Origin of the sequence: Rathayibacter sp. VKM Ac-2759, from assembly GCF_009834225.1 — a bacterium.
In the GTDB taxonomy this organism is placed as follows: domain Bacteria; phylum Actinomycetota; class Actinomycetes; order Actinomycetales; family Microbacteriaceae; genus Rathayibacter.
On the sequence record NZ_CP047176.1, the window covers coordinates 3682429 to 3908516 of the forward strand.

Here is a 226088-nt window from a genome sequence, read left to right on the forward strand (position 1 = left end):
TTGACGAAGGCGACACCGCGCGCGTGGGCGTCCTCGAGGAGCGGGACCGCGGTCTGCTCGACGAGGGTGTACCGGTTGTGGCTGATGACGGCGTCGAAGGCGTCGGTGGCCAGGTACTGCAGCTCGAGGTCGATCGGTCCGCCGGCGACACCGAGGTAGCGGATGACGCCTTCGTCGCGCAGGCGGATCAGCGCCTCGAGCGGTCCGCCGGGAGCGGTGCCCTCCTTGAAGCTGATCTTCTCGGGGTCGTGCAGGTAGACGAGCGGGAGGGTGTCGAGGCCGAGGCGCTCGAGGCTCTCCTCGACCGAGCGGCGCACACGGTCTCCCGAGAAGTCGGTCGAGCCGGGCAGCGGGTCGACCTTCGTCGCGATCACGACGCCGTCGGGGACGCCGCCGCTCTCGCGGATCGCGGCTCCGATGCGGCGCTCGCTGTCGCCTCCGCCGTACTCGTTGGAGGTGTCGATGAAGGTGAAGGGGCCCTCGAAGACCCGGCGGACGGTCGCGACGGCGACCTCCTCGCTCACCTCGTAGCCGTACTGGGCCGGGAAGCTGCCGAGGGCGCTCGTGCCGACGCAGATGCTCGAGACCGTGAGGCCGGTCCGGCCGAAGGGGCGCAGGCTCGCTGCAGTGCTGTCGATGGTCATGGTCGTCTCTCTCTTCGTCGAGTGCCGTGAGGCTGATGGAGGGGTGGCGCTGAGCCGGGTCACGAGGGTGGCGCCGACTGGCGGGATCACGACGTGGTCCGCGTCGTCGGAGCCCATGAGGGCGAGGATCCGGTCGACGGCCAGCCGGCCGACTGCCTCGAAGTCGAAGCGGACCGTCGTCAGGCCGGGACGGAAGTAGCGCGCCTCGGGGATGTCGTCGAAGCCCACGACGCTGACGTCGCCCGGCACGCGCAGGCCGGCGTCCTCGAAGGCGGCGAGCAGGCCCAGCGCCATCTGGTCGTTGGCCGCGAAGACCGCGGTCAGCTCGGGGTCGACAGCCAGCTCGCGTCCGGCGCGGTAGCCCGAGCAGGTGGACCAGTCGCCGACGAGGGTGGGGCGATGGGGCCGACCGGCCGCGCTCAGCGCCGTCGTCCAGCCCCGGACCCGGGCATCGGTCGCCAGCCAGCCGCTCGGCCCCGCGAGGTGGTGCACGGTGCGGTGCCCGAGTCCGAGGAGGTGCTCGGTCGCCAGCCGCGCGCCCGCCACCTCGTCGGTGACGACCGTCGCTCCGGAGGGGGTTCCTCCGGGTTCGAAGGCGACCAGCGGCACCGCCGCCTCGAACCCCTCGATCGCGTGGACCGCCGAGGTCAGAGGCGCCAGGACCACGATCCCGTCGACCAGGTCGGCGACGAGGTGGTCGAGGGCCGCCCTCATGCTCGAGCGGTCGACGGCCCCAAGGGTGACGAGGTTGGTCGCGTAGCCCGAGCGCCGGGCCTCGTCGGCGATGCCGGTGAGGGCGACGGACGGCCCGAACTGGGCGAGCCCGAAGCTGACGATCCCGATGTTCATCGATCGGCGGCTGGCGAGCGCCCTTGCCGCGGGGTTGCGGCGGTAGCGCAGCTGGGCGATGGCCCGCTCCACGCGCTCCCGGATCTCGGGAGCGACGTTGTCGGAGCCGTTGACGACGCGGGAGACCGTCTGCTGCGACACACCGGCCAGGCGTGCGACGTCGACCATCCGGGCCCCGCGGCCGCTCCCGGGTACCTCCGCGGGCCTGGGCATCGGGTCAGCTCGCTCGGGCGGCGCGGCGTCGGGGACCGTGCTTGCCGAAGAAGGCGCCGATGCGCGCGACTCCCCCGGCGCTGGAGAGGAACACCGCGATGATGATCACACCGCCCTTGATCACCAGCTGAGGCTCCGACGAGATGCCGACGAGGTTCATGATGTTGATGATCGTCGCGAGGACGAAGACCCCGATCACGGCGCTGATCGGGTCGCCCTTGCCTCCCATCAGCGAGGCTCCGCCGACGACGACGGCGGCGATCGCGTCGAGCTCGTAGCCGACTCCGATCAGCGACGACCCCTGCCGCAGCTGCGCGGCGGCGATCAGACCGGCGAGACCCGCGAGCAGACCCGACATCGTGTAGGTGATGATCAGGTTCCGCGCGACGGGCAGGCCCGAGAGGCGGGCCGCCTCCGGATTGCCGCCGATCGCGTAGAGGGAGCGGCCGAACGTCGTGAACCGGGCGATCAGGCCGGCGAGCACCGCGACGACGACGAAGATCAGGACGGGGCTGCGCACCCCGAGCACCTCGGCGCGCGAGAACTCGTCGATGAACCGCTCGTCGAGGATCTGGATGAGGCTCGTCGACTGGATGATGTAGCTGAAGCCCTTGATCGCGCTCATCATGGCGAGCGTCGCGATGAACGGCGGGATGCGCAGCCACACGATCAGCAGGCCGTTGATGAGCCCGGCCGCCGCGCAGCAGAGCAGGGTGACCGCCGCCGACAGCTCGGCCGACAGCCCCGACTGCAGGGTGAGCGCGACGACCACCGTCGAGAGGGCGAGCGTCGATCCGACCGAGAGGTCGATGCCGCCGGTGAGGACCACGAAGAACTGGCCCACCGCGAGCACCGCGACGATCGAGGCGGCCGCGACGACGTTCTCGGCGTTGCGCAGAGTGAGGAAGTCGGCCGACACGTAGTAGCCCACGATGATGATCGCGACCAGCACGAGCACGAGGTAGCTCTTGGGGAGGATGCGGCGGGCGAGCGACCCGGCCGCGGAGGTCGGTCGTCCGGTCACCGCCGCGAAGGAGGAGGTGTCCGGGCGCCGCGAAGCGGGCGGCCGTTCGAGAGTGTTCTTGGGCATGGTGGTCTCGTCCTTGAGTCGTGAGGAGCCCGGCAGCGCCGGAGGTGGGGTCGCCGGTCAGGCGAGGCGTTCGAGGAGCGCGGTGCCGCGCGGGTCGATGTCGTCGTGCTCGAACTCGGCGACGACGCGGCCGCCGGCCATGACGAGGACGCGGTCGCACATCATCGCCTCCGAGATCTCGGAGCTCGCGATGATCACGGTCCCGCCCGAGGCGGCGAAGGCGCGGAGGAGCTCGTACATGTCCTCCTTCGCGCCGACGTCGACACCTCGGGTGGGCTCGTCGCAGACGAGCAGAGAGGAGGAGCGCACGAGCCAGCGGGCGAGGATGCCCTTCTGCTGCGTGCCTCCGCTCAGCGTCTTCATCGACTGGTTGACGCCCGAGACCTTCATCCCGAGCCGGTCGATCATGTCGAGGGCGACCCGGCGCTCGCGCCGGGTGTCGATCACCGAGAAGCGGCTGAACATCGGCATGCTGGCCAGCGTGATGTTGGCGGCGACGCCGAGGTCGGGCACGAAGCCCTGCGCCTTGCGGTCCTGGGGCAGCAATCCGATGCCGTGGCGGATGGCGTCGCGCGGCGAGGAGAAGGAGACCTTCTCTCCTGCGACCCTCATCCGCCCCGAGGTCTTCCTGCGGGCGCCCGCGAGCAGGCCCGCCAGCTCGGACTGCCCGCTGCCGATGAGGCCCGCGATGCCGAGGACCTCGCCTCGGCGGAGCTCGAACGAGACGTCCTCGACCCGGCCCTCCTCGCTGAGGCCGGAGACCGCGAGGAGGACCTCGTCGCCTCCGCCCGTCCCCAGCCGAGGGCTGCGCTCGCCACGGAGGGCGGCGTCGGCGATCGAGCCCTCGAGACTCTTGCCGATCATCGCCGTCACGACGTCGGAGGGCGAGCTGTCGGCCGTCGTCATGCTCGCGGCGGCGACCCCGTCCCGCAGCACGGTGACCGAGTCGCAGAGCGAGTAGACCTCGTCCATCCGGTGCGAGATGAAGATCAGCGTCACGCCCTCGGCGGCGAGCTTGCGCAGCACCGTGAAGAGCTTCAGCACGTCGGGTCGGGGGAGGGTCGAGGTCGGCTCGTCGAGCAGCAGCACCCGCGCGTTCTTGCGCAGCGCCTTCGCGAGCTCGACGGCCTGCTGCTCGGCCACCGAGAAGCTCGAGACCGGCAGGCGGACGTCGAGGTCGAAGCCGACGCGCGCCAGAGCGGTGCGCGCCTCCGCGTTCATCCGGGCCCAGTCGACGCGTCCCGCGGTGAGCGGGAGCTGTCCGAGGAAGATGTTCTCGGCGACCGTCAGCGATGGCACGAGGCTGAGCTCCTGATAGATGGTGTGGATGCCCGCGGCCTGCGCGTCGGCAGGATCGCGGAACCGCTGAGCGGCTCCGTCGAGCGTGATGGCTCCCGCGTCGGGGGTCTCGGCGCCGGAGATCATCTTGACGAGCGTCGACTTGCCCGCGCCGTTCTGCCCCGCGAGAGCGTGGATGCTCCCGCGCCGCACGGCGAAGCTGACGCCCTTGAGAGCCTGGACTCCGGGGTAGCTCTTGGTGATCCCCTCGAGGACGAGCTCGACCGGGCGCTCGTCGAGGGCGCGGGCGTCGGCGCCGTCCGCGGTCGGCGCGGTGCTCATTCGTCGTCCTTGGCGCGCACGTAGGTGTCCTCGGCGATGTAGTAGTCGGAGGCGTTCGCCGGCGTCACGACGGTCGTGTCGATGTAGAGCGTCTTGTCGGGGCAGGCTTCGCTGTCGCCGTTGTAGGCGGCGACCGCCATGCGCACGGCCTCGGCTCCCTGGTCCCACGGCTGGTTGGAGGCGGTCGCGATCAGCGGACCGGTCGGGTCGTCGACCATCTGCTTGACCGAGACCATGCCTCCGTCGTAGCTCGCCAGGAGTACGTCGGGGCCCCAGAGGCCGGCCTGCTGCAGGCCCTGGATCACGCCGCCGTTCATGACATCGCTCATGCTGTAGACGATGTTGAGGTCGGGGTTCGCGGTCGCCGCGTCCCGGATCGGGTCGAGCGCCTTGTCGGGCTTCCACTCGCCGTACTTCGTGTCGAGGTAGGTCACCTCGACGTCGGGGTGCTCGGCCATGACGGCGTCGAAGCCCTCCTTGAAGCCGTTGAAGCGCAGGTCGCTGAGCACGTCGCCCGGGAATCCGCCGATGCCGACGATCTTGACCGGCGTGTCACCGAAGCGCTCGAGCGCCTGGTTCGCCGCTTCTGTGCCGGCGAGCGAACCGGTGTACTCCTGGTCCTCGGCGACGTAGCAGAACATGTCGGGCACGAGGGAGGCGTCGAGGCTCGAGTTGACGGTGACGAGCGGGATCCCGGCGTCGGCCAGGGAGGCGACCGACGGGCCCACGCCGATCGGATCGTTGGGGTTCATGATGACGACGTCGACGTTCTTGGTCTCGAGGGTCTGCACGTCGGAGTTCTGACGGACCGTGTCGCCGTTCGCGTCGAGGAGCTGGATGGTGGCGCCGAGCTTGTCGGCCTCGGCCTGGCCGCCCTCGACGAGGGTCTTCCACCAGTCGCTGCCGCTGATGCCGCGCTGACTCCACCCGATGACGAGGCCCTGGCCGCTCGCCTTGTCCTCGGAGGAGGCGGCGGTACCGGCGCGGCAGCCGGTGAGTGCGAAGGCGGCGGTGACGAGGAGGGTGGTGCCGACGAGCAGCCGGCGGGAACGGGTGTTTCTGGGCATGATCGTGCCTTCCACTTCGTTGTGAGGGTGATCGGGAGTGCTGGGGGTGGTACCCGGGCCGCCGGAGAGAGCGGCGGCCCGGGCGTCGGTGCGCGGCTGTACGCCGCGGTCGGGAGAGCTAGACGTTCGAGTCCTGCAGCTGCAGCGTCTCCTCGTCGGCCTGCAGCTCGCTCGCGGCGGGGACGTCGATCGCCGTGAACACACCGCGCTCGATGAGCAGGTCGATGTTCCGCTGGCGCGTGGCGCGCTCGCGGTCGAGCCAGCCGGTCTCGGGCGGAGCGTCGAGGTACTGGTTCTTCGGGTAGATGGGCTTCGCGTAGATCGCCGCGTACTGCTCGGTGCGGAGGTCCTTGAACCCGTTGAAGACACCGTTCGACTGGCGGGCGCGGCGCAGGGCGTCGATGTCGATCACGGTGCTGACGAAGCTGTCGCCCGGCGTCAGTCCCTCCTGCTTGACGATGACCTTGCCCTTGTGGTCGACGATCATCGACTGGCCGCCGAAGAGATCGTTGAGCACGCCATCGGGGCCGAGCTCGGGGCCGAGGTTCGGCGCGACCACGATGGCGTTGTTGAACATCGCGTGGGCGCGGTTCTGCACCTCCCACATCCCGTTCATCGTCTGCGGCTCGATGAGCGTCGCGCGGATGATGACCTCGGCGCCGTTCATGGCCAGGCCTCGGGCGATCTCGGGGTAGGCGCCCTCGTGGCAGATCACGTAGCCGATGTTGCCGATGTCGGGGGTCTTGGCGACGGGGTAGATCGCCTCGAGCGCGTCTCCGCCGCCCTTCTTCTCGACCCACTCGTCCCAGAGGTCGTGCGGGTTGGTGGTTCCGAGGGTGCCGCCCTCGAAGCCGTCGCTCGTCGCCTTCGCACGGCGGTACACGACCTCGCCCGAGGGGTCGATCATGAACGCGACGTTGAAGTAGCGCCCGGGGAAGTCGTCGTCGGCGACGAGGTAGAGCTCGCCGGCGATGTAGGTGTTCAGCTCTCGGGCCGCCTTCGCGAGCTCGTCGGTCTCGGGGCCGGGGATGGTGCGCGCGAACTTCTTCTCGGCGTCGCGGTCGCCCGCCTTGAACGCCATGTGCATGCCCTGGATCGCCATCTCGGGGATCACTACGAGCTTCACGGGGTAGCCCTCGGTCGAGGCCATGCCGACAGCGGTGCGCATGAAGCCGATGATGCGCTTCGTGTTGCGGACCGCGTCCTCCGGCTCGACGATCGGGATCTGCAGAGGCGAGAGGGCAACGACGGTGTACGGCTCAGTCACGTCAACTCCTTTGTTGTGGGGTGGATGTGGCGATGTTAGCGCACTATCACCTGGCGCACCAGGGGCGTCGAGTGGCGTTCGGGAGGGCCGGACAGCAGAACCAAAAGGGCACGCGATCTCGCCCTGGAACGGCTTGACCAGGACTTTTCTTGCGCGAGGGAGTGCAGACCCACCGCGATCTTCGAACGTGAGCTGCTGGGTTAGCGCACTATCACAGGAAGGGTCGCGGCGCCGAGCCCTCGAACACGCCTACTCCCGCGGAGCCGGCCGCCGCGGGATCCAGCAGCGCACGCGGTCGCGGTAGCGGCGGAAGGAATCGCCGAAGCGCGCCTCGAGGTCGGCCTCCTCGAGCGGGCGGACGGCGTAGTTCCAGAGCAGCGAACCGAGCAGTGCGTAGACCACGACCAGCCACGACGACAGCATCAGGCCGACCGCGATCCCCTGGCTGATGCCGGCGACGGCCATCGGGTTGCGGACCCAGCGGTAGGGGCCCGCGATGACGAGCCGGTTGGGCATGGCGGTCGGGAGCGGCGTGCCGTCGCCGAGCAGCGACATCGACAGCGCCGACCAGAGGCCGAGGGCACTCGCGAGCACCAGCAGTGCCAGGCCGGCCGGCCACGCGACCGCCGGGAACGGGACCCCGACGGCCCAGCGCGCCTCCAGGACCGCGATCACGACGGGGAGGACGGCGAGCGCGCCGCCCCAGAACACGACGATCTGCGCGAGGGTCGCGGCGAGGTGGGCGAGCGGCCGGCGGCCGGAGGACGCGAGCCGGAACGCGAAGGGACCGGAGGCGATCCAGCGGGTCGGGATGCGGCCGAGCAGGAGGAGGCAGAGGGCGGCGACCGAGCCGCCGGACGCCGCGAGCATCGCGAGCACGCCCCAGCCCGCCTCCGAGGTGGCGGTCGCGTAGCCGGCGAGCGCGAGGGCGACGAGGAGGGTCCAGCCGGTCGCGAGCCGGGCCGCCCAGCGCAGGCCGGCGGCGGCCAGGGCGGAGGCGCCGACGAACAGCGGGAGATCGAGCGCGGCGATCGGGAGCGGGTCGAGCGAGCCGAGCGTCGCGGTGCGGACGAGCGGCGAGAGCGCCACGGCGATCCACCAGGCGGCGCCACCGAGGGCCTGCGCGGCGAAGTACGCGCGCCCCCACTGCATGGGTGCGACGGTACACGTCGCCTCGAGAACGCAGGAGTTGTCGCACTCGACCCTCGAGTACGACAACTCCTGGAGGCTCGCGGCGGGGCGCGGCGTTGACTGCGCTGTCAATCCGTGTTCTACTCCTTGCACGGTGCATTGACTGCGCTGTCAAGAGCGCGGACCGCGCACGGAGCGAAGGAGCTGGATCGCATGGACGCCTCCCGTGACGAGACCCCCGCCTCCCCCGTCCCGGCCGCTCGGCGCGTCTCGATGGCCGACGTCGCGCGTGTCGCCGGCGTCAGCCAGAAGACCGTGTCGCGCGTCGTCAACGCCGAAGCGCACGTCTCCCCGGCCATCGCCGACCGCGTCACCGCGGCGATCCGGTCGCTCGGCTTCCGCCCCAACGCCGCGGCCCGCACGCTCGCCTCGCAGCGCAGCCGGAGGATCGGCATGGTCACCATGGGCACGTCGCTCTACGGGCCGTCGGCGATCCTCGACGGCGTCGAGCACGCCTCCCGCGCCGCCGGCTACTTCCTCAGCGTCGTCCGCACGCTCGAGAACAGCGGCAGCGAGCTGCAGACGGCCGTCGACACGCTGCTCGACCAGGGCGTGGACGGCATCATCCTCTCGGAGCCCGTCGACTTCGGTCATCCGCAGCTGCGGATCCCCGCCGGCGTCACCGTGCTCAGCTTCGACCACCCGGGCGAGAACCACCGCCCGGAGGAGCTCGTCGTCGGCACCGACGAGGCCGGGGCCGCACGCAGTGCGACCGAGCACCTCCTCGCCCTCGGCCACGAGACCGTCTGGCACATCGCCGGCGCCAGCACCTGGTCGGCCACCCGCCGCAGGATCGACGGCTGGCGCGCCGCGCTCGCCGACGCCGACGTCGCGGAACCACCCGTGCTGAGCGGCGACTGGACCCCGCGCTCGGGTGCCGAGGCGATGACCTCGATCCTGCACCGCCCCGACGTCACCGCCGTCTTCGCCGCCAACGACCAGATGGCGGTGGGTGCGATCCACGCCGCCGAGGCCGCCGGACTGCGGGTCCCCGACGACATCAGCGTCGTGGGGTTCGACGACGACCCCCTCTCGGAGTTCCTGCACACGCCCCTGACCACCGTGAAGCAGGACTTCGCCGAGGTCACCCGCATCGCCATGCACCGCATGATCCGCACGCTCGAGGGCCACGCGCCCGCCGACCGGCACCGCTCCGTCCCCGCGCAGCTGATCGTCCGCGCCTCCTCGGGCCCGGCGAACAGCGCGCGGGCCTCGGTACGACCCCTCCCTCCGACCATGGTCCCCTGAGCCACTCCCACGGAGGCGTCCCGCCTCCCGCACCCGGCCACCGCGCCACCGCGGTCCCTCCGGCGCGCCCTCCCGCGACCCCGCCCCCTCTTCGAGGAGTACCCATGCACCCCCTCTCCCCCGCGCTCTCGCGCCGCGGACTGCTCCGCCTCGGCGCCGCGGCCGGCGGATCGGCGGCACTCGCCTCCCTCCTCGCCGCGTGCTCGACCACCGGCCCGCAGACTGCGCTGACGAGCGGAGCCGTCGACCTCTCGTTCTGGACCCACGACGACGGCTACGTGCAGTTCTTCACCGAGGCCCTCGCGCTCGCCGACGAGCGCACCGCGTTCGCCTACTCCCTCGACGTCACCAAGATCGGCGCGACCGACATCGTGACGAAGATGATCGCGCAGGCCGTCGCCGGCTCCGGCACCCCCGACGTCGTCGGCATCGAGGTCGCGAACTTCGCGCGCACGCTCCGCGGAACCATCGCCTCCGAGCTGCTCGTCGACCTCACGGACGCCACCACGCCGTACCGCGACGACCTCATCGCCGCGCGGGTCGACGCGTTCAGCAAGGACGGCAGCCTCTACGCGCTCGACTCCGACACTCCGCTCGCCGTCTACTACTACCGCGCCGACGAGTTCGAGCGCCTCGGGGTGCCCACCGACCTCGAGACGTGGGAGGAGTTCGCCCGCGTGGGCGGCGAGATCAGCCGGCGGGAGGGCGTCTCGTTCGGCGCACTCTCGGTCGGCAGCGATCTGCCGCAGGTCGTGCAGGGCTACCAGCTGCTGCTGATGCAGCGCGGCGGTCAGCTCTTCGATCGCGAGGGGCGGCTCGACATCGAGACCCCGGAGGCGGAGGAGACGCTGAAGTTCGCGGCCGACGGTCTCGCCTCGGGCTTCTTCACCACCGTCGCCGACTACTACGGCCCGAGCATGCAGAGCGGGCTCAAGGACGCGACGATCCTCGGGGTCGACATGCCCACCTGGTACTCGAGCTACGGCATCAAGCCGAACGTGCCCGAGCAGGCCGGCCTCTGGCGGGTCGCGGCGCTCCCGAGGTTCGAGGGCGGAGGCGGTCGCACGGCGGTGGGCGGCGGCACCGGCTTCGCGGCGATCAAGGACAAGGCCAACAGCGACGCCGCGGTCGAGCTGATCCTCGCCGCCTACCTCGACCCCGCGCAGCAGGTGAAGCGGTACCGCGACCTCGGCTACCTCCCGACCCTGCGCTCGGTGTTCGACGACCCCGAGCTCGCGACCATCACCGACGAGTACTTCGGCGGCCAGGCCCTCTTCGACGTCTACGGCGAGATCATCGACGAGGTCCCGTCGCTGTACCAGAGCCAGGACCAGCAGATCCTCACGACAGTGCTGTCGGGCTACCTCCTCCAGGCCTACAAGGGCACCCTCTCCCCGGCGCAGGCGCTCCGCGCGGCGGCCGAGGACTTCCGCGGCCAGGCCCGCAGCTAAGGATCGATGATGTCGGCTCTCACCACCGCGGGCCCGCCCGCCTCGGCCCAGGACGGACGCGGCGGCTCCCCGCTCGACGCCGCCCGCGCCACGAAGCGCAAGCGCCTGAACACCTCGGGCGGCAGCGCTCCCTACCTCTTCATCGCGCCGTTCTACGTGCTCTACGCCCTCTTCATGATCGTGCCGGTCGGGGCCGCGGTCTTCCTCAGCCTCACCGAGTGGGTCGGCCTCGGCTCGCCCGAGTTCGTGGGCCTGGCCAACTACGGGAACCTGATCAGCGACACGAGCTTCGGCGTCGCCCTGGTCAACACGCTGATCTACACGCTCATCGCGGTCTTCGTGATCGTGCCGTGCTCGCTCCTGATCGCGCAGGGGCTCAACGCCCGCGGGCTCAAGGCGCGCGACCTCTTCCGACTCACCTTCTTCATCCCGATGGTGCTCTCGCCGATCGTCATCGCGCTGATCTACAGCCTGATCTTCGACCGCAGCTACGGGCTGCTGAACTCGCTGATCCGCGCGGTCGTCGGCGTCGGCGACATCGACTGGCTCGGCGACCCGACCCTCGCGAAGGTCGCGATCGGCTTCGTGCTGCTCTGGCGCACGGTGGGCTACCTCACCATCTTCTTCCTCGCCGCGCTGCAGGCCGTGCCGCCGGAGCTGTACGAGGCCGCCGAGCTCGACGGGGCGGGAGTGCTGGGCAAGTTCCGCAACGTCACCCTGCCCGCGATCCGGCCGGTGACCGCGTTCGTGGTGGTCACCTCCTTCATCAGCGCCGCGCAGCTCTTCGACGAGCCCTACCTGCTCACCCGGGGCGGGCCCGGAGAGGCGACGCTCTCGGTCTCGATGTTCATCTACCGCGCCGCGTTCGAACGCCAGCAGTTCGGGTACGCCGCCGCGGCCGGAGTCGTGCTCTTCGTGGTCGTCTTCGCCGTCAGCCAGATCCTCAACCGCGCCCTCGCCATCGGGAGAACCTCATGACCGCCACCACGGGAATCGTCACGGCCGACGCATCTGAGCGCCGGCACCCCGCGAAGCAGCGCAAGGCCTCCGGAGGCGAGCGCGCCCGCCGCGGGCTGCTCTACGTCACCCTCTCCGCCCTGCTGCTGGTCTTCGTCTTCCCGCTGCTGTGGGCGCTGAGCGGCTCGTTCAAGGACCGCGGCGACATCTTCTCGACCCCGCCGTCGCTCCTCCCGAACCCCGCGACGACCGACAACTACGTCAACCTGCTGACCACCCAGCCGTTCTGGGCCTGGTTCGGCATGAGCGTGGGCACCGCGCTGCTCGCCACGCTGGTCTCGGTGTTCGTCTGCGCCATGGCGGGCTACGGATTCGCGAAGTTCGCGTTCCGAGGCAAGCGCGTGCTCTTCACGATCATGTTCTCGTCGCTCTCGGTGCCGTTCGTCGTGATCCTGGTGCCGCTGTTCATCCTGATCGTGAAGGCGGGACTCGCGAACCCGTGGTTCGCGCTGATCGTGCCGTGGGTGGCTCCGGCGTTCGGGATCTTCATGATGCAGCAATTCATCGTGCAGTCGATCCCGGACGAGATCATCGAGGCCGCCCGGATCGACGGCAACTCCGAGTTCGGCACCTTCTGGCGCGTCGTACTGCCCCTGCTCCGCCCGTCGCTCGGAGCGCTCGGCGTGTGGAGCTTCCTCCAGAGCTACAACAGCTTCCTCTGGCCGCTCGTTCTGCTCTCGGACTCGTCGCAGTACACGCTGCCGCTCGGGCTGAACATCCTCTTCGCCTCCGAGAACCGCTCCTACGACCTGGTCCTGGCCGGCGCGGTGCTGGCCTCGGTGCCGACCATCCTGGTCTTCTTCCTGCTGCGCAAGCAGCTGCTCGACGGGCTCACCGCGGGCGCCGTCAAGGGCTGACGCCCTCCTCCTCACCTCCTCTGTCACTCGGAAAGCCTGAAAGGCGACCATGCAGCACCTCACCGACCGCATCCTCTTCGGCGCGGCGTACTACCACGAGTACCAGCCGACCTCCCGGCTGGGCAGCCGCGACCTCGCCGAGGACCTGCGGCTGATGAAGGCGGCGGGCTTCACGGTCATCCGCGTCGGCGAGTCGGTGTGGTCGACCTGGGAGCCCGAGAACGGGGTGTTCGAGCTGGACTGGCTGCAGCCGGTGCTCGACGCGGCGCACGAGCAGGGGATCGCCGTGGTGCTCGGCACGCCCACCTACGCGGCCCCGATGTGGCTGGCGCGGCTCTCCCCCGAGATCAACGTGCAGCGCTCGACCGGGCAGCCGATGGGCTGGGGCGCGCGGCAGGAGATCGACTACTCGCACCCGGCCTTCCTCTTCCACGCCGAGCGCGTCGTCCGGAGGATCGTGGAGCGCTACGCCGCGCACCCGGCGGTCATCGGGTTCCAGGTCGACAACGAGCCGGGCAACGAGATCTTCGCCAACCGGCAGGTCTTCGAGCGCTTCGTCGATCACCTGCGGACGCGGTACGGCTCCGTCGAGGCCCTCAACGACGAGTGGGGCCTCACCTACTGGTCGCACCGGCTGTCGACCTGGGCGGACCTCTGGACGCCCGACGCGAACCTGCAGCCGCAGTACGACCTGGCGTGGCGCCGGTTCCAGGCGTCGATCACCACGGACTTCATCGGCTGGCAGGCCGCGATCGTGCGCGAGATCACGGCGAGGGTCGGGCGCGACGACCAGTTCGTGACCACCTGCATCTCGTACGAGCGCAGGACCGCGCAGGACGAGGTGCTCGCGGCCGACCTCGACGTGACCGCGGGCAACCCCTACTACCGGATGCAGGACGGACTCGCGCTGCCCGACGCCCGGCCGTTCGACCAGCACTGGACCACCTCGGGCACCTGGGCGCTCTACGCCACCGCCGACCGCATGTACGGGTCGAAGCAGGCGCCGTTCCTGGTGACCGAGACCGACGCGCAGGCGATCGGCATGCCGTGGCAGAACGAGCCCGGCTTCGACGGCCAGTGGCGCCAGGCCGCCTGGGCGCTGGTCTCGAGGGGCGCCACGATGATCGAGTACTGGCACTGGCACACGCTGCACCACGGCGCCGAGACGTACTGGGGAGGCATCCTGCCGCACTCACAGGAGCCCGGCCGCGTCTACGAGCAGATCGCGGCGCTCGGGGCCGACTTCGCGGCGGCCGGCGACCGGGTGACCGAGCTGGTGCCCGACTCCGACGTGGCGCTGCTGTTCTCGAACGAGAGCAAGTGGGCGCTGGAGGAGTACCCGGCGTTCAGCGACTCGGCGCACGGCACCGCCGACTCCCGCGGGGTCCCGGTGGCGTCGGCGCGCTCGTTCCAGACCGCGTTCGACGCGTTCGCGCGCGGCGCGTTCGACGCGGGGCTCTCCGCGCGGACCGTGCACCCGTCGCAGCTGACCACTCCGGAGGAGTTCGCCGCTGCGCATCCGGTGCTCGTCGCGGCGGCGTTCACGATCGCGACCGACGCCGAGCTGCAGTGGCTCGAGGCGTACGCGGCGGCGGGCGGGCACCTGATCGTGGGGGTGCGCACCGGTTACGAGGACGAGGAGGCGCGGGCGCGCCTGCAGCGCAAGCCCGCGTTCCTCGACGTCGCCGCGGGCATCCACTACGACGAGTTCGCGAACCTGGCGGTGCCGCTTCCGGTCGTCGCGGAGGCGGGGTTCCCGCTGCCGCAGGGCGCTCGCGCGACGCTGTGGGCCGACGGGGTGCAGGTCGACGACGCGACGGTGCTGGTGCGCTACGAGCACCCGCACTACGGCCGCTTCCCCGCCGTGACGACGCGGGAGCACGGGGCGGGGCGGGTCACCTACGTGGGGACGGTCCCGGATCTCGCGCTCGCGCGGGCGCTGATGGAGTGGGCGGTGCAGGAGCCGTCGCTCTGGCGCCGCGACTCGGCGTCGCAGACGGTGACGAGCGCGACGAACCGCCACGGCGAGCGCATCCGCTTCGTGCACAACTGGTCGTGGGAGCCGTCGACGTTCACGCTGCCGGGCGGCGCGTCGGACGTGCTCTCGGGAGAGGCCCTGCCGGCCGGAGCGGTGCTCGAGCTCGGGCCGTGGGACGTGCGCGTGCTCGCGACGCCCGCCTGAGCACCGGCCTCCCGTCGACTCCGCGCGCCGGTCGAGAACGCAGGAGTTGTCGCGCTCGACCCTCGAGTGCGACAACTCCTGGAGGTTCGACGCTCGTGGAGGCTCGACGCGGGCGCCCGAGGGGCAGGATGGGCGGCATGCAGACGAGCCGACCCGCCGCCGTGACCGCGTGAGCAGCGCGCACCCCCTCCGCGTCCGGATGCGGCCGCGCGCGATCGACGAGCCGCACCGGGTGTCGTCCCCCCTCGAGCTGCTCGTCGACCTCACGTTCGTCGTCGCGATCGCGCAGATCGTCACGCAGCTCGCGCACGCCACCGAGGAGGGCCACCTGGGCGAGACCATCGGCCCGTTCGCGATGGTCTTCTTCGCGATCTGGTGGGCGTGGATGAACTTCACCTGGTTCGCCTCCGGCTACGACACCGACGACGTTCCCTACCGCCTGCTGACGATGGCCCAGATGGGCGGTGTGCTCGTGCTCGCCGCGGGAGTCCCGGCCGCGTTCGAGGAGGGCGACCTCACCGCCATCACGATCGGCTACGCGATCATGCGGTTCGCGCTGGTGACCCAGTGGATCCGCGTCGCGGTGTCGACTCCGGAGCACCGCGTCGCGGCCCTGCGCAGCGCGGTCGGCTTCTCGGTCGTGCAGGTCGGCTGGCTGCTGCGGCTCCTGCTGCCGCCCGACCTCGCGACGGTGAGCTTCGTCGTGCTCGCCGCGCTCGAGCTGAGCGTGCCGCTCTGGTCGGTGCGCGCGGGCGATCCGAGCTGGCACCCGCACCACATCGCCGAGCGGTACGGGCTGTTCACGATCATCCTGCTCGGCGAGGGCGTGCTCGCGGCGGTGACCGGCGTGCAGCGCGCCCTGTCGGAGGCGGGCGTCAGCGCCTCGCTCGTCCTCGTGTCGGCCTGCGCACTGGTCATCGTCTTCGCGCTCTGGTGGCTCTCCTACCTGCACCCCTCGGGCGAGCTCCTCGAGCGCCGGAGGGGCCTCTCGTACCTGTGGGGCTACGCGCACTTCGCGGTCTTCGCGGCACTGGCCGCGCTCGGCTCCGGGCTCGAGGCGTCCGTCGCGGCGACAGCCGGGCACCTCGAGGCGGCCGACGCGATGGTGGGGGCGGCCGTGGCGGTCCCGGTCGCGGCCTACCTGCTGCTGCTCTGGGCGGTGCACGTGCCGCTCGGCGAGCAGCAGCCGCTCCGGGCGCCGCTCGTGCTGCCCGCCGTCGGCGCCGTGCTCGCGACGCCGCTGCTCGCGGAACCGTTCGGGGTCGGAGCGGCGGTGGTCGCGGTCGCACTCGTGTGCGCCGGCGTGGTCACGGCTGCCGTCTGGCGGCAGCGCGCCAGGGGGTGAGCCCGCCGGGGGGGGGGTTCTGGGCCGGATCACAGGGACGCCCCAGGAGGCGGAGGGGATCCGACGCCTAGTCTCGAGGGACACGCGCACCGTCATCTCGGGAGCGCGGCCCCCTCACCACGACGCCAAGGACGACGCCGATGAACCGGACCACGACGATCACCGCTCTCGCCTGCGGACTGCTGCTCACCTCGGGCGTGGCCGCTCCGGCCCACGCCTCCCCCGCCGACCGGGTCGAGAGCAGCACCATCGACACCGAGCCCGACACGCTCCTGATCAACGGCAACGCCTTCACGCTCGACTGACCGGGGCTGCGCGGGCCGCTCGATCAACGAGGCGGCGCGCACGGGATCAGTCGCGCGCCGCCGCGACCAGTCCGGCGAGCGCCTCCTCGTCCAGCGGGCTGCCGGGGAACGCGGCGATGCGGCGGAGCGGCATCGATCCGAGCATCCGCAGCATCTCGGGGTCCGAGAACATCGCCGAGAAGGCACCGTCTCCCGAGGCGAACGCGCCGCGCAGCAGCGACCCGGCGCGCGGGTGCTCGAGCCACTCCGCCACGGTCGACTCCTCGGTCAGCGCGAGCGCGAGCTCGTCGCCGGCGACCGCCACCGTCGTCGACACCCGGAGGTCGCGGCTGGAGGCGCCGACCTCGATCCGGTAGTCGCCGCCCTCGACGGTCCACGCTCCCGCTGCGGGGTGGAAGTAGGCCAGGTCGTCGCGGGGGACGTCGATCGCGACCGTCGCCGTCTCTCCGGCTGCGATCTCGACCACCGCGAACGCGGTCAGCGCCCTGATCGCGCGGGGCACCGCCGAGCCGGGGAGCCCGGTGTAGACCTGGACGACCTCGCGGCCGTCGCGCTCCCCCGTGTTCTCGACATCGACCCGGAGCCGCAGGCCGCCGTCGACGACCTCCACCGAGAGGCCGCGGTACGAGAAGTCGGTGTACGAGAGCCCGTGCCCGAAGGGGAAGGCGACCTCGAGGGCGCGCGCGTCGAAGCCGCGGTACCCGACGAAGACGTCCTCGCCGTAGCGCACGTGCCCGAAGGCGCCGGGGAAGCCGGGGTGCGACGGGCTGTCCTCGAGGCGCAGCGGGATCGTCTCGGTGAGGCGGCCCGAGGGGTTCACCGCACCGGTCAGCACGTCGGCGAGGGCGCCGCCTCCGGCCTGGCCGAGGAGCCAGCCCTCGACGATCGCGGGGACGCGGTCCTGCCAGCCCGAGGTGCGCACGACTCCGCCGTTCGAGAGCACGACGACCACATCCGGGTTCGCCGAGATCACGGCGTCGAGCAAGAGGGTCTGCTCGACCGGCAGCTCCAGGTGCTCGCGGTCGAAGCCCTCCGACTCCTCCGCGGCGGGCAGGCCGAGGAAGAGCACGACGACGTCGGCGCCCCGGGCGGCGGCGACGGCCTCGTCGCGGAGGGCCGCGGCGTCACCGGAGCCGTCCAGCGTGAATCCGGGGGCGAAGGCGGCGTCGACCGTGCGGCGCAGCTCGTCGAGCGCGGTGTCGAGGCGGGTCGGGTTGATGAGCGAGCTGCCGGCGCCCTGGTAGCGCGGAGTCCGGGCGAACTCGCCGATCACGGCGATGCTCCGGGCCGGGTCCAGCGGCAGCAGGCCGCCCCCGTTCTGCAGCAGCACGATGCTGCGCGAGGCCGCCTCGCGGGCGAGGGCGTGGTGCGCGTCGGCGTCGTAGGAGGCGTCGGGATCGGCCTGCTCCGCGATCCTGTCGAGGAGCGCGAGCGAGCGGCGCGCGGCGGTGCTCACGTGCTCCTCGTCGAGCTCGCCCGCGGCGACGGCGGCGACGAGCTGAGCGTCGGTCCGCCCGCCGCTCGAGGGCATCTCGAGGTCGAGTCCCGCCGCGACGCCGGCGACACGGTCGTTCACCGCGCCCCAGTCCGACATCACGAGCCCCTCGAAGCCCCACTCGTCGCGGAGGACGCTCGTCAGCAGCCACGGGTCCTCGGAGGCGTAGACGCCGTTGATGCGGTTGTACGAGCACATGACCGTCCACGGCTGCTGCTCGGTGACGACCCGCTGGAACGCGCGCAGGTAGATCTCGCGCAGCGGGCGCTCGTCGACGTCGGCGCTGACGCGCAGCCGATCCGTCTCCTGGTTGTTGGCGGCGAAGTGCTTCAGCGACGCTCCGACTCCCTGGCTCTGCAGACCGCCGACCAGGGCCGAGCCCATCACACCGCTCACCAGCGGGTCCTCCGAGAAGTACTCGAAGTTGCGGCCGCAGAGTGGGGAGCGCTTGATGTTGATGCCGGGGCCGAGGAGGACGCCGACTCCCTCCGCCTTCGCCTCCTCGCCGAGCGCGACGCCGACGCGGCGGACGAGGTCGACGTCCCAGCTCGATCCGAGCGCGACCGCCGGAGGGAAGCACGTCGCGGGCACGCTGTCGGCGAGCCCGAGGTGGTCGCCGCCCTGCCGCTGCAGCCGCACGCCGTGGGGGCCGTCGGTCAGCACGACCGAGGGGATCCCGAGTCGGTCGACGGGCTTCGTCGCCCAGAAGCTGCCGCCGCTCGTGAGCGAGGCCTTCTCCTCGAGCGTGAGAGCGTCGAGCTGGTCTGCGTGGGTCATCGTTCCCCTCCGGATCCGTCGGGCGTCCCTGCCTCGACGGAGAAAACCTTACATCGCTAGGGTTTTTGCGCGACACGTCTTGCCGCTCCCGGGAGTCGGGGGCATACTCGATCCCGAACGGTGGTCGGTTTTAGACTCCGGCCCGACGCTCAATGACGAGAGGACCACGGACATGACGACAGCGAGCGGATCCGCCGCAGGGATGCCCTCGGGGATGACCACCTCGACCGCGACCGTGCGGGGCCGGGGCTTCCTCGAGCCGACACAGCCGGCCAAGGGGTCCTACGTCTTCTGGCTGCTCGCGGCGCAGCTCGTCTTCTTCATCGCCCTGCTCGGCCCCGCGGTCGTCGGCATCGGCATCAAGATCCAGTCGCTGGTCGACGCGGGCGAGATCGCGCAGAACGGCGCGACCGGAGCAGCCGCCGTGCTCGGCGGATTCGGCGCCCTCTTCGCCACGATCGCCAACGTGGTCTTCGGCCGCCTCTCCGACCGCACGACCAGCCGCCTCGGCCGTCGACGCGTCTGGATCGTGACGGGCACCGTCATCATGACCGTCGCCTTCGCGATCATGGCCCTCGCCCCGACCCTGCTCGTCGCGACCATCGGCTGGTCGCTGGCGCAGCTCGGTGCGAACATGACGCTCGCCCCCTTCATCGCGACGATCGCCGACCAGGTGCCCCGGTTCCAGCGCGGCAAGATCACCGCCGCGATCGGCATCGCCCAGAACGTCGGCATCCTCGGCGGCACCTACGTCGCCCAGGCGTTCGCCGACCAGCTGTTCCTGATGTTCGTCGGCCCCTCCGTCCTCGCGATCATCGTGATGGTCGTCTTCGCCGTGGTCCTCCCCGACCGCCGCCTGCCCTCCCGCCCGCCGCGCGCGACGCTCCGCGAGTGGGCGGAGACCTTCTGGGTCAGCCCCGTGAAGCACCCCGACTACGCGCTCGCGTGGTGGTCGCGCTTCCTGATCACCTTCGCCAGCTTCGGCTTCACCACGTTCCGCTTCTTCTACCTGCTCAACCACATCGAGCTCCCCGAGGCCGACATCCCCGGGGTGATCGTGACGAGCGTGTTCATCTACACGATCGGACTGGTCGGAGCGAGCTACTTCGCGGGCTGGCTGTCCGACAGGATCGGCCGGCGCAAGGTGTTCGTCTGGAGCTCGACCGCGCTCTTCGCCGTCGGCACGTTCGCCCTGATCTTCGTCCAGGACGTCGGCGCCTTCTACGTCCTCGAGGCGATCCTCGGCATCGCGTACGGCATCTACGTGGGCGTCGACCTCGCGCTGGTCGTCGACGTGCTGCCGAACCCCGAGGACTCGGGCAAGGACCTCGGCGTCTTCAACATCGCCAACGCCCTCCCCCAGACCATCGCTCCGCTGATCGGCGGCATCCTGGTCTACGTCAGCGATCCGACCGGCAACAACTACGCCCTCTGGTTCTCGGTCTGCGCGGTCGCGGCCATCGTGGGTGCGGTCGTCATCTTCCCGATCAAGAAAGTCCGGTAGACCAGACGGGTCGGACTCCGGCCTCCTGCTCCCTCTCCCACCCTCCTCCGATCGAAAGCGACATCGACCATGACCCTTCCCGCCGCCTCCGTCCAGCTGTACACGCTGGCCAAGGAATTCACCGAGGACCCGAACGGGTCGCTCGACAAGCTCGCGGCCATCGGGCTGAAGAACGTCGAGGCGTTCGACTTCGTGCGCCGCCCGGCCGAGATCCGCGCCGCCCTCGACGCGAGCGGCCTGGCCTCGCCGACCGGTCACGCTCCGCTGCTCTCCGACGAGCTGTGGACCCCCGACGGCTCCATCCCCACGCCCGCTCCGGAGGTCGTCTTCGAGGCGGCCGCCCAGATCGGCATCACCACCGTCATCGACCCCTTCGTCCCGGCCGAGCGCTGGCTGACCGAGGACGGCGTCGCCGACATCGCCGACCGCCTCAACAAGGCCGCCGAGATCGCCGCGACCTTCGGCCTCACGGTCGGCTACCACAACCACGCGCAGGAGTTCCTCGCCTCCTTCGACGGGCAGACCGCCTACGAGCGCTTCGTCGCGACCACCGACGAGCGCGTCGAGATCGAGCTCGACCTGTTCTGGGCGCTCACGGGCGGCCAGGACGGCGCCGCACTGGTCTCGCGGCTCGGCAAGCGCCTGGTCGCCGTGCACGTCAAGGACGGCGTCGCTCCGGCCGAGAACCCCTTCGCCCCCGGCGCCGCCGCGTTCGGATCGGACACCCTCGACCAGCGCCGCCCCGGCGAGGGCGACGTGCCGCTGGTCGCGGCGCTCGCGGCCGGCGAGGGCGCGATCAAGTACGCCGTCATCGAGTACGACAACGCCCCCGGCGACGTCTTCGCCGACATCCAGGCGAGCTACGACTTCCTCGTGAAGGGCGGGTACGCGGCATGAGCGGCCCCGTCGGAATCGGCGTCATCGGCGTCGGCGTCATCAGCGACACCTACCTCGAGAACCTCAAGTCGTTCCCGGACGTGGAGGTCGTCATCGTCGGCGACCTGCTGACGGACCGGGCGAAGAGCCAGGCCGAGAAGCACGGCGTCCCCGCCTGGGGCTCCGCCGAGGACGTCCTCGCCCACCCCGGCGTGCAGGTCGTCGTCAACCTGACGATCCCCGCCGCGCACATCGAGGTCTCCGCCGCCGCGATCGCCGCGGGCAAGCACGTCTGGAGCGAGAAGCCGCTCGGCCTCGACCGCGTCGGAGCGGCGCAGCTGCTCGAGGACGCCGCCGCGAAGGGGCTGCGCGTGGGCTCGGCGCCCGACACCGTGCTGGGCCCGGGGTTCCAGTCGGCCAAGCGCGCGATCGCCGAGGGGATCATCGGCGAGCCGATGTTCGCGTCCACCGTCTTCCAGACGGTCGGGCCCGACCTCTGGCACCCGAGCCCGGCGTTCCTCTTCGCGGAGGGTGCCGGCCCGCTGCTCGACATGGGTCCGTACTACTTCACCGGGCTCGTCAGCCTGTTCGGCCCGGTCGAGAAGGTCGCGGCCCTGGGCCGCAAGAAGCTCGAGGAGCGGGTCATCCGCTCCGGCCCGGACGCCGGGTCGACGTTCCCCGTCGAGGTGCCCACCTCGCTGCAGGTGCTGACCTCGTTCGCGGCCGGCCAGCAGGCGTCGAGCCTGCTCAGCTTCGACTCCGCGCTCGAGCGCCACGGCGTCTTCGAGATCCACGGCACGGAGGGGTCGATCGTCATCCCCGACCCGAACCAGTTCGAGGGCCGCACCGCCTACGTGAAGGCCCGCACCTCGATCGCCGACGGCGACTGGGGCGAGCAGGAGTGGACCGAGATCGAGCAGGAGGGCACGGTCGTCGGCCGCGGCCTCGGCCTGCTCGACATGGTCCGCGCCATCGCGGAGGACCGCCCGCACGTGGCCACCGGCGAGCTCGCGTACCACGTGCTCGACGTCATGCTCTCGGCGCAGGAGTCGGCCGAGACCGGCGAGTTCGTCGCCCTCGGCAGCACCGTGCCGACCGTGCCGGCCGTTCCGGTCGACTTCGACCCGTTCGCGCAGACGCTCTGACGCGCGGCAGTGTCTGAGGAGCGCCCGTCGTCACGATCGTGACGGCGGGCGCTCCTGTGCGTGCTGGGAGGATGACCCGGTGGAGATCCTGCGCGAGTACCGGCCGTCCGATGCCGCCGCGACGCTCGAGGTGTTCCTCGCCGCGGTGACCGGGACCGCCGCGGCCGACTACTCCCCCGAGCAGATCAGCGCGTGGGCGCGCGCCGACGACCGCCCGCTCCCCGCCTGGCACGCCGCGATGGCGGCCCGTCGCGCCTTCCTGATCGAGAGCGGAGGCGCCGTGGCCGGCTTCTCGGATGTCGCTCCGTCCGGCTTCATCGACATGATGTTCGTCTCGCCGCGGTTCCTCCGCCGCGGAGTGGCCACCCGCCTCCTCGCGCACGCGGAGGACCTCGCGCGGCGATCGGGTGCCGCCGAGCTGTCGGCCGACGTGAGCATCACCGCGCGGCCGTTCTTCGAGAGCCGCGGATTCACGGTCGTCGCCGAGCAGCACCCCGTGCGCGCGGGCGTCGCGCTGACGAACTTCCGGATGCGGAAGCCGCTGGAGTAGCCCCTCGACGCCGCGGGCGGGCGCGCCCCTCCTCCGCTCCGACGACCGCGGTCACAGCGACGGGGTGCTGCCGCCGGCGGTCCGGCAGCAGCACCCCGTCGTCCCGCCTACTTGACGGTGCGGCTGAGCGAGTTGTTCGCCGGCGTCGGATCGGCGAGCGAGGTCGACACCGTCGCGTCGATCGTCGTCACCTTGGGCCGCGTGGCGAGCTTCACCGTGTAGGTGATGCTCTGGCCGGCCGCCACGGTGGGGACCGTCCACGTGAGCACCGTGGTGCCCTTGACCTTGCCCGGGGTCCGCACGGCGCCGGGAGCATCGGCGACCGGAGCCGACACCGTCACCCGGGTGGTGGTGGCCCCCGCGTCACGGGTGCCGACGTTCTTGATCGTCACCGTTCCGGAGACCGGCGCGGTCGAGCCGAGACCCGGGGTGGGGGTCATCGCGATCGTCAGGTCGGCCTTCGTGGCCGCGTCGACCTTGAGGGTCCGGGTGACCGCTGGAGCGGCGAGCCAGGTCGCGTCGCCGGCCTGCGTCGCTGTGACGGTGCAGGTCGCCGCACCGGTCAGCGTGACCGTGGCGGTCCCGCGTCCCGTGGCGGTGAGGGTGCAGCTGCCCTTCGCGGCGAAGGTCACCGGGTTGCCCGAGGTGGCGGTGGCGGCCACCGGGTAGGCGACTCCGCGCTCGGGCGCCTTCGGCATCGTCGTCGTGAAGGCGATGGTCTGCGCCTTCTTGACGGCCGGGACGGCCGCCTTCACGGTGATGGACTGCGTCGCCCGCGGCGCCGCCTCGTGCGTCGCGTCACCGGCCTGATCGGCGGTGAGCACGCAGGTGCCGGCCGCGGTGAAGCTCACCGAGCCGTCCGCCACGGAGCAGACCGAGGGCGTCGTCGTGCCGAGGACCACGGGAGCGCTGGACGCGCCTCCGCGGATCGCCGGCCTGTAGGCCGCGCCGCCCACGACCGCGGCGGGCGCGGTCGACGTGAAGGCCAGCGTCTGGCCGCCCCGGGTGATCTCGAACGTGCGCACGGCCTGCGGAGCCGCGCCGTAGCGCGCGTCGCCCGCCTGGTCGAGCGTCAGCGTGCAGGTGCCCGCCGAGTCGTAGGAGACGACTCCGGAGGCGACCGAGCAGGCTCCCGAGGCGGCCAGGACCGGGTCGGCGCTGGAGGGACCGCGGACGATCACCGGGGTGGAGGACCCCCCGACCGCCGCGCCCGTCGGAGCGTCGCCGCCGAACGACACGGTGCCCGCCGCGAGACCGACCGCGATCGACTGCGAGGCCTGCGGGGCCGCCGCGTGGCGGTCGTCGCCCGCCTGATCCGCGGTGATCGTGCAGGTGCCCGACCCGGTGAAGGTCACGACTCCGCTCGCGATCGAGCACGACCCGGTCGCGTCGATCACCACGGGCTTCCCCGAGGGGCCGCCCGTCGCCGTCGGCGTGTAGGTGCCGCCGGCGACCGCCGTGGCCGGAGCCGTCGACGTGAACGCCACCGTCTGCGCGATCCGGGCGATCTCGAAGGTCCGGACGGCCTGGGGAGCGGCGCCGTAGCGCGGATCCCCCGCCTGGTTCAGCGTCAGCGTGCAGGTGCCCGCCGAGTCGTACGACACGACTCCGGAGGCGACCGAGCAGGCGCCCGAGGCGGCGAGCACCGGGTCGGCGCTGGAGGGGCCCTCGACGATCACCGGTGTGGACGAGCCGCCCACCCGCGCATCGGTCGGTGCGTCGCCGCCGAAGGCGACGGAGCCCGCGAGGAGCCCGACCGCGACGGTCTGCGAGACCTGCGCAGCCGCCTGGAAGCGGTCGTCGCCCGCCTGGTCGGCGGTGATCGTGCAGGTGCCGGTCGCCGTGAAGGTGACGACGGCGTCAGCGATGGTGCACGCTCCGGTGGCGCCGAGGACGACGGGCTGCCCGGAGGCGCCGCCCGCCGCGGTCACGGTGTAGGTGTCACCGGGTGCCGCGGTCGCGGGAGCGGTCGACGTGAACGCGAGCGTCTGAGCCGGCAGGCCGACCTGAATGGTCCGGAACTGACCCGGTGCCGCGTCGTACTCGGCGTTGCCGTTCTGGCCGAGGTTGAGCGTGCAGGTGCCGACGCTCGTGAAGGTCACGACGGTCCGTCCCTGCGCGTCCGGGGCGCTGGAGCAGGCGCCGTACACGCCGGCGCTGACGGGCAGCCCCGAGCTCGCCTCCGCCGTCACGACGAGCGTGCCGCCGACCGCGCCCGTCTCGGGGATCGTCGAGGTGATCGTCATCGTCTGCGACCGCTTGAGAACCGTGAAGGCGCGCGAGCGCTGCTGTGCGGGCGCGTACCCGGCTGTGCCGGGCTGGTCCGCCGTGACGGTGCAGACTCCGCCGATCTCGGTGAAGGTCACGACGCCGTCGGCGATCGTGCAGGCGCCTGTCGCGCCGAACGTCACCGGCAGGCCCGAATCGGCCGTCGCGACCGGGGTGTAGCTCGCACCGCTGTGGCGGTCGATGTCCTGGGGATAGTCGTAGGTGATGGTCTGGGTGTCGCGGACGATCTCGAACGATCGCGTGAAGCGCTCCGCCGGCAGATACAGATCGTCGCCGGGCTGGTCGACGCTCACCGTGCAGGTGCCGGCGGCGAGAGGGCGGACGAAGGCGTCGGAGAGGATCGCGCAGACGTCGGGGGTCGAGGTCGTCACCGTCACCGGGAGCCCGTAGTTCGAGCCGGCGTACAGGAGGACGTCGTCGTCGCCCGGACGCACGACGCCGGGAGTGCGGAAGGAGACCTCCTGCGGGAGCTTCGGCAGGTCGAAGCTCGTCCGGATCTGCTCGGCGGGCTCGACGCTCTCGTCGCCGGGCTGGTCCGCCGCGACCGTGCAGGTCCCGGCCTTCAGCGTGCGGGCGTAGCCGGTGGACTGCGTGTTGTAGGTGTCCGCGGGCGTGTCGACCGCGCAGACCTCGGGAGTCAGCGAACTGAAGACGACGAGGCGGTTCGCGGACGACGATGCGCCCAGCTGAACGGTGCCCACGACGGCCGCCTGGCCCGTGTACGGCAGGAACCTGATCGTCTGCGGCAGTCGGGTGATGGTGGCGGAGCGCTCGATCGACGGGGCGGGGAGGAAGTACTCGTTCCCGGGCTGGATCATGGCAACGGTGCAGACCCCTCCGGAGCGGGCACGGATCGCAGTCCCCTCCACCGAGCAGACCTCCGGCGTGCTGCTGAGGTAGGTGACGGGCAGGCCGGAGGACGCCGTCGCGCCGAGGGCGACGTCGGGGCCGTCGAGGCGAAGATCCGTCAGCTCGGGGGCCGTGATCGTCTGCGCGACCGGGACGATGACCACCGGGGGGCGGACGATCGTCTGGGTGCGGTCGTCCGACTGGCTTCTGAGGACCGTGAACGTGCCATCGGCCTGATCCTGGCTGTATCCGACGTACGACGCCCAGTAGAGGGTGGGATCGGTGTAGTCGATCAGGCCTCGCGAGTTCGTCTCGTCCATCGTGATGGTCGCCGTGCCGCGTCCGGGAGTGCCGGGCTGGATGACGAGGGGCACGCGGAAGTACAGGGAGCTGCCGTGCGTGCCGAAGTCGACGTTGTACTGGAGGGTGACGTCGCCGCCGCCGAGCGGGATCCGGGACGGGTCGGCCGTGGTGGTCGTGATGCTGAAGGTGATGTCGTCGCCCACGTTCGACGGGTTCGGCGACGAGGTCACCGTGGTGGTCGTGGTGAAGTCGTCGGGGATCGAGCGGATCACGACGTGAGCGGCTTCGAAGCTGGGCGTGCCGAACACGACGTCCGAAGTCCCCGCGCCCGCGTGGCCGCTGCCGCCGCCGCCGGTGCCCGCGTAGAAGACGAGGAAGGCGAAGCCGTAGTAGCGGCCGCTGCCGCCGCCACCGCCGTACCAGCCGCCACCGCCGCCACCACCGCCGATGGCCGCACCGCCGATCGTGGGCTTGCCGTCACCACCACCGCCGCCGCCGCCGAACGAACCGCCGCTCGCGTTGCCGCCGCCGTAGCCGCCGGCCAGCTGGCTGCCTCCGCCGCCCTTGCCCGCGTAGATGCTGTTGGTGCCCTCCTGCGAGCCGTCCCGGCCGTTCAGCCCTCCGCCCATGCCGTAGTCACCGGCCCAGTTGCCGCCCGCGCCCCCCGCGACGAGCACGCGATCGGTGAGGCCGTACGCGCCGGTGCGCACGTCGGTCGCACCGCTGCCGCCGTCACCGCAGCGGTTGATGGTGCAGCCGAAGCCATCGGTGCCTCCCGTGCCACCGCCGTTCCAGCCACCGAGGGCGCGACGGCCCAGCGAGGTCCCGTTGAACGATCCGTACTCGCCGCGCCCGCCCACGTTGACCTGCAGGACCTGACCGGGCTGCACGGCGAGCTTCGCGGTCGTGAGCCCGCCGTTGCGGCCTCCGTGGACCGTGACGTCGAGCGAGTGCGTGTGGGAGGGCACCGTGAACGTGTCGGGCGCGCCGCCGATCCCGTCGGCGCTGCGATTCGCGTAGCGGCACTCGACCTGGTCGGGGACGGCGATGATCGCCTGGTTGACGACTCCGGCCTCCCCGCAGGCGGCGGAGTCGGCGACCCCGGGCGGCGGTGCGGCCGAGGCGGCCGTCGGCATCGCGACGAGGCCGGCCGCGACGATGAGCGCCGCGACGGCGGTCGCGAGTGTCGAGCGGAAGGACGAGCGGGCGGGTGGTGCGGATCCGGGCACGAGGATCTCCTTGACGGAGCGCGGACCGACTGCTTCTGCGCCGCGGATCCGCTGATGAACGAGTAGCCCCCACTATCCGGCTGTTCGTGGCGGATTCTCAGGCTCGTGGACCCCCCGATGAGGGCTTGATCTGGTGACGGCCGAGAGCTTCGCCCTAGTCGGCCGTCGGGCGCCTCCGCTGCTGCTTCGTCGCCGAGCGCTGCTGCTTCGCCGCGAGATGGCGGCGGCCCGAGCCGCGGGTGGGCCGGGTCGGGCGGCGCGTCGCCGCGGGCGGCGCCAGCGCGGCGGCCACGAGGTCGCGGAGCCGGTCGAGGGCGATCTCGCGGTTGCGCAGCTGCGACCGCTCGCGCTGCACCGTCACCGTGACCGCGCCCGCCACGAGGCGCTGCGCGAGGTGCGCGAGGACGCGCATCCGCTGCTCGTCGTTGAGCGCCGTCGACTCCGCCACGTTCCACGTGAGCTGCACCCGACTGTCGGAGGTGTTGACGTGCTGACCGCCCGGGCCGGAGGACCGCGAGAACCGCCACTGCAGCTCCGGCGCGGGGATGATCAGGCCCGGCCGCACCTCGAGATCCATGCGGCTAGCGTGACACGCCCCGCGCCGGGGCGGGCGGGTGCGGGCCGCTTCCCCGTCGGGAGCGTCACGAGCCCCCGCCCGCACTCTTGGGACACGGTGTCGCTACCCATTGTGGGGGTGTGAGCGCGTCACTAGCTTTCGAGCACTGTCCCCTCCCCCGTCGGATCCCGGCACGCCGGTCGTCTCGTCGCGCCTCGCGAGAGCGACGGGTCCCGCCGACGAGGAGGTCGACGGCCCGATCCGCCCTCTCGAGAAAGGCGACACCATGTCGTCATCGCTCCACCTCTCCTGCCCGCTCCCCACTCCGACGGTGACACTGTGAAGGCCCCGCGCCGCTCACGGCTCGCCCTGCTCGCCGCCGCGCTGATCGCCGGCACCGCGGGCCTCACCCCCGTGCTCAGCGCCGCCGCGGCTGAGGACTTCGCCTCGACCGAGGTCACCTGCGTCGGCGGCAGCCCGACCAGCGCGGTCGTCTCCGGGACCGTCGAGGGCGGCAACGACCTCGAGGACCCGGTGATCCTCGGTCTCCTGCTCAACGACGAGCCCGTCGAGCAGGCGAACCCCGTCGACTCCGCCGGCACCTTCGCCTTCGACCCGGTGTCCGTCGAGGCGGGAGACACCCTCGAGATCTTCGTCGGGGACGCGACGAACGTGCAGTACACGTACGACGTGACCGAGGCGTCGTGTGAGGCCACGCCCACGCCGACTCCGACGGAGACCGGCACGCCGACGCCGGAGCCCACCGCGACGTCCACCCCGACCGGGACGCCGACTCCGACCTCGACCCCCGAGCCCACCGGAACCCCGACGCCGACCACGACCCCCGAGCCCACCGCGACTCCGACGGCCACGCCAACGCCCACCGCGACGCCCACGCCGACCGCGACGCCCACCGCGACTCCGACCCCGACCGCCACCGCGGCGCCGGTGACCGTCTCGCGCATCGCCGGCGTCGACCGTCAGGACACCGCCGCGAAGCTCTCGGCGGCGACGTTCGGCACGAACGTGCCCGTCGTCTTCGTCGCCACCGGCGGCAACTTCCCCGACGCACTGAGCGCGGGGCCCGCCGCCGCGAAGCAGGGCGGACCGCTGCTGCTGGTCGACCGCGACTCCATGTCGCAGCCGGTCCGCGACGAGCTGATCCGGCTCAAGCCGACCAGGATCGTCGTCGTCGGCTCGGAGCTGAGCATCAGCGAGAGCCTCAAGAACGACCTCGCCCAGTACACGAAGAACGGCGACATCCGGCGCATCGGAGGGGTAGACCGCTACGACACGGCCGCGAAGATCGTCGAGGCCGCCTTCCCCAAGGGCTCCTCGCAGGCCTGGCTCGCCACCGGTGAGAAGTTCCCCGACGCCCTCGCCGCCGCCGCAGCGGCCGGCTCGGCCGGAGCGCCCGTCCTCCTGGTGAACGGCGGCCTCGGCACTGCCGACGCCACCACGAACAGCCTCATCACGGAGCTCGGCGTGAAGAAGCTGACGATCGCCGGCAGCGCCCTCTCGGTCAGCGACGGCATCGCCGCGTCGCTCCCCGTCACTCCGACCCGGATCGGAGGCGTCGACCGCTACGACACGTCGGTGCAGCTCAACCGCGCCGCCTTCCCCTCGGCATCGACGGTCTACCTCGCCACCGGCGAGAAGTTCCCGGATGCCCTCGCCGGAGCGACCAGCGCCGGCTTCACCAAGAGCCCGCTCTACACGGTGCAGCCCGACTGCGTGCCGCAGCCCGTGCTCGACGACATCGAGCGCCTCGGCGCCTCGAAGGTCGTCCTGCTCGGCGGCCCGACCACCCTCTCCGAGAAGGTGGCCGCGCTGACGGCCTGCAGCTGATCCGCTAGGCCGAGTCGCCCGAGGGCACCCCGTCACAGGGGCGCTCTCGGGCGATTCTGCGCCATCCTCCGGCACCCCCCTTTTGGGATACAGCGTCGCATCCCATTGCCGACGCGCGGAGCGTGACGCTAGCTTTCGAGCACCGTTCCGCCCCTTGCCGGTTCCGGGCATCCCGGTCGCATCGTCGCGCCTCGCGTGAGCGACCGGTCCCTCCGACAAGGACGTCGACGGCCCGATCCGCCCTCTCGAGAAAGGCGACACGATGTCGTCACCGCTCCACCTCTCCTGCCTGCTCCCCGCTCCGGTGGTGGCACTGTGAAGGCCCCGCGCCGCTCACGGCTCGCCCTGCTCGCTGTCGCACTGATCGCCGGCACCGCGGGTCTCACCCCTGCGCTCAGCGCCGCCGCTGCCGCCTCCACCGCCTCGACCGCCGTCACCTGCGAGGCCGGCGTCCCGGTCAGCGCGGTCGTCTCCGGCACCACGGACCCCACGGCCGAGCCCGTCGTCATCGGCCTCGCTCGCAACGCCAGCACCGTCGAGCAGAAGACCGTCCCCGCTTCCGGCGGCGCGTTCACCTTCGCCCCGGTGGGCGTCTCGACCGGCGACACGCTCCAGGTCTGGGCCGCCAGCTCCGCGAACGTGCAGTACACCTACCGGGTCACCGCGCAGTCGTGCGGGGGCACGCCGACGCCGACCCCGACTCCGACGGGGACCGCCACGCCGACGCCGGAGCCCACCGCGACGGCCACTCCGACCGCCACGCCCACCGCGACGGCCACCCCGACCGCGACGCCCACGGCGACCGCCACGCCGACCGCGACCCCCACCCCGACGGGCACCCCGGGAGCCCCGGCCGTCACCCGCATCGCCGGAGTCGACCGCCAGGACACCGCCGCCAAGATCTCGGCCGCGACCTTCTCGGCGAACGTGCCCGTCGTCTTCGTCGCCACCGGCGGCAACTTCCCCGACGCCCTCGCCGCCGGTCCCGCCGCCGCGAAGCAGGGCGGACCGCTCCTGCTGGTCGACCGCGATTCCATGTCGCAGTCGGTCCGCGACGAGCTGCGCCGCCTCAAGCCGACCAAGATCGTCGTCGTCGGCTCCGACCTGAGCATCAGCGAGCGCCTCGCGACCGAGCTCTCCGCCTACGCGAAGACCGGCGAGGTCGAGCGCATCGGAGGCGTCGACCGCTACGACACCGCCGCGAAGCTCGTCCAGGGCGCGTTCCCGCGAGGTTCGTCGCAGGCGTGGCTCGCCACCGGCGAGAAGTTCCCCGACGCCCTCGCCGCCGCTGCCGCAGCCGGCTCCTACCGCGCGCCCGTCATCCTGGTGAACGGTGGCCTCAGCCGCGCTGACGCGACCACGACCTCTCTCGTCGACGGTCTCGGCATCAAGAAGCTGACGATCGCCGGCGACCCCCTCTCGGTCAGCACCGGCATCGAGGCGTCGTTCCGCACCCCGACCGTCCGCATCGGAGGCGTCGACCGCTACGACACGTCGGTGCAGCTCAACCGCGCCGCCTTCACGGCCGCGTCGACGGTCTACCTCGCCACCGGCGAGAACTTCCCCGACGCCCTCGCCGGAGCGACCGCCGCCGGCTTCACGAAGAACCCGCTCTACACCGTGAAGCCCGACTGCGTGCCGCAGGGCGTGCTCGACGACATCACGACCCTCGGCGCCACGAAGGTCGTCCTGCTCGGTGGCACGAACACCCTCTCGGAGGGAGTCGCGACGCTGACGGCGTGCCGCTGATCCACTGAGCCGAGTCGCCCGGGAACGCCCTGTCAGAGGGGCGCTCCCGGGCGATTCGTCTGTCGGGCGCTCTCGCCTGCCGGTCGCTCCGCGGGCGTCAGACCGACGGCGACACCCCGTGCAGCGCCGCGGCCGCCGTCGGCAGCGACAGCGACGTGAACCGCCGCACCTGCGCCGTGAGCGCGCGCTCGGTGGGGAGCCGCTCCATCGACGACGCCCCGTAGAAGCCGTCGATGCCGACCGCGTTGCTGAGCACGTACTGCGCGTCCTCGGGCTCGGCCACCGGGCCGCCGTGCACGAGCACGATCACGTCGTCGCGCACGCTGCGCGCCGCCGCCGCCCACGCCGAGGCCAGGGCGACGCCGTCGTCGAGGGTGCGCGCGGTCTCGGCGCCGATCGAGCCGCCGGTGGTGAGGCCGAGGTGCACGACGACCACGTCGGCGCCCGCCTCGGTCATCGCGACCGCGTCCTCCTCCGAGAACACGTACGGCGTGGTCAGCAGGTCCTCGGCGCGGGCCGCGCGGATCAGCTCGACCTCCTTGTCGTAGCCCATCCCGGTCTCCTCGAGATTGGCGCGGAAGTTGCCGTCGATGAGGCCGACGGTCGGGAAGTTCTGCACGCCAGAGAAGCCCTGGTCCTTCAGCTGCCGGAGGAAGCGCGGCGCATCGAGGAACGGATCCGTGCCGTTCACCCCCGCGAGCACCGGAGTGCGCTGCGGCACGGTGAGGATCTCGCGGCCCATGTCGACGACGATGTCGTTCGCGTTGCCGTAGGCGAGCAGGCCGCTGAGCGAGCCGCGGCCCGCCATCCGGAAGCGGCCGGAGTTGTAGATGATGATCAGGTCGGCGCCTCCGTCCTCCTCGCACTTCGCCGAGAGACCGGTGCCGGCGCCGGCCCCGACGATCGGTTCGCGCAGGGCGACCTTGGTGCGCAGGCGGTCGAGGATGTCGGTGCGGCTGACGAAGGTCATGAGTGCGCTCCCTGGAGGGTCGGTGTGCGGGGTGCGATGATCGCGGCGTGCAGCCGGTCGACGGCCGCGTCGGCGAAGCCCGGATCGTTGATGTCGGTGTCGATCTCGACGAGGTCGACCGCGGAGCCGGCGAGCCCGGTGCGGACGGCGGCGAAGAGTGCGTCGTCGGCCTCGGCGTCGGCGAAGGGCCCGCCGGGCACGGCGATGGCCGAGACTCCGCCGAGCGGCAGCAGCACGGTGGTCGGTCCGGAGGCGGCAGCGGCCCGGGCGGCCAGCCGGGCTCCCAGCTCGGCGCACTCGGCCGCGGTGGTGCGCATGAGCGTGACGCTCGAGTTGTGCACGTGCAGCCGGCGCTCGTGGAACCGCTCGGGGACGGTGTCGACCGCGCCGAAGTTCACCATGTCGAGCGCGCCGACCGAGACCACCTGCGGCACGCCGGCGAGGCCCGCGGCGGTCAGCCGATCCGGGCCCGCCGAGAACACCCCGCCGACCAGCTCGTCGGCCAGCTCGGTCGTGGTCAGGTCGAGCACCCCGGCGAAGAAGCCCTGGGCGATGAGCGACTCCATCGCGCGCCCTCCGGTGCCGGTCATGTGGAAGACGAGCACCTCGTAGCCGAGCTCCTCGAGCCGCTCCCGCGCCCGCGTGACGCACGGAGTGGTCACGCCGAACATGCTGGCGGCGACCATCGGGCGCGCCTCGCGGTCGGGCACCGCGTCGGCGGCGACCATCCCGGCCACGGCCGCCGCGGCGTTGGCGAGGATGCGCAGCGAGATCCGGTTGAGTCCGGCGATGTCGACGACCGACGGCGCGAGGATGAGGTCGGTGCTGCCCACGTACTGCTCGGTCGCTCCGGAGGCCGCGGTCGAGACGATGAGCTTCGGGAACCCCAGCGGCAGCCCGGCGAAGGCGGTCGCGGCGAGCGAGGTCCCTCCGGTGCCGCCGAGGGCGAGCGCGCCCTGCACGGTCCCCTCGGCGACGAGGTCGCGGACGATCACCGTCGCTCCGGCCGCCATGACGGACATCGCGGCGCCCCGATCACCGCCGACGAGGAGGGCGGCCAGGGTCGAGCCTCCGGCACGGGCGACCTCGTCGCGGCCGATGTCGGGCGCGAAGCTCGGCGCGCCCAGGACGCCCACGTCGACCACGATCGAGTCGACACCGGCCGAGCGGAGCCGCTCCCGGAGGAACGCGTACTCCTCGCCCTTGGTGTCGAGGGTTCCGAGCAGCACGACAGTGTGCGCCATCGCAGGGTCCTTCCGTCCGATCCCGCAGAGACCGGATGTTTGACCCGGCCGCGGATTGCTCCCATGATGTGCCGATGACCTACGAGGCAGCGAGTGCCAATGCGTTCCGATTGGTCGCGGTGGGCGCGAGCCGCCTCCTCCGGCTCCTGGGCGAGTGGCAGCAGGGCGAGAGCGCACTGCACGAGGAGCTCGCCGCGGGGCTGCGGACGCTCATCCGCAGCGGGACTCTGCCGTCGGGCTCGCGCCTGCCCTCCGAGCGGGTGCTCGGCGCGGCGCTGGGCGTCAGCCGCAACACGGTGACCAAGGCGCTCGACGACCTCCGCGCCGAGGGCCTGCTCTCGAGCCGGAGGGGCGACGGCACCTACGTGAGCGCCTCGCGCCGCCCGCAGACGAGTCACGGTGGAGACCGCCTGCGCTCGTTCGTCGGCGAGGCGGCGGCCGGCGACCGCATCGATCTGCGCAGCGCCGCGCTGCCCGGCCTGCCGATGGTGGCCGACGAGTTCAACGCGATCGACGGCTCCCGCACCCGCGAGCTCGTGGCCGGCCACGGCTACCTCCCCGCCGGGCTCGCCGAGCTGCGGCTCGCCGTCGCCGGGTACTACACCGACCTCGGCCTGCCGACCACGCCGGAGCACATCCTGATCACGTCCGGGGCGCAGCAGGCGCTCCGCCTCGCCGCCGCGATGTTCATCGGCCCCGGCTCCACGGTGCTGGTCGAGGAGCCGACGTTCCGCGGCGCCATCGAGTCGCTGAAGGCGCTCGGCGCCCGCCTCGTCGGCGTCGCCTCGGGGCCCGACGGCATCGACGTCGACGAGCTCGCCCGCCAGACCGCCGCGCTGAAGCCCGCGCTGATCGTGGTGCAGTCGACCGCGCAGAACCCGACCGGATCGGTGCTCGACCACTTCCACCGCAGCCGCCTCGCCACGATCTCGACGCGGTACGCCGTCCCCGTGATCGACGACGCGACGCTGGCCGACACCGTCATCGACGGCGAGCGCCGGCCCATCCCGCTCGCCGCGGGCGGCGACTCGATCATGACCGTCGGATCGGTGAGCAAGTCGTTCTGGGGCGGGCTGCGGGTCGGCTGGCTGCGCGCCCGCCCGGATCTCGTGGCCGAGCTCGCGGCCGTGAAGGGCGGGGAGGATCTCGGCACCTCGGTGCTCGCCCAGATCGTGGCCGCCCGGCTGCTGGGGCGGATCGAGCGGGCACGCGACGAGCGCCTCCTGATGCTCTCGGAGCACCGGCGGCTCGTGCTCGACGCGGTCGCCGAGCACCTGCCGACCTGGACGCCGCAGATCCCCCAGGGCGGTGGCTCGCTCTGGATCCGGCTCCCCGAAGCGCGCGCCACCGCGCTCGCCCAGCGCGCCGAGCGGGCGGGAGTGCGGATCCTGCCCGGACCGACGTTCAGCGTCGACGACCGTCTCGACGACTTCGTGCGCATCTCGTACGCCAACGACCCCGCGCTGACCCGCGCCGGCGTCGAGATCCTGGCCGCGACCTGGAACACGCTTACCGATTGACCGCCTCCGTGGGCCATCGTGCCCGCATTGGCTCTCTCTTCGTTCACACCGGCCCTCCAAGCTGAACTCGCAGCGGCGATCGTGCCGCTCGACGCCGAGGTCGCATCCCCTGACTTCGTCGTCCGACGAGGAGGTCCGGATGAACGCCAACGCCCCGCAGAGCACGAGCGCAGAGCGCACCACACCCCATCGCATCGCGGTCGTGGGCGCCGGAGGCGTCAGCGAGATGCACTTCGACGGCTTCCGCCTGCGGCCCGAGCGGATCGACGTGGTCGCCGTGATCGACCCGTCGGCCGAGCGCCGAGAGTGGGCCACCACGACCTACGGAGTCCCGAACGCCTTCGCGAGCATCGCCGAGGCCCTCGCCGCGGTCGAGTTCGATGTCGCCGTGGTCTGCACACCCAGCCACGTGAGGCTCGAGACGGTGCGCGAGCTGGCCGCCGCGGGCAAGCACATCCTGGTCGAGAAGCCCTTCGCCGACGGCATCGACGAGGCGCGCGAGCTCGTGCGCATCACCGACGAGGCCGGCGTGCAGCTGGCCGTCGACCAGAACTTCCGCGAGCACTACGGCTTCGAGCTCGCCCGCGAGCTGATCCGGGCCGGTCGCATCGGCCGGGTCCGCGTGATCAACCACCGCGAGCTGATGCACCGCGTCGACGGCGGCTGGCGCAACGAGCAGCCGCACCACGCGCTGATGGTGATGGGCGTGCACTGGCTCGACGGCTTCCGCCGCCTGATCGACCAGGACGCCACCTGGCTGGTCGCCCGCACCTTCTCGTCGCCGTCGATCCCGGCCGTCGGCGAGACCGACGCCAACCTGCAGATCCACTTCGGCGACGTCACCGTGACCTACACCGACAGCTTCTCGAGCTGGATCACCCAGTGGGACACCATCGTCCTCGGAGACGAGGGCACGCTGCACATCACCGGCGGAGGCATCACCCTCGCCGGTCCCGAGGGCACCGAGCGGATCGAGAACCCGCTCTCGACGGGCGAGGCGAAGCCGCTCACCGCCTACGGCGCGCTGGCCGGCCTGCTCGACGCGGTCGAGACCGGGGTCGAGGCCCCCAACTCCGGCCGCGACAACCTCAAGACCGTGTCGCTGATCGACGGCGCGTACCGCTCGGCCGAGACGGGTGCGCCGATCGAACTGGTCGACGGACTGCTGCCGTCCGAGCTGGTCGGCGGGCTGCGGCCGTGACCACCGTGCTGCAGCCGTCCGAGCGGGCGGTCGTCCGGCCGCCCGCGGTGACGCCTCCGCCCCGCACGCCCGTCGCGGCGTTCCGAGAGCTGCTCCAGGTCCGCGCCTTCGCGATCCCGCTGCTCATCGTCTTCGCGGTGCTGTTCGCGTATCCGCTCGCGCAGTCGCTCTACTGGAGCTTCACCGACTTCGGCGGCTACAGCACCGAGGTCTCGTTCGTCGGCCTCGACAACTACGCGGCGATCTTCACCGACCCGTCGATGATCGCGGGCCTCGGCTTCACGATCCTCTTCACGCTCGGCACGACTGTGTTGATCACCGTGATCGCGATCCCGACCGCGGTCGTCCTCAACCGGGCCTTCCTCGGCCGCAACTTCGTCCGCTCGGTCTTCTTCTTCCCGTCGATCCCGAGCGTGGCGATCCTCGGTCTGGTCTGGGGGTTCATCCTCTCGCCGCTCGGCTCGGGCGCCCTCAACTCGCTCCTGCAGAGCACCTTCGGCGTCGGACCGGTCCCATGGCTCTCCGACTCCGCGCTCGCCCAGCTCTCAGTGATCGTCGTGGGTGTGTGGTCGAACGCCGGCTGGCACGCGATCCTCTACCTCGCGTACCTCCAGTCGATCCCGGCCGATCTCTACGAGGTCGCGACGGTCGACGGAGCCTCGGCCCTGCAGAAGTTCCGGCACATCACCGTGCCGCTGCTCACCCCGGCGCTGACGATCAGCTGCCTCCTGCTGATGACCAGCGGGCTCAAGGTCTACGAGCTGCCGTTCACCCTGACCAGCGGCGGCCCCGGATTCTCGACCAACACGATCACGCAGACCATCATCCAGAACGGCATCTCGCAGGCCCAGTTCGGCCGCGCCTCCGCCCTGGCCGTGGTGTTCATGCTGCTGGTGGGCGCCATCGTCGCCGTGCAGCTGATCCTCTCGAACCGCCTCGAACGGAGGACGTCATGAGCCGCACCGCCGCCGCTCCCGCCGCCGCTCCCGCTCGCCGCCTCGAGATCCTGCGGCCCGGCGCCCTGCTCACCACCGCGATCATGATCCCGCTGGCCCTGATCGTCGGCCTGCCGTTCTACTACATCGTCGTCAACACGTTCAAGACGCAGGCCGAGACCGCCGCGGCTCCCCTCGCACTGCCCACCGTCTGGCGGCTCGACACCTACGCCCGCGTCCTCGAGGACGTGCCGATCGCGCAGGCCTTCGGCAACACGCTGCTGGTCACCGCGGTGTCGATCGTGCTGATGCTCCTGATCGGGTCGCTCGCGGCCTTCTCGGTGATCCTCCGCCGCTCGCGCTTCGTGACGATCGTGTTCGTGATCGCCTTCCTCGTCCCGGGGCAGGTGACGCTGATCCCGCTCTACCGGCTCTTCGCGCAGCTCGGCCTCGTCGACTCGCTGTGGGGGCTGATCCTGATGTACACGGCCGGATCAGTGTTCTGCTACTTCCTCATCGTCGGCTACATGCGCACCATCCCCGGCGAGATGATCGAGGCCGCCAAGCTCGACGGCGCCTCGCCGTTCCAGATCTACTGGCGCATCGCGCTGCCGCTGATCCGCCCGATCCTCATCACGGTCGGCGTGTTCCAGACGATGTGGGTGTGGAACGACTTCCTCACCCCGGTCGTCTTCCTCAGCTCCGAGCAGAACCAGACGCTCGTGCTGCAGGTCTACAAGGCCGTCGGCGAGTTCTCCGTCGACTGGCCGGCGTTCCTCGCCCTCTCCGTCCTCGCGCTGATCCCGATGGTGATCTTCTTCGTCGCCATGCAGCGCCACATCGTCAACGGCCTCCTGGCCGGCAGCGTCAAGGGCTGACCCGTCATGCCCCCTACCCAGAAAGCGAGTCCTGCAATGTCGCACCGCTCCCGCCTCCGCACCGCCCTCCTCGGGGGTGTCGCTCTCGCCCTCGTGCTGAGCGGCTGCTCCGCCTCGGGCGGTGGTGACGGACGCACGACGCTCACGTTCATGACGTGGGACAACCCCGAGACCATGGAGCCCGTGGTCGCCGCCTTCGAGGAGGCGAACCCCGACATCCGCGTCGAGGTCTCGCACGCCCCGCCCGTGGCCGAGTACATCTCGACCCTGCAGAACCGCCTGCTCGCCGGCACGGCCGCCGACGTCTTCGTGATGGGCTCCGAGAACAAGACCAACCTGATCGACGGCGAGCTGGTGATGGACATCACCGACGAGCCCTACATGGACGTCGTCGCGCCGCTGAACAAGGAGATCCGCGGGCGGGACGGCCGCACCTACGGTCTCTCGATCTCGTCGTGGTCGACCGGCCTCGCCTACGACGCCGACCTGATCGCCTCGCTCGGCTACGACGAGTTCCCGACCGAGTGGGACGACTTCGTGCAGCTGCTGCGCGACCTCAAGACCACCGGAGTCACCCCGTACCTCGAGCCGTGGGGCGCGCTGCCGGACAGCATCGCCTCGAGCGTCGGCGCCGCGAACGCGCGCAACGGCGTGAGCGACCTCGACGCCTTCGACGGCGGAGGCTCGTTCGAGGAGAACTGGGCGGAGCCGCTGAGCCAGTGGGCCGCGCTGTTCGACGAGGGCCTGATCTCGAAGGACGTGGTCGGAGTGAACGCCGACCAGGTGCTCGAGGAGTTCGTCACCGGCCGTGCCGCCATGATCCCGATGGGCCCGTGGAACGTCACGAAGGTCCCCGAGCTGAACCCTGATCTCAACTGGAAGATCGCCGGCTTCCCGCAGCCCGACGGCGAGCCGTGGTTCTCGGGCAACGCCTCCCCCGGCTGGGTGATCAACGCGAAGGCCAAGGAGCCGGAGGCCGCGCAGGCGTTCCTCGGCTTCCTCGCCAGCCCCGAGGGCGTCGAGGCCTTCCAGCAGGCGACGAACTCGATGACCACGACCACCAACTACGAGCCCGTCATCGACGAGCACCTCGCGCCCAACCTCCTCGCCCTGCAGGAGGGCCGCGTCTACCTGCCGCAGGCCGCCTGGCCGCGCTACCAGGACGCGCTGAACGTCGAGATGGTGGCGCAGCTGCAGCTGATGGCGCAGGGGCAGCTGACCCCGGCCGAGGTCGGGGCGGCGCTGGACGCGAAGGTCGCGCAGCTCGGGGGCTAGCCCCGCTCGGCGCCCGGCCCGCGTGGGCCGGGCGCCCCTATTGCTACTGAGGGCCACGCGCCCTGATGAGAAGGAGACGACATGATCGAGAACCAGACCCGCCGCGGAGGCTTCGTGCCCCAGGGCGCCGCCACCGTGGCCCCGCAGGAGTGGGGCCGGCTGGAGTGGATGATCGCCGGTTCGGAGGGGAACTCCGACGTCCTCACCGTCGGCAGGTGCTTCATCCAGCCCGGCCGCAACAATCCCGTGCACCACCACCCCAACTGCGACGAGGTGCTCACCGTCATCCGCGGCCGCATCCGCAACCGCGTCAACGACGACTACATCGAGATGGGCCCCGGCGACACCATCTCCATCCCCCTCGGCGCCACCCACAACGCCGTCAACATCGGCGACGAGGAGTGCGAGCTGCTCATCATCTTCGACACCGCCGAGCGCGAGGTGATCGGAGAATGAGCGTGCAGCGACTGGCGTTTTCGAAGTATCTCGAGGCTTCGGAGGTGCCTGTCCTTCTGGGTCGTTTCCGGGAGGAGGGGTACGAGGGGCTGCAGTTGAAGGGGGCGCAGTACTCCTCTTATATCGACGACCCGTCTCGTGCCCTCGCCGAGCTGGGCGACGACCCGGGGATCTACTCGGCGCTCATCACCGGCGACTCGCTCGATGAGGCGGGGCAGGAGCGGATCGGGCGGACCATCGCGTTCGCCGCCGCTGTCGGGGCCGAGCGGATCGTGTTCTGCCACGGGCACCCGCACGAGGGGGTGGATGCTTCGATGCGGCGGTCGTTCGCCCGCACGCTGCTCGACATCGCTGCGCGGTCGCGAGAGGCGGGGGTGGCGTTCTCGCTGCACCACCACACCGATCAGCCGGTGATGGAGCTGCCGGACTTCCGCGAGTTCTTCGACGGGGTGGAGCCGGGGGTGCTCGGTCTGACCGTCGATACGGCGCACCTGGCGCGGTCGGGCGTCGAGGATCTACCGGGATTCATCGACGAGTTCGGGGCGTACGTCGACAATCTGCATCTGAAGGACTACTCGGTGCCGGTCGGGCGCGATGGGGAGTGGCGGGTTGCGGGGGACGGGGTGCTGGATTTGGCCGGGGTGCTCGATGCGCTCGATCGTGCGGACTACGCGGGGTGGATCTGTGTGGATGAGGAGAGCACGGCGTCGCTGGAAGACGGGCTGCGGGAGTCGCGCGGGTGGCTGGCGCGTCGGGAGGCGGCGAGGGTCTAGGCCTGGCTCATCTGCCCGACATTCGCCCTCGTGCGGGGAATGTCGGCCCCGTCCGGCAGACTCGCCGAGACGACGAAGGGGACGAAGTGCGGTTCACGATCAGGGGCACCACGTACGAACTCACACGGGAACAGGTCGAGGTCATCCTCGCCACGACCCTGCCGGATGAGGTGAGCACCTACTTCGTGGAGGTCGAAGGCCGCCGCTATCCCGTGAAGCAGGTGCTCGCCGAGGCGACCGACCTGAACAAGCGGGACTTCGACTCCGGCCTCGCGCAGCGGGTTCTGAAGGGCCTCGGATTCGAAGTCCTCAGCACCGCTCCCGGTGCGCGGGGCCGCGTCCCCGGCTCCACTCGTTCGTTCGGCGGCGTCGAATGGGGTCTCGCCGAGTCCGAGAACGGCTACGAGGAGGCACCGTCGGGCAAGCTGCACCTGCCCGGCTGCGCCCACGGCGTGGCCACTCCGGTCCGTATCTGGTCGCAGGCCGAGACGGCGGAGGCGTGGAGCAGCGCTCCGGACGTCGACCTGAGGGTGCTGGAACACCCGGGCTGGTGCTCCGACTGCGCCGCGATCAGGGGCAGGGTCGACCCCGGCGCCTCGGCCGACCGCGACCAGGTGACCGCCAAGACTGGCCGCGCCGAGCGGTCCGCCATCGCCCAGGCCGCTCGCGTCGTCCTCGACACCGGGTTCAGGCGAGAGGCGTCGGTCTTCGACGGCGCGACGGTCACCTGGACCGCAGAGACAGCGGAAGCCCTCCGTCAGGCGATCGACGTGCCGGGTTCAGGGGGCGGCTTCCGTGAGCGGCTCGTCCAGCAGCTCTTGGGTCAGCCGCGAGCTGTGGTCCTCCTCGCTGCAGAGCTCTGCTATCTGCAGCGACTCCCCCTCACCAACATCCGGCCGCAGACGAAGCTCCAGCTCCTTCAGGAGATCCTCGGTGTCCTGCCCGACCGTCCGCAGGTGCCCGAGGCGATCGTCGACGCCTTGGACACGCGGGGGGTCTTCAACGGCGGCCAGGGTTTCAATCAGCAGATCGCCCAGCACCTGCAGTGGCTCTGCGACTTCGTCCAGCACTGGGACGGACTCGATCCGGAGGCACGCGAGGCGGCGATCGACGATCCCTGGCTGTTCCGGGATCGCACGCTCGACGTGCAACCGGACGTCGCGCCGATCCGCAGTTCGCTCCTCGCCCTGACCTGGCCGACCTCCTTCGAGCGCATCGTCTCGGTCGCGCAGAAGCGCACCATCCGAGACACCTTCGCGGCGGCGCTCCCGGCTGTGACCGACGACGTCGATCGCGATCTCCTCGCCCTGCGGGATCGCCTCGACCCGAGCGGAGACCTCGACATCGACTGGTACTCGCCGCCGTGGGACGCCGAGTGGTGGCTGCCGCAGCGGTCCCTCCAGCAGCGCGGCTGGGCTGTTCCGTCGGCCGTTCCGGGATCGCCGATGGTGCTTCCGTTGCACTTCACTGCGCCGACGGACGCCGGCCGTCAGGGCATCCGCGAGGCAGCGCTCCGCTCCTGGAGCCAGTGGTCCGTCGACGAGAACGGAGAGCGACCTCCCCTCACTGACCTTCTCGCCGAGATCGAGGCAGCAGCAGTGCTGCTCATCACCATGCGACCGGGCGATCAGGTCTTCTGCACTTCCTCGGACGGGATCCACTGGGGAGTGGTCGGTGACGTCGGCGCCCACCTGGAGCGGAACGTCGACTGGCGGTCACCGGTCTCGGCTTCTGAGGTCCCGCGTGCGGTCCTGGATGCCGTGACCGGCGATGGGCTGATCAGCGAGGTCAACTTCCTGGTCCCGGAGCCGACGCCTTCGCCGGAGCCGGTCGTCCCGAGACCACTTCGCCTCCCCCGCAGCACACCCGAGTTCGCGGATCGACTGCACTACGACTCCAGTTGGCTCGACGAGGTGCTCGGCCTTCTCGAGGAGCGTCGGCAGGCTATCTTCTTCGGCCCTCCCGGGACGGGAAAGACCTATCTCGCTCGCGCTCTCGCCGACTTCATCGCTCCGAAGGGAGCGGTGCGCATCGTGCAATTCCACCCCTCCTATTCCTACGAGGACTTCTTCGAGGGCTTCCGCCCGACGGTGGATGAGAACGGCGCGGCGAGCTTCCGCCTCGCGCCGGGACCGGTCCGACTTCTCGCCGCGGCCGCGGCAGCGAACCCGACCGTCCCGCACGTCCTGATCATCGATGAGATCAACCGCGCGAACATCGCCAAGGTCTTCGGCGAGCTCTACCTGCTCCTCGAGTACCGCGACGCGGGGGTCTCGCTGCAGTACTCGCCCGAAGAGGAGTTCCGCCTCCCCGAGAACCTCCTCGTCATCGGGACGATGAACACGGCCGACCGCTCGATCTCGCTGGTGGACGCGGCGATCAGGCGCCGGTTCTCCTTCGTCGAGCTGCACCCGGCGGAGGAACCGGTGCTGGGTCTGATCGAGCGCTGGTCGAAGGCTCAGCGCCACGAGGTCAGCCGTAGCAGTCTTCTGCGCCAGCTCAACGAGCGGATCGGCGACCTCGACCGCGACTTCCAGATCGGCCCCTCCTATCTCATGGGCGCCTCCGCGCGCACCGACGCAGGACTCGCTCGGATCTGGGAGTACGACATCCTCCCGCTGCTCGATGAGCACTACTACGGCCGGCTCTCCCGGGCGGAGATCCGCGCGACCTTCGGGCTCGCCGCCCTCGAACCGGGCGCTCTGGAGGAGCCGGACGACTCGGTCGACGACGCCCCGCTCGAATGACGCGCGTCGAGTTCGACGAGAACGGCGGATGGAAGGCCGCACCGTTCACCCCCGACGTCATCGACCGCACCTGCAGCAGCGGACTCCTCGAATCACGGATCACCGCATCAGGTGCAGAGCTGAAGCCGCTACTGAACCGGGTCGGATCAGTAGCGATCGGTGACGACGAATTCGTCGTGCACCCGAAGGCGTCGTTCTCGTCCGTCCTGTTCATGCTCGGTTACGCAGCCGATCCCGGCTTCCGTCCCGAAGAGGTCTCCGGTGCCGGATCTGACATCTTCCCGGCGATCGCCGAGACGTACGCCCGTGTCGCCGAGCGGGCACTCGGTCGCGGCGTTCTGCAGGGCTACCGTCGCCTCGACGAGAGCGCGGTCACCGTACGCGGGCGCATTCGCTTCTCCGATCAGATGTCCCGTCGCGGTGGCAGGCTCCTCCCCGTCGAGCTGACCGTGGACGACTACTCGGCCGACATCGCTGAGAACCAGATTCTTCGCGCCGCCGCGCGACTGCTGCTCACCATTCCTCGAGTGACGTCGGACGCTCGGAGGCGACTCCTGCACCTCGAATCGCGGCTGGCTGAGGCTGCTCCGCTACGCCCGGGTGCCGGCACTCCGCCATGGCAGCCCTCGCGGCTGAACCAGCGATATCAGCCCGCCCTCCGATTCGCCGAGCTGGTCCTTGCGCGCCTCACCCCCTCCACGACCGGAGGAGGCGAGTCGGTCGCGTCCTTCGTCGTCGACATGGCGGAGGCGTTCGAGGGCTTCGTCACCGCCTCGCTGAGCAAGACCTTCGCGGACGTCTCCCGCGGCGTCAGCGTCGGCCAGTTCCCCACGCATCTCGACGTCGAGCGCCGACAGCCGATCCGACCGGACTTCGTCCACCTAGTCAACGGTCAACCGATGGTCGTCATCGACGCGAAGTACAAGCTCGGGGCGCCGCGAGTCGAAGACCTCTATCAGATGCACGCGTACTGCACCGTGCTCGGACTCGACGGGGGCACGCTCGTCTACGTCTCGGACGGCGAGGCTATGAGGGAACGTGAGGCGACGGTGAGGGGGTCGGACATCGTGGTGAGAATTGTGCGGGTGGATGTCTCTGCGCCGCCCGCCGACATGCTCGGGCAACTGGCCACGATCGGTCGAGCAGCAGGGCGTCGGACTCACGGCCCTGCGTAATCGAAGACTCATCTCGACCGCGCCCCCATTCGACACGGGCAGTCAACTGCCAGCGCCTGGTGGCTCGGCCGGAGAGGTCGGCTGCCTACACTCTGAGCGCCTCCTGCAGCTGAGCGAGCAGCGCTGGTCGGCCGGTGTCGTCGCGACGAGCCCGCTGTCGGGTAATGCGAGCTGAGTTTCAACAACCCTGTCCGCCTTCACCTGGTCGAGGATTACCTGTTTGTCGTCGAGGCTCGCGAAGCGGTAGGGCTGGATTCTCACGCCGCCGAGCTGGCGAGTAACGTATTCGGCGGCGCCAGGTGCGACCGTCGCGGTTAACGAGTAGTCGGCGCAGTTCAGCTCAACCGCGATGTCAGTAAGGGCTGGGCGCAAACGCGGCAACATTGCGCCTTCTCCCCCAACGGAGAAAGAAGGTACGACTGAGCCCAGCCGCTACTTGCGAAGCCGTCAAGCGTCTGCCTGGTCGCTCCAGCTCGTAGGCGGATCGCCGAAGGCATAACGACTCGCGCGAATGGTCGTCTCAGCAAGGACCAAATTTGCGCCGCCACCGATCGCGGCGCCGAGACCGAACGGCACCACCTTGCCAAGCACGATAATCCCCTGCTTCGTCCCATACTTCGTCACGAAGTGTCTCCCCAGGATCTTGTTGATCTGGTTGAGCTTCGAGACGGGGACTTTCGCGATGATATTCTTCGCCCAGTGCGGCCCTGTCCTGCCCGCGACTTTAGATATGGCCTCGGCCCCGCCGCCACCGACCACAATCCCCATCACGAGTGCGCGCCGTCGTTCGAGCTCGTCGACGCGGACGCCATGGATGCTCGCCAAGGAGAGCGCGAAAAGCGTCGTCAGCTCTAACGAGGACAGCATTTCTCCGCCCGAAAGGGCGAGAGCTGCGCCGGTTCCGATGCCGGGAACCGCCGCAGCCGCGCCGACTGCCGCCCCTGATCCTGACAATGCAGCGCGATACATCTTCTCCAGCGTGCGCACAACCTCTGCAGGGCTCGCATCTGGGTGCCTTTGGCGCGCGCGAGCAATGTTCTTCTCAATTGCCGAGGTCTGAACAAGAAGAGCCCTGTCGAATGCGTCGCGGAGGAGGTTGCGCTTCTCCTCGACTGCGTAGCCGCCGGGATTTTGAGTGTCTGGCACGGGACTAGCCTAGCGGCGAATCGATTGTCTCGAGGCTGACGCACGCTGAGCGGCGACGGCTGCTAACACCCGCCGCCTCGACAGAGACAAAGGGCGTGGTCGCAAGCCGGAGCGCTTCAAGGGTCCGCCGCGCGCATTTTGCTCGTGGCCACAGCAGAGCTGGGTACGCGACCCGACTGGTGGCCTTCGGTGAGGCAAGGTACGCGCGCTAGAGCTCCGAAGGCGTCGGCCACGCAGAGCGGAATGCCGACTATGCGCTACCTGCCCACATTCCCCCAGCCGACGCGGCCCGCTCCACTTCGCTTCGGGTCCTTTCGTAGAGACCCATCGCTACCAGGACGTTCACGATCGAGGTGAAGTCGCTCTTCTTGAGTAGCGCGGTCATGGCGTTGCTGTGACCGGCGGCGGAGGCGTAGATGAAGTCTTCGAGTTCAGCGGCGATGGTGGGGGAGGTCTCGAAGTCGATGGGCGTGTTGGCCATCGCTTCGGCTTGAATCTTCGGGTTGTCGACCACGTGACGAAGGATCGTTTCAGCGGCACTCACGCCGTTGATCTCGTCGACGTCGGTGCCGGCGAACAGACCGTTGATCTTGTCGATCACGTCCTGCAGCAGCCCATACTTCGCTTCTCGCGGCTGAGCCGATCCCGCCGCTGTAATGCCTGCCAGCTGCCCCGGATCCCCTGTCGTGAGTCCGAGGTTCTGGGCGTCGAGCTTGCGGAGCCTGTAGTGGGTGAGGACGATGTCGTCCGTGTTGATGGCCGACGGTTCTGCATCTTGGCGCTCGATGACTCGGCGGTAGACGCGGAGGAAGATCGCCCACTTCTCGATGTCGGTGTCGCCGTAGTCCATGATCTGCGACAGGAAGTCATAGGCCCGCACGAACGCGAGGACCGTCCCGCGGAACTCCTCGAGGCGGCCCTTCTCCAGGTCGTCGGAGGCGGCGACAGCATCGTTCCAGCGGGTCCAGAACACGTCGCGGGATGCCTTGATGTGCGAGTACAGCGTGTTGTGGCTCGACTTGGTGAGCCACGCGTCGACGACGCCATCGACGTCGTAGGTGTCGATGATGTTCATGCTGCGGAGCTTGCCGAGCATGTCGTGGATGATATTCGGGTCTGACGGCTGGGTCAGTTCAGCGTCTTCATAGTAGGTCTGGAACGCTTCGAGGATCTGGTCCGGGTCGTTGACGAAGTCGATGACGTACGTGTTCTCCTTCCCCGGGATCACCCGGTTCAGGCGCGACAGCGTCTGCACGGCCGTGATGCCGGAAAGCTTCTTGTCGACGTACATGCCCACCAGGAGGGGCTGGTCGAAGCCGGTCTGAAACTTGTTCGCGACGATCATCACCTGGAACTCATCCCCCGCGAACGCCGCCTCGAACGATCGGCCCTTCAGGCCCTCGTTCATCGATGTCTCCGTGAACTCCTTCGACCCCGACTCCGCGTCCAGCACCGACCCGGAGAACGCGACGAGTGAACCGAGCTGACCGTCGAGCTTGTGCTCCTTCAAATACGCGTCGATGGCGAGCTTGTAGCGCACGGCCTCCTTCCGAGACCCCGTGACCACCATCGCTTTCGCGCGCCCACCGAGCTCGCTGCGCACATTCGTTCGGAAGTGCTCGACGATCACGGCGACCTTCTGCGCGATGTTCGTGGGGTGCAACCGCACCCATCTCATCACCTCACTGCTGGCCTTCACCGTGTCGATCTCCACATCCACCCCAGTCGCACGGTCGGTGTGGGCGAGGGTGAACGCGAGGTCGTAGGGGAGGTAGTTCTTCAGCACGTCGAGAATGAAGCCCTCCTCGATCGCCTGCTTCATCGAATACAGATCAAACGCCCGCTTGACGCCCGACACGTCCTCGCGGCCGAACAACTCGACAGTCTTCCCCTTCGGCGTCGCCGTGAACGCCAGGAACGAGATCGTCCCCACTCCGACCTTCCGCGCCATCACATCCGCGAGCACATCCTCCACATCCACAGACCCCTCCCCCACCTCATCACCCTCTGCCGCGCCGGCGGTGAGGACCTGCTTGATGGACGCCGCGGCCTCGCCGCTCTGCGAGGAGTGCGCCTCGTCAGCGATAACCGCGTAACGGTGACCGGCGAGGCCCGCATGCTTCTCGATCGTGGTCAACGCATGCGGGAACGTCTGCAACGTCACCCCGATGATCTGCTTCCCCGCCAGCAACGCCTCAGCGAGCTGCGCAGACTTCGACGCATCCCTACCGCGCGTGATCGGCTGGAACACACCCGATGTGGTCTCCAACTGCTCGACGGCACGCTGCAGCTGCCCGTCGAGGACCTGCCGGTCCGAGACCACAATGACCCCGTCGAACACCTTCTGCCCATCCGCGGCGTGTAGCTGCGCCATGCGGTGCGCAGCCCACGCAATGGAGTCGGTCTTCCCGGAACCGGCGGAGTGCTGGATCAGGTAGTTGTGACCAGGACCCTCCTCCAGCACGGACCGCTCGAGCTTCTTGACGGCTCGCCACTGGTGATACCGCGGAAAACGCAACGACTTCGCGTACGACTTTTTCCCATCGATCGGGTCGATCTTCTCCTCGAACCGGTAATGCAAGAACCGCCCGAGAAGGTCCAGCCACGTGCCCCGCTCGAGGATCTCCTCCCAGAAGTACGCCGTCGGGCTCGTCCCCGGAATCGCCGCGTTGCCCGCGCCGTTCGCTTTGCCGCGGTTGAAGGGGAGGAAGCGCGTGTTCGGCCCGTCGAGCTTCGTGGTCATGTGCACCTCCTCGTTCGTTACGACGAAGTGCACAAGAGCGCCACGGCCGAAGGTCAGCAGAGGCTCGCCCTCCGGCTTCCGGTCCTGGGCGTACTGCTTCAACCCGGCAGCGAGGCTCTGCGTCAGATCGGTCTGTGCGGGGATCGGCTCGCAGGGTCAGCGGTAGACGCTCCACACGGCCTTCTCGACGCGCTTCTCCTCGCCGAGCACCTCGACGATCCACTCGCCGTCGGTCTTCGCGAGCACACGCCCGCGGAGGTACTCGGGCTCCCAGCCGTCGGCCCGGGGCACCCACTTCACGAAGCGGGCGAACCGACCCGGCGTCACGTCTTCTCTCGACATCTCGACTCCTCGATCCACCGGCGATGCGCCCCCTCTGCGGGGTGTCTTTCCGGATACCTGGACTGTAAATCGACACCAGTCGGTTGGAGGAGGGCGTTGACTATCGCGCCCGCGTCTGTCACACCTCTCAGCGCACTCCCACGGAGGCGCGCGGAACGACGCGCTCGGCGGCCAGGGCGGGTCTCGGGGCACCCCCCTGCTGATCGAGTAGCCCGCGGAGAGGGCGTATCGAGATCCACCACCATCAGCACGCGAGGCTGGCAGCACGTCCTCCTCGAAGAGGCGGGGTCTCGATACGCCCCTGCGGGGCTACTCGACCAGCAGGGACGGGCGGCAGGGGGCACGGGCAGGGCCAGGGGTCAGGGACGGGCGGGCAGGGACGGGGGCGCGGAGAGGAGCGGGCCGAGGATGTCCGCCGGCCGCCCCGCCCCGTCGACCCCGTTGCCGAGCGAGTACCAGCCGCCCTCGAGGAAGAAGGCGAGCGTCTCCGGAGTCAGCAGCCGCCAGAACGCGCGCTCGCCCTGCACGACGAGCGGCTCGGCGAACGCCGTCCCCCGCAGCGCGCTGCTGCCCGTGCCAGTCGCCCCGAGCTCGCAGGAATCGGCGCGTCCGCGAGCCGGGGAGCGTTCGGACGGACCTCCGGCTCGTCAGAACGCTTCCGGCGCGCAAGAACCGACGTATTCAGCGAGCCCGACCGGTTTTCACGAGCCGAACGTCCGCCCCGAGGCACCCCCGGCTCGCGAAGCCGCGGCCGGCTCGCAGAAGCGCGCGGATCCAGCGAGCCGAATCGGATTCCACGAGCCGAACCGGATTCAGCGAGCCGAACCGGATTCCACGAGCCGAACATGCCCGATCAGGCCGGCAGCACCTCGAAGTCGTTCTCCTGGAACTCCGCGACCTCCGGGACCCAGTGCGCGCGCACGAACTCCACGTGGTCCGGGTGCGCGTCGTACGCCGCGAACGCCGCGCGGTCGGCGAACACCATCGAGAACTGCCAGTCCAGAGCGCTCTTCGCGCTCACCTGCCGGTTGACAGTGAAATCCGTCACTCCGGGGATCGCCGACAGCACCCGCCGCGCGTGGGACAGGAACTCCGCCTCCGCCCCGGACCCCGCCTCGTGCACGAGCGAGAACGCGACGGTGTGCTGCACCGCGACCGTCGACCCGGCGATCTGCCGCCGCGCCTCGTCGATCGTCGCCATCACCGACACCACCTCGTGGTGCGGGTGCACGGGCGACTCGAGCAGCCCCTGCGCCACGTAGGACGCGAACGCCGTCGCCTGGAACGCGAGGTTGCCGTACGGCCACGGGCCGTCGTCGACCCAGGTGTCCGACTCCTGCGACGAGCTGACGCTGCCGAGCGTGAGCGTCAGCCCGCTCGGACCGAAGAAGGGGCTGTGCACCTCGAGCCGCCCCTCGGAGCCGAGGATCATCGCCTCGACGGGGAGCGAGGTCTCGAGGGACGTCGACAGCAGCGCCTGCGGTCCGCCGTCGGTGCTGAGGAGCAGATCGGCGCGCGAGTCGACCCCGGTCTCGGGGTGGGTGGCGCCCGAGGCGTGCACCCGGGTCGGGGCGCCCATCACGGAGGAGGCGAACGAGATCGGGTAGACGCCCGCGTCGAGCAGGGCGCCGCCGCCGACGGAGGCCTTCCAGAGCCGGTGCTCGGGGTCGAAGGGGATCGAGAAGCCGAAGTCGGCGCGCACGAGGTGCAGCTCGCCGAGCACGCCGCTCTCGACGACCTGGCGGATGACGTCGGCCTGCGGCAGGTAGCGCGACCACATCGCCTCCATCACGAGGACCCCGGCGGCGCGACCGGCCTCGGTGATCTCGCGCGCCTCCTCCGCCGACATCGCGATGGGCTTCTCGATCAGCACGTGCTTGCCGGCCGCGATCGCGGCGAGCGCCTGACGGCGGTGCAGGGTGTGCGGGGTCGAGACGTAGACGACGTCGACGCCGGGGTCGTTGACCAGCGCCTCGACCGACTCATGGACCGTCGGGATGCCGTGGCGCTCGGCGAACTCGCGCGTCTTCTCGGCGTCGCGCGCGGTCACGGCGACGACGCGCTGCGTCGAGCGGACGCGCAGGGCCGCCACGAACTGCTCGGCGATGCCGGTGCCGATCACGCCCCAGCGCAGCACGGGCACGGAGGCGGGGTCGATCGTTCGCGGTTCGGGGAGCGTCACGGGCATGGGTCTCGCCTTCGGGTAGCGCGTCACCTGGACAGGAGCGCGTCGGGCGCGACCCTAGCAGCCGACCGGCCGGGAGTGGCGGCCTGTCCGTCCCCCGCTGCGCGGCACGGACACCGGGCGGTCAGCGCTCCCCGAACACCGAGCCCCGCGGCTCCGGGGCCTCGATCGACAGCTCCTTCGACTCGGCGCGCCGGCCGCAGCCCGGCCCGTTCGGCTCGTCGAGGATCCGCCAGTCGATCAGCTGCTCGCGGGTGAACAGCACCTCGCCCTGCCGGTCGATCAGGGTGACCGCGATCGGGTCGGGCGAGGACATCCCCAGGTCGAACACCCAGCGGCCGTCGTCGCTGGTCAGCACGGGGAACGATCGCGATCCGTCGGCGGCGAGGTCGGCCGGCCGCGAGCACACTCCGCCCGCGCAGATGCGCACGTCGGCGACGGAGGCGCGCCCCGGCCCGTCGACCACGATCGTCAGCGAGGTGCTCCAGCCGATCGCGGTGCACGGCGCCGGCTCGGAGCAGCCGGCCAGGAGGAGGAGCAGACAGGCCGCGCCCACCGTCGCCGCCGCCCTCCTCATCCGCCCATCCTGCCCTCGCCCGGGTCCGTCGGGGGAACCACTTCTCGCCGAGACACGTGTGGCGTCTCGACGAGAACGGGTTCCCCGGCGGCCGGCCACCCTGGGCAGCGACCCGGAGCGGCCTGCGGATAGCCGCGCTATGTACGCCCCTCGTTCACACGATCGACGCCCGCGGATGGTCGGCTGAGCCCCTGTCGCGGCGGTCCGCCGCACTCCGGCACCCCACTGATCTGGAGCACCATGCCTCTCACACCCCGCCGCGGCGCCGCGCTCGCCGCAGCCTGCCTCGTCGGCGTCTCCGTCCTCGCCGCCCCCTCCGCGTTCGCCGCGGACGGCCTCGGCGCGAACGGCGGCGCGACCCGCAACTCCGACGACAAGATCCAGATGATCAAGGACTCGGTCGTCGACGGACCCGCGAAGAACGTCATCCTCCTCATCGGAGACGGCATGGGCGACTCCGAGATCACGATCGCCCGCAACTACGAGTACGGCGCCGAGGGCCAGCTGCCCGGCATCGACGCCCTCCCGCTCACCGGCTCCTACACGACCTACTCGCTCTACCGCGACGAGGAGCGCTACGGCCTCCCCGACTACGTGCCCGACTCCGCCGCCACCGGCTCGGCCTGGGCCACCGGCACCAAGACCTACGACAACGCCATCTCGGTCGACATCGACGGGACCCCGCAGGACACCCTGATCGAGATCGCCAAGGCGAACGGCAAGAAGACCGGCAACGTCTCGACCGCCGAGATCCAGGACGCGACCCCCGCCGTCCAGGCCGCGCACGTGGACGCGCGCAGCTTCTACGGCCCCGAGTCCGAGAACGGCGGCGACGACTACCTCGAGCTCGGCGGCCTCGGCTCGATCAGCGAGCAGATCATCGGCACCCGCGCCGACCTCACCCTCGGCGGAGGCTCGAAGAGCTTCCTCCAGTCGGCCAAGGCGGGCGACTGGGCCGGCGAGACCCTCTTCGACCAGGCGGCCGACCGCGGCTACCAGGTCGTCGACTCCGCCGACGAGCTCGACGCGGTGACGGAGGCGGACCAGACCTCACCGGTGCTCGGCACCTTCACCGAGGGCAACTTCCCGACCCGCTTCGCCGCCACCCAGGCGACCGTCGGCGGCGGCGACCTCGAGCCGGTCAGCTGCGAGACCAACCCCGAGCGCCTCACCAGCGACCTCTCGCTCGCGTCGCTCACCTCGACGTCGATCGGTCTGCTGAACACGGGAGACGAGGGCTTCTTCCTCCAGGTCGAGGGCGCCTCGATCGACAAGCAGGACCACGCCGCCAACGCGTGCGGTCAGATCGGCGAGACCATCGACCTCGACGAGGCCGTGCAGGTCGCGCTCGACTTCGCGAAGAAGGACGGCAACACGATGGTCATCGTGACCGCCGACCACGGCCACACCTCGCAGATCGTCGACAGCACCCCGCCGGCGACCCTGTCGACCGCGCTGAGGACGACCGAGGGCTCGGTCATGAAGGTCGCCTACGGCACCGCCGCCGCCGAGGGCTCGCAGCAGCACACCGGCACCCAGGTCCGCATCGCGGGCTACGGACCCGGCGCCGCCGCGGTCGTCGGCCTCACCGACCAGACCGACAACTTCTTCACCATCGCGAACGCGCTGACGCTCGACCGCGACCTCGACGCCTTCTCGGCCGACGCCGTCCTCTCGGCGCCGACCACGCCCGTCGCGCCCGGCGGATCCGTCGCGATCAGCGCCTCCGGTCTCGAGGGAGACCGCCAGGTGACCGGCACCGCCGGTGACACCGCGATCGGCACCACCGACGTGATCGACGGAGGCGTCTCGCTGGCCCTCACCGCTCCCTCCGAGCCCGGCGAGTACAGCGTCGCGCTGACCGGGGCACAGTCGGGCACCGCCCTGACCGCCTCCTTCACCGTCGCCGCCGGCGCCCCCGCCACCGCGACTCCGACCCCCGAGCCCACCCCGTCGTCGACCGCCCCCGCGGCCGCCGCGCCGTGGAGCGGCACCTCGGGTGGCGGCTCCGGCCTCGCCTTCACGGGCGCCGACGTCGCCCCCTTCGCGTTCCTCGCCGCGTTCCTGCTCCTCGCGGGCGCCGGCCTGACCCTGGTGCGCCGCAAGCGCCACCACGCGTAGCGCTCCGACACGGAAGGCCGGTCCCCTCGGGGGCCGGCCTTCCGCCTTTCCCGGGGCTCCGGCGACTGTCAGCAAGTGAGATCTGATGCCCGAGCTGCTGACGGGGTGGGGTCTCGATACGCCCCTGCGGGGCTACTCGACCAGCAGGCCGGCGGGCCGACAACCTCCGTCAGGCCGCGCCGCTCCCTGCTGATCGAGTAGCCCGCGCGGCGGGCGTATCGAGATCCACCGGAGTCAGCAGGCGAGGCCCGCAGAGCCGCCGCCTCACGCCCGCGACCAGTCGATCGCGTCGAACAGCGCGCGCAGCCGAGCGCCCCGCGCCGGGTTCACGGCCGCCACCCACGCGATCCGCCCGAGCAGGTGCGCGCCGAAGTCGGGGACGCCGGCGCGGTTCTGCCCCGCGGGGCCGTGCGCGACGCAGTTGTGCAGGATCGCGTGCAGCCGGTCGACGTCGGCGCGCCGCACGTTCGGGTGCGCGTTGACCACGACTCCGGTCACGCTCTGCCGCACCGACGAGGGCCGGAGGCGCGTCTTGCGCGGGTTCACGAGGTACCCCGAGTCCGCGACGATCCGCTCGGCGCCGCGGGCGAACGCCTCCGCCCGCCGCGCGAAGCGCTCGCCGCCGCTGAACGCGAGGTCGTCGGCGTAGCGCGTGTAGCGGGCGCCCGCCGCCTCGGCGTAGCCGGTGAGCCTCGCGTCGAGCCGCCGGAGCGCGAGGTTCGCCAGCGCCGGCGAGGTCGGCGCGCCCTGCGGCAGGTGCGGCAGGGTCAGCGACCGGCGCAGCGCCGCGCGCTCGTCGACGTCGCCGCCCGCGGGCATCCTCCGCAGCACCGCGATCGGCACCGCGTGCGTGCACAGCCCCGTGATCGCGTACGCGACCGCCTCCGTCATCCCCTCGCCGCGGAGCAGCCCGAACACCCGCGGGGCGCTCACCTGGGCGAAGAACCGCTGCAGATCGAGCGTCACGACCATCGCCGCGCCCGCGTGCACCCGCGCGCCGGTGACAGCGCTGCGTCCGGGGACGAAGCCGTGCGCCGCCCCGTGCACGGGCGCGAGCCCCACGACCTCGTCGAGCACGCTCCGCTGCACCGCCGTGAGGCGCGAGCGCGGCACCTCGAGCAGGCGCGGCGCGCGACCCGGCCGAGCGCGCCAGACGTGGTCGTAGTGCTGCACGGCACCCTCCGCGCTGCGCCGGTTCCAGCCGCCGAGGTCGGCGAAGCCGTCGAGCTGCGCCGGCGTGATCGCCAGGAGGCGCGCGAGATCGTCGCGTCCGTCGATCAGCGGCACCGGGGAGGCACTGGGGACCGCCCGCGCCGCGACCGGCGCGAGGTGCGCGACCACCGGCTGCGCCCGCTCCGGCAGCAGGCCCGCGATGCAGCGGGCGAGCTCGCGGGGCGCATCGAGCGGCGGATGCGGGAACGCGACGAGCACCCCGGTCACGAGCGGCCCGAGCCAGCGGCGGCGAGCGCCGAGGGAGTCGGCGGCCGCTGCGCGCAGGGAGTCGCGCGTCCACTCCGCCCCGAGGAACGCGTGCGCGAGCGCCTCGACGAGCACGTCCCGACCCTGCACGGCAGCACCTCCCCCCGGAGCTGCCGTCCAGCCTAGGCTGAGGCGACCGCCCCCTCCGGGCGAGGCGGACGGGGCGCGTGCCGCACCGTCCTCTCCGGGGTCACCCCGGGGCACGCAGACCGACCAGGCATCACGCCGCAGGCAACCGCCCGCGCTCCGCGCGGCTCACAGCCCGCACTTCTCGACAGGTCGCCCGGAGGGGGCGATCGCCGCGCGCGCAAGGGTCCCGGAGAATCCCCTTTTCGGCGGGCACGAGTCGTAGCCTGGGGTCAGTCACTCCCCCTGACCGCCCTTGACCCCGGTGCCGGCGCCCTCGCGGGCGAGCCACTCGAGAAGAGGACCAGCGATGGACCAGTGGCGCGACGAGCTCCCCGTCGAGGAGTGGGCCCCGGTGTTCTCGGGATCGGTGGACGCGGTGCCCCGCGAGACGCTCGAGGCCGCCGTCCGGATCCTCCGCCTCCTTCCCGGGATCGAGCGCCTGACCCTCTCGAGTCCGCACGGACCGATCGGCGTCGAGCGCCGCTCCTCCGCGACCGCGTGGCAGGCCGCCGACCGCGTCACGATGGCGCTGCTGGCCTCGTCGCCCGAGGTGACGGGGATCGTCGCGCACCCCTACGATCCGCGCGACGGGCTGCGGATGGCGACGCCGTCCGACCCGTTCCTCACCCGCGACGGAGGCGTTCCCGCCGCGATCAGCGCGTCCGAGTACCTCGGCGAGATCACGCCGGACGAGGCGGCGCGGCGGCGGCGCCTGCACCTGGACGGCGTCGATGCGGAGGATCCGCTGCAGACCCTCTGGGACGCGGAGGAGCCGCACCCCCCGGACCCGGTCGCCTGACGGCGCCTCCACTCTCCAGAAGTTGTCGCACTCGACGCCCAGTGCGACAACTCCTGCGTTCTCGACGCGCGGGGTGAGCGAGCGCGACGTGTGCAAGACTGTTCATATGAACAAGCGTTCAGAGGAGTGGTAGCCATGGGTGCAGGGCACTCGCACGGAGTCGGCGGCCACGCCGGATCCGCGGCCTCGCGCCACCGGCGCCCCCTCGTCATCGCGTTCGCCCTGACCGCGGCGTACATGATCGTCGAGTTCGTGGTCGGCTTCAGCACCGGCTCGCTCGCCCTCATCTCGGACGCCGCCCACATGGGCACTGACGTCATCGCCCTCGGCATGTCGATCGCCGCGATCTCGCTCGCCGCCCGCCCCGCCGCGAAGAGCCGCACCTACGGCTCCTACCGCCTCGAAGTGCTCGCCGCGCTCGCGAACGGCCTGCTGCTCTTCGGCGTCGCCGGCTTCGTGATCGTGGAGGCGGTGCGCCGCTTCGCCGAGCCGCCCGCGGTTCCCGGCGCACCCCTCCTGATCACCGCGATCGCGGGCCTGGCGGTCAATCTGGTGAGCCTCCGCCTGCTGTCGGTCGGCGCGAGGGAGAGCATCACGCTCCGCGGCGCCTCGCTCGAAGTGCTCGGCGACGCGCTGGGCTCGGTCGGCGTCATCGTCGCGGCGATCGTGCTGATGACCACCGGCTGGGCGTGGGCCGACCCGATCGTCGGCGTGCTGATCGGGCTGCTGATCCTGCCGCGCACCTGGTCGCTGACCCGCCAGGCCCTCGGCATCCTGATGGAGTCGGCGCCCGCCCACGTCGACCTCGCCGCCGTGGAGCGCGACGTGTGCGCGGTGCCGGGCGTGCTGGCGATGCACGACCTGCACGTCTGGACCATCACCTCCGGCATGGAGAGCGCGAGCGGTCACATCGTGGTCGCCCCGGACGCCGACTACCGCACGGCGCTCAGCGCGGTGCTCGCGGTTCTGCGGGAGGATCATGGCATCGACCACGCGACGATCCAGTGCGAGCCGGAGGAGTTCCCGGAGAAGACGCACCGGGCCTGAGCGCCGCCCCTCGTCCCGCCCGATCCTCGCCTCCGGAGCCCCCATGCCAGCCGACACCCCCCGCCCGCACGGCGACGAGGCGCGCACCGGGCTCCCCTCCGACGCCGCGATCGCCGACCTGGCCGACGTCTTCGGGCTGCTCGGCGACCCGGGGCGGATGCGGATCCTGCTCGCCCTGCTCGGCGGCCCCCTCCGGGTGAACGAGCTCTCGGACCGCAGCGGACTCAGCCCCTCCGCGACCTCGCACGCCCTGCGGCTGCTGCGCTCGCACCGCGTCGTGGAGGCGCACCGCGAGGGCCGCACCGCCGAGTACGCGCTCGCCGACGAGCACGTGCGCGACTTCCTCGAGCTCGGCCTCGCCCACGTCGGCCACACCGTCCTGGTGCACACGGTCGCCGCCCCCTCCCCCGACGCACCCGCGGAGGCGTGCGACCCGCCCGCGCACCCCTGACCGCGCCCACTCCGCAAGAGTTGTCGCACTCGACCACCCAATGCGACAACTCCTGCGCACTCGCTCGGGCCACCGCCCTGCACACGCCCACTCCGCAGGAGTTGTCGCACTCGACCACCCAGTACGACAACTCCTGCGTTCTCGCTCGGGCCACCGCCCTGCACGCACCCACTCCGCAAGAGTTGTCGCACTCGACCACCCAGTACGACAACTTCTGCGTTCTCGCTCGAGCCACCCGCCCTCGCGCGCACCCACTCCGCAGGTGTTGTCGCACTCGACCACCCAATACGACAACTCCTGCGCACTCGCGCACCGAGCCATCCGGAGGCGCACCCGCGCCCCCCGGCCGCACCGCGCACGCACCTTCCGCTTGTTGACGTGAACATGTAGGGTCGGCCCCTGAGCGTGTTCACGTGAACACACTCGACTTTCACAGGCGAAAGAGAGACCGCATCAATGTCGATGTCCGCGAGAAGACTCGCCGCGCTCGCCACGAGCGCCGCCCTGGCTGCCGGAGCGCTGCTCGCAGTGCCCGCCGCCGCAGCACCCGCCCAGGCGGCCGACGCGTTCCGGATCACCCCCAACCCCGCCACCGCGGGTGAGGCCTACGAGGGCTGGGGCACCAGCCTCGTCTGGTTCGCCAACGCGACCGGGAACTACCCCGAGGCCCTCCGCGAGGAGCTCTACCAGAAGGTGTTCGGCGAGGACGGCCTCGATCTGAACATCGCGCGCTACAACATCGGCGGCGGCAACGCCTCCGACGTGAAGGACTACCTGCGCCCCGGCGGCGCGGTCGAGGGCTGGTGGAAGCCCGACACGACCGGCGCGCAGTACAGCGGGACCACGACGAACCTCGCCGACCGCGACGCCCTGCTCGCGAAGTGGAACGCCGACGACCCCGCCTCCTACGACTGGACCGCCGACGAGACGCAGCGCTGGTGGGTCGAGAAGCTCGCCGAGGAGCAGCAGATCTCGCACTGGGAGGCGTTCGCCAACTCCGCCCCGTACTTCATGACCGAGAGCGGCTACGTCTCCGGAGGCTTCAACGCCTCGAGCGAGCAGCTCAAGCCCGCCGCCGAGCAGCAGTTCGCGAAGTACCTCGTGAACGTCACCGAGCACCTCGAGGACGAGTACGGCATCGAGTTCGACACGCTCGACCCCTTCAACGAGCCGAACACCAACTACTGGGGCACGCAGCTCACCAACGGCGTCCCGACCGGCGGACGGCAGGAGGGCATGCACATGGGCCCGACCCGCCAGGCCGACCTGATCCCCGACGTGGCCGCCGCGCTCGACGCCTCGACCACCGACGCCGGCCTCGCCGCGATGGACGAGACCAACCCCAGCATCTTCAAGACCAACTGGGCCGCCTACTCCGCTGCGGTCCGCGCCGAGGTCGACCGGATGAACGTGCACACCTACGGCACCTCGGACCGCCTCGCCGTGCGCGACCTCTCGAAGCAGGCCGACACCGACCTGTGGATGAGCGAGATCGAGGGCAACTGGGTCTCGGGCTACGACCCGGTCAACATCGAGAACGGCCTCGGCATCGCGAGCCGCATCACCGACGACCTCCGCGAGCTCGAGCCGAAGGCCTGGGTGCTCTGGCAGCCGGTCGAGGACCTCTACAACATGAGCCCGAAGGGCGAGAACCTCAACTGGGGCTCGATCTTCATCGACCTCGACTGCAAGCCGTACCAGGAGGGCGGCCAGGAGGTCTGGAAGTCGGCCCGTCGCGTCGCCGACGCCGGGGGCGACTCCACCAAGGCCCCGGTCTGCGGAGTCGAGACCAACTCGAAGTTCAACACCATCCGCAACTTCACCAAGTTCATCCACGAGGGCGACCGCCTGATGTCGGTGAACGGCACCGCCAGCACCGCCGCCGTCCGCGCCGACGGCTCGGGCGCGACCATCGTGCACAGCAACAGCGCCACGACCTCGCAGACGATCACGCTCGACCTCTCGCGCTTCGGCACGATCGCCGAGGGCGCGAAGGTCACCCCGTACGTCACGACGCAGGCCTCCTCGGCCGCCGCGCCCACGAGCAACGCGCTCGTGCAGAAGACCGCGGTCGTCATCGACCGGGAGTCGCGCACCGCGACGGTCACCGTGCCCGCCAAGTCGGTCACCACCTTCGCGATCGACGGAGTGTCGGGAGTCGCCGACTCCGCCCCCGCCCTGCGCGACGGCCACCACTACCAGCTGGTCGGCACGCAGAGCGGCAAGGCCCTGACCGCGACGACCACCGGAGCCGCGACCACGATCACGACGCTCGCCACCGACTCCACCGCCGCCGCGAAGCAGAACTGGACGGTGCACGAGGTGCCCGCCGGCGAGCGCGAGGCCACCCGCCGCGTCGTCCTGCAGACCAGCGACGGTCGGGTCCTCGGCGCGACGACCTCCGGGACCGACCTGCGCTCGGTCTCGGTCGACTCGGCGAAGGGCGCGGCCGCGACCCGCTGGATCGTCAACTCGACCGACGGCGTGAACTTCACGCTCGTCAACGAGGCGCTCGCCCAGTCGCTCGACGTCAACCAGGCCTCGAGCGCCGAGAACACCACGGTCGGCGTCTACGGGTCCAACGGCGGAGCGAACCAGTCGTGGACCCTCCGCGATCTGGCCCCGGCCGCGACGCAGACGGTCGCCGTCCGCACCACCGTGGGCGTCGCTCCGACCCTGCCCGCGAGCATCACCCCGCAGTACTCGTGGGGAGCGGGCTCGCCGGTCGCCGTCACCTGGCAGCGCCCGGCCGACTCGGCCTACGGCACCGCCGGACGCGTCGAGGTGAAGGGCACGGCGACCGACCTGTTCGGCCAGTCGATCCCCGTCACCGCGCTCGTCGACGTCGGCGGGCTGACCGCGACCGACCCGGTCTCGGTGACCGTCGCCTCCGGAGCGAGCGTCGCGGGAGTGAAGGCCGCCGCCCCCACCACCGTGCCCGCCCGCGTCGGCGCCTCGACCAGCACCTTCGCGGTGCCGGTCACCTGGGACTGGACGCCGCTCACCTCGGCCTCCCTCGCCCAGCCCGGCTCGGTGACGGTCCCGGGCACCGCGACCGCCGACGGCGCCACGCTGCCGGCGACCCTCACGGTGCTGGTCACCGCGGGCACGCTCCGCAACTTCAACCCCGATGCGGGCATCGTCGCCACGGCGACGTCGTCCGAGTCGGGCTACGGACCGGAGCGCACCCGCAACGGCGTCGACGGAGACAAGGGCTGGTCGAACTGGGTCAGCGGCACCAAGGCCGCGCAGAGCACCCTGACCTACACCTTCCCCGCGACCCGTCAGGTGCAGCAGGCGACGGTGCAGTTCCTGCGCGACGGAGGCACCAGCTGGGCGCAGACCTACCAGCTGCAGTACCAGGGCGCCGAGGGCGGCACGTGGACCTCGGTCCCCGGCTACGAGTCCGCGGTGGCGCTGGCGTCGCCCGCCGACGGCACGGCGCCGATGATCTCGGCCACGTTCGCCCCGGTCACGGCCAAGGCCTTCCGCGTCGTGATGAACGCGTATGCCAACACGCACCTCATCGTGTCCGAGGTGAAGCTGTTCGAGTCGGTCGCCTCGCCCGCCGCGGTCAGCACCCTCGGGGCGCTGCGCGTGAACGGAGTCGGCGTCGCCGGCTTCGACCCCGCCCGCACCTCGTACGCGGTGACCGTCGAGGGCACGACGATGCCGGTGATCACCGCGGTGGCCACCGACTCGGCGGCGAAGGTGCGCGTCACCCAGCCGACCAGCGCGAACGGCGGAGTCGCCTCCATCGCCGTGACCGCGGCCGACGGCTCGGCGACCACCACGACGACGGTGACGGTGACGCTGAAGCAGCCCGCCGCCCTCGCCGTCGCGGTGACCGCGACGACCCGCTGCATCGCCGGCAAGGTGACGCTGACGGTGACGGCGCAGAACAACGCGGCCGTGCCGGTGTCGATGACGATCGCCTCGGCCCACGGGTCGAAGGAGTTCACCGGAGTCGCCCCCGGCAAGAACGCCAGCGCCGCCTTCTCGACGCGCGCCGCCTCGGTGCCCGCCGGCGAGGCGACGGTCACGGCGACCGGCACCGTCGACGGCAAGACCGTCACCACGGTGGTCCCGGCCGCGTACGCCGCGCGCAGCTGCAGCTGACGCACGGCCCCTCGTGACCGCCTCCGCCCTCCGGGGTGGGGGCGGTCACGTCGTTGTCGGGGCGCCCGCCCTGTGGGGCGCGCCCCTCGCCCGCTGGTCGAGTAGCCGCCGGAGGCGGCGTATCGAGACCCACCACGGCCAGAAGAAGCGTCGTCAGACCTCACCATCCGCACTCGGTGGATCTCGATACGCCCGCTCCGCGGGCTACTCGATCAGCAGGCGGGGGGACGGCGTCAGTGCGCCTCGACCGGCTTCCCGCGCTTGAGCAGCCGCGAGACGCCCGTGATCACGGCGACGACGATCAGCCCGAGCACGAGGCCGAACACCATCGAGACGGCGGTGTCCGCGAGCCAGACCACGATCGGGCCGGCGCCCTCGACGGCGTGCGTGACGACGTGCACGAGGTCCTCGGGAGCGTGCCAGAACGTCTCGGCCAGGTTCGAGATCACGAGGTGCCCGCCGACCCACAGCATGGCGAGCGTGCCGATGATGCTGATGCCGCGGAAGACGGCCGGCATCGACGCGACGATGCGCGCGCCGGTGCGGCGGACTCCGCGCGCCGCGTTCTTCATCAGGCGCAGGCCCATGTCGTCGATCTTCACGAGCAGCGCGACCGCGCCGTAGACGAGCAGCGTCATCCCGAGGCCGACCACGGCGAGCGCGCCGAGCGTGCCTCCGAAGCCGAGGTCGGTGTCGAGGCCGTCGAGCGCGATCAGCATGATCTCGGTGCTCAGGATGAGGTCGGTGCGGATCGCGCCGAAGACGAGCTTCTTCTCGTCCCGCGCCTCCGTCTCGCCGGCCTGGTGGTGCACGCCGAACCACTCCAGCACCTTCTCGGCGCCCTCGAAGCAGAGGAACGTGCCGCCGATGATCAGCAGGTAGGGCAGCACCCACGGCGCGAACGACGAGAGCAGCAGCGCCAGCGGGATGATGATGACGAACTTGTTGAAGAGGCTGCCGAGCGCGATCCTCCACACCACGGGCAGCTCGCGCGCGGGCGTGAGCCCCTGCACGTACTGCGGGGTGACGGCCGCGTCGTCGATGACGACACCCGCCGTCTTCGCGCTCGCCTTCAGGGCGGCGGTGAGGATGTCATCGACAACCGCGAGCAGGCCGACCGACATGTGCGACTCCTTGGATTAGGTCCGGGTGAGAGGGCTCACAGTATCGCGGGCGCACGGCCTCGCCGGTGCGGGACCCCGCCTCCAGACGTGCAGGGATCTCGATACGCCCGCTGCGCGAGCTGCGGGCTCGATCAGGAGGGGAGTCGACGCCCGTCATGACTCTCGTGCCGCCCTGCCCTGTCCGAGCCTGCTGGTCGAGCGGCCCGCGGGTTGTTCCTCCACAGCCCCTCCGAGGCGCGAGTCGTCCCGTTCCGGCGCACTCGCCGCTCCGGTGTCGGTGCTCCCCGCTTCACTGTTCGTATGCCAGTTGCAGCAGATGAACGACCCGCGGAGGCGTCACTCGACGCGATCCGCGAGGGCGCCGACGACATCGGCCGGCTCGCCCGTGCCGCGTCGCGGGATCTGCTCGCTGCCGCCGAGCGGCTCTACGCGGTGTATCGGGCAGCGCTCGCGATCCCGCTCGCCTTCGCCCGCGGCGGCCTATCGAGCAGAGAGTCGAGCGACCTCGTCGAGCGATCGATCCGCGCCGAGCTCGCGGTCGGGTCGGGGGTATCGGAGCGCGAACTGTCCCGCGAGCTCGAACGCGCTCATCTGCTGGTCGAAGACCTGCCGTCGACCCGTGCGGCTCTCGCGGCCGCGCGGATCCGGTGGCGGGCGGCCGAGGTGATCTGCGCGGTCGCCGCACTGCTGCCGAAAGAGTCGCTCGCCGAGTTCGACGAGCGCGCCTCCGAGCTCGCGCTCTCGAAGACCCCGACCCAGCTGCGACGCGCAGTGGACCGCCTCCGCGACGAACTCCACGACCAACCCCTCGAGAAGCGGCACGCTCGCGCGAGAGAGGACCGCGGCGTCCGGCTCACCCCCGAGATCGACGGGATGGCGACCCTGTCCGCGTACCTCCCCGCGCCGGTCGCAGTCGGCGTGTACAACCGCCTCGACCGCATCGCCCGCACCCTCCGCGACGGCGACGGTACTGACGGAGACGAGCGGACCCTCGCGCAGCTGCGCGCCGATGCGCTCACCGATCTGCTCTGCGACGGTGACATCTCCGGCACCACCCCGGTCAGCGACGGCACAGAGGCTCCGCCGACCTTCGTCCTCGGCGTGCGCGCCGACGTGCGCCTCACACTCGCCGCCAGCACCGCCGCCGGACTCGACGACGCCCAGGCCGACCTCGACGGCTACGGCCCCATCCCCGCCGGCACCGCCCGTCACCTCATCGGGATCGCAGCCACCTTCACCCGCGTCCTCACCGATCCGGAGACCGGCACCGTCACCTCCGTCGGACGCACCCACCGCGTCCCACCCCCGCAGATGCGCCTCCACCTGCACTTGCGCGATCAGACCTGCCGCTTCCCCGGCTGCACCCGGCCCGCCTCCACCGCCGAGGCCGACCACACCCTCGAGTGGCGCAACGGAGGCGACACCTCCCTCCAGAATCTCGCCTCCCTCTGCACCGCCCACCACCACGTCCGCCACGGCGACCGCTGGACCTATCGCCTCCATCCCGACGGGACAGCCGACTGGACCACCCCCACCGGACGCCACGTCACCACCCGTTCACCCGCCCTCCCTGGGCGGCCCTCCGCCCCACCTCCTCGCTTCGACGACGCCGCACCGCCGTTCTGAGCGCCGAGAGAAGATCCCCGGTCAGGCTCCTCCTCCGCTGGAGCGCGCATGCCCACCGGGAAGAGATCCCCGCGAGCCTGCTGGTCGAGTAGCCGCCGCCGGCGGCGTATCGAGACCCCGCCACCATCAGCAGATCCGACCGTCGATGCGGCCTTCCGACGGGGTCGCTCTCGTGCTGCCCTTCTCCGTCACCACCGAGACGCGAAGCGGCTCGTCACTCCGTCGCCGCGTCGTACACCGCCAGCAGCCGGTCGAGGAACGCGAGCACGGTCGCGCGCTCTCCCTCGTCGAGGCTCGCGACCAGATCCTCGACGCCCTCGATCAGCGGAGCCACCCGCTCCTGCGCCAGCGCGGCCGAGCTCTCGGACGCGGTGACGACGAGCTTGCGCCCGTCGGACGGGTGGCGGTCGCGCCGCACGTGGCCCGCCGCCTCCAGCCGGTTGAGCACCAGGGTCGTGGCGGCCGTGGAGATGTCGAGCCGGCGCGCGAGCTCGGTGGGGGTCAGCGGCCCCGCTCCGAGCAGGTGCGTCATCGCGCCGAGGCCCACCGGATCGACCGCGAGGGTGCGCGAGAGCGAGCGCTCGAAGTCGCGCTGCCGCTCCGTCACCTGGCGCACCCGCGTGCGGATGCCGTGGTCGGCGGAGTCGGCGGTGTCGGCGGTGTCGGTCACACCCCCAGAGTACCCGTGTATATTGCCAATCTCATTGATTATCAACGGAGGCAACAATGCCGCGCATCCTCATCTCCGGCGCCAGCATCGCCGGGCCCGCTCTCGCGTTCTGGCTGGATCGCTACGGCTACGAGACGACGATCGTCGAGCGCGCCCCCGAGTTGCGCCTTGGCGGGCAGAACGTCGACGTCCGGGGCGCCGGCCGCGAGGTCGCCCGCCGCATGGGCCTCGAGGACGACATCCGCGCCGCGACCACCGGAGAGGTCGGCACCCGCTTCGTCGGCCGCGACGGACGGACGCTGGCCGAGTTCCCGGCCGGCACCTCCGACTCGGGAGGCGCCACCGCCGAGCTCGAGATCCTGCGCGGCGATCTCGCCCAGCTCCTCGTCGACCGCACCGCCGAGAGCACCGAGTACCGCTTCGGCGACCGCATCGTCGCGACCGAGGACGACGGCGACGGCGTGACCGCCTCCTTCGACACCGCCCCCGACGAGCGCTTCGACCTCGTGATCGCCGCCGACGGCATCGGATCGAGCACCCGCCGCCTCGTCTTCGGCGACGAGCCCGGGATCCGCTCGCTCGGGCTCGAGACCTCGTACGCGACCATCCCCCGCACCGCCGCCGACGACGACTGGTGGCGCTGGTACAGCGCGGCGCGCGGGCGCAGCATCACCCTCCGCCCCGACCCGTACGGCACCCTGCGCGTCGCGCTCTCGTACCTGACCGAGCGCAGCGCCGAGCGCCGCTCCGTCGACGAGCAGCGGGCGCGACTGCGCGAGGTCTTCGCCGACGCGGGCTGGGAGGCGGAGCGCGTGCTCGCGGGCGTCGACGCCTCCGACGACCTGTACTTCGAGTCGATCGGGCAGGTGCGCGCACCGCGCTGGTCGAGCGGACGCGTGGCGCTCGTCGGCGACGCGGCGTACTGCGCGTCGCCGGTCAGCGGGATGGGCACGAGCCTGTCGATCGCGGGCGCGTACGTGCTCGCCGGCGAGCTCGCGGCGCACGTCGACCACCGCGACGGCCTCGCGGGCTACGAGCGCCGGATGCGTCCCTACGTCGATCAGGCGCAGACGCTGCCGCCGGGCACCCCGCGTCTGGCCCACCCGGTGTCACGGGCCGGAGTCGCCGCCTTCGGTCTCGCGGTGAGGCTCGCCGCCTCGCCGGTCGGTTCCCGCCTGGCGGCGCGGTTCGCGACTCCGCCGGCCGAGGCGATCGACCTGCCCGACTACGCGCACCTGGAGCGCTGAGGCGCGTCAGGCGCGCGCCGGCCCCGTGCTCTCGCGCACCACGAGCCCGGTCGGGATGAGCGTCACGCCGCTGCGCTCGCCCGACTCGAGCTCGCGCAGCAGGATGTCGACCGAGCGGCGCCCGGTGTCGCCGAAGAACTGGCGCACGGTGGTCAGCGGCGGCCAGAAGCACGCCGACTCCTCCATGTCGTCGAAGCCGACGACGCTCACGTCTCCCGGCACCGCGCGCCCCGCCTCGTGCAGCGCCCGCAGCACGCCGAGCGCCATCTGGTCGTTCGCGGCGAAGATCGCGGTCACCGAGGGGTCGGCGGCGAGCTCCCGGCCGATGCGGTACCCGGAGGCGCTCGACCAGTCGCCGACGAGGACCTCCGGGACGGGGGCCCCGGCCGCCCGCAGCGTCGACTCCCACGTCTCGCGGCGGCGCTCGGCCGAGTAGGAGCGCTCGGGGCCGGCGATGTGCCAGACCGTCCGGTGCCCCAGCTCGAGCAGGTACTCGACGGCCCGTCGGGCGCCCGAGACCTGGTCGGTGTCGACGACCGGGTACTTGTCGCCTCCGGCCGAGTCGACGACGACGACGGGCAGCTCGGGCGGCAGGACGATGTCGGTCTCGTCGAGCAGGTGGGCCTCGACGATGATGATGACGCCGTCGACCGCCTCCTCGCTCAGCCGGTGGAACGCCACCGAGACCTCGCCCTGGGTGGGGTGCGAGACGGGGATGAGGGTGATGGAGTAGCCCGCGTCCGCCGCGGCGATCGCGATCGCGTCGAGGGTGCGCATGTTGCCGAACGACGACAGCGTGAACATGATCACGCCGATGCTGTGGAAGCGGCCGGTGCGCAGGGCCCGGGCCGCGCTGTTGGGCCGGTAGCCCAGGGCGCGCATCGCCTCGAGCACGCGCTCGCGGGTCTCGGTGTCGACGTTCTGCTTGCCGTTGGACACGCGGGAGACCGTCTGGCCCGAGACGTTGGCGCGGCGGGCGACGTCGGCCATCGACACCCCGCGGCGGCGCGGGGCGGATCCGACTGCGGCGTTCGTCTCGATGGCCATGGCCCCCCAAAATAGCGCTTTGCACAACATACGCGTCGGGCGCGTCGTCCCGCAGTTCCCGCCCGTCGGCTGTCGCGCGTGTTGACGTCATCATGCTACGGTGTGGCTCTGCCATGTTGACGTGAACATGCGCCCCCACCCCGAACGGAATCCCCAGATGACGACGACGTCTCCCCCTGTGCCGCTGCGCGAGGTCACCCCTCCGGCGAGCCCCCTCGCCGTCCCGCGCTCGCGGGCGAAGAGCGAGTGGAAGGGCCTCGCCTTCGTGGCGCCCTTCCTGGTCGTGTTCGTGCTCGTCTTCATCGCGCCGGTCGTGTACTCGATCTACCTCAGCCTGTTCCGCGAGCAGCTCGTCGGCGGCAACGCCTTCGTGGGCCTGCAGAACTACATCACGCTGTTCGGCGACTCCAACTTCTGGGAGGGCTTCGGACGCGTCCTGCTCTTCCTGGTCGTCCAGGTGCCGATCATGCTCGTCCTCGCGCTGATCGCGGCCCTCGCCATCGACAGCGGGCGCCTGCACGGCACCGGGTTCTTCCGCATCGTCGTCTTCCTCCCCTACGCCGTCCCGGCCGTCGTGGCCGTGCTGATGTGGGGGTTCATCTACGGCGACAACTTCGGCCTCGCCGCCAACGTCAACGACCTGCTCGGCTCCGACGTCGTCCAGCCGTTCTCGCGCGATTGGATCCTCGCCTCCATCGGCAACATCGTCACCTGGGAGTTCGTGGGCTACAACATGCTCATCTTCTACTCCGCGCTCAAGACGATCCCCGGCGAGCTGTACGAGGCCGCCGAGATCGACGGCGCGGGAGCGATGCGCGTCATCACCTCGATCAAGCTCCCGGCGCTGCGCGGGGCGATCGTCATCGCCACGATCTTCTCGATCATCGGCAGCTTCCAGCTGTTCAACGAGCCCAACATCCTCCGGACGCTGGCTCCGAACATCATCACCACCTACTTCACGCCGAACATGTACGCCTACAACCTGTCCTTCGCCGGTCAGCAGTACAACGCGTCGGCCACGGTCGCGATCGTCATGGGAGTGATCACCGCCGTGATCGCCTACGTCGTCCAGCTCCGCGGCGCGCGGAAGGAGAACTGATGGCCCTCGCGACCGCTCCCCGATCCACCGCCCCGAGGCGCTCCTCCGCAGCCAGGAGCGCGGCCCGCCGCGGCTCCTCGGTCCAGCCCAGGAAGTCGATCGCCTTCACCCTCCTGATGTCGGCGTTCATCCTCTACAGCCTCGTGCCGCTGGCCTGGCTGGTCATCAACTCCACCAAGACGCAGGCGGGCCTGCTCTCGAGCTTCGGCCTCTGGTTCGACGGCGACTTCGTCTTCTTCCAGAACATCGCCGAGACGCTGACCTACCGCGACGGCATCTTCCTCCGCTGGCTCGGCAACACCCTCCTCTACGTCGTGGTCGGTGCCGGAGGCGCGACGCTGCTCGCCACGCTCGCCGGCTACGGACTCGCCAAGTTCCGCTTCACCGGCCGCAAGGCGGTCTTCGCGGTCGTCCTCGGCGCGATCGCCGTGCCCGGCACCGCGCTCGCCGTCCCGACGTTCCTCATGTTCAGCCAGCTCGGCCTCACCAACACCCCGTGGGCGATCATCATCCCCTCGCTGATCAGCCCCTTCGGGCTGTACCTGGTCTGGGTGTACGCGGTCGAGTCGGTGCCCACCGAGTTGCTCGAAGCGGCGCGGATGGACGGGGCGGGCGAGTTCCGCACCTTCTTCACCATCTCCATCCGCCTGCTCGCCCCCGGCATCGTGACGGTGCTGCTGTTCTCGGTCGTCGCGACCTGGAACAACTACTTCCTGCCGCTGATCATGCTGAGCGACCCCTCCTGGTACCCGCTGACCGTGGGCCTGAACCAGTGGAACGCGCAGGCCACCGGCGTCAGCGCGCAGCCGATCTACAACCTGGTGATCACCGGCTCCCTGCTCACGATCATCCCCATCGTCGTCGCCTTCCTCGGACTCCAGCGCTTCTGGCAGTCGGGGCTCAGCGCCGGAAGCGTCAAGGGCTGAGGCCCTCCCCCTACCCCATCCCCGGTCGGAGCGTCCTGCCCCGCACCACCCACAGCACGAAGAAGTGAAGGGAACCACCATGAAGATCGCCCGCTCCGCCCTCCGGCGGACCCTGACGGTCGTGGCCGCCGCGGCACTCGCCGCCGGCTCGCTCGCCGCCTGCTCCTCCGGCTCCGGAGGCGGCACCTCCTCCGGCGGCACCGGCACTGCGGCCGACCTCGACGCCGCGCTCGAGGCCGGCGGCAAGATCACCTACTGGAGCTGGACCCCCAGCGCCGAGGCCCAGGTCGCCGCGTTCGAGAAGGCGTACCCGAAGGTCGACGTCGAGCTGGTCAACGCCGGCACGAACAAGGACGAGTACACCAAGCTCGAGAACGCGATCAAGGCCGGCTCGGGCGCCCCCGACGTCGTGCAGATCGAGTACTACGCCATGCCGCAGTTCGCGCTGTCGGACTCGCTGCTCGACCTGTCGCAGTACGGCATGGGCGACCTCGAGGACAAGTACAGCGCCTCCACCTGGGGCAGCGTCAACATCGACGGCAAGCTCGTCGGCCTCCCCCAGGACTCGGGCCCCATGGCGCTGTTCTACAACAAGACCGTCTTCGACCAGTACGGCATCGCGGTCCCGGCCACGTGGGACGAGTACGTCGCCGCGGCCGAGAAGCTGCACACCGCCGACCCGTCGAAGTACATCACCGCCGACACCGGCGACGCCGGCTTCGCGACCAGCATGATCTGGCAGGCGGGCGGCGAGCCGTTCACCACCGACGGCACCGACGTCACCGTGGACCTCGCCGACGAGGGCACCCAGAAGTGGACCGGAGTCTGGAACCAGCTCATCGAGAAGAAGCTCCTCTCGGACACCCCCGCGTGGGGCGACGAGTGGTACAAGGGCCTCGCCGACGGCTCGATCGCCTCGCTCGTGACCGGTGCGTGGATGCCCGGCGTCCTCGAGTCCAGCGTCCCCGACGCCAGCGGCGACTGGGCCGTCGCGCCCATCCCGACCTACGACGGCACCGCCGTCAGCGCCGAGAACGGCGGAGGCGGCCAGTCGGTCACCTCGCAGAGCGAGAACCCGGCGCTGGCCGCCGCGTTCCTGCGCTGGCTGAACAGCGACGAGGAGTCGGTCGACGTGTTCCTGCAGTCCGGCGGCTTCCCGTCGACGACCGCGGACCTCGAGAGCTCGGACTTCACCGGTCAGGAGTCGGAGTACTTCGGCGGCCAGAAGATCAACGAGGTGCTGACCCAGGCCTCGAAGGACGTCCGCTCCGGCTGGTCGTACCTGCCCTACCAGGTCTACGCGAACAGCGTCTTCGGTGACACCGTCGGCCAGGCGTACGCCAACGGCACCAGCCTCGACGACGGCCTCGCCGAGTGGCAGAGCAAGCTCGTGCAGTACGGCAACGAGCAGGGCTTCACCGTCTCGGAGTAGCACTCACCACGGCGAGGCCGGTCGGATCAGCGCATCCGGCCGGCCTCGCCGCGTCTCACCGCTCGGCGACTCGAGCGCACCGATCCTGAGGGGGATCCCGCATGACCACCGCTCGCTTCGCCATCGGCGCCACTGATTTCGAGCTCGACGGCCGCCCGCACCGCATCCTGTCGGGGGCGCTGCACTACTTCCGCATCCACCCGGACCTCTGGGCCGACCGCATCCACAAGGCGCGGCTGATGGGGCTCAACACCATCGAGACCTACGTCGCCTGGAACGCGCACGAGCCCCAGCGCGGCTCCTGGCGCGCCGACGACGGGCTCGACCTCGGCCGGTTCCTCGACCTCGTCGCCGCCGAGGGCATGCACGCGGTGGTGCGCCCAGGCCCCTACATCTGCGCGGAGTGGGACAACGGCGGGCTCCCCGCCTGGCTGTTCCGCGACCCCGAGGTGGGCGTGCGCCGCTCGGAGCCCCACTACCTCGAGGCCGTGAGCGACTACCTCCGCCGGGTCTACGAGATCGTCGCGCCGCGGCAGATCGATGTCGGCGGGCCGGTCGTGCTGGTGCAGATCGAGAACGAGTACGGCGCGTACGGCTCCGACAAGGAGTACCTCGCCGAGCTGGTCCGCGTGACCCGCGACGCCGGCATCACGGTGCCCCTCACGACGATCGACCAGCCGACTCCGCAGATGCTCGCCGACGGCAGCCTCCCCGGTCTGCACCTGACCGGCTCGTTCGGCTCGCGCACGCCCGAGCGCCTCGCGACCCTCCGCGAGTTCCAGCCCACCGGACCGCTGATGTGCATGGAGTTCTGGTGCGGCTGGTTCGACGACTGGGGCACCCAGCACCACACCACCGACGCCGACGCCTCCGCCCGCGAGCTCGACGCCCTGCTCGCCGTGGGCGGCTCGGTCAACATCTACATGTTCCACGGAGGCACCAACTTCGGTCTCACGAGCGGCGCCAACGACAAGGGCCGCTACGCCGCGATCACGACGAGCTACGACTACGACGCGCCGCTCGACGAGGGCGGCGACCCGACGGCCAAGTTCTGGGCGTTCCGCGAGGTCATCGCCCGCTACGCGCCGGTCCCCGCCGAGGTGCCGTCGGTGAAGGCACCGGCGCCCGCGCTGACCGCGCCGCTCGTCCCCGGGCCCGCGCTGCTCGGGCTCGACGCGGCCTTCGGGCCCGCCACGCGGCTCGAGGCGATGGCGAGCTTCGACGAGCTCGAGCACGACGACGGATTCGTGCTGTTCCAGACGACGCTCGCCGCCGGTGAGGCTCCCGCACGCCTCGTCGTCGGCGAGGAGGTGCGCGACCGCGCCTGGGTGCTGCTCGACGGTGCGCCGATCGGCGTGCTCGCGCGCGACAACCACGAGCGCGCGCTGACGCTGCCGCGCGGGCACGGCGAGCTCGCGATCCTGGTCGAGAACCAGGGCCGGGTGAACTACGGCACGCGGATCGGCGAGCACAAGGGCCTGATCGGCGGCGTGCGGCTCGACGGGGTCGAGCTCACCGGATGGACCGCGCGACCGCTCGCGCTGCCGTGCGTGCCCGAGATCGCGGTCGCCGCCTCCGCCTTCGCCGCGGGGCCGGGCCTCGCCTCCGGAGCCTTCGAGCTCGACGAGCCGGCCGACCTGCACCTCGACACCCTGCACTGGGGCAAGGGCCTCGTCTGGGTGAACGGCTTCCTGCTCGGCCGGTACTGGCGCCGCGGGCCGCAGCGCACGCTGATCGTGCCGGCGCCGGTGACGCGCGCGGGCCGCAACGAGGTCGTCGTGCTCGAGCTCGAGGCGATCGCGGAGCCGGAGATCCGGCTGCTCGCGGCGGCGGAGCTGGGTCACACCGAGGTGTGACCAGGGCCGGACCGGGTGGGGTCCGGCCCGTCCCGCCCTGGTAGCCTCGACCGGCTCGCGGCGATGCGCCGCGGAGCGGAGGGGGGACGACATGACGAGGACGACGACACGGGCCGGGCTGGCGCTCGCGGGGGCGGCGCTGCTGGCCCTCGCGGGCTGCACGGCCGCCGATCCGGAGCCGACCTCGGAGGCGCTGCCGCAGCACACCGCCGCCGAGCTCACGACGGTCTTCGACGGGATCCAGTTCGTGCCCGACCAGTACGCGAGCACCTCCGCGATGCTCGAGTCGATCTACCCGGGTCTGACCGCCACCGACGTCTCGTGCCTCGCCCCGTTCGGTGCCGGCTGGGACACGGACGACACGCTCGGCGACTCCGCCGTCACCTTCGGCACCAGCACCGACCGCTCGATGACCGCGGTCGTGGCGAGCACCGGCGACGCCGACACCGCCTCCGCGCTGGTGGGCGACGCCGAGGACGCCCTCGAGCGCTGCGCCGACGGCTCGGAGCTGTTCGCGATGCAGGGGGTGCCGGTCGAGACGACCGTCGAGCAGACGCAGCCCACGCTGACGGGCACCGACGACGCGCTCGGCTGGACGGTCACGGGAGACGTCGGCGGCGCGCCGTTCACGCTCGTCGGCATCACGGCGCGGGTCGGCGGCGACGTGATCGCCCTGGTCGGCTGGGACCCGACGACGAACGCGTCGTACGTGCCGCAGGCGACGCAGCTCTTCGTCGACGCGCTGTAGGGGCGCGCACTCGCCCCGCTCCGCCCGCCGCGACTCCTCAAGAGTTGTCGTACTCGGCGGTCGAGTACGACAACTCTCGGACTCTCGCGCGAGGCAGTGCCTCCGGGCAGAGGTCCACCCGCGAGACCGCAGAAGTTGTCGCACTCGGCGTCGAACGCGACAACTCTTGGACACTGGGCGCGCCACTCCGGATCCGGCTGCCGCGACTCCTCAGGAGTTGTCGCACTCGACGCCCAGTGCGACAACTCTTGGACACTCGACGAGGCATCCAGCGGGAGGCGCGTCAAGTCAGCCACGAGAGCGCGCCACCGTGCGGGGCGGCGCACGCGAGCGGCACCCCGTCGGCCGCGAGCACGAACGGAGTCGGCACCGGCGCGGACAGGTCGGCCCGCGCGGCCGCGATCCGCGGGAGCAGCGCCTCCGCCTCGAGCGTGACCAGGCTCGCCCCGCCTGCCTCGACCGCCGCCAGCACCCGCTCGCGAGACGCCCGCGGCAGGTACACGAGCGTGCCGAGCGACACGACGACCGCCCGCAGCCCGGGCGGCACCGCGTCGAGCAGAAGCGGCAGCGCCTCCGCCGCGTCCCCCGCGACGATCTTCGGAGGGTCCTCCCGCAGCACCTCGACAGCGGCCCGCAGCCGCGCGGTCCGCTCCGGCCGGTCCGGCGGCAGCAGCGCCTCCAGCCACGCGCGATCCTCGGCCGAGCGCACGTCGAGCGGCCGCAGGTCGACCCCGCGGCGCCAGACGACGTTCGGGAGGCGCGTGGGGGCGCCTCCACCCGTCACCTCGCAGCGCAGCAGCGGCCCGCCCCGGCCCAGCCTCGTCTCGACCCCCTCGGCCGAGAACGCGTACGCGTAGCGCTCGGGCGCGAGGCAGAGCCCGGCGGAGGCGCCCACCTCGATCAGCGCGATCGGCTCGTCGGGCGCGGTGATCCGCTCGAGCGCGGCGACCAGGGGGGCAGAGCGCAGCGCCTCGTTCGTCTGCGTCAGCCGCTCGGCCGCGACCGGCGCCACCCGCGGCCACTCGTCGCGCAGCCAGCCGACCAGATCCGCCGGCGCCCCGAGGAGCCTCGCCACCGAGAAGATCAGCGACGGCTGCCGGTGCGCCCGCGGCAGCTCGTCGATGAGCGCGATCAGCGCGTCGTCGTCGGCGACGGCGAGCGCCCACTCGACCTGCAGCTCCGAGGTCTGCGCGAGCTCGACGGCGGCGCGGCGGTACCAGTCGGCGGTCTCTCCCATCCGACCATCCTGCCCGTCGCCCCGCTCGCCGCGGTGAGCGCACCCTCCTCGCCGACCCGGGTCCTCTCACCTCCGGGCGGGTCGCGTTCAGCCTCCGCCCGGCCGTCTTCGCAAAGCGGATAGCACTCACCGACCCCCGAGCAGGGGGCCTACCGTGTCATCAGGGCCGGGAGACCGGCCGACCGCCCTGCTCCCCGACCGCCCGGCACGCGGCACCGGGAGCATCGTCGCCCGCGTCTCGGGCGCCTCTCGAGGTCGGCTCATCCGACCCGCTCAGCCTCACGACCGGCATCCGCCGGCACCCTCCCCGTCGCGGCGGACCACCCCCGCGACACCCCTCACAGATCGGCGGCTCCGCACATGGGCGCACTCCTCTACGGCACTCCTGCCACCTCGCACGAGATCGACGACCGCGCTCTCGCGCACCTGCAGATCGTGATGGTCAACAAGTTCCGTCGCAGCGAGGCCTTCGCCTTCCAGCTCGACGCCTCCAGCGCGCACGGCACGGGCCGGCAGACCCTCTGGCTGCACCCCGCCATCCCGCTGCAGTTCTCGTTCAACGGGAGCCGCATGCCGGCGATCAACCCCGAGTGGGTCCGCGCGCTGATGGACGAGGCCAACAGCGGCCGCGGCCTGCGCATCCTCCCCGAGCCCGCTCAGCAGCCCGCGTCGAGCGGGCTCACGACAGCGGCCTGACGACGAGCATCCCGATGCGAGCCGTCGGGAGCACAGCGAGTCGGAGGGGGACACGATGACGCACACGACGGAACGACCCGGGGACGACGGCCAGTGGGCACCCGACTTCCTGCAGCTCGGCGGCCACGACCAGGCCGAGGCGGGCTTCGAGTGCTCGACGACCAGCGGAGGAGTCTCCGGCGCACTGAGCGTGGTCGACGGCCGACTGGTGCTCAGCCAGGTCGGCTCGACGATGAGCTTCCGCGCGCGGGATGTGCTCGGCTGGTGGGACACCTCCTCCGGCAGCACCTTCTCGCTCGCGATCGAGACCGGCGCGCGGCACACGCTCGTGCTGCTGTCGGAGTTCCGCGGCGCGACCGTGCACGCCATGACCCGGGCGTTCGGCCCCCGCCGACCGCTGGATGGTTTATCCGCTTAACGAACTGCGGGCTCCCGCTCTCGACCTCGCGGCGTGCCGCATGGGATTCTGATCCGCGATGGACGAACCGAGCGGCGAAGTCATCCGCTCCGAGATCGGCGGGCGGGACATCGATGACGCGCGCGCGCTCTTCGAGGACGTCTACAACGGCCACCGCTTCCTCGTCGAGCCGAGCGAGGACTTCTCCTACCGCTACACGGCGGTCGGCGACGGCGACGTCACCCTCCGGGGGAGCCACTTCGCCGGCTCGGTGAAGGGCCGCGTCCAGACCGAGGGCGAATACGTCGTCGCCTGGCTCACCGCCGGCGAGGGCGTCAGCGACCTCGACGGCGATCCGATGCAGATGCGCTACGGGCAGCCCACCGTCTGGGCCAACGACCGGCCGGCCGCCTTCGAGGTGCGCGACTACCGCCAGAACCTCATCCACTTCGACGGCTCCTACCTCGAGGGCGTCGCCGACGAGGTCGAGGGCACCGGAGGCGGCCCCCTGCTCTTCGACACCACCGCGCGCCCCGAGGGCGAGGCCCTGCGCCGCTGGTCGGCCACCGTCGCGACGGTCGCCCGCGTCATCTACGACGCCGACAGCTCCGCGGTCCTGAGGCAGGAGGCGAACCGCGCCATCGCGGTCGCCCTCCTCGACACGTTCCCGCACGAGGCGCTCAGCGCGCCCGGCGACCTGCGCGTGCCTCGCAGCGGACGCCTGCGCCAGGCGGTCGAGTTCCTGTACGCGAACGCGCACCTGCCACTGCGCACCGAGGCGGTCGCGGAGGCGGCGGGCGTGAGCCTGCGCACCCTGCAGTCCGAGTTCCGCCGCGAGTTCGGCTTCACGGCGGTCGACTACCTGCGCCGCATCCGCCTCGACGCCGTGCGCAAGGAGCTGCGCGCCGGGGCTCCCGGAGTGGTCAGCGTCTCGGAGGTCGCGCGCCGCTGGGGGTTCGCGCACCTGGGCCGCTTCTCGGCGACGTACGCGCACCGCTTCGGCGAGCGCCCGAGCACGACCCTCGAGTCGTAGGCGCTCGCGTTGCGCGAATGAGGCCGGACGTCCGATCGCGGCGTCTCGGCCTCACTTGAGCAGGCGTTCCCGCCGTGCCGCGACCGGTTCGAGCTCCTCGACGGCCGTCCCCTGCTCGAGCACGATGTCGATGCGGACGGGCAGCTCAGCGTCGATGCCGCTCGGCACGTCGAACACGAAGCTCCAGAGCGCGGCGTCCTCCTGGCAGCCGCGGGGCCCCGTCGGCAGCACCTCGGTCCGAATGCGCAGCGCGTCGGCGGCGAGCACGTCCAGCGCCGCCGGCACAGTGGGGCAGTTGCCGCTGCCGGTGATGGTCACCTCGAATCCCGTTCCGTCGTCGAGCCAGCGCGCACGGCTCTCCCTGTACGCCTCGACTCCGCCCCGGTAGAAGGCACGGTAGACGGCGCCCTCGGAGGCGGGCGCCGTGGCCCCGAAGGGCGTCGGCGGCGACAGCCGCTCCGGCGCCTCGGCTCGAGCGCAGCCGAGCATCATCAGTCCGACTCCGCACACTCCGGCCAGGATCACCGCACGCCCCCGCATGCGGGCCAGCCTAGGCCGCATGCTCCCTCCCCACCCGGACAGAGCGGACCGCCTCCGCACTCGCCTCCGGTGGTGGGGTCTCGATACGCCGCCTGCGGCGACTACTCGACCAGCAGGCTGAGCGCACAGCCCCTGCTGATCGAGCCCTCGCGGCGGGCTGGGCGCACAACGCGCTCCCCTGCTGACGCTCGCGGGTCTCGCTGCGCCGCCGGCCCCTCACTCCTCCGCGCCGCCGACCGGCGTGCGGTTGAGGGTGCAGGCCTGGTCGCTGCCCACGACGTCGCCGACCATCACCGTGATCGGTGCCGTGCAGGGATCCCGGCGGCCTGCTCCGATGGTGAGCACGCGTCGCGGGTCCTGCTAGAAAAGTCGGGTGATCGACGTGCGCAGACGGATGACGGGTGTGCTGGGTCTCGCGGTGCTCGCGACCTCCGCGGTGACGGCCTGCACGGCGAGCTCGGTGGACTCGGGCGGCGAGGCGTCGGCCGTCTCCTCCGCGACGTCGGCTGCCGCCCCCGACCCGTCGACATCGGCTGCCGCGCTCGCCGCCTCGGAAGCGCCGGAGCCCGAGCCCGAGCAGAGCGCCGAGGACGGCTTCCGCGACTGGCTCGCCGCCTCCCGCGCTCCGGACGCCGCCTCGGCCTGCGCCGGGCTCTCGCCGCAGCTCGCGGCGCGGATGGTGGCCGAGATGAACGACACCGGGCCCCTCCACGTCGAGAGCTGCGACGCGATGATCACCGCCACGGCGGAGCTCTACCGCGCGACCGGCCAGAGCGCCGAGGTCGACATCACGGTGCAGCAGGAGACCGCGACCGACGCCACCCTCTTCGTCACGTACCTCTCCTCCGGAGACTGCGGCACCGTCGTGATGACGCGCCCCTCGACCTCGTGGATCATCACCGAGCAGTCCGAGGAGTGCGCCGCCTGACGCCGATCGTCGATCGGTCACGAACGGTCGCCTCGGCGGCCTCGGGGCAGCCGTCCGCGACGGATCGCATAGCCTACGAGCGGAGCGCCGTCGCTCCGGCATCGGGGGATGACAGATGACGACCGAGTACCTGCGGGACGGGCTCTTCGTGACGGCCTGGTTCGGGCTGATGACGTGCGTGTGGCTCGGGTGGGCGCAGGAGGCTCCGCCGAGGCGCGCGCCGGCGCTGCTCGGCATCGGCAGCGCGATCGGCATCGTCGCGGCGGTCGGCGGCGGGCTCCTGGTCTGGCGGGCGTGGGACACGCCCTCGGCGCTCGACGGGCGGTACGCCTGGTTCGGGGTGCTCGTGGCGGCCGAGGTCGCTCTGGCCGGGGCGGCCTGCGCGATCCTCGCCGCGCGCGGGCTGAAGCGCTGGTTCGCCGCCGGTGTCGGCGCGGTCGTCGCGGCGCACTTCGTGCCGCTCGGCGTGATGCTGCAGGATCCGGGGCTCGCCGTGTTCGGGATCGTCCAGCTCGCCCTCGTGGCGGCGGCGGTGGTCGTGGCGCGGCGCCGCGGATCGACGCCGAGCTTCGTGGTGGGCGCGACCATGGGCGCGAGCCTTCTGCTCGCCGCCGTCGTCTCGGCGGCGCGGTGGGTCCCCGCCGGACTCGAGGCGGCCCTCTAGCTAGACCGAGCGGGCCACCGACTCCAGGCGCGCGACGTACGACGGCCACCACTCGGCCGGGACGGGCGGCAGATTGTCGCCGGGAGTGCGCAGGCCCACGGCGCCGTCGATCAGCTCGCGCACGATGTCGGCGTGGCCCGCGTGCCGGTGCGTCTCGACGGTGATGTGCACCAGGATCCGGTGCAGCGTCACGTCGCGGTTCGTCCACCAGGGCACGAAGCCGGGGGCGTCGAGCGGCAGGGCGGCGACGGTCGCGTCGGAGTGCGCCCAGACCCGGCGGTACTGCGCGATGACGTCCTCGCGCGACTCCTCGGCGGTCGCCCACATGTCGGCGTTGGGCTCCGACTCCTCCTCCATCCACGGCATCGGCTCGGGGAACGGGCGGCCGAACGTGGCGCCGAGGTAGCCGGCCTCGGTGCCCGCGACGTGCTTGATCAGCCCGAGCAGGTTGGTGCCCGTCGGGACCAGGGGCCGCCGCACGTCGTACTCCGACAGGCCGTCGAGCTTGCCGAGCAGCGCCTCGCGCCCCTCCTGCAGGTAGCGGAGGAGGGTCTGCTTCGGATCGTTCAGGTCGGAGGCGTCCATCGCCCCAGCCTGGACCCTGCGCGCGGCACGGCGCCAGGGCCGAGCAGGAACGGAGAAGCGGGCTCGGGCGCCGAGCCCCTACCGTGGGGGCACGACGAGGGGACAGCACATGAGCACCGACGAGAAGGGCGGTTTCTCCGCCGAGGAGAAGGCCGCGATGAAGGCCCGCGCGGCCGAGCTGAAGGCGGAGGCGCGGCGCGGCAAGGCGGCCGACAAGGCGGCGGCCGACCGCGCGACGATGTTCGACAAGATCGCCGAGATGCCGGAGCCCGACCGCGCGCTGGCCGAGCGCCTCCACGAGCTCGTGACGGAGGCGGCGCCCGCGCTGCTCCCGAAGCTCTACTACGGGCAGCCCGGCTGGGCGAAGGACGGGCGGATCGTCGTGTTCTTCCGCAGCGGCCTGGTCGACAAGGCGCGCTACTCCACGGTCGGCTTCAGCGTCGACGCGCAGCTCGACGAGCCCGGCGGCCTCTGGCCCACGTCGTACGCGCTCGACCACCTCGACGACGCGGGGGCGGCGCAGCTCGCCGAGCTGGTGGCGCGCGCCGCGCGCTGACCGCGAGGGAACCCCGGACCGTCGAGGCCGCCAGGAACGGCGGGCTCCCTCGACGGTCCGGGGTTCCCTCAGCGCGGGTCAGCCGGCGACCGGCACGCGCGCCTCCTCGCGCAGCACCTCGACGCCGACGAGCCGGCGCGTCTCCGCACCCACCGGGGCCGCGTCGCCCACGAGGGTCACCTCGGCGGTCGTCTCCTTCGCGGCGCAGTCCGGCCCGACCCACAGCTCGACAGCACCGGGCTCGACCACGCGCACTCCGCGACGGTCCGTGAAGGCGAGGCGGGCCGACGGCACGTCGAAGCGGACCTCGATCTCCTCCCCCGCCGCGAGCGCGACCCGCGCGTAGCCGAGCAGCTGCGCGACCGGCCGGGTCACCGACGCGTAGATGTCGCGCGCGTACAGCTGCACCACGTCGACGCCGTCGCGCTCGCCCGTGTTGCGCACGCGGACCGTGGCCGTGAACGCACCCGAGGTCGGCGCCTCGTCGGACTCGAGCGCCAGGCCCTCGTGCGCGAACGCCGTGTACGACAGCCCGTGCCCGAACGGCAGCACCGGAGTGCTGTCGGCGCTGGTCACCTCCGAGGGCCCGCCGAGGATCGGGTGCAGGTACGAGAACGGCTGCGCGCCCGCCGAGCGCGGCAGCGAGACGGGCAGGCGACCGGAGGGAGCGACCCGCCCCGAGACGACACCCGCGATCGCGCCGGCGCCCTCCTCCCCCGGGAAGAACGCCTGCAGCACGGCGGCCGGTCCCTCGAGCGCCCAGCCCACCGCGTAGGGGCGGCCGGTCAGCAGCACGAGCACGACCGGGGTCCCGGTCGCGACGACCGCCTCGACGAGCTCGCGCTGGCGCCCCGGCAGCTCGAGGCTCTCGACGTCGTTGCCCTCGCCGACGGTCCCGCGACCGAAGAGCCCGGCGCGGTCGCCGACCACGACGACGGCGACCTCGGCCTCGCGGGCGGCCGACACCGCGGCGGGGATCCCCGACACGTCGTCGCCCTCGACCGCGCAGCCCTCGGCCACCACGAACTCGCCGCCCGGGAACTCGGCGGCGAGCGCCTCCCGCACGGTCGGGATCTCGAAGCCCAGCGGCACGCCCTCGTGGTGGGCGAGCACGTGGTTCGCGAAGGAGTAGCAGCCCATCAGGGCGGGCGCGCTGTCGGCGTTCGGGCCGATCAGCGCGATCCTGCGCGGCGCCGCGAGCGGCAGCACGCCGTCGTTCGCGAGCAGCACGATCGACTCCTCGGCCAGGCGCCGCGCGAGATCGCGGTGCGCCGGCGAGTCGAGATCGATCGACTCCGGGGCGTCGTCGAAGCGCGCGTCGAGCAGACCGAGCCGCTCCTTCTGCGCGAGCACCCGCAGCAGAGCGCGGTCGACGATCGCCTCGTCGGCGCGGCCCGAGCGGATGCGCTCGGCCAGCGGCGCGAGGAACGCGTCGCCGGTCGGCAGCTCCACGTCGATCCCGGCCTCGAGGGCCAGCTGCGCCGCCTCGCCGAGGTCGGCCGCGACCGCGTGCATCAGGTGCAGGAACGCGACCGAGAAGTAGTCGGCGACCACGACTCCGTCGAAGCCCCAGCGCTCGCGCAGCACCCCGGTCAGGTACGCCGGAGTGGCGCCGACCGGGTCGCCGTCGATCTCGGCGTACGAGTTCATCACCGAGCGGGCGCCTCCGTCGCGGATCGCCATCTCGAACGGGGGCAGCAGCACATCCGCGATCTCGCGAGGGCCGGCGTGCACCGGCGCGTGGTTGCGGCCGGCGCGCGAGGCCGAGTAGCCGATGAAGTGCTTGAGCGTCGCGTCGACTCCCGCCGACTGCAGCCCCTTCACGTAGGCGGTGCCGATCGTGCCGACGACGTACGGGTCCTCGGCGATGCACTCGTCGACGCGCCCCCAGCGCGGGTCGCGGATCACGTCGAGCACGGGAGCGAGGCCCTGGTGGATCCCGAGCTCGCGCATCGAGCCGCCGATCGCCGCGGCCATCTCCTCGACGAGAGCGGGGTCGAAGGAGGCGCCCCACGCGAGCGGAGTCGGGAAGGTCGCGGCCTTCCACGCCGCCAGCCCCGTCAGGCACTCCTCGTGCACGATCGCCGGGATCCCGAGGCGGGTCTCCTCGACGAGGCGGCGCTGCTCGGCCCAGAGCCATCCGGCGCGCTCGATCGGATCGACGGGGCGGGTGCCGTAGACGCGCGTGAGCTGGCCGATCCCCTCGCGGGTCGCGTCCTCGTAGCGGGTCGAGGTGGCCATCTCGCCGGCGAGCGGGGCGACGACCTCGCCGCCCTGGTCGACCCAGTACCCGACGAGCTGGGTCAGCTTCTCCTCGAGCGTCATGCGGCCGATCAGGTCGGTGACGCGGGCGGAGGGTGCCGGCGATGCGGTCACGGTGCGGTCCTCTCGGTCTTCGGGGGAGCGGTGGTCGTCGGTGGGGCGGGAGCGGGCGGCGTGGAGGGTCATCCCTTCACCGCCCCGGTCAGCCCGCCGACGATGCGGCGCTCGAAGACGCTGAAGAAGATCAGCGCCGGGATCATCGACAGCGACACGAAGGCGAGCACTTTCGCCGTGTCGACGGAGTACTGCGACGAGAACGCCTGCACGCCCAGCGGCAGGGTGAACGAGTTCTCGTCGTTGAGGATGAACAGCGGCAGCAGGTAGCTGTTCCAGCTCGCGATGAACGCGAGGATCCCCGTCGTGATGACGCCCGGCATCGCCAGGCGCACGACCATGCGCCAGAAGAAGCCGATGCGGCTGCAGCCGTCGATGAACGCCGCCTCCTGGATCTCGTCGGGGATCGCGCGGAGGAACGGCACCAGGATGATGATCGTCGTCGGCAGGCCGAACGCGATCTGCGGCAGCACGACTCCGGCGAGCGAGTTCATCAGGCCGAGGTTCTTGATCACGAGGTAGAGCGGAGTGATCGCCACGGTCATCGGGAACATCAGGCCGGCCGCGAAGAGCGCGTAGAACACGCCGCGGCCGCTGAAGGAGTAGCGGGCGAGCACGTAGCTGGCCATCAGCCCCAGCACGACCACGCCGAGCGTCGTCGCGAGCGCGGCGATGGCGGAGTTGCCCACCTCGCGCCAGAAGATGCCCCCGGTGATGACGTCGAGGTAGTTCTGCACGTTCCACGGCGAGGGGAAGCCCGCCGGGTCGGTGGTGATCTGCGCGTTCGTGCGGAACCCGCCGATGATGATGTAGGCCACCGGAGCGAGCATCAGCGCGATCACGACGATCGCCACGACGTACGCGATGATCGTGCCGCGCCCGAGGGGGCGCTTGCGCGGCTTCTGCCGGTTCACGGCGATCGGCGACTCGGTGCCGGGCGGGACGGCGGTCAGTGTGGTCATCGCTTGTCTCCCGTGAGTGCGCCCTCGGTGTCCCGCCGCAGCACGAAGCGCTGGTAGAGCAGGGCGACGACGAGGGAGATGAGGAACAGGACGACGGCGACGGCGTTGCCGTAGCCGTAGTTGCCGGCGTTGCGCCCGTTGGTGACGAGGTAGGTCGCCATGGTCGAGGTGCCGGCGGTCGAGGACACGTACTGGCCCCAGATGATGTAGACGAGGTCGAACAGCTGCAGGGCGCCGATGATCGACAGGAACGCCCAGATGCGCAGCGTCGGTGCGAGCAGCGGGAGGGTGATCCTCCGCTGGACCTGCCAGTACGACGCGCCGTCGATGGCCGCCGCCTCCGACAGCTCCTCGGGGATGCCCTGCAGGCCTGCGAGGAAGAGGATCACGGCGAAGCCGATGTACTTCCACGTGATGATCAGCATCAGGGTCCAGATGGCGATCGCCGGGTCCGAGAGCCAGTCCTGCTTCAGTGCGCCCAGGCCGACGTTCTCGAGGAACCCGTTGACGGCTCCGCTGGTCTGGAGCATCAGGCTCCAGCCGGTGCCGACGACGACCTCCGAGATCACGTACGGCACGAAGATCAGCACGCGGATGATCGACTGGCCGCGCAGCTTGCGGTTGAGCAGCAGCGCGATGAGGATCGCCGCCGGGCCCTGGAGCACCAGCGAGAGGATCACGATCGTGCCGTTGTGGGTGAGCGCCTCGTGGAAGGTGGGGTCCTGGAGGATCGTCAGGTAGTTCTTGAAGCCGACGAAATCGGTGGGGACCCCGTAGCCCTGCCAGCTGAAGAAGCCGTAGTAGGCCGCCATCACGACCGGGAAGATCACGAAGGCGAGGAAGACGATCAGGGCCGGGCCGACGAGGATCGCGACCTCGAGGCGTCCCGACCAGCCCAGGCCCCGGCGACGCCGGCGGACCGGGGGCGCCGCGACGGCACCCCCGGTCGTCGGGCGCTCGCGGGGCGGTTCCGCTCCGAGGAGCGGGCTCTCGCGGAGCGCCATGCGCTAGGCCTTGGCCGCTGCGGCGTTGACGGCCTCGACGAGCTGCTCCGGGTCGCTCTTGCCCGCGAGCAGGTCGACGACTCCGACGTTCAGCGCGTTGCCGACGTTGAGGCCGTAGACGGTGTCGAGCCACTGCGAGACGTAGGGCGCCGAGTTGTACGCGGCGAGGATGTCCTGCAGGTACGGCTCGGTGACGGCCTCCTGGGCCACGGTGTTCACCGGCGGCGCGTTGAAGGCCGCGTAGTACTCCTTCTGCACGTCGGAGGTCGCGAGGTAGTTGAGGAAGTCGACGCACGCGTCGGGAGCGTCGACCGAGCAGGAGTAGCCGTCGACACCGCCCATGATCGAGCCGGGCTCGCCCTCTCCGCCGTCGATCTCGGGGAACGGGAACCAGCCCAGGTCGGGCAGCGGCTGCTCGTCGGGGGTGAGGGAGGCGATGACGCCCGGGTTCCAGGCGCCCATGAGCTCCATCGAGGCCTGGTGGTTGGCGAGCAGACCCGCCGAGCTGCCGGCGCCCTGCTGGGCGGCGGTGGTCAGGAAGCCCTCGTTGAACGGCTCGGTGTCGGCGAAGGACTGCAGGTCCTCGCCGGCCTTCAGCCAGCACTCGTCCGAGAAGTCCTTGGAGTCGGCCGCCTCGGCCATGGTGTCGGCGCTGCACTCGCGCAGCGCGAAGAAGTAGAACCAGTGCGCCGCGGGCCAGGCGTCCTTGCCGCCGAGCGCGACGGCCTGCGTGCCGCTGGCCTTCAGTGCGGTCACCGCCGCGTCGAGCTCGTCGATCGTCTTCGGGGTCTCGGTGATGCCGGCCGCCGAGAAGAGGTCCTGGCTGTAGAAGACACCGCCGGGGAGCACGGCGACGGGCATCGCCCACACCTTGTCGTCGAGCGTGTTGGCCGAGAACGAGCCCTCGGGGATCTCGCTGCGGGCCTCGTCGGAGATGCCCGAGGTGATGTCCTTGACCTGTCCGCCGGCGACCATGGCGGCGAGCTTGCCGCCTCCGCGCTGCAGGAAGATGTCGGGGGCGTCGCCCGAGTTGAGCGCCGTCTGGAGCTTGCCGTCGAGGTCCTCGTTCTGGATGGCCTGCGACTCGATGGTCACGCCGGGATTGGCCGCCTCGAAATCGGTGATGGTCTTCTCCCAGAACTCCTGGCCGGGGCCGGTGGTCGAGTTCTGCCAGAGGGTCATCGAGACGGAGCCGTCGGAGGACCCCGAGTCCTGGGCCGAGCAGCCGCTGAGGGCCGCAGCCGCGCCGAGCAGGGCGACCGTGGCCACTGCGATCTTTCTGAACTTCATCGTTCGAACCGTTCTCTTCGCTGAGAGGCGCCGCCAGGGAGTACGACGCCGAAGGTGCACCCGCCGGGGGCGGGCAGGCTCAGTCTCAGATGGGGGACACGGATCAACAAACGTTTTCGAAATCAGTTTCGACGAGGCGGGCTAGAGTCGGTCGCATGTCCCTCCGGCCCTCGATCCACGACGTCGCCGCGGCCGCCGGAGTCTCGGTCGCCACGGTGTCGAAGGCGGTCAACGGACGCTACGGCGTCGCGCCCGCCACGGCCTCGCGCGTGCTCGAGATCGTGCGCGAGCTGGGCTACGAGTCGAGCCTCGTCGCGAGCAGCATGCGCTCGCGGCGGACCGGGGTGATCGGGGTGCTGATCGCCGGGTTCGAGCCGTTCAGCGCCGAGATCCTCAAGGGGGTCGGATCGGTGCTCAAGGAGTCGCGGTTCGACCTGCTCGCCTACAGCGGCTCGCACGACGGCGAGCACGAGGGCTGGGAGCGGCGCTCGCTCAGCCGCCTGAGCGGCACGCTCATCGACGGAGCGATCATGGTCACCCCCACGGTCGTGAGCGCGTCGTCCGACATCCCGCTCGTCGCCGTCGACCCGCACACCGGCCGTGCCGACCTGCCCACCGTCGAGTCGGACAGCTTCGGCGGCGCGCTGCAGGCGACGCGCCACCTGATCGGGCTCGGGCACCGCCGCATCGGCTTCGTCGCCGGCCGCGTCGACCTGCGCTCGGCCCGCCTGCGCGAGGCCGGCTACCGCGCAGCGCTGTCGGAGGCGGGGATCGCGTTCGACGAGCGCCTCCTGCGCGTCGGCAGCTACCACCACGACACCGCCCGGCTGCCGGCGTCGACGATGCTGTCGCTGCCCGACCGGCCGACGGCGATCTTCGCCGCGAACGACGTATCGGCCCTGGCGATCATCGAGACCGCCGCGCACCTCGGTCTCGAGGTGCCGCGGGATCTCTCGGTCGTCGGCTTCGACGACGTCCCGGAGGCGGCGCGCTTCGACCCGCCGCTCACGACCGTCCGTCAGCCGATGCAGACCCTCGGCGCCACCGCGGCCGAGATGCTGATCGCGCTGATGGCGGGCGAGACCCCGCGCTCGCTGCACGTGCAGCTCCCCACGCAGCTCGTGCGCCGCGCGACGACCGCGCCGCCGCTGTGAGCGACTCCGCCGAGCGGAGCGACGAGCTCCGGGCCGTGCACGACGAGCTCTTCGACGCGATGGTGCTGACCGACCTGCCGGTGCTCGAGGCGCTCCTCGACGAGCGCTTCGTGATCGAGCACCCGACCGGACTCGTGCAGTCGAAGGCGGAGTGGCTCGCCGACCTCGACGACGAGCGCAAGGCGTACCACGCGATCGATCACGTCGAGAGCGCGGTCTCGGGAGGCGCGGCCCACCCGGTCCTGACCTCGCGCACCCTCACCGAGGCGACGATCGGCGGCCTCCACGCCACCTGGCGCCTGCAGCTCACCAGCCGCCTCGTCGCGCGGGACGGCGAGTGGGCGATCACCCGCACGGTCGTGACGACCTGGTGACGGCGCGGCTCGCGGATCACGCCTGGAGGATCACCGCTCCGTAGTGGGTGCCGGCGCCCGTGCCGACGAGCAGCACGGACTCGCCCGGCTCGATGCGGGCGCGGTGCAGCGCCAGCGGGATCGCCGAGCCGATCGTGTTGCCCACCTCGGGCAGCGTGACGACCGTCTTCGACCGCCCCCAGAGGCGCGCCATGCCCTCGAGCCCGGCCTTGCTGGTCTGGTGCGGGACGATGCGGTCGATGCCGGGGGTTCCGGTCGACAGCCCCGGCCGCACGGTCTCGAGGAATGCCGGGAAGTGCCGGAGCGCGTCGACGAGCAGCGCGCCTCCGTGCATGTCGAACCGGAAGTCGGAGAGCCGGCCCGCCGCCTCCTCGATGCGGATCCGCGAGCCGAACCCGCGGATCTCGGCGTGCCGCACTCCGCTGGGCCGCGTCAGGAAGCGGGACGCCACGATCCCCTGCCCCGGTGCGGAGGCCCGCCCCACGACGACCGCGGCCGCCGCGTCGCCGAACAGCAGCGCGCTCTCGGGCTGGCCGAGGTCGATGCCGCGGCTGCCTCCCTCCGTCGACACGATGAGCACCCGCTCGGCGCGACCCGTCGCGACGAGGAACCCCGCCTCCTGCAGCGCGAACAGGAACGACAGGCACGTCGCATTCAGGCTGTACGCCGAGACGTCCTCGAGGCCCAGCCCGGCGGCGAGGAGCGCTCCGCCGTCCGGGATCGCCTGCAGCTGGGTGCCGGACGCGTTGAGCACGACGTCCACGTCGCGCGCGTCGATCCCCGCCGCGTCCAGCGCGCGCCGGGCCGCGGTGAGCCCGAGCTCGAGCGGGTCCTCGTCGTCCGCGAGCCAGTGCCGGGTGAGGACTCCGCTCCGGCGGGCCGCCTCCTCGGGATCGAGACCGCAGAGGGCGGCGACCTCGGCGGTGGTGACGAGGCGGCCGGGCAGCGCCTCCCCGGTGCCGAGGAGGCGGATCGGGAGAACATCGGACACGATCGCGTCCCTCCTGCCGCCGACCGACCGTCGGTCCGGGCGCTCCCTGTATAGCGCCGATGAGCGACGGATGTCGGACGGGCCGCCCTGCCCCGGATTGACGGTGTCACGACTCCGCCGACACTATGGACGTGCCTTCCCGCGCTCCAGCGGCAGCGCGACGCGCGATCGGCGGAGGGGGATCGGATGCCTGACCAGCCCTTCTGGGTCGTGATCCCCCTGTTCGACGAGGAGAAGCTGCTCGACGGAGCCCTCGAGGCCCTCGCCGCCCAGACCGATCGCGACTTCCGCCTCCTCCTCGTCGACAACGGCAGCACGGATCGCTCGCGGCAGATCATCGACGCCTTCACCGCCCGGCACCCGGAGCTCGACGTGACGACGATCGACGAGCCGCAGAAGGGCACGGGCGCCGCCTCGGACACCGGCTTCCGCTACGCCATCGAGCACGGAGCCGCGGTCGTCGCGCGGACCGACGCCGACTGCCTGCCGAGCCGCGACTGGGTCGCGCAGCTCAGGGCCGACTTCGCGAGCGGCGCCCGGCTCGTCGGCGGCCGCCTCCGCCCGCGCCGCGACGAGCCGGTCTACCGCTGGTACGACGGAGTCATCGGGACCGCGATGATCCGGCTGATGGAGCGGGCACCCGCCGTCTTCTACCGCCGGCCGGGGCAGCGCTATCCGCTGTTCATGGCGGCGGGCGCCAACATGGCGATCGACTCCGCGCTGTACCTCGAGGTCGGCGGCTTCCCGCGCTCGAGCATCGACGACACCGACGAGGATCTGGAGCTGCACCTGAAGGTCTGCCAGGTGATCCCCGGCGACCAGGCGCGGCTGAACCGCCGCGCCGTCGTCAGCATGTCGATCCGCAAGGGCAAGGCGCTCGGCTACCTGGGGATCCTGCTCTGGTACTGGGACCGCAAGAGGACCACGGCGGTCGTCGATGTCCGCTGAGCGCCGGCGCGTGCTGGTCACCGGGGCGACGGGGTTCCTCGGCGGGTACGCGGTCCGCGAGTTCCTCGCCGCGGGCGACGAGGTGATCGCGAGCGGGCGGAATCCGGCGGCTCTGGAGCGGCTCCGCTCCGAGGGCGCCGAGACGATCGAGGCCGATCTGGCGCAGCTCGCCGCGATGCCGGTGCAGGCCGACGTGCTGATCCACTCCGCCGCCCTGTCGAGCCCGTGGGGGCGCTGGAGCGAGTTCCACGAGGCCAATGTGGCGGGCACGGAGGCGATGATCGACCTCGCGCAGCGCTCGCGGATCCGGCGCTTCGTGTTCGTCTCGTCGCCCAGCATCTACTCCGCGCGGCGGCACCGGATCGGCGTGCGCGAGGAGGACGTCGACCCCGAGAGCCGGATGAGCCTCTACATCCGCAGCAAGATCGAGGCCGAGCGGCTATTGCAGGCGGCGCTCGCGGCGGGCCGGATCGAGGAGCTGGTGATCCTCCGCCCGCGCGGACTGATCGGGGTGGGCGATCCGAGCCTCATCCCGCGCTTCATCGCGGCGTCGCGCCGCCGCGGGATCCCGCTGTTCGACGGCGGGCGCAACGTCGTCGACGTCACCTGCGTCGAGAACGCGGCGCGCGCGCTGGTGCTCGCGGCCTCGGCCCCGGTCGCCCCCGGCAGCGTCTACAACATCACCAACGGCGAGCCGCAGCCGTTCGGCGACCTCCTCGACCGCTTCTTCGACGCGATGGGCGAGACCCCGCGGTACCTCACCGTCGACCTGCGGGTCCTGAGCGCCCTGGCCGTGCTGCTCGAGAAGGTCTACGCGCTGCTGCCCCGCGGCACCGAGCCTCCGTTCACGCGCTACACCGTCGCGACGCTCGCCTACGCGCAGACCCTCGACATCTCGCGGGCGCGCTCCGAGCTCGGCTACGAGCCGACGGTGCCGCTGGCGGAGGGGATCCGCCGGGTCGGCGAGCACTACCGGAGCAGCCGTGGCTGAGCCGGCGCTCCGCGTCTTCGCCTGCGGCGACACGACCTTCCCGCTCTCGCGCGTCTTCCGAGGCCGAGGGCTGCCGCGCCGCACCTTCCCCTCGAACGTCTTCCTCTACACGCATCCGAGCGGCCGCCGGGTGCTCTTCGACACCGGCTATCCGCCGACACTGCGCGGCACGGGGCCGATCGGCGCGCTCTACCGGCGGATCCTGCCGGCGCGCATCACGGCGGCCGAGACGATCGAGGCGCAGCTGCGGCGCGAGGGGCTCGCGCCCGGCGACATCGACCTCGTCGTGCTCTCGCACCTGCACCCCGACCACATCGGGGGGCTGCGCTGGTTCCCCGACGCGACCCTCGTGCTCTCGGCGGGGCAGCGGGAGAGGATGCGGCGGAACGGCGTCACCGACGGGATCTTCGGTGCGCTGATCCCCCCGTGGGTCGCCCGGGCGCCGACGCTCGTGGTCGACGAGCAGCCCGCCGTGACGGTCGCCGGGATGAGCGGCTTCGACGTCTTCGGCGACGGCCGCTTCGTGGTGACGCCGCTGCCCGGCCACGCGCTCGGCCACCTCGGCGCCCTGGTCGAGGGCCGCGTGCTCCTCGCGGGCGACGCCGCCTGGGGACGCGACGTGCTGACCTGGTCCGACCGCCTCCGCCCGCTGCCCCGCCTGATCAGCGACGATCCGGAGGCGCACCACGCCACCTCCCAGCGGCTCGAGCGCCTCGAGGCGGCAGGGATCACCCTCTGCTTCAGCCACGACGCGTACCCGTCGCGCGTGCTGCTGCCCTGAGGGCCCTGACTCCCGCCGTCAGACCGCGAAGTCCTCCGGCCAGCCGTGCGCCGAGAGGGAGCGGCGCACCCGCTCGATGTCCTCGTCGGAGGGGAGCTCCGACGTCACCTTCGCGATCGCGGCGCCCACGTCGATGCGGCTCGCATCCGCGGCGAGCTGCGAGCCCACCTCCGTCACCTCCGCGTCGGTCAGGCGCCGGCGCAGCAGGGCGATGAGCGGCACGAAGTCCTGCTCGGGGAGTCCTGCGGGGTAGCCCGCGCGCAGCCACCGGACGACGCGGGTCACGAGGCCCTCGCGCTCCTGGCTGCTCGGCTCGACGAACGCCTTCGGGTCTCCGAGCGGCCAGCCGGCGCTCGCCAGACGCGCCGACACCCGGACGAGATCCTCGGGCATCGCGGGCCCGAGCAGCATCTGCTCGACGCGCTCGCGCAGCCGGGCCGAGTCGAGCTCCTCGCCTGCCGCGTCCGCTCGCGCGGCGTCCGCGAGCAGCTGCCCGACGACCTGCTCGAGCTCGTCCGAGGTGAGGCTGCGGCGGAGGATCCCGAGCAGCGGCACGTAGTCCTGCTCCGGCACTCCGGCCGGGTATCCGGCACGGAGCCAGCCGACGACGCGCGCCACGGGTCCGTCGGTCGTTCCGGGCTCGAGGGCGGCCATGCTCAGCCCTTGGGCGTGAAGGTCGGGAAGACGTGCTCGAAGCTGACGCTCTGCCCGAGCCCGGTCGCGATGATGATGCTCAGGCCGGTGGCGACCGCCGCGATCACGAGGACGAAGCAGACGACTCCGATCGTGCGCAGCAGCGGCGCCGGGAGCGGGCGATCCGCGGGAGCGGAGTCGCCGGCCATCGCGAACGTGCGGACGCCGACGGCGAAGAGCGCGGGCAGGCCGGCTCCGAGGAGCACGGCGACGAGCGCCACCTGACCGGCGGCAGCGAGGAAGAGTGAGAACACGGCGTCGATCCTGTCTAGGAGGTGCGGGAGTCGGCGGTCGGGCGGGCGGGCGCCTTCGCGTCCTCCCACTCGTCATTGACGTTGTGGGCGCCGATGCTGTCGCGGCGCGAGCGGAGGTAGATGTACGCGGCGACGGCGACGAGGACCGCGGCCATCAGCAGGCCGCCTCCCGCGCCTCCGACGAGGTGGCCGAGCCACCACATCACGGCGCCGACGAGCGCGGCGGCCGGGAGCGTGATCACCCAGGCGATCACCATGCGCAGGGCGACCCGCCAGCGGACCTGGGCGCCGGGGCGCCCGACACCGGAGCCGAGGATCGAGCCGGTCGCGACGTGCGTGGTCGAGAGGGCGAAGCCGAGGTGGCTGGAGGCGAGGATCACGGCGGCGGAGGAGCTCTCGGCCGCCATGCCCTGCGGAGTGTTGATCTCGACGAGGCCCTTGCCGACGGTGCGGATGATCCGCCAGCCGCCGATGTAGGTGCCGAGCGAGATGGCGAGCGCGCAGGCGAGCTTGACCCAGAACGGCACCGACTCGGTGTCGTCCCAGCCGCCCGCGGCGATCAGCGCGAGCGTGATGACGCCCATGGTCTTCTGCGCGTCGTTGGTGCCGTGGGCGAGCGAGACGAGGGAGGCGCTGCCGATCTGGCCGATGCGGAACCCGTGGTGCAGCTTCTTCTCGGCGACGTTGCCGATCACGCGGAAGACGAGCCAGGTGCCGATCGCGGCGACCGCTCCGGCGAGCACCGGCGACATCAGCGCGGGCAGGATCACCTTGCCGACGACGCCGTCGAGCTTGGATCCGTCGCCCGCCCAGTTGACGCCGTTGACGCCGAGTCCGGCGAGCGCCGAGCCGATCAGTCCGCCGAACAGCGCGTGCGACGAGCTCGAGGGCAGGCCGAGCAGCCAGGTGAGGAGGTTCCAGATGATGCCGCCGATGAGGCCGGCCAGCACGATGAGCAGCAGAGCGGATCCGCCGCCCTCGAGCAGCGCCGGGTCGGGCGCGCCGGACGAGTCCTGGATCTTCACGACCGCGTTGGTCACCGTCAGGGCGACCTCGATACTGAGGAAGGCGCCGACGAGGTTGAGGACCGCCGAGAGCGTGACGGCGACCTTCGGCTTCAGCGCGCCAGTCGCGATGGACGTCGCCATCGCGTTGGCCGTGTCATGGAAGCCGTTGGTGAAGTCGAACGCGAGTGCGGTGACGACGACGAGGACGAGAAGGATGATGGGATCCACGGAGGAGATCCTCCGCCCTCGGGCCGCCCGGTGGTGCGCTCGCCGGATGCATTCACCGGCTGTTCATCTCGTCCGGCGAGTCGCTCGACTACCCTGTGTGTTCTCTCAGGCGGGGTCCACCTCGTCGCATCGCCCCGAGGCGGGCCCTCCCGGGTGCGGCGTCAGCGCTCCGCGTGCGGCAGCGGAGGCGTCAGATCGGGCACGTGAGCCGGGTCGGCGTCGACGGCGGGCTCGGGTGCGGTCTCGACGCCGGGCAGCGGCGGCGTGAGGTCGGGTGTCACGTGGCGGCCGACGCTCGCGGTCGCCTCGGCGACACCGAGGCGACGGGCGGCCTTGGCCTGCTTGGCCTTCAGCTTCTCGGTCTGCTCGGCGAGCTTCCTCGCCTTCTTGCGGAGCTTCTTGCTCGAGTCGCGCACGGCCTCGTGCGCCGCCCGGACCGACTTCTCGGCCTTCGACAGCGCCTTCTTCGCGCGCTTCTGCGCGGCCTTCTGATCGTTCTTCGATGCCATGGGGGCTCCTCCGCTCGTCGGCCTGCGCAGGCCGGACTCCACCGTATCGACCAGCACCGACAGGGGCCTGGGTGGTGGCGACGGCCCGCGGGGCGTACAACTGCCGCATGACCGATTCGATCTCTCCCCGAGCCTTCCGCGCGATCGCCGGCACCGAGGACTGGCGGGTCGTCGGCGACGGCGCCCGCGCCTGGTTCGCGACCGGGTCGTACGAGGTCGGTGCCGCGCTCGTGGCGGCCGTCGCCGCCGTCGCCGACAAGGCGGGCCACCACCCCGACGTCGACCTCCGCTACGGAGGCGTCGGCGTCCGCCTGATCAGCCACGACATCGGCGACATCAGCGAGCGCGACGTCGCCCTCGCCCTGCGCATCTCGGCCGCCGCCCGCGCTCTGGGCATCAGCGCCGACCCGTCGCGCGTGCAGAGCCTGCAGATCGCGATCGACGCGGTCGACGTCGCCGCCGTCCGCCGCTTCTGGCAGGCGGCACTCGACTACTCCCCCGTCGAGGACGCCGATCTCACCGACCCCCGCGGCCTCGGCCCGAACATCTGGATCCAGCGGATCGACGACGCGAGGGCCGAGCGCAACACGATCCACCTCGACCTCTACCTCCCGCGCGACCAGGTCGAGGCGCGCATCGACGCCGCCCTGGCCGCCGGCGGACGGCTCGTGAGCGACGAGAACGCACCGGAGTGGTGGACCCTCGCCGACCCCGAGGGCAACGAGCTCGACCTCGCCCCGTGGCGCGACGACAGCGAGTGGAAGGCCTGAGCCCGGCCGCGGCTCCGTGGCGGATCCGGGGCACCGGTCTGGGAATCGCGGGCGAGTCCGCGCACGCACCGGCGATCCTCGGCACGCTGGAGGCATGGCTCTGACACCTCCGACCAACGGATTCCTCGGCAAGGCGGCGGCCCAGCGACAGCCGATGCGCGGCCCCAGGCGCGACCGCTGGATGTGGTGGCGCCTCGGCTCCGGCGTCGCGGCGACGGTCGCCGGCCTCGTCGCGCTGCTGATCTTCACGAGCAGCCGCTGACAGCGCGCCCGGGGCTCCGTACGCTTCGGGCATGGAGAAGGTCACGGGCATCGGCGGGTTCTTCTTCGCCGCGCAGGATCCGCAGGCGCTCGCGCGCTGGTACTCGCAGCACCTCGGCATCGACGAGGTGCCGCTGGAGTACGGCGCCCCGTCGTGGCGGCAGGAGGCGGGGACGACGGTGCTCGCGCCGATGGAGGCGGGGTCGCCGCACCTGGGCTCGACCGGCTGGGCGGTGAACTTCCGCGTGCGCTCGCTCGACGCGATGGTCGCGCAGCTGCAGGAGGCGGGCGTCGCGGTCGAGGTCGACCCCGAGCAGTACCCGAACGGCCGGTTCGCCGACCTGCGCGACCCCGAGGGCAATCGCGTGCAGCTCTGGGAGCCGGCGGGCGACGACGCCTGACGCGCACGGGTGGGTTGTCGCGCCGGGGGCGTCGGAAGTGGCGGCGTCCCTCCACAGGCGCGATTCGGGGGTGGGTTGTCCCGTTCGAGCACTCGAGCCGGTTCGGTGTCGGCGGTCCCTGATTCAATATCCGTATGGAGAGAACGGGTGCGGAAGCAGTGGCGGTGGTGACGCCTGACACGGTCAGGACCCTCGCCGACATCGCCCTGCGCGCCGACGTGACCTCCTCCCTGGCGCAGCTGGCGAAGGCCACCGCGCTCTACGCCTCGTACCGCGCGGCGCGGTTGATCCCGGAGGCGTTCGTGCGCGGCGGCAGCCTCGGCCGCAGCGAGTCCCGGGATCTGTTCGAGCGGTCGATCCGGGCCGACCTCGCGGTCTCGATGCGGACCACGGAACGGAGGCTGTCGCGCATCCTCGAGCACGGGCAGCTGCTGAACGAGGACCTCCCACACACCCGCACTGCCCTCGCGGACGGCGTCATCCTGTGGGAGGCGAGCCAGGTGATCTGCGACACCGCGAGCACCCTGCCCCGGTCATCGCGGGCCGTCTTCGACGAGCGCGCCGCCGAGGTCGCGCTCACCGCGAACCCGACGCAACTGCAGCGGGCCGTCGCCCGGATGCGGGACCAGCTGCACGACGAACCCCTCGCCGTCAGGCAGGTCCGGGCGCGCGCCGACCGGGGCGTGTGGGTGAGTGCGGAGATCGACGGGATGGCCACCTTCGGCGCGCTCCTGCCGGCCGAGGTCGCGATGGGCGCCTTCCACCGGATCGACCGCATCGCCCGGACCCTCCGCGACGGGACGCCCGACGGCACATCCGGCGACACCACCGCCGACAGCGCAGGCGACGAGCGGACCCTGGCTCAGCTGCGCGCCGACGCCCTCGCGGACCTGCTCTGCGACGGCGACATCGCCGGCACCACACCGGACGGCGACGGCCCGACAGTCCCGCCCACGTTCGTCCCCGGAGTGCGCGCCGAGGTGCGCCTGACGCTCGCCGCGAGAACCGCCTCCGGAGCCGACGATGCCCCTGCGCACCTCGACGGATACGGCCCCATCCCCGCCGACGTCGCCCGCGATCTCGTTGGAGTCGGAGCGTCGTTCACCCGGATCCTGACCGACCCGGACACCGGGATCGTCACCTCCGTCGGCCGCACCCACCGCGTCCCACCGCACCGGATGCGCGTCCACCTCCAGCTGCGCGACCAGACGTGCCGCTTCCCCGGCTGCACCCGGCCCGCCTCCACCGCCGAGGCCGACCACACCCTCGAATGGCGCAACGGCGGCCACACATCACTCGACAACCTCGCGTCGCTCTGCACGAGCCACCACCACGTCCGACACGGCGACCGCTGGACCTACCGCCTCCACCCCGATGGGACCGCGGAGTGGACCACCCCGACCGGCCGCCGCGTCATCACCCGATCCCCAGCACTTCCCGGGCGGCCACCCGACCCGCCACCACTACCCCGGCTCGACGACGGACCACCACCCTTCTGACGCGCCGGGCCGATCCCGGTCGCGAATCGCGGAGAGCGAGCTCTCGAGCGGGAGATCCGTGCGCTCCAGTGAGGCGGGAGGGGATCGCCCGCTCGGCTCCCTCCTCCGCTCGGCTCCCTCCTTCACTCGGATGCCTCCTCCACTCGGATGCCCGATGCGCCCGATCACCCGACCCGCTCGGAGGCCTCCCGCACGCGAAGGCCGACCGCGCGAGCAGCCCCGTGAGAGGCGATCCGGGCGTCCGTGAGCAGCAACCCCTTGACCACGGAGGACCTTCTCAGGTGCACTCCGGGGGATCGCGGGTAGTTTGGAGGGTCGAGTCCGCCTCGATCCCGCCCCACTGCCCCATCCCGCCACCCGCCCCGACGGGCGGCGGGCGATCCGGAAAACCCCTCATCTCCATGCACCATGCTGTTCGCGCGTCGACTCCCGCCCCCGAGGGAGTCGAGCAGACCACTCTTCCGACCCGCCGCTCCCTCCGCGCCCAGCGCACCGCTGAGCGCACCGCGGCCCGTCGACCGTCGAGGCCCCGCGCCTCCGCCCTGGCCGCGATGACCTTCGTGGTCGGGATCGCCGTGACGTCGACGATGCCGGCCTTCGCGGTCGGCGGCACCGCCGACTCCGCCGTGGCGCGCGACACGGCGACGGCCGTCGCCGCCGCCCGCCCGCAGAGCTTCGTCGCCGCGGGAGTCGTCCAGCAGAGCGTCACCCGCGACTCCTTCGCGGCGGAGGCGAAGCCCGAGGTCCTCGTCCCCACCGCCTCGCTCGACGCGATCACGGCCACCTCCGGCGAGTCCACCGACGCGGCCGCCGGCGTCTCGGGCACCTGGGTGCTCCCGATCTCGGGGCGCATCAGCAGCAGCTACGGCCCGCGACCCGACGCACCCGTCGCCGGCGTGAACCTCTTCCACAAGGGCACCGACCTCGCCGGGGCGTGCGGCACGCCCGTCCTCGCTGCGGCCAGCGGCACGGTCGAGGAGTCGATGTACTCCGGCAGCTACGGCAACTGGGTCCTGCTCGACAACGGCGGCGGAATCGAGACCGGCTACGCCCACAACACCGACCTGCTCGTCGACGTCGGCGACTACGTGACCGCGGGCCAGCAGATCGCGACGCGCGGCTCGACCGGCGCCTCGACCGGCTGCCACCTGCACTTCGAGACCCGCGTCGACGGCGAGGCGGTCGACGCCGTCCCGTTCATGGAGGCGCTCGGGGTGCCGCTGGGCTGACGCCCGGCTCAGCCCGCCGGGACCGGTCCGGTCGACACCGCGCCCGACCAGCGGGCGTCCGCCGGGTCGGTCGTGACCGTGATCAGCGCATCCTGGTCGACGGCGACGTCCATGCTCGCGCCGCTGCCCCCGCCGCCGCTCCCCCTCGTCGTGCTCGGGCTGTAGTAGCACGTCGATCCGCTGGTCATCAGGCCGTCGATCGAGACCGTGACCGCGGCATCGGCGGTGTCGCACGCGACCGAGATGGTGAGCGTCAGCGGCTCGCCGGTCAGCCGCACGGTCTGCGGCTCCGGTGCGCCGATCTGGTCGGTCCAGCGGACGGCCGCGGTGGCGCCCTCGGGCACCGTGACAGGACCGATCGGCCGGTCGCTCGGCGTCGGAGAAGCGGTCGGATCCGCGGTCGTCGGAGCGGTCGGAGTCGCCCCGGCGGAGTCCTCACCCGGCGTCGTGCAGCCGCTCAGTGCCAACCCCGCCAGCAGCGCCGCAGCGCCGGTCGTCATCAGTCGTCTCGTGCGCATTCCGGGTCCCCCGTCTCGCTTCGGTCCCTCCGGTCTACCCGACCCTCGGTCTCGGTGGAGCGCACTCTGCGGCGGTTGCCAGGGTCGGCGGGAGTCTGACCGCGCACCCAGAATCCCGAGTAGCGCTAGGTATAGCGTGGAGGAAGTCCATTCGATCGCATGGACGCGGACTCGCCGAGCACACGGCCCCCGAGCCCTTCCGTCACGAGCAGGAGGTTCACCATGAGCACCAGCACCCGATTCACCGACCGCGTCGTCCTCATCACCGGAGGCGGCTCCGGACTCGGCCGCGCGAGCGCCGTCCGCCTCGCCGAGGAGGGTGCGAAGCTCGCCCTCGTCGACGTCTCGGAGCAGGGACTCGCCGCGACCGTCGAGGCCCTGCCCGAGGGCACCGACGTGCTGACGGTCGTCGCCGACGTGTCGAAGGAGGCCGACGTGGACGCCTACGTCGCGCAGACCCTCGAGCGCTTCGGCCGCATCGACGGCTTCTTCAACAACGCCGGCATCGAGGGCCGCCAGAACCTCACCGAGGACTTCACCGCCGAGGAGTTCGACAAGGTCGTCGCGATCAACCTGCGCGGGGTGTTCCTCGGCCTCGAGAAGGTGCTCAAGGTCATGCGCGAGCAGGGCTCGGGCATGGTCGTCAACACCGCGAGCGTCGGCGGCATCACCGGCATCGGCAACCAGTCGGGCTACGCGGCCGCCAAGCACGGCGTCGTCGGCCTGACCCGCAACTCCGGCATCGAGTACGGCCAGTACGGCATCCGCATCAACGCGATCGCCCCCGGCGCCATCTGGACGCCGATGGTCGAGAACTCGATGAAGCAGCTCGACCCCGAGAACCCGCGCCGGGCCGCGGAGGAGTTCATCCAGATCAACCCGACCAAGCGCTACGGAGAGGCGGCCGAGATCGCCTCCGTCGTCGCGTTCCTGCTGTCGGACGACGCCGCCTACGTCAACGCGGTCGTGCTGCCGATCGACGGCGGTCAGTCGATCAAGTACTGAAGGCCCTCGCGGCGCGGGAGGGAGAATGGGAGGCATGAACCCCACCGGCAGCTTCCGCGCCGCCCGCGACACCCTGCTCGAGCACCGCACCGACGCGGCCGCCGCCACCGCCGCGTTCGCGTGGCCCGACGTCGGCCCCCACTTCAACTGGGCCGTCGACTGGTTCGACGAGATCGCCATCGGCAACGAGAAGACCGCGCTCTGGATCGTCGAGGAGGACGGCTCGGAGCAGAAGGTCTCGTTCGACCGGATGCGCTGGCGCTCCGATGAGGTCGCCGCCTGGCTGCATTCGAGCGGGGTCGAGCAGGGCGACCACGTGATGCTCATGCTCGGCAACCGGCTCGAGCTGTGGGAGGCGATGCTCGCGATCATGAAGCTCGGCGCGGTCATCCTGCCCACCACCACCCTCCTCTCGCCCGCCGACCTGGCCGACCGCCTCGAGCGCGGCGAGGTCGCGCACGTGATCGTGGACGCCTCCGAGACCGCGAAGTTCGAGGGGCTGACCGGCGACTTCGGGCGCATCGCCGTCGGCGGAGCGGTCGACGGGTGGCTCGACTACGCCGATTCGATCGACGCCGCCGGCATCAGCCCCTCCGTCGTCGTCGACACCGACGACCCGTGCCTCATCTACTTCACGTCGGGGACGACCTCGAAGCCGAAGATGGTCGTGCACACCCAGGAGTCGTACCCGGTCGGCCACCTCAGCACCATGTACTGGCTCGGCGTCCGCCCCGACGACGTGCACATGGCGATCAGCTCGCCCGGCTGGGGCAAGCACGCCTGGAGCTGCTTCTTCGCGCCGTGGAACGCCGAGGCGACGGTGTTCGTCTACAACTACAGCCGCTTCGCTCCCGCGGCGCTGCGCCATCAGCTCGACCGCGCGGGAGTCACCACCTTCTGCGCTCCGCCGACCGTGTGGCGGATGCTCATCCAGTCGGAGCTCGGCGAGAAGCCCCGCGACCTCACCGAGATCCTCTCGGCCGGCGAGCCGCTCAACCCCGAGGTGATCGCCACCATCGAGCGCGAGTGGGGGCTCACCATCCGCGACGGCTACGGCCAGACCGAGACGACCGCGATCATCGCGAACCCGCCCGGCGCCGAGATCGTGCCGGGCGCGATGGGCCGGCCGCTGCCGGGCGTCGCGATCGCGCTCGTCGACCCGCTCACCGGCGAGCCCGCCTCCACCGGCGAGATCTGCCTCGACCTGTCGGTCGAGCCCGTCAACCTGATGTCGGGCTACCTCGGCGACGACGAGCGCACCGACCGCGCCCGCGCCGACGGCTACTTCCACACCGGAGACGTCGCGGTGCGCGCCGTCGACGGCACCATCACCTTCGTCGGACGCACCGACGACATCTTCAAGTCGTCCGACTTCAAGATCTCGCCGTTCGAGGTCGAGAGCGTGCTGCTGCAGCATCCCGCCGTCGCCGAGTCGGCCGTCGTCCCGGCTCCCGACGCGACGCGCCACAGCATCGTCAAGGCGTACATCGAGCTGGCGGAGGGCTGGGAGCCGACCCGCGAGACCGCGGCCGCGATCTTCGCCCACACCCGCACCCAGCTGTCGGCGTTCGAGCGCGTGCGCCGGCTCGAGTTCCACCCGCTGCCCAAGACGATCTCGGGCAAGATCCGCCGCGTCGAACTGCGCGAGCGCGAGGAGGCGGCGTTCGGCCGCGGCGAGGAGATCGCCTCGGAGTGGCGGAGCGACCGCCTGGGGACGGGAGAGAAGGCCTGAGGAGGGGCGCCGCCGTCAGCGGCGCACGGCGATGAGCTCGCCGTGATCGCGTAGGCCGGGAGTGCTCCGGCGCGCGCGGTGCTCGACCTCGAAGCCGGCGGCCTCGACCGTCGCCGCCACGTCGTCGAGGGGATGGAACCAGGCGGTCGTCACCGCATGGTCGAAGGCCTCGACCCGCGGCCCCTCGCAGAAGCCGATCAGCAGGCGACCACCCGGCGCGAGGCTCCGGGCGAATCCCTCCAGCACGGCGGGCAGGTCGCCCGGCGGCAGGTGGATGATCGAGTACCAGGCGAGGATCCCGCCGAGAGACGCTCCGGCCGCGCCGAGCTCGCGGAGGGTGCCGAGCCGGAACGGCACCTCCGGGAAGCGCGCCCGCGCGTGGTCGAGGAACTCCGGGACGAGGTCGACGCCGACCACCTCGAGGCCGGCATCCCGCAGGAACGCGGTCCAGTGCCCGGGTCCGCACCCCGCGTCGATCACCGGGCCCTCGATCGAGGCGGCCCAGGAGGCGATCAGCGCGCGGTCCCGCTCGTCGGCATCCTCGACCGAGCCCAGCAGCGCCGCGTACTCGCCCGCCCGCGCGCCGTACGCCTCCGCCACGTGCTCATCGCTCATGACGTCGAGCGTAGGAGCCCGCGGGTCTGAGCCGCGGCGCGCGCCGCGCCTGCGCGACCGGCGAGCAGCACCTCGAAGCCCGAGCGGTGGCGGTAGCGGAGGAAGGCGCGGTTCATCTCGTCGGTCGAGTGGAAGCCCGCGGCGTCGGCGGTGCGCGCGAGCACGACGGCGATCGGGAGCGTCGACGCCTGCTCGCGGAACAGGCGCTCCGCGGTCTCGACGCGGATGCGCGCGAGGGAGCCGCCGACGGTGGTGTGGTGGTGCCGCCAGTGGCTCAGGCGGACGTGGATCGGCCGCACGCCGATCGTCCGGCTGATCGCTCGCGCATCGAGCCCCGGCAGGGCGTGCAGGTCGACCAGAGAGCGGTCGATGCGCTCGTCGAGATCGCCCGGGTGATGGAGCGCGCAGGCTCGCGCCCCGGGCGCGGCGTCCGCCGCGGGGGCGGGACCGTCCGTGGTCGGGAAGGTCCTCGGGGGCAGGGGGATCCTCGTCATCGTGTCTCGCCTTCGAGTCGGGGGCACCGCCCCTCGGGGCAGCTCGGCGGTGTCGGCCTCGGCACCGCTCGCCACCGCCGCTCGCCGGGGGACAGCGACGCGGTGGAGAGGTCCCGCCGCTGGGGGTGGCGACGGGACGCTCGGACCGAGGTTCTGTCATCTTCGATCGAACCGCAGCCGCGAGCGCCGGCTGGCGCGGGATCCGCACGCCGCTGGCGTACAACCGCCCCTGCGCGCCTCCCCCTCCGACCTTCGCGCCGAGGCACTCGGGCACTCCCCCCCCAGCGGTGATCATCGACGTAGCGCCCCACCCCGAGGCGACCCCGACGCCTGCGAGAGGAGCCCCACCATGTCCACCACCGCATCGGAGACGCTGCTCCCCGCCACCGCCCTCGTCCTCCCCCTCCTGCTCGGGGCGTCCCTGCTCGTCGGCGGCGTCGCCGGCCTGCTGCCGCCCGGGCGGCCTGGCGGACCGCTCCTCCCGTGGCTGCGGATCGCGGTGGGTGCGGCGCTGATCCTCTCGGACGGGGAGGCCTTCATCGTCGCCGCGTTCGCCGCCGTCCTCCTCTGCTCCGCCGCCCTCGCGGCCGCGTTCGGGAGCTACGGGCGGGCCGCGGAGGCGCCGACGGGAGCCGCACGGCTCGCGGGCGCCGCCGCGCTCGTCACCGTCGCCGCGATCAGCGCGGTCGAGGGGCTCCTCGGGTTCGACGGCGTCACCGCCCACTTCTCCCGCTTCGACCTGCGCGATCTCAGCTGGGCGGCGGCGCTCGTCGGCGTCCTCGCGGTGAGCAGCCTCCTGCAGCTCGCGGCGGCCCGCCCGGCGCCGCGGTCGCGGCTCGATCCGGCCGACGGCGAGCTCGGGTCGAGTCCCTGATCCGGCGCCGCGCGACTCCTGGTCGGCCTCCACAGGGTCGGTGAGGTGACTTTCGCGCCCAATTCGGGTGAAATCATCGTCCCGAACCCGAGAATCCGTCACTCTTGGTCTGTCGCGCTTCCCGAAGGGCGCGACGAGAGCATCGAGAGGATGTGCAATTCGTGATGAGCATGACGACAGGCGCCACCCCGACGATCGAGCGGGGAGTGTCGCGCAGAGACGCCGCCGCAGCCGCCTGGCTGGCGGGAGCGGGGATGGACACGAGGCCGGCGGGCGCGTTCCGAGTCGTCGCGGATGCGTTCCGCGGCGACGACTTCGAGGTGATCCGGCTCTGGCACTCCGCGGCCCGGCTGCGGCGGGGCGGCCGGCCCGGCCAGGGCGTCCGCGTGATGATCCCGCTCGAGGGCGCGCTGGTCGTGCAGCCCGACGACCCCGCCGATGACGAGGTGACCCTCGGTCCGGGCGCCGTCGCGTTCCTCCGCTGCTCGGAGGGCGCGACCGTCGTCACCGACGGACCCACGGCACGGCTCGAGGTCATGCTCGGCCGGCCCCTCCTCGGGGTCATCGGCTCGCAGGAGACGGGGACCCTCGTCACTCCCGCGGACCCGGCGAGCCGCGCCATCCTGCTCTCGACCGTCAACGCCTTCTTCGGCGCGTCGCTCGACGCCGACTCCGCCGCCTTCCCGCTCGTCCGGTCAGCCGTCGAGCAGCTGGCCAACGCGGTGCTCGCGACCTCGCTCCCCCGCGAGTCGAGCGAGACCGTGTTCACCCGGGCGCTCGCCATGATCGCGGGCATGTCGGCCGACCCGAGGCTCTCGGTGCACGAGATCTGCCTCCGCCTGGGCGTGCCCAAGCGGACGCTGCAGCGGGTCTTCGCGACGAACGGGACGACGGTGTTCAACGAGATCCGGCGTGCCCGGCTGACCACCGCCCGCACCCTGCTCGGCAGCACCGACACCCCGCCCGCGCCCGATCATGCGCTGAGCGGCTACGTCCGCTCGCAGCGGCTCCAGCGCGACCTGCGGCACCTCGACCCCTCGCACTCCCGCTCCCGGCACGACGAGCGCCCCCGCAGCGCCTGAGGCCGTCTGACATCGCGCAGGGCCTGCCGCCCGGACCGGCCGCTCAGGGGGCGGGGTACGCCACGGAGGCGGCGGGCCAGCCCGAGGAGGCCAGCTCGGCGCGCAGACGGTGGTGGTGCTGGACCGCACCGAGCGAATCGGTGCGGAAGGCGATCGCGGTCGCGGCGTCGGCCCAGTACGCGTCCCAGCCGGAGTACCGGGCGAGCACCCGATCGCCGACGGCCGCGACGAGCTCCCAGGCCCGCTCGGCCGGGAGGTAGCCCGCCACGTAGGAGTAGCGGATCGCTCCGATCGTGCGCTCGGCGTCGCCCGCGAGCAGGAGCAGCGGGGGCCGGCCGTCCAGGGTCTGCGACAGCTCGAGGAGGTGGAACTCGCTGCCGCCGGTCAGCGCGGCGACGCGGGCGCGCATCCGCTCCGCCTCCTCCGACGCGGACACCTCGGCGAACCGGGCCGACAGCGGCCCGCGCTCGAGGGCGTCGGCCACCAGCAGCTCGATGTCGTCGCGCGACGCGATCCTGAAGTCGCGGTCGAGGGCCACCCGCTGCTCGCTGAGCAGGGGAAGCGGCAGCTGCTCCCACGGCGAGCCCTTGGCGCCGTCGGCGAAGCGGGTGCGCAGCGACTCCGGCAGCTCGGCCCAGGTGGGCTGGAACGCGAGCGACGAGTTCCAGCCTCCGAACGAGAAGTCGCTGACGGCGTCGAGGGCGAGCAGCTGCTGCTGCCGCATGGTCGTCGGAGGCGTCGCCGCGGCGGCGAGGTAGGCGAGCTGCTCGCGGCGGGGCGCCCGCGCATCCCACTGCCGGAAGAGGATCGACGCGACGAGGAGCCCGAGCGCCAGGCCGAACGCGAAGAAGAAGAACGGCAGGCCGGTGACGCCGGGGCCCCGGGACACGCCGACCGCGAAGCCGACGAGACCGAACGGAGCGGCGACGGCGGTGACCTGCAGCGCCCGCCTCGCGATCCTGCCGCCGGGGCCGCGCCTCCGGGCATCGGCGATCCGCGCGTAGCGGAGCCGGGGACGCACGGGGAACTCGACGTCTCCGGGGTGATTCTGCAGCGGCACGCTCGCAGCCTAGACGGGGGCCGCGGGTGGGCCGGAGCCGATTGTCGGGCGTCTGTGTTTGGGTAGCGCCATGAAACTCGCCGAAGCGCTGCTCGAGCGGTCCGATCTGCAGAAGCGGATCGAGGCCCTCCAGTCCCGGATCCTCCAGAACGCCTCCTACCAGGAGGGCGAGGAGCCCGCGGAGGATCCGTCCGAGCTGCTCGGCGAGTGCCTCCGCGCCCAGGAGGCTCTCGAGCGCCTCGTCACCGCCGTGAACCTCACGAACACCTCGGCGACGACTCCCGACGGCGTCGTGCTGACGGCGGCGCTCGCGCGACGCGAGTCGCTGCGCGGGCAGCACAGCATCCTGGTGCGCGCGGCCGACGCCGCCTCGGGCGAGCGCGGGTACCGCCAGCTGCGCAGCGAGCTGCGACGCCTCTCGGCCCTGCCGGTGCGGGAGCTGCGCGAGCGGGCCGACGAGCTCGCCCGCGAGCTGCGCGAGCTCGACGCCTCGATCCAGCGCACCAACTGGGAGGTCGATCTGGCGGGCTGACGGAGGAGCGGTGAGTCGGTAGGCGACTCGGAGCGAGCACACACCGTCGGGCCGGCGGTTCATCCGGCCCACTTGTCACGCGGTGGGCAGCGTACGGCCTCGGCCCTCACTCACAGCCCAGCACCGACGACCGGTGACCGCGCAGACAGGACACCTCATCACCACGTGCTGGCCGGGACGCCGAGGGCGGGTTCGGGGACCTCACCGCAGCGGGATCGGCGCCTCGGGGCGGAGTGAAGGTCGACGAGACGGACGGCGAGGAGGCGGAGCGTGAGCGCAGGAGGGCGGCGGACGGGTCGCGGTGCGATCGCGCTCGGGCTCGTCGGGCTCGTCGTCCTCGTCTCCGCGGGTGCCCTGGTCGGCGCGGCGCTCCAGCCGACCGCGGCCGACTCCGCGGGCGAGACGGGCGGCGCCTCCGCTCGGTACCCCGGCGACCTGCCCGTCGACGCGCCCCTGCTGAGCGGCGCGCTCCTGTCGTCCAGCGGGGGCGACGGGATCTGGTCGCTGCGCTACTCGCGGGACGGCCTCACCCCCGAGGAGGCGCTGGCCGACCTCGGCGCGCGGGGGTACGCCGAGGACCACCGGAGCCGCGACGAGAACGACGTCGTGCGCGTCTCGCTGCTCGGCTCGAGCCCGTACCTGATCGCCGTGTCGTGGTCGGACGACGACGATCAGGCGCCGATCGATCTCCTGCTGCGCTCGCCGGAGCGACGCGGGATCGGCTAGGCCAGCGCGCGGAGCTGCGCCGCGAAGAAGGCCAGCGAGCGGTCGACCTCGGGCAGCGCCGGCGTGCGGTTGAGGTGGCCGTGGGGCATGCCCCGGGCGAGGTACCCGGTCGCGGCGACGCCCGCCTCCGCGAGCTGCCGCAGCAGCAGCTCGGCCGAGCCGCGCAGCTCGTCGAACTCGTTCACCATCACCGACACCGGCGGGAGACCCGCGAGCGGTGCGGCGCCGGGCAGGGCATCGGCCGGCAGATCGGAGAGCCGGCCGACGTAGGTCCGCACCATCCCCTCGATGCTCGCCGTCGGGAAGCGCAGGAGCGCCGGCAGGGTCATCAGCTCGCGCAGCACGTCGTCGTCGACGGCCGGGTTCGGGAAGTGCGCGAACGGGTACGCGAGCAGCACGTGCTCGGGCAGCCGCGTTCCGGCGTCGCGGAGGCGCAGGGCCGTCGCGACGGCGAGGGCGGCTCCGGCGCTGGCCCCGCCGATCGCGACGGGAGTCGCCTCCGGAGTCTCGGCGCGCAGCTGCCGCCACGCGGCGTGGACGTCGTCGAGCGGGACGGGGTAGCGGACGGTCTCGCTCGCCAGGCGGTAGCCCACCGAGACGACGCGGGAGCCCGCCCGGGCGGCGAGCTCGGCCGACACGACGTGCGACTCCTGCATGTCGAGGTCGCCCGCCTGGAAGCCGCCGCCGTGCACCCAGAGCAGCGCGGGGCCCGTCGCCTCCGCGGGGTCGTAGACACGGAGCGGGATCGGGCCGTGCGGGCCGCCGGCGGAGGCGTCGGAGACGGTCACGCCCGCGGGGAGCGACCACCGACCCGGGTCCTGCTCGAAGGCGGCGAGGCGAGCGGCCTGGGCGGCGTCGAGCGGGTAGGCGAGCCCCTCGAGGTGCGGGAGCCTGGCGGCGAGGTACGGATCGAGCGGCATCGGCGCCTCCTGACGGGGTGGGGACGGCGCCCACGCTACCCGCGGGGCGAGCCGCCTCCGGTCATCGGCGCTGCAGGAGGAGCACGGCGTCGACCAGCGGGGCCTCGTGGCCGTCGGGGCCGGTCGCGAGGCGCTCCCGGGTGCCGACGACGAGGGTGGACCACTCGTCGGCGTCGAGGGCGAGTGCCGCCAGCTCCTCCTCGGCGGTCGGCAGCTCCTCGCCGAGGTGGCCCCGGTGTCCCGACCAGGGCGGCGGGGCCGCGTGCGACACGACCACCAGGTGCCCGCCGACGGCGACGAGACCGGCCGCGCGGCGGAGGACGTCGACGCGCGGGAACTCGACCATCGAGTGCAGGAACGAGGCCGTCACGAGCTCGAACGGGCCGTCTACCGGCCACTCCTCGGACAGGTCGGCCTGGCGGAGGTCGACGGCGAGGCCGCGCTCGACGGCGGCGGTGCGGGCGCGGGCGAGCGCCGTCTCCGAGAGGTCGAGGCCCGTCACGCTCCAGCCGCGGGAGGCGAGCCAGAGAGCATCGCCGCCCTCGCCGCAGCCGAGATCGAGCGCGCGGGCGGGCGGCAGGTCGCCGACGAGATCGACGAGGGTCGCGTTGGGGCGGCCCGACCAGATGGCGGAGTCGCCGTAGCGCTCCTCCCAGTGCTCGCGTGCTGTCGGCATGGTGCGTCCTTCGCTCGGGGTCGGATCGAGGATGACGCGTGCGGGGCGCGGAGGCCAGCGGGCGTGCCGGAACAGCACGAGGGCAGGGCAGGCAGGGGGCCTTCCGCGGCACGGCGTGCGCCGATTAGCGTCGAGGCATGGCACTCCGACTCGAAGAGATCATCGTCGACTGCACCGACTTCCGCGTCCTCGGCCACTGGTGGCAGGAGGCGCTCTCCTGGGACATCGTCGACGAGGACGACGAGGGGATCGAGCTGCTGGCTCCGTCGGGGCGCGGGCCGAGCCTGCTGTTCCTCGACGTGCCCGAGCGCAAGACGGTGAAGAACCGGCTCCACCTCGACTTCGTTCCCGACGATCAGGACGCCGAGGTCGAGCGGCTCGTCGGGCTCGGCGCCTCCCGCGTCGACGTCGGGCAGGGCGACCAGTCGTGGGTCGTCCTCGCCGATCCCGAGGGGAACGAGTTCTGCATCCTCTCGGCGAGGGACTGATCGACCCGGGCGCGACGCTGGGAAGTCAAGGGTAGAACGAACGTTCTCGCGTCCCTACGATCGGCTGCGACGCGAGCCCGCCGGGCTGGCCCCGACCGAGGAGCGACCGTGACCGCACATGAGAGGCCCGTCGCGGCGATCGGTATGACTCAGGCCCAGCAGCAGGGCGAGCTGCTCGCCGGACGCGTCCTCTCGACCCGGGGCGCCGGGCTCTACGCCTACGCGTACCGGCTCACGCTGTCCGACGCCGCCGCCTCCGCCGCCCTCCGGCACGCGGCCGTCACCCTCCGGAGCGGCTCGCCGCGCGTGCTCGACGAGCAGACCGCCCTCGAGGTCGCCCGCTCCGAGATCGGCCGCCGCAGCATCGAGCGGCAGGAGCAGGCGACCACCCCGTCCGCCGCCTCGATCGCCGAGGCGGACCTCGTGCGCACCGGGTTCCACCGGCGCCTGCACGCGCTGCCGACCCTCGAGCGCCAGTGCTGGCTGCTGCGGCACACCGGCGGGCACGACCTCGACGCGATCGCCGAGCTCCTCCGGATCGCACCGGAGCAGGTGCGGTCGGCTCTCGCCTCCGCCGCCACGACCCTGGTCGAGGGCGAGCTGGCGGAGGCGGACGGGGCCGAGTAGGCGGGCCCTGCGAAGAAGAGCCCGAGAGGCGCCGGGTCGAGCCGGCGGCACCCCTCAGGCGTCCGGTACCCGCGGACCCGGTCTCCGGGTGCCGCGGGAAGCTCTAGTCGAGGTACTCGATATCGTCCCACGGCTCGTGCACATCGCCGGTGTCCCGATCGTCGTCGGGCACTTCCACGTCCTCGAAGATCACCGGAACGCCGGGCGACACCAGGACGCTCACCTGGCGGTTGCCGACGACGACGAACTCGACGAGACCGCCGCCGGCCTGGGCGGCACGCGTGCTCGCCTCCTTGAGGGCGGCGACGTCCTCGCCCTGCGAGAGAGCGTAGGACTTGCCCTCGATGGTCACGGTGGTGCGCATCATGCGGTGCGTGCTCCTCGGATCGGGTCCTTGCAGCGTACGGAGCCCGCGCGGAGCGCCTCCAGGCCTTGCGGTCGAGGCGCGGGCCTGGCAGGAGGCGCGCCCTCTCACCCCCGCACCGTCCCGTCAACCGGGGCGCGGCCGAGGCGCGACGCCCCGTACCGTGGCTCTCGACCGCACCATCCGCATCCGACCGAGAAGGAGGATCACATGACCGAGAAGAGCACTCCCGAGCCCGTCGATCCCGAGACCGTCGACCCCGAGACCGCTACCGACCCCGAGGGCGACCCGGTCGAGAACCCGTCCGGCTGAGCCGAGAGCTCCGACCGAGGGAACCCGTTCTCCGCCCGACACCGCCTCCTGCGGGACGTCTCGGCGAGAACCGGTTCCCTCTGTCGTCCGTGCGGCGTCGGTCGCGTCAGAAGAGCCCGTACGCGCCGACGAAGGCCGCCGCGGCGAGCCCCGTCACCGCGACGGCGGCCACGACGCCTGCAGGGCGCGGACGGCGGCGGGCGATCGCGAGGGCGAGGAACGCGACTCCGAGCACGATCTGCAGCGACCAGTACACGGGGCTCGTCGTCGCCACGACCGTCTGCAGTGCCCAGATCCCCTATCCGATCAGCACACCCGAGAGCGGCGCGACCGCGAGGACCGGCCAGAGGCTCCGCCCGCGACGGGTCAGCGACGACGCCGCGCCGAGGATCAGCCCGGCGGGCACGGCCAGCAGCCAGAACGGGTCGGAGAACGGCGGCGACCAGCCGAAGCCGCGCCAGGCGGTGACGAGGTCGTAGCCCTCGAGCAGGGCGAAGAAGGTCAGCATCCCGAGCGGCGCCGCGGCGACCGGGCGCGCGCCGCCCAGGCGGACGAGCGCGAAGACCAGCGGGCGTGGCGTCAGCGCGGGGTGCCGACGCGGTGCGCCGAGCCGGGGTGGGTGGCCGGCAGGGTCGGCACGTCGTGGCCGAGGATCCGCTCGCGCATGGTGCCGGTGCGCGGCTCGGCGGGCAGCATCCCGCGCTCGCGCAGCAGCGGCATGACCTGCTCGACGAAGTCGCGATAGGTCTCGTAGCCGCCGTAGGTGTACTCGATGAGGAACCCGTCGACATCGGTGCGGTCGACGATCTCCTGCAGCTGATCGGCGACGGACTCCGCGGTGCCGGTGACGCGCATGCCTCCGATCGACGAGGTGATCACGTCGAGGATCTCGGCGACGGTCGGGCTCGAGTCGGGCTGCTGGAACATCGCGAGCATGGTCTGGCCGACCTCCGTCGTGACCTCGGCGAGGGTCGCCTCGAGCGGGAACGACATCAGGTCGACACCGCTCCAGCCCATGAACAGCGCCGCCGCCGCCTCGCGGGACGGAGTCGCGTCGAGCTCGGCGCGCAGCCGCTCCGCCTCCTCCTCGGTCTCGCCGACGATGATCGCGACGGAGGGGATCACCGTGATGTCGCGCGGATCGCGACCGTTCGCCTCCGCCCGCGAACGCAGATCGGCGACGGTGGCCGCCGCCTTGCCCAGGTCGCGGTCCTGGATGAAGACGCACTCGGCGTAGCGGCCGGCGAAGGCGCGGCCGGCCGAGGAGGCGCCCGCCTGCAGCAGGAGCGGGGTGCGCTGCACCGACGGGACGGCGGGGAAGTAGCCGTCGTACGAGAAGTACTCGCCGCGGTGGGTGATGCGGTGCACCTTGGCGGGGTCGGCGAAGGTGCGGGTCGCCTTGTCGTAGACGACGGCGTCGTCCTCCCACGCGCCCTCCCAGAGCGTGAGGCACAGCTCGACGAACTCGGCGGCGCGGCGGTAGCGCTCGTCGTGGGGCGTCACGCCGTCGTGGCCGAGGAGCTTGGTCAGCGCGACCTGGTTGTCGGAGGTGACGATGTTCCAGGCGATCCGGCCCTTGGTGAGGTGGTCGAGCGTCGTGAAGGTGCGCGCGTTGAGGTAGGGCTGCTGCGCGGTGGTGGAGGCGGTGACCACGAAGCCGAGCCGGTCGACGGTCGCGGCCAGCCCGCTGATGAGCGCCATCGGATCGTGCACGGGCACCTGAACCGCCTCGCGGATGACGACCTCGGGGACGTCGTCGCCGCTCATCGGGTAGCCGAGGGCCTCGGCGAGGAAGAGGAAGTCGAATCCGGCGTCCTCGAGCTTGCGCGACAGGTCCTGCCAGTACTCGAGGGTCGCGAATCCGCTCGTGTCGCCGCGCGGGTGGTGCCAGGCGTTGCTGATGAAGTTCGGCGTGAACTCCTCGAACGCGCCGAGGAAGATCTGCTTGGTCACGGTGGTGCCCTTCGCTGAGCGATCGGCTGCTCCCGATCGGAGGGCTGATAACCTCGAGTTATCAACACACGGATGATAACCAGCAGGAATCATCCGGGGCAAGAGGAGACGCGATGACGCCGGACGACGAGCCCCCCGCCCTCGCCGCCGACATCGGCGCCCTCGTGCACGCGCTCCGAGCCGCTCGAGGGCTCTCGATGCGCACCCTCGCGGCGGCCGCCGGGGTGTCGCAGCCGTTCCTGTCGAAGCTCGAGAACGGCAAGCTGCTGCCCAGCCTCTCGACGCTCTACGCGCTGGCCGCGGCGCTCGAAGTGCCGCCCGCCGAGCTGGTGCCGGCGGTCGCCTCCTCCGACGACACGACACCGGAGGCGCACCTGCGCGCCAGCGATGCGCCGAACGCTCCGCGCGCGCGGCTCGTCGTCGGCGGCCCCGGGCGCCTCACCGAGGCGTACCTCTTCACGGCGCGGCCCGGCGACTCCGACGACGTCGACTTCGCCCACCCGGGCGAGGAGTTCGTGTTCGTGATCGAGGGGACGGCGGTGCTGAGCTACGCCGACGGGCAGCAACGGGCGGTGACCGCGGGCGAGTCGATCACGATCGACACGGAGCGGCCGCACCGCTGGTCGGTGCCGGCGGAGGCCGCGGGCGCGGCGCGCTACCTGCTGGTGACGACGCACTCGGGCTGACGGGCGGCCTCGGCAGTGCCGGTCACGAGCACTGCTGCACCGCGGTCCCGGAGGCTGCGGCCTGCGCCTCGGAGGAGCACGGGGCGAACGGGCCGAGCCAGAGGCAGAGGACGAGGACCACCACCACCACCGCTCCGGCGTAGAAGAGCGCCGAGAAGGCGATCGCGAAGAGGATCCCGCGGACGGAGGTGCCGCCCTCGCAGTCGGTGGGGCTGTCGTGCCGGGTTCCGGCGTGCTCGTGGATCATCCGCTGTCCTGACCGAGTGGGTGTCGCCGACGGGGGTCGGCGCGGCGACGCCCTGCGAACGGCCGACCGCACGGTCCCGGAGGGGAGGGTGCGGCAGCGACGACGAGGTCAGGGTCATCGGGGTGTCGTCGCGGGAGGCGGCGACGGGAGCGAGGGGCGGGTGCGGCGCCGCCGGGTGCGGGTGAGCGCGGCGGGCCGTCGGCTGCACCGGGGTGCAGTCCCTCGCGGGGTCTCGGAGAGGGGGGGGTCCCTCCGCCACAGGGACGGAGGGAGGGGCGGATGACGCGGGGGTCGCGCGTCATCCGCCCCTGCACCGGTCAGCTCCGGAGACGCCTGGCGCGGCGGTGGAGCAGCAGGAGCAGCAGCCCGGCGCCGAGGACCGCGAAGGCTCCGGCGAGGGTCGCGGCGATGCCGTCGACTCCGGTGGAGGCGAGACCGCCACGAGGACCGTCCGAGTCAGGAACGTCCGCGGGGGCGCTCGAGGTCGGGGTGGGTCCCACCGTCGGGATCACCGCAGGAGCGGTGGGCGTCGGCGTGGTGGTGGGCGTCACCGTGGGGGTCGGGGTGACCGTGGGGGTCACGGTCGGGGTCGGAGTCACCGTGGGCGTGGGCGTCACCGTCGGGGTCACCGTCGGGGTCGGCTTCACCGTGGGCGTCACCGTCGGGGTCGGCGTCACCGTGGGCGTCACCGTCGGCGTGGGCTTCACGGTCGGAGTGACGGTCGGCGTCGGCTTCACCGTCGGAGTGACGGTCGGCGTCGGCTTCACCGTCGGAGTCACCGTCGGCGTGGGCTTCACGGTCGGAGTCACCGTAGGCGTGGGCTTCACCGTCGGAGTGACCGTCGGAGTCGGCGTGACCGTGGGCGTCATCGTCGGGGTCGGCGTCACTGTCGGCGTGGGCTTCACCGTCGGAGTGACCGTCGGAGTCGGCGTGACCGTGGGCGTCACCGTCGGAGTCGGCGTGACGGTGGGCGTCACCGTCGGGGTCGGCTTCACTGTCGGTGTCACCGTCGGCGTGGGCTTCACCGTCGGAGTGACGGTCGGCGTGGGCTTCACCGTCGGAGTGACGGTCGGCGTCGGCGTCACCGTCGGAGTGACGGTCGGCGTCGGCGTCACCGTCGGAGTGACGGTCGGCGTCGGCGTCACCGTCGGAGTGACGGTCGGCGTCGGCGTCACCGGAGGTGTGGTCGGGGGCGTCACAGGGGGAATGACCGGAGGGATCACCGGCGGCGTGGTCGGAGGCGTCACCGGCGGGATCACCGGAGGGATCACGGGCGGAGTCGTCGGAGGCGTCACCGGCGGGATCACCGGCGGGATCACGGGCGGAGTCGTCGGAGGCGTCACCGGCGGAATGACCGGAGGGATCACGGGAGGCGTGGTCGGCGGCGTCACCGGAGGCGTCACCGGCGGGATCACCGGCGGGATGACGGGAGGAGTCGTCGGAGGCGTCACCGGAGGAATGACCGGGGGGATCACCGGCGGCGTGGTCGGCGGGGTCACCGGGGGAATCACGGGCGGGATCACCGGCGGCGTGGTCGGCGGGGTCACCGGGGGCGTCGTCGGCGGGATCACCGGGGGCGTGGTCGGCTCGGTGGTGGGCGGCGCCGTCGGCTCCGTCGTGGGAGGAGTGGTGGGCTCCGCAGTCGGCTCGGCGGTCGGCTCGGCGCTGGGCTCGGCGGTCGGCTCAGCAGTGGGCTCAGCGGTGGGCTCGGCAGTCGGCTCAGCAGTGGGCTCAGCGGTCGGCTCAGCAGTCGGCTCCACGGTGGGTTCCACCGTCGGCTCGACAGTGGGTTCCGCGGTCGGCTCGACCGTCGGCTCCGTCGTCGGCACGGGCGTGGAGCCGGGGGCGCAGGTGGAGGTGCGGAACAGGTTGCTGTCGAGGGTGACGGCGCCGTTCCGCGCGAGGGCGCGGCCGTCGACGACGGCGTCGGTCGTCACGGTGATCGACGCGAGCGCGAGGATCGAGCCGGCGAACGAGGATCCGGTGCCGAGGGTGGCCGAGCTGCCGACCTGCCAGTAGACGTTGCAGGCCTGCGCGCCGTTGATCAGATCGACGACGCTGGACGAGCCGGTGATCAGGGTGGAGCCGGCCTGGAAGACGAAGACGGCGGCCGGGTCGTTCGCCGCGTCGAGCGTGACCGTCCCCGTGAGGCCGATCGGGCCGGAGGCGCTGTAGACACCGGGCTGGAAGGTCTGCCCGACGAGGTCGCCCGAGACGGAGGCGGTCGCAGCCTGGGAGGCGAGCTGGTCGTACGCGACCACGAGGTCGGACTGGGCGCCCGCAGCCTCGGCGTCGGCCGCGTGGATGGTGCCGCGGACCTCGCCGGGCGGGAAGCCCGTGATGGCGGTCCCCGGGCTGACCCCGAGGTCGTCCGGCAGGATCGTGGCGCCCGTGTTGGTGACGGTGGATCCTCCGAGCACCGAGTAGGAGCCCGCGCGACCCAGGTCGGGCGCGGTCGCGGCTTGAGCCGAGTTCGCGAAGAGGAAGCTCGCGGAGAGGACGAGGACACCGGCGGAGGCGCCGATCCCGAGTCTCCGTCTCTTCCCTCGAGATCGGGCGGTGGACGTGCTGTGCAGCATGGTGACGCAGCTTTCGCCCACGACAGCGCGGGCTCGGGACACCCGAGGTGAGTGAATCTGAAACGTAACCCAAACGAGTCACGCAGTCGACGAATTGCGCCAATCACACGGTTCTTTACGCGCTCTATGGCTTAATGACGCGGACTCTGGCACTCTCATCCTTCGTTTTGCGCCAACCTCGGCCGCCGAGCCCTCCGGGGGGACCGGTCCTCGCCGAAGCGCCGCGTGCTGAGCGGCGTCTCGGCGAGGACCGGTCCCCTCTCGGAGGGGGTGGAGAGGTGCGGGCGGGGTCAGCGGCAGCGCGTCGCGGGGGTCGAGACCGGCACCGCGGAGGCGGCGCCCGCGGCGCTCCGGACGTCGACCGTGAGCGACACGGCCGGCACCGAGGCCAGCGGAGTCGGCACCTTCAGCGAGGCCGAGGCCCCCGCGGCGAGCGCCGGGAGCTTCGCACTGCCGTACGGCGTGCGGAGCGAGAGCGCGACCCGGTCGGCGCCTCCGTTCGCCGCCTTCACCGCGACGACGGCCCTGCCGTTCACGCAGCTCACGGTCGCCGAGAGCGTCACGCCCAGGACGCTCTCGAGCCCGTCGATCGACTCGCGGAGCCCGCGCTCGGCGGCGTCGACCTCCTCCTGCGTCGTCGTCGAGCCGGCGAGCACCACCGCTGCGATCGCGCGGCTCTCGTCCAGGCGCGCCAGCGACTCCGGCGTCCACGCCGCACGCTCGACCGCGCCGGCCTCGGCGAGCGCCGCCTCGAGGGCGGAGGTGTCGACGGCCGACTCGGCCGCGTCGGCGACGAGGCGGACATCGTCGAGGACGCCCCAGGCGCCTCCGCTCAGCGCGAACTCGGCCGAGATCTCGACGACCCCGTCGGCCCCGACGACCACGGGGACCGTCGTCGTCGAGAAGGAGCTCCAGGTGGTGAGCTCGAGCGGAGCGCTCGTCGTACCCGCGGAGGTGGTCGCGCTGAGGGTGCGGACGTCGGTCGCCGGGCTGTTCGTGCCCTGCGTCGTCGCCTGCAGCGTGTATGCGCCGGGCGCGACTCCGGTGATGCTCTGGCGCGCCGAGGTCTCGTAGGCGTCGGCACCCCAGAAGGTGAGCGCGAAGTCGCCCTCGGAGGCGTCACCCGTCTGCGTGCGCGCGGCCGGGCCGGTCAGGGTCCACGGCGACAGGTCCTCGGACTCGAAGCCCGGGTTCGCGACGAGGTTCGGCGCGACGACGGTGACCGTCGCCGACACGTCGAGCCCGGAGTCGGTGCGCCCGGGGATCGTGTACTCGCCGGGTCCGCGGATCGACGCGGCGGCGCCGCTCCAGGTGACGGGGCGGTTCTCGACGGAGCCGTCGTTGAAGTTCACGGCGACCGTCTCGGGCAGCACCACGGCGTCGCCGTCGACCACCGTCAGCTCGACGGCGTCGATCCCGGTGACGGCGCGAGGGGCGACCGCTCCGGTCTCGACGTAGCGGAAGGTGCGCAGGGACTCGAGCGGCGAGCCGTCGGTGGCGAAGAGCGCCTGGTTGTCCCAGGCCGAGCCTCCGTAGGCCTCGCCGACGTGCACCGGGTCGTAGGGACCGGCGAAGCTGCTCGCCCAGCCGGAGCCGTCGCGCTCCCAGAGCACGCGGTTCTGCTCGAGCGCGCTCGGCGGGCCGACGGGCAGCCAGGCGGGCTCCCAGTAGAAGACGCCGATGCCGGCGTCGCCGACGGCGTGCACCGCGGCGATCACGTCGCGCAGTGCGCTCGCCTGGCCCTGCACGCTGATCGGGTACTCGTCGGTCGCCGTGGTCGCGTCGATCACGTTCGGGTAGCCGTCGCCGTCGTCGAGCGTGTGCGCCCACGACGTCTCGGCGACCATGACCTTCTTGCCGTAGGTGCCGGCGATCTGCGTCAGCGCGCCCGTGAGGTTGTCGACGGTGCCGTGCCAGTAGGGGTAGTAGGAGCTGGCGAAGACGTCGTAGTCGACGTCGAACGCGTCGAGCCCCGCCGCGATCGCGGCGTAGCGGCCCGGAGTCTCGGGGTTGGTGAAGTGGACCGCCACCAGGGCGTCGGGCAGCACCTCGCGCACGGCGCTGCTCCCGGCCGAGAAGAGCCCGGCGAGCGTCGCGTCCATGTCGGTCGCGGCCCGCGTGTAGCCCGCCATGCCGTTGTTGGTCTCGTTGCCGATCTGGACCATGTCGACGTCGACGCCGGCGTCCTCGAAGCGCTGCAGCGACTCGGCGGTGTAGTCGTGGACGGCCGCGGTGCGGTCGGCGTCGCTGAGACCCGCCCACGCCTTCGGCGAGAGCTGACGGCCGGGGTCGGCCCAGAAGTCCGAGTAGTGGAAGTCGACGAGCAGGCCCAGACCGGCCGCCGTCGCGCGCTCGCCGATCTCGACGGCGCGGTCGACGTCGACGTCTCCGCCTCCGTAGCCGTTGCCCTCGGCGTCGAACGGGTCGTTCCAGACCCGCACGCGGACGGTGTTGACGCCCTCGTCGGCGAGGACGTCGAAGATGTCGGCGACCCGGCCGGCGTCGTCGCGGAAGACGACTCCGCTCTCCTCGAGCGAGAGGATGCTCGAGACGTCGACGCCCTTGATGAAGTCGGGCGAGAGGCCGTCGACGCGATCGACGAAGATCCCGGCGTCGACCGGGCCGTCGGCGGGGGCGGCGGAGGCGGAGGCGGCCCCGGCGAACGAGCCGAGGAGCGTCGAGACGGCGGCGACGGATGCGAGTGCGCCGATCCTCCGTGTGCGTGCAGACATGGGTGTCCTTTCGTGGAGCGGGGCCGCCTCGCCGCGGCGCACGGGGGTGCGGCGGAGGAGGGCCCGGTGGGGCGGGTGAGGGCGGCTGGGCGCTCACGGTCTCGGGGGCCGCTGAGCGGCGCATCCCGGTGGTCTTCGGCGAGTTCTCCTTTGAACTGTGTGCGCTCCCAGTCTGCGGAGGCGCTCAGAAGCCGTCAAGACTCCGCTGTCGACTCGGCCTGCGTCAATTTCTGTGCTCTCGGCTGTGAGCGAGCACAGTGCGCGCCGTGGCGCCCGACCCCGTCCCGTGCCACCGTCGGAGGCACGGGATCCGGCGAGTCGAAGGAGCGCACCGTGGGGCTCATCCACATCGATCTGTTCAGCACCGTCGACGGCGTCGCGCAGGCACCCGGCGCTCCGGAGGAGGACCCGTCGGGCGGCTTCGCGTTCGGCGGCTGGCAGGCCCCCCTCGTCGACGAGACGGTCGGCGCACAGGTCCTCGACGGCATGGCGGGGATGGACGCCCTGCTGCTCGGCCGGCGCACCTTCGATCTCTTCTCCTCCTACTGGCCGCGGCAGAGCGGACCGATCACGGAGCTCTTCGACCGCATCCCGAAGTACGTCGCCTCGCGCGGGACCGCCTCGCTCGCCTGGAGCGGATCCGCCCAGCTCGGCGCCGATCTCGCCGCGGCCGTCGCGGAGCTGCGCGAGCGGCACCGGCGGATCCACGTCATCGGCAGCCTCGACCTGGTGCAGACGCTCCTGCACGAGCAGCTCTTCGACCGGCTGACCCTGTGGGTCCACCCGATCCTGCTCGGCGAGGGCAAGCGGGTGTTCGCGCACGGCGCGGTGCCCTCGAACCTCCGGCTGCTCGAACCGGCGGTCACGTCGCCCGGCGGAGTGGTGCGGCTGCGCTACGAGCGCGTCGCCGGGGTGCCGTCGGTGGGGGTCATGGGGCCGTGAGGCCGCGCGCGTCGTCGCCGGGGGAACCCCGGCGCGGTGGGACATACTGACGACGTGCAGGCCGAAGACGACGAGCGCCGGAACCTCGAGCGCGCGCTCTACGCGCGGCCCGACGGGGACGCCGAGACCGAGACGCGCCGCCGCGAGGCCGCGGAACGCCTCCGGGTCGACGCGGAGGCCCGCAACGCCGCCTCCCCGGCACCGGCACCGCAGGAACGGCCCGCAGCGGGGCCCCTTCCGGCGGAGCCCCCGCCCGCGGCACCACCGCGCTCGTCGAAGCGCGCCGCCCTGATCGCCGCCGCCGCCCTCGCGGCCGGACTCCGCGCTCGGCGCGGCCGCCGCCTCCGTGGCCCTCGACCGCCCGACGGCGTCGGCGCCGACCGGGAGCCCCACCTCGACCGCGCGACCGGCCGACCGGTTCGAGGAACTCGTGTCCGGATGGGAGGCGACGACGGATCTGCCCGCCGGATTCGAGCTCATCGCCTCCGGAGCGACCGTCTACACGCCCGGATTCGAGACGGCCCAGGACGGCCGGCTCCTCCTCACCGCGCCCGACGGGACGACGATCTGCCTCGCGCTCCAGCGCCCCGACGCGACCTTCTCGGCGGGATGCACCGAGCTCGCCGGGTTCTTCGGCGGCACCGTGCTCCACGTGGTGGGCACCAGCTCCGAGGGGGGCGCTCCGGTGCTCACGCGGGTGATCCTGAGCCCCGACGGGAGCATCGAGGGCGGATACCTGCTCGTCGGCGACGACCCCTCGGCGAGCTGACGCGGGAGACCGCACCCCGGGGGTCCCCCGAAGCCGTGACATGATCAACGCACGGCGGCGAGAGGGATGTCCAATGGGCCAGCTGATCTACGGGATCGCTCCCGCCATCGAGGTCGACGACCGGGCGCTGCGGCACGTCGAGGCGGTCATCATCTCGAAGCTGCGACGCAACGAGAGCTTCTCGTTCCACTGGGACGGCGAGCCGGATGTCGGCGAGGACGTCGCCATCGAGAACCGCGGCAAGCACGGCAGCATCTGGGTGTCGAAGAGCTCGTCCCTCTACTTCAGCTACGACGAGTACTCGAGCGAGCCGCTGAACCGAGCGTGGATCGACCTGCTGCTGCGCGCCGCGGCGACTCCGGCGGGGCTGCGCGTGCTGCCCGAGCCGACTCCCGAGGGCTAGAGATCTAGGCCGGGCGCGGTCCGCCCGGCTCCGGAACGAGCCGAAGGCCGCCCTGCGAGCTCGCGGCGAGCATCAGCGCCTCGATCCAGTCGCGGTTGATCGACGGCTGGCGACCGCCGTGGAACCGGTACGAGATCGGCACCGCGGGGTGCAGCCAGATCTTCATGCGGCCCCCGCCCATCTCCTGCCCCTGCGACCACGAGAACGCGAACGACTCGTCGCGTCGCAGCTTGGCGGTGATGACGATCTCGAGGTGCGCGAGGACGCGGTCCTCGAACGGGGCCTCGATGCCTCCGGGGTAGTTCAGCAGTCCCACGGGACGCTCCGTCTCCGGCCGGCGGGCCGTCTCTGCGCGCGGGCGGATCCGACGACGCCCCGCAGTCTCCCAGGCGCGGATGCGAAACGCCCGGGCCGGGCCGTTCGGGAAGCAGTGCGACCTAGACTCCCGCGTTCGCGCCATCCTGGAACGGAACCGGGTATGCGCACTATTATTGGCGAGTACGTATTTTTTTGGGTAGTCGGAGGACGATCATGAGAACGCAGTCGCCGCTGTCCGTGATCACGCCGACCGTCGACGGAGACGTCCTCGCGGTCCTCGCCCGCGCCGACCAGGCCTTCACGATCAGCGAGATCCGGTCGCTCGTCGGCGGCCGCTCTCCCGAGGGGATCCGCCGGGCCCTCGCGCGCCTCGCGGACGAGGGGATCGTCCTGACCCAGGTCGCGGGTCGCACCGCCCTCTACCGCCTGAATCGCGACCACCTCGCCGCCCCCTCGGTGATCGCCCTGGCGCACCTGAGCGAGACACTCCTCGAGCGGCTCGTCGCCGAGCTGCAGGGCTGGCGCGAGCGACCCGTGTACGCGGCGCTCTTCGGCTCGGCCGCGCGCCGCGACATGCACGCCGCGAGCGACCTCGACCTCTTCCTGCTGCAGCCCGACGACCACTCCGAGGACTGGGACGAGCAGGTGGCGACGCTCGTCCGACGCGCCCGTGGCTGGACGGGGAACGACCCGCGGGTCCTCCAGCTCGCGGAGAGCGACGCGCGGGACGCAGCTGCCGAGGATCCGGTCCTCCAGTCGGTGGCCGACGAGGGCGTTCCGCTGGTCGGGGCGCCGGGAGCGTTCCGACGATTGATCGGCGCACGGTGACAGCGGATCGCGTCGCCGACCCATCGGCCGGTGCCGGACGCCTGTCGAAGGCGGAGGAGTTCGCGGAGGCGGCAGCCGTCTTCGTCTCGATCGAGGGCCGGATCGAGAGCCCTGACGCCTTCGTGACGCTCGCCGTGCACGCCGGGATCGCCGCGAGCGACGCGATCTGCATCCGGAAGCTCGGCCGGTACTCTCCGACCGGATCCCACTCCGACTCGGTCGCGCTGCTGCGGCGCGCGGATCCGGAGGCGGCGAAGCACCTCGAGCGCCTGCTCACGCTGAAGACCAAGGCCGGCTACTCCGCCCGCCCCGTCACCACGGCCGAGGCCCTCGCCGCGAACCGCGCCCACCTCGAGCTCCTCGCCCGCGCCCGTCGCGCCTGACCGCGCTCAGGGGATGCCGGGGCGCGCGCGCCAGGATTGCGGTGACCACCACTCGACAGGGAGGCCCCGTGCCCGCCAGCACCCAGAACCACGACTACGACGTCGCCGTGATCGGAGCCGGCCCGGCCGGGACCGCGGCCGCCCTGCGCGCCGCGGAGCTCGGCGCGAGCGTCGTCGTCCTCGAGGCCGCCCGCGTCGGCGGCACCTGCGTCAACACCGGCTGCGTGCCGACCCGCGTGCTCGCGAAGACCGCGCGGATCATCCGCGAGGCGCGCACCGCCTCCGACTACGGCATCGACGTCGGCACCCCCGCGATCGACTGGACCGCGACGGTCCGGCACGTGCACGAGCGCGTCGACACGGTGCGCTCGATCAAGCGCGAGGCCGAGCGGTTCGCCGAGGCGGGCGTCGAGCTCGTGCACGAGGGGCGCGCGCGGTTCGCCGACGAGAGCACGCTCGTGCTCGACAGCGGCCGCCGCATCACCGCCCGCTCGATCCTCATCTGCGTCGGCGGCCACTCGCGCCGCCTCCCGATCCCCGGCGCCGAGCTGGCGACGGTCCCCGAGGACGTGCTCGAGCTGCCGGCCCTCCCCCGCCGCGTCGCGGTCATCGGAGGCGGCAACACGGGCGCCCAGCTCGTCACGGTCTTCAACGCCTTCGGCTCGGAGGTGACGCTGCTCGATCTCGCGCCGCGCATCCTCACGACCTCGGACGCGAGCATCTCGGAGTACGTCGCCGCGGCGTTCGAGCGCCAGGGCGTGCACGTGCACACCGGCATCGAGACGGTCGAGCGCCTCGACCGCGCAGACGACGGGGCGATCGACATCCGCTGGCGCGAGGGCGGCGAGACGCGCACCGAGCGCATGGACGCGGTCATCATGGCCACCGGCTGGCCCGCCGACGTCGAGGACCTGGGGCTCGAGAACGCCGGCATCGAGGTGGTGCGCTCCGCGATCCCCGCCGATCAGTACTTCCGCACGATCGTGCCGCACGTCTTCGCGGTCGGCGATGCGAACGGGCGCGACATGCTCGTGCAGGCGGCGCAGTTCGAGGCGGAGGCGGCGGCCGAGAACGCGGTGCTCGGCGCGAACCGCAGGAGCCCGCAGCACCTCCTCCCGGCGGGCGGATTCACGGACCCGGACTACGCGGGCGTCGGATTCACGATCGAGCAGGCGCGCGAGCGCGACGCCCAGTGCGTCGTCGCCTCGGTGCCGTTCTCGGTGCTGGACCGCGCGGTGATCGACGACCGCGAGAGCGGGTTCCTGACGCTGATCGCCGACCGGCGGCGCGAGCTGCTGCTCGGCGCGCACGCCGTGGGCGAGAACGCGATCGAGGTGGTGCAGTCGGTGACCACGGCGATGGCGGCAGGAGTCGACGTCGCGACCCTCGCGAACGTGCGGTTCGCCTACCCGACCTACAGCGCGGTGATCGGCATGGCGGCGCGGGCCCTGCTCGCCGAGCCCGCGCGGCCGACCGAGCTCGACTAGCCGATCCGCGGAGGGGGTGCCAGCCCCATCTGCGCGCGGCACCGCCTCCGAATGATGAGGAGTGGGCACTCCGCCCGCCGCACCGAGAGGAACCCCGTGCCGATCTCCGCTGTCGACTACGCCCACATCCGACTGACCGTCCGTGACATCGCCGTCTCGCGCGCGTTCTACGACTCCGTCTTCGGGTTCGACGTCGCCTTCGAGGCGCCGCCCGCCGACGCGCCCGCAGAGGAGAAGGAGAAGCTCGCCTTCCTGTTCGGGGGCGTGATCTACCAGTTCCCCGGCGGACTCCTCGGGCTGCGTCCCGTCGCCGAGGCCGGCGACAGCTTCGATGAGGACCGCGTCGGACTCGACCACCTGAGCTTCGCGGTGGGCAGCGCCGACGAGCTGAAGGCGGCCGCGGCCGTCCTCGACGACCTCGGCATCGCGCACGAGCCGATCAAGGAGACCGGCGGCCAGAGCATCCTCGAGTTCCGCGACCCCGACAACATCGCGCTCGAGATCTCCGCGGCGAGCTGAGGTCAGTTCCGGCCGCACAACGTCGGCCGAGAAGCGGCGTCGCGCTCGATCGTGGCTGCGACGGCGTCTCGGCTGACGTTGTGCGGGGATGCTCGCGAGGCCGCCGGCTCTCTCCGGGCGGTCGTCGGGCCGAGGTCGTGGCAGTCGTCGGTCACTCGTCGCCGCACAACATCAGCTGAGAGTGGTGGGCCTCCGCCCACACGGGAGGGCCCCCCGTCTCAGCTGATGGTGCGCCCGCACGCGGTGCGATCAGCGGCGCCAGAGGTACGGAGTCGTCGTCGACACCTTCACGAGGCCCGAGCGCTCGAGGATCGGGCGCGAGTACTCGGTCGAGTCGCTGTGCACGAGCGTCCGGCCGAGCTGCAGGGCCGAGCGGGCGCGGACGGCGGTGAGTGCGCGGTAGATGCCGCGTCCGCGGTACTCCTCGAGCGTGGCGCCGCCCCAGATGCCGACGAAGTCGCTGCCGGGCACCGGCTCGAGACGTCCGCCGCTGACCATGCGGCCGTCGATCTCGGCGACCCACAGCTCCATGCCGTCGCCGCGGGCGAGCCGGGCCACGAGCGAGTCGGCGATGGCGACGTCGACGTCCTCGCCGAACGCGGCGTCGATCATCGCGCTGAAAGCCCGCACGTCGGGCTCGTCGACGACCCGTCGGAGGGTCACTCCATCGGGTACTGGGGCGTCGCGGGTGAGCGCCTCGAGCGGGCCGATCATGATCGACTCCGTCTCCTCCGGCACGAAGCCGTACTCGATCAGAGCCTCGTGGAGCCCGGGCGCATGATCGTGGCCGCGGGTCTTCCACTCGACCTTCCTGATGTCCGAATCGGCCGCGAAGTGCTCGCGCGCGGCCGCGACGAGGTCGCGGATCGCCTCAGCCCCCGCACCGCCGAGATCGCGGTAGGTCACGAAGCCGCGCCCGCCGGCGAACGTGACCAGGCGGAGGGGGCCGAGCCGCGTCACCGAGACGGCGCTCGGGGTCTCGGCATCGGTGCGCAGCTGGTCGTCGTAGGCGTTCAGGTACTCGCTGATCATCGGGCCCACGCTACGGGAGGCGCCACGATGTCGGTGCCCGTCGCTACGGTCTGGGCATGACCTTCGCGAATGTCGGCACCCTCGGTGCCCTGCCCGGACGCCGCGGCGACCTCGTCGCCCTGCTCACCGCCCGCAACGATGCGCTCGAACGGGTCGGCTGCCTCGCCTACGAGGTGGGGATCTCCGACGACATGGCTGACACGGTCTTCGTCGTCGAGCTGTGGACGAGCGCCGAGGCGCACCGTGCCTCGCTCGAGCTGCCCGAGGTGCAGGCGGCGATCGCCGCCGCGCGCCCGCTGCTCAGCGGCGAGTTCGGCGGCTTCCGCTTCGACGTCGTCGGGTCGCCGCTGCGCGACTGAGCGGGCGCGAGCGCTCAGCCCAGTCGGCTGCGCAACGGCGGGTCGCCGCCCGCGCGAGAGGCGGTGACGGCCGCGACGCGGGCCGCCCACCGGCCGATCCGCGCGAGCTCGTCCTCGTCGAGCACGGCCGAGGGAGCATCGAGGCGGGCGTCGATCAGCGCACCCATCGCGGAGTCTCCGGCGCCGACCGTGTCGACGACGTCGACCCGCTCGGCGGGCACGTGGACGCGGCCGGCCCTCGAGGCGAGGACCAGGCCGTCGCCCCCGAGGGTGACGACCGCGAGGGCGGTTCCGGAGGCGAGGAGGGCGTCGAGGACCGCGTCGACGGATCGGCCGGGGTGAAGCCACCGTGCGTCCTCATCGCTGAGCTTCACCGTGTCGCACCGCGGGAGGATCTGCTCGACGACACCGAGCACCTCGCGGCGGGGCGGCAGCAGATCGGCGCGGATGTTGGGGTCAAGACTCAGCGTCGTCCCCTCGGGCAGACGGCCGACCAGGTCGGCCACCCGGCCGGCCCCCGGAGCGAGGAAGGCGGCGGCCGATCCCGTGTGGACGTGCCGGGCGCCGCCCGGATCCACCGGATCCGGATCCCACGACAGGTCGAAGTCGTAGCGAGCGGATCCGTCGGCGCCGATGCGGGCGACGGCGCTCGAGGTGCTCCCCCGCCCCGTCGCGCGGACACGCACACCCGAGGCGCCGAGGTGCGAGCGCGCCCGCTCCCCGCGAGCATCGTCTCCGAGGTCGGTCGCGAAGCCGACCGATCGCCCGAGCCGGGCGAGCGTCAGCGCGACGATCGCGGGAGAGCCGCCGACGTGCTCGCGCCGGTGCCCGTCGTACTCGACGACGTCGATCACGGTCTCGCCGACGACGAGGACGTCACCCGTCGTCACTCGGCCGCCTCTCGGACGCGGAGAGTGGTGAACGGCGCGGTCGGGAACACCAGCTGGGTCAGCGTGCTGAGCCCTCCCCCGAGGAAGATCTCGACGACCGAGGCGTCGATGACGATGCAGATCGCCACTCGGCCCGACTCGTCGGGCGCGGGCAGAGGAGCCCAGTCCACCGAGGGGAACGACGGAGCGAAGTCGACGGCGCCGCTGCGGGTGCGGTCGCAGGTCAGCACCCCCTCGCCGGCGTCGACGGTGATGACCACCTCGTCGTCGGTCTCGTCGGTGAGGAGGCGGAGCTCGGTCCGGTCGCCGGGGAGGCACGACACGCTGACGTCGAAGACGGTGCAGGCGCGCGCCGCCGCGGCTGCAGGGAGGACGGGCCGCTGCGCGAGCGCGAGCCGCCCGTCGGATCCGGTGACGAGGTCGAGCTCGCGCACGAGCGACATCGCAGAGCGCCACGGCCCGGTGGGGGTCTCGTTGGCGTAGTCCCAGTTGCTCGCCCAGGCGATCGTGAGCCGGCGCTCGTCCGGGGCGTCGTTGAACGACACGGCGGCGTAGTAGTCGCGGCCGTAGTCGAGCCAGTCGTAGTCGGCGAGATCGGCGGAGTCGCTGATCCGATCGGCAGTGAAGGTCGTGCCGTCGAAGTCCCCGACGAAGTACTGACTGCCGGATCCTCCCGCGACGCCGCCCGGGTTCAGGCTGACGATGAGGAGCCACTTGGTGTCCTCCGACCCCCGGATGCGCAGGGGGAAGAGATCGGGGCACTCCCAGACGCCGCCGACGGCGTGCGCCGGGCCGAAGTCGGAGCGGCGGGTCCACGTCCTGAGGTCGTGCGAGGTGTAGACGACGACGCGGCGTTCGACGGCCTCGACGGCGACCATCACCCAGTGGCCGTCGTCGCCGCCGAACCAGAACACCTTCGGGTCGCGGAACTCCGCCGATCCGATGTCGAGGACGGGATTGCCCGCGTAGCGGGTCCAGGTCGCGCCGTCGTCGAGGCTGAACGCGAGGGCCTGCGCCTGGGAGGCACCGGAGCCGTCGGCGAGCGGCGCGCGGGCGGCGGTGTAGACCGCGACCAGGGCCGTCTCTCCGGGGCCGGCGAAGCCCGCCGTGTTGCGGACGTCGGCGACGGCGCTGCCCGAGAAGGCCATCTCTCCGTCGAGGACGGGAATCGCGACCGGCTGCTCCGTCCACGACACGAGATCGGTGGAGGTCGCATGACCCCAGGACATGTTGCCCCAGGTGCTCCCGCTCGGATTGTTCTGGAAGAACAGGTGGTACGTGCCGTTGTGGAAGAGCAGCCCGTTGGGGTCGTTCAACCAGGTCGATGCGGCGGTGAAGTGGGCGGCCGGACGCCAGGCGTCGGTCGTCGTGGTGAGGGTCACAGGGGCTCCTGAGTGAGGGGATCGGTGCTGCCGGGCGGGGGTGCGGGCAGTCCGCCCGCGCCCCCGGGGGACTACTCGCCGCCGCTCTGGAAGCGGTCGTAGGCCTGCTGGTACGTGGCCGTGACGTCGGAGGCGCCCATCGACTCGAGCTGTGAGACGTAGGAGTCCCATTCGTCGTCGACCGTGCCGTTGACGATCCAGGTCGCGAACTTCTCCTTGACCAGGGTGTTGATGTCGGTGAGCGCGTACGAGACGCGGTCGAGCTCGTCGTTCGAGAGCATCACCGGCGGGTAGGCGTCGTTCGCCTTGAACGGGAGGTAGTACTCGTTCACGAGGTCCTGACGCTCCTTGGCGCGGGGCTCGGGCGCGACGACCGTCTCGAAGTCCTCCTTCGTGGTGATCTTCGGCCCACCGGGCGCGACCTTCTGGCGGCGCTCGCCCTCGGCCTCACCGGCCGCAGCGGGGATCTGCACGAGCATCCCGGAGGCGTCCTTCTCGAGCGTCACGCCGAGGGGCCCCCAGCTGGTCTGGGCGCTCATCTCGGGGTCGAAGAGGCGGTCGGCCCAGCGCATCGTGGCGGCCGGGTACTCGTTCGAGCGCGTGATCGCCATCGCACCGCGGTTGATCTCCTGGTTGTTGGTGACGCTGGCGCGCTTCTCACCGTCGACGCCCTCGAGCACACCGAGCACGGCGTAGTCGCCGAGGCGGTCCTCGCCGATCATCTCCTTCGCCTCCCACCAGAAGAAGGAACCGAGGATCTCGGTGTCGGCCTTGCCCTTGGAGAGGTAGGCGACGTCGTCCTGCGAGAACGACTCCGGATCGATCAGACCGTCGGAGTACCACTCGGAGAGGGCCTCGACGCCCTGCTTGTAGCCGTCGGTGTCCGCGGTGAACTGCACCTCGCCGTCGACGACGATGCGGTGATCATTGTTCTCGGGCTGTCCGCCGAGGGCCGCGATCAGGTCGTTCGGGTTCGCGCAGAAGGAGTCGGTGCGGAACGAGAGCGGGATCTCGTCGGCCTCGCCGTTGCCGTTCGGGTCCTGAGTCTTGAACGCCTCGAGGGCGGCGCGGTACTCCTCGATGGTGGTCGGCATCGGGATGCCGAGCTTCTCGAGCCAGGCCGTGTTGATGAAGAGGAAGTTCGGGTACTGGAGGATCCCGAGCTCCTCGACCGAGGGCAGCGTGTAGATGTGCCCGTCGGAGGCGGTCAGCGCGGCGCGGATGTCGGGTCGCTCCTCGAGGATGCCCGAGAGGGTCGGCGCGTACTGCTCGATCAGGTCCTCGAGCGGTACGAGGGTGCCGTTCTCGCCGTACTGCACGATCTCGGCGTCGGTGAGCCCGGAGTTGAAGAGCACGTTCGGCACGTCGTCGCTGGCGAGGAGGAGGTTCTTCTTCTCGGCGTAGACCTGCTCGGGGAGGTTCTTCCACTCGATGGCGATGTTGGTGTCCTGCTCCCACTGCTGCACGAGCTGCATCGTGGAGTAGTCGGGCGAGAGCGCCGACTTGGTGCCACCGAAGGTGAGCGACAGGGTGTCGTCGACGATCGGGAGGCCGGTCTCGTTGAAGCCGACCTCCGACGACCGGTCCTCGACCGGGTCGGAGCCGCCGCCGCCGGTGCAGCCGGAGAGCAGGAGTGCGCCGGAGAGTCCGAGGGCGGTGATGGTGAAGAAACTGCGGTGTCTCATCGTTCTGATTCCTCTGTGATGGTGCGGCGGGATCGCCGGATGGTGCTGCGGGACAGCCGGAAGGGGTGGCGGAGTCGCCGGGCGGTGCAGGAAGGAGGGGTCAGCTCTTCACGGCGCCGAGAAGGGCGCCCTTGGTGAAGTGCTTCTGCATGAAGGGCAGCACGATCAGGAGGGGGATCGTCGAGATGACGATCATTCCGTACTTGATCAGCTCGCCCAGGCGCTGGGCGGCGGCGTAGGAGTCCATCGCTCCCGAGCCTCCGGCGGCGGTGACCTCGGACTGGATGAGGACGTTGCGGAGCACCAGCTGGAGCGGGTACTTGCTCTCGTCGTCGAGGTAGATGAGCGCGTCGAAGAAGGCGTTCCAGTTGGCCACGAGGTGGATCATGATCATCAGGAAGATCAGCGGCTTCGACAGCGGCAGGACGATGCTGAAGAAGAAGCGGAAGTCGCTCGCGCCGTCCATCTGCGCCGCGTCGCGCAGCTCTCCGGGAACGTTGTTCTCGAAGAAGGCGCGGGCGATGATCAGGTTCCAGACGCCGACCGCTCCCGGCAGGACCACGGCCCAGATGCTGTCGAGCAGTCCGAGATCGCGCACCACGAGGTAGCGGGCGATCAGGCCTCCGTCGATGAACATCGTGACGATGAACAGGAGGAGGAAGAAGGTCCTGCCGTAGAGGTCCTTCCTCGACAGCGCGTAGGCAGCGCAGAGGATGGTGGCGACGCTGATCGCGGTGCCGACGACCGTGTAGAGCACCGAGTTGCCGAAGCCCTGCCAGATCGCGCCGTCCGAGAAGATCCGGGCGTAGCCCTCGAGCGTGAAGCCCTCGGGCCAGAGCCAGACGTTCCCGTTGAGGATCTGCGACGGCTCGCTGAACGACGCGATGACGATGAAGTACATCGGGTAGATGATCGCGACGATCGCCAGGACCAGGACGGTGATCGCGACGGTGTTGAAGACGGGGTCCGCGAATCGTCCGCGGGTGGGCGGGGCGGGGCGGTGGGGCGAGGGCGGTGCCGGCTGCGGGCGGACGGCGGACTGGGGGTGGATGGTCTGGGTCATGGCGTCATCACCAAAGGCTCGATTGGCCCGCCCGGCGTGCGACCCAGTTGAAGGTCGCCAGGAGGACGAGGTTGATCAGGGAGTTGAACAGGCCGATCGCGGCCGAGTAGCTGAACTGCGCTTGCTGCAGGCCCGCTTTGTAGACGTAGGTCTGGATCACCTCGGAGGTCGGCAGGTTGAGGTCGGTCTGCATGAGCAGGACCTTCTCGAAGCCGAGATTGAAGAGGTTGCCGATCGCGAGGATGAACAGGATGGTGATCACCGGCATGATCCCGGGGATGTCGATATGCCGGATCCGCTGCCACTTGCTCGCACCGTCGACCCTCGCCGCCTCGTGGAGAGCGGGATCGATCGCGGTCAGCGCAGCGAGGTAGACGATCATCGAGAAGCCGGCGTTCTGCCAGATGTCGGAGCCGATGTAGAGCGGGCGGAACCAGTCCGGCGACCCCATGAAGAAGACCGGCTCGCCTCCGAGGGCCACGATCGCGCTGTTCACGATCCCGGAGCGCGGCGAGAAGAGCAGGTGGATCATGCCGACCACGACGACCACCGAGATGAACGAGGGCGAGTAGAGCACCGTCTGCGTGAACTTCTTGAAGCGCTCGCTCTGCAGCTGGTTGACGATCAGCGCGAGGACGATCGGGACCGGGAAGGCGATCAGCAGTCCGAGGGCGTTCACCGTCAGCGTGTTCTCGATCAGCCGCCCGAACTGGAACGACGAGACGAACCTGGTGAAGTTGTCCAGGCCCACCCAGGGGCTGCCCGAGAACCCCTCCGACGGGTTGTAGTCGCGGAACGCGATCTGCGCGCCGTACATCGGCCAGTACTTGAACAGGACGACGAAGACGACGGCGGGGGCGAGTAGTACGTATAACTGCCAGGACCGCACGGCGCGCTTGAGATTCGCACCGAACCTCTGCCTCGGTGTCAGGATCCGCCGGGGCCTCGCGACCCTGGCGGTGGAGTGTGTTGCCGTCATGCGCGCACCTTTGCACTCGCCACAGATCCTCGGAGGACCGGTGAGCATTCGATGGGATGGGATCGGGGGTCCTCGCGCGGATCGGCGAGGAGGATCGAGACGGCCTGGCGGGCCATCCGCTCGTAGGGAAGCGCCATGGTCGTGAGACCGGGATCGAGGTAGGCGGCGAGGGTCTCCTGATCGTCGAAGCCGACGACCGAGCAGTCGTCGGGCACGCGGAGGCCTCGGGCCTCGAGGGTGCGGTAGGCACCCCACGCCGTGCGGTCGTTGCCGCAGAAGATCGCCGTCGGAGGGTCGGCTTCGTCGAGGAGCTCGGCCGTGAGGGCCAGGCCGTCCTCGACGGTGCCGCCCTGGCCGTGGCGCACCAGGCGGGGATCGACGACGAGTCCCGCCTCCTCGAGCGCACGGCGGTAGCCCGCCAGGCGACCGACACCGGCCGGGAGATCGTTCCCGGCGGGCTGGATGTCGATGTAGGCGATCCGCTCGTGACCGGCGTCGGTCAGCTGACGGGTGGCGACGTAGCCGCCGCGCTCCTCATCGGGGAAGACGCTCGAGAACCGGCCGTCGGCGGCCTGGGCGTTCGCGACGACCGTCGGGACGTCGTGGAGCGCCTCCGGGACCTCGACGACGCGGTGGTACATCGAGGCGTAGATCACGCCGAGCACCCGGTAGGAGAGCATCATGTCGATCGCCGAGGACTCGAGCGCCTTCTCGCCGAAGGTGTCGACGCTCAGGATGACGTGACCGCTCTCCCAGGCCTGCTTCTGAGCCCCCTGGAGGAGGCGACCGGCGAACGGAGCGCTGGCGACCTCGTCCGAGACGAAGCCGATAATGCCCGACTGGCCGCTGCGGAGGGACTTCGCGAACGCGTTGGTGCGGTAGCCGAGGGCCTCGACCGCCTCCATGACCCGGGCGCGCGTCGCCTCGGTCACCCGGTTGCCGGGAGCGTTGTTGAGCACGAGGGACACGGTCGCCTGCGAGACGCCTGCGCGCTCGGCCACCTGCCACATCGTGGCCGTGCGTCGAACCATGTCCACCTCCTCGTGTCGATCGGTCATTCGTATAACTGGAAGATACACAGCGGTCGCTGCGGGGTCAACAGGCGGTCTCTCACGACTCCGCGGGCAGCAGGACGAGGGCCCGCGCCTGCTCCTCCGAGGCTGGTGGATCTCCTAGGAGAAGTCACCTTCCACGTCCGGCCCCCTGCTTGCTGATCGAGTAGCCCGCGGAGCGGGCGTATCGAGATCCCCCACCTTCAGAAGGCCGGGTCAGACCTCTGATCTGCTGACGCTGGTGGGTCTCGATACGCCCCTGCGGGGCTACTCGACCAGCAGGCCAGCGGGCGCGCGCCCCTTTTCCCTCACCACCCGGACGCGAAGCGGCTACGCCGCTCGAGACGCCCCGCTCCGCGGCCTCCGGGCGCTCCCCGGTCGATCCGTCGCGGACGGCTCGTTCGAGTCGACGGAGATGGGCCGTTCGTGACGAGTCGATCGAGACGGGCGGTCAGTTGCCGGTGACCTGGCCGATGAGGTCCTGGATGAAGGGGACGACGTCCTGGGCCTGGTCGACGCTGGCGAAGGCGGTGGTGACCAGGGGCCAGATCGAGCCGATCAGGGTCGCGACGACGGCGGCGACCGCCGCCACCCAGGCCAGGGCCGCGTTGCGCGACACGAAGGCGAGGGCGAGGGCGGCGAGGCCGATCAGGAAGCTGATCACGATCGAGAGCGTGATCGCGCCGACCGGGACGTCGAGAACGCCGACGGTCGTGGCGTCGGCGGCGCCGATCAGCCCGAGCACGGGCAGCAGCACGGCGAAGACGACGATCGCGCTCACGATGACGCCGGTCGCGAAGGCGATCCAGGCGGCTCGGGGCTTCCGGCGCGAACCTCCGAACGAGCGGGTCCTCATCGGACTACTCCTGCCCGGCGCGGTGCGAGGCCGTGGCGTCGTCGGAGGCGGACACGCTCTCGGCCGGCTCGCTCTCGACCGGCTCGATCTCGACGGCGACCGGCGGCGTGGAGACGGCCGATCCTCCGTCGACGGGCTCGACCTCGACGCGCACGACGAACTCGGCGGCGACGGGCGCCTCGGCCTCGACCGGGCGGTCGGCGGCAGGCCGGTCGGCGGCGGCACGCGCCTCGTCGGCCTCGCGCTCCTCACCGACAGCGTCGGCAGCCGAGTCGAGGGCGTCCGCCGTCTGCTCGCGCGCGGAGTCGATGGCGTCGCGCGCCTTGTCGACGAGAGGCTCGCCGTACTCGCGCTCGTCGTCGGGCACCTCGATCGGGTCGAACGGACCGTGCACGTCGGTGACGGTGACGTTCACCACGACGGAGCCTGCGGCGAGCGGCGCAGCGGCGCGGGAGACCTGCTCGCGGGTCGCGTCGATCACGGTCTTCACCCTGTGCGGGTACTCGACGACCAGGTCGAGGTCGACGGTGGTGACGCCGTCGGCGCGGCTGACCGTCACTCCGGGGCTCGTGCTCGTGCCCAGCACAGCGCGCGCGGCGCGGTCGAGGCTGCGGGCGGCGGTGCCGCCGAGGTGGTGGACCCCGCTGACGCCGACGGCGGTCTCGGCCGCGGCGGTCGCCACGAGGCGCTCGATCGACTCGCCCTCGGGGTGGCCGCGGTCTACGGCGCCGAGGTCGATCGTGCGGTCGGAATCGGTCATGGGGTGCTCCTCGAAGTTCTCGACCCGCGGTGGCGGGCGCTCTCCGGCCCTCCCGGACAGGAGGGCCGGACGGTGGTGCTCGGTCAGCTCACGCGGGCGGGGCTGCTCGAGCGGCTGCGGAGTCCGCTGACGATCTGGATGACGACGGGGGTCTCCTCTCCGAGGAGCACGTCCCAGCGGCGGACGGCCGTGTCGATGCTGCGACGCACCTGCACCGGCGAGACGCCGCGGCGGGTGTGCGCGGTGACGCGGAGGACGTTCTGCCGACGGATCTCGAAGGCGGTGACGTCGACGGAGACGATGGCGGAGTCGTGCGACAGCGCCTCCTCGAGGACCTGCTCGGCGACCTTCGCGTCGATGGTCACGGAGCCTCCGGTCGGAGTCCCCGCTCCCGAGCCGGATCCGACGCGCAGCAGCGTCGAGGTGCGGCCGCGGCCCTGGCGCACGATGAAGCGCACCAGCAGGAGGATCAGGACGAGCGCGACGACGGCGCTCACCCAGAGGATCCAGGGCTGCCCGTTCAGAGCGTCGGTCGTCGGCTGCGTCGCGTCGTCGGCGGCCGTCGAGACGGTCTGCTGCACGTCCGGCAGGAGCGACCCCGCCGCGACGGCACCGCCGACGACGAGGAGCACGAGCCCCACGACGAACAGCAGCAGCCGGTTGAGGAATCGGTTGGTGGTGGTCATCAGCGGACCGTCCCCTTCTCGGACAGGCGCACGCGGGCGCGCAGGCGGGGGCTGTAGTCGTAGGTCGCCAGCTCGGCGTCGACGGCCTCGCGGATGCCGCCGATGTCGGTGCTACGGCCCGACGTGCGGGCCACGGTGACGCCGACCGTGCTCCTGCCGATCGACACCGACACCTGGTCCGGATCGACGTCGCTGGCGTAGGCGGCGGTGCGGGCGACGCTCTGGGCGATCACGCGGTCGTCGACGACGGTGGCCGTGCGGCCGGAGCCGGCGATGCGACGTCCGCGACGCCCGGGGGCGAACGAGAGGACGAGCAGGACGAGCCCGATCAGGGCGGCAACCGCTCCCGCGGCGGCGGTCAGCGCGATGGGGGCGCTGGCCGCACTGAGCAGCGCGGTCGCGCCATCCTGCGGGGCCACGAGCAGCGCGGGCTGCCCGAGGGCGGCGATCACCGCCTCCGTGCCGAGCCAGGCGAAGAGCAGGATCAGCACGGCGGCGAGCACGATCGCCGAACCGGAGCGCGACGAGTGCGTCTCGCGTCGGAGGATGCGCGGGTACAGCGACCCTGCGGTGGTGGTGGGGGTCGTCACGACACCCTCCTTCGTTCTCGGAGGTCGGCGCCCGTGACGCGGAGGTCGACCCGGCCGATGGTGGAGCCGGTGAGCTCCAGGCACTGGGAGCGGATGGTGGTCTGGGCCGCGCTCAGGCGGGAGAGCAGCGTCCCGGAGGAGCGCCGGTCCGACTCGCCCAGCGGCGTGATGCGGAGGGGGGCCTGCGCGGTGACGTGGAGGCGTCCTCCGTCGTCGTCGAGCTCGACGGACACCTCGGACGCCGAGACGTCGAGCGCCTCCGCGGTGACGGCCGACACGACCCGGCGCACGGCGCGCGAGGTGATCGTCGTGCGGCCGTGGCGGGCCTGGTCGGCCATCACCGCCGCGGTCACGAGGTCCGCCGCCCGCGGAGGGTGTCGGCCAGCGAGCGCAGATCGAGCCTGCCCTCGATCACACGACCGGCACCGAAGCCGATCGCCATGGCCAGGGCGACGAAGAGCATCGCCCAGAAGCCGAAGGCGAGGGCCGCGAGGGCGAGGACGGCGCCGAGGACGAGCCCGGTGCGGGAGGGAGTCACTTGACGCGGCTCTCGGTGTCCTCGTCCTTGTCGTCCGAGGGGATGTAGACGTCGGACACCGTCACGTTGACCTCGGTGACCTCCATGCCGACGACCGAGGTGATGGCCTCGGAGACGGCGGAGCGGATGCTGTCGGCGAGCTTCTGCAGCGCGACGGGGTACTCGGCGACGACGGTGATGTCGGCGGCGACCTGCTTCTCGCCGACCTCGACCGAGATGCCCTGGCCGCGGTCCTGCGCGTTGATCGCGTTGCGGATCGCGCCGATGGCGCGGGCGGCTCCGCCGCCGAGGTCGTGCACGCCGGGGACCTGGCGGGCGGCGATGCCGGCGACCTTCTCGACGACGCCGTCGGCGATGGTGTTCTTGCCGGTCGAGGTCGCGGTGCCGTGCTTGGCCGAGGAGGGGGTGGGGGTGACGTTGGTCATGGTCTTCTCCGGTGTCGTGATGAGGGGCGCGGAATCCGCGGTGCCGACGTTCTGCGGCACATGGATCAGACGTGCCGTCGGCCCCGGTCGTCCCGCCGATTCAGCCGAAGTGCAGGGAGGGCCGCGGGTCGACGCGCTTGGCGGCCAACCTCCTCCACAGGTCATGGCGAGGCTGTTCGTCCTGCGGCCAGGCGTGTCAGGCGCGGAGGGTGTGGCTCGGCTTCTCGTCGAAGCGGGCCTGGTACGAGCTCGCGAAGCGGCCGAGATTGCCGAAGCCCCACGCGCGCGCGACGGCGGCCACGGTGGTCGAGCAGGGGTCGCCCGCGACGAGGTCCTTGCGGGCCCGGTCGAGGCGGATGTCGCGCAGGTAGACCGACGGCGAGACTCCGAGGTGCCGCTGCGTCGCCTGCTGGAGGGTGCGCGTGTGCAGCCCGGCGGCGCGCGCGGCGTCGGCCGGGGCGATCGGCTCGTGGGCGTGGTGCTGGAGGAAGTCGAGCGCGACCCTGGTCCGCGACGCCGACGGGCGGCGCAGGACCGCCGGGACGTCCCACGCGCGCCACGGGAACAGCAGGAGCAGCGCGCGGGCGAGGTTGAGCTCGGCGGTGAAGCGGACGAGCGGCGCGATGGCGGCCGTCGCGAGCGCGGCGCTCGCCTCCGACACTGCGGCGCGCCACCGGGCGAGCACGCCGGGATCGGGGTCGGCCTCGTGGTCGAACGACACGGGCTGCCGGGGGCCGGCGTGCGACTCCGTCGCGACGTCCTCGAGGAAGCCGGGCGCGAAGTGGATCAGGTTCTGGCGGTGCGGCCGGAAGTCGAGCTCGAACTGCCGCTCGGCGGGGAAGAGGAACGGCGCCGACGCGGCTCCGGTGCGGGTGAAGGGGCGGAGGTTGAGGACGCCTCCGCCGGCCCGGAACCAGCCGACGACGTACTCGCGCAGGTGCGGCACCTCGCCGCTCAGAAGGCCCGAGCAGTCGGAGGTGCGCAGCGTCACGCGCTCGCTGCCGCGGTAGGCGTAGCGGAAGGAGAAGTCGCGCGAGGCCGGAGCCGCGCGGAAGGTGCCGCCACCGTAGGCCTCGGCGTAGACGGCGGACGCCTGGTCGGGGTTCTCGCCCGCGGCCTCGAAGCGCCGCTCGACGCCGTCGCCCGCGTCGCCGGACGCGAACGGGCTGCCCATCGTGAAGGTCGACCCGCTCATGACGGCTGCTCGAGCCGTCGGAGGAGGAAGGAGTGCATGGCCGTGCTTCTCTCGTGTCGAGGCCCTGTCGCGCGGACGCCGGCGGGCGTCGGACGGAGGGCGGTTACAGATCAGACGAGTCCCGACGGGGAATCGTCACGGATCCGCCTCCGATTCGCCCCTCGCTCGGGTGACAGAGCGGGGCGCTGGAGGGCGGCTCTCTCGCACTGCGGCCATCCGATTCGGCGGTCGAGCGTCGAGGCTGGTAGTCATTCGGAGCGGCGGTCACACTGGGGGCGGCAGCGACGCGGATCGACGGACCGCAGGCGACGGGAGGCGATCATCGACGACGACGACCCCCTCCTCAGCGCCTCGGACGCCACCCTCGCCGCCCGCGCCGTCGACGGCGATGTGCAGGCCTTCGAGCAGCTCGCGCGCCGCCACGGCGCGCTGATGCGGGTCTACGCGGCCAAGCTCCTGGGCTCCGAGATCGAGTCGGACGACGTGGTCCAGGAGGCGTTCCTCACCGGCTGGCGGCAGCTCTCGGACCTCGACAGCCCGGCCCGCATCCGCCCCTGGCTGATGCGGATCGTGTCGCACAAGGCGATCGACCGGATCCGCGTCCGCCGCCGCCACGACGACATCGACGACTGGGACCCGCCCGCTCCCGCCGAGTACTCGCCGGAGCGGATCGTCGAGGCGCGACTCCAGCTGGACGCCGTCTGGGAGGCGCTGGACCGATTGCCCGCCGATCAGCGACGCTGTTGGCTACTCCGCGAGACCGCCGGCTACAGCTACCAGGAGATCGCCGACGCCCTCGACCTCCCCGTCTCGACCGTCCGCGGGCTCCTCGCCCGGGCACGACGATTCCTGCTCCACGAACTGGAGGCATGGCGATGACACCCGACGACGACGCCCTGCCCGAGGGGCCGGACGTGACTCCGGAGGCGGCGGCACCCGCCGAGCCGGCCGACGACTTCGACGGCCACACGCTCGACGAGCTGAGCGACTACCTCGACCGCGGACGGCAGCCCTACGACCCGTCGATCGAGGGCTCCGCCGCGTGCCGCCTCGCCCTGGCGAACCTCACGCGTCTCAACGAGCTCTCGGCACGGGCCCTGCGGCGCGAGTCCGAGCGGGAGCCCGACCGCGACGAGGTCTGGATCGCGGGCCTGCTCGACGCGATCCGCGCGGAGGTGCGCTCGGGACGCGACGTGCCCGTGCGCCACCCCGACCCGACCCTCCGGCTCGCGCTGACGGAGGCGGCGGTCCGCGGCATGATCCGCCGCGCCGGCGACACGATGGGCGGCGTCATCATGGGCCGCTGCACGCTCGACGGCGACGTCACGACTCCGGGCGCGGTCATCCGCGTGGATGTCACCTTCGCACTCGAGTTCGGGCTCACGGTCGCCGAGGTCGGCGACCGGCTCCGCGAGCGCATCCGCTACGCCCTCGAGCGCCACACCGAACTCGTCGTCGGCGCGATCGACGTCACCGTCGACGACGTCTACCCCCGCCGGGAGGACCGACCGTGACCGACGACACCGCGCTCTCGCAGCGCCTCACCGCCGCGATCCGCGACACGGAGGGGGTCGCCGGGGTCTACCCGGCGCAGCCGATCCTCGAGGCGGCGGCCGACGCGATCGCCGTGAAGCTGGCGCTGCGGCAGCCCGACGTGCTCGTCGACATCGACCGGTCGGAGGGGTTCACGACGGTCAGCGCGCACATCTCGGCGGTCGCGGCGCTGCCCGCCCCCGACACCCTCCGCGCGGTCGGCGAGCGCCTGCGCGGGATGCTCGAGTCGGAGCTCTCGGGCCCGTTCGCCGTCACCGTCAAGGTGCGCCTGATCGAGGACTCGGGGCGCGCCGAGCGCTGACGCCCTCGACTCGCGGGTGGAGAGAGGGACGTCAGGCGTCGTTCGGGCGCGCGTCCTGCGGGCGGGAGTCCGCGGGGGTGGCGTGCGCCTCCTCCTTGTCGATGCGCGTGACGGCGCCGCAGTGCGAGCACTCGAGGAGGTAGCGGGTCGAGACGGTCAGCAGGGGCACGAAGAAGAGCGAGAGCTTCGTGCGGCTGCGCAGCACGTGCTGCTCGGCGCGCACACCGCAGACCCGGCAGACGGACACGAGGACGCGGAGGACGTCCTCGACCGAGCGGGTCCCGAAGATGAGCAGCATGCGGCCGAGCCTACGGAGGCGGCGCCGGTCGGCCGAGGGGGTTGCGGGAGCCGCCGGGCCGCTGGTCGGGTATCCGCTCACGGCGGGCTAGTCGATCAGCCGGCGCGCTCGACGGGCGCGTACGCCCACTCCGGGTCGTGGCCCGGCCAGACCTCGACGCCCGGAGTCGCGGCGAGGTCGGCGAGGCGGTCGATCGAGCGCTGGGCGGCGTCGGCGTCGGCGGGCTTCGCCGTCCAGCCGCAGGGCACCCGCTCGTCGAGGTTCTGGCGCAGGTCGGCCGCATCGCAGGCGAGTACGACGGAGCGGTCGCCGAGGTCCACGCGGAACGACTGGTGCCCCGGGGTGTGCCCCCTCGTATCCAGCGCCGCGACGCCCTCGGCCAGCTCGGTGTCGCCGTCGAGCAGCAGCACCCGCACGTCGGCGTCGAGCAGATCGGAGGCGACCACCGTCTCGCGGCGCCCGATCCCCTCCCCCAGCCACTCCCACTCGCGCCGCTGCAGCGCGACCGGGGTGCCCGACGGCACGAGGCGCAGGCCGCCCGTGTGGTCGAGGTGGAGGTGCGAGAGGGCGACCAGTGCGAGATCGGCCCAGCGCAGACCGGCCGCGGCCACCGCCTCCGCCAGCGCATCGCCGGGAGGCACCACGGCGGTGTAGCTCTCGTAGTCGTAGTGCGTGGCGCGCTGCACCGGGTCGCGCACGAGGTCGAGGTTGAAGCCGCCGTCGATGAGGATCCAGCCGCCCGGATACACGAGGGCGGCGGCGGTGACCGGCTCGAGCAGGAAGCGGGCGGGGTCGCCTCCGAGCACCGAGATCGCCTCGCTGATGGGCTCGTAGCCGACGACGAACGGCACGAGGCGCAGCGCGGGACCGCCGAGGTCGAGCGCGCGGGGCCAGGTTGCGGGCATGGAGCTCCTTGTCACGGGCGACCGATTGGATACAATGTTGACGAAAGCGAATCCATTCTGTCTCACTCCGCGAGGGAAGTCATGACCGGCGCCATCCCCATCAACATCCCGATCACCACCGAGATGCTCCACTGGGGGCGCCGCCCCAGCTACGAGATGGTCGAGCAGATCATCGACGGCTACCCCTCCGATGTCTCGCGCTGGCTGATCGGCGCGCACACCGGCACCCACGTCGACGCTCCGTCGCATTTCGTGCCGGGCGCCGCGACCGTCGACGAGATCGCACTCGAGAGCGTGGTGGGCCCGGTGCGCGTGCTCGATCTGCGCCACGTCGACGAGGAGATCTCGGCCGAGGACCTCGAGGCGGCGGGGGCGGCCGGAGCCGTGCGCGTGCTGTTCCGCACCCGCAACTCCACGGATGCGCTCACCCGCCCCGTGAAGTCCGAGACCTGGGTGGGTCTCGGGCCGAGCGGCGCGCAGTGGCTCGTCGATCACGGCGTGCTCTTCGCGGGTCTCGACTACATGACGATGGAGGCGCCCGCGAACACGGAGGAGTGGCCGACCCACGTCATCCTCTGCAGCGCGGGGGTCGTCATCCTCGAGAACGCGGATCTCTCGAAGGTCGAGCCGGGCGACTACCTGATGGTGTGCCAGCCCGTCGCATTCGAGGGCCGCGAGGCGGCGCCCGCGCCGACGGTGCTGCTGCCCCTGCCGGCGACGTGACGGCGGCCGTCCGGGGCGCCTCCGGCTCGCAGGATCCCCTCCGGCGCTCCTCCGGCTCGCAGAATCACCTTCGGCTCGCAGGAATCGGCGGATTCGACGAGCCGAACGTGATCTCACGAGCCGAAGGTGCCCCGGAGTCGCTCCTCGAGCAGCACCCCGGCGCGTCAGACCCCCGCCGGCTCCAGCACTCCCGCCTGCTCCTCGTCGAGCTCGCGGCGCACCGTCCGCTCGCCGTCGACCTCGCGCGTCGAGCGCGGCACGAGCAGCCCGACGACGACGTACGTGCCGAAGCCGATCGCCGCGGCCACCAGCGTGGCGTAGCCGTCGAACCCGGCTCCGACCAGGTCGTTCGGGATGTAGAAGATGTCGTTCGGCACGCCGTAGAGCGTCGGGGTGAGCGCCAGGAACACCATCCGCACGGCGAATCCGACGGCCGCCGAGACGAGCGCCGCGGCGACTCCCGGGCGCTTCCAGAAGATGCCGAAGAGGAACGGCGCGGCCAGGCACGCGAGCATGAGGTCGAACGCGAGCGTCAGCAGGATGCCGGTCTGGCTCACCCGGATCGCGAGGAACGAGCCGAGCACCACGATCGGGATCATCGCGACGCGGGTCCACTTGAGCAGCGGGTCCGAGCCGGAGCCGGTGTGCCGACGCACCGAGAGCACGTTGCGCACCACGATCGCCGAGGTCGCCAGGATCGCACCGGACGCCGTCGAGAACGACGCGGCGACGACTCCCGAGAGCACGAGGATCGCGATCACCGGAGGCGCGTAGTCGTCGAGCAGGGTGAACAGCACGGGTCCGTCGGCGGTCGTGATGCCCAGCACGGCGGTCGCGGTCAGGGCGACGATCGCGAAGATGGAGCCGATCGCGGCAGTGCCGACGGCGGCCGCGTAGCAGGCGCGACGCGCCACCTCCGGCGACCTGGCGCCGAAGATGCGCTGCATGAAGTCGATCGCGACGAGGTCGCCGATGCCGAGCGCGACGAGGGTCGCCCAGTTGACGGGCGCGCCCATCGCGGGGTCGGTGAGCTGCTCGAAGTCGAACGGGCCCATCCCCTCCGGGATCACGATGCCGTAGGCGAGCGCGACCCAGACGAGCAGCGAGATCGCGGCGACCACGGTGATCACGGTCTGGATGGCCGCCGTGTACGCGTCCGAGAAGAGGCCGCCGGCGATCGTGTAGCTGAGCACGAGGGCGACCGAGAGGATCACGCCCCACACGTACGGGATGCCGGCGAACCGCTCGAGCAGGAATCCGCAGGCGACGAGGTTGCCCGCGAGCAGGATCGTGAACGAGAGCACCATTATCACGGAGGCGACGATCTCGGTGGTGCGGTCGTACCGCATCCGGAAGAAGTCGGCGAGGGTGAAGAGCTTCATCGCGTTCATGGGCTTGGCGAGGAAGAGGCCCGTGATCAGGAGGCAGATCGCCAGGCCGATCGCGAGCGAGGCGCCCGCCCAGAAGCCGAACTGCGAGGTGAGGTCGGTGTTGCCGACGGTCGCGTTCGAGTCGACCGCCGCGGCGGTGAGCGAGACGGCGACGAGGGGGATGCCGAGGCGGCGCCCGGCGACGAGGTAGTTGGCGCTGTCGCCGTCGATCTTGCGGGCGACCGCGATGCCGACGGCGAGGACCACCAGGACGGTGATCCCCACTCCGAGGATGATCATGCGTGCTCCGAGCTGCTGAGTGGTGCGGCGGGGTGTTTCTATCGGTTGATAGACACGGATCCTGCCGCGCGCTCGGGCGTGGAGTTTTTCGGGCGTGCAACGAACGTGTTAACTCCGTCGCGCGCTCGTGCCGCCGGTGCCCGTCTCGAGACGCCAGAAGTTGTCGTACTCGGTGGTCGAGTGCGACAACTCCTGGAGTCTCGCGGGGGCGGAGTGGCGCGCGGCGCGTCAGCGGAGGCGCGGCAGCAGGCCCGGGCCGACGGCGAGCGCCTCGGCGACGTCGGCGCGGTCGAGGTCGAGCACGCGCAGGGCGGCGAGCGCCACCGCCTCCGCGTAGGCGTCCGAGACGTCGGGCTGCCGCCGGCGCTGCAGGATCACGTTCTCGACGAGCGCGAGGACGAGCGATGCGCCGGTGTCCGCGTCCGCGACTCCGCAGGCCGCGACCAGCGTGCAGTAGGCGGTCTCGAGCTCGGAGCGGCGCTCGCGGAACTCGGCGAAGCGCTCGTCGCCGAGCTCGGGCAGCAGGTAGAGCGCGCCGATGTTGTGCTCGCCCGCGGCGAGGAGGCGCACGTCCGAGACGCAGAGGGCCCAGAGCCGCGCGGCCGGAGGCTCCTCCCGCGTCAGGAGGATCGCCGCGGCGTCGAGCGAGGGCTGCACGGTTCCGAGCAGCAGCTCGAGCAGCACCGCGTGCTTGCCGCCGAAGTGGTGGTAGAGCGAGGCCTGGCGGATGCCCGCCGCGGCGGCGATCGCGTGCGTGCTGGTGCTGCCGAACCCCTCCGTGCAGAACAGGGCGGCGCTCGCGGCGAGGATGTCGGCGCGCGTGCCCAGGCCGGTCAGCGACGCTCCGGAGGCGCGCGGCCGTCCGGTGGGTGCGCTCGACATGCGCTCGACCGTAGCAGCGGCGCGCGGCCCGGCCGGCGGTCGAGACTCCAGGAGTTGTCGCACTGGGCGCCGAGTGCGACAACTTTCGCGGAGTCGCACGGGGAGGCCCGCACCGCGACGAAACACGATCGCAACACCGGGGTCACGTCCGCGTCACGGGCGCGCGGTTGACTTCCTGTCGAGTGATAGAAACCCCCCCGCCCGGCACACGAGAAGGCGCAGCGCATGACGGCATCGACCACCTCGACCACGGCGGGCGCGCGCGAGCACGCCCGCGCTCAGGAGGGGACCGCCGCCGAGTCCGGCCCCCTCGTCCCCGCGAGCCTCCACCCCGACCCGCCGGTCGCCGCCGAGCGCCTGCGCTGGTCGGAGCGGATCGCCGGCGGCGGCTACGGCCACCGCGTCCTCGCCCGCGGCACGCACCTCCGGCTGACCGACGTCACCGGCGACGCCTGCGTCTCGCTCCTGCTCTACAACGCCCTCGAGCCGCACGAGCGGCTCAACGTCGCCGACACCGTCAAGGTGCAGTGGCAGGTCTACGCCGGAGCCGGCCAGCTGCTGCTCAGCGATCAGGGCCGCGTCCTCGCGAGCATCGTCGCCGACGACTCCGGGCGGCACGACACGATCTACGGCACCACCGCGCTCGCTCGCAACGTCGAGCGCTACGGCGACGGCTCCGCGCAGGGCCCCTCGCCCGCAGGCCGCGAGCTGCTCCTGCTCGGCGGCGCGAAGCACGGACTCGGCCGGCGCGACCTGCCGCCGAGCGTGTCGTACTTCCAGGGCGTGCGGATCCGCCCGGACGGCAGCCCGGAGTGGCTCGGCAGCGCCGGCCCCGGCCGCTCGGTGACGCTGCGCCTCGAGATGCCCGCGATCGTCCTGCTGGCGAACACCGCGCATCCGCTCGACCCCCGCGACGCCTTCACCACGGGCCCGGTCGACGTGCTCGCCTGGGCGGGAGACCCCGCGCCCGCCGAGGAGCGCACCGCGACCCCCGAGGGCCGCCGCGCGTACCTCAACACCGACGACTACCTGCAGGCGAGAGGCCTCTGATGACCAGCACCGAGATCTTCCGCGAGACCGTCGCCGCCCGCGCCCCCTGGTCGCGGCTCCTCAAGACGGGAGAGACCCTCAGCATCGTCGACGTCGACGGCAACCAGGCCGTCGACTTCCTCGCCTACGACGCGGAGGACCACACCGCCTACTCGGCGGCCGCCACGCTCCAGGGGCAGCCGACCGTGTACCTCGTCACCGGCTCGGTGCTGCGCGACGCCGAGCACCGTCCGCTGCTGACGGTCGTCGCGACCGACGTCGAGCGCCACGACACCCTCGGCGGCGCCTGCTCGAAGGAGAGCAACACCCTCCGCTACGGCTTCCACACCTATGCCCAGCACGCCTGCGCCGAGAACTTCGTCGCCGAGCTCTCGCGGCACGGCATGGGCAAGCGCGACCAGGTCTCGAACGTCAACTGGTTCATGAACGTGCCCGTCGACCCCGACGGCGCGCTCGGCATCGTCGACGGCATCTCCTCCCCCGGGCTCAGCGTCACCCTGCGCGCCGAGCGCGACACCCTCGTCGTCGTCTCGAACTGCCCGCAGATCAACAACCCGTGCAACGGCTTCGACCCGAGCCGCGCCGAGATGATCGTCCGCACCGGCGGCGACGCCGCATGAGCTTCGACACCCTCCTCGTCGCCAACCGCGGCGAGATCGCCGTCCGCATCCTGCGCACCGCGAAGACCATGGGCCTGCGCACCGTCGCGGTCTACTCCGACGCCGACCTCGGCGCCGCCCACGTCGCGCTCGCCGACGAGGCCGTCAGGATCGGCCCCGCGCCCGCCGCCGAGAGCTACCTCCGCATCGACGCGATCCTCGAGGCGGCCCGGGCGACCGGCGCCGGGGCGATCCACCCGGGCTACGGGTTCCTCAGCGAGAACGCCGGGTTCGCGCGCGCCTGCGAGGCGGAGGGCATCGTCTTCGTCGGCCCGACCCCCGAGCAGCTCGAGGTCTTCGGCGCCAAGCACACCGCGCGCGACGCCGCCGAGCGCGCGGGCGTCCCCCTGCTCGCCGGCACCGGCCTGCTCGACGACGCCGACCACGCCGCCCGCGAGGCCGCCCGCATCGGCTACCCCGTGATGCTCAAGGCGACGGCCGGAGGCGGCGGCATCGGCATGCGCGCCTGCCGCGACGAGCCCGAGCTGCGCGCCGCCTGGCGCGAGGTGCGCCGTCTCGCCGAGGCCGGCTTCTCGTCGGCCGGCGTGTTCCTCGAGCGGCTCGTCGAGCGCGCCCGCCACGTCGAGGTGCAGGTCTTCGGCGACGGCGCGGGCCGGGTCGTGTCGCTCGGCGACCGCGACTGCTCGCTGCAGCGCCGCAACCAGAAGGTGATCGAGGAGAGCCCGGCGCCCGATCTGCCGGACGCGGTCAGGGACACGATCGCGGAGGCGTCGCGCCGGCTCTGCGCCGAGGCCGGCTACCGCAGCGCCGGCACGGTCGAGTACATCTACGACCCCGTGCGGCAGGAGGCGGCGTTCCTCGAGGTGAACACGCGCCTGCAGGTCGAGCACCCGGTGACGGAGTCGCGCTACGGCATCGATCTCGTCGAGTGGATGCTGCGCCTGGCCCAGGGCGAGGCGGCGTTCCTCAACGCGGTCCCGGAGCCGCGCGGCGCCGCGGTCGAGGCCCGCGTCTACGCCGAGAACCCGGACCTCGGCAACGCGCCGAGCTCGGGCACGATCACCGCGGTCGAGTTCCCCGAAAGCGCCCGGATCGACGGCTGGATCCGCCCCGGCACCGAGGTGTCGACCGCCTACGACCCGCTGCTCGCGAAGGTGATCGTGACCGGCGAGGACCGCGCGAGCGCCTGGGCCGCCCTCGGCAGTGCGCTCGCCGCCTCCCGTGTCGACGGCATCGCGACCAACGTGGGGCTCCTCCGCGCCATCGCCGCCGAGCCGTCGGTGCTCGCGGCCGAGCACTCGACCGCCACGCTCGAGCACGTCCGCGACGCGACTCCGCGGGTCGAGGTGCTCAAGGGCGGCATGCTCACCACCGTGCAGGACCTCCCCGGCCGCCTCGGCTACTGGCCTGTCGGCATCCCGCCGTCGGGACCGATGGATCCGCTCTCGTTCGGCCTCGGCAACACCGCGCTCGGCAATCCTGCGAACGCGCCCGGACTCGAGATCACGATGAGCGGGCCGACGCTCCGCTTCCACTCCGCCACCCGCGTCGTGCTCACCGGCGCCCCCGCGCCCGCCACCCTCGACGGCGCGCCGATCGCGCAATGGGAGCCGGTGGACGTGCCCGCGGGCGGCGTCCTCGCGATCGGCACGGCCGAGCGCGGCATGCGGATGTACCTCCTGGTCGAGGGCGGGCTCGACCTGCCGCTGATCCTCGGCTCGGCGAGCACCTTCGATCTCGGCGCGATCGGCGGCCACGCGGGTCGCGCGCTCGCACCGGGCGACGTGCTCGGTCTGCGGACTCCCGCCACGCCGCAGGACGCCGGGCCCGTCCCCCTCGATCAGCGCCCCGAGTTCCCGACCGCCTGGACCCTCGGCGCTCTCGAGGGCCCGCACGCCGCTCCGGAGTTCTTCACGCCCGACGACATGGACGTGTTCTACGCCACCTCCTGGGACGTGCACTTCAACTCGGCCCGCACCGGCGTGCGCCTCGTCGGCCCGAAGCCGCGCTGGGCGCGCCCCGACGGCGGCGAGGCGGGGCTGCACCCCTCCAACATCCACGACACCCCCTACGCCGTCGGCGCCGTCGACTACACCGGCGACCTGCCGATCCTGCTGGGCCCCGACGGTCCGAGCCTCGGAGGCTTCACCTGCCCCGCGAGCGTCGCGACCGGCCACCTGTGGCGGCTGGGGCAGCTCCGCCCGGGCGACACCGTGCGCTTCGTGCCGATCACCGCGGCCCAGGCGACGGGGCTGCTCGACGCCCCGCTCGACGTGCCCGCTCCGGGCCGCGCGCCGGTCGACGACGAGGGCGTCCTGCATCGCCACGGTTCCCTGGTGCTGCGGCGCAGCGGAGACGCGAACCTGCTCGTCGAGATCGGCGAGATGAGCCTCGACATCGCGTCGCGGATGCGCGTGCACGCGATCGCCGAGGCGCTCGAGCAGGCGGCGCTGCCCGGCGTGATCGAGCTGACCCCGGGCATCCGCTCGCTGCAGGTGCACTTCGACCCGCGCACCACATCGACCTCCGTGGTCGCTGAGGCCGTCCTCGCGGCGGAGGCGCTGCTCCCCGCGACGGCCGATCTGCGCGTCCCGAGCCGCACCGTCCACCTCCCGCTCGCGTGGGACGACCCCTCGACCCGCGAGGCGATCCGCCGCTACATGGCGGGGGTGCGCGACGACGCGCCCTGGTGCCCGTGGAACATCGAGTTCATCCGCCGCATCAACGGCCTCGACAGCGTGGACGACGTCTACCGCACCGTCTTCGAGGCCGAGTACCTGGTGCTCGGACTGGGCGACGTGTACCTCGGAGCGCCGGTCGCGACTCCGCTCGACCCCCGGCACCGCCTGGTGACCACCAAGTACAACCCGGCCCGCACCTGGACCCCGCAGAACGCCGTCGGCATCGGCGGCGCCTACCTCTGCATCTACGGGATGGAGGGGCCGGGCGGATACCAGTTCGTCGGCCGCACCGTGCCGATCTGGTCGACGCACCACCAGTCGGGAGCGTTCGAGGCGGGCGTGCCGTGGCTGCTGCGGTTCTTCGACCGCATCCGCTGGTACCCGGTGGAGCCCGACGAGCTGCTCTCGCTGCGCGCCGAGATGGCCGCCGGGCGGCTGCCGCTGCGCATCGAGGAGGGCACCTTCGGCCTCGCCGAGTACGAGGAGTTCCTGGCCGAGAACGCGTCGGAGATCGCCGGCTTCCGTGCCGTGCAGGCCGAGGCGTTCGGCGCCGAGCGCGACGCCTGGGTGGCCTCGGGCGAGTTCGACCGCGAGGAGGTGGTGCCGGCGCCGCCCGCGTCGACCGCCGTCGAGATCCCCGCGGGCTGCGAGGGCGTCGAGGCGCCGTTCGTGGCGACGGTGTTCCGGCTCGACGTGTCCCCGGGCGACGTGGTGGTCGCCGGCCAGACCCTGGTCGCCCTCGAGGCGATGAAGATGGAGGCGCCCGTCGCCGCTCCGACAGCCGGCCGCGTGGTCTCGGTGGTCGCGACGGTCGGCGAGCAGGTGGCCGCGGGCACGGTGCTCGTGGTGCTCGAGACACTGACAGCAGAAGAGGAAGCGGCATGATCCAGGACCCCGCGGCGCACGTCGCCGAACGCTACGAGCGGCTCGCGTCGCGCCCGGAGGCGTTCATCGCCCTCCGCCCGCAGGCCGACGTGGTCGCCGAGCTGAGCGGAGTCGATCCCTCGCTCCCCCTCGCCGGCCTGCTCTTCGCCGTGAAGGGCAACATCGACGTCGCCGGGCTCGACACCACCGCGGCGTGCCCGGCCTTCGCGTACTCGCCGGCCCGGGACGCGACCGTCGTCGAGCGCCTCCGCGCGGCCGGCGCCGTCGTCCTCGGCTCGACCAACCTCGACCAGTTCGCGACCGGCCTCGTCGGCACCCGCTCGCCCTACGGCGCGGTGCGGCACGCGGTCGACGAGACCCGCATCTCCGGAGGCTCGTCCTCGGGCTCCGCCGTGGCCGTCGCGCTGGGCGGGGCCGACTTCGCGCTCGGCACCGACACCGCGGGCTCCGGCCGGGTGCCGGCCGCGTTCCACGGACTCGTCGGCCTCAAGCCGACGAAGGGCTGGGTCAGCGCCGCGGGCGTCGTGCCGGCCTGCCGCAGCCTCGACGTCGTGACGGTGATGGCTCGGGAGCCGGACATCGCCCGCCGCGCGCTCGACGTGATGGCCGGGCCCGACGCGCGCGATCCGCTCAGTCGCACGGGGGCCGCCCCCGCGTTCGCCGCCCCCGCCCGCATCGGTGTCCCGAAGCCGGGGCAGCTCGGCGAGCTCGCTCCCGGCTGGCAGGAGGCGTTCGACGCCGAGGTCGCGCGCTGGGGCGCCGCCGTGGTCGAGATCGACATCGAGGTGTTCCTCGAGACCGCGCGGATGCTCTACGACGGCGCGTTCGTGGCCGAGCGCTACGCGGCGGTCGGCGAGTTCGTCGACGCGCACCCCGACGAGGTCGACCCGACCGTCGGCGGGATCATCTCCCGCTCGGGGGCCCTGCCCGCGTGGAAGCTGTTCCAGGACCAGGAGCGGCTCGACCGCGCGCGGGTCGCCTCCGACTCGGTGTTCTCGCGGATCGACGCCCTGCTGCTGCCGACGACGACCCAGCACCCGACCCTCGCGGCCGTCGCCGCGGATCCGGTCGGCGTGAACTCGGCGCTCGGCCGCTTCACCAACTTCGCGAACCTGCTCGACCTGGCCGCGATCGCCTACCCCGCGGGAGTCGTCGAGGGCCTGCCGTTCGGCGTGCAGCTCGTCGGCCCCGCCTTCTCGGACCACCACCTCGCCGATCTGATCTGGAGCACCCCGTGAGCACCGTCCTCCTCGCCGTCGCCGGCGCCCACCTGAGCGGCCAGCCGCTGAACCGACAGCTGACCGACCGCGACGCCGAACTGGTGACCACGACCACGACGAGCGCCGACTACCGGCTCTACGCGCTGCAGACCGTGCCGCCGAAGCCCGGAGTCGTGCGCGTCGCGTCGGGCGGCGCCGCGCTCGAGGTCGAGGTGTGGCGTCTGACCGAGGCCGCGTTCGGCTCGTTCGTCGCCGCGCTGCCGCATCCGATGGCGATCGGCTCGGTGTCGCTGGCCGACGGCTCGCTGGTGAGCGGCTTCCTCGTGGAGCCTCTGGCGCTGGAGACGGCCGACGACATCACCTCGTTCGGCGGCTGGCGCGCGTACCTCGCGTCGCTGCCCTCCTGACCGATCCGTCACAGATGCACCGTGCTGCCGACCTGCACGGTGCATCTGTGACGGATCGATCGGCGCCCGGGGCTGTGGAGAACGGGATCGGGCTGTGGAGAGCGGTTCCGGGCATGCGGATTCCGGCACGGTGTCGGCATGACGCGACGACGACCGCTCCCGGAGGAGCTCCGAGCCCGGGCCTTCACGGTCGCCGATGCGCGGAGCGGGGGTGTGACTCGCAGCCGCCTCGGACGGAGCGACGTGAGTGCGCCCTTCCACGGCGTGCGGGCCGACGGCGTCATCGATCTCCGGCGCCGGGCGGAGGCGCTCCTCGCCGCAGTCGGACCCGGCGCCGTGCTCAGCCATCTCACGGCGGCGAGGCTCTGGCCGCTGGACCTCCCGCGGCCGCTCCCGTCCGAGCAGCTGCACGTCAGCGTGCGCGCGCCCGCCCGCGCTGCTCGGCGCCCCGGAGTCGCGGGGCACGCGGTCTCGGACCCGCGGGTCCGGCGCATCCTGCGGCGCGGTCTGCCGATGACGGACGGCGCGTCGCTGTTCTGCCATCTGGGCACCCAGCTCGACCTCGACGACCTCGTCGCCGTGGGTGATGCGCTCGTGCTCACGCCGAACCGCGGGGATCCGACGGATCCGCGCCCCTGGGTGCGGCTGGCCGATCTGCGCGACCGGGTGGGGTGCTTCCGCGGGCGGGTGCTGCGCGACTCCAGGAGGCGATCGCGCTGGTCCGCGACGGCGCCGAGTCGCGGCAGGAGACCCGCTTCCGGCTGGCGTCGGTGCGCGCGGGACTGCCGGAGCCGCTGCTCCAGGTGCCGCTGTTCACGCCGGCCGGAGTCTTCGTCGGGCGCCCGGACGGCTGGTACCCGCGTGAGCGGGTCTCGTGGGAGTACGAGGGCGACGGCCACCGGTCGAGCAACCGCCAGTTCGCCCGCGACGTCGGTCGCTACGACGACTTCCTGGCGATCGGCGTGCATCCGGTCCGCATCGTCGCCGCCGAGTTCCTCCCGCACCCCGAGCGCTCCGTCGAGCGCCTCCGCCGCGCCCTCGCCGACCGATCCGTCACGAACGGCCCGTGACCCTCGACCCTGACGAGCCGTCCGCGCAGGATCGACCGCCGGGAGAGGGCAGGACGCCGTTCGAAGGCGGAGCGCACCGTCGAATCGCGTGCCAAGCGATTCGACGGAGCGGACGCAGGACGCTCTACGAGACCCCGCCGTCTCGACGAGCCGACTGCGCGGAGGGGCGGCGGGGACGCCCCTCCGGGTCGGCACCGCGGCGCAGACGGGCCTCGCGGGCGGCGACGTGCACGCCGAGGCCCGTGATCCCGGCGGCGAAGGCGGTGATCAGGCCGAAGAACGCGAGCTCGTAGCCCGCACCGTAGGCGAACGCGGCGACGGGCAGCCCGATCGCGGACAGGACCACGAGGACGGTGCCGGCGATCTCTCCTGGGCTGCGCTGCATGCCCCCAGACTGCGGCGGGCGGCACGGCTCCGCAACACCGCGGAGGTGAACACGGCGGACCATCCGCCTCGTCCGCGAGGGTGAGATTCCGTCACTTCCTGGCGGAACAGCGCGATCCTGGCGGCATGACACGCACACGAACCGCCCTCCTGCTCGCCCTGATCACCCTCGCCCTCACCGGCTGCTCCGCGGTCGACGACTCCGCCTCCGACACCCCGATCGCCCCGCTCGCGGTCGGCGACTGCCTGCAGGACGACGGCGACACCTCCGTCCCCGTCGACTGCGGCGACCCGCACAACCGCATCGTCTTCGCCTCGACCACCTCGCACGCCACCACCGAGGACGAGCTCCTGGCCGACCTCGGCACGCTCTGCGACGCGCTCGCCGACCCCGCTCGCCTCGACTCCGTGAGCGCCACCGGCGAGGCGGGGGTCCCGGACGGCGACTCGACGATCACCTGCCTCTACGCGACCGAGTGACGTCCGGCGGGCGCACCGCCACGAGGCGCGGCGCCCGCCTCAGCCCTCGCCCGCCGCAGCGTACGACGCATCGCGCCGCAGCCTCCGCGAGCGCACGTAGTCGGTCAGCACGTGCTCCGGAGGCGCCTCGCCTCCCGCGAGCAGCGCGCGGGCCGTCGCCAGCCTCGCCCGCCTGATCTCGCCGAACACCGTCGTCCCGTGCCGCGCGAAGACCCTCTGCAGCGTGCGCTTGGGCACCCGCAGCAGCACGCTGAGCGCGTGCACCGACAGCCCGGGATCGGCCGACCTCGCGGCGATGAGCGCGCGGGCGGTGTCGAACACGTCCTCCCCCTCGTCCCGCGGCAACGACGTCAGGACGAGGGCTCCCGCGAGCTGCTCGAGGGTGGCGCAGAACAGCGGGAAGGCCGGTGTCTCGGGGTCGGGACGCGCGCCGAAGACCGCGTTGGTCGTCGAGACCAGGATCCGCCGGGTCGCGGCATCGGCGGTGGCACCGAGCGCACCGTCGCGCTCGGGGGCCGCGATCAGGGGCCGAGCGAGTTCGATCTCGATGCGAGCGGTCCGCGCCTGGGTCACCAGCGTGTACGCGGTCTCGCGGCGGAGGAACGCGACCTCGCCCCTGCCGACCCGCACCTCGGCCGCAGCCGGGTCGTCGGACAGCACCGTCACCGCGCCGTCGAGGGGGATCAGCATGCGGATGCCCGTGCCTGCACACGGACGCCGGGTGAAGCGGCCGGGCGTGTGCCAGATCCGCAGAGCCTCGAGCCCGTCGTGACGCAGCACGTCGGCCACGATCCGCAGCGGAGCGGACGGGCGGCACCGGACGCCGACCTCTCCGAGCCAGGCCGCGGCCGCGAGATCCCTGTGCTCCACCCTGCGAACGAACGACGGCCTCTCGCTGACGACTCCCATGACGACTCCCTGCTGTCCGTGTTGCGTCATTCGGGTGACACAACACGCCCAGGGTGAGGGCGGGTGGGAGGCCCGCTGTCGCGATTCACCCCTCCGTCCGGCGATTTCACCCACCACCGGGACGGAGGTGACCGGCCGGGTCGCGCACGACCGCTCCGCCCCGCCGCCGGGTCCGCAGCCGATCGGCCACCGCCGCCAGCACTTCGTGCCAGCACGGAGACGCGTCGCCAGACGCGTGTTACCTGGCAGGTGCGCACCCGAGCGCTGAACCGGAGGCTCGCCCATGCCCTCTCCGAATCCGCCCGTCTCCTCCGTGCGGGGTCTCTCCCTGCAGGGTCCGCCCGTCGTCGACTGGTTCGCCGGGCGGAGCGCGTCGATCACCTCGCCGTCACGGCTCCAGCTCTTCGCCGACGAGATCGCCGCCGACGGATTCCGCCTCGGCCGCGTCTGGACCTCCGCCGCCCGGATCGACGTCGACGCGCATCCGCTGCTGACCAGACTGCTCTTCCAGGTCGACGGCGACACCGGTCTGCTCCTGGGCGGGCGGCCTGGCACCTTCTCCGCCGGCGATGTCGCGGTGATCCCGCCCGGCACGCCCTTCACCCTGCGCTCGGAGGAGGGGACCGCGCGCTACGAGATCGAGGTCCGGCTCTCGGGGGTCCCCGACCCGGTGCTGGCGGCGATCGGCGAGGGACTCGTCCTGCGGACCCCCGATTCCGTGCTGCGCACCGTGTTCCTGTCGACCGCGACCGAGGCGCTGAACTCCGACGTGCAGGTCACCGACCCCGGCTTCGCCAGCTTCCGCATCGCGATGGCGCACCTGGCGATCGGCTTCCTCATCGGCGAGCTCGACGGCGAGCCCCGCTCGCGCCTGTCCGATCTGCGCCGCCGGGCGGATGAGATCATCGCCGACCGGGCGGCCGACCCCGACTTCGGCGTCGCCGCCCTCGCCCTCGAGCTCGGCGTCTCGAGGGACTACCTCTTCCGGATCTACCGCGCGACGGGCACGACGCCCGGCAACGAGCTGCGCGCCGTCCGCGTGGCTCTGGCCGCCAGCCACCCCGGTGCGCAGGCCGAGGTCGCGCGGCTGGCGGGCTTCCGGAACGTGAAGGCGCTGCGGCGGGCCGCGGAGGCGGTCGCCCTCGCCTCGGCCAGATAGTTGCGGCCGCCGACCCACATGGTCGACAGATCGGCGGCTGCGCTTTGCTCGGATCCGAGCGGACCTCAGCATCGGTTACGGCACACCTGCCCCCGACCGAAAGAGATCACGATGACCGATCGATCACCCGACTCCTCGACCTCGAGCAGCTTCCGCACGACCCCCGGCGAGGTCCAGCGCCGCACCCTGGTGCAGGGCGCCGCCTGGACGATCCCCGTCGTCGCCGTCGCCACCGGCGCCCCGTTCGCGGCGGCCTCGGGGACCCCGACGCTCGCGTTCGTCAACGGACCGTACGCTGCGACCGCCTGCCAGCCGCTGGGGTCCGTCATCCTCGAGGCGACCACCGATGGCACGACACCCGCAGTCAACGAGACAGTGATGGTCACGCCTCCGGCAGGGTTCACGTGGTCGGATGACGGGACGAGCGCTCCTCGCCCGTTCCAGACCGACGCCACTGGGCAGGTCACGGTGACCGGGCTGACGGCAGGTCCGTCGAACGGCTCCTACGCCCTCAGCGCATCGACCTCGTCAGCATCCGACAGCGCCTCCGTCGTCGTCACAGGAGCGACGAGCAAGATCTACCAGGCTGCGCTCGGCGGCGGAACCGCCCTCCCCGCCACCCTCCCCGCCGGAGTCACCGTCAAGGACATCCAGTCCGCTTACGACCCCACCACCGGCTTCGTCTTCGTCGCCGTCCTCGGAAGCGACGGAAAGGTGTACCGCACCAACTCCAGCGTCGGCTACTCCAGCTACAACGTCGTCTCACCCGCCGGCACCACCGCCTTCACCATCAGCTCCGACCAAGGCACGTTCACCACCGACGGCACCACCGTCTACCAGGCTGGACTCGGTGGCGGAACCGCGCTCCCCGCCACGCTCCCCGCCGGAGTCACCGCAACCGACATCCAGTCGGCAGTAGACCCCTCCACCGGCTTCGTCTTCGTCGCCGTCCTCGGAAGCGACGGAAAGGTCTACCGCACCAACTCCAGCGTCGGCTACTCCAGCTACAACGTCGTCTCACCCGCCGGCACCACCGCCTTCACCATCAGCTCCGACCAAGGCACGTTCACCACCGACGGCACCACCGTCTACCAGGCTGGACTCGGTGGCGGAACCGCGCTCCCCGCCACGCTCCCCGCCGGAGTCACCGCAACCGACATCCAGTCGGCAGTAGACCCCTCCACCGGCTTCGTCTTCGTCGCCGTCCTCGGAAGCGACGGAAAGGTCTACCGCACCAACTCCAGCACCGGCTACTCCAGCTACAACGTCGTCTCACCCGCCGGCACCACCGCCTTCACCGTCAGCTCCGACCAAGGCACGTTCACCACCGACGGCACCACCGTCTACCAGGCCGGGCTCGGAGGCGGAACCGCCCTCCCCGCCACCCTCCCCGCCGGAGTCACCGTCAAGGACATCCAGTCCGCGTACGACCCCACCACCGGCTTCGTCTTCGTCGCCGTCCTCGGAAGCGACGGAAAGGTCTACCGCACCAACTCCAGCACCGGATACTCCCAGTTCAACGTCGTCTCACCCGCCGGCACCACCGCCTTCACCATCAGCTCCGACGCCGGTACCTTCGCCGCAGTCGAAGCCTGCTAGACCCCGGCTGGTCCGAGGGCCAGAGGAGAACGCCTGCCCTCGGACCAGCTCATCTCGCCCTACCGCTTCGACCCGATCCCCTTCTCCACCGCGGATCCGGTGATCAGCAAGGCTCACCGCAGAAGTCACTGCAAGACATCACAGACGCTCACGTCTGCGAGGCTTCAGCGATGAGCGCCGATCGCACTCCCGAGCCTCGCGACCCGTCGCCGCCCCAGTTCGCCGATCCGCGGCGGATCGGGGCGGTCGTCGGGCTGGCGGGCGCGGGGGTCTTCGTCTTCTCGTACACGCCCGGGTTCGTCGATCCGCTCTCGATCGGAGTCCGGCTCGTCACGGTCGCGGCGATCGGCACGGCGCTGTGGCTGCTGTTCGCGCGTCCTCGGTTCCTGGGGCGGTTCACGCCTCCGCCGCGGTCGCGGATCGTGGTCTACGTCTGCTGCGTCGTCGCCGAGTTCGCAGTCATCGCGATCGGGAGCAGGCTGCTCGAGTCGGCGGGGCGGATCGAGCTCCGGCCCGCCCTCATCGCGGCGGTCGTCGGGCTGCACTTCCTCCCCTTCGCGTGGGCGTTCGCGGAGCGCATGTTCGTCCTGCTCGGGACGGCCCTCGTCGTCCTCGGCGGCGCGGGCCTGCTGCTCGCGGACGGCAGCGCGGCCCGTGGAGCCGCCGTCGCCTCGGGAGTCGTGATGGCGCTGATCCTGGTCGCCTACGCCGCGGGCGCGTTCGCGCCGAGCGCTCGTCGCCGCGCGAGCCGAGGAATCGATCCGTCACGAGCGGTCGCCGACCGCGGATCGAGGCGACCGTTCGTGACGGATCGGATGTGCGGCGGCCGGGAGTCCGCTATCCGGTGGGACCGTGCCCCGCAAGCCCGAGCGGCGCCGGTGGAGCGTGAACACAATGGAGGGATGAAGCAGCTGACCTACGCCTCCAAGAGCTTCGTCACCACCGACGCCGTGACCGAGGCGCTCCTCGACCTGGTGACGGCGATCGACCGGCAGGAGCACTCGGAGGCGGTGACCGTCCCCGCGTTCACGGAGGACGGGCGGCTGGTCGAGACGATGATGACCCTCGACGCGAGCAGCGAGATCGTCGCGATCCCCGTCGACGTGGACGTCGCGGACGAGGACGCCTCGAAGGCGGCCCTCGACGCGGCGATCGACGACATCCGCTCGCGCATCAAGAGCAACCGGCCGACGATCGCGCGCCCGGTCATCGACGAGGACCCGGAGCCGTACAACTACGAAGAGTTCTGAGCCGCGACGGCCGGTCGCCGGCCGCGCGGCGGCCGTCAGAAGCGCGCGTCGAGGTCCTTGAGCACGCGGCCCGACTGCAGCACCGCGCGCACGGCGGTGGGGTCGGCGAGGGCGCCGAGGTCGGCCAGCGGGTCGACGCTCGTCACGACGAGGTCGGCGAGCTTGCCCGCCTCCACCGAGCCGAGGTGGGAGTCGAGACCGAGCAGGCGGGCGCCTCCGAGCGTTCCCGCGCGCACCGCCTCCAGGGGCGACAGCCCGACGCCGACCAGCTGCTGCAGCTCGGCGAGGTTGTGCCCGTGCGGATGCACGCCCGCGTCGGTCCCCAGCGCCACCGGGACGCCCGCCGCGACGGCGCGGCACACCGAGTCGAGGCCGCGCTCCTTCAGCAGCTCGCGCTGACGCATCCGCTCGGGGGTCGTGGTCGCCGGGTCGAACTCGCGCACCAGGATGCTCAGCGTCGGCACGAGCACCGTGCCGAGCTCGAGCATCAGCGCGATCGTCTCGTCGCTCAGGTCGTAGCCGTGCTCGATGCTCGCGGCGCCTCCGAGCACGGCGGCGCGCGCCGCGGCGTCCGAGAGGGCGTGCGCGGTGATCGGCCGGCCGCCGCGCTCGGCGAGCAGGCGGGCGATGAGGCTCACCTGCTCCTGGGTCACCCCGACGTCGCGCGCGTCATCGGTCGGCGAGCCGAGGCCGCCCGAGGTCGCGACCTTGATGACGTCGGCGCCCGTCCGCACGAGCGTGCGCACCATCCGCACCACGTCCTCGTCGGTGTCCACGACGCCGGCGGGCGGCATGCCCGGGCGCACCGCCCAGGCGGGCAGCGTGCCGTTGCGGTAGTGCGGATCGGCGTGGCCGCCCGTCGGCGAGAGCATCGCGATCGCGACGTGCAGGCGCGGGCCGTCGACGGCGCCGCGGGCGATCGCCTCGCGGTAGCCGGGCGAGAGGCCGTCGAGGTCGCGCGCGGTCGTCACGCCCGCGTCGAGAGTGCGGCGGAGGAGGCCTGCGATCTCGAGGACGTCCTCCTCCGCGAAGCGCTCGCGCGCCGCCTCCGGAGCCACGGGCACCATCGCGAGGTGCACGTGCGCATCGACGAAGCCGGGCAGGAGGAACGCACCGCTCAGGTCGACCGCCTCGGTGTCGAGGGGCCGCCGGGGGCCGGCGTAGGCGATCACTCCGTCGCGGATCTCGACCTCGGCATCGACGAGAGGAGCGGCTCCGGTGCCGTCGACGAGGGTCGCACCGACGAGTCGGAGGGTCCCGTCGGCGCGGGGAGTGAGCGGCAGGCGTGCGGTCATGGTGGAGTCCTCCTGGGGAGCTCAGCTCGCGAGGCTGAACCCGGGCGAGCCGGGGTCGGCGTCGAGGAGCCGCTGGGTGTACCAGTGCTGCGGGTCGGCGTAGATCTGCGAGACCGGGCCGGATTCGACGACCCGCCCCTGGTAGAGCACGACGACCTCGTCGCTCACCCGCTGCACGACGGCGAGGTTGTGCGAGATGAACATCATCGTCAGCCCGAGCGACTCCTTGATCCCGGCGAGCAGGTCGAGGATCTGCCCCTGCACCGACACGTCGAGCGCCGAGGTGATCTCGTCGGCGATCACGAAGGTCGGGTCGATGATGAGCCCGCGGGCGATCGCGACCCTCTGGCGCTGACCGCCCGAGAACTCGTGCGGGAAGCGGTGCCGCATGTCGGCGGTGAGGCCGACGCGCTCGAGCCACTCGACGATCAGCTCCTCGTGGGTGGCGACGCGCGAGCGGACGGGGTCGATCGCCTCCGCGAGGGTCTGGGCGATGGTGCGCCGGGGCGACAGCGACGAGTACGGGTCCTGCGGGATCATCTGCGTGCGGCGCCGGTAGCCGTGCAGGGTCCGGCGGTCGGCGCGGACGACGTCGACGCCGTCGACGCTCGCGCGTCCCGACTCCGCCTTCACCGAGCCGACGAGCACCTTGGCCAGCGTCGACTTGCCCGAGCCCGACTCGCCCACGACGCCGACCGTGCGGCCGCGCTCGACGCTCACGTCGACTCCGTGGAGCACGCGGACGTGCCCGAACGAGACGTCGAGGCCCTGCACGTCGATCATCACGAGGCGGCCCCCGGCACGGTCACGACGGGCGTCGCCGCGAGCAGCTGCTTCGTGTACGGATGCGTCACGGTCTCCTCCGAGAGGTGCTCGATGTCGTCGATGCGCTCGACCACGCGGCCGTCCTTCATCACGAGCACGCGGTCGCAGAGCGCGCGGACGACGCCGAGGTCGTGCGAGATGAAGAGGATCGCGGTGCCCGAGTCGGCGTTCATGCGCTTGAGGACGCCGAGCACCTCGCGCTGCACGGTCACGTCGAGGGCGGTGGTCGGCTCGTCGGCGATCAGCAGGTCGGGCTTGGTGCTCATGGCCGAGGCGATCATCGCGCGCTGCTTCATGCCTCCGGAGAGCTGGTGCGGGTACTGCCGCAGGCGCCCCTCCGGATCGGTGAGCATCACCGAGCGGAACCCGCGCAGCAGCAGGTCGAGCGCGGCGCGGCGCGAGAAGCGGAGGCGGATGCGCAGCACGTCGGAGAGCTGCGTCCCGAGCACCATGGCCGGGTTCAGCGCGGTGCCCGGGTCCTGGTAGACGAGGCCGATCTTCGCCGCGAGGACCCGATCGGGAACCGGGCCGAGCAGGTCGGTGCCGCCGAGCTCGAGGCGGCGGGCCGAGGCCTCGAGCCCCTCGCCGAGGAGCTTCGCGACCACGGAGGCGGTCAGCGACTTGCCCGATCCGGACTCGCCGACGATCCCGAGCACCTCGCCGCGGCGGATGCTGAACGAGAGGTCCGAGACGAGCTCGCGGCCGGTCGCGCCGTGGCGCACGGTGATCCCGTCGGCGACGAGCACGGCGTCGGCGGGGACGGCGAGGGTCGGCTCGCCCGCGGCCCGCAGCATCCGCGCGCGGGTGGTGTTCGAGCGCGGGTTCGCCGCGGCGGCGAGTCCGTCGCCGACGAGCAGCGCCGCGAAGGAGGTGATGGTCAGCGCGAGCGCGGGCCCGAGGATGACGACGGGGTTCACCGAGATCCGGCTGAGCCCGTCGTTGAGCAGCGTTCCCCAGTCGAACGCGGGGGTCTGCGCGCCGAGGCCGATGAACGAGAGGCCCGAGATCTCGACCAGCGCGCCCGAGAAGGCGCCGGCGGTGAGGATGAGGGTCGGCTCCGCCATGTTCGGCAGCACGTGACGCAGGGCGATCCGGTGCGTCGGCACGCCCATCAGGCGGGCGGTGGTGACGTACTCGGAGGAGGCGATCTTGGCGGCGAGGTTGGCCGTGAGCCGTGCGAATCCGGCGATGTTGGCGACCGCGATCGCGACCACCACCTGCACGACGCCCTGGCCGAGGATCGCGGCGACGATGATCGCGACGAGCATGGTCGGGTAGCTCACCGCGAGCTCGATCGCGCGGAGCCCGAGCTCGCGGACGCGGCGCGGTGCGAGCCAGACGCCGATCCCGAGCGCGATGCCGACGACCGCCGACAGCACGGTCGCGGCGAGCGCCATCAGCACGGTCGAGCGGGTGGCCACCAGGGTGCGGGCGAGCATGTCGCGGCCGAGGGTGTCGGTGCCGAGCGGATGCTCCGCCGACGAGCTCTGGCTGGGCGAGCCGCCCAGGCCGGTCGCCTGCCCCTGCAGCACGAACGGGGCGATGATCGCGACGAGCGCGATGATCCCGAGCAGCGCGAGGCCGATGACGAGGCCGGCGTTCCAGTGGAACGAGCGGGGCCGCGCCGGGGCGTCGGCCAGGGCGACGGCGGGGAGGGTCTCAGCCACGCTGCTCTCCGAGGGTGCGCGGGTCGATGAGACCCAGGATGACGTCGATGACGAGGGTGATCACGAGCGAGACGAGTCCGATCACGAAGACGGCGGCGCGGATCACGGGGTAGTCCTTGTCGATGGCGATCGCCTGCACGATCACGCCGCCGAGCCCCGGCCAGGCGAAGACCGCCTCCGTGATGAGGGCCGAGCCGAGCAGCGCGGTGAGGATGATGCCCGAGAGCGTCAGCGCCGTCGTCAGCAGGTTGGGCAGCATGTGCTTGGCGTAGAGGGTGAGCGCGGGGAGGCGCCAGCCGCGGGCCGTGCGCATGTAGTCCTGCTCGAGGATCACGGCCGTCTCGCGGCGGACGATCCTCGCGACCGAGCAGGTGCCTCCGACGGTGAGCGAGGCGATCGGGAGGATCGCCGCCTGGCCGAAGTCGTAGGCCGGCGAGTAGGCGGGCGGCAGCACCTTGAGCAGCACCGCGAAGACGACGACGAAGCCGGTCGCGAGCACGTAGGTGGGCACCGACGAGACGAGGCCGGTGACCGTGTTGAACACCGCGTCGAGCCAGCGCCGCCGATCGCCGCGGGTCGCGACTCCGACCGAGGTGCCCAGCGCGATGCCGAGGACGAGGAGCAGCAGCACCGCGGCGAGGGTGATGGTGAGCGTGTACGGCAGCGCCGTCGTCACCAGGTCCATCGCCGGGATCTTGTAGCGGAACGAGGCGCCGAAGTCGCCCTGGACGACTCCGGTCAGGTAGGTCCAGAGCTGCACGAGCACCGGCTGGTCGAGCCCGAGCTGGCTGCGGACGAGCTCGACCTGCGCCAGGCCCGCCGACTCCCCCGCGATCGCGATCGCCGGGTCGCCCGGGATGAGCTGGACGATCAGGAACGTCACCAGCACGAGCAGTGCGAGGTTGACGAGCAGGCCGAGCGCGCGGCGGAGGAGGAACCTCCGCCACGCGCCGCCCAGGGTCGAGGCGCGAGCGGCGCCCGAGCCGGTCGACGAGGAGGGCTCTGCGGTCGTGGTGCTCATCGCGGTGTCTCCTCGGTTCGTGCGGACGGTGTCGTCCGGCTCGGGCGGATCGTCACGGGGTCAGGTCGTGCGGCCTCAGGAGAGGATCCGCATGGCCGAGATGTCCCAGTAGCCCGAGAACACGTAGGTGGCGAAGCCGGAGCGGGCCACGTAGCGGTGCGTGTCGGTGATCAGCGGCGTCATGTCGACGCGCTCGAGGATCGTCTTCTGGGCGGCGAGCAGGTTCTCGCACTGCGTCTCGGTGTCGGTCGCGGCCATCGCGGCGTCGTAGTACGCGACGCCCTCGGGGTTGTCGCTGGAGGCGACGTTGGTGCCGCCCTCGGCGTAGGTCGGGCCGAGGTAGCGGGCGATGGTCGCGTGGATGAGGCCGGGGCCGGCGTTCTCCGCGGCGACGGCGACGTCCCAGGTGCCGGGCTCGGTGCGCATCTGCTTCGACCAGTCGGCGGGGTCGGGAGCCGAGACCGTGACGGTGGCGCCGGCGGCGCGGAGCGACTCGGCCAGGTAGTCGGCGGCCGGGTCCCAGTTCGACATGATCAGCAGGCGGATCGTCTGCCCGGTGAGCACCTTCGCGGCGGCGGCGGGGTCGTAGGTCTGCACCATCGACGGGTCGTCGAGCGCGCAGCGGTAGCTGGCGGCGTTGACCGTGTACTGCGCGACTCCGAGGCCGTCGAGGCCCGCCTGGTTGAAGCCCTCGGTGTCGATGGCCTGGGCGACGGCGGCGCGGAGCTCCTCGTTGCCGTCGAAGATCGAGCCCGATCCCGGAGCCTCGTTGAAGACCAGGTTGTAGGCCGAGCTCGGGAAGGTGACGGTGGAGTAGGCGTCGTCGTCCGCGAAGCGCAGCGCGTTGGCGTCGTAGAAGCGGGCGAGGTCGACACCGCCCGACTCGAGCAGGTTGGCGCTCGTGTTCGAGTCGGCCTGCACGGTGAGGTTGATGGTCTCGGCGGGCTCGCCCTCGACGTTCTCCCACGCGGGCCACGCGTCGTAGTCGTCGCGCAGCGTGTACGCGGCGCTCACGCCGGCCGAGAGGTCGGAGAGCGTGTAGGGGCCCGACCAGGCGCCGTCGACGGTACCCGCGGCGAGGCCCTCGGGGTCGGCGAGGCCCGCGGGGCAGATGATGCCGGTGCCGGGGCGGGTGACGCCTCCCAGCAGCTGCGAGTAGGGCTGGCTGAGCGAGACGGTCAGGGTGCTCGTCGCGTCGTCGGGCGTGAAGGTCGCGTCGCCGGGGCCGAAGGCCTGGTTCTTCCAGGTCTGGGCACCCGAGTCGTCGAGACCGGTGAGGTAGGAGAAGGAGTCGGCGACGACCGTGGGGGTGATCGCGGTGCCGTCGGCGCAGGTCGCGCCGTCGCGGATCGTGAAGGTGTACTCGGAGGCCGAGACGGCGTTCCAGTCGCTGGCGAGGCCGCCGATGTAGCCCTCGGTCTCGCCCTGGCGCAGCAGGGTGTCGAAGCCGAGGCGGGCGACGGTGACGTCGGCGTCGGCGGAGGCCTTGGCGGGGTCGAAGGTCGACGGCGCGTACCAGAGCTCCGCGTTGATGGTGTCGGTGGTTCCTCCGGCGGCATCGGTGTTCTGCGTGGTGCTCGCGGTCGTGCCGCAGGCGCTGAGCGCGAGCGTCGCGACGGCCGCCAGCGCGACGCCGGCGAGCATGCTCTTCCTGACCATGGTGCTGTCCTCCAAGGGATACGGGTGGTGCGTCGGGGCGGATCGGGGGGCCGCGCGGGTATCGCGGCCTGTCGCCGAGGCACCGCGCAGAGCGCAGGCACTCGTTCAACTTGGATCCAATGTAGAACAATGCGCATCCAATTGTGTTTCGGCTGGATTACATCTCGCGTGCTCCCCGCTCGAAGACGACCGTCCCGCCGACCACGGTCCGCAGCACGCGGGCCCCGGCGAACTCCTCGGCCGAGCACTGCGCCGGATCGACGTCGAGCAGGACGAGATCGGCGAGGAGGCCCTGGCGCAGCATCCCGCGGTCGCCCTCGGCGAAGGAGGCGCGAGCCGCTCCCCGCGTGTACGCCTCGAGCCCCTCGAGCACCGTGAGCGCCTGCGCCGGTCCGGTCGGCGCGCTCGCACCGCGCATCCGCCTGCTCGCGGCCGTCGCGACGACGGCCCGCGGATCGAACGGGAAGTAGGGCGCGTCGGAGCCCATCGCGATCACCGCGCCCGAGTCGAGCCACGCGCGCATCGGATTGACGTCCCCCGCCCGCTCGCCGAGCCGGGCCGACAGACCGGCCGCGTTGCTCCACGCGATCGACGGCTGGAGCGAGGCGATCACGCCGAGGCGCGCCGCGCGCTCGCGGCTCCCGGCGCTCGGCTCGAGGTAGGCGTGGATGAGCTGGCAGCGCAGCGCCTCGAGCGCCTCCGGAGTCCCCGCCGCCTCGAGCGCGTCGAGCACCTCGGCGACGGCGCGGCTGCCGACCGCGTGCACTCCGAGCCCCCAGCCCCGGGCGACGCAGGCCGCGGCGAGCCGCACGAACTCCTCCGTCGCGATCCTCTGCACGCCGTGATCGCCTCCGGGCCACGGCGTCTCGAGCAGCGCCTGCCCCTTCATCCCCTCGCCGTCGTAGTAGACCTTGATCGGGCCGAGACGGAGGCGGTCGTCGCCGTCCCCGGTGACGCCGCCGACCGCGTCGAGCAGCTCCAGCGCCGCGTCGACTCCGGGCACGGCCGGCGTGCCCAGCTCGGGATACGGCATCGCCACCACCCGGAGCGACAGCTCGCCGCGGGCGTGCGCGGCGCGGTAGGCGGCGAGCTCGTCGAGCGTGACAGCCGGGTCGACGACGCCGGTGAAGCCCAGCTCGTGCAGCAGCGGCTGGACGCGGAGGAGCGCCGCCCGGCGGTCGGCGGGGGTCGGCGGCGCGTCGCCGACCCAGTCGGGGGCGTCGGGGTCGGCATCGGCGTCGGCGAGCATCGCGGCCGAGAACGCCTCGGCGCCGGCGGCGGGGTCGAGCAGCTGCAGCGCCTTGAGGCCCGCGCGCTGGGCGTGCGAGTGGGCGTCGATGAGGCCGGGGAGGAGGACTCCGTCGAACCGCTCCTCCACCGTGCCCTCGGGCGCCGCCGCCCGGACCTCGCCGACGCCGCCGACGGCGGCGATCCGCTCGCCGACGACGAGGAGCGCCTCCGCCTCGGGGCGGTCGGGGTCCATCGTGCGGACGCGGCCGATCAGCAGCTCAGGCATCTCGGGCGTCCAGCCAGTCGTGCACGTCGGCCGCGGTGACGAGCGCGTCGCGCTGGAGGTACTCGATCGCCTCGAGCGCCGCCGTGTGCGCGCGCTCGCTCGAGCCGGCGACGCAGTCGGTGAGCACCCGGACGGCGTAGTCGTGCTGGTGCGCATCCACCGCCGTGTAGTGGATGCAGACGTCGGTGAGACCGCCGACGAGCAGGACCGTGCCCGCGCGGTACGACTTCAGCACGATCTCGAGCTCGGTGCCGAAGAAGGCGGAGTAGCGGCGCTTGCGGATCACGAACTCCTCGGGCCGCGGCTCGATCCACGACGCGAGCTCGGTGCTCGGGTCGCCCTCGAGGCAGTGCACGCCCTCCGCACCGTCGAGCTCGCGACCGATGTCGACGAGGGAGGGCTTGTGCACCTCCTGCAGGAACACGACGGGCACCCCGGCCGAGCGGCAGTGCGCGATCAGGTCGCGTACGCGCGGCGCGCGCTCCTCGCGACCGCTCATCACGGGGATGCCGGGAGTCGGGAGGCCCGATCCCGCGCCGCCCTGGATGTCGACGACGATCAGGACGGGAGTGCCGGAGACGGCGAGCATGCGGGTGGATCCTTCCGGTGGTGCGCGGGAGCGACTCCGCCCGCACAGTCTGCGAGTCTCGGAGTCCTCTCGGAGGTCGGGACTGTTTCACCGAGGTAAAACCTCGGGATACTCGGCTTGTGGAGGAGCCTCGCGCGCTCGAGCCTCCAGAAGTTGTCGTACTCGAGCACCGAGTGCGACAACTCCTGAACACTCGACCGCGTCAGACCGGCCGGGCGGCGCGGCGGCGGCGGTACGGGAGCAGGGCGGCGACCCGCACCGGGGCGAACGCGTCGTCGACGGCGACCCAGACGGACGCCTCCGGAGCGTGATCGCCCAGCAGCTCGGCGCAGACGCCGCACGGCTCGATGAGGTGCCGCGAGCCTCCGGGGCGCTGCAGCACTCCGACGATCGCGACCACCGGCGAGCCCGCGACGATCGCGGCGCTCAGCGCGGCCGCCTCGGCGCAGACGGAGGCGCGCCCCGCGCTCGCCTCGACGTGCAGGCCGGTCACGACCCGCCCGTCGGCCAGCCGCAGCGCCGCCGCCACCTCATGCACCCCCTCGCGGTAGCGCGCGTCGAGGATCGCGGAGGCGACCTCGAGCAGCTCGCGGTCCCCCTCCGGCATGCCCGCGGGCGGACCGCTCAGCGTCGGCCGATCGCTCACGACCAGCCCAGGATCCGCGCCATGTTGCCGCCCTCGACCAGCGCGCGGTCGGCCTCGTCGGGGATCGCCTTCGCGATCTTCATCCGCTCGAGGTCGAAGTCGCTGCCCGGCCACTCCGAGCCCAGCAGGATCTTCTCGGCGCCGAGCCGCGCGTAGGCGCGCTTGACGTCGCTCATCAGCGTCGCCGAGGTCTCGAGGTAGATGTGCGGGTTCCGCTCGGCGACGATGATCGCCTCCGGCACGTTCCAGACCGCGCCCATGTGGGCGATGATCGTCGGCACTCCCGGGAAGCCCTTCGCGATCTCCTCGATCGCGAACGGCGCGCAGAACGCGTCGTCGAGCGCGTTGATCAGCACCGGCAGCCCGAGCTCCTCGCAGACCGCGAACAGCGGATCGAGCAGCCCGTGATCGGCCACGTGGTAGCCGTGCAGGCTCGGGTGCAGCTTGAGCCCCACCAGCCCGCCGTCGGCGAAGCGGCGGATCTCGTCGGTCGCGTTCTCCCACTGCGGCATGACCTGGCCGAAGCCGAAGAGCCGGTCGGGGTGCTTCGCGACGAGCTCCATCAGGAAGTCGTTCTCGATGCCCTGCGCGAGCGAGCAGACCATCGCGCGGTCGACTCCCGCGGCGTCCATCCGGTCGAGGATGCGGCGCGGGTCGAACGGCGTGTAGGCGGGAGGCTGCTCGCCGGGGCGCACTCCGCTGAGGTAGTCGCTGCGGCCGCGACGGTCCTGGGTGGTGTTGTAGGCGTCGATGATCATGCGGCGTCTCCTTCTCTCTGGTTCGGGGGGATGTCTGGGGGTCAGCCGACCGCGGCCATCGCGCCCATGGCGACGAGTCCGGCCAGCGAGGCGAGCCTGCGCGCGGTGTCGACTCCGTCGGGTCGGCCGCGCAGGGCGGCTCCGACCGCGCAGACCGCGTACGCGCCGACGGCGAGGGTGAGCGGCAGCGCGAGCCCGGCGCCGTGGGCGTGCGGAGTGGAGACGGCCGCCGGGGCGGCATCGGCGACGAGCACCAGCACCGAGGCGAGCAGCATCCCGACGCCGTGCAGGGCGTCGGCTCCGTGGCGGCGCCTACCGGGGCGCACCCGGTCGAGCAGCGCCGCCGTGAGCGCGCAGCCCGCGAGCAGCAGTGACCAGATCGGCGCCGGTACCAGCCCGGCGAGGTGCACGTCGAGCATGGCCGCGAGCATCGCCGCCTCGGCGACCAGCCAGCCGCGACCGACCCGGCGCCGGCCCGCGAGGCCGAGCGCGAGGGAGGTGGACGCCCCCGCCACCATCACGACCAGCAGGGCAGTCACGCGGCCTCCCGGGCGGTGGTGGACCGACCGGCCCCATCAGCTATTGGATCCAATCGTAGCCGGAGCGGATCCATTCTGTCGAGCGGGCGTCGCCGGGCAGGAGCGACCCGGCACGTGCGACCGAGGTCGGGAGGCGGCGGCGCGCGCAGTGCTGCGCGACCCGCGCCGACTTCCGCGACAAAATAGCAGAATCCGATCGGCGGGCCTCCCCGCAAGCCCCTCTACTGGGCGCGAGACGGGATGAGCAGACCGCCCCTCGAGTCACCGTTCAGGACGACACTGGGCGGAATGCATCCGACCGACCGATCTCCCACGATGGCGCAGCTCGACCGCGCCCTCTCGAGCGCGGACTGGGACGGCGTCCTCTCGATCATCGATCGGGGCTGGGCCGAGCTGATGCAGGGCTCGCCCCGAGAGCTGCTGGCGGTCATCGACCGGCTGCCGGGTCCGGTGCTGACGAGCCGGCCCCGTCTGCGGTTCGTGCGCGACTACCTCTCCCGACTGCTCGAGGGCGAGGACCACCCGTCCACGTACCGCCTCATCACCGCGACCACTGAACCCGGTGACGACCTCGACCGGCTCGCCCTGCTGACCGCCCGGATCGTCGCCGCGCGGGCGGCCGGAGCAGGAGCGGAGGTCGAGCGCCTCATCGCCGCCGCGCACGAGCTGCGCCGGCGGCAGTCGATCGAGGCCACTCCCGAGCTGGCGGGCGCCCTGCCCGAGATGCACTACCAGTGGGGCCTCGCTCTCGAGCGCTCCGGCGATCTCGACGGGGCGGTGCTCGACTACGTCGAGAGCGACGACTGGGCGGTGACCGTCGGGCACCGGATGATGCAGCGCGCATCCTCCGGGGCCATCGCGTACCTCCACGCCCTCCACGGGCGCATCGCGACCGCGCAGACCTGGCTCGACAAGCGCCCGCCGCCGAGTCCGGAGGACTGGTGGGAGCCGGCCTCCTCGACCCAGGCGCGCCTCGCGGAGTCGCTCATCCAGTCCGCGCACCTCGTGTTCTCCTCCGGCCACGATCTGCTCGCGGGGATCGGGACGAACGAGGTCTTCAAGCACTGGGCCTCCTACTTCCTCACCCGCGCGATCGCGACCCGGGAGCCCCATGCCGCCCGCCGGCTGCGCAACGAGCTCGACGCGTTCCTCGCGACCCTGCCGACCGGGCAGAGACACGATCCGGTCAACGCCGCGCAGATCGCGATCGTGCGGATGCTGCTCTCGACCCGCGCGCGCGAGCTCGGACGCCACGAGTCCCTCGATCGACCCACCGCGACCGCTCCCCTCTTCCGCCAGTTCCCCGCCGCGGTGCGCGCGATGCGGCTCGCCCGCGAGAGCAAGAACCGTGCCGCGCTCCAGATCGCCGCGCCCCTGCTGGACGTCGACGGCTCCCGCCCGCGCGTGCTCGTGCCCGCTCTGCTCGCGACCGCCGTCGCGACCCCCCGCACCTCCCGCCGCGGCGACCTGCTGACCGAGGCCGTCCTCATCGCGCACGCGCACCAGCTCTTCAACCCCTTCGCCTTCCTCCCCCCGGATCTCCGCGCCGAGGCGGCGCGCCTGCTCACCGCCCTGGGCGACGTCGATGTCGCAGAACGGCTGCGCGCTCCGGACGGCGAGGGGCCCTTCCTCCCCGCGATGCTGACCGCCCGCGAGCGCCTGGTCGCGGAGCACGCCGCCGACGGACTGAGCAGCGCCGAGATCGCCGCCGCCCTCTCCGTCAGCGTCAACACCGTCAAGACCCAGCTCCGCACCGTCTACCGCAAGCTCGGCGTCACCTCCCGCGCCGAGCTTCGCCACCTCCAGCACTCTCCGGACCTCGACTGAGCGGAGCCCCCGCCCCGGCACCCGTCGCCGGCCGCTCTCCCCAGAGCCTGCCCGCGACGGGTGCCGTCCTCCCCCTTCTTCCCCCTGTGTGTTCCCCTTCACTTCCGCCGGATGAGTCGATGGGTCCTACAGGCGCGGCGCTGTCGCGCCGAGGGCCTCGCAGAACGAGTCGGTGGGGTCGTCGTCGCGGTTCGGGAACACGCCGATGCGGTCGTCGGACAGGACGCAGGCGGTCGGGTACGGGACGTCGACCGGGCCGGTGCCGGCGCCCGGCTCGTCGGGCACCGCGCTCCAGCTCGCCCCGCACCACTCCAGCGCCGTCGCGACGCGATCCTCGAGCGCCCGCAGCGCCGTCGTGTCGCGGTCGCTGTCGACGGGTTGGGTCGTGGTGTGCTCGGCGGCGATGTCGGCGACGGTGTAGCAGTCGAATCCGGTGTTCGCGCGGTCGGCGCTCGCGTGCACGACCGCGATCGCGGCGGCGCTGGTCCCGATCGCGACGACCACGACCAGGCTGAAGCCGATGATGCGGCGCCGCGACCGGTGCCTCCTCGGGGTGAGCCCGGACAGGATCTTCGAGCGCATCCGGGCGAGCTGCTCCGGGGTGGGGCCTGGATCGGTGGTCATCAGAATTCCCTCTCGAAAGGGCGCAGCGCGGTGCGGAGGGTGCCACGGAGCCGGCTGAGCCGGTTCCGGACCGCCCCGTGACTGGCGCCGAGGGCCTCCGCGGCGTCGGCGTAGCTGCTGCCCTGCTCGATGCACAGGTAGTACAGCGCCTGATCGGTGTCGGAGAGGCCCGCGACGGCCTCCTCGATCGCCGCGAACAGCAGCCGCCGGGTGACCTCCTCCTCGGTGGGATCGCGGCGCACGGCGTGACCGGAGAGATCGCCCTCCTCGGTGCGCCGGCGGGCGCGGGTCGTGGCGCGCAGATGGTTCAGCGCGGTGAACCTGGCGGTCGTCAGCAGCCACGGCAGCGCCGACGTGTCGACGATCCTGATGTCGCCGATCCGCGCCCAGGTGGTGATGAACACGTCCTGGACGACGTCCTCGGCGTCGCTCGTCTCGCGGACGATGCTGAGCACGTACCGGTACGTCGTCGCCGCATGCCGGTCGTAGAGCCGGCCGAACGCCGCCCGATCCCCGCGCCGAGCCGCGTCGATCAGCGCAGCGTCACCCTCGACGGGCCGGGTGGCGCCGTTGGACGCATCGGTCGCTTCCGAGGGTGTGCTCACACTGTGTGCTGTCCGATCCCCGGCGGATCGTCTCAGAATCCGTTTCGAGCGGCGCTCGGGGTGTCGTTGACAGCAGTGAGCGGTCCTCGACATGCTGACCCTGCACACGCTACCAGGCGGGTGCTGACCTCTCCGGGAGACGACATGTCCACGACCACGGGCACTCCGGTGCGCCGATCCGCAGCCGCCCTCGGCCTCAGCGCCGCCCTCGCCGCGGGAGCCCTCGCGCCGACGGCGGGCGCCGATCCGCTCGATGCGACGGGTGCGCAGAACTGCATCGTCATCACCGAGCTCGCCCGCGAGCTCTGCGCGCCGCTCGGCGAGGACCTGGACCGGAAGGTCCTCGAGGAGACGGGACTGACGGTCGTCGACTCGACGACGGCACCCGCGGCGAGCCGCGCCGCGTCGCCCGCGAGCGCCGCCGCGACGTACGTCCTCGCCCGGCTCTACGACGACGCCGACTACGGAGGGAGCTCGCTCTCGATCACCGACTCCTCCGCCTGCAACGGCACCACCGTGAAGCCCACCACCGACATCGGCTCCGGCTGGTACGGACGCGTCAGCTCCTTCGCGGTCTACAACGGCTGCACCGTGAAGATCTACGAGACCACCGGCTTCGGCGGGAGCAGCTACGGCTACGCGGGCAGCACGAGCTACGTCGGCTCCGCCATGAACGACAGGACCCGGTCCCTCCGCGCGAAGTGAGGCGTCGCCGCTCCCGCGCCACGGTGAGCGGAGCTGAGGACGAGGACGGCTTCGAAGCAGGGAAACGGCGAACTCGGACCGAGCCCGGCGTTCCTCGTCGATCTGCTCCCGAGCGGGTCCCGACGACGTCGCGACACTCGAGCAGGACTCTTCTGCCTGCGACCCTCTCCCCGCGTCGCGAGCGCGCACCGACGGCCGCGTCACCAGTCGGAGGCGCCGCCTCCGCTACCCCTGCCCCTCTCGCCGGCAGACAGGTCGAGTGCCCGACGCAGAGTTCGCGCGTCACGGAATCCGGAGAGATGGGCGATCGCCTCCCGGGAGACCCGGGCCCCTCCAGCGGGAGCGGAGAGCAATCCGTACGCCGTTCTCAGCCGCTCGTCCCGGAGGGCCGACGTCGGAGTGGTTCCGTGCTCAGCGAATACCCGGCGGAGGTGCCGCAGTGATACCCCTACCGCATCCGCGAGTTCGGTGACCGCGAAGTCCGGATCCTTCGATTCGCGTTCGATCACTCGGAGCGCCAGGTCGTACAGGGAGGCGCCTCTGCCCGACTTCACTGCCCGGTCCTCGAGTGTCTGCACGATGAGGGCAGTGACGAACGAGGTGAACCCGTGGAGGAAGAAGGCGAAACCCGGCTGGGCCGACGCCAGCTCGAACGTCAGCGCACTGCTCGCGGCGCCCACGACCAGTTGGCGATAGCCGGGGAGCGGTTCGTTCTCGACGAGTCCGGAGGCGACCCTCTCTCGGAATGCCGGAGGGAGGTTCCCGAGATCGAAGCTCGCCTCGTACCGGGCGACTTCTCCGGTCGATCGCATCGAGAATGTCGTCCCCGCGGGAAAGAGGGCGAATCCGCCGGGATGGAGCTCTCTCACGCTCCCCTCCCCCTCCATCTCGAGGAGAGCCACCCCCTCGATCTGAATCAGGACGATCGACGAGTCTCTGCTCCCGATATGGACATCGATATCGATCCGGCTGTGCCAGACCCGCGTGAGGCGGGTATTCGCATCATGGATCTCATTGGCATAGAGCTGGAGTCCCTCGGCGTCGACGACCTCCACTCCGCGGTGCCGGAACCACGACGCGCCCTCGGCGCCGCGCAGCGACGTGGAGACCACCGACGCAGAGGGCATAGCGGCACTCCTCCGTGGGCGAGGTGTCGGGTCCTTTCTCGACCGCCGCGCGGCCGGAGGCGCTTCGCCTGGTTCTGGAGTCAATCAGCACGAGCTCGCCGCGTCGACAAGGGACAGAAAACGGCCATTTCTTTCCACCAGTACCGGACATAAACACGAAGAACCGTCATGAAATAGCCGAGATTCCGTCACGATCTATTCGATCCCCACCCGAATAGATCAGACGGAGAACACTGTGACCAGAGACGACCTGCCCATGCGAGACATCAAGATCGGCGAGGACTGGACGGTCCCCAACCCCGATGGCGTAGGCCGTCGCACCCTGGTGAAGGGAACGGCCTGGTCGGTGCCAGTCGTGGCGATGGCGGTCGGAGCGCCCTTCGCCGCCGCTTCCGGCAACCCGACCCTCGCCTTCACCCTGCCCAGCTATTCGGGCACCCCGTGCAGCGACATCGTCGGCGTCAAGGTCCAGCTGACGACAGATGGGACGACCCCGGCCGGTGCCGGCGAACCCGTCTCCGTGACCCTGGCGAACGGCTACACCTTCGCGAGCGGCGGGAGCACCTGGAACGGCTTCACCCAGGCGGACGGCTCGGTCACCCTTCCCGACATCGTCGTTCCGGCGAGGGGCGGAAACAGCATCTTCAACGCCGCATCGGGCACTCTCACTGCATCGGCCCAGGTAACCGCACCCGCAGTCATCGGCGGCCAGGTGTACGACGGTAGCGGAGCGCTCTACGGCGGAAGCCCCCAGCCCACGGGCATCGTCTCGGTCTACTCGACCCGCGACACCAACGGCGTCACCCAGGTCCAGGCCCTCGACTCCAACGGCGTCCTCTGGGGAGGCGGCCCGAGCGGCTGGAGCCAGGCCAACACCGGCGTCACCGACGTCGTCTCCAACGACGGCGCCGTGTTCTACGTCAAGGACGGCCAGGTGTACGACGGTACCGGAGCGCTCTACGGCGGAAGCCCCCAGCCCACGGGCATCGTCTCGGTCTACTCGACCCGCGACACCAACGGCGTCACCCAGGTCCAGGCCCTCGACTCCAACGGCGTCCTCTGGGGAGGCGGCCCGAGCGGCTGGAGCCAGGCCAACACCGGCGTCACCGACGTCGTCTCCAACGACGGCGCCGTGTTCTACGTCAAGGACGGCCAGGTGTACGACGGTACCGGAGCGCTCTACGGCGGAAGCCCCCAGCCCACGGGCATCGTCTCGGTCTACTCGACCCGCGACACCAACGGCGTCACCCAGGTCCAGGCCCTCGACTCCAACGGCGTCCTCTGGGGAGGCGGCCCGAGCGGCTGGAGCCAGGCCAACACCGGCGTCACCGACGTCGTCTCCAACGACGGCGCCGTGTTCTACGTCAAAGGCCCCGACTGCGCCTAGGAGCGGCTGACTCCGCCCCCGTATCGAACAGAGAAGAGTGAGTGAGGGCCTTGCCACATCTGGTGAGGCCCTCACTCACGCTGAGCCATGGAAAGCATCCGCGCGTCCCAGCAGTCCGTCAGAGGGATCAGGTCTTCCTCGCCAATGGCGAGCCTCGATCGTGGAAAAATTCTCGTCGGATCGAACGTCGGACGTGCGTGCGCGCCGAGCCCGAGCGGATACGGTCCGCAGAAGGCTTCGCGGAGGAGGAAGAGTTCAGTGTCCGTTGAACTTGCACGCGATGCCGCATCCCTCCACTTCGACCGCCCCTGCACCGTTCGGGGGCGGAAGAACTCCCGCTCTCCCGCCCTCCTAGCCTCCGCTCGGCAAGAGCCTCGAGACCTCTTCAGATACCCCCGGTAAGGGCGCGTGCTGTGCAGAGAGGATGGCAGCGGCTATGACGCCTCGCCGCTTACGGCCTCCGCGAGGCGTAGCAACAAGTGGATCTACCGAATTCCGTTTCGGCGCACGAATCTTCGAGACAGCCTTCTCCGGCCTCTATCGCCCGGCAGAACACTGCAGGTGAGAATGCCGTTGCGAAGGCGCGCGCATCCTCACCGCCGCTTCGAGATCCCCCGCAGCAGGCGCGCGACGGCTCGGCGGCCCTGGTCGGCCGAGTCGAAGCCCGACGCGGCCGCGAGACGCGCGTACTCCCCCTCCGCCCGGTCCACCCCGCCCAGCCGGGCGCGCAGGGTCTCGGCTCGCGCCCGGTCGAGCACCTCGCACGCCGTGCGCTCGCCCGTCTCGAAGGCGCGCTGCAGAGTCCGCGCCGTCACGCGCAACTCGCTGGCGAGCCGCGTGACGGTGAACGCCGGATCGCACCGGCGTGCGGCGAGTACCGCGAGCGCCTCCGGGTAGACCTCTTCAGGGCTACGCCGATCGAGGTCGGAGGCGGCGGAGTCGAGGACCGCGGCGAGCAGGTTCTCGCTCGCGCGGACCGTGAGGGGCGAGAGCATCGCTTCCGGCTCGCCCTGGATCAGGCTGTTCGTGAACCCTCGCGCCGACCCCCAGACACCCTGCCGCACCGGGAGCGCCACGCCGAACAGCGCCAGGGAGGAGAGCCGGTCGAACCGCGACGCGTCGAAGCGCCACAGGTAGCGGGCGGTCGGCTCGTGCAGCTCCGTCGTCGAGCCGAGCGCTCCGTCGAGGACGATCAGGTCGTGCGGCGAGTAGGGGGTCTCGACCCCGTCGTGCACGATCACGCCCGTCCCCTCTTCCGGTAGGACCATCGACACGGCGCCGGGCTCCATCACCGACTGGTAGGTGCCCGTACGCGACCACGCCCGGCCGAAGTGGTAGCCGCGCAGTCCGGCCGACTCGAGGCGGAGGCCCGGGGCGTGTGTTGCCGACCACCCCAGGGCGCGGAGCGGCTCGGCGGGCGGTCGATCGATCACACGACGGAAGGTAGCCGCTCAGACGCCGGGGCGGAGAACCTCCGGCAGGATCGGACGCCGTCGGTGTCGGCTGCCGCAGGCGTGCATGCCTCGACAGCAGAACCCGCACCCGCGGTGTCGGAGGCTCCCCCTAGGCTCGGAGGCATGACTGTCGACGCCGCCCGGACCTCCACGCGCGCGCCGCTGTCGCCGCCGCTGCGCCGCCGCCGGGCCGCGATCTTCGCCTTCATGCTCACGATCGGCATCGGCCTCGCCTCGTTCATCGTGCGCACCCCCGCCGTGCGCGATCTGGTGCAGGCGAGCACCGCCGAGATGGGGCTCATCCTCTTCGGCATCTCGGTCGGCTCGATGACGGGCATCCTCTGCTCCGCGGCCCTGGTGCGCCGCTTCGGCGCGCGCCGGCCGATCATCATCGGAGGCGCCTCCTTCGTCACCGGCCTCGCCCTCCTCGCCGGCTCGGCCGGTCTGGGCCAGGGCATCGGAGTGTTCATCGGGCTCGTCGGCGTCGGCGCCGGCTTCGGCCTGGCCGAGATCGCGATCAACATCGAGGGCGCCGCGATCGAGCAGGCCTCCGGCCGGTCGATCCTGCCCGTCCTGCACGGCTGCTACAGCCTCGGCTCGGTGATCGGCGCGCTCGCCGGCATCGCGATGACGGCGATCGCGTTCCCGGTCTGGATCCACCTCCTCGTCGTCTCCGCCCTCGCGCTGGCGGCGATGCTCTGGGCGGTGCCGAAGATCCCGGCGACCACGGGCCGGCAGGAGGCGGGCGGCGCGGGCTCCCCCGGACTCGGCGCCCAGCTCGCCGTCTGGAAGCAGCGGCGCATCGTGTTCCTCGGCCTCATCGTCCTCGCGCTCGCCCTCGCCGAGGGCTCGGCCGGCGACTGGCTGCCGCTGATCATGGTCGACGGCCACGGGGCCAGCGCGACGGTGGGCTCGCTCGTCTTCGCCGGGTTCGCGCTCGCCATGACGATCGGCCGCTTCTCGGGCGAGCCCCTCCTCGCCCGCTTCGGCAAGCCCGCCGTGCTGTGCGTCAGCGCCCTCGTGTCGGCGGCCGGGATCGCGCTCGTCGTCTTCTCCGACAGCGTCGTCGTCGCCGGCCTCGCCGTGCTGCTCTGGGGGCTCGGCGCGGCGCTCGGCTTCCCGGTCACGCTGTCGGCCGCGGGCGAGAGCGACGACCCCACCACGACGGTCGGCGCGGTCGCCGCCGCGGGCTACGTCGCGTTCCTCGTCGGGCCGCCGCTGCTCGGCTTCCTCGGCGAGCACTACGGCCTCCGCGGCGCGATGATCGTCGTGCTCGTCGTGGTCGCGGGCGCGTCCCTCCTCACCTCCGCGGCGCGGACGCCGAAGCCCGCCGCGCCCTAGACCCCACCCGGCCGAGGCCCGCCCCGCTCGCCGAGAGAACAGGCGGGCGCCGCTCCGGAAAGGGATCCAACTCCTGCCATGATTGGATCCCGGCCGGCAGTTCGGCCGCTCGATCAGGGGGGATCACGCCGTGACCATCCAGGGCGACAACGCACTCGTCGACGATCTGGCCGCGCGCATCCGCGCGAAGATCATGTCGGGAGAGATCCCGATCGGCGCCCCGCTGCGCCAGGCCGATCTCGCCTCGCAGTTCGGCATCAGCCGCACGCCGGTGCGCGAGGCCCTTCGCCAGCTGCAGACCGGCGGGCTCATCGAGGTCGTCCCGAACCGCGGAGCCGTCGTGCGCGTGCCGGTGCCGTGGGAGGTGCGCGAGGCCTACGAGGTGCGCGCCGAGCTCGAGTCGCTCGCCGCCCGCCGCGCCGTCGACCGCCTCGACGACGCGACCATCGCCGAGCTGCGCGCCGTCAACACCGCCATGTACGAGCGTTCGCTGGCCGTCGCGGCCGGCACCGCCGACGACCGCGACGGCACCGCGAACGACCAGTTCCACGGCCTGATCTACCGGGCGTCCGGCAACACGCGCCTCGGCCGCATGCTCAACGAGATCAACGACGCCTTCCCGCGCAACGTCTCGGGCCTGGTGCTTCGCGAGAACTCCCGCCACCGCGAGGAGAACTTCCGAGAGCACGAGCAGATCGTCGAGGCCTTCGTGGCCGGCGATCGAGACCGCGCCGCCGACATCATGCGCGAGCACGTCCTCCGCGCCGGCGAGCACCTCGCCCACTGGTACGAGCGCCGCTCCTCCACGGTCTTCACGGGCTGACGCCGCCTCCGTAGCCGCGACGCGGCGCGAGCGTAACCCCCTCCCCCGACCGATGAGCGCGGCGGAGGGTTGAGCCATGAAACGACTCCGATACGCCGGCGGCAGCCTCCTGGTCGGGGACACCGTGGCCCACGCTCTGCTCGCCTACGCCCGCGATCTCGCGCTCGAGCGCACCTCCGACACCGTGATGCTCGTGGGCCTCACCGAGGACGGCGACCGGGACGAGGCCGAGATGCTGATCGGCCCGTCCAGCCAGCTCTTCGCCGACAGCGCCGGGGGCCCGGAGGGGCTCCCCGGGGACGAGGCGATCGTCACCGAGATGGAGGCGCGCCGGAGCGGTCTCCGGCCGCACCCCGTCCGCCTCGAGGACCAGCAGGCGGCCGAGGAGCCCGAGTGGTACTCGGAGTGGCCGACCGACACCTCGTCGCGCCCCGACTGACCCCTAGGCCGGTCGGCCGCTGGTCGCCCGGGGGATCATCGTCGGCGGCAGCACGATGTGGTCGTCGCGACCGCCGTCGACCAGCATCCTCACCGCGCTCTGCGCGATCAGGTCGAGCGAGGCCCGGACGCTGCTGAGCGGCGTGGGCAGGTGGCGCGCGAGAGGGATGTCGTTGTACCCGACGACCGAGACGTCGCCCGGAGTCGTGAGGCCGTGGCGGGCGATCGCCGCCATCGCGCCGATGGCCGCGTGATCCGTGACTCCGAAGACCGCGGTCGGCGGGTGCGGCAGGGCGAGGAGGCGCTCCATCGAGTCGTCGCCCTCCTCGACCGAGAACCCCGCGCCGACCACGAGGGCGGGGTCGGCGTCGAGCCCGAGCTCGGCGACCGCCCGACGCGCCCCGGCGAGGCGGCCGACGGCGCTGGAGGCGTAGCGGGGTCCGCAGATCAGACCGATGCGCCGGTGACCCAGGTCGCCGAGGTGGCGGACGGCGAGGTAGCCGCCGAGCTCGTCGTCGGTCACCACGCTCGGGCTGACCCCGTCGGCCCGCAGCGCGAGGACGTGCGGGATGCTCTCGGCGCGCAGCTCGCCGGGCAGGCCGTCGTCGAGGCGTGCCGTCGTCAGGATCAGCGCGTCGACCTTGCGGGACAGGAGGGAGCGGGTGGCCTGTCGCGCACGCTCCGGGTCGTCCTGGGTCGTCGCGACGAGGGCCGAGAGGTCGTGGTGCTCGCACTCGCGCGCGATCTCCTCGTAGAGGATCCCCATGACGGCGTCCGACAGCCGCGGCACGAGCACGCCGATGGTGCTGGTCCCCCGGCGGCGGAGGCTGGACGCCGCGTGATCGCGACGGTAGCCGAGCTTCTCGGAGGCCTCGCGCACCCGCTGCGTCGTCGCCGACTCCCGGGCCGTGCTGCGCGGATCGAGGATCCGCGACGCGGTGGAGATGCTCACCCCCGCGAGCTCTGCGACGTCCTTGAGAGTCGCGCCGTGCAGGAAGTTCTGGCTCATCCTCGGCCCCGTTCGCGCCGCCGACGGCCGCCGTCGACGGAGCCGATGCTACCCGGCGCCACGCGGTGCCCGTCGCCGTGCGGGGGGCGGCGGACCCGGGGAAGGCCGGGCGCCGACCGATTCCCGGACCGGCGGGGTCTTGACAGGATCGCGCCCGCCCCGCATGCTTGCAAACGTTCCCAATAACGTTCGCATCATCGGGATGCGGCACTCGACGAAGAGTTTGGAGAGACCGATGAGCCTCGACCTCCGCGGACTGAACCCCGCCCCCGTGACCCCGTTCACCCCCGAGGGTGACATCGACTTCGACGCGATCCAGCGCCTCGGCTCCTGGCTGGGATCGATCGACGGCGTCAAGAGCCTCGTGGTCCTCGGCCACGCCGGAGAGGGCACCTTCCTCACCGTCGACGAGCAGCTCAGCGTCATCCGCGCGTTCGTCGACTCGACCGAGGGCCGCGTGCCCGTCATCGCCGGCATCACCGGCGAGGGCAACAAGGTCGCCGCGCTCGAGGCCGAGCGCGCGGTCTCGGCGGGCGCCGCCGCGGGACTCGTCTACCCGTCGCACGGCTGGCTGCGCTTCGGCTACCAGACCGGCGCCCCGCAGACCCGCTACCAGGAGATCTACGAGACGAGCGGCCTGCCGCTCATCCTGTTCCAGTACCCCGACAACACCAAGGCCACCTACGACCTCGACACCCAGCTCGAGATCGCCGGGCAGGAGGGCGTCTTCGCCACCAAGAACGGCGTGCGCAACATGCGCCGCTGGTACACCGAGATCCCCGCCCTGCGCGCCGCGTACCCCGAGCTGCAGGTGCTGTCCTGCCACGACGAGTACCTCCTGCCCACCATGTTCGACGTCGACGGCCTGCTCGTCGGCTACGGCAACATCGCCCCGGAGGCGCTCATCGAGCTCATCGAGGCCGGCAAGGCGCAGGACTACCCCCGCGCCCACGAGATCCACGAGCGCCTCCTCCCCGTCACGAAGGCCGTCTACCACCGCGGCTCGCACATGGAGGGCACGGTCGCGCTCAAGTGGGGCCTCGTGAACCGCGGCATCCTCGACCACGCCACGGTGCGCACCCCGCTGCTCCCGCTGCCCGCGGGTGCCGACGCCGAGATCGCGGCGGCCTTCGCCTCCGCCGGACTCGACCGGGTCGGCGTCCCGGCCTGATCCCCCCGGGGGGCGGGGCGCCGATCGATGCCGCCCCGCCCCTCCGCACCACTCGTAGACTCACCGGTCGTATGCACCGGCGCCGCTCGCGGCACCCCTGGTCAATGAAGACTGCGCGGCCGCGGCCGCACCTGGCGCAGAAGGAGGCTCCCCTCATGGGCGAGCGCACCAAGACTCGGGCCTCGGCCCGCACCCCCGGCACCGGCTACGGCCGGATCTCGACCGAGACCATCCGCACGATGGTCGATGCGCGCAAGAAGCGGCGCTCCCTCTGGCAGCAGCTCGCACTGATCGGCCCCGCGTTCGTCGCCGGCGCCTGGCAGTTCGGGCCCGGCAACCTCACCACTGCCGTGCAGGCCGGCGGCGCGTTCCAGTACGCGCTCATCTGGGTCATCGTCGTCTCGACGATCCTGATGATCGTCCTGACCGACATGAGCGTGAGACTCGGCATCACCTCGCCGGTCTCGCTGATCTCCTCGATCAAGGACCACCTGGGCAAGGGTGTCGGCGTCGTCGCCGGCGCGGGCGTGTTCCTCATCACCCTCTGCTTCTCGGTCGGGAACGCGGTCGGATCAGGACTCGGGCTGTCGATGCTCTTCGGCGGCTCCCCCGTGATGTGGACCGTCATCTGCACGGTCGCCGTGGCGAGCCTCCTGCTGCTGCGCAACGTCTACCGAGTGATCGAGAAGGTCCTCGTCGTGATCGTCGCGCTGATGGCGATCGCGTTCATCGGCAGTGCGTTCATCGCGAACCCCGACTGGGTGCAGGCCGCATCGGGTTTGATCCCCACCGCGCCGGACGGCTCCTGGCTGCTCATCATCGCCCTCGTCGGCACCAACTTCAGCATCAACGCCGCCTTCTACACCGCCTACGGGACGAAGGAGCGCGGACGCACGGCCGAGGACTACCGCGACGTGACCGTGGTCGACACGGTCCCGGGCATCATCGCTCCCGGAGTCATGACCGCCCTGGTGATCGTCGTCGCCTCGGCAGTGCTCGGGCGGACCGGCGAGGCCGCACCCACGATCGTGGCGCTGGCCGGGGTCTTCGAGCCCCTGGCCGGACCGGTCGGCTCGACCGTCTTCGCCCTCGGGTTCTTCGGAGCGGCCTTCTCGTCGATGATCGCCAACGCGACCGCCGGCGGCACGATGCTCTCGGACGCCGTGGGGCGGGGGCCGTCGTCGAACTCGCTCACCGCGAAGATCGTCAGCGCCAGCATCCTGGCCTTCGGAGTCGTCGTCACGCTGGTCTTCCAGTCGTCCCCGGTGCAGCTCATCGTGATCGCCCAGGCGCTGACCGTCTTCGTCGCACCGGTGCTCGCCGCACTGATCATCATCATGGCCAACCGCCGCGATCTGATGGGCGCCCTGCGCAACCGCTGGTGGCAGAACGTGCTCGGGATCCTCGGGCTCGCCGCGGTGCTGGCGCTCTCGGGACGACTCCTGATGACCTTCGTCTCGGGCAGCTGACCCCGCGCGAGGAGCCCCGGAGACCGCGACGCGGCTCCGGGGCTCCTCGCGTCCCCCGGAGCGGTGGGCGCGCTGCGGGGACGACTCGGGAGCCGCCGGGTCAGGCCCCCGCGACGGTCGAGCCGCGCACCAGCAGCTCGGTCGGCAGGATCGTGGTGCGCGGGACGTCCTCGCCCGCGAGCACCCGCACGAGCACGGAGGCCATCGTCTCGCCGAAGCCGGTGGTCGGCTGGCGCATGGTGGTGATCGGGGGGTCTCCCGCCTGCGCGAAGGTGTCGCCGTCGAATCCGGCCAGCGCCACCTCCGCCGGCACGCGGAGACCGCGGGCGCGCAGCACCGTCAGGGCGCCCGCCGCCATCTGGTCGTTCGAGGCGAAGACCGCGTCGATCGGGCGACCGGAGTCGAGCAGTCGCCTCATCGCGGCGGCTCCGTCGTCGAGGGTGTAGTCGCCGTACTCCACCAGGGAGTCGTCGAGACCGGCCGCGACCACGGCCGAGCGCCAGCCGGCGAGGCGGTCGATCGCCGCGGGCATGTCCTGGCGGCTCGCGATCATCGCCGGGTGGCGCCTGGCGAGACCGAGCAGGTGCTCGGCCATCGACCGGGCCGAGGCGACGTTGTCGACGTCGACCACGTACCCGTCGCTCTCGTCGGTGAGCGGCCGGCCGCCGAAGACCATCGGGAGGGAGGAGGCGGTGCGCGCGTAGGAGTGGTCGCCGCTGTGGTGCGACACCACGAGGGCGCCGTCGACATTGCCGCCGAGGAGGTAGCGGCGGGTCTTCTCGGGCGTCGCCTCCGACGCGATGACGATGTTGAGGGTGTACTCGGTCTCGGCCAGGCGCAGCGCCGCCCCCTGGACCACGGAGGCGAAGAACGGATCCGCGAACACCTTCGCCGTCGACTCCGGGACCACGAGCGCGATCGCGCGGGTGCGCCGGCTGGCGAGCGAGCGGGCCGCCAGGTTCGGCACGTAGCCGAGCTCGTCGATGGCGCTGCGGACGGCGCGGACCGCGTCCTCCTTGACCCGCGGGGAGTTGTTGACGACGCGGCTGACCGTGGCGCGCGAGACTCCGGCGAGAGCGGCGACGGCCTCGAGGGTGGGCGCGGCGGATGCGGTGTCGTTGCTCATGCGTGCCTCTCGATCGGGTGGATCCGAGGCTGAGAGTAGTCGAGCGGAGTCGGCGGACCGCCGCGCCCCCGGAGGCCACTCCGCTCTTCACGGCCCCGCGCGGGTCGCCTCCGGCACCGGGATCAGCCCTTCACGGCTCCGCCCATGATCCCCGCGATGAGCTGCTTGCCGGCGAGGACGAACAGCACGAGCAGCGGCACGATCGACAGCACCGCACCCGCGAGCACCACGGAGTAGTCGACGTAGTAGCCCGACTGCAGCTGCGCGAGCGCGGTCTGCAGGGTCGGGTTCGTCGGGCTCAGCACGATCAGCGGCCAGAGGAAGTCGGTCCAGGCCATCATGAACGTGAACAGCGCCAGGATCGCCATCGCCGGTCGCGCGGCCGGCACCGCCACGGTGAGGAAGGTGCGGAACTGGTTCGCCCCGTCGACCCGCGCCGCCTCGATCAGCTCGTCCGGGATGACGTCGACCAGGTACTGGCGCATGAAGAACACGCCGAACGCCGTCACGAGGGTCGGCACGATCACGGCGCCGAGCGAGCCCGTCCAGCCGAGCTGCCGCATCAGGATGAACAGCGGGATGATGCCCAGCTGCGTCGGGATCGCCATGGTGGCGACGACCGCGATCATCAGCCCGTCGCGGCCGCGGAACCGCAGCTTCGCGAAGGCGTAGCCCGCCAGGGTCGAGAACGACACGACCGAGAGGGTGATGATGCCCGAGACGATCACGCTGTTCAGCAGCGCCGTCCAGAACGGGATCGCCGTGAAGACCGTGGCGGCGTTGGCGAGGAAGTTGCCGCCCGGGATCAGCGGCAGGGTCTCTCCGCGGGTCGAGTTCGAGCCGCTGGCGACCACGAACGACCACCACAGCGGATAGGTCGAGCCGAGGATGAAGGCGCTCAGCAGCCCGTAGGTGAGGAAACCGGGGCGGTCGACGCGGCCCGCACCGCGCCGGCGCAGGCCACGACGGACGGGGAAGGGCGCGGTGGTGGCAGGGGCGGTCATCGTCCGCTCGCCTTCTGGCCGAGGCCGGTCGAGGTCAGCAGGGGGTCGGTGGCGGCGATCTCGTCAGCCGTGGCCTTGCGCCGCCTCCGCTTCGAGACGACGCGGTTCTCGACGGAGGCGATGCGCCGCGAGATCGCGAAGTTGACGAGTCCGATCAGGACGATCAGGAGGAAGAGGAGCCAGGCGACGGCCGCGGCCTCGCCGAAGTTCTGGCGGAAGAACGCCATCTCCCACAGGTAGAGGACGGTCGTCTGGAACTGGCGGTCCGAGCCTCCGATGCCGCCGGCGTTCGACACGTCGAAGAGGCGCGGCTCGGCGAAGATCTGGAGGCCGCCGATGGTGGCGGTGATGATCACGAAGATCAGGGTCGGGCGGATGTTCGGGATCGTGATCGAGACGAAGCGGCGGAACGAGCCCGCGCCGTCCAGCGCCGCGGACTCGTGCAGATCGCGCGGCACGGCCTGCATCGCGGCGAGGAGGATCAGCGCGTTGTAGCCGGTCCAGCGCCAGTTGACCATCGACGCGATCGCGACGTGGCTGGCGAGGCGGTCGTTCGTCCACTCGATCGGAGCGATGCCGACGAGGCCGAGGAGGTTGTTCACGAGCCCGTCCTGATCGCCGAAGATGCTCGAGAAGATCAGCGCCACGGCCACGGGCGAGACCACGTAGGGCAGCAGCACGCTCATGCGCCAGAAGGTGCGGGCGCGCAGCGACTGGTCGAGGGCGGCCGCGAGCAGCAGCGCGACGGCGAGCTGCGGGATCGTCGAGATCAGGAAGATGCTGAGGGTGTTGCCGATCGAGTTCCAGAAGAAGCGGTCGCCGAGCACGGCGGCGAAGTTGCCGAGGCCGACGAAGTCGCCCTGGCCCTGCAGCAGCTGCCAGTCGTAGAGCGACACGACCAGCGTGTAGACGAGCGGGAACGCTCCCGTGATCGCGAAGAGCACGAAGAACGGCGAGATGTAGAGGTAGGGCGACGCCTTGACGTCGAAGCGGCTCGCGCGCTGACGGAAGGTCAGCGGGAGTCGCGGGGCGGGGCGCCGACCGGCCGGCGGCGCGGCCGCGGTGGGCGGAGTGAGGGTGCTCGTCATGACGCTCTCTTCGAGTCGGAGGGCCCGAGGGCCCCCGGTCCGGCGGCGGCCGGACCGGGGGCCCTCGGGGCGGAGGGAGTGGGTCAGTCGACGAGCTCGTCGAGGAGCGAGAGCGCCTCGGACCAGCCCTTGTCGCCGTCGAGCTCGCCGCGGTCGACCTTCTGCAGGACGGGGCCGAAGACGTTCTCCTGGATCAGCGAGTCGTCGGGGCCCTTGTACTGGGCGACGACTCCGTCAGCGCGCTCGGCGAGGATCGCGCCGGTCGGTGCTCCGCTGAAAGCGGGGTCCGCCTCGGCCGCGGAGGCCAGGTCGCCCTGCGCCTCGGTGGTGCTCGGGAACGGGCCGGCGACGTCGAACGCCTTCAGCTGCTGCTCCGGCTCGCTGAGCCACGAGGCGAGCGCCGCCGCCTCAGCGGGGTGCTTCGACTGCGTGGGCACCGAGAGGAACGACCCACCCCAGTTGGCGGGGCCGCCGGGGAACACGTCGGCGAAGTCCCAGCCGGTCGCCTCCGGGTCGCCGCCGCCGGCCTCGACGTTGCTCTTCACCACGCCGAGCATCCAGCCCGGGCAGACGAAGGTCGCGAAGGTGCCGTCGGTGAACGACTTGCCCTTGTTCCAGTCCCACGCCTTCTGACCGGCCGAGAGACCGGAGGCGGCGCCGTCGGCGAGCCAGCCCCAGCGCTCCTCGAGCTCGGCGTTGCCCTCGACGTTCAGCTCGCCGTCGGAGGTGTAGTAGCCCTCGGGGAGCTGGTTGACCATGGCGTTCCAGACGAATCCGGAGTGGTCGTACCAGGCCTTGCCCGTGGCGTCGTGGTACGTCTGACCGGCTGCGAAGTAGTCGGCCCAGGTCGCGTCGTCGCCGCCGAGCAGCTCGGCGACCGCCGCGCGATCGGTCGGAAGGCCCGCGGCCTCGAACGCGGCCGTGCTGTAGCACAGGCCCTCCGGTCCGATGTCGGTGCCGTAGCCGATGACCCGCCCGTCGGGGTCGGTCGCCTGCTGGTACTTCCAGTCGACCCAGTCGCTCTTGCGGTCCTCGATGCCGTAGTCGCGGAGGTCGACGAACTGGTCGGACACCTCCATGACCGAGCCGAGCCAGCCCTCCTCGATCGCGACGACGTCCGAGAGACCGGAGCCGGCGGCGAGCTTCGTGAAGGCGTCGGTGCGGGCGTTGCCGCCGGTGTCGATGTTGTTGGGGACGATGGTGACCCCGGGGTTGGCCGCCTCGTACTCGGCGTAGAGGTCGTCGAACCCCATGGTGCCGAAGGTCGTGACGGTCAGTTCGATGTCGCCTCCGTCGGCCGCGTCGGAGCCCGACGAGCATCCGGTGACGATCAGGGCGAGGGCGGAGGCGCCGGCGATCGCCGCGGCGATCCTGGTGCGTCGTGAAAAGGGCACGGTCACTCCTTCGTGAAATGGTGAGGGCACGTCGTAGAGCGCTCTCACACGGCTGTGTCGTATCCGTGAGAGCGCTCTCACGAGGTGTGCTGTGAGCATACGGAGAGGTTCCGGACGAGGTCAAGAGTTTTGTGAGAGCGCTCTCTTTGCCGAAGTGCGGTGGGTTTTTGAAGTCGTTGAAGGACGGAACAGGTGGACACCGCGCGGCCAACGATCGTCAACTCAGTCGGCGCCACTAGCAAATCGGCCACCCCTGACCCACGCAGCCGATCCAACAGGCGATCGGGGTGCGCCGTTACAACTCGACGAACAGCGCACTCGAGTCGTCTCTCAGCGCCGCTCTCGCGGGCATCAGCTCGAAGCTGCTGCACCGCCGCTGAGCGCGCTCGACTCCTCGAGAGTTGTCGTAGTCGACCCGCGAGTACGACAACTCCTGCGTTTTCAGCCCGCAGCGAGACCGAACGCGCCTGAGAGACGGCAGTCGCACAGCTCCGGCGGGCGGGAGCACGGTCGGCGCGGCACACAACATCAGCCACGAGAAGGGGGCGTCCCCCGACAGCCGAGGCCGCCCCCTCTCAGCTGATGCTGTGCAGGGACGCGAACGACGGAGCCCGCGAGATCCAGCCCGTCGCCTCCTCGATCGCGCGGGTGACGGCCAGCAGCTGCGCCTCGCGGCCGTGGCGGCCGACGACCTGCACGCCCACGGGCAGGCCCGCGGCGGTGAAGCCGGCGGAGGTGACGACCACCGGGTGCGCGGTCAGCGTGAGGCGGTTCGCGAGCATCTGCCAGGTGAAGTAGCGGTCGAAGGCGCGGCCGTCCACCTCCGCCACCCACTCGAGGTCGGCGGGCGGCGCGACGACCGGGGTCGCGGGCAGGATCAGGACGTCGTGGCGCTCGAGCAGCGCGGCGGTGTCGCGGAAGAGGCGGGTGCGGCGCTCGTAGGCGTCGGCCAGCTGCGTGGCGGTCGTCGCGCGGCCCTGCTCGACGTTGCGGAGGTAGTCGGGCCGGAAGCCTGTCGCGCCGGCGTCCACCGCGTGGCGGCCGCCGAGGAAGAACTCGAAGGTCTCGATGGTCTCCCACGCCTCGTCGGCGCCGGTGAAGTCGGGCTCGTCGAGCTCGATGACCGCACCCAGTCCCTCGAGCTGCGAGGCGAAGGCCGCGTGCACGAAGCGCACCTCGGGGTCGATCGGCAACCCGCCCGCGTCCGCGCTCCACGCGACGCGCAGCCCCGCCACCGAGACCGGCGAGGCCGCGTGCACCGGCAGCGACGACAGCGGCCAGACGCCCTTCTCGACCGACAGCGCGTCGAGGAACAGCGCGGCGTCGGCGGAGTCGCGCGCCATCGGGCCGGTCACGCCGTGCGGGGTCCAGGCGTTGCCGGTCCGCCCGCTGGCCACCCGGCCGGGGCTCGGCCGCACGCCGACGACGTTGCAGAACGCGGCGGGGTAGCGGAGGCTGCCGCCGCTGTCGGAGCCGTCCGCGATCGGGAGCATCCGCGCGGCGAGGGCGGCGGCCGCGCCTCCGCTCGACCCTCCCGCGTGGCGGGAGGTGTCCCACGGGTTGACGGTCGTGCCGAAGACGGGGTTGAACGTCAGCACGCCCTGGCCCATCTCGGGAGTGTTCGTCTTGCCGATGATCAGCGCGCCCGACTCGCGGAGAAGCGTCGCGAGCACGCTGTCGTGCGCGGCGGGAGCGACATCGGCGAAGGCCGCCGAGCCGTTCGTCGTCGGGAAGCCCGCGACGTCCATCAGGTCCTTCACCGCGGTGGGCAGGCCGTGCAGCGGAGGCAGCGGCTCGCCCGCCGCGCGCGCCTCGGCGGTCCGCCGGTCGGCCGCCTCGGCCGCGGCGAGCGAGACCGAGTCGGGCTGCTGCGAGACGACGGCGCGGAGGGAGGGGTTGCGCTCCTCGATCCGCTCGAGGTGCGCGCGCATCACCTCGACGGCCGAGATCTCGCGGGAGGCGATGCCCGCGGCGAGCGCCACGGCGCTGCGGTCGGCGAGGTGCTCGGCCATCAGCGTCCGCCCTCGTGCCCGTGCTGCTGCTCGGCGTGCTCGTGGCCGGCGTGCGCGTCGTGCTGCGCGTGGTCGTGAGCCGCGTGGTCGTGAGCCGCGTGATCGTGGTCCCCGCTCGGCATCGCGCAGTGGTCCGACTCCGACGCCGGCACGTCGAGCGACGGATTCCGGTCGAAGAAGCCGTCGGGCTCGAGGCGCAGGCTGATGCGGTCCACCGGCATGATCGGCCACTGCTCCGGCCGCGGGAAGTGGTGCACGCCGAGCACCGGCCAGAGCACGAGCCGCTCGTTCTCGAGCGAGCGGTCGGCCTGCTGCCAGACGTGCACGCCGTCGTCGCCGAGCTCGCCCTGGTTGGGGTACTCGCCCGCGATGAAGCGCTGCTCGGGATCGAACGCGCTCGCCCAGAGGTGCTGCGCGACGAAGGGCGCCTTGCGCTCGACGACGCTGCCCGGGCGGGCGTAGAGCTGCGCGGTGTTCTGGATCGCGAGACGGTAGGCGGTGCTCTCGCCGTAGCGGTTCTGCGCCGACTCGCTCTCGACACGCCAGTGCAGCGCACGCGCGGGGTCCGCCCGTCGCGCGCCAAGCGCCTCCGTCGACAGCGGCGTCTCGACGGCGATGCACGCGTTGCCCCACGGGTTCGTCGCCTCGTCGGGGTCGACCTCGGCGTGCACCTCGACGAGGCGGTTGAGCGGGCCGTCGATCGCCGTGTCGAGGCGCACCGCGAAGTAGTGCTGGTGCGTCGGCGCCTGCACGTTCGGCGCGACGAGCCGGCCCGAGCGCGGCGTCTCGCCGTCGGCGATGCCGCTCACCGACATCAAGCCCGTGAGCTTGACCTCGAGCTCGACCGAGCCGTCCTGGTACAGCGACCAGTAGAAGCCGTAGTCGTAGTTCGCGACGGTGGCGAAGCTCGAGATCACCAGGCGGCGGCTCCGGCGCACCTCGGCGCTGCCGGTGCGGGTGTTGACGTGCTTCCAGAGGATGGAGTCGTCCTCCTCGTGCAGGCAGATGCCGTTCGCGATGGTCTGCGGCTCGCCGTGGCCGTCGAGGTACTCGACGTCGAAGTAGCGGATCTCGCCGAGGCAGTCGCAGCCCAGCTCGAGGCTCGCGGTCAGCGGGCCCGCGCCGTACTCGCCCCAGTCGAAAAAGTTCTTGCGGTAGGCGGTGGGGTCGCTGTCGAGGTACGGCACGTACATCTCGTTGACGGCCGCGCGGGCGAGGACGGGGCGCTCGACGCCTCCGTCGAGGTAGGTGAGCTCGTGCAGGACGAGCCCCTCGCGGTGGCTGAAGCCGACGCGGAACGACCAGTTCTGCCAGGTGACGCGGTGGCCCTCGATCGCGAAGCCGGGGCCGTCGGCCTGCACGATGTCCAGCTTCGACACCTCGCGGTCCGGCCCCCAGGTGCCGGCGGTGTAGACACCGGTCTCGCTGGCCATCGGGATCACGCCGTGGTCCTCGATGCGGATCACCTCGAGCGTGTCGAGGTCGAGGATCGGCACGAGGCCCGCGACGGGGCGCGCGTAGCCGTTGTCCTCGGGGAACTCGCGGTACCAGACGGTGCCCCAGCTGAGGCGGCGGTCGGCGAGGTCCTCCGGGACGAAGCCGGTGATCGACTCCGGGTCGACCCAGACCAGCGAGGTGTCGGTGATGCCGCGGAGCGCGAGCGCCTCCTTGAGCAGCGGCGACTCGCGGGCCGCCCGCGCGATCATCCGCGCCTCGTCGCTCGAGACCCCGGGGCGGCGGTGGTCGACGTCGGTCCACAGCTCCACGATCGCGGCGCTGTCGGGTCCTGCCGTCCAGCCGCGCACCTCCCACGCCGCGCGGGCGTCGGGGTCCATCACCACGAGGCGCACCGGGCGGGGGCCGCCGGGCTGCGAGCCGCGCGCCTTCTCCTCGTCGAGCGAGATGCCCCAGAAGCGCGGGCGGGCGCCGATGCGGTCGCTCGCGCGCACGGCGGCGACGAAGGAGGCGATCTCGGCCGAGCCGAGCGGGTCGAGGACGTGGGCGGTGGAGCTCATGGCGTTCCTTCGGGGGTCGGAGCGGGGGTCGGACGGAGTCAGGCGGAGAGGACGACGGCGCGCCCGTCGGCGCGCGGGTCGCTGGCCGCGTCGAGGCGGCCGTCGCGGTGGAGGCGGACGAGCTGCACGTGGCCGGCCTCATCGATCGGCCCTGCGGCCTCGGCCACCGGCAGACCGAGTGCGGTGGCGGCGGCGATCGCGTCGTCCACTCCGGGTTCGGCGACGAGCGTCATCCGCTCGTGTCCGAGGTCGCGGGCGCCGATCACGAAGCGCGGCCGGGCGAGCACGGCGGCGGGGTCGGCGGAGGCGTCCAGGAGATCGCGGACGAGCTGCGCGAGGATCCACGGCTGGGCGCTGCCGCCCTGGCAGCCGAGGCCGAGGGTGAGATTCCCCGCCTCCGCGATCACGGGCAGGAGGGTGTGCGGCGGCCGGAGCCCGGGACCCACGTGCGCGGGGTGCGCGGGGTCGGTGCTGAACGCGGAACCGCGGTTGTGCAGCACGATGCCGGTGCCGGGGTCGAGGATCCCCGAGCCGAAGAGCTGGTAGACGCTCTGGATCAGCGTGACGACGGTGCCGTCGGAGTCGGCGGCCGTCACGGCGACGGTGTCCCCGAGGGCGCGACCGGCCCGCGGCAGCGCGCCCTCGCGCGACGGACCGCGCGGGTCGAGCATGGCCGCGACGTCGACGACTCCGCCGCGGGGATCTCCGAGCGCCTCCTGGCGCACGAGCGCCGCCGCGTGCACGGCCGCGACGAGCTCGGCGGTGTCGCCCGCGAGCGCCTCGGGCAGGACGCCCAGCAGCACCACGCCCTGGCTCGGGGGCGGCGCGACCCACCAGCGGACGCCTCCGGTCTCAGCGGTGGCCGGCTCGACGAGCTCGGCCTCGTGGGCGGCGAAGTCGGCCGCGGTGTGCGCTCCGCCGAGCTCGCGCAGTCGCGCGGCGAGGGAGGAGGCGATGCGGCCGCGGTAGAAGACGTCGGGGTCCTCGGCCAGCTCGTCGAGCGAGGCGGCGAGCGCCGGCTGGACGAGCGGATCGCCCTCGCCGAGGAGCCCGCCCGCGCCGTCGCCGAAGACGCCGCGCATGCCGGGATCGGCCTGCAGCTCGGCGGCACGGGCGTCGATCGCGCGGGCGAGTCCGGCCGAGACGGCGAACCCGTCTCGGGCGAGGCGCGCGGCGCGGCGCAGCGGCGCCTCGAGACCGAGTGATCCGCCGAGTCCGGCCAGGGCGCTCCAGCCCGCGACCACTCCGGGGATCGTCACGGTCTGCGCACCCTGGCGGGGCATCCGCTCCTCGCGCGCGAGGCTCTCGACGTCGATGCCGGCCGGAGCGGCTCCGGCCGAGATCACCGCGACCACGGGCTCGCCGGGGCGGCGGACCACGGCGATCAGATCGCCTCCGAGACCGCACTGGTGCGGGTAGACGACGGTGAGCGCGGTGGCCGCGGCGAGGGCGGCGTCGATCGCGTCGCCTCCGTCGGCGATCGCGGCGGCGGCCGCCTCGAGGGCGGCGGGGTGCGGAGCGGCGACCGCGATGCGGGCGGGCGGGAGCGGGGTCATGCGGGGGTCACCCTCCGGGCGGGGCTGAGACGGGCGGGGCTGAGGAAGGCGAGGTCGGGGCGCGCGACCCCCTCGACGAGATCGGCGAGCGCCTCGCCGATCGCGGGGCCGAACTTGAAGCCGTGGCCCGAGCAGGCCGCGGCGAGCAGCACCTCGGGGTGCTCGGGGTGCTCGCCGACGACGAAGCGCTTGTCGGGGGTCATCGTGTAGAGGCAGGCGACGGCCTCGCCGCCCGCGGTCTCGATGCCGGGCACGAAGGCCTCCAGCAGCTCGGCGAGGTGCGCGACCTCGGCCTCGGTCGGCGGAGCGACGGGCACCGAGGGATCCCAGACGGGGCCGGCGTCGATGCCGATCTTGGCACCGGACCCGGCTGCCTCGGGCAGCCCGAAGACGAGCCCCTCCGGCAGGTCGACCGAGAAGCAGCCGAGCGCGGGGGGCTGCGCGAGGCGCTGACCGGCGGGCACGGTGAGCGTGAGGATCCGCTGCACCTCGAAGAACCCGGCGGTCTCGGGCAGCAGCGTGCCGACCCACGCGCCTCCGGAGACGACGAGCCGGCGGCCGCGCAGCTCGCCCGCGGAGGTGCGCACCGTGACGATCCCGTCGGCGACGCTCCAGTCGAGCACCGCCTCGCCGAAGCGGAGGTCGGCGCCGGCCCGGGCGGCCGCCTGCTGCGCGAAGGCGAGCGCGCGGGCCGCCTCGACGACCCCCGCGTCGGGATCGTGCACGACCCCGTAGCCGGCGGGGGTGCGGAGGGAGGGGGCCGTGTCGGCGACCGGCCGGCTGCGGCCGCCCTGCAGCGAGGCCTCGCCGCGGTGCGCGTAGTGGCCGCCGGTGGGGTGCACGAACGGGGCGCCGTCGGCCAGAGCCCACCGCTCCCAGCCGCGGAAGGCGCGGTCGACGAGGTCGTTCCAGACGGGGCTCGGGTAGGCGCGGCGGATCATCCGCGTGGCGCCGTGCGATGAGCCGCGCACGTGGCCCGGGTCGAACTGCTCGAGGCCGACGACGTCGCGCCCGCGCAGGGCGAGCTCGTAGGCGGTCGCCGAGCCGTGGATCCCGAGCCCGACGACGATCGCGTCGTGCACCGTCATCGCGCGAGCCCGCTCACCGCGCCGAGCAGCGCGTCGACGTCGGAGTCGTCGGTGTACACGTGCGGCGAGACGCGGACGACGCTCTCGAGGCCGCGGGCGCCGAGGTCCCACTGCGCGTGCGTGGCGGGCACGGCGAGCGAGTCGACCGCCGCCTCCCGCAGCGCGGCCGAGGCCTGCCTGCCCGGCACTCCCGCGACGGTGAAGGTGACGATGGCGGAGGCGGACGACGGCGGGTCCGCGACCGCGACTCCGTCGATCATCGCGAGCCCCTCGCGCAGCCGGGCGCCGAGGGCCACCAGGTGCGCCTCGGTCGCGGGCATGCCGCGCTCGAGCGCCTCGCGCAGCGCGACACCGAGGCCGAGACGGGTGGCGACCGACGACTCCCAGGTCTCGAGGGCCCTCGCGGTGCCGTCCATCGTCCACTCCTCCGCGCTCGTCCACAGCGAGCCTCGCACGTCGGGCGCCCAGGCGCCGAGGCCGTCGAGCAGCCCTCGGCGGAGGTAGACCAGGCCGGTCCCGCGCGGTCCGCGGAGGAACTTGCGTCCCGTGGTCACGAGCGCGTCGCAGCCGATCGCGCGCACGTCGATGTCGAGCTGGCCGACCGACTGGGTGGCGTCGAGCACCGTGATCGCGCCGTAGCGACGGGCGAGCGCGCCGATGGCCGCGACCGGCTCCACCAGCCCGGAGGAGGTCGGCACGTGCACGGCGCTCACCACGGTGCGGCCGGAGGCGGTGGCGAGGGCGCCCTCGAGCGCCTCCAGATCGATGCCGCCGCTCTCGTCGTTGGGGAGGACGACCAGTCGCACCCCGTCGTGGCGCTCGAGCGCGAGCATCCGGAGCGCCTGGCTCACGTAGCTGGAGCGCGGGGCGAGCACGGTGTCGCCCGGGCCGAGGCGGAGCGCGTCGAAGACGCCGCGGAGCCCGGTGGTGGCGCTGTCGAACAGGGCGATCTCGTCGGAGTCGGCGCCGAGCAGCGCGGCCGCCGAGGAGTAGGCCGAGTCGAGGTCGACGAGGTTCGCCGCTTCGTAGCCGCCCACCCGCTGCTCGAGGCGGAGGTGCGCGATCACCGTCTCGAGGACCGCGTCGCTCATCAGACCGGCGCCGGCCGCGTTGAAGTAGTGCCGCCCCGCGGTGCCGGCCGTGCGGGCGCGCTCGGCGGCGACGTCGATCGACGTCATCGCGGGGGCGGCGGGGGCACCGCCGTCGAGGCCGAGGGTCATCTGGCAGGTCCTTCCGGGCGGGAACCGTCCCGCGTAATGGATCCCATCTTATGTGGGTTGTATCCATTATCGCCACTGCCGGATACGCTGGGCGCGTTCCCGTCGAAAGGCCCCGCATGCACTCCGCCGAACTCCGCGCCCGCGAGCTGGGTCTCGTGATCCCCGACTACGCGAACCCGCCCTATGGAGGCCGGTACGGCTCCTCCCTCCGCGCGTTCCACCGCACGGGCGATCTGCTCGAGCTCAGCGGCATCACTCCGGAGTCGCGGGACGGCGCCCTGCTGCACCCCGGCTCGGTCGGCGTGGACATCACCCTGGAGCAGGCCCAGGAGGCGGCCCGCTACGCCGCCGTGAACGCGCTCGGCATGATCCGCCTCGCGCTCGGCTCGCTCGACGAGGTCGTCGCCCTCTCGCGCGGGCTCTGCTTCGTGCTCTGCCCGCCCGGCTTCGAGCGCCTCAACGAGGTCTCGAACGCCGCGAGCGACCTGCTCCTGGACGTCTTCGGCCCCGATGCCGGCCGGATGGGACGCGCCTCGATCGGCGCCACCGCCCTGTCGCGCAGCGCCTGCTTCGAGCTCTGGCTCAGCCTGGAGTGCCGCTCGCGCTGAGCGCGGAGGTCGACGACGCGCCGGGGAACACGGAGCGCCTCGCGCGCGTTGCCTCTGACATGACGGTTCCCCTCTCGATCCTCGACCTCGCCCCCATCGCTCCCGGAGAGACCGCGCGCGACAGCTTCGCCGCGTCCGTGGCCCTGGCGCAGCAGGCCGAGCGGAGCGGCTACCGCCGGGTCTGGTACGCCGAGCACCACAACATGGCGTCGATCGCGTCGAGCGCCACCTCGGTGCTCATCGCCCACGTCGCCTCGCAGACCTCGACGATCCGTCTCGGCTCCGGCGGCGTCATGCTGCCGAACCACTCGCCGCTGCAGATCGCCGAGCAGTTCGGCACCCTCGAGACCCTGCACCCGGGGCGCATCGACCTGGGGCTCGGCCGCGCGCCCGGCAGCGACCAGGCCACCTTCCGCGCCCTGCGCCGCGATCCGGCGTCGTCCGACCGGTTCCCGGAGGACGTCCTCGAGCTCCAGGCCTTCCTCGCCGGCGAGTCGCGCGTGGCCGGCGTGAGCGCCACCCCCGGCGCCGGCACCCGCGTGCCCCTCTACATCCTCGGCTCCTCGCTGTTCGGCGCCCAGCTGGCCGCCGCCCTCGGGCTGCCCTACGCCTTCGCCTCGCACTTCGCGCCCGACGCGCTGCACCAGGCCGTCGCCGAGTACCGCCGCGGCTTCCGCCCCTCCGAGCAGCTCGACGCGCCCTACGCGATCGCCGGAGTGAACGCGATCGCCTCCGACAGCGTCGACGACGCGCACGAGCAGTTCGCGCAGATGAAGCGCGCCCGGCTGATGATGCTGCTGCGCCAGAGCGGCCAGATCCCGCTCGACCGCACCTTCGACGACGAGGAGCTCGACGCCCTGCTCAGCGCCCCGATCGGTGCGCACGTGGCGAGCATGACGACCTACACCGGCGTCGGCACGGGCGAGCAGGTGGCGGACTACGTCGCCGACTTCGCACGCACCGCCGACGTCGACGAGGTCATCGTCGCCCACGCGTCCCTCGTGACGGAGGCGCGGCTGCGCTCGGTCGCGCTGCTCGCCGACGCGAACGAGCGCGTCGCCGCGTAGGACTCCCCTAGGCGGATCCGCTGCCGCCGAGCGGGTGCACCGCGACGACCGCCGCGACCAGCACCAGTGCGGCCGCGGTGACCACGACCTCGAGGTGCGGCACCGGCTCGCGCGTCCACGCGCACACGAGGAGGCGCACCGCGCAGCCCCCGCCGAGGACGGCCGACCAGACGACGAGCAGCCAGCCGATCAGCCGGGCGAGCGAGAAGAGCAGCTCGACGTCCGCGATCCGCGGCGCGACTCCGAGCGCCACCGCGGCGCCGCAGGCCAGGACGAGGGACGCGACCGGGATCACGACGCTCTCGTGCTCCACGACCCGCTCCACGTCGCCGACCCTAGGCGCGCCCGGCGAACGCGACGCGTCCGGCCCGGGAACGAGCGGTGCGCCGATCCGTCGCGAACGGCTCCCTCGATCGCGTCGGGGCGACCGTCCGTGACGGATCGATCGCGCGCCGCACCCGATCGGGGATCTCGACGCCCGAGCGCGCCCGCGGGACGATGAGCGCTCGCGACGAAGGAGTGCAGCGTGTTCGGGAGACGAGCCTGGGAGCCGGCGATCGCGACGATCCTGCTGGTGCACATCAAGCGGGTCTCGAGCGACGGGCTGACCCCGACGCGCGAGTGGTCGGCCGACGTGACGCGGGCCGACGGATCGGTGCGGCGCGCGAAGATCGACGAGCCGCGCTGGGTCACCGACTTCTGGCCGCCCGACGCGGGCGCCGTCGTGAAGGTCGAGGTCGACCCGAGGACCGGAGCGGTCCGCTTCGACGTGAAGAACGATCCGCAGCTGAGCCTCCGCGGCCAGGAGAAGCTGAGGGCGGAGCAGTTCAAGCGCTCGCTCGACGACTGACACCTCCGCGGATGCGGCAGTAGACTAGTCCTCATGCCGCAGTTGAGGATCCGGGACGCCGCGCACTTCCTCGGGGTCAGCGACGACACCGTCCGCCGGTGGATCGACCTCGGAGTGGTCGAGAGCGAGAAGGACGGAGCCGGCCGCGGCGTCGTCGACGCTCTGGCCGTCGCCGAGCTGGCGCGGAGGAACGCGGTCCTCCCCGCCGACCCGTCCGAGATCGGCCGCTCGGCGCGCAACCGGCTCGTCGGAGTCGTGACCGAGGTCGTCGCCGACACCGTCATGGCGCAGGTCGAGCTGCAGTGCGGCCCGCACCGCATCGTCTCGCTGATGAGCAGCGAGGCCGTGCGCGAGCTCGGCCTCGAGCCCGGCTCGATCGCGATCGCCGTCGTGAAGGCGACGACCGTCATGATCGAGACCCCCGCCGGGAAGGCGTAGCCGCGTGACCGCCTCCCGGGCCCTCGCCACCGCCCTGCTCGCGGGAGCCGCCGCGCTCGGCCTCACCGCGTGCGCGAGCAGCCCGGCGTCACCGGCCACGGCGACCGACGGCGCGATCACCGTCTTCGCCGCCGCCTCGCTCAAGGGCGCCTTCACCGAGCTCGCCGACGAGTTCGAGGCCGCGAACCCCGGGGTCACCGTCGAGCTCGCCTTCGCCGGCTCCTCCGACCTCGTGACCCAGATCACCGAGGGGGCGCCCGCCGACGTCTTCGCGTCGGCGGACGAGAAGACCATGGCGGAGCTGACCGACAGCGGCCTCGTCGACGCCTCCGCGCCCGTCGACTTCGCGACCAACGTGCTCGAGATCGCGGTGCCCCCGGGCAACCCGGCGGGCATCGCCTCCTTCGCCGACCTCGCCGGAGCGGGTGTGAAGACCGTGGTCTGCGCCCCCCGGGTGCCGTGCGGTGCCGCGACCGTCACGGTCGAGACGGCGGCGGGAGTCGATCTCGCGCCGGTGAGCGAGGAGTCGTCGGTCACCGACGTGCTCGGCAAGGTGACCAGTGGTGAGGCCGACGCCGGTCTCGTCTACGTCACCGACGTGCTCGCCGCGGGCGACGCCGTCGAGGGCATCGGCTTCGCCGAGTCGTCCGAGGCGGTCAACACCTACCCGATCGCGCCCCTGGCCGGGTCGAGCGCCACCGCGCAGGCGTTCGTCGACTTCGTCAGCGGAGACGCCGGGCGGCGAGTGCTCGCGTCCGCGGGCTTCGGCGCGCCGTGACACCGGGCGTCCCGCGCTGGGTGATCGCCGTCGCGGTCGTCGGCGGCGCCTTCGTGGTGCTGCCGCTGGTCGCGATGATCACCCGGGTGGACTGGGCCGAGTTCCTCCCCCTGATCACCTCCGAGGCGTCGCTCGACGCTCTCGCGCTGAGCCTGCGCACCTCCCTCACCGCCACCCTGCTCTGCCTGCTGCTCGGCGTGCCGATGGCGGTCGTGCTGGCCCGCACGCGCTTCCGCGGGCAGCGGATCCTGCGCGCCCTGGTGCTGCTGCCCCTGGTGCTGCCGCCCGTCGTCGGAGGCATCGCGCTGCTCTACACGTTCGGCCGCCGCGGCCTGCTCGGGCAGTCGCTGGAGGTGCTCGGCGTCAGCATCGCGTTCTCGACCACCGCGGTGGTGCTCGCGCAGACCTTCGTCGCCCTCCCGTTCCTGGTGCTCAGCCTCGAGGGGGCGCTGCGCACGGTCGGCACCCGGTACGAGGCCGTCGGGGCGACCCTCGGCGCACGGCCGACCACGGTGCTCCGGCGCGTCACGCTGCCGCTGGTGCTGCCGGCGCTCGTCTCGGGAGCCGTGCTGTCGTTCGCGCGCGCGCTCGGCGAGTTCGGCGCGACCCTCACCTTCGCCGGATCGCTGCAGGGCGTGACGCGCACGCTCCCGCTCGAGATCTACCTGCAGCGCGAGACGAGCCCCGATACCGCCGTCGCGCTGTCGCTGGTGCTCGTCGTGTTCGCCGTCGCGGTCGTCGCGCTCGCCCACCGCGTCGGCGAGACCCGGGTCCGCTCGTGATGCTCGAGTTCGGCGCCGCGCTCGCCGCCCGCGGAGTCGACGTGGAGCTCTCGATCGACGAGGGCGAGACCGTCGCGATCCTCGGACCCAACGGCGCGGGCAAGTCGACCCTGCTGTCGGTGCTCGCCGGCCTGCTGGTGCCCGACGCCGGGCGCGCGACGCTGAACGGCCGGGTGCTCTTCGACCTCGCCGCCCGCGGGCCGAGCCGGTGGCGACCGCCGCACGACCGCGGAGTGGCGCTGCTCGCCCAGGACGCCCTGCTCTTCCCGCACCTCAGCGCACGCGACAACGTCGCGTTCGGCCCGCGGAGCAGCGGAGCGTCGCGGGCGACCGCCGGCGCCCGCGCGGACGAGTGGCTCGCGCGCGTCGGCGCCTCCGACCTCGCGGCCCGCCGGCCGGCCCAGCTCTCGGGCGGCCAGGCGCAGCGGATCGCGGTCGCGCGCGCCCTCGCCGCCGAGCCCGCGCTCCTCCTGCTCGACGAGCCGATGGCCGCTCTCGACGTCTCGGTCGCCCCCGCCCTCCGGCGACTGCTGCGCGAGGTGCTCGCCGACCGGACCGCGGTGATCGTCACCCACGACGTGCTCGACGCCTACACCCTCGCCGGGCGGGTGATCGTGCTCGAGCGCGGCCGCATCGTCGACGCGGGCCCGACCCGTGCCGTCCTCGACCGGCCGACCACGCCGTTCACCGCGAACCTCGTCGCCCTCGACCTGCTCACCGGAGCCGCGCACGGCGGGACCGGCCTGCTGACGGACTCCGGGGTGGTCGTCGCCTCCCCCGGCGAGGACATCGCAGAGGGGCGCCCGGCCGCCGTCGCCGTGAGCCCCGGCCGCGTGACGGTCTCGACGGGCGCCGCTCCCACCGCCGAGAACGTGCTGCCCGGTGTCGTCACCGACATCGAGCCCCGCGGCGACGTCGTCCGCGTGCGCTCGGCCGGGCTCGCCGCCGACCTCGCCCCCGGCACGGCCGCCGCCCTCGACCTGGCCGTCGGCGACCCGGTCTGGTTCGCCTTCGCGGCGGCCGACGCGATCCGCTACCCGCTCGGCGCCTAGCCCGCGAGGGCTCAGCGCCAGAGTCGCGCCGAGGCGAGCTCCGCGCCGCGGGCCAGCGACTCGAGCTTCGCCCAGGCGATCTGCGGATGGATGCGCCCGCCGAGTCCGCAGTCGGTCGCGGCGACGACGTTCTCGCGTCCGACCACCGAGGCGAAGCGCTCGAGGCGCTGCGCGACCAGCTCGGGGTGCTCGACCACGTTCGTGGCGTGCCCCACGACTCCGGGCACGATCACCTTGCCGTCGGGCAGCGCCACGTCCTCCCAGACCGTCCACTCGTGCTCGTGGCGCGCGTTCGCGGCCTCGAAGGAGTAGGAGCCGGCGTCGATCCCGAGCATCAGGTCGACGATGTGCCGGAACTCGATGTCGGTGGTGTGCGGTCCGTGCCAGCTGCCCCAGCAGAGGTGGAAGCGGATGCGGTCCTGCGGGAGGCCGCGCAGCGCGTGGTTGAGCGCCTCGACGCGGATGCGGGTGAAGGCGCGGTAGTCCTCGATCGAGGGCTCGGGGTTGATCTGGTCCCAGTTCTCGGCGATCGAGGGGTCGTCGATCTGCAGGATCAGGCCCGCGTCGATCACCGCCCGGTACTCCTCGCGGAGCACGTCGGCCCACGCCCAGATGTGCTCCTCCTCGGTGGCGTAGTGCGCGTTGTGGATGCGCGCCCCGCTGCCCGGCGAGAGCGAGGTGATGAAGCCGTCGGCGATGCCGGCGTCGTCGAGCGCCCTGCGCAGGTTGCGGGCGTCGGTCGCCACCGCCTCCTGGCCGATGTAGCGCAGCGGCCCGGTGGTCGAGGGGAACGCGGTCGCGTTCTTCCCGGTCGAGATGCCGCTGTCGGGGTCGGAGTAGGCGTCTCGGAAGAGCGTCCAGTCGCGACGGTCCGGGAACGAGGTGAGGCGCACGTGCCCCGGCTCGGAGCGGACGGGCTGCGAGCTGAAGATCGACTCCTCCGTCACCGAGAGGCCCGCGACGCGCTGGAACGAGTACGACCACCACGCGCCGTAGTCGACCGCGCTCGACATCGCCTTGCCGAACTCGCCGTCGCCCGGGATCGTGATGCCGACCGCGTCCTGCCGGCGGACGAGCTCGTCGACGGCGCTCGCGAGCAGCTCGTCGAACTCCGGGGTGCGCTCGAGCGTGAAGCCGTCCTCGGCGATCCGGCGCGCCTCGTTGGCGGCGATCAGCGCGGGAGTGCGCGGCAGGCTGCCGGCGTGGGAGGTGGGGATGCGGTCGACTGACATGGCCTCACGCTACCCACGCCCGCCGCGCGCCCGCCGCCGTGCGTAGCCGTGTGACGCCCGCCCGTCGGCCCGCTGGTCGAGTAGCCGTTCTCGACGGCGAGGAAGAAGGTGCGCCCGCCAGCCTGCCCGCCAGCCCTGCCTGCCAGCCTGCCCGCCTGCCCGCCAGCCCTGCCTGCCCGCCCGCCCGCCAGCCCTGCCTGCCAGCCCTGCCGCCTGCCCGCCCGCCCGCCAGCCCTGCCCGCCAGCCCTGCCTGCCAGCCCTGCCGCCTGCCCGCCCGCCCGCCAGCCCTGCCTGCCTGCCTGCCTGCTGGTCGAGTAGCCGCCGCAGGCGGCGTATCGAGACCCCCGTCCGTCAGCAGGGGGTTCTGCAGACCCGGCTTCCGACGCTGGTGGATCTCGATACGCCCGCTGCGCGGGCTACTCGATCAGCGGTAGCGGTGTCCGGACGGAGAACCGATTCCCTCCGCGAGGGGGCGGCCCTCAGAGCGCGATGACGACGCTCTTCGACTCGCAGAACGAGCGCAGCGCCTCCTCGCCGAGGTCCCGGCCGAGGCCCGACTCGCCCACGCCGCCGAACGACAGCGCGGGATCGAACAGGTTGTACGTGTTGACCCAGACGGTGCCCGCGCGCAGGCGCCGTCCGAGCCGGTGCGCGCGCGACAGATCGCGGGTCCACACTCCCGCGGCGAGGCCGTAGCTCTGGTCGTTGGCGATCCGCACCGCGTCGTCCTCGTCGTCGAACGGGATGATGCCGACGACCGGGCCGAAGATCTCCTCGCGCGCGATGGTCATCGAGTTCGTGACTCCGGTGAACAGGGTCGGCTCGACGTAGTAGCCGGGGCGATCGGGAACGCCGCCGCCGACCGCGACGACCGCGCCCTCCTCCTGGCCCTTCGCGATGTAGCCGAGCACCTGCTGCCGCTGCTCCTCCGACACGAGCGGGCCGACGGTCACTCCCCCGGCGAGTCCGTCGCCGAGCGCGACGCGGCGCACGGCCGCGGCGAGCCGCTCCGTCGTCTCCTCGAGGATCGAGCGCTGCACCAGCAGCCGGCTGCCCGCCGTGCACATCTGGCCCGAGTGGCCGAAGGAGGCGCGCATCGCGGTGAGCACGGCGGCGTCGAGATCCGCGTCCTCGAACACGATGTTCGGGCTCTTGCCGCCGAGCTCGAGGGTCAGGCGCTTGAAGTCGGCCGAAGCGGCGGTCATCACCTTCCGGCCGACCTCGGTGCTGCCGGTGAACGAGACCTTGTCGACGTCGGGGTGCACGGTCAGCGCCGCGCCGACGCGGCCGTCCCCGGTGAGCACGTTGACGACTCCGGAGGGGACCCCCGCCTCCTCGCACAGCGCCGCGAGCCGGAGCATCGTCAGCGGAGTCTGCTCGGCCGGCTTCACCACGACGGTGCAGCCCGCGGCGAGCGCCGGCGCGAGCTTGAACGCGGCCGTCATGATCGGGAAGTTCCACGGGAGGATGAGCGCCGCGACTCCGACCGGCTCGAGCGTCGTGTAGACGTGGTGCTGCCCGCCGTCGACCGGGACCACCGTTCCGGTGAGGCGCGAGGGCGCGCCGGCGTAGTAGCGGAACACGCGCGCCGAGGTCGCGGTGTCGGCGCGGGAGCGCTCGATCGGCTTGCCGTTGTCGCGGGTCTCGAGCACCGCCAGCTCCTCGAGGCGCTCCTCGATCAGGTCGGCGACGCGGTTCAGGATGCGGCTGCGGTCGTGCGGGTTCATCCCGCTCCAGCGTGCGTCCTCGTGCGCGCGGCGGGCGGAGGCGACGGCCGCGTCGATCTCGGCGGGTCCGGCCTGCGGGACCCGCGTGAGCAGCTCCTCCGTCGCGGGGTCGAGGATGTCGAGCAGCTCGGCGCCCTCGGGCGCGAGCCAGGCGCCGTCCACGAGGAACGGCTCGATCGGCTCGAGGGGGGCGAGCGTGTCTCTCATGCGGTCTGCGTCTCTCTCATCGGGGCGTGTCGCTGGCGTGTCAGGGGCGGTCGAGCAGGCGGGCCGGCTCGGCGACGCTGATGCGGTGCAGCACGTCGTCGGCGACTCCGAAGTGGCCGAGCGCCGGCAGCACGCGGGCGGTCAGGTGATCGAGGCCGTGGCCGCCGAAACGGCGCAGCTGGCCCTTGGTCCAGGTGCTGTGGCCGAGCACCCAGCGCAGGTCCGGGTCGGTGCCGAGCAGCTCGAGCAGCGCGTCGAGGCGCTGGGGGTCGCTCGCGTTCCGGATGCGGCCGACGTGCGCGCCCTCGTTGCCGAAGCACATCTCGAGCACCGCGCCGGCCTGGCCGAGATCGCGGAGGTAGGGGAGGTCGAGGAACTCGTCCACGGTGCTGAACACGACGCGGGAAGCGTCGACTCCCTCGGCGAGCACGTGCTCGAGCACCTCGAGCCCGTTGCGGGCGTCGGCGGCGAGGCGCACGGTGATCGCGGAGCCGGTCGCCGCGGCGGCGCGGGCGGCGGCGGTGAGGCTGAGGCGCTCCTCCTCGCCGTCCGGAGTCGCGAAGGCGCCGGTCGTGCCCATCAGGCCGAGGAGCCCGGCGCGGTAGCCGGCGCCGGGGATCGCGTCGGTGAGGGCGTTCTCGAAGAGGGTCGTGCGGCCGTCGAGGTCGAGGGCGAGGTACCACTCGGGCAGGAGGCGCGGGAGGTAGGCGCCGTAACCGGCGATGACGGTTACTCCGCTCGCGCGCGACAGCGCCGGGAGGCGCTCGTGGTCGGGGCCGAAGCCGAGCGAGCTGAGGTCGACGGCGGCACCCAGGCCCGAGGCGGCGCCGATCCGCAGCTCCTCGGCGAGCAGCTCGGGGTCGTCGAGGCGGAGGTTGTCGGCGAGGGCGAGCTGGCTCCAGCGCAGGGCCGCGGCGAGCTCGGCGGTCACGGGCGCGTCGGGGTCGAGTCGCCGCTCGACTCCGGGGCGCTGGAGCGCGCTCGCGTCGGTGAGCAGGTGCTCGTGCATCGACACGGCGCCGAGGCCCGCGGGCTCGACCGGGCCGAGGACCGTCTGGATCGCCATCCGTCACCTCTCGCGCGACGCGGTGCCGCTGGATCCAATATACAGCGGTCTGGATCCAGCACGCCTTGATCGCGGCTCTCGGCGCCCTCCCAGTCCGGGCATCGGCCCTCCTGAGTAAACTCGACGGCAGCAAGGGGAGTACTCCCGACTGCGGTGAGCCCGTCATTACGGACGCGACAGAGCGTCCCGGGCCATCGGCTCCGCCACCACCTCCACGAGGTCGTCGGCCGGAGTGGAGGAGACCTTGGTCCCGTGTCGACCACCCCTTGGAGTACCCCGTGCAGGTCACCCCCGCCGTCTGGCTCATCACGATCGCCGTGACGATCGCCTTCTTCGTCTACGAGTTCTTCGCCCACGTGCGGAAGCCGCACGAGCCGACCATCGGCGAGTCCGCCCGCTGGTCGGCCTTCTACATCGGCCTCGCGCTGCTCTTCGGCGTCGGGATCGGCTTCGTCTCCGACTGGCGCTACGGCGGCGAGTACTTCGCCGGCTACCTCACCGAGAAGGCGCTGTCGCTCGACAACCTCTTCCTCTTCCTCATCATCATGACCGGCTTCGCGGTGCCGAAGATCTACCAGCAGAAGGTGCTGATGATCGGCATCGTCATCGCACTGATCATGCGCGGAGGCTTCATCGCCGTGGGCGCCGCGCTGATCGAGAACTTCTCGTGGGTCTTCTACCTCTTCGGCGCCCTGCTCTTCGTCCTCGCCTACCAGCAGATCAAGGGCGACCACGGCGACCCCTCGAACAACGCGTTCATGCGCTTCGTGCGCCGCATCCTCCCCGTCACCGACGAGTACCACGGCGACCGGCTCACCGTGAAGAAGGACGGCCGCCGCTTCGTCACCCCGATGCTGCTGACGATCGTCGCGATCGGCTTCATCGACCTCGTCTTCGCCCTCGACTCGATCCCCGCGATCTACGGTCTGACCAACGAGGCCTACATCGTCTTCACCGCCAACGCGTTCGCCCTGATGGGCCTGCGTCAGCTGTTCTTCCTCATCGGCGGTCTCCTCGAGCGCCTCGTCTACCTCAGCCAGGGCCTGGCCGTGATCCTCGGCTTCATCGCCGTCAAGCTCGTGTTCCACGCCCTGCACGTCAACGAGGTGCCCTTCATCAACGGCGGCCGGCCGCTCCTGTGGGTGCCCGAGATCCCGATCTGGTTCTCGCTGACCTTCATCGGCACGACCATCGCGGTCGCGACCATCGCGAGCCTGGTGAAGACCCGCGGCGACCGCTCGAAGTCCGACCGCGCGACGGTCGAGGGCGCGCCGATCGAGACGGCGGCCGACGCCGACTCGCGCGTCGAGCGCACGACCGACGCCTAGCCCCGTCACTCGGCGAGGAGCAGGGTGTAGACCTTCGCGATCCGTCCGTCGCGGATGAAGCACGCGTCGAGTCCGCGCACGACGGGCGGCTGCCCCTCCGGCCCGAAGCTCCAGGCGAGGTATCCCATGTCGTGATTGACGTAGACCCGGCCGGCCGGCGAGAAGACGAAGCCGGGAGCGTCCTCGAGGAGCTTCCCCGCCTTCGCATCGAGGGCGTCGTAGCCGTCGACGATCTCGTCGGGATCGAGGAACGAGACGTCCTCGGTGTAGGTGCGCTCGATGGCCTCCCGGCGCCGCACGGGATCGCGTTCGCCGAACACCTCGAGGAGGTTCGCGGTCATCAGGGTCTCGATCTGATCGGTCATCGTCGTCGTCCGTTCGGTGTCGTCGGTGGTGGGGTCAGGGCCGCGAGGCGCGTCGGTCGACCCAGTCGAAGACGAGCCTGCGCTCCTCGATGAACCAGGCGCCGTCGATCGCGATGAAGCGGTCGAGGTAGCGGAGGGACATGGTCAGGAGGATGCGCTCGCCGTCGTCGTGGAGGAGGTGCGAAGCCAGGCAGTAGGTCTCGCCGACCGCGCTGCGCCGGCCGGTCGCGACGACCGTCGACTGCCCGTTCAGATAGGTCGTCACGTCGTACTGGGCGATCAGCTGCGCGAAGGTCGCCGTCAGCTCCTCGCGCCCCGTGATGGTCCGAAGGGGCTCGTTCGCACTCGGGTCGCCCTCGTACAGGACGACCCGGCCGTCGGGCGCGAAGACCGCCGCCTGCCCCTCGGGCTCCCGGCGGTCGGCGCAGTGCGCGTACCGGTCGACCACGTCGCGGATCGCCTGCCGCTCGAGGGCCCACTCCTCCCGGCTGAAGAAGCTCTCCTGGCTCGCCTGCGTCTCGGTCACCCGAGAAATCTCCCGCGTGCACCCGATGTCGACAACCGTCATGTGACGTACCGCGTGCGGTTCTGCGTGTCGAGGACGGAGTGACGGTACTCGCGGACGAGCTCAGTCGGCAGACGTCCGGCGACGCTCGTGCCCGGTGGCGGCGCGGAGGACGGAGGCGAGGAGGCCGGGGAAGCGCTGATCCAGGTCGTCGATGCGCAGCCGGACCGCATGGTCGCGTCCCCGCACCCGCGTGGCGGTCAGACCCGCCTCCCGCAGCGTCTTGAAGTGGAACGACAGAGTCGACTTGTGGAGGGACAGCCCGTACTCCTCCGTCGTGCACGGGTGGTACTCGCCGTCGGCGAGACGCGTGACGACCGTCAGCCTCACGGGATCCGCGAGGGCCTTCAGCAGGGCGACGACGTCGATGGACTCGACCGGAGGCACGGGGAACGGATCGGCTCGCACATCGTTTGACACATCTCAAACAATAGTCCATGATCGAAACAGTTTGATCATCATCAAACATACTCCGCGAGAGGGAACCCCTCAGGAAGCTGACGACCATGCCCACCAGCACAGACCCCCGCGTCCCCGACGACCGCGCCGCCCTCCGGAGCTCGGCGAATCCGACAGGACGGATCGCGACGAGCGCCCCGATCCGGACCGAGTTCGACGCGAAGGCGACGGCCGACGAGGTGCTCGCCGGCGTCGACCTCTCCGGCCGGGCCTACGTCGTCACAGGAGGAGCATCGGGCATCGGCCTCGAGACCTCCCTCGCGCTGGCCCGACGGGGCGCTCGAGTCGTCGCCGGAGTGCGCGACCCCGGAGCGGCCTCCGCGTCGCTGCCGGACACGGCCAGCGGCACCGGCCTCGAGTTGCGGCAGCTCGACCTCACCGATGCCGCCAGCATCACCCGCTTCACCGCGGGATGGGAAGGACGACTCGACGGCCTGGTCGCGAACGCCGGGGTGATGGCGATCCCGGACAGGCGCCTCGACGGTCACGGCTGGGAGCTCCAGCTGGCGACGAACTACCTCGGCCACTTCGCACTCGCGCGCGGCCTGCACCGCGCACTCGCCGACACCGGTGAGAGCCGGGTCGTCGTTCTGAGCTCGACCGCTCACCTGCGCGCAGAGGTCGATCTCGACGACCTGCACTACGACCGCCGACCGTACGACAGATGGAACGCCTACTCCCAGTCCAAGACCGCGGACGTGCTCCTCGCGACAGGCATCGCTCAGCGCTGGAACGCCGAGGGCATCACCGCCAACGCTCTGATGCCCGGCTGGATCACCACGAACCTGCAGCGGCACCTCGACGACGCCACCCTGCGGGCGATGGGAGCGATGGACGAGCAGGGCCGCCGCATCGAGCAGGACTTCTTCAAGACGCCGGCCCAGGGGGCGGCCACCTCCGTCCTGCTCGCGGCGTCGCCCGTTCTCGCGGGCGTCACCGGCCGGTACTTCGAGGACAACCAGGAGGCGGAGGTCGTGGACAGCGGCGAGGGCCGCAGCACCGGAGTCGCCCGCTACGCGATCGACCCCGGCACTGCCGAACGCCTCTGGGAGACGGCGGTCCGGGCCCTGGGCTAGCGCGGCGGAGTCGTCACCGCGACTCCGCCGCACGGCGCGCTCCCTGTCCTTCAGCGGAAGGCGTCGCTCAGCGACGCCGTCGCCAGCCAGATCGCGTGCTTCGCGGCCTCGGTGCCGTGCAGCGAGTTGACCATGACGAAGTCGTGGGTGATCCCGCCGAATCGCGCATTGGTCGCTCTGACCCCGGCCTCGCGCAGACGGGCGGCGAACTACTGCTCCCCCTCGTCGCGGAGGACGTCCGCCTCGGCCGTGATGATCAGGGTGTCGGGCAGCCCCGAGAGCTCCTCCAGACCCGCCCGCAGCGGGGAGGCCGTGATCTCGGCGCGCTGCGCCTCGTCGGTGGTGTACTGATCCCAGAACCACTTCATCCCCTCGCGGGAGAGGAAGTAGCCGACCTCGAACTCGTCGTACGACCCGGTGTCGAACGCGGCGTTCGTCACCGGGTAGAACAGCACCAGCTTGGCGAACGCCACGTCTCCACGGGACTTCGCGAGCAGTGCCAGCGCGATCGCCATGTTGCCACCGACGGAGTCGCCCGAGACGGCCAGGCGGCCGCCGTCGAGGCCCCTGCTCGCACCCTCGGCGACGATCCACTGCGCGGCCGCGTACGACTGCTCGATCGCGACCGGGTATCCCGCCTCGGGCGCCCGGTCGTACTCGGGGAAGACGACCGCCGCGCGCGACCCGATCGCGAGGTCCCGCACGAGGCGGTCGTGCGTGTGGGCGTCGCCGAACACCCAGCCCGCGCCGTGGAGGTAGAGGACGACGGGCAGATCGCCCGTCGCGTCGATCGGCTTCACGATGCGCAGCTTCACCGAGCCGGTGGGCCCGCCGGCGATCTCGAGCCACTCGTCCTGCACCTCGGGCTTGTCGATCGGCGAGTCCTGCACGGAGTCGACGGCCTTGCGCCCCTCCTCCGGAGGCAGTTCGTACAGGAAGGGCGGCGCCGATGTCGCCTCGGCGAACTCCTGCGCCGCGGGCTCGAGAGCGATGTTCTTCGGATTTCCGGCCATGACTGCCTCCTGGAAGATGTGGTGCGGCGACTCCGCGGACCCCACGGTGCTCGGCCGCGTCGCTCGGGTCATCCGTGCTCTGACGTATCCCGCGACCAGCACCTCTGCGGTTGAGTGCCGGCACGTCGCCGCCTACTCTGGTGACATGTCACTCAACTCCGCGTTCGGCGGCGAGGAGCCCGTGCTCGTCGGACGGGACCGCGAGGTGGCTCTGCTGACCTCCGCGCTCGAGTCGGCCAGGAGCGCGGGGATGGCGGTGCTGATCGAAGGAGAGCCGGGGATCGGCAAGTCCGCACTGCTGACGGCGATGACCCGCCACGCGGAGGACACCGGGTACCGGGTGCTCCGCTGCACGGGCGTCGAGCAGGCGTCCCCGACCGGGTACGCGTCTCTGCACGAGCTCCTGCGTCCCCTCCTGCGCCGGCTGGATGCTCTGCCGGTGCGGCAGCGCGAGGCGCTGGCCACCGCCTTCGGGCTGGCGGAGGGGCCCGCACCCGATCGGCTGCTGGTCAGCATCGCCGCCCTGGGGCTGCTCGAGGAGGCGGCAAGGGCGAGCCCTCTGCTGATCGCGGTGGAGGACCTGCACTGGATCGACACGTCGACGCGGCACGTCGTCGAGTTCATCGGCCTGCGGCTGGAGGAGTCGCCCGTCGCGCTGCTCGCGACGTCGCGCACCTCGTGGGGCAGCGGCGCGCGGTCGACCTCCCCTCTGGATCGGCTCGTCCTCGAGCCGCTGGACGACGGTGCGTCGCGCGCGATCCTCGCCGGGGTGTCGGCGGGCTTGAACGAGGCGCAGAGGCTCCGGGTGCTCCGCGAGGCCGACGGCAATCCGCTGGCCCTGCGCGAGCTCCCGCTCGCGATGACGGGACCGGTCAGGAGGAACGGGCTGCGCAGTGTCGTGCCCACCACGCAGCGGCTCGAGCAGGCGTTCCTCGGGCAGTTCGGCGAGCTCCCGGAGCGGAGCCGCTCCCTGCTCCGGCTCGCCGCCGTGGCGGAGGACGCCACCGTGCTCGACGTGCTGGAAGCCGCGCGGCTCCTCGGCCTCGACATCGGCGACCTCGGCCCCCTCGAGGCCGCCGGCCTGCTGCGGATCGTCGACGAGCGGCCGCGCTTCCGTCATCCGCTCCTGCGCGCCGCCGTCCTGGGGGCCTCGCAGACGGCGGAGCTGCAGGACGCCCACGCCGCCCTCGCGCAGACCCTGCGCGACCCGGCTCGCGCCGCGTGGCACAGAGCGTCGTCGACCTTCGAGCGCGACGAGAGCGTCGCCGAGGACCTCGAGGCGGCCGGACGGCGCGCCCGCCTCCGAGGGGCGCTCGTCGAGTCCTCCGCCGCCTACCGCCGGGCCGCCGAGCTCTCCGTCTCGCAGGAGAACCGCGCGGACCGCCTGGCTCAGGCCGCCGACGTCGCGCGGTCGGCGGGACTGAGCGCCGAGGCGCTCGAGGCGGTGGAGGAGGCGGAGCTGATCGCCACTCGCCCCGCGACGATCACGCTCCTGGCCCTCACCCGCAACGGTCTCAGCCTGACGACGGGCCTCACCGGGCATTCGCCGGCGGAGATCGATCGCACGCTCGCCCGGCTCGGGGGCCCCGAGAACGCCGATAAGCGGATCGAGGTGCTGTGGGCGGCGGCGATGACCGCGCGAGGGCGCGGTCTCCCGTCGGAGGAGTGGCGGAGGATCGATCGTCGGACGCGCGCGATCCGCACCCGGAATCCTCTGAAGCCGATCATCCTGGCGCTGATGGCTCCGATGGGGCAGATCGAGGACGATGTGCGGGCGGCGCTCCCGCAGCTGGTGGCCGAGCTGGACCAGACGCCGATCGGCATGCTCAGCCTCGCGATCGCAGCGGAGTCCCTCCAGGACCTCGAGACGGCGCTGACGTGCTGGAGTCTGGCGCGCGAGCGCTTCCACGAGCGCAGGGCGCCCGCCGACGAGGCGCAGGCGCTTCGCGGACGCGCCTCGATCCTGCTGCTGCGCGGACGCGTCGTGGAGGGGCTGGCCGATGCCGAGTTCGCCGCGCGGATGGCCGGCGACACGGCCCAGCCGCTCGTGCAGGGCATGTGCATCGCCACCGCGGCCCGCGCCCACGCGATGCTCGGCGACGCCGGGGCCGCGCTGGACGCCGTCCGACGGCAGCGGGAGCTGTCCGAGATCCATCCGCTGGCGATGGCGAGCGCGGACGCGCGGTGGGCCGCCGGGATCCTCGCCATGGCCGACAACCGGTACCGCGACGCGCTCATCGAGTTCACCCACATGACGGTGCATCCCACGCGTGCCCTCTGGGCGGTGGCCGACCGCACGGAGGCGGCAGTGCGGGCGGGACGAGCCGACACCGTGCGCGACAACGTCGATCGGGCGGAGCGTGCCGCGCACGTGCACCGCTCCGCGTTCCTCGCCTCACTGGTGCATCGCTGCCGCGCACTCCTCGCCGACTCCGAGGGGCGGAGCGACACGACCGCCGAGCACTTCGACCGGGCGATCAAGACGGGCGAGTTCAGCGAGTCGCCCTTCGAGTCGGCGCGGACGCACCTGCTGTACGGCGAGTGGCTCCGCCGGGAGCGCCGACCGGCGGAAGCGCGCCCGCACCTCGCTCGGGCGTTCCACGTCTTCGACGCGAGCTCCGCACGCCCTCTCGCGGACAGGGCCGCGGCAGAGCTCCGGGCAGCGGGGGAGACGCCGCGACCGGGAGCGGCGGCGAGCGGAGCCGTCTCGCTGCTCACTCCGCAGGAGCGCCAGATCGCTCTTCTCGCCGCGCGCGGGATGAGCAACAAGGAGATCGCCGACAGGGTCTACCTGTCGCACAGGACGGTGAGCACGCATCTCTACAAGACCTTCCCGAAGCTGGGGATCACCAGCCGGTCGCAGCTCCGGGATGCGCTCGAGCAGGCGGACCGGCCCCTGTGAGGCCGGATCCGCGCGCTCGTCCCGCACGTCAGCGGGTCACGACTCCCCCAGCACCTCCACGATCGCGCGGGTCCGTCCGAGTCGTGGGGCGAAAGTCGCGATCCACCCGAGAGCGAGGCAGAGGAGCGTCACCCCGAGGGCGACTCCGGGAACCAGCTCGGGGCGGACCTCCGGCGCGACGGACGTCAGGAGGAGCGTCGTGCCCGCGCCCACGGCCACGGCGATGACCGCTGCGACGATGCCGGCGGTGACGACGTAGATCAGCGCCTCCCAGGCGGAGGTGAGCGTGCGTGCCGAGTCGTCGGCCCCCGCGACCTCCAGGAGCGCGTCCTCGCGTTCCCGGTTCGAGCTCGCCATGAGGAGTCCCGCGGCGGCGCCGACCGCCGCGAGCAGCGCCGGCCCGCCGATGAGCAGCGCGAGCGGTCGCGGATCGACCGCGGATCCCGCGCCGGAGACCGCTGACGCGACGGTCTGCTGACCGACGAGGAAGGTCCACGGGAGGCCGATCGCCACGAGGAACGCGACGACGGCGGCGCTGCTGCGCTGAGCCGAGGTGATCACCGTCGCCCGGGCCAGGAACCAGGCGACGGACGCCCGCGCGGGGATCACCGCCGTCCACACCCGGATCAGGGCCGGCATGAAGAGCGGGGCCGACGTCGCCGCGGCGGCGATCAGGACAGGTCCGAGGAGGACCGACTGCGACGCCCCTGTCGGCAGCGCGGCGGGGAGCCCGGCGTACATCGAGCCGGCGACCAGCAGGAGGAGCACGGTGACGACCACTCGGCGGACCGGCCCGACACGGCGAGGCTGCTCTCCGCGCAGGAGGGAGAGGACCGGCGTCGACCCGGCCTCCCTGGCGAGGGGAAGAGCGGCGAGCACGGCGACGACGACGACGATCAGCCCGCCGGCCAGAGCGGACCCGGGAGACAGGACCGGCCGCACCTCCTCGAGCCCGCTGGACCCCTCCAGCAGGGTTCCGACGAGAGCGGGGCAGACCCCGTACGCCACGGCCGCACCGACGACCGCCCCCGCCGCCGCGACGAGGGCCACCTCGCAGACGACGATCACGGCCACCTGCGCCGGCTGCATCCCCACGACGAGCCAGAGCGCGAAGGTCCGGCGGCGCACCTCGACGAGCGTGCGCACCGTCGAGGACAGCACGAGCACCAGACTCACCGTCGAGAGCGCGAGAGCGGTGCTCGCGACCGCCAGGATCCCCAGACGGACGAATCCCTCCTCGGTCAGCGCCGTCTCGACCAGGGTCGCCGGGACTCCCGCGACCGCACCGGCGGCCACCAGCACGAAGAACGTCCCCCACCACAGGCGCAGGTCGCCCAGCAGATCGGATCGGAGCAGAGTCAGCATCAGTCGGCGCTGACCACCGCGTCGAAGAGCTGCTCGGCCGTGGGGCCGATGAGCTCGCGGTGGACCCTGCCGTCGCGGATCACGACGGATCGATCGGCACGCGCGGCCGACTCGAGATCGTGGGTCACCATCAGCACCGCGCTGCCCCTGTCCCTCACCCCTCTGAGCAGGTCGAGGACCACCCGGCCCGACGCCGCGTCGAGCGCCCCCGTCGGCTCGTCGGCGAAGAGGATGGCGGGCTCGGCCAACAGCGCCCGCGCGATCGCCACCCGCTGCTGCTGCCCACCCGACAGGAAGGGCGGCCGCTCCCCCGCCACCGCCAGGACGCCCACCGCGTCCAGAGCGGCGGCCACCTGGTCCGTGCTCACCGCCCGACGGGCCAGCCGCGCGGGCAGCGCGACGTTCTCGGCCGCGGTCAGGGAGGGGACCAGGTTGTAGGACTGGAAGACGAACGACAGGCTGCTGCGCCGGAGCGCGGCGAGGCGGCGGCCGGAGAGCTCGCGCGTGTCGGTCCCGGCGATCGTCACGGAGCCCGCCGTCGGGCGCTCGAGTCCGGCGAGGCAGTAGAGCAGCGTCGACTTCCCCGATCCGCTCGGTCCGACCACGCTCACCATCTCGCCGGCGGCCACGGCGAGCGAGACACCGTGCAGCACGTCGACGACCGGTCCGCGGCGCGCGGCCGTGAAGCTCTTGCGGATGTCGACGGCGTCGAGAGCGGGGGTCACGTCGGTCCTCACCGGGTGGTCGCGTCGACCCCCCGGTGGAGCATGGCATCCGCGGCGGTCCCCCGCATCAGCGCGATGACGTAGTCGCCGTCGGCCGGCGGACCTCCCGGAGTCGCGCAGAGGACACGGGTGCCGCGGAGATCCGCCGCCCGGCGAGGAGAGGGATACTGGGGCCTCGAACTTCCAGGAGGCGCGTGACCAGCGAGCAGCAGGGAGGACCGCCCGCGGGATCCCCCTACACGATGATGACCGACGACCAGGTGCGCGCCTGGTACGCCTACATGAAGGTGCAGCTGCGGCTGCGCTACGAGATGAACCGGCAGCTCCAGGCCGACAGCGATCTCTCCCTCGCGGACTACGACGTGCTCGTCGCGCTCACGAGCGAGCCCTCCGGAGGCATGCGCATGGCCGCGCTCGCCACACGTCTCGGCTGGGAGCGCAGCCGGACGTCGCACCAGGTCCGCCGCATGCAGCGCCGCTCGCTGGTCGCCACCACGGCGGCGGCCGACGACCGGCGCGCGACCGAGGTCCGCCTGACTCCCGAGGGGTGGGAGGCGCTCCGCGAGGCCACGCCGTCCCACGTCGGTCTCGTCAGGACGCTCTTCCTCGATGCTCTCGACACCGACGACCTCGCTCAGCTCGCCGACATCATGGAGCGCGTCTTCGAGCGGCTCATCGTGCACGGCACGCTCCCCAGGCCGGTCGACCACCCCTGAGTGCGCCTGCGCGGTCGGGCGCGAGGGCCTCGCGAGGCGCGCTCTCAGCTCGTCGGCGTCCAGATCCGCATCGTGGACGGGCCGCGGTTCGCCCACCGGTAGTACGGACGGTACTCGGCCTCGAACGTCCCGCCGACCCGCGCGGAGACGTCGTAGGGCCAGCCGTCGCCGGTCGCCTCGCGGCGCTCCAACGCGACGCGCGCGCCGTCGGGCGTCGCCACCGGCGCGACGGACGCGTCGACCACGACGTGCTCGGTGTCGAGCCCGTCCGGCAGATCGACCGACTCCAGAGCGAGCACGAACGGCCCGCGCTCCACCGCGACCTGCCCGCGCGCCGCGTCGATGCGCGGATGCGGGGTCACGAAGCGCGCCGTCATCGGCAGCGAGAGCCGCACGACGTCGCCGGCCGAGAGCCGGACGGTCACGACCGACAGCGCCGGGTCGACGGACGCCCCGTCGAGCAGCGCCGAACCGCGCGCGAACGGCGGGATCCGCAGTGACAGCGCGAACTCGCCGCCCTCGAGCACCCGCACCACGATCTCGCCGTCCGAGGGGTACTCCGTCTCGACCTCGAGCACGACGTCGCCCGTGCTCACCCGGTACGAGCCGTACTGGTGCAGCTGCACACCGTCGTCGGTCGCCGTCGCGAAGCCGAGCTCGACGCTCGCCAGCGTGCGCGCCATGTTCGTCGGGCAGCACGACACCCAGAACCACGGCGCGCGGAGGCTCGACTGGGCGCGGTCGGTCTCGACCGACTCGTCGGGCGCGACTCCGTCGACCCGCTGCTGCAGCGTGTTCGTGTAGAAGAACGCGCGGCCGTCCTCCCGCGTCGAGGGCAGCACCGCGTTCAGCAGGGTCCGCTCGATGAGGTCGGCGTACTTCGCGTCGTCCGAGCCGAGCAGAAGGCGCCAGCTGAGCATGTTCGAGGCGATCGCCGCGCAGGTCTCGGCGTAGGCGCGGTCGGGCGGCAGCTCGTAGTCGGCGCCGAACGCCTCGTCCTGGTGGTGCGAGCCCATGCCGCCGGTGACGTAGGTGCGGCGGGCCACGGTCGCCGCCCACTGCCGCTCGACGGCGGAGGCCAGCTCGGCGTCGCCCGTCTCGACCGCCACGTCGAGTGCTCCGGAGGCGAGGTAGAGCGCCCGCACCGCGTGCCCGCGCAGCACCTCGGCGTCGCGCACCGGCACGTCGTCCTGGAAGTACTCGGGCCCGTACTGCACCGGGCCGAGCGTGCCCGTTCCGCGCCTCTCGACGAAGAGGCGGGCGAGCTCGAGGTACCGCCCCTCCCCCGTCGCCCGCGAGAGCTCGGCGAGCGCCGGCTCGATCTCGGGGTGCCCGCAGACCGCGACGCGCCCCTCCGGACCGAACTCCCGGTACACGTGGTCGGCGAGGCGCCGCGCGACCGCCGGCAGCAGGTCGTCGTGCCCGGTGCGCAGTCGCGCCACCGCCGCCTGGATCAGGTGGCCGAAGCAGTACAGCTCGTGCCCCCACTCCAGGTTCGAGTAGCGGGCCGGCTGCCCCGGCCGGCCGAAGCTCGTGTGCAGGTAGCCGTCGGCCTCCTGCGCCGACGCGACGCGCAGCACCAGGTCGTCGAACCGCGCCTCGAGCTCCGGATCGTCGGAGCGGCCGAGCTCCCACGCCATCGCCTCGAGCAGCTTGTAGACCTCGGAGTCGACGAACTCGATGCCCGCGTGCTGGTCGCCTCCCGCCTCGGTCGAGAGAGTGCCCGCCGAGGCGCGGTCGAAGTTGCCGGCCCAGCCGACGCGCTCGATCCACGAGAGGCAGTGGCCGATCACCGCCTGCGCGTTCAGGTCCTGGTAGTGCTTCCAGAAGCCGCCGGTCAGGCGGATCTCGTCCTGCCGCAGCGGCCGGAGCACTCCGGTCGTCGGGGCGACGGGTCCGCCCGAGGCGGTGGTGGTGGCAGTGGTGGTCACGGGAGGTCTCCTTAGAGAGGGGTCAGTCCTTGACGGCGCCGGCGGTGACACCCGCCGAGACGTACCGCTGAGCGACGACGAGGAGGACGGCGGCCGGGATGGAGGCGACCACGGCGGTCGCCATGATCGAGTTCCACTCCTGGTTGTTGTTGCCGATGTACTTGTAGATGCCGAGCGTGATCGGCTGGAGCTTCCCGCCGCTGTCGAGGGTCGACGCGAAGATGAAGTCCGACCAGGCCCAGAGGAACGCGAACAGCGAGACCGTGACGACCGAGTTGCGGCTGATCGGCATGATCACCGAGGTGAACGTGCGCCAGGCGCTCGCGCCGTCCATCCGGGCGGCCTGGGTCAGCTCGTCGGGGATCCCGGACATGAACGCCGTGAAGATCAGCACGCCGAAGGGCACCGCGATGGTCGAGTCGGCGACGATCAGGCCCGGGATCGAGTTGAGCATCCCGAGGTTGAGGTAGATGGCGTAGAAGCCCATCGCCATGATGATCGCCGGGATCATCTGCGCGATCAGCAGCACGAACGAGAGGCCCTGCCCGCCGCGCGGCCGCAGCTTCGCGAGCGAGTAGGCGGCCGGCGCGGCGATCGCGACGGTCAGCAGCACGGTGCCCAGGCCCACGATCAGGCTCGTGCCGAGGTAGGGCAGCTGCTCGCTCACGACGGCCTGGTAGCCGGCGAACGTCGGCGAGAAGGGGAACCAGTCGGGCGGATCCTTGCGCATCGACCCGGTCGGCGTGAGCGAGACGTTGATCATCCAGTAGACGGGGAACAGCATGATCGCCGTCAGCACGATCCCCACGAGAGTCAGCCACCACGGGCGCCGCGCGGTCACGAGTCGGCCTGCTTGCGCTGGACGCGGATGTACACGAGGCCGAAGACGAGCGCGAGGAGGATCAGCAGGTTGCCGACCGCCGCCGCCGGTCCGAAGTCGGGCAGCATCGAGCCGAAGCCCAGCTGGTACGTCCAGGTGGCGAGCGTGGTCGACGAGTCGGCGGGGCCGCCCTTGGTCATGATCCAGATGATGTCGAACACCTTCAGCGTGTAGACGAGGCCGAGCAGGATCGTGATCGCCGAGACCGGGCGCAGCAGCGGCAGCGTGATGCGCCAGAACTGCTGGGCGCCGGTCGCGCCGTCGAGCGAGGCGGCCTCGTAGAGGTCCTGCGAGATGTTCTGCAGACCGGAGTAGAGGATCACGAGGTTGAACGGGATCCCGATCCAGATGTTCGCGATGAGCACCGCGATCAGCGACGTCGAGGGGGAGGTGAGCCAGTTAATCTGCCCGATCCCGAACGACTCGAGGAACGCGTTGACGATCCCGGAGTCGCTGTTCAGCATCCACGACCAGGTCGACGCCGACACGATCAGCGGCAGCAGCCACGGCACGAGGAACAGTGCGCGGAGGGTCGTCGCGAGCGGGAACCGGCGGTAGAAGAAGACCGCGAGCGCGAGCCCGAGCGTGAACTGGAACGCGATCGACACCCCGGTGAAGACTGCCGTGTGCAGCAGCGCCGGGCCGAACGTCGGATCCTGGAACACCTGGAGGTAGTTGTCGAACCAGATGAACGCGGCGTCGCCCTGCACGAACGAGCGGACCGTGTAGTCCTTCAGGCTCAGCTCGAGGTTGCGGTAGAGCGGGAACGCGTAGAAGACGAGCAGGTAGACGACGAGCGGGGCGAGGAACGCCCAGGCGATGAGCTGTCCTGCCTCGGGTCGCCTCCGTCTCCTGCGGGGCGTCTCGACCGCCGACGCCGCGGCGGAGGACGAGGGGCGGCCGAGGAGCCGCGTCGTCTCGAGGGATGTGGTCATGGTCTCTCCTGACCGCGCGAGCGATCGTGTCGCGGATCGCCGTCCGGCCGGCGCACGGGCGCCGGCCGGACGGGCGGGTCTACTTCGTGGCGGATGCGGCGGCCGACTGCGCGGCCTTCAGGGCGTCCTCGGGGGACTGCGAGCCGCTCAGCGCGTTCTGCACCGCGCCCCAGAGCTGCTCCGAGATCTTCGGGTACTTCGTGCCGAGGTTGTCCGAGGTGCGGCCCTTCGCGGCCTGCACGGCGGTGACCCACGGCTCGAGGTCGGCGTTCTCGGCGACCTGCGCCTCTTGGGCGTCGGCGGTCGGGGCGATGTAGGAGAGCGTGTTGTCGGTGGTCACGAGGTTGTCGGTCGAGGTGAGGCACTCGGCGATCGCCTTCGAGGTCTCGTAGCGCGCGGAGTCCTTCTGCACCGGGAGCGTGAGGAACTCGCCTCCGGTCGGCGCGGGAGCCGAGCCGCCGTCCTTCGCCGGAATGGTGAGGATGCCGTAGTCGATGCCGGACGCCTTCGCGTTGGCGAGCTGCCAGGTGCCGTTCTCGCCGAACGCGTACTCGCCGGTCTCGAACTCCTGCCAGCTCGTGGTCTGGGTGTTGCCGATGACGGAGTTGGGCGCGTAGCCCTGCTTCACCCAGTCGGTCCAGAGCGAGACGGCGTCGACCGCGTCGGCCGAGTCGAGCTCGGTGAGATCGGCGCCGGAGCCCCAGAACCACGGGAGGAACTGGAAGCTGCCCTCCTCCGTCCCGATGCCGGAGAAGGTGATGCCCTTGCCCCCGGAGGCAGTGACCTTCGCGAGCGCGTCGGTGAGGCTCGCCCAGTCGGTGATCGAGGAGACGTCGACACCGGCCGTCGCGAGGACGGTCTTGTTGTAGTAGAGCGCGAGGGTGTTCGCGCCGATCGGGACTCCGTAGGTGTCGCCGTCGATCTCGCCCGCCGCGAGGATGTTCGCGTCGATGTCGCCGGTGTCGAGCCCGTTGTCGGCCGTGGTGGTCAGGATGCCCGACTCGGCGAGCGTGGAGACCACGGGGTTGTCGACGAGCAGGAGGTCGGGCGAGTTGCCCTGCTGACCGGCGAGCAGCGCCTTGTTGGTGAGGTCGGTGGTGTCGTAGCCGGTCCGCTCGATGGTGACGCCGGCCTCGGTGCCGCACGAGTCGATCAGCGTCGACCAGTCGGAGGTCTCGTCGAACTGGGGGTACGGGTCCCAGAACGTGTAGGTGCCGCCGGCGGCGTCGGTGGAGTCGCCTCCCGAGCCCCCCGCGCAGCCGGTCAGCGCGGCGGCGGCCGTTCCCAGCAGGACGGCGGCGGCGAGGCCTCGTGCGTGCTTCCTCTTCATCGCGGATGTTCCCTTCGTCGTTGACGGGTGTCGGTGCAGGTCGGGACTGCGTCTCTGACCGAAACTACTTTCTGCGGGTTCACGGTAGACAGGGGGCCGATCACTCGTCAAGAAGATGCAGATTTTCGGTCGACTTTCGGTTCTCCGCACTCCTGTGCCAGGATCGGCACTGACGCGCGAGGAGCGCCGTCGGACCGGAGGCCGTCATCGCCGCACGCAAGCCCAAGGGCACGATCACGCTGACCGACGTCGCCCGCGAGGCGGGTGTCTCGATCGCGACCGCCTCCAAGGCGCTCAACGGCCGCGACCAGGTCCGCGCCGAGACGCGCCAGCGGGTGCTCGACGCCGCCGCGGCGCTGTCGTTCACACCGAACCCGTTCGCCCAGGCCCTCAACTCGCGCCGCACCGGCACGATCGGGATGCTCACCAACGACCTCGACAACCGCTTCGTGCTGCCGGTGCTGCTCGGCGCCGAGGACGCGTTCGGCGCCGGATCCACCTCGGTGTTCCTCTGCGACGCCCGCGGCGACTCCATCCGCGAGCAGCACCACATCAAGAACCTGCTGGCCAAGCGCGTCGACGGGATCGTCGTGCTGGGCCGCACCACGAATCCGCGGCCCTCGATCACCGCGACGATCCCCGTGCCGGTCGTCTACGCCTACGCGCCGTCCGAGGACGAGCGCGACTCGTCGTTCACTCCCGACAACACGCTGGCCGGGGTGCTCGCCGCGCGCCACCTCATCGAGCGGGGGCGCAGGCGCATCGCGCTCGTCAACGGCGAGCCCAGCTACTCGGCGGCCCACGATCGCGCCCGCGGGGTCGAGCAGGCGCTGACCGAGGCGGGCCTCCCGCTCGTCGGCGGCGACGTGCTCTACGGGCAGTGGTCGGAGAGCTGGGGGCGCCAGTGCGCCGAGACGCTGCTCGACGCGCATCCGGATCTCGACGCCCTGATCTGCGCGAGCGACCAGATCGCGCGCGGCGCACTCGACCACCTCCGCGAGAGCGGCCGATCAGTGCCGCGCGACGTCGCCGTCGTCGGCTTCGACAACTGGGACCTGCTCGTCGAGGCCGCCCGCCCGCCGCTGACCAGCATCGACATGCAGCTCGAGACCCTGGGCCGCGCCGCCGCCGAGGAGCTCTCGCACGCCATCCACGGCCGCGCGACCGCGGGCGTCCGCTCGATGCCCGTGCGCCTGGTCCCCCGCGAGTCCTCGGCCTGAGCGGCCCGCCGGCGACCCGACGGTTCCCCCGATCGGGCTCAGTTCTGAGCGGCGAGCTTGTCGGCCTCCGCCTCGGAGAGGATCATGAGGCCGCGGTCGCTGTGAGAGCCCTCGAGCATCGCCACGACCCAGTTCCGGTTGATCGTGGGGGGCCGGCTGCCGGAGAACTGGAACTGCAGCGGCAGCGTCGGCGCCATCCACAGCGACGTCCGTCCCGAGCCCTGATCCGCGGCGATCGGCCACGACAGCAGGAAGCTCTCCTGTCGGCGGAGCTTCGCGGTCAGTGCGAGCTTGACGTGAGCGAGAGTGCGGTCGTCCATCTCGTAGACGGTTCCCGGTCCATAGATCAGCTGTCCCACCCGCGCAGTGTGCCACATCCGTTGCACATCGGGTGGCACGAGGTCAACGCCGTCGATGCCGGACGCGCTGGTCCGTAGGGTCGGAGGAGTCGAGCGATGCTGGACGTGGAGGGAGCGGTCATGGTGCAGATCACGGTGCAGGACAAGACCTACCTGCTCGACGCCGGCACGAGCATGGACGAGGCGAAGCAGGCGGTCCTCGACGCGATGAGAGCGGCGCCCGCGTTCCTCTCGCTCCGGACCGTGCTCGGCGGTCATGTCGAGATACTGCTCACGCCGACGAGCTCGGTGGTGCTCGAGGAGCACGACGAGGCGCCGCTGCCGCTCCCCGCGCACGTCGCCGCGGAGCTCGACTACGACGACCTCTACGGCCTGGACTACGCCTGATCGGACGATCCCTCCGGGGAGCCGTCCGCCCGACGGTCACCGGTGCTGGTCGAGCGGGCTCTCCGCCTCCGTCGACTCGAGGGGATCGTCGACGTCCGCCCCGGAGTTACCGGATTCCGCGGCCTCCACCGAGGCCGACGCGCCCCGCAGGTACTGCGCCGAGATCACGCGGTACGACCGCGTGAGCATCGCAGCCCCCGCCGCGAGCACCATGATGATCCCGCCGACGAGGAACACGAGCGCGATCCCCCGCCCGATGCCGTCGCCGAGGAGCCAGCCGAAGGCCGACCGCCCGGCCGACGACTCCATGTAGGGGATGAGGGCGAACTCGGCGATCGGCGCGATGAGGAACGCGGTGACCGGCGCCGCCGCCGACTCGAACGCCGCGGCGAAGCCGAAGACCCTCCCCTGGGTCTCGAAGGGGACGACCTTCTGGATGACGGTCTGCTCGGCGGCCTCGACCGCGGGGATCAGCGTCATGTAGATCCAGATGCCGCCCGCGTAGAGCCACCACCAGTCGCGGAGGGTGAACAGCGCGCCGATCAGGCCCATCGCCATCACGAGCAGCAGCATCGTGCGGATCGGGTTCCTCCCGAGGCCGAACTTCGCGACCAGCAGGCCGCCGATGATGAAGCCGGTGGCGGTCACGCCGAGCACGACCCCCCACAGCTCCACCGGGAACAGCTCGAGCCCGTACGGGTCCATCAGCGCCATGTAGACGCCGCCGATCAGGTTGTTGAACGTCGAGAAGACGATCAGCGCGAACAGACCGGTCGCCGCCCGCACCGCCGTGATGCTGCCGCGCAGATCGATGAGCGGGGCCCGGTCGCCGACGATCGCGGGCGCATCCTCGGGGATGCGCAGGAAGAGCAGGTGCACGAGGGCCGCGGCGGAGGCGCCGATCGCGATCAGCATCGTCCAGCCCATGCCGAGCAGGCCGATCGAGAGTCCGCTGAACACGCTCGTGACCACGAACGCGAGCCCCTGCACGGTGCCGACCAGGCCGTTCGCGTTGGCGTGGCGCTCCGTCGGGACCAGCAGTGTCACCGTCGTCGACAGGGCGATGTTGCGCATGTTCTCGATGACGGCGCCGAACAGGATCACGCCGGAGAACAGCCAGAACCACGGGCCGCCGAGATCCAGGAGTGCCGACTCGGGGAGCGCGAGGTAGAGGCCGCCCGCGACGCCGAAGGACACCAGCGTGACCGCGCCCGCGAACACCATCACCCGGTACTTGCGGTGCCGGTCGACGATGGTCCCGAAGGCCATCGCGAAGATCGCGACGAGCAGCATGTACGCGCCGCCGATGATGCCGGTCGCGAGCACCGACCGCGTCTCGAGGTACACCCAGAACGTGAGCGCGAACCAGAGGAAGCTCGTCGTGACGTTCGCGACCGCGGTGTTCACGAGGATCTGGTGGAAGGTGCGGATGCTCGTGGTGTCGGGAACGGCGGGAGCGGCCTGGGACATGACTTCCTTCCACACGAGGACGCCGTCCGACACCGGGCACTCCTCGCGCCGTGCACGGCCGTCGCAGCCACTGTAAGCCCGCGTCAGCGGCCCGTCGAGGACACGGACGCTGCGGGAGGCACCGCGCCGAACGCGGCACCTCGGCGGGAACCGGTTCCCTCGGGCAGCGGCGGCCGCTACTCCGGCATCGAGAAGTCGGCGAAGTCGAACCCCGGCGACACCATGCAGCTCACCACCGCGTCGACCTCCGACGGCAGCGTCCGCTGCCACACGTCCGCCGGCACGAGCGCCTGCACCGGCAGCCCCTCGTGGGCCGGCCCCAGCACCACAGTCTCGCCGTCCACCGGCTCCGCGCCGAGCCCGCCGTACTGCAGCGCCACCCGTCCGGGTCCGTTCCAGATCCACGTCTCGGCCGACGACACCCGGTGCCAGGCCGAGCACTCGCCCGCCGGGAGCAGGAAGACGATCAGCGTCGCCGCCGGACGCTCCCGGGAGGACCCGTCCGCCGAGACCAGCGTCACCCGCTCGGGCGACGTCCAGGTGCGCCGGTACCAGCCGCCCTCGGGATGCGGCTCCAGCCCCATCGACGCCGCCAGCTCGGGCCGGCGCACGCGCTCGAGCACCCGCCCGTCGACGCTCAGCCGGTCGACCAGCTCGTTCGTCAGCTCTGCCATCGGATCTCCCCCGAGATGATCGTGGCGAGGGCGGATCCCTCGCCGGATTCGACGATCGCGGCGACCACGTCGTCGGAAGAACCGGCGGAGATGTCCAGCACGGCGAAGTCGGCCAGCGATCCGGCGACGAGCGTGCCGAACGACTCCGCCTCGCCCATCGCCACGGCCCCGCCGACCGTCGCCGCCGCGAGCAGCCGCTCGTGCAGATCACGGTCGGCGTAGCCCTGCGAGCGCGCGATCCGGTACAGCTCCGCGACGTCGCCGAGCAGGTCGAGCGACGGAGTCGAGGACAGCGAGTCGGTGCCCACCGCGATCGCGTTGCCCTCGCGCAGGTAGTCCGCGACAGGAGCCTCGTCGAGCCCGATCACCGCGTTCGAGCGCGGACAGAGCGCGACCGAGGTGCCGCTGCGGCGCAGGGTCGCCCGGTCGTCCGCGTCCACGTAGATCCCGTGCGCGATGTGCACGTCGTCGCCGAGCGCGCCGATCGTCTCGGCGTACGCGACGGGCCGCAGGGCGCTGCCGCCGTTGCGCAGCAGATGGAAGCCGTCGTAGCCCCAGCGCCGCCACTGCTCGGCGAGGTCGCCGCGGCCGTGCATCGTGTACTCCGCCTCCCACGCCGACTCGGCCAGGTGCAGGTGCCGGCGGACGCCGAGCTCCTGCGAGAGCGGGGTCAGGTCGCTCAGCACGGGCGTGTCGAGCGAGTAGGGCGCGTGCGGCGAGAGCCCGATGCGGGTGACTCCGGAGGTGCGCACCAGCTCCGCGGTGATCGCGCGGCCGCTCCCCCGCCAGTCGTCCTCGAGGAGGCTCATCAGCTCCCAGTAGGCGATCCCGTGCACGCCGCCCGCCTCGAGCACGCCCAGCGCGCCGAGGTCGGTGACGATGTCGGCGATGGCCGTGGTACCGGTCGAGACCGCGATCTCGAGGCCGTCGGCCGCGGAGGCGCCCCAGTCGTGCGGCTGCTCGTAGACCACCTGGAACGCGCGCGACCAGTCCTCGAAGCCGTCGTAGCGGCCGGCTCCCACGGACGCCATGCAGGTGTACTGGAGGTGCGAGTGCGCGTTGACGAGGCCCGGCACGATCGCGCCGTCCCACTCCGTCACCGCCGCGGCGGGGTCGAGCGCGCGCAGCTCGTCGCCCGTGCCGACGGCGACGATCCGCTCGCCGCGGACGAGCACGCCTCCGCTGCGGATCGGCTCGCCGGCCACGGGCAGCACCCACGGGGCGAGGTGCAGCACCGCGCTCACGGCAGCCACGCCGAGGGCATCAGGCCGGCGAGGCTCGCGACGGTCGCGGCCGCAGCGAGCAGCACCGCGACCCCCGTCACGGCCCAGTCCGCCGGGGTGTAGCGGATCTCGCGCAGCCAGGTGCGCTTGGCCGTGCCGAAGCCGCGCAGATCGAGCGCATCGACGGTGTCCTCGGCGTCGACGAACGAGGTGATCGTCACCGGGACCATCAGCGGCGCGATCTCGCGGAGGCGTCGCACCGGATTCCGCGTCGCCGAGCGCTCGTAGCCGCGCAGGCGCTGCGCCGCCGCCGTCTCCTGCAGGTTCGCCGCGGCGCTCGGCAGGAACTTGAACGTGAGGTCGATGCCGTAGGCGAAGCGCGCCGGCAGCCCGAGCCGGGCGAACGCGACCGCCAGGTCTCCCGGGCGGATCGCGAACGCCAGCGGGAAGCCGACCGCGACCAGAGCGATGAAGCGCAGCAGCATGTTCACCGCGTACGACACCGCTCCCTCCGTGATCGGCAGCCCGATCAGCGGCACCGTGAAGAGCGTGGCGCCGGAGTCGGGCTCGCCCGAGCTCGTGGCCCCCACGATCAGCCCGTTGACGCCGGCGAAGACCACGACGAACACGGCGACGACCGCCCAGTTCGAGCGGACCTCGCGGAACGGGATCCGCGCGCTCGCGTAGTAGGCGAGTGCCGCGACGAGCAGCACCGCCATCCAGCGCAGATCGCGGACCTGGGTCGCGGCGACGACGAACATCACCGGGACCAGGATCAGTATGCGCGGATCCCGTCGGCCGAGGAAGGAGTCACCGCCGAGGTATCGAGGCGAAACCTCCATCTCGCGCGCCCGTCAGCGTCCGGCGAGGTTCTGGAGCGGCTTCCAGACCCGGTCGAGCACGGGGACGAGGATCACCGCGGTGATGCCCGTCGCGAGGATCGCGAGCAGGTAGGAGCCGAAGAACCAGTACTCGAAGGTCGCGCCGA

General features: G+C 72.0%; 214 protein-coding genes and 3 pseudogenes (2 of these 217 only partly in view). 103 read left to right on the forward strand and 114 right to left on the reverse strand.

What is annotated here, in order from left to right; translation table 11 throughout:
• The 7 genes and pseudogenes from GSU68_RS17130 to GSU68_RS17160 all read right to left on the reverse strand — a co-directional run.
• Positions 1-644: the 5' portion of an aldo/keto reductase gene (locus GSU68_RS17130; protein ID WP_159910365.1), read on the reverse strand. Its footprint begins 319 nt before the window's first position; the window shows 644 of its 963 coding nt (coding positions 1-644); its start codon is at positions 642-644; its stop codon lies beyond the left edge, outside the window.
• Positions 645-704: 60 nt separating this feature from the next.
• Positions 705-1706: pseudogene (locus tag GSU68_RS17135) on the reverse strand (LacI family DNA-binding transcriptional regulator); the annotation flags it as partial.
• Positions 1707-1710: 4 nt separating this feature from the next.
• Positions 1711-2796, reverse strand: a complete 1086-nt coding sequence (locus GSU68_RS17140) for an ABC transporter permease (RefSeq protein ID WP_159909850.1) — start codon at positions 2794-2796, stop codon at positions 1711-1713.
• A gap of 57 nt (positions 2797-2853) precedes the next feature.
• Entirely contained in the window at positions 2854-4416 is a 1563-nt protein-coding gene (locus GSU68_RS17145) for a sugar ABC transporter ATP-binding protein (RefSeq protein WP_159909851.1), read from the reverse strand.
• A complete protein-coding gene (locus GSU68_RS17150) occupies positions 4413-5483 on the reverse strand; it encodes a substrate-binding domain-containing protein (protein WP_159909852.1) in 1071 nt (356 codons plus the stop codon). Before GSU68_RS17150 ends, GSU68_RS17145 begins: the two co-directional genes overlap by 4 nt.
• A gap of 118 nt (positions 5484-5601) precedes the next feature.
• A complete protein-coding gene (locus GSU68_RS17155) occupies positions 5602-6750 on the reverse strand; it encodes a nitrilase-related carbon-nitrogen hydrolase (protein ID WP_056039257.1) in 1149 nt (382 codons plus the stop codon).
• A 249-nt stretch (positions 6751-6999) separates the two neighbouring features.
• A complete protein-coding gene (locus tag GSU68_RS17160) occupies positions 7000-7902 on the reverse strand; it encodes an isoprenylcysteine carboxylmethyltransferase family protein (RefSeq protein ID WP_159909853.1) in 903 nt (300 codons plus the stop codon).
• Between the two features lie 192 nt (positions 7903-8094).
• On the opposite strand from GSU68_RS17160, the gene GSU68_RS17165 reads away from it, so the two are divergent.
• The 7 genes from GSU68_RS17165 to GSU68_RS17195 all read left to right on the forward strand — a co-directional run bounded on the left by GSU68_RS17165 (position 8095) and on the right by GSU68_RS17195 (position 16346).
• Positions 8095-9189 carry a LacI family DNA-binding transcriptional regulator gene (locus GSU68_RS17165; RefSeq protein WP_208544604.1) on the forward strand — a complete coding sequence of 365 codons (1095 nt, stop codon included), beginning with the start codon at positions 8095-8097 and terminating at the stop codon, positions 9187-9189.
• Positions 9190-9293: 104 nt separating this feature from the next.
• Positions 9294-10640: an ABC transporter substrate-binding protein gene (locus tag GSU68_RS17170; RefSeq protein ID WP_159909854.1), complete on the forward strand. Its 1347-nt coding sequence runs from the start codon at positions 9294-9296 to the stop codon at positions 10638-10640.
• Positions 10641-10649: 9 nt separating this feature from the next.
• Positions 10650-11618 carry a sugar ABC transporter permease gene (locus GSU68_RS17175; protein ID WP_159909855.1) on the forward strand — a complete coding sequence of 323 codons (969 nt, stop codon included), beginning with the start codon at positions 10650-10652 and terminating at the stop codon, positions 11616-11618.
• Complete coding sequence (locus tag GSU68_RS17180) at positions 11615-12514, forward strand: carbohydrate ABC transporter permease (RefSeq protein ID WP_159909856.1); 900 nt, start codon at positions 11615-11617, stop codon at positions 12512-12514. Before GSU68_RS17175 ends, GSU68_RS17180 begins: the two co-directional genes overlap by 4 nt.
• 49 nt (positions 12515-12563) lie before the next feature.
• Positions 12564-14696, forward strand: a complete 2133-nt coding sequence (locus tag GSU68_RS17185; protein ID WP_159909857.1) for a beta-galactosidase — start codon at positions 12564-12566, stop codon at positions 14694-14696.
• A gap of 169 nt (positions 14697-14865) precedes the next feature.
• Positions 14866-16041, forward strand: a complete 1176-nt coding sequence (locus GSU68_RS17190) for a low temperature requirement protein A (RefSeq protein WP_208544605.1) — start codon at positions 14866-14868, stop codon at positions 16039-16041.
• Between the two features lie 140 nt (positions 16042-16181).
• Positions 16182-16346 carry a hypothetical protein gene (locus tag GSU68_RS17195; protein WP_159909858.1) on the forward strand — a complete coding sequence of 55 codons (165 nt, stop codon included), beginning with the start codon at positions 16182-16184 and terminating at the stop codon, positions 16344-16346.
• Between the two features lie 46 nt (positions 16347-16392).
• Here the strand turns inward: GSU68_RS17195 and GSU68_RS17200 are convergent, their stop codons facing one another.
• On the reverse strand, positions 16393-18618 hold the full coding sequence (locus tag GSU68_RS17200) for a glycoside hydrolase family 3 C-terminal domain-containing protein (protein ID WP_159909859.1): 2226 nt from the start codon (positions 18616-18618) through the stop codon (positions 16393-16395).
• Between the two features lie 172 nt (positions 18619-18790).
• On the opposite strand from GSU68_RS17200, the gene GSU68_RS17205 reads away from it, so the two are divergent.
• From GSU68_RS17205 to GSU68_RS17220, 4 genes are all read left to right on the forward strand, one after another.
• Positions 18791-20122 carry an MFS transporter gene (locus tag GSU68_RS17205; RefSeq protein ID WP_159909860.1) on the forward strand — a complete coding sequence of 444 codons (1332 nt, stop codon included), beginning with the start codon at positions 18791-18793 and terminating at the stop codon, positions 20120-20122.
• Positions 20123-20191: 69 nt separating this feature from the next.
• Positions 20192-21019 carry a sugar phosphate isomerase/epimerase gene (locus GSU68_RS17210; protein ID WP_159909861.1) on the forward strand — a complete coding sequence of 276 codons (828 nt, stop codon included), beginning with the start codon at positions 20192-20194 and terminating at the stop codon, positions 21017-21019.
• Positions 21016-22143 (forward strand): Gfo/Idh/MocA family oxidoreductase, encoded by a 1128-nt coding sequence (locus GSU68_RS17215; protein ID WP_159909862.1) that lies wholly within the window; start codon positions 21016-21018, stop codon positions 22141-22143. Before GSU68_RS17210 ends, GSU68_RS17215 begins: the two co-directional genes overlap by 4 nt.
• 79 nt (positions 22144-22222) lie before the next feature.
• Positions 22223-22693, forward strand: a complete 471-nt coding sequence (locus tag GSU68_RS17220; protein ID WP_159909863.1) for a GNAT family N-acetyltransferase — start codon at positions 22223-22225, stop codon at positions 22691-22693.
• Between the two features lie 107 nt (positions 22694-22800).
• Here the strand turns inward: GSU68_RS17220 and GSU68_RS17225 are convergent, their stop codons facing one another.
• A complete protein-coding gene (locus GSU68_RS17225) occupies positions 22801-27363 on the reverse strand; it encodes a glycine-rich protein (RefSeq protein ID WP_159909864.1) in 4563 nt (1520 codons plus the stop codon).
• Between the two features lie 154 nt (positions 27364-27517).
• Positions 27518-27940, reverse strand: coding sequence for an alternative ribosome rescue aminoacyl-tRNA hydrolase ArfB (arfB, locus tag GSU68_RS17230; RefSeq protein ID WP_159909865.1), 423 nt, complete (start codon positions 27938-27940; stop codon positions 27518-27520).
• Between the two features lie 318 nt (positions 27941-28258).
• Here arfB and GSU68_RS17235 point away from each other — a divergent pair, with 318 nt between their 5' ends.
• Together GSU68_RS17235 and GSU68_RS17240 are read left to right on the forward strand one after the other, a co-directional pair.
• A complete protein-coding gene (locus GSU68_RS17235; RefSeq protein ID WP_159909866.1) occupies positions 28259-29767 on the forward strand; it encodes a cell wall-binding repeat-containing protein in 1509 nt (502 codons plus the stop codon).
• A gap of 315 nt (positions 29768-30082) precedes the next feature.
• Entirely contained in the window at positions 30083-31516 is a 1434-nt protein-coding gene (locus GSU68_RS17240; protein WP_159909867.1) for a cell wall-binding repeat-containing protein, read from the forward strand.
• A gap of 97 nt (positions 31517-31613) precedes the next feature.
• Here the strand turns inward: GSU68_RS17240 and GSU68_RS17245 are convergent, their stop codons facing one another.
• Entirely contained in the window at positions 31614-32486 is an 873-nt protein-coding gene (locus GSU68_RS17245; protein WP_159909868.1) for a phosphoenolpyruvate hydrolase family protein, read from the reverse strand.
• Positions 32483-33730, reverse strand: a complete 1248-nt coding sequence (locus GSU68_RS17250) for a Tm-1-like ATP-binding domain-containing protein (protein WP_159909869.1) — start codon at positions 33728-33730, stop codon at positions 32483-32485. The genes GSU68_RS17245 and GSU68_RS17250 overlap by 4 nt, the downstream gene beginning before the upstream one ends.
• A gap of 74 nt (positions 33731-33804) precedes the next feature.
• On the opposite strand from GSU68_RS17250, the gene GSU68_RS17255 reads away from it, so the two are divergent.
• From GSU68_RS17255 to GSU68_RS17295, 9 genes are all read left to right on the forward strand, one after another.
• Positions 33805-35250, forward strand: coding sequence for a PLP-dependent aminotransferase family protein (locus GSU68_RS17255; RefSeq protein ID WP_159909870.1), 1446 nt, complete (start codon positions 33805-33807; stop codon positions 35248-35250).
• Positions 35251-35389: 139 nt separating this feature from the next.
• On the forward strand, positions 35390-36451 hold the full coding sequence (locus GSU68_RS17260) for a Gfo/Idh/MocA family oxidoreductase (protein ID WP_159909871.1): 1062 nt from the start codon (positions 35390-35392) through the stop codon (positions 36449-36451).
• Entirely contained in the window at positions 36448-37407 is a 960-nt protein-coding gene (locus GSU68_RS17265; protein WP_244259324.1) for a sugar ABC transporter permease, read from the forward strand. Before GSU68_RS17260 ends, GSU68_RS17265 begins: the two co-directional genes overlap by 4 nt.
• The gene (locus GSU68_RS17270; protein ID WP_159909872.1) at positions 37404-38264 is read left to right on the forward strand and encodes a carbohydrate ABC transporter permease; all 861 of its coding nucleotides are present in this window, start codon (positions 37404-37406) and stop codon (positions 38262-38264) included. The genes GSU68_RS17265 and GSU68_RS17270 overlap by 4 nt, the downstream gene beginning before the upstream one ends.
• Before the next feature lie 36 nt (positions 38265-38300).
• On the forward strand, positions 38301-39539 hold the full coding sequence (locus GSU68_RS17275; RefSeq protein WP_159909873.1) for an extracellular solute-binding protein: 1239 nt from the start codon (positions 38301-38303) through the stop codon (positions 39537-39539).
• An 81-nt stretch (positions 39540-39620) separates the two neighbouring features.
• A complete protein-coding gene (locus GSU68_RS17280; protein WP_159909874.1) occupies positions 39621-39995 on the forward strand; it encodes a cupin domain-containing protein in 375 nt (124 codons plus the stop codon).
• Positions 39992-40768, forward strand: coding sequence for a sugar phosphate isomerase/epimerase (locus tag GSU68_RS17285; protein WP_159909875.1), 777 nt, complete (start codon positions 39992-39994; stop codon positions 40766-40768). The genes GSU68_RS17280 and GSU68_RS17285 overlap by 4 nt, the downstream gene beginning before the upstream one ends.
• Before the next feature lie 86 nt (positions 40769-40854).
• Positions 40855-43515 (forward strand): AAA family ATPase, encoded by a 2661-nt coding sequence (locus GSU68_RS17290; RefSeq protein ID WP_159909876.1) that lies wholly within the window; start codon positions 40855-40857, stop codon positions 43513-43515.
• On the forward strand, positions 43512-44690 hold the full coding sequence (locus tag GSU68_RS17295; RefSeq protein WP_208544606.1) for a restriction endonuclease: 1179 nt from the start codon (positions 43512-43514) through the stop codon (positions 44688-44690). Before GSU68_RS17290 ends, GSU68_RS17295 begins: the two co-directional genes overlap by 4 nt.
• A gap of 447 nt (positions 44691-45137) precedes the next feature.
• Here GSU68_RS17295 and GSU68_RS17300 read toward each other — a convergent pair whose 3' ends face one another.
• From GSU68_RS17300 to GSU68_RS17325, 6 genes are all read right to left on the reverse strand, one after another.
• Positions 45138-45836 (reverse strand): hypothetical protein, encoded by a 699-nt coding sequence (locus GSU68_RS17300; RefSeq protein ID WP_208544607.1) that lies wholly within the window; start codon positions 45834-45836, stop codon positions 45138-45140.
• A 250-nt stretch (positions 45837-46086) separates the two neighbouring features.
• Positions 46087-48579 carry a DEAD/DEAH box helicase family protein gene (locus GSU68_RS17305; RefSeq protein WP_244259325.1) on the reverse strand — a complete coding sequence of 831 codons (2493 nt, stop codon included), beginning with the start codon at positions 48577-48579 and terminating at the stop codon, positions 46087-46089.
• 156 nt (positions 48580-48735) lie between these two features.
• A complete protein-coding gene (locus GSU68_RS17310; protein WP_159909878.1) occupies positions 48736-48921 on the reverse strand; it encodes a hypothetical protein in 186 nt (61 codons plus the stop codon).
• Between the two features lie 359 nt (positions 48922-49280).
• Positions 49281-49448 carry a hypothetical protein gene (locus GSU68_RS17315; RefSeq protein ID WP_159909879.1) on the reverse strand — a complete coding sequence of 56 codons (168 nt, stop codon included), beginning with the start codon at positions 49446-49448 and terminating at the stop codon, positions 49281-49283.
• A 326-nt stretch (positions 49449-49774) separates the two neighbouring features.
• Positions 49775-51109, reverse strand: a complete 1335-nt coding sequence (locus tag GSU68_RS17320; protein WP_159909880.1) for a Gfo/Idh/MocA family oxidoreductase — start codon at positions 51107-51109, stop codon at positions 49775-49777.
• A gap of 121 nt (positions 51110-51230) precedes the next feature.
• A complete protein-coding gene (locus GSU68_RS17325; RefSeq protein ID WP_159909881.1) occupies positions 51231-51683 on the reverse strand; it encodes a hypothetical protein in 453 nt (150 codons plus the stop codon).
• A gap of 240 nt (positions 51684-51923) precedes the next feature.
• Between GSU68_RS17325 and phoA the strand changes: the two genes are divergently transcribed.
• The gene (gene phoA, locus GSU68_RS17330; RefSeq protein ID WP_159909882.1) at positions 51924-53804 is read left to right on the forward strand and encodes an alkaline phosphatase; all 1881 of its coding nucleotides are present in this window, start codon (positions 51924-51926) and stop codon (positions 53802-53804) included.
• 264 nt (positions 53805-54068) lie between these two features.
• On the opposite strand, the gene GSU68_RS17335 is transcribed toward phoA, so the two are convergent.
• Positions 54069-55373: a reverse transcriptase family protein gene (locus tag GSU68_RS17335; protein WP_208544608.1), complete on the reverse strand. Its 1305-nt coding sequence runs from the start codon at positions 55371-55373 to the stop codon at positions 54069-54071.
• A gap of 346 nt (positions 55374-55719) precedes the next feature.
• Between GSU68_RS17335 and GSU68_RS17340 the strand changes: the two genes are divergently transcribed.
• The 4 genes from GSU68_RS17340 (at position 55720) to GSU68_RS17355 (ending at position 61828) form a co-directional block, all read left to right on the forward strand.
• Complete coding sequence (locus GSU68_RS17340) at positions 55720-56211, forward strand: hypothetical protein (protein ID WP_159909883.1); 492 nt, start codon at positions 55720-55722, stop codon at positions 56209-56211.
• A 135-nt stretch (positions 56212-56346) separates the two neighbouring features.
• Complete coding sequence (locus GSU68_RS17345; protein ID WP_159909884.1) at positions 56347-57258, forward strand: cation diffusion facilitator family transporter; 912 nt, start codon at positions 56347-56349, stop codon at positions 57256-57258.
• Between the two features lie 43 nt (positions 57259-57301).
• Positions 57302-57709 (forward strand): metalloregulator ArsR/SmtB family transcription factor, encoded by a 408-nt coding sequence (locus GSU68_RS17350; protein WP_159909885.1) that lies wholly within the window; start codon positions 57302-57304, stop codon positions 57707-57709.
• Positions 57710-58171: 462 nt separating this feature from the next.
• The gene (locus tag GSU68_RS17355; protein ID WP_159909886.1) at positions 58172-61828 is read left to right on the forward strand and encodes a glycoside hydrolase; all 3657 of its coding nucleotides are present in this window, start codon (positions 58172-58174) and stop codon (positions 61826-61828) included.
• Between the two features lie 233 nt (positions 61829-62061).
• Here the strand turns inward: GSU68_RS17355 and GSU68_RS17360 are convergent, their stop codons facing one another.
• Complete coding sequence (locus GSU68_RS17360; RefSeq protein ID WP_159909887.1) at positions 62062-62952, reverse strand: DUF808 domain-containing protein; 891 nt, start codon at positions 62950-62952, stop codon at positions 62062-62064.
• Positions 62953-63252: 300 nt separating this feature from the next.
• On the opposite strand from GSU68_RS17360, the gene GSU68_RS17365 reads away from it, so the two are divergent.
• A complete protein-coding gene (locus tag GSU68_RS17365) occupies positions 63253-64578 on the forward strand; it encodes an HNH endonuclease signature motif containing protein (RefSeq protein WP_159909888.1) in 1326 nt (441 codons plus the stop codon).
• Between the two features lie 214 nt (positions 64579-64792).
• On the opposite strand, the gene GSU68_RS17370 is transcribed toward GSU68_RS17365, so the two are convergent.
• A complete protein-coding gene (locus GSU68_RS17370) occupies positions 64793-65248 on the reverse strand; it encodes a MarR family transcriptional regulator (RefSeq protein WP_244259326.1) in 456 nt (151 codons plus the stop codon).
• A 56-nt stretch (positions 65249-65304) separates the two neighbouring features.
• Between GSU68_RS17370 and GSU68_RS17375 the strand changes: the two genes are divergently transcribed.
• Positions 65305-66495 (forward strand): FAD-dependent monooxygenase, encoded by a 1191-nt coding sequence (locus GSU68_RS17375; RefSeq protein ID WP_159909889.1) that lies wholly within the window; start codon positions 65305-65307, stop codon positions 66493-66495.
• Positions 66496-66501: 6 nt separating this feature from the next.
• On the opposite strand, the gene GSU68_RS17380 is transcribed toward GSU68_RS17375, so the two are convergent.
• Positions 66502-67542, reverse strand: a complete 1041-nt coding sequence (locus tag GSU68_RS17380) for a LacI family DNA-binding transcriptional regulator (RefSeq protein WP_159909890.1) — start codon at positions 67540-67542, stop codon at positions 66502-66504.
• 157 nt (positions 67543-67699) lie between these two features.
• Between GSU68_RS17380 and GSU68_RS17385 the strand changes: the two genes are divergently transcribed.
• The 5 genes from GSU68_RS17385 (at position 67700) to GSU68_RS17405 (ending at position 73603) form a co-directional block, all read left to right on the forward strand.
• Positions 67700-68641 carry a sugar ABC transporter permease gene (locus tag GSU68_RS17385; protein WP_159909891.1) on the forward strand — a complete coding sequence of 314 codons (942 nt, stop codon included), beginning with the start codon at positions 67700-67702 and terminating at the stop codon, positions 68639-68641.
• Entirely contained in the window at positions 68641-69567 is a 927-nt protein-coding gene (locus GSU68_RS17390; RefSeq protein WP_159909892.1) for a carbohydrate ABC transporter permease, read from the forward strand. The genes GSU68_RS17385 and GSU68_RS17390 overlap by 1 nt, the downstream gene beginning before the upstream one ends.
• Positions 69568-69646: 79 nt before the next feature.
• Complete coding sequence (locus GSU68_RS17395) at positions 69647-70999, forward strand: sugar ABC transporter substrate-binding protein (protein WP_159909893.1); 1353 nt, start codon at positions 69647-69649, stop codon at positions 70997-70999.
• 101 nt (positions 71000-71100) lie between these two features.
• Positions 71101-72855, forward strand: a complete 1755-nt coding sequence (locus GSU68_RS17400; protein ID WP_159909894.1) for a beta-galactosidase family protein — start codon at positions 71101-71103, stop codon at positions 72853-72855.
• Between the two features lie 91 nt (positions 72856-72946).
• Positions 72947-73603, forward strand: a complete 657-nt coding sequence (locus tag GSU68_RS17405) for a hypothetical protein (RefSeq protein WP_159909895.1) — start codon at positions 72947-72949, stop codon at positions 73601-73603.
• A gap of 283 nt (positions 73604-73886) precedes the next feature.
• On the opposite strand, the gene GSU68_RS17410 is transcribed toward GSU68_RS17405, so the two are convergent.
• Positions 73887-74840: a DUF2332 domain-containing protein gene (locus tag GSU68_RS17410; protein ID WP_159909896.1), complete on the reverse strand. Its 954-nt coding sequence runs from the start codon at positions 74838-74840 to the stop codon at positions 73887-73889.
• A 360-nt stretch (positions 74841-75200) separates the two neighbouring features.
• Here GSU68_RS17410 and GSU68_RS17415 point away from each other — a divergent pair, with 360 nt between their 5' ends.
• From GSU68_RS17415 to GSU68_RS17425, 3 genes are read left to right on the forward strand one after another with little or no spacing between them, the layout of a single operon-like run.
• Entirely contained in the window at positions 75201-75536 is a 336-nt protein-coding gene (locus GSU68_RS17415; RefSeq protein WP_159909897.1) for an ATP-dependent DNA ligase, read from the forward strand.
• Between the two features lie 55 nt (positions 75537-75591).
• Entirely contained in the window at positions 75592-75954 is a 363-nt protein-coding gene (locus GSU68_RS17420) for a hypothetical protein (RefSeq protein ID WP_159909898.1), read from the forward strand.
• A gap of 58 nt (positions 75955-76012) precedes the next feature.
• Entirely contained in the window at positions 76013-76966 is a 954-nt protein-coding gene (locus GSU68_RS17425; protein ID WP_159909899.1) for a helix-turn-helix transcriptional regulator, read from the forward strand.
• A 51-nt stretch (positions 76967-77017) separates the two neighbouring features.
• On the opposite strand, the gene GSU68_RS17430 is transcribed toward GSU68_RS17425, so the two are convergent.
• Together GSU68_RS17430 and GSU68_RS20105 are read right to left on the reverse strand one after the other, a co-directional pair.
• Positions 77018-77506, reverse strand: coding sequence for a hypothetical protein (locus GSU68_RS17430; protein ID WP_159909900.1), 489 nt, complete (start codon positions 77504-77506; stop codon positions 77018-77020).
• Positions 77507-77722: 216 nt separating this feature from the next.
• Positions 77723-77851, reverse strand: coding sequence for a hypothetical protein (locus GSU68_RS20105; protein ID WP_279631043.1), 129 nt, complete (start codon positions 77849-77851; stop codon positions 77723-77725).
• A gap of 28 nt (positions 77852-77879) precedes the next feature.
• Between GSU68_RS20105 and GSU68_RS17435 the strand changes: the two genes are divergently transcribed.
• Together GSU68_RS17435 and GSU68_RS17440 are read left to right on the forward strand one after the other, a co-directional pair.
• Entirely contained in the window at positions 77880-78434 is a 555-nt protein-coding gene (locus GSU68_RS17435) for a hypothetical protein (RefSeq protein WP_244259327.1), read from the forward strand.
• Positions 78435-78549: 115 nt separating this feature from the next.
• Positions 78550-79098, forward strand: coding sequence for a hypothetical protein (locus GSU68_RS17440; RefSeq protein ID WP_159909901.1), 549 nt, complete (start codon positions 78550-78552; stop codon positions 79096-79098).
• Here GSU68_RS17440 and GSU68_RS17445 read toward each other — a convergent pair whose 3' ends face one another.
• A complete protein-coding gene (locus tag GSU68_RS17445; protein WP_159909902.1) occupies positions 79099-79683 on the reverse strand; it encodes a DinB family protein in 585 nt (194 codons plus the stop codon).
• Between the two features lie 109 nt (positions 79684-79792).
• On the opposite strand from GSU68_RS17445, the gene GSU68_RS17450 reads away from it, so the two are divergent.
• Entirely contained in the window at positions 79793-80239 is a 447-nt protein-coding gene (locus GSU68_RS17450) for a DUF1801 domain-containing protein (protein WP_159909903.1), read from the forward strand.
• 78 nt (positions 80240-80317) lie between these two features.
• Here the strand turns inward: GSU68_RS17450 and GSU68_RS17455 are convergent, their stop codons facing one another.
• The 4 genes from GSU68_RS17455 to GSU68_RS17470 all read right to left on the reverse strand — a co-directional run bounded on the left by GSU68_RS17455 (position 80318) and on the right by GSU68_RS17470 (position 85871).
• The gene (locus GSU68_RS17455) at positions 80318-82564 is read right to left on the reverse strand and encodes a glycoside hydrolase family 3 N-terminal domain-containing protein (protein ID WP_244259514.1); all 2247 of its coding nucleotides are present in this window, start codon (positions 82562-82564) and stop codon (positions 80318-80320) included.
• Between the two features lie 119 nt (positions 82565-82683).
• On the reverse strand, positions 82684-83577 hold the full coding sequence (locus GSU68_RS17460; protein WP_159909905.1) for a carbohydrate ABC transporter permease: 894 nt from the start codon (positions 83575-83577) through the stop codon (positions 82684-82686).
• On the reverse strand, positions 83574-84581 hold the full coding sequence (locus tag GSU68_RS17465) for a sugar ABC transporter permease (RefSeq protein WP_159909906.1): 1008 nt from the start codon (positions 84579-84581) through the stop codon (positions 83574-83576). Before GSU68_RS17465 ends, GSU68_RS17460 begins: the two co-directional genes overlap by 4 nt.
• A 3-nt stretch (positions 84582-84584) precedes the next feature.
• Entirely contained in the window at positions 84585-85871 is a 1287-nt protein-coding gene (locus GSU68_RS17470) for an extracellular solute-binding protein (protein ID WP_159909907.1), read from the reverse strand.
• Between the two features lie 155 nt (positions 85872-86026).
• Here GSU68_RS17470 and GSU68_RS17475 point away from each other — a divergent pair, with 155 nt between their 5' ends.
• A complete protein-coding gene (locus tag GSU68_RS17475; protein WP_159909908.1) occupies positions 86027-87025 on the forward strand; it encodes a LacI family DNA-binding transcriptional regulator in 999 nt (332 codons plus the stop codon).
• Positions 87022-87399: a nuclear transport factor 2 family protein gene (locus GSU68_RS17480; protein ID WP_159909909.1), complete on the forward strand. Its 378-nt coding sequence runs from the start codon at positions 87022-87024 to the stop codon at positions 87397-87399. The genes GSU68_RS17475 and GSU68_RS17480 overlap by 4 nt, the downstream gene beginning before the upstream one ends.
• A 16-nt stretch (positions 87400-87415) precedes the next feature.
• Here GSU68_RS17480 and GSU68_RS17485 read toward each other — a convergent pair whose 3' ends face one another.
• The gene (locus GSU68_RS17485; protein ID WP_208544609.1) at positions 87416-88390 is read right to left on the reverse strand and encodes a 3-oxoacyl-[acyl-carrier-protein] synthase III C-terminal domain-containing protein; all 975 of its coding nucleotides are present in this window, start codon (positions 88388-88390) and stop codon (positions 87416-87418) included.
• A gap of 186 nt (positions 88391-88576) precedes the next feature.
• On the opposite strand from GSU68_RS17485, the gene GSU68_RS17490 reads away from it, so the two are divergent.
• From GSU68_RS17490 to GSU68_RS17500, 3 genes are read left to right on the forward strand one after another with little or no spacing between them, the layout of a single operon-like run.
• A complete protein-coding gene (locus tag GSU68_RS17490; protein WP_159909910.1) occupies positions 88577-89338 on the forward strand; it encodes a glycosyltransferase in 762 nt (253 codons plus the stop codon).
• Positions 89328-90329: an NAD(P)-dependent oxidoreductase gene (locus GSU68_RS17495; protein WP_159909911.1), complete on the forward strand. Its 1002-nt coding sequence runs from the start codon at positions 89328-89330 to the stop codon at positions 90327-90329. The genes GSU68_RS17490 and GSU68_RS17495 overlap by 11 nt, the downstream gene beginning before the upstream one ends.
• Positions 90322-91110 (forward strand): MBL fold metallo-hydrolase, encoded by a 789-nt coding sequence (locus tag GSU68_RS17500; RefSeq protein WP_159909912.1) that lies wholly within the window; start codon positions 90322-90324, stop codon positions 91108-91110. The genes GSU68_RS17495 and GSU68_RS17500 overlap by 8 nt, the downstream gene beginning before the upstream one ends.
• Before the next feature lie 18 nt (positions 91111-91128).
• Here GSU68_RS17500 and GSU68_RS17505 read toward each other — a convergent pair whose 3' ends face one another.
• From GSU68_RS17505 to GSU68_RS17520, 4 genes are all read right to left on the reverse strand, one after another.
• On the reverse strand, positions 91129-91764 hold the full coding sequence (locus tag GSU68_RS17505) for a DUF3349 domain-containing protein (protein ID WP_159909913.1): 636 nt from the start codon (positions 91762-91764) through the stop codon (positions 91129-91131).
• Between the two features lie 2 nt (positions 91765-91766).
• Positions 91767-92057 (reverse strand): hypothetical protein, encoded by a 291-nt coding sequence (locus GSU68_RS17510; protein WP_159909914.1) that lies wholly within the window; start codon positions 92055-92057, stop codon positions 91767-91769.
• A gap of 14 nt (positions 92058-92071) precedes the next feature.
• Entirely contained in the window at positions 92072-93292 is a 1221-nt protein-coding gene (locus tag GSU68_RS17515; protein ID WP_159909915.1) for an inorganic phosphate transporter, read from the reverse strand.
• 161 nt (positions 93293-93453) lie between these two features.
• Positions 93454-93801, reverse strand: a complete 348-nt coding sequence (locus GSU68_RS17520) for a hypothetical protein (RefSeq protein ID WP_159909916.1) — start codon at positions 93799-93801, stop codon at positions 93454-93456.
• Positions 93802-93908: 107 nt separating this feature from the next.
• On the opposite strand from GSU68_RS17520, the gene GSU68_RS17525 reads away from it, so the two are divergent.
• From GSU68_RS17525 to GSU68_RS17545, 5 genes are all read left to right on the forward strand, one after another.
• Positions 93909-94571 carry a VOC family protein gene (locus GSU68_RS17525; protein WP_159909917.1) on the forward strand — a complete coding sequence of 221 codons (663 nt, stop codon included), beginning with the start codon at positions 93909-93911 and terminating at the stop codon, positions 94569-94571.
• A 94-nt stretch (positions 94572-94665) separates the two neighbouring features.
• Positions 94666-94833: a hypothetical protein gene (locus GSU68_RS17530; RefSeq protein WP_159909918.1), complete on the forward strand. Its 168-nt coding sequence runs from the start codon at positions 94666-94668 to the stop codon at positions 94831-94833.
• Between the two features lie 31 nt (positions 94834-94864).
• Entirely contained in the window at positions 94865-95233 is a 369-nt protein-coding gene (locus tag GSU68_RS17535) for a VOC family protein (RefSeq protein ID WP_159909919.1), read from the forward strand.
• A 167-nt stretch (positions 95234-95400) separates the two neighbouring features.
• Positions 95401-96732 (forward strand): HNH endonuclease signature motif containing protein, encoded by a 1332-nt coding sequence (locus GSU68_RS17540; RefSeq protein ID WP_159909920.1) that lies wholly within the window; start codon positions 95401-95403, stop codon positions 96730-96732.
• 401 nt (positions 96733-97133) lie between these two features.
• Positions 97134-97961, forward strand: coding sequence for a M23 family metallopeptidase (locus GSU68_RS17545; protein ID WP_159909921.1), 828 nt, complete (start codon positions 97134-97136; stop codon positions 97959-97961).
• A gap of 8 nt (positions 97962-97969) precedes the next feature.
• Here GSU68_RS17545 and GSU68_RS17550 read toward each other — a convergent pair whose 3' ends face one another.
• The gene (locus GSU68_RS17550) at positions 97970-98461 is read right to left on the reverse strand and encodes a hypothetical protein (RefSeq protein ID WP_159909922.1); all 492 of its coding nucleotides are present in this window, start codon (positions 98459-98461) and stop codon (positions 97970-97972) included.
• Between the two features lie 240 nt (positions 98462-98701).
• Here GSU68_RS17550 and GSU68_RS17555 point away from each other — a divergent pair, with 240 nt between their 5' ends.
• Together GSU68_RS17555 and GSU68_RS17560 are read left to right on the forward strand one after the other, a co-directional pair.
• Positions 98702-99484, forward strand: a complete 783-nt coding sequence (locus GSU68_RS17555; protein ID WP_159909923.1) for a glucose 1-dehydrogenase — start codon at positions 98702-98704, stop codon at positions 99482-99484.
• Positions 99485-99518: 34 nt separating this feature from the next.
• Entirely contained in the window at positions 99519-101216 is a 1698-nt protein-coding gene (locus GSU68_RS17560) for an AMP-binding protein (RefSeq protein ID WP_208544610.1), read from the forward strand.
• Positions 101217-101231: 15 nt separating this feature from the next.
• Here the strand turns inward: GSU68_RS17560 and GSU68_RS17565 are convergent, their stop codons facing one another.
• Together GSU68_RS17565 and GSU68_RS17570 are read right to left on the reverse strand one after the other, a co-directional pair.
• Positions 101232-101831, reverse strand: a complete 600-nt coding sequence (locus GSU68_RS17565) for a class I SAM-dependent methyltransferase (protein ID WP_159909925.1) — start codon at positions 101829-101831, stop codon at positions 101232-101234.
• Entirely contained in the window at positions 101828-102325 is a 498-nt protein-coding gene (locus tag GSU68_RS17570) for a hypothetical protein (protein WP_159909926.1), read from the reverse strand. Before GSU68_RS17570 ends, GSU68_RS17565 begins: the two co-directional genes overlap by 4 nt.
• A gap of 349 nt (positions 102326-102674) precedes the next feature.
• Between GSU68_RS17570 and GSU68_RS17575 the strand changes: the two genes are divergently transcribed.
• Positions 102675-103199, forward strand: coding sequence for a hypothetical protein (locus GSU68_RS17575; protein ID WP_159909927.1), 525 nt, complete (start codon positions 102675-102677; stop codon positions 103197-103199).
• Positions 103200-103363: 164 nt separating this feature from the next.
• Positions 103364-104281: a hypothetical protein gene (locus GSU68_RS17580; protein ID WP_159909928.1), complete on the forward strand. Its 918-nt coding sequence runs from the start codon at positions 103364-103366 to the stop codon at positions 104279-104281.
• A 43-nt stretch (positions 104282-104324) separates the two neighbouring features.
• Here GSU68_RS17580 and GSU68_RS17585 read toward each other — a convergent pair whose 3' ends face one another.
• Positions 104325-105341 (reverse strand): DUF1266 domain-containing protein, encoded by a 1017-nt coding sequence (locus tag GSU68_RS17585; RefSeq protein WP_159909929.1) that lies wholly within the window; start codon positions 105339-105341, stop codon positions 104325-104327.
• Positions 105342-105411: 70 nt separating this feature from the next.
• Here GSU68_RS17585 and GSU68_RS17590 point away from each other — a divergent pair, with 70 nt between their 5' ends.
• The gene (locus tag GSU68_RS17590) at positions 105412-105873 is read left to right on the forward strand and encodes a DIP1984 family protein (protein ID WP_159909930.1); all 462 of its coding nucleotides are present in this window, start codon (positions 105412-105414) and stop codon (positions 105871-105873) included.
• A 270-nt stretch (positions 105874-106143) separates the two neighbouring features.
• Entirely contained in the window at positions 106144-106599 is a 456-nt protein-coding gene (locus GSU68_RS17595) for a hypothetical protein (protein ID WP_159909931.1), read from the forward strand.
• On the opposite strand, the gene GSU68_RS17600 is transcribed toward GSU68_RS17595, so the two are convergent.
• Positions 106596-107519, reverse strand: coding sequence for an alpha/beta hydrolase (locus GSU68_RS17600; RefSeq protein WP_159909932.1), 924 nt, complete (start codon positions 107517-107519; stop codon positions 106596-106598). The genes GSU68_RS17595 and GSU68_RS17600 overlap by 4 nt on opposite strands.
• Before the next feature lie 61 nt (positions 107520-107580).
• Positions 107581-108195, reverse strand: a complete 615-nt coding sequence (locus GSU68_RS17605) for a class I SAM-dependent methyltransferase (RefSeq protein WP_159909933.1) — start codon at positions 108193-108195, stop codon at positions 107581-107583.
• A 137-nt stretch (positions 108196-108332) separates the two neighbouring features.
• Here GSU68_RS17605 and GSU68_RS17610 point away from each other — a divergent pair, with 137 nt between their 5' ends.
• Positions 108333-108683, forward strand: a complete 351-nt coding sequence (locus GSU68_RS17610; RefSeq protein ID WP_159909934.1) for a VOC family protein — start codon at positions 108333-108335, stop codon at positions 108681-108683.
• A 108-nt stretch (positions 108684-108791) separates the two neighbouring features.
• Complete coding sequence (locus GSU68_RS17615) at positions 108792-109310, forward strand: hypothetical protein (protein WP_159909935.1); 519 nt, start codon at positions 108792-108794, stop codon at positions 109308-109310.
• A gap of 103 nt (positions 109311-109413) precedes the next feature.
• Here the strand turns inward: GSU68_RS17615 and GSU68_RS17620 are convergent, their stop codons facing one another.
• The 3 genes and pseudogenes from GSU68_RS17620 to GSU68_RS17635 all read right to left on the reverse strand — a co-directional run bounded on the left by GSU68_RS17620 (position 109414) and on the right by GSU68_RS17635 (position 111939).
• On the reverse strand, positions 109414-109677 hold the full coding sequence (locus GSU68_RS17620) for a hypothetical protein (protein ID WP_159909936.1): 264 nt from the start codon (positions 109675-109677) through the stop codon (positions 109414-109416).
• Between the two features lie 415 nt (positions 109678-110092).
• A pseudogene (locus tag GSU68_RS19955) lies at positions 110093-110569 on the reverse strand (DUF6518 family protein).
• Complete coding sequence (locus GSU68_RS17635; RefSeq protein ID WP_159909939.1) at positions 110566-111939, reverse strand: NtaA/DmoA family FMN-dependent monooxygenase; 1374 nt, start codon at positions 111937-111939, stop codon at positions 110566-110568. The pseudogene GSU68_RS19955 and the gene GSU68_RS17635 overlap by 4 nt, the downstream one beginning before the upstream one ends.
• A gap of 113 nt (positions 111940-112052) precedes the next feature.
• Between GSU68_RS17635 and GSU68_RS17640 the strand changes: the two genes are divergently transcribed.
• The gene (locus tag GSU68_RS17640) at positions 112053-112625 is read left to right on the forward strand and encodes an XRE family transcriptional regulator (protein ID WP_159909940.1); all 573 of its coding nucleotides are present in this window, start codon (positions 112053-112055) and stop codon (positions 112623-112625) included.
• A gap of 22 nt (positions 112626-112647) precedes the next feature.
• Here the strand turns inward: GSU68_RS17640 and GSU68_RS17645 are convergent, their stop codons facing one another.
• Both GSU68_RS17645 and GSU68_RS19960 read right to left on the reverse strand, forming a co-directional pair.
• Complete coding sequence (locus GSU68_RS17645; RefSeq protein ID WP_159909941.1) at positions 112648-112872, reverse strand: hypothetical protein; 225 nt, start codon at positions 112870-112872, stop codon at positions 112648-112650.
• A 317-nt stretch (positions 112873-113189) separates the two neighbouring features.
• Positions 113190-113453 (reverse strand): hypothetical protein, encoded by a 264-nt coding sequence (locus tag GSU68_RS19960; protein ID WP_244259524.1) that lies wholly within the window; start codon positions 113451-113453, stop codon positions 113190-113192.
• On the opposite strand from GSU68_RS19960, the gene GSU68_RS19965 reads away from it, so the two are divergent.
• On the forward strand, positions 113437-114891 hold the full coding sequence (locus GSU68_RS19965; protein ID WP_244259525.1) for a hypothetical protein: 1455 nt from the start codon (positions 113437-113439) through the stop codon (positions 114889-114891). The genes GSU68_RS19960 and GSU68_RS19965 overlap by 17 nt on opposite strands.
• On the opposite strand, the pseudogene GSU68_RS19970 reads toward GSU68_RS19965, so the two are convergent.
• Positions 114801-115451 (reverse strand): annotated as a pseudogene (locus GSU68_RS19970) (ice-binding family protein); the annotation flags it as partial. The gene GSU68_RS19965 and the pseudogene GSU68_RS19970 sit on opposite strands and share 91 nt — an antisense overlap.
• 290 nt (positions 115452-115741) lie before the next feature.
• Positions 115742-118183 (reverse strand): glycosyl hydrolase 53 family protein, encoded by a 2442-nt coding sequence (locus GSU68_RS17660; protein WP_159909942.1) that lies wholly within the window; start codon positions 118181-118183, stop codon positions 115742-115744.
• A 333-nt stretch (positions 118184-118516) separates the two neighbouring features.
• On the opposite strand from GSU68_RS17660, the gene GSU68_RS17665 reads away from it, so the two are divergent.
• The 3 genes from GSU68_RS17665 to GSU68_RS17675 all read left to right on the forward strand — a co-directional run bounded on the left by GSU68_RS17665 (position 118517) and on the right by GSU68_RS17675 (position 120297).
• Positions 118517-119125, forward strand: coding sequence for a dihydrofolate reductase family protein (locus GSU68_RS17665; RefSeq protein WP_159909943.1), 609 nt, complete (start codon positions 118517-118519; stop codon positions 119123-119125).
• A gap of 430 nt (positions 119126-119555) precedes the next feature.
• Complete coding sequence (locus GSU68_RS17670) at positions 119556-119894, forward strand: hypothetical protein (RefSeq protein ID WP_159909944.1); 339 nt, start codon at positions 119556-119558, stop codon at positions 119892-119894.
• A gap of 73 nt (positions 119895-119967) precedes the next feature.
• The gene (locus tag GSU68_RS17675) at positions 119968-120297 is read left to right on the forward strand and encodes a hypothetical protein (protein ID WP_159909945.1); all 330 of its coding nucleotides are present in this window, start codon (positions 119968-119970) and stop codon (positions 120295-120297) included.
• A gap of 4 nt (positions 120298-120301) precedes the next feature.
• On the opposite strand, the gene GSU68_RS17680 is transcribed toward GSU68_RS17675, so the two are convergent.
• Positions 120302-120613, reverse strand: coding sequence for an ATP-dependent DNA ligase (locus GSU68_RS17680; RefSeq protein ID WP_159909946.1), 312 nt, complete (start codon positions 120611-120613; stop codon positions 120302-120304).
• 215 nt (positions 120614-120828) lie between these two features.
• On the opposite strand from GSU68_RS17680, the gene GSU68_RS17685 reads away from it, so the two are divergent.
• The 4 genes from GSU68_RS17685 to GSU68_RS17700 all read left to right on the forward strand — a co-directional run bounded on the left by GSU68_RS17685 (position 120829) and on the right by GSU68_RS17700 (position 123832).
• On the forward strand, positions 120829-121443 hold the full coding sequence (locus tag GSU68_RS17685) for a nucleotidyltransferase domain-containing protein (protein ID WP_159909947.1): 615 nt from the start codon (positions 120829-120831) through the stop codon (positions 121441-121443).
• Positions 121440-121826, forward strand: a complete 387-nt coding sequence (locus GSU68_RS17690) for a hypothetical protein (RefSeq protein WP_159909948.1) — start codon at positions 121440-121442, stop codon at positions 121824-121826. The genes GSU68_RS17685 and GSU68_RS17690 overlap by 4 nt, the downstream gene beginning before the upstream one ends.
• Before the next feature lie 68 nt (positions 121827-121894).
• A complete protein-coding gene (locus GSU68_RS17695; RefSeq protein ID WP_244259328.1) occupies positions 121895-123313 on the forward strand; it encodes an NAD(P)/FAD-dependent oxidoreductase in 1419 nt (472 codons plus the stop codon).
• Positions 123314-123409: 96 nt separating this feature from the next.
• Complete coding sequence (locus tag GSU68_RS17700; protein ID WP_159909949.1) at positions 123410-123832, forward strand: VOC family protein; 423 nt, start codon at positions 123410-123412, stop codon at positions 123830-123832.
• A gap of 249 nt (positions 123833-124081) precedes the next feature.
• Here the strand turns inward: GSU68_RS17700 and GSU68_RS17705 are convergent, their stop codons facing one another.
• Positions 124082-124864 (reverse strand): GNAT family N-acetyltransferase, encoded by a 783-nt coding sequence (locus GSU68_RS17705; protein WP_159909950.1) that lies wholly within the window; start codon positions 124862-124864, stop codon positions 124082-124084.
• Positions 124865-124920: 56 nt separating this feature from the next.
• Here GSU68_RS17705 and GSU68_RS17710 point away from each other — a divergent pair, with 56 nt between their 5' ends.
• Positions 124921-125223, forward strand: coding sequence for an antibiotic biosynthesis monooxygenase (locus tag GSU68_RS17710; protein WP_159909951.1), 303 nt, complete (start codon positions 124921-124923; stop codon positions 125221-125223).
• Positions 125224-125237: 14 nt separating this feature from the next.
• Here GSU68_RS17710 and GSU68_RS17715 read toward each other — a convergent pair whose 3' ends face one another.
• From GSU68_RS17715 to GSU68_RS17780, 14 genes are all read right to left on the reverse strand, one after another.
• Positions 125238-126113: a carbohydrate kinase gene (locus GSU68_RS17715; protein ID WP_159909952.1), complete on the reverse strand. Its 876-nt coding sequence runs from the start codon at positions 126111-126113 to the stop codon at positions 125238-125240.
• Positions 126110-127495, reverse strand: a complete 1386-nt coding sequence (locus tag GSU68_RS17720) for a glycoside hydrolase family 32 protein (protein ID WP_244259329.1) — start codon at positions 127493-127495, stop codon at positions 126110-126112. The genes GSU68_RS17715 and GSU68_RS17720 overlap by 4 nt, the downstream gene beginning before the upstream one ends.
• Before the next feature lie 71 nt (positions 127496-127566).
• Positions 127567-129180, reverse strand: coding sequence for an ABC transporter substrate-binding protein (locus tag GSU68_RS17725; protein WP_159909954.1), 1614 nt, complete (start codon positions 129178-129180; stop codon positions 127567-127569).
• Positions 129181-129280: 100 nt separating this feature from the next.
• Positions 129281-130243, reverse strand: a complete 963-nt coding sequence (locus GSU68_RS17730) for a carbohydrate ABC transporter permease (protein ID WP_159909955.1) — start codon at positions 130241-130243, stop codon at positions 129281-129283.
• 7 nt (positions 130244-130250) lie between these two features.
• Positions 130251-131132, reverse strand: a complete 882-nt coding sequence (locus GSU68_RS17735; RefSeq protein WP_244259330.1) for an ABC transporter permease subunit — start codon at positions 131130-131132, stop codon at positions 130251-130253.
• 86 nt (positions 131133-131218) lie between these two features.
• Positions 131219-132253: a LacI family DNA-binding transcriptional regulator gene (locus GSU68_RS17740; RefSeq protein ID WP_159909957.1), complete on the reverse strand. Its 1035-nt coding sequence runs from the start codon at positions 132251-132253 to the stop codon at positions 131219-131221.
• Between the two features lie 472 nt (positions 132254-132725).
• Entirely contained in the window at positions 132726-133130 is a 405-nt protein-coding gene (locus tag GSU68_RS17745; protein ID WP_159909958.1) for a hypothetical protein, read from the reverse strand.
• 4 nt (positions 133131-133134) lie between these two features.
• Positions 133135-133890: an Asp23/Gls24 family envelope stress response protein gene (locus GSU68_RS17750; RefSeq protein WP_159909959.1), complete on the reverse strand. Its 756-nt coding sequence runs from the start codon at positions 133888-133890 to the stop codon at positions 133135-133137.
• 83 nt (positions 133891-133973) lie between these two features.
• Positions 133974-134576 carry a hypothetical protein gene (locus tag GSU68_RS17755; protein WP_159909960.1) on the reverse strand — a complete coding sequence of 201 codons (603 nt, stop codon included), beginning with the start codon at positions 134574-134576 and terminating at the stop codon, positions 133974-133976.
• Positions 134576-135166, reverse strand: coding sequence for a DUF6286 domain-containing protein (locus GSU68_RS17760; protein WP_159909961.1), 591 nt, complete (start codon positions 135164-135166; stop codon positions 134576-134578). The genes GSU68_RS17755 and GSU68_RS17760 overlap by 1 nt, the downstream gene beginning before the upstream one ends.
• Entirely contained in the window at positions 135163-135519 is a 357-nt protein-coding gene (locus GSU68_RS17765) for a hypothetical protein (RefSeq protein ID WP_244259331.1), read from the reverse strand. The genes GSU68_RS17760 and GSU68_RS17765 overlap by 4 nt, the downstream gene beginning before the upstream one ends.
• Positions 135516-135704, reverse strand: coding sequence for a DUF2273 domain-containing protein (locus tag GSU68_RS17770; RefSeq protein ID WP_159909962.1), 189 nt, complete (start codon positions 135702-135704; stop codon positions 135516-135518). The genes GSU68_RS17765 and GSU68_RS17770 overlap by 4 nt, the downstream gene beginning before the upstream one ends.
• On the reverse strand, positions 135701-136129 hold the full coding sequence (locus tag GSU68_RS17775) for an Asp23/Gls24 family envelope stress response protein (RefSeq protein WP_159909963.1): 429 nt from the start codon (positions 136127-136129) through the stop codon (positions 135701-135703). The genes GSU68_RS17770 and GSU68_RS17775 overlap by 4 nt, the downstream gene beginning before the upstream one ends.
• Positions 136130-136325: 196 nt before the next feature.
• A complete protein-coding gene (locus GSU68_RS17780; RefSeq protein ID WP_159909964.1) occupies positions 136326-137324 on the reverse strand; it encodes a helix-turn-helix domain-containing protein in 999 nt (332 codons plus the stop codon).
• 390 nt (positions 137325-137714) lie between these two features.
• Here GSU68_RS17780 and GSU68_RS19975 point away from each other — a divergent pair, with 390 nt between their 5' ends.
• From GSU68_RS19975 to GSU68_RS17795, 3 genes are read left to right on the forward strand one after another with little or no spacing between them, the layout of a single operon-like run.
• Positions 137715-138203, forward strand: coding sequence for a sigma-70 family RNA polymerase sigma factor (locus GSU68_RS19975; protein WP_244259332.1), 489 nt, complete (start codon positions 137715-137717; stop codon positions 138201-138203).
• On the forward strand, positions 138194-138838 hold the full coding sequence (locus GSU68_RS17790; protein WP_159909966.1) for an Asp23/Gls24 family envelope stress response protein: 645 nt from the start codon (positions 138194-138196) through the stop codon (positions 138836-138838). The genes GSU68_RS19975 and GSU68_RS17790 overlap by 10 nt, the downstream gene beginning before the upstream one ends.
• Positions 138835-139179: a hypothetical protein gene (locus GSU68_RS17795; protein ID WP_159909967.1), complete on the forward strand. Its 345-nt coding sequence runs from the start codon at positions 138835-138837 to the stop codon at positions 139177-139179. The genes GSU68_RS17790 and GSU68_RS17795 overlap by 4 nt, the downstream gene beginning before the upstream one ends.
• 31 nt (positions 139180-139210) lie before the next feature.
• On the opposite strand, the gene GSU68_RS17800 is transcribed toward GSU68_RS17795, so the two are convergent.
• Positions 139211-139477 carry a zinc-ribbon domain-containing protein gene (locus GSU68_RS17800; protein ID WP_208544612.1) on the reverse strand — a complete coding sequence of 89 codons (267 nt, stop codon included), beginning with the start codon at positions 139475-139477 and terminating at the stop codon, positions 139211-139213.
• Between the two features lie 95 nt (positions 139478-139572).
• Positions 139573-140382: an N-acyl homoserine lactonase family protein gene (locus tag GSU68_RS17805; protein ID WP_159909968.1), complete on the reverse strand. Its 810-nt coding sequence runs from the start codon at positions 140380-140382 to the stop codon at positions 139573-139575.
• A gap of 81 nt (positions 140383-140463) precedes the next feature.
• On the opposite strand from GSU68_RS17805, the gene GSU68_RS17810 reads away from it, so the two are divergent.
• Entirely contained in the window at positions 140464-141105 is a 642-nt protein-coding gene (locus tag GSU68_RS17810) for a cyclase family protein (protein ID WP_159909969.1), read from the forward strand.
• 164 nt (positions 141106-141269) lie between these two features.
• On the opposite strand, the gene GSU68_RS17815 is transcribed toward GSU68_RS17810, so the two are convergent.
• Both GSU68_RS17815 and GSU68_RS17820 read right to left on the reverse strand, forming a co-directional pair.
• Complete coding sequence (locus GSU68_RS17815; RefSeq protein WP_159909970.1) at positions 141270-142775, reverse strand: sodium:solute symporter family protein; 1506 nt, start codon at positions 142773-142775, stop codon at positions 141270-141272.
• Between the two features lie 228 nt (positions 142776-143003).
• Positions 143004-143657 (reverse strand): TetR/AcrR family transcriptional regulator, encoded by a 654-nt coding sequence (locus GSU68_RS17820; RefSeq protein ID WP_159909971.1) that lies wholly within the window; start codon positions 143655-143657, stop codon positions 143004-143006.
• Positions 143658-143882: 225 nt separating this feature from the next.
• Here GSU68_RS17820 and GSU68_RS17825 point away from each other — a divergent pair, with 225 nt between their 5' ends.
• The 6 genes from GSU68_RS17825 to GSU68_RS17845 all read left to right on the forward strand — a co-directional run bounded on the left by GSU68_RS17825 (position 143883) and on the right by GSU68_RS17845 (position 151590).
• A complete protein-coding gene (locus GSU68_RS17825) occupies positions 143883-144707 on the forward strand; it encodes an urea amidolyase associated protein UAAP1 (protein WP_159909972.1) in 825 nt (274 codons plus the stop codon).
• On the forward strand, positions 144707-145327 hold the full coding sequence (locus GSU68_RS17830; protein WP_159909973.1) for an urea amidolyase associated protein UAAP2: 621 nt from the start codon (positions 144707-144709) through the stop codon (positions 145325-145327). The genes GSU68_RS17825 and GSU68_RS17830 overlap by 1 nt, the downstream gene beginning before the upstream one ends.
• A complete protein-coding gene (uca, locus tag GSU68_RS17835; RefSeq protein WP_159909974.1) occupies positions 145324-148893 on the forward strand; it encodes an urea carboxylase in 3570 nt (1189 codons plus the stop codon). Before GSU68_RS17830 ends, uca begins: the two co-directional genes overlap by 4 nt.
• Positions 148890-150131: an allophanate hydrolase gene (gene atzF / locus GSU68_RS17840; RefSeq protein WP_208544613.1), complete on the forward strand. Its 1242-nt coding sequence runs from the start codon at positions 148890-148892 to the stop codon at positions 150129-150131. The genes uca and atzF overlap by 4 nt, the downstream gene beginning before the upstream one ends.
• Positions 150128-150520: a hypothetical protein gene (locus GSU68_RS19755; protein WP_208544614.1), complete on the forward strand. Its 393-nt coding sequence runs from the start codon at positions 150128-150130 to the stop codon at positions 150518-150520. Before atzF ends, GSU68_RS19755 begins: the two co-directional genes overlap by 4 nt.
• 671 nt (positions 150521-151191) lie before the next feature.
• A complete protein-coding gene (locus GSU68_RS17845) occupies positions 151192-151590 on the forward strand; it encodes a hypothetical protein (RefSeq protein WP_159909975.1) in 399 nt (132 codons plus the stop codon).
• Between the two features lie 124 nt (positions 151591-151714).
• On the opposite strand, the gene GSU68_RS17850 is transcribed toward GSU68_RS17845, so the two are convergent.
• On the reverse strand, positions 151715-151975 hold the full coding sequence (locus GSU68_RS17850) for a hypothetical protein (protein WP_159909976.1): 261 nt from the start codon (positions 151973-151975) through the stop codon (positions 151715-151717).
• Between the two features lie 125 nt (positions 151976-152100).
• Here GSU68_RS17850 and GSU68_RS17855 point away from each other — a divergent pair, with 125 nt between their 5' ends.
• On the forward strand, positions 152101-152454 hold the full coding sequence (locus GSU68_RS17855; RefSeq protein ID WP_159909977.1) for a hypothetical protein: 354 nt from the start codon (positions 152101-152103) through the stop codon (positions 152452-152454).
• A gap of 39 nt (positions 152455-152493) precedes the next feature.
• On the opposite strand, the gene GSU68_RS17860 is transcribed toward GSU68_RS17855, so the two are convergent.
• Positions 152494-153393, reverse strand: a complete 900-nt coding sequence (locus GSU68_RS17860) for a hypothetical protein (RefSeq protein ID WP_159909978.1) — start codon at positions 153391-153393, stop codon at positions 152494-152496.
• A 253-nt stretch (positions 153394-153646) separates the two neighbouring features.
• Between GSU68_RS17860 and GSU68_RS17865 the strand changes: the two genes are divergently transcribed.
• From GSU68_RS17865 to GSU68_RS17875, 3 genes are all read left to right on the forward strand, one after another.
• Positions 153647-154522, forward strand: coding sequence for a hypothetical protein (locus GSU68_RS17865; RefSeq protein WP_159909979.1), 876 nt, complete (start codon positions 153647-153649; stop codon positions 154520-154522).
• A 111-nt stretch (positions 154523-154633) separates the two neighbouring features.
• On the forward strand, positions 154634-156121 hold the full coding sequence (locus tag GSU68_RS17870; RefSeq protein ID WP_159909980.1) for a hypothetical protein: 1488 nt from the start codon (positions 154634-154636) through the stop codon (positions 156119-156121).
• Between the two features lie 170 nt (positions 156122-156291).
• Positions 156292-157371 (forward strand): hypothetical protein, encoded by a 1080-nt coding sequence (locus tag GSU68_RS17875; protein ID WP_159909981.1) that lies wholly within the window; start codon positions 156292-156294, stop codon positions 157369-157371.
• Between the two features lie 35 nt (positions 157372-157406).
• Here the strand turns inward: GSU68_RS17875 and GSU68_RS17880 are convergent, their stop codons facing one another.
• The 10 genes from GSU68_RS17880 to GSU68_RS17925 form a co-directional block, all read right to left on the reverse strand.
• The gene (locus tag GSU68_RS17880) at positions 157407-158666 is read right to left on the reverse strand and encodes an amidohydrolase family protein (protein ID WP_159909982.1); all 1260 of its coding nucleotides are present in this window, start codon (positions 158664-158666) and stop codon (positions 157407-157409) included.
• Between the two features lie 21 nt (positions 158667-158687).
• Entirely contained in the window at positions 158688-159449 is a 762-nt protein-coding gene (locus tag GSU68_RS17885; protein ID WP_159910378.1) for an ABC transporter ATP-binding protein, read from the reverse strand.
• A complete protein-coding gene (locus tag GSU68_RS17890; protein WP_244259333.1) occupies positions 159449-161158 on the reverse strand; it encodes a dipeptide/oligopeptide/nickel ABC transporter permease/ATP-binding protein in 1710 nt (569 codons plus the stop codon). Before GSU68_RS17890 ends, GSU68_RS17885 begins: the two co-directional genes overlap by 1 nt.
• Positions 161151-162179: an ABC transporter permease gene (locus GSU68_RS17895; RefSeq protein WP_159909983.1), complete on the reverse strand. Its 1029-nt coding sequence runs from the start codon at positions 162177-162179 to the stop codon at positions 161151-161153. The genes GSU68_RS17890 and GSU68_RS17895 overlap by 8 nt, the downstream gene beginning before the upstream one ends.
• Before the next feature lie 75 nt (positions 162180-162254).
• Positions 162255-163838: an ABC transporter substrate-binding protein gene (locus GSU68_RS17900; RefSeq protein WP_159909984.1), complete on the reverse strand. Its 1584-nt coding sequence runs from the start codon at positions 163836-163838 to the stop codon at positions 162255-162257.
• Between the two features lie 157 nt (positions 163839-163995).
• Positions 163996-165354, reverse strand: coding sequence for an amidohydrolase family protein (locus GSU68_RS17905; protein WP_159909985.1), 1359 nt, complete (start codon positions 165352-165354; stop codon positions 163996-163998).
• A complete protein-coding gene (locus GSU68_RS17910) occupies positions 165347-165943 on the reverse strand; it encodes an isochorismatase family cysteine hydrolase (RefSeq protein WP_159909986.1) in 597 nt (198 codons plus the stop codon). The genes GSU68_RS17905 and GSU68_RS17910 overlap by 8 nt, the downstream gene beginning before the upstream one ends.
• Positions 165944-166145: 202 nt before the next feature.
• Positions 166146-166589: a cytidine deaminase gene (locus GSU68_RS17915; protein ID WP_159909987.1), complete on the reverse strand. Its 444-nt coding sequence runs from the start codon at positions 166587-166589 to the stop codon at positions 166146-166148.
• Complete coding sequence (locus GSU68_RS17920) at positions 166586-167347, reverse strand: amidohydrolase family protein (protein ID WP_159909988.1); 762 nt, start codon at positions 167345-167347, stop codon at positions 166586-166588. The genes GSU68_RS17915 and GSU68_RS17920 overlap by 4 nt, the downstream gene beginning before the upstream one ends.
• Before the next feature lie 41 nt (positions 167348-167388).
• Positions 167389-167886 (reverse strand): hypothetical protein, encoded by a 498-nt coding sequence (locus tag GSU68_RS17925; RefSeq protein ID WP_159909989.1) that lies wholly within the window; start codon positions 167884-167886, stop codon positions 167389-167391.
• 288 nt (positions 167887-168174) lie between these two features.
• Between GSU68_RS17925 and GSU68_RS17930 the strand changes: the two genes are divergently transcribed.
• Positions 168175-169713 carry a LuxR C-terminal-related transcriptional regulator gene (locus tag GSU68_RS17930; protein ID WP_159909990.1) on the forward strand — a complete coding sequence of 513 codons (1539 nt, stop codon included), beginning with the start codon at positions 168175-168177 and terminating at the stop codon, positions 169711-169713.
• A 126-nt stretch (positions 169714-169839) separates the two neighbouring features.
• Here GSU68_RS17930 and GSU68_RS17935 read toward each other — a convergent pair whose 3' ends face one another.
• A complete protein-coding gene (locus GSU68_RS17935) occupies positions 169840-170337 on the reverse strand; it encodes a hypothetical protein (protein ID WP_159909991.1) in 498 nt (165 codons plus the stop codon).
• Positions 170337-171035 (reverse strand): RNA polymerase sigma factor, encoded by a 699-nt coding sequence (locus GSU68_RS17940; RefSeq protein WP_159909992.1) that lies wholly within the window; start codon positions 171033-171035, stop codon positions 170337-170339. The genes GSU68_RS17935 and GSU68_RS17940 overlap by 1 nt, the downstream gene beginning before the upstream one ends.
• Before the next feature lie 51 nt (positions 171036-171086).
• Between GSU68_RS17940 and GSU68_RS17945 the strand changes: the two genes are divergently transcribed.
• Positions 171087-171647, forward strand: a complete 561-nt coding sequence (locus tag GSU68_RS17945; protein ID WP_159909993.1) for a peptidase inhibitor family I36 protein — start codon at positions 171087-171089, stop codon at positions 171645-171647.
• Between the two features lie 200 nt (positions 171648-171847).
• Here GSU68_RS17945 and GSU68_RS17950 read toward each other — a convergent pair whose 3' ends face one another.
• Positions 171848-172774 carry a helix-turn-helix domain-containing protein gene (locus tag GSU68_RS17950; RefSeq protein ID WP_159909994.1) on the reverse strand — a complete coding sequence of 309 codons (927 nt, stop codon included), beginning with the start codon at positions 172772-172774 and terminating at the stop codon, positions 171848-171850.
• A 256-nt stretch (positions 172775-173030) separates the two neighbouring features.
• Between GSU68_RS17950 and GSU68_RS17955 the strand changes: the two genes are divergently transcribed.
• A complete protein-coding gene (locus GSU68_RS17955) occupies positions 173031-174161 on the forward strand; it encodes a hypothetical protein (RefSeq protein WP_159909995.1) in 1131 nt (376 codons plus the stop codon).
• A 593-nt stretch (positions 174162-174754) separates the two neighbouring features.
• On the opposite strand, the gene GSU68_RS17960 is transcribed toward GSU68_RS17955, so the two are convergent.
• Positions 174755-175594, reverse strand: a complete 840-nt coding sequence (locus GSU68_RS17960; RefSeq protein WP_159909996.1) for a hypothetical protein — start codon at positions 175592-175594, stop codon at positions 174755-174757.
• A gap of 144 nt (positions 175595-175738) precedes the next feature.
• On the opposite strand from GSU68_RS17960, the gene GSU68_RS17965 reads away from it, so the two are divergent.
• From GSU68_RS17965 to GSU68_RS17975, 3 genes are all read left to right on the forward strand, one after another.
• A complete protein-coding gene (locus GSU68_RS17965) occupies positions 175739-176956 on the forward strand; it encodes an MFS transporter (protein WP_159909997.1) in 1218 nt (405 codons plus the stop codon).
• 130 nt (positions 176957-177086) lie between these two features.
• The gene (locus tag GSU68_RS17970) at positions 177087-177779 is read left to right on the forward strand and encodes a GntR family transcriptional regulator (RefSeq protein WP_208544615.1); all 693 of its coding nucleotides are present in this window, start codon (positions 177087-177089) and stop codon (positions 177777-177779) included.
• A 76-nt stretch (positions 177780-177855) separates the two neighbouring features.
• On the forward strand, positions 177856-178218 hold the full coding sequence (locus tag GSU68_RS17975; protein ID WP_159909998.1) for a hypothetical protein: 363 nt from the start codon (positions 177856-177858) through the stop codon (positions 178216-178218).
• A 3-nt stretch (positions 178219-178221) separates the two neighbouring features.
• Here the strand turns inward: GSU68_RS17975 and GSU68_RS17980 are convergent, their stop codons facing one another.
• On the reverse strand, positions 178222-179226 hold the full coding sequence (locus GSU68_RS17980) for a LacI family DNA-binding transcriptional regulator (protein WP_159909999.1): 1005 nt from the start codon (positions 179224-179226) through the stop codon (positions 178222-178224).
• A gap of 235 nt (positions 179227-179461) precedes the next feature.
• On the opposite strand from GSU68_RS17980, the gene GSU68_RS17985 reads away from it, so the two are divergent.
• Complete coding sequence (locus tag GSU68_RS17985) at positions 179462-180397, forward strand: dihydrodipicolinate synthase family protein (RefSeq protein WP_159910000.1); 936 nt, start codon at positions 179462-179464, stop codon at positions 180395-180397.
• Between the two features lie 155 nt (positions 180398-180552).
• Complete coding sequence (locus GSU68_RS17990) at positions 180553-181866, forward strand: Nramp family divalent metal transporter (protein ID WP_208544616.1); 1314 nt, start codon at positions 180553-180555, stop codon at positions 181864-181866.
• A 100-nt stretch (positions 181867-181966) separates the two neighbouring features.
• Here the strand turns inward: GSU68_RS17990 and GSU68_RS17995 are convergent, their stop codons facing one another.
• From GSU68_RS17995 to GSU68_RS19765, 9 genes are all read right to left on the reverse strand, one after another.
• On the reverse strand, positions 181967-182992 hold the full coding sequence (locus GSU68_RS17995) for a LacI family DNA-binding transcriptional regulator (protein WP_159910001.1): 1026 nt from the start codon (positions 182990-182992) through the stop codon (positions 181967-181969).
• A gap of 122 nt (positions 182993-183114) precedes the next feature.
• Positions 183115-183996, reverse strand: coding sequence for a carbohydrate ABC transporter permease (locus tag GSU68_RS18000; RefSeq protein WP_159910002.1), 882 nt, complete (start codon positions 183994-183996; stop codon positions 183115-183117).
• Positions 183993-185084, reverse strand: coding sequence for a sugar ABC transporter permease (locus tag GSU68_RS18005; RefSeq protein WP_159910003.1), 1092 nt, complete (start codon positions 185082-185084; stop codon positions 183993-183995). The genes GSU68_RS18000 and GSU68_RS18005 overlap by 4 nt, the downstream gene beginning before the upstream one ends.
• Before the next feature lie 83 nt (positions 185085-185167).
• Entirely contained in the window at positions 185168-186478 is a 1311-nt protein-coding gene (locus GSU68_RS18010) for an extracellular solute-binding protein (protein ID WP_244259334.1), read from the reverse strand.
• A gap of 575 nt (positions 186479-187053) precedes the next feature.
• The gene (locus GSU68_RS18015; protein WP_159910005.1) at positions 187054-188490 is read right to left on the reverse strand and encodes an amidase family protein; all 1437 of its coding nucleotides are present in this window, start codon (positions 188488-188490) and stop codon (positions 187054-187056) included.
• Entirely contained in the window at positions 188490-190505 is a 2016-nt protein-coding gene (locus tag GSU68_RS18020) for a primary-amine oxidase (RefSeq protein ID WP_159910006.1), read from the reverse strand. The genes GSU68_RS18015 and GSU68_RS18020 overlap by 1 nt, the downstream gene beginning before the upstream one ends.
• Positions 190506-190543: 38 nt before the next feature.
• Complete coding sequence (locus GSU68_RS18025) at positions 190544-192061, reverse strand: gamma-glutamyltransferase (RefSeq protein ID WP_159910007.1); 1518 nt, start codon at positions 192059-192061, stop codon at positions 190544-190546.
• Positions 192058-193149 carry an FAD-dependent oxidoreductase gene (locus GSU68_RS19760; RefSeq protein ID WP_208544617.1) on the reverse strand — a complete coding sequence of 364 codons (1092 nt, stop codon included), beginning with the start codon at positions 193147-193149 and terminating at the stop codon, positions 192058-192060. Before GSU68_RS19760 ends, GSU68_RS18025 begins: the two co-directional genes overlap by 4 nt.
• Positions 193146-194369 carry an aminotransferase class V-fold PLP-dependent enzyme gene (locus tag GSU68_RS19765; RefSeq protein ID WP_208544618.1) on the reverse strand — a complete coding sequence of 408 codons (1224 nt, stop codon included), beginning with the start codon at positions 194367-194369 and terminating at the stop codon, positions 193146-193148. The genes GSU68_RS19760 and GSU68_RS19765 overlap by 4 nt, the downstream gene beginning before the upstream one ends.
• A gap of 116 nt (positions 194370-194485) precedes the next feature.
• On the opposite strand from GSU68_RS19765, the gene GSU68_RS18035 reads away from it, so the two are divergent.
• Both GSU68_RS18035 and GSU68_RS18040 read left to right on the forward strand, forming a co-directional pair.
• Entirely contained in the window at positions 194486-194977 is a 492-nt protein-coding gene (locus GSU68_RS18035) for a RidA family protein (protein ID WP_159910008.1), read from the forward strand.
• Between the two features lie 59 nt (positions 194978-195036).
• Positions 195037-196044 (forward strand): LLM class flavin-dependent oxidoreductase, encoded by a 1008-nt coding sequence (locus tag GSU68_RS18040; protein WP_159910009.1) that lies wholly within the window; start codon positions 195037-195039, stop codon positions 196042-196044.
• Between the two features lie 7 nt (positions 196045-196051).
• Here the strand turns inward: GSU68_RS18040 and GSU68_RS18045 are convergent, their stop codons facing one another.
• Positions 196052-196369 carry a hypothetical protein gene (locus GSU68_RS18045; protein ID WP_159910010.1) on the reverse strand — a complete coding sequence of 106 codons (318 nt, stop codon included), beginning with the start codon at positions 196367-196369 and terminating at the stop codon, positions 196052-196054.
• Between the two features lie 201 nt (positions 196370-196570).
• On the opposite strand from GSU68_RS18045, the gene GSU68_RS18050 reads away from it, so the two are divergent.
• The 5 genes from GSU68_RS18050 to GSU68_RS18070 are packed head-to-tail and all read left to right on the forward strand — an operon-like array spanning position 196571 to position 199944.
• Positions 196571-196894, forward strand: a complete 324-nt coding sequence (locus tag GSU68_RS18050; RefSeq protein ID WP_159910011.1) for a hypothetical protein — start codon at positions 196571-196573, stop codon at positions 196892-196894.
• A 33-nt stretch (positions 196895-196927) separates the two neighbouring features.
• On the forward strand, positions 196928-197332 hold the full coding sequence (locus GSU68_RS18055; protein WP_159910012.1) for a TOBE domain-containing protein: 405 nt from the start codon (positions 196928-196930) through the stop codon (positions 197330-197332).
• Between the two features lie 4 nt (positions 197333-197336).
• Positions 197337-198110 carry a molybdate ABC transporter substrate-binding protein gene (modA, locus tag GSU68_RS18060; protein ID WP_159910013.1) on the forward strand — a complete coding sequence of 258 codons (774 nt, stop codon included), beginning with the start codon at positions 197337-197339 and terminating at the stop codon, positions 198108-198110.
• Positions 198107-198892 (forward strand): ABC transporter permease, encoded by a 786-nt coding sequence (locus GSU68_RS18065; protein WP_244259335.1) that lies wholly within the window; start codon positions 198107-198109, stop codon positions 198890-198892. Before modA ends, GSU68_RS18065 begins: the two co-directional genes overlap by 4 nt.
• Complete coding sequence (locus tag GSU68_RS18070) at positions 198892-199944, forward strand: ABC transporter ATP-binding protein (RefSeq protein ID WP_159910383.1); 1053 nt, start codon at positions 198892-198894, stop codon at positions 199942-199944. The genes GSU68_RS18065 and GSU68_RS18070 overlap by 1 nt, the downstream gene beginning before the upstream one ends.
• Before the next feature lie 11 nt (positions 199945-199955).
• Here GSU68_RS18070 and GSU68_RS18075 read toward each other — a convergent pair whose 3' ends face one another.
• The 3 genes from GSU68_RS18075 to GSU68_RS18085 form a co-directional block, all read right to left on the reverse strand.
• Positions 199956-201176, reverse strand: a complete 1221-nt coding sequence (locus GSU68_RS18075) for a cobalamin-independent methionine synthase II family protein (protein WP_159910014.1) — start codon at positions 201174-201176, stop codon at positions 199956-199958.
• A gap of 480 nt (positions 201177-201656) precedes the next feature.
• Positions 201657-203111, reverse strand: coding sequence for an aldehyde dehydrogenase family protein (locus GSU68_RS18080; protein WP_159910015.1), 1455 nt, complete (start codon positions 203109-203111; stop codon positions 201657-201659).
• A 40-nt stretch (positions 203112-203151) separates the two neighbouring features.
• Positions 203152-204177 carry a phosphotriesterase gene (locus GSU68_RS18085; RefSeq protein WP_159910016.1) on the reverse strand — a complete coding sequence of 342 codons (1026 nt, stop codon included), beginning with the start codon at positions 204175-204177 and terminating at the stop codon, positions 203152-203154.
• Between the two features lie 278 nt (positions 204178-204455).
• Here GSU68_RS18085 and GSU68_RS18090 point away from each other — a divergent pair, with 278 nt between their 5' ends.
• A complete protein-coding gene (locus tag GSU68_RS18090; RefSeq protein ID WP_159910017.1) occupies positions 204456-205505 on the forward strand; it encodes a TerC family protein in 1050 nt (349 codons plus the stop codon).
• A 5-nt stretch (positions 205506-205510) separates the two neighbouring features.
• Here GSU68_RS18090 and GSU68_RS18095 read toward each other — a convergent pair whose 3' ends face one another.
• The 3 genes from GSU68_RS18095 to GSU68_RS18105 form a co-directional block, all read right to left on the reverse strand.
• Complete coding sequence (locus tag GSU68_RS18095) at positions 205511-205870, reverse strand: nuclear transport factor 2 family protein (RefSeq protein ID WP_159910018.1); 360 nt, start codon at positions 205868-205870, stop codon at positions 205511-205513.
• A 34-nt stretch (positions 205871-205904) separates the two neighbouring features.
• The gene (locus GSU68_RS18100) at positions 205905-206396 is read right to left on the reverse strand and encodes a nuclear transport factor 2 family protein (RefSeq protein ID WP_159910019.1); all 492 of its coding nucleotides are present in this window, start codon (positions 206394-206396) and stop codon (positions 205905-205907) included.
• 102 nt (positions 206397-206498) lie between these two features.
• Positions 206499-206855 carry a helix-turn-helix domain-containing protein gene (locus GSU68_RS18105; protein WP_244259336.1) on the reverse strand — a complete coding sequence of 119 codons (357 nt, stop codon included), beginning with the start codon at positions 206853-206855 and terminating at the stop codon, positions 206499-206501.
• A gap of 86 nt (positions 206856-206941) precedes the next feature.
• On the opposite strand from GSU68_RS18105, the gene GSU68_RS18110 reads away from it, so the two are divergent.
• Positions 206942-207970: an SDR family NAD(P)-dependent oxidoreductase gene (locus GSU68_RS18110; RefSeq protein ID WP_159910020.1), complete on the forward strand. Its 1029-nt coding sequence runs from the start codon at positions 206942-206944 to the stop codon at positions 207968-207970.
• Between the two features lie 209 nt (positions 207971-208179).
• On the opposite strand, the gene GSU68_RS18115 is transcribed toward GSU68_RS18110, so the two are convergent.
• Positions 208180-208983, reverse strand: coding sequence for an alpha/beta hydrolase (locus GSU68_RS18115; protein ID WP_244259337.1), 804 nt, complete (start codon positions 208981-208983; stop codon positions 208180-208182).
• A gap of 145 nt (positions 208984-209128) precedes the next feature.
• Between GSU68_RS18115 and GSU68_RS18120 the strand changes: the two genes are divergently transcribed.
• Complete coding sequence (locus tag GSU68_RS18120; protein WP_159910021.1) at positions 209129-211885, forward strand: LuxR family transcriptional regulator; 2757 nt, start codon at positions 209129-209131, stop codon at positions 211883-211885.
• A 36-nt stretch (positions 211886-211921) separates the two neighbouring features.
• On the opposite strand, the gene GSU68_RS18125 is transcribed toward GSU68_RS18120, so the two are convergent.
• Together GSU68_RS18125 and GSU68_RS18130 are read right to left on the reverse strand one after the other, a co-directional pair.
• On the reverse strand, positions 211922-213250 hold the full coding sequence (locus GSU68_RS18125; protein WP_159910022.1) for an FtsX-like permease family protein: 1329 nt from the start codon (positions 213248-213250) through the stop codon (positions 211922-211924).
• Positions 213250-213975 carry an ABC transporter ATP-binding protein gene (locus GSU68_RS18130; protein ID WP_159910023.1) on the reverse strand — a complete coding sequence of 242 codons (726 nt, stop codon included), beginning with the start codon at positions 213973-213975 and terminating at the stop codon, positions 213250-213252. Before GSU68_RS18130 ends, GSU68_RS18125 begins: the two co-directional genes overlap by 1 nt.
• 194 nt (positions 213976-214169) lie before the next feature.
• Here GSU68_RS18130 and GSU68_RS18135 point away from each other — a divergent pair, with 194 nt between their 5' ends.
• On the forward strand, positions 214170-214691 hold the full coding sequence (locus tag GSU68_RS18135) for a MarR family winged helix-turn-helix transcriptional regulator (RefSeq protein ID WP_244259338.1): 522 nt from the start codon (positions 214170-214172) through the stop codon (positions 214689-214691).
• 44 nt (positions 214692-214735) lie between these two features.
• Here the strand turns inward: GSU68_RS18135 and GSU68_RS18140 are convergent, their stop codons facing one another.
• The 4 genes from GSU68_RS18140 to GSU68_RS18155 all read right to left on the reverse strand — a co-directional run bounded on the left by GSU68_RS18140 (position 214736) and on the right by GSU68_RS18155 (position 219767).
• Complete coding sequence (locus GSU68_RS18140; protein ID WP_159910024.1) at positions 214736-216622, reverse strand: beta-L-arabinofuranosidase domain-containing protein; 1887 nt, start codon at positions 216620-216622, stop codon at positions 214736-214738.
• A 22-nt stretch (positions 216623-216644) separates the two neighbouring features.
• Positions 216645-217463 (reverse strand): carbohydrate ABC transporter permease, encoded by an 819-nt coding sequence (locus GSU68_RS18145; RefSeq protein WP_159910025.1) that lies wholly within the window; start codon positions 217461-217463, stop codon positions 216645-216647.
• Positions 217460-218437, reverse strand: a complete 978-nt coding sequence (locus GSU68_RS18150; protein WP_159910026.1) for a sugar ABC transporter permease — start codon at positions 218435-218437, stop codon at positions 217460-217462. Before GSU68_RS18150 ends, GSU68_RS18145 begins: the two co-directional genes overlap by 4 nt.
• A 79-nt stretch (positions 218438-218516) precedes the next feature.
• Positions 218517-219767, reverse strand: coding sequence for an extracellular solute-binding protein (locus GSU68_RS18155; RefSeq protein ID WP_159910027.1), 1251 nt, complete (start codon positions 219765-219767; stop codon positions 218517-218519).
• Between the two features lie 419 nt (positions 219768-220186).
• On the opposite strand from GSU68_RS18155, the gene GSU68_RS18160 reads away from it, so the two are divergent.
• Positions 220187-220987 carry a substrate-binding domain-containing protein gene (locus GSU68_RS18160; RefSeq protein WP_348272506.1) on the forward strand — a complete coding sequence of 267 codons (801 nt, stop codon included), beginning with the start codon at positions 220187-220189 and terminating at the stop codon, positions 220985-220987.
• A 38-nt stretch (positions 220988-221025) separates the two neighbouring features.
• On the opposite strand, the gene GSU68_RS18165 is transcribed toward GSU68_RS18160, so the two are convergent.
• Positions 221026-221346 carry a hypothetical protein gene (locus GSU68_RS18165; RefSeq protein ID WP_159910028.1) on the reverse strand — a complete coding sequence of 107 codons (321 nt, stop codon included), beginning with the start codon at positions 221344-221346 and terminating at the stop codon, positions 221026-221028.
• 96 nt (positions 221347-221442) lie between these two features.
• Here GSU68_RS18165 and GSU68_RS18170 point away from each other — a divergent pair, with 96 nt between their 5' ends.
• The gene (locus GSU68_RS18170; protein WP_159910029.1) at positions 221443-221733 is read left to right on the forward strand and encodes a hypothetical protein; all 291 of its coding nucleotides are present in this window, start codon (positions 221443-221445) and stop codon (positions 221731-221733) included.
• A 36-nt stretch (positions 221734-221769) separates the two neighbouring features.
• Here GSU68_RS18170 and GSU68_RS18175 read toward each other — a convergent pair whose 3' ends face one another.
• The 5 genes from GSU68_RS18175 to GSU68_RS18195 form a co-directional block, all read right to left on the reverse strand.
• Positions 221770-223203 carry an MFS transporter gene (locus tag GSU68_RS18175; RefSeq protein WP_159910387.1) on the reverse strand — a complete coding sequence of 478 codons (1434 nt, stop codon included), beginning with the start codon at positions 223201-223203 and terminating at the stop codon, positions 221770-221772.
• A 176-nt stretch (positions 223204-223379) separates the two neighbouring features.
• Positions 223380-223877 (reverse strand): cupin domain-containing protein, encoded by a 498-nt coding sequence (locus tag GSU68_RS18180; protein WP_159910030.1) that lies wholly within the window; start codon positions 223875-223877, stop codon positions 223380-223382.
• Positions 223865-225130: an amidohydrolase family protein gene (locus GSU68_RS18185; RefSeq protein WP_244259339.1), complete on the reverse strand. Its 1266-nt coding sequence runs from the start codon at positions 225128-225130 to the stop codon at positions 223865-223867. The genes GSU68_RS18180 and GSU68_RS18185 overlap by 13 nt, the downstream gene beginning before the upstream one ends.
• Entirely contained in the window at positions 225118-225942 is an 825-nt protein-coding gene (locus GSU68_RS18190) for an energy-coupling factor transporter transmembrane component T (protein WP_279631044.1), read from the reverse strand. Before GSU68_RS18190 ends, GSU68_RS18185 begins: the two co-directional genes overlap by 13 nt.
• 12 nt (positions 225943-225954) lie before the next feature.
• Positions 225955-226088, reverse strand: the 3' portion of a protein-coding gene (locus GSU68_RS18195) for an ECF transporter S component (RefSeq protein WP_159910032.1). The gene runs 427 nt beyond the window's last position; 134 of the gene's 561 nt are visible here — the last part of the coding sequence; its start codon lies off the right edge, out of view; the stop codon is at positions 225955-225957.

Bases quoted from the DNA above. Each gene is read 5' to 3' on its own strand.
- GSU68_RS17140 (WP_159909850.1), bottom strand. From the start codon at position 2,796: ATGCCCAAGAACACTCTCGAACGGCCGCCCGCTTCGCGGCGCCCGGAC.
- GSU68_RS17145 (WP_159909851.1), bottom strand. From the start codon at position 4,416: ATGAGCACCGCGCCGACCGCGGACGGCGCCGACGCCCGCGCCCTCGAC.
- GSU68_RS17150 (WP_159909852.1), bottom strand. From the start codon at position 5,483: ATGCCCAGAAACACCCGTTCCCGCCGGCTGCTCGTCGGCACCACCCTC.
- GSU68_RS17160 (WP_159909853.1), bottom strand. From the start codon at position 7,902: ATGCAGTGGGGGCGCGCGTACTTCGCCGCGCAGGCCCTCGGTGGCGCC.
- GSU68_RS17165 (WP_208544604.1), top strand. From the start codon at position 8,095: ATGGACGCCTCCCGTGACGAGACCCCCGCCTCCCCCGTCCCGGCCGCT.
- GSU68_RS17170 (WP_159909854.1), top strand. From the start codon at position 9,294: ATGCACCCCCTCTCCCCCGCGCTCTCGCGCCGCGGACTGCTCCGCCTC.
- GSU68_RS17175 (WP_159909855.1), top strand. From the start codon at position 10,650: ATGTCGGCTCTCACCACCGCGGGCCCGCCCGCCTCGGCCCAGGACGGA.
- GSU68_RS17180 (WP_159909856.1), top strand. From the start codon at position 11,615: ATGACCGCCACCACGGGAATCGTCACGGCCGACGCATCTGAGCGCCGG.
- GSU68_RS17185 (WP_159909857.1), top strand. From the start codon at position 12,564: ATGCAGCACCTCACCGACCGCATCCTCTTCGGCGCGGCGTACTACCAC.
- GSU68_RS17195 (WP_159909858.1), top strand. From the start codon at position 16,182: ATGAACCGGACCACGACGATCACCGCTCTCGCCTGCGGACTGCTGCTC.
- GSU68_RS17200 (WP_159909859.1), bottom strand. From the start codon at position 18,618: ATGACCCACGCAGACCAGCTCGACGCTCTCACGCTCGAGGAGAAGGCC.
- GSU68_RS17205 (WP_159909860.1), top strand. From the start codon at position 18,791: ATGACGACAGCGAGCGGATCCGCCGCAGGGATGCCCTCGGGGATGACC.
- GSU68_RS17210 (WP_159909861.1), top strand. From the start codon at position 20,192: ATGACCCTTCCCGCCGCCTCCGTCCAGCTGTACACGCTGGCCAAGGAA.
- GSU68_RS17215 (WP_159909862.1), top strand. From the start codon at position 21,016: ATGAGCGGCCCCGTCGGAATCGGCGTCATCGGCGTCGGCGTCATCAGC.
- arfB (WP_159909865.1), bottom strand. From the start codon at position 27,940: ATGGATCTCGAGGTGCGGCCGGGCCTGATCATCCCCGCGCCGGAGCTG.
- GSU68_RS17245 (WP_159909868.1), bottom strand. From the start codon at position 32,486: ATGACCTTCGTCAGCCGCACCGACATCCTCGACCGCCTGCGCACCAAG.
- GSU68_RS17250 (WP_159909869.1), bottom strand. From the start codon at position 33,730: ATGGCGCACACTGTCGTGCTGCTCGGAACCCTCGACACCAAGGGCGAG.
- GSU68_RS17255 (WP_159909870.1), top strand. From the start codon at position 33,805: ATGACCTACGAGGCAGCGAGTGCCAATGCGTTCCGATTGGTCGCGGTG.
- GSU68_RS17260 (WP_159909871.1), top strand. From the start codon at position 35,390: ATGAACGCCAACGCCCCGCAGAGCACGAGCGCAGAGCGCACCACACCC.
- GSU68_RS17270 (WP_159909872.1), top strand. From the start codon at position 37,404: ATGAGCCGCACCGCCGCCGCTCCCGCCGCCGCTCCCGCTCGCCGCCTC.
- GSU68_RS17275 (WP_159909873.1), top strand. From the start codon at position 38,301: ATGTCGCACCGCTCCCGCCTCCGCACCGCCCTCCTCGGGGGTGTCGCT.
- GSU68_RS17280 (WP_159909874.1), top strand. From the start codon at position 39,621: ATGATCGAGAACCAGACCCGCCGCGGAGGCTTCGTGCCCCAGGGCGCC.
- GSU68_RS17285 (WP_159909875.1), top strand. From the start codon at position 39,992: ATGAGCGTGCAGCGACTGGCGTTTTCGAAGTATCTCGAGGCTTCGGAG.
- GSU68_RS17295 (WP_208544606.1), top strand. From the start codon at position 43,512: ATGACGCGCGTCGAGTTCGACGAGAACGGCGGATGGAAGGCCGCACCG.
- GSU68_RS17305 (WP_244259325.1), bottom strand. From the start codon at position 48,579: ATGACCACGAAGCTCGACGGGCCGAACACGCGCTTCCTCCCCTTCAAC.
- GSU68_RS17310 (WP_159909878.1), bottom strand. From the start codon at position 48,921: ATGTCGAGAGAAGACGTGACGCCGGGTCGGTTCGCCCGCTTCGTGAAG.
- GSU68_RS17320 (WP_159909880.1), bottom strand. From the start codon at position 51,109: ATGCCCGTGACGCTCCCCGAACCGCGAACGATCGACCCCGCCTCCGTG.
- GSU68_RS17325 (WP_159909881.1), bottom strand. From the start codon at position 51,683: ATGAGGAGGGCGGCGGCGACGGTGGGCGCGGCCTGTCTGCTCCTCCTC.
- phoA (WP_159909882.1), top strand. From the start codon at position 51,924: ATGCCTCTCACACCCCGCCGCGGCGCCGCGCTCGCCGCAGCCTGCCTC.
- GSU68_RS17340 (WP_159909883.1), top strand. From the start codon at position 55,720: ATGGACCAGTGGCGCGACGAGCTCCCCGTCGAGGAGTGGGCCCCGGTG.
- GSU68_RS17345 (WP_159909884.1), top strand. From the start codon at position 56,347: ATGGGTGCAGGGCACTCGCACGGAGTCGGCGGCCACGCCGGATCCGCG.
- GSU68_RS17350 (WP_159909885.1), top strand. From the start codon at position 57,302: ATGCCAGCCGACACCCCCCGCCCGCACGGCGACGAGGCGCGCACCGGG.
- GSU68_RS17355 (WP_159909886.1), top strand. From the start codon at position 58,172: ATGTCCGCGAGAAGACTCGCCGCGCTCGCCACGAGCGCCGCCCTGGCT.
- GSU68_RS17360 (WP_159909887.1), bottom strand. From the start codon at position 62,952: ATGTCGGTCGGCCTGCTCGCGGTTGTCGATGACATCCTCACCGCCGCC.
- GSU68_RS17365 (WP_159909888.1), top strand. From the start codon at position 63,253: ATGCCAGTTGCAGCAGATGAACGACCCGCGGAGGCGTCACTCGACGCG.
- GSU68_RS17375 (WP_159909889.1), top strand. From the start codon at position 65,305: ATGCCGCGCATCCTCATCTCCGGCGCCAGCATCGCCGGGCCCGCTCTC.
- GSU68_RS17380 (WP_159909890.1), bottom strand. From the start codon at position 67,542: ATGGCCATCGAGACGAACGCCGCAGTCGGATCCGCCCCGCGCCGCCGC.
- GSU68_RS17385 (WP_159909891.1), top strand. From the start codon at position 67,700: ATGACGACGACGTCTCCCCCTGTGCCGCTGCGCGAGGTCACCCCTCCG.
- GSU68_RS17390 (WP_159909892.1), top strand. From the start codon at position 68,641: ATGGCCCTCGCGACCGCTCCCCGATCCACCGCCCCGAGGCGCTCCTCC.
- GSU68_RS17395 (WP_159909893.1), top strand. From the start codon at position 69,647: ATGAAGATCGCCCGCTCCGCCCTCCGGCGGACCCTGACGGTCGTGGCC.
- GSU68_RS17400 (WP_159909894.1), top strand. From the start codon at position 71,101: ATGACCACCGCTCGCTTCGCCATCGGCGCCACTGATTTCGAGCTCGAC.
- GSU68_RS17405 (WP_159909895.1), top strand. From the start codon at position 72,947: ATGACGAGGACGACGACACGGGCCGGGCTGGCGCTCGCGGGGGCGGCG.
- GSU68_RS17410 (WP_159909896.1), bottom strand. From the start codon at position 74,840: ATGGGAGAGACCGCCGACTGGTACCGCCGCGCCGCCGTCGAGCTCGCG.
- GSU68_RS17415 (WP_159909897.1), top strand. From the start codon at position 75,201: ATGGGCGCACTCCTCTACGGCACTCCTGCCACCTCGCACGAGATCGAC.
- GSU68_RS17420 (WP_159909898.1), top strand. From the start codon at position 75,592: ATGACGCACACGACGGAACGACCCGGGGACGACGGCCAGTGGGCACCC.
- GSU68_RS17425 (WP_159909899.1), top strand. From the start codon at position 76,013: ATGGACGAACCGAGCGGCGAAGTCATCCGCTCCGAGATCGGCGGGCGG.
- GSU68_RS17430 (WP_159909900.1), bottom strand. From the start codon at position 77,506: ATGCGGGGGCGTGCGGTGATCCTGGCCGGAGTGTGCGGAGTCGGACTG.
- GSU68_RS17440 (WP_159909901.1), top strand. From the start codon at position 78,550: ATGACGACCGAGTACCTGCGGGACGGGCTCTTCGTGACGGCCTGGTTC.
- GSU68_RS17445 (WP_159909902.1), bottom strand. From the start codon at position 79,683: ATGGACGCCTCCGACCTGAACGATCCGAAGCAGACCCTCCTCCGCTAC.
- GSU68_RS17450 (WP_159909903.1), top strand. From the start codon at position 79,793: ATGAGCACCGACGAGAAGGGCGGTTTCTCCGCCGAGGAGAAGGCCGCG.
- GSU68_RS17455 (WP_244259514.1), bottom strand. From the start codon at position 82,564: ATGACGCTCGAGGAGAAGCTGACCCAGCTCGTCGGGTACTGGGTCGAC.
- GSU68_RS17460 (WP_159909905.1), bottom strand. From the start codon at position 83,577: ATGACCACACTGACCGCCGTCCCGCCCGGCACCGAGTCGCCGATCGCC.
- GSU68_RS17465 (WP_159909906.1), bottom strand. From the start codon at position 84,581: ATGGCGCTCCGCGAGAGCCCGCTCCTCGGAGCGGAACCGCCCCGCGAG.
- GSU68_RS17470 (WP_159909907.1), bottom strand. From the start codon at position 85,871: ATGAAGTTCAGAAAGATCGCAGTGGCCACGGTCGCCCTGCTCGGCGCG.
- GSU68_RS17475 (WP_159909908.1), top strand. From the start codon at position 86,027: ATGTCCCTCCGGCCCTCGATCCACGACGTCGCCGCGGCCGCCGGAGTC.
- GSU68_RS17490 (WP_159909910.1), top strand. From the start codon at position 88,577: ATGCCTGACCAGCCCTTCTGGGTCGTGATCCCCCTGTTCGACGAGGAG.
- GSU68_RS17495 (WP_159909911.1), top strand. From the start codon at position 89,328: ATGTCCGCTGAGCGCCGGCGCGTGCTGGTCACCGGGGCGACGGGGTTC.
- GSU68_RS17505 (WP_159909913.1), bottom strand. From the start codon at position 91,764: ATGGCCGCCCTCGAGCCCGGAACGACCGACGGACCCGTGGCGCGCGTC.
- GSU68_RS17520 (WP_159909916.1), bottom strand. From the start codon at position 93,801: ATGGCATCGAAGAACGATCAGAAGGCCGCGCAGAAGCGCGCGAAGAAG.
- GSU68_RS17525 (WP_159909917.1), top strand. From the start codon at position 93,909: ATGACCGATTCGATCTCTCCCCGAGCCTTCCGCGCGATCGCCGGCACC.
- GSU68_RS17530 (WP_159909918.1), top strand. From the start codon at position 94,666: ATGGCTCTGACACCTCCGACCAACGGATTCCTCGGCAAGGCGGCGGCC.
- GSU68_RS17535 (WP_159909919.1), top strand. From the start codon at position 94,865: ATGGAGAAGGTCACGGGCATCGGCGGGTTCTTCTTCGCCGCGCAGGAT.
- GSU68_RS17545 (WP_159909921.1), top strand. From the start codon at position 97,134: ATGCACCATGCTGTTCGCGCGTCGACTCCCGCCCCCGAGGGAGTCGAG.
- GSU68_RS17550 (WP_159909922.1), bottom strand. From the start codon at position 98,461: ATGACGACCGGCGCTGCGGCGCTGCTGGCGGGGTTGGCACTGAGCGGC.
- GSU68_RS17555 (WP_159909923.1), top strand. From the start codon at position 98,702: ATGAGCACCAGCACCCGATTCACCGACCGCGTCGTCCTCATCACCGGA.
- GSU68_RS17560 (WP_208544610.1), top strand. From the start codon at position 99,519: ATGAACCCCACCGGCAGCTTCCGCGCCGCCCGCGACACCCTGCTCGAG.
- GSU68_RS17565 (WP_159909925.1), bottom strand. From the start codon at position 101,831: ATGAGCGATGAGCACGTGGCGGAGGCGTACGGCGCGCGGGCGGGCGAG.
- GSU68_RS17570 (WP_159909926.1), bottom strand. From the start codon at position 102,325: ATGACGAGGATCCCCCTGCCCCCGAGGACCTTCCCGACCACGGACGGT.
- GSU68_RS17575 (WP_159909927.1), top strand. From the start codon at position 102,675: ATGTCCACCACCGCATCGGAGACGCTGCTCCCCGCCACCGCCCTCGTC.
- GSU68_RS17580 (WP_159909928.1), top strand. From the start codon at position 103,364: ATGAGCATGACGACAGGCGCCACCCCGACGATCGAGCGGGGAGTGTCG.
- GSU68_RS17590 (WP_159909930.1), top strand. From the start codon at position 105,412: ATGAAACTCGCCGAAGCGCTGCTCGAGCGGTCCGATCTGCAGAAGCGG.
- GSU68_RS17600 (WP_159909932.1), bottom strand. From the start codon at position 107,519: ATGCCGCTCGATCCGTACCTCGCCGCCAGGCTCCCGCACCTCGAGGGG.
- GSU68_RS17605 (WP_159909933.1), bottom strand. From the start codon at position 108,195: ATGCCGACAGCACGCGAGCACTGGGAGGAGCGCTACGGCGACTCCGCC.
- GSU68_RS17610 (WP_159909934.1), top strand. From the start codon at position 108,333: ATGGCACTCCGACTCGAAGAGATCATCGTCGACTGCACCGACTTCCGC.
- GSU68_RS17620 (WP_159909936.1), bottom strand. From the start codon at position 109,677: ATGATGCGCACCACCGTGACCATCGAGGGCAAGTCCTACGCTCTCTCG.
- GSU68_RS17640 (WP_159909940.1), top strand. From the start codon at position 112,053: ATGACGCCGGACGACGAGCCCCCCGCCCTCGCCGCCGACATCGGCGCC.
- GSU68_RS17645 (WP_159909941.1), bottom strand. From the start codon at position 112,872: ATGATCCACGAGCACGCCGGAACCCGGCACGACAGCCCCACCGACTGC.
- GSU68_RS17660 (WP_159909942.1), bottom strand. From the start codon at position 118,183: ATGTCTGCACGCACACGGAGGATCGGCGCACTCGCATCCGTCGCCGCC.
- GSU68_RS17675 (WP_159909945.1), top strand. From the start codon at position 119,968: ATGGGCCAGCTGATCTACGGGATCGCTCCCGCCATCGAGGTCGACGAC.
- GSU68_RS17685 (WP_159909947.1), top strand. From the start codon at position 120,829: ATGAGAACGCAGTCGCCGCTGTCCGTGATCACGCCGACCGTCGACGGA.
- GSU68_RS17705 (WP_159909950.1), bottom strand. From the start codon at position 124,864: ATGATCAGCGAGTACCTGAACGCCTACGACGACCAGCTGCGCACCGAT.
- GSU68_RS17710 (WP_159909951.1), top strand. From the start codon at position 124,921: ATGACCTTCGCGAATGTCGGCACCCTCGGTGCCCTGCCCGGACGCCGC.
- GSU68_RS17725 (WP_159909954.1), bottom strand. From the start codon at position 129,180: ATGAGACACCGCAGTTTCTTCACCATCACCGCCCTCGGACTCTCCGGC.
- GSU68_RS17730 (WP_159909955.1), bottom strand. From the start codon at position 130,243: ATGACCCAGACCATCCACCCCCAGTCCGCCGTCCGCCCGCAGCCGGCA.
- GSU68_RS17740 (WP_159909957.1), bottom strand. From the start codon at position 132,253: ATGGTTCGACGCACGGCCACGATGTGGCAGGTGGCCGAGCGCGCAGGC.
- GSU68_RS17745 (WP_159909958.1), bottom strand. From the start codon at position 133,130: ATGAGGACCCGCTCGTTCGGAGGTTCGCGCCGGAAGCCCCGAGCCGCC.
- GSU68_RS17750 (WP_159909959.1), bottom strand. From the start codon at position 133,890: ATGACCGATTCCGACCGCACGATCGACCTCGGCGCCGTAGACCGCGGC.
- GSU68_RS17755 (WP_159909960.1), bottom strand. From the start codon at position 134,576: ATGACCACCACCAACCGATTCCTCAACCGGCTGCTGCTGTTCGTCGTG.
- GSU68_RS17775 (WP_159909963.1), bottom strand. From the start codon at position 136,129: ATGACCAACGTCACCCCCACCCCCTCCTCGGCCAAGCACGGCACCGCG.
- GSU68_RS17780 (WP_159909964.1), bottom strand. From the start codon at position 137,324: ATGAGCGGGTCGACCTTCACGATGGGCAGCCCGTTCGCGTCCGGCGAC.
- GSU68_RS17790 (WP_159909966.1), top strand. From the start codon at position 138,194: ATGGCGATGACACCCGACGACGACGCCCTGCCCGAGGGGCCGGACGTG.
- GSU68_RS17800 (WP_208544612.1), bottom strand. From the start codon at position 139,477: ATGCTGCTCATCTTCGGGACCCGCTCGGTCGAGGACGTCCTCCGCGTC.
- GSU68_RS17805 (WP_159909968.1), bottom strand. From the start codon at position 140,382: ATGCCCGCAACCTGGCCCCGCGCGCTCGACCTCGGCGGTCCCGCGCTG.
- GSU68_RS17810 (WP_159909969.1), top strand. From the start codon at position 140,464: ATGACCGGCGCCATCCCCATCAACATCCCGATCACCACCGAGATGCTC.
- GSU68_RS17815 (WP_159909970.1), bottom strand. From the start codon at position 142,775: ATGATCATCCTCGGAGTGGGGATCACCGTCCTGGTGGTCCTCGCCGTC.
- GSU68_RS17820 (WP_159909971.1), bottom strand. From the start codon at position 143,657: ATGTCGAGCGCACCCACCGGACGGCCGCGCGCCTCCGGAGCGTCGCTG.
- GSU68_RS17825 (WP_159909972.1), top strand. From the start codon at position 143,883: ATGACGGCATCGACCACCTCGACCACGGCGGGCGCGCGCGAGCACGCC.
- GSU68_RS17830 (WP_159909973.1), top strand. From the start codon at position 144,707: ATGACCAGCACCGAGATCTTCCGCGAGACCGTCGCCGCCCGCGCCCCC.
- uca (WP_159909974.1), top strand. From the start codon at position 145,324: ATGAGCTTCGACACCCTCCTCGTCGCCAACCGCGGCGAGATCGCCGTC.
- atzF (WP_208544613.1), top strand. From the start codon at position 148,890: ATGATCCAGGACCCCGCGGCGCACGTCGCCGAACGCTACGAGCGGCTC.
- GSU68_RS17850 (WP_159909976.1), bottom strand. From the start codon at position 151,975: ATGCAGCGCAGCCCAGGAGAGATCGCCGGCACCGTCCTCGTGGTCCTG.
- GSU68_RS17855 (WP_159909977.1), top strand. From the start codon at position 152,101: ATGACACGCACACGAACCGCCCTCCTGCTCGCCCTGATCACCCTCGCC.
- GSU68_RS17860 (WP_159909978.1), bottom strand. From the start codon at position 153,393: ATGACGCAACACGGACAGCAGGGAGTCGTCATGGGAGTCGTCAGCGAG.
- GSU68_RS17865 (WP_159909979.1), top strand. From the start codon at position 153,647: ATGCCCTCTCCGAATCCGCCCGTCTCCTCCGTGCGGGGTCTCTCCCTG.
- GSU68_RS17870 (WP_159909980.1), top strand. From the start codon at position 154,634: ATGACCGATCGATCACCCGACTCCTCGACCTCGAGCAGCTTCCGCACG.
- GSU68_RS17875 (WP_159909981.1), top strand. From the start codon at position 156,292: ATGAGCGCCGATCGCACTCCCGAGCCTCGCGACCCGTCGCCGCCCCAG.
- GSU68_RS17880 (WP_159909982.1), bottom strand. From the start codon at position 158,666: ATGACCGCACGCCTGCCGCTCACTCCCCGCGCCGACGGGACCCTCCGA.
- GSU68_RS17885 (WP_159910378.1), bottom strand. From the start codon at position 159,449: ATGATCGACGTGCAGGGCCTCGACGTCTCGTTCGGGCACGTCCGCGTG.
- GSU68_RS17895 (WP_159909983.1), bottom strand. From the start codon at position 162,179: ATGAGCACCACGACCGCAGAGCCCTCCTCGTCGACCGGCTCGGGCGCC.
- GSU68_RS17900 (WP_159909984.1), bottom strand. From the start codon at position 163,838: ATGGTCAGGAAGAGCATGCTCGCCGGCGTCGCGCTGGCGGCCGTCGCG.
- GSU68_RS17905 (WP_159909985.1), bottom strand. From the start codon at position 165,354: ATGCCTGAGCTGCTGATCGGCCGCGTCCGCACGATGGACCCCGACCGC.
- GSU68_RS17910 (WP_159909986.1), bottom strand. From the start codon at position 165,943: ATGCTCGCCGTCTCCGGCACTCCCGTCCTGATCGTCGTCGACATCCAG.
- GSU68_RS17920 (WP_159909988.1), bottom strand. From the start codon at position 167,347: ATGATCATCGACGCCTACAACACCACCCAGGACCGTCGCGGCCGCAGC.
- GSU68_RS17930 (WP_159909990.1), top strand. From the start codon at position 168,175: ATGCATCCGACCGACCGATCTCCCACGATGGCGCAGCTCGACCGCGCC.
- GSU68_RS17935 (WP_159909991.1), bottom strand. From the start codon at position 170,337: ATGACCACCGATCCAGGCCCCACCCCGGAGCAGCTCGCCCGGATGCGC.
- GSU68_RS17940 (WP_159909992.1), bottom strand. From the start codon at position 171,035: ATGTCGAGGACCGCTCACTGCTGTCAACGACACCCCGAGCGCCGCTCG.
- GSU68_RS17945 (WP_159909993.1), top strand. From the start codon at position 171,087: ATGTCCACGACCACGGGCACTCCGGTGCGCCGATCCGCAGCCGCCCTC.
- GSU68_RS17950 (WP_159909994.1), bottom strand. From the start codon at position 172,774: ATGCCCTCTGCGTCGGTGGTCTCCACGTCGCTGCGCGGCGCCGAGGGC.
- GSU68_RS17955 (WP_159909995.1), top strand. From the start codon at position 173,031: ATGCGAGACATCAAGATCGGCGAGGACTGGACGGTCCCCAACCCCGAT.
- GSU68_RS17965 (WP_159909997.1), top strand. From the start codon at position 175,739: ATGACTGTCGACGCCGCCCGGACCTCCACGCGCGCGCCGCTGTCGCCG.
- GSU68_RS17975 (WP_159909998.1), top strand. From the start codon at position 177,856: ATGAAACGACTCCGATACGCCGGCGGCAGCCTCCTGGTCGGGGACACC.
- GSU68_RS17980 (WP_159909999.1), bottom strand. From the start codon at position 179,226: ATGAGCCAGAACTTCCTGCACGGCGCGACTCTCAAGGACGTCGCAGAG.
- GSU68_RS17985 (WP_159910000.1), top strand. From the start codon at position 179,462: ATGAGCCTCGACCTCCGCGGACTGAACCCCGCCCCCGTGACCCCGTTC.
- GSU68_RS17990 (WP_208544616.1), top strand. From the start codon at position 180,553: ATGGGCGAGCGCACCAAGACTCGGGCCTCGGCCCGCACCCCCGGCACC.
- GSU68_RS17995 (WP_159910001.1), bottom strand. From the start codon at position 182,992: ATGAGCAACGACACCGCATCCGCCGCGCCCACCCTCGAGGCCGTCGCC.
- GSU68_RS18000 (WP_159910002.1), bottom strand. From the start codon at position 183,996: ATGACCGCCCCTGCCACCACCGCGCCCTTCCCCGTCCGTCGTGGCCTG.
- GSU68_RS18005 (WP_159910003.1), bottom strand. From the start codon at position 185,084: ATGACGAGCACCCTCACTCCGCCCACCGCGGCCGCGCCGCCGGCCGGT.
- GSU68_RS18015 (WP_159910005.1), bottom strand. From the start codon at position 188,490: ATGGCCGAGCACCTCGCCGACCGCAGCGCCGTGGCGCTCGCCGCGGGC.
- GSU68_RS18020 (WP_159910006.1), bottom strand. From the start codon at position 190,505: ATGAGCTCCACCGCCCACGTCCTCGACCCGCTCGGCTCGGCCGAGATC.
- GSU68_RS18025 (WP_159910007.1), bottom strand. From the start codon at position 192,061: ATGACCCCGCTCCCGCCCGCCCGCATCGCGGTCGCCGCTCCGCACCCC.
- GSU68_RS19760 (WP_208544617.1), bottom strand. From the start codon at position 193,149: ATGACGGTGCACGACGCGATCGTCGTCGGGCTCGGGATCCACGGCTCG.
- GSU68_RS19765 (WP_208544618.1), bottom strand. From the start codon at position 194,369: ATGACCCTCGGCCTCGACGGCGGTGCCCCCGCCGCCCCCGCGATGACG.
- GSU68_RS18035 (WP_159910008.1), top strand. From the start codon at position 194,486: ATGCACTCCGCCGAACTCCGCGCCCGCGAGCTGGGTCTCGTGATCCCC.
- GSU68_RS18040 (WP_159910009.1), top strand. From the start codon at position 195,037: ATGACGGTTCCCCTCTCGATCCTCGACCTCGCCCCCATCGCTCCCGGA.
- GSU68_RS18055 (WP_159910012.1), top strand. From the start codon at position 196,928: ATGCCGCAGTTGAGGATCCGGGACGCCGCGCACTTCCTCGGGGTCAGC.
- GSU68_RS18070 (WP_159910383.1), top strand. From the start codon at position 198,892: ATGCTCGAGTTCGGCGCCGCGCTCGCCGCCCGCGGAGTCGACGTGGAG.
- GSU68_RS18075 (WP_159910014.1), bottom strand. From the start codon at position 201,176: ATGTCAGTCGACCGCATCCCCACCTCCCACGCCGGCAGCCTGCCGCGC.
- GSU68_RS18080 (WP_159910015.1), bottom strand. From the start codon at position 203,111: ATGAGAGACACGCTCGCCCCCCTCGAGCCGATCGAGCCGTTCCTCGTG.
- GSU68_RS18085 (WP_159910016.1), bottom strand. From the start codon at position 204,177: ATGGCGATCCAGACGGTCCTCGGCCCGGTCGAGCCCGCGGGCCTCGGC.
- GSU68_RS18095 (WP_159910018.1), bottom strand. From the start codon at position 205,870: ATGACCGATCAGATCGAGACCCTGATGACCGCGAACCTCCTCGAGGTG.
- GSU68_RS18110 (WP_159910020.1), top strand. From the start codon at position 206,942: ATGCCCACCAGCACAGACCCCCGCGTCCCCGACGACCGCGCCGCCCTC.
- GSU68_RS18115 (WP_244259337.1), bottom strand. From the start codon at position 208,983: ATGGCCGGAAATCCGAAGAACATCGCTCTCGAGCCCGCGGCGCAGGAG.
- GSU68_RS18120 (WP_159910021.1), top strand. From the start codon at position 209,129: ATGTCACTCAACTCCGCGTTCGGCGGCGAGGAGCCCGTGCTCGTCGGA.
- GSU68_RS18125 (WP_159910022.1), bottom strand. From the start codon at position 213,250: ATGCTGACTCTGCTCCGATCCGATCTGCTGGGCGACCTGCGCCTGTGG.
- GSU68_RS18150 (WP_159910026.1), bottom strand. From the start codon at position 218,437: ATGACCACATCCCTCGAGACGACGCGGCTCCTCGGCCGCCCCTCGTCC.
- GSU68_RS18155 (WP_159910027.1), bottom strand. From the start codon at position 219,767: ATGAAGAGGAAGCACGCACGAGGCCTCGCCGCCGCCGTCCTGCTGGGA.
- GSU68_RS18160 (WP_348272506.1), top strand. From the start codon at position 220,187: ATGCTCACCAACGACCTCGACAACCGCTTCGTGCTGCCGGTGCTGCTC.
- GSU68_RS18170 (WP_159910029.1), top strand. From the start codon at position 221,443: ATGCTGGACGTGGAGGGAGCGGTCATGGTGCAGATCACGGTGCAGGAC.
- GSU68_RS18175 (WP_159910387.1), bottom strand. From the start codon at position 223,203: ATGTCCCAGGCCGCTCCCGCCGTTCCCGACACCACGAGCATCCGCACC.
- GSU68_RS18180 (WP_159910030.1), bottom strand. From the start codon at position 223,877: ATGGCAGAGCTGACGAACGAGCTGGTCGACCGGCTGAGCGTCGACGGG.
- GSU68_RS18190 (WP_279631044.1), bottom strand. From the start codon at position 225,942: ATGGAGGTTTCGCCTCGATACCTCGGCGGTGACTCCTTCCTCGGCCGA.